At 64.3% G+C, this 222,292-nt stretch carries 221 protein-coding genes and 1 other RNA gene (1 of these 222 cut by a window edge); 109 read left to right on the top strand and 113 right to left on the bottom strand.

Annotated features, from left to right (window positions below):
* The 4 genes from ACZ2IA_RS04730 to ACZ2IA_RS04745 all read right to left on the bottom strand — a co-directional run.
* The coding region (locus ACZ2IA_RS04730) for a branched-chain amino acid ABC transporter permease (protein ID WP_470291419.1) at positions 1–320 on the bottom strand (320 nt) is incomplete at its 3' end.
* Between the two features lie 300 nt (positions 321–620).
* Complete coding sequence (locus ACZ2IA_RS04735; protein WP_470291420.1) at positions 621–1,793, bottom strand: branched-chain amino acid ABC transporter substrate-binding protein; 1,173 nt, start codon at positions 1,791–1,793, stop codon at positions 621–623.
* Positions 1,794–2,094: 301 nt separating this feature from the next.
* Positions 2,095–3,114, bottom strand: a complete 1,020-nt coding sequence (gene ocd / locus ACZ2IA_RS04740) for an ornithine cyclodeaminase (protein ID WP_470291421.1) — start codon at positions 3,112–3,114, stop codon at positions 2,095–2,097.
* A 72-nt stretch (positions 3,115–3,186) separates the two neighbouring features.
* Positions 3,187–4,218 (bottom strand): histone deacetylase family protein, encoded by a 1,032-nt coding sequence (locus tag ACZ2IA_RS04745; protein WP_470291422.1) that lies wholly within the window; start codon positions 4,216–4,218, stop codon positions 3,187–3,189.
* Here ACZ2IA_RS04745 and ACZ2IA_RS04750 point away from each other — a divergent pair.
* The gene (locus ACZ2IA_RS04750; protein WP_470291423.1) at positions 4,217–4,828 is read left to right on the top strand and encodes an Lrp/AsnC family transcriptional regulator; all 612 of its coding nucleotides are present in this window, start codon (positions 4,217–4,219) and stop codon (positions 4,826–4,828) included. The genes ACZ2IA_RS04745 and ACZ2IA_RS04750 overlap by 2 nt on opposite strands.
* A gap of 218 nt (positions 4,829–5,046) precedes the next feature.
* On the opposite strand, the gene adeC is transcribed toward ACZ2IA_RS04750, so the two are convergent.
* From adeC to ACZ2IA_RS04765, 3 genes are read right to left on the bottom strand one after another with little or no spacing between them, the layout of a single operon-like run.
* On the bottom strand, positions 5,047–6,477 hold the full coding sequence (adeC, locus tag ACZ2IA_RS04755) for an AdeC/AdeK/OprM family multidrug efflux complex outer membrane factor (RefSeq protein WP_470291424.1): 1,431 nt from the start codon (positions 6,475–6,477) through the stop codon (positions 5,047–5,049).
* Between the two features lies 1 nt (position 6,478).
* Entirely contained in the window at positions 6,479–9,637 is a 3,159-nt protein-coding gene (locus ACZ2IA_RS04760) for an efflux RND transporter permease subunit (protein WP_470291425.1), read from the bottom strand.
* A gap of 16 nt (positions 9,638–9,653) precedes the next feature.
* Positions 9,654–10,853: an efflux RND transporter periplasmic adaptor subunit gene (locus tag ACZ2IA_RS04765; protein WP_470291426.1), complete on the bottom strand. Its 1,200-nt coding sequence runs from the start codon at positions 10,851–10,853 to the stop codon at positions 9,654–9,656.
* Between the two features lie 275 nt (positions 10,854–11,128).
* Here ACZ2IA_RS04765 and ACZ2IA_RS04770 point away from each other — a divergent pair, with 275 nt between their 5' ends.
* Positions 11,129–11,740: a TetR/AcrR family transcriptional regulator gene (locus ACZ2IA_RS04770; protein ID WP_470291427.1), complete on the top strand. Its 612-nt coding sequence runs from the start codon at positions 11,129–11,131 to the stop codon at positions 11,738–11,740.
* Between the two features lie 44 nt (positions 11,741–11,784).
* Here the strand turns inward: ACZ2IA_RS04770 and ACZ2IA_RS04775 are convergent, their stop codons facing one another.
* Together ACZ2IA_RS04775 and ACZ2IA_RS04780 are read right to left on the bottom strand one after the other, a co-directional pair.
* Positions 11,785–13,779: a 2Fe-2S iron-sulfur cluster-binding protein gene (locus ACZ2IA_RS04775; RefSeq protein WP_470291428.1), complete on the bottom strand. Its 1,995-nt coding sequence runs from the start codon at positions 13,777–13,779 to the stop codon at positions 11,785–11,787.
* Between the two features lie 90 nt (positions 13,780–13,869).
* Complete coding sequence (locus ACZ2IA_RS04780; RefSeq protein WP_470291429.1) at positions 13,870–14,514, bottom strand: glutathione S-transferase family protein; 645 nt, start codon at positions 14,512–14,514, stop codon at positions 13,870–13,872.
* Between the two features lie 129 nt (positions 14,515–14,643).
* Between ACZ2IA_RS04780 and ACZ2IA_RS04785 the strand changes: the two genes are divergently transcribed.
* Entirely contained in the window at positions 14,644–15,513 is an 870-nt protein-coding gene (locus ACZ2IA_RS04785; RefSeq protein WP_470291430.1) for a LysR family transcriptional regulator, read from the top strand.
* Between the two features lie 162 nt (positions 15,514–15,675).
* Here ACZ2IA_RS04785 and ACZ2IA_RS04790 read toward each other — a convergent pair whose 3' ends face one another.
* The 3 genes from ACZ2IA_RS04790 to clpB all read right to left on the bottom strand — a co-directional run bounded on the left by ACZ2IA_RS04790 (position 15,676) and on the right by clpB (position 19,298).
* Positions 15,676–16,047 carry a hypothetical protein gene (locus ACZ2IA_RS04790; protein WP_470291431.1) on the bottom strand — a complete coding sequence of 124 codons (372 nt, stop codon included), beginning with the start codon at positions 16,045–16,047 and terminating at the stop codon, positions 15,676–15,678.
* 104 nt (positions 16,048–16,151) lie between these two features.
* Positions 16,152–16,415 (bottom strand): hypothetical protein, encoded by a 264-nt coding sequence (locus tag ACZ2IA_RS04795; protein WP_470291432.1) that lies wholly within the window; start codon positions 16,413–16,415, stop codon positions 16,152–16,154.
* A 306-nt stretch (positions 16,416–16,721) separates the two neighbouring features.
* Positions 16,722–19,298: an ATP-dependent chaperone ClpB gene (gene clpB / locus ACZ2IA_RS04800; RefSeq protein WP_470291433.1), complete on the bottom strand. Its 2,577-nt coding sequence runs from the start codon at positions 19,296–19,298 to the stop codon at positions 16,722–16,724.
* Positions 19,299–19,708: 410 nt separating this feature from the next.
* Between clpB and ACZ2IA_RS04805 the strand changes: the two genes are divergently transcribed.
* Complete coding sequence (locus ACZ2IA_RS04805) at positions 19,709–21,406, top strand: PHA/PHB synthase family protein (RefSeq protein ID WP_470291669.1); 1,698 nt, start codon at positions 19,709–19,711, stop codon at positions 21,404–21,406.
* Between the two features lie 82 nt (positions 21,407–21,488).
* The gene (locus tag ACZ2IA_RS04810) at positions 21,489–22,670 is read left to right on the top strand and encodes an acetyl-CoA C-acetyltransferase (protein WP_470291434.1); all 1,182 of its coding nucleotides are present in this window, start codon (positions 21,489–21,491) and stop codon (positions 22,668–22,670) included.
* Positions 22,671–22,792: 122 nt separating this feature from the next.
* Here the strand turns inward: ACZ2IA_RS04810 and ACZ2IA_RS04815 are convergent, their stop codons facing one another.
* Both ACZ2IA_RS04815 and speA read right to left on the bottom strand, forming a co-directional pair.
* Positions 22,793–23,263 (bottom strand): OsmC family protein, encoded by a 471-nt coding sequence (locus tag ACZ2IA_RS04815; RefSeq protein WP_470291435.1) that lies wholly within the window; start codon positions 23,261–23,263, stop codon positions 22,793–22,795.
* A 137-nt stretch (positions 23,264–23,400) separates the two neighbouring features.
* A complete protein-coding gene (gene speA / locus ACZ2IA_RS04820) occupies positions 23,401–25,281 on the bottom strand; it encodes an arginine decarboxylase (protein ID WP_470291436.1) in 1,881 nt (626 codons plus the stop codon).
* A 489-nt stretch (positions 25,282–25,770) separates the two neighbouring features.
* On the opposite strand from speA, the gene ACZ2IA_RS04825 reads away from it, so the two are divergent.
* On the top strand, positions 25,771–25,965 hold the full coding sequence (locus ACZ2IA_RS04825; RefSeq protein WP_470291437.1) for a hypothetical protein: 195 nt from the start codon (positions 25,771–25,773) through the stop codon (positions 25,963–25,965).
* 145 nt (positions 25,966–26,110) lie between these two features.
* On the opposite strand, the gene ACZ2IA_RS04830 is transcribed toward ACZ2IA_RS04825, so the two are convergent.
* From ACZ2IA_RS04830 to ACZ2IA_RS04850, 5 genes are all read right to left on the bottom strand, one after another.
* Positions 26,111–27,406, bottom strand: coding sequence for an NAD(P)/FAD-dependent oxidoreductase (locus ACZ2IA_RS04830; protein ID WP_470291438.1), 1,296 nt, complete (start codon positions 27,404–27,406; stop codon positions 26,111–26,113).
* A 177-nt stretch (positions 27,407–27,583) separates the two neighbouring features.
* A complete protein-coding gene (locus tag ACZ2IA_RS04835) occupies positions 27,584–28,483 on the bottom strand; it encodes an ABC transporter permease subunit (protein ID WP_470291439.1) in 900 nt (299 codons plus the stop codon).
* A complete protein-coding gene (locus ACZ2IA_RS04840; RefSeq protein WP_470291440.1) occupies positions 28,476–29,393 on the bottom strand; it encodes an ABC transporter permease subunit in 918 nt (305 codons plus the stop codon). The genes ACZ2IA_RS04835 and ACZ2IA_RS04840 overlap by 8 nt, the downstream gene beginning before the upstream one ends.
* 16 nt (positions 29,394–29,409) lie before the next feature.
* Positions 29,410–30,549, bottom strand: coding sequence for an ABC transporter ATP-binding protein (locus ACZ2IA_RS04845; protein ID WP_470291441.1), 1,140 nt, complete (start codon positions 30,547–30,549; stop codon positions 29,410–29,412).
* A gap of 694 nt (positions 30,550–31,243) precedes the next feature.
* Positions 31,244–33,034 (bottom strand): EAL domain-containing protein, encoded by a 1,791-nt coding sequence (locus ACZ2IA_RS04850; RefSeq protein WP_470291442.1) that lies wholly within the window; start codon positions 33,032–33,034, stop codon positions 31,244–31,246.
* A gap of 124 nt (positions 33,035–33,158) precedes the next feature.
* Here ACZ2IA_RS04850 and ACZ2IA_RS04855 point away from each other — a divergent pair, with 124 nt between their 5' ends.
* The 3 genes from ACZ2IA_RS04855 (at position 33,159) to astE (ending at position 35,909) form a co-directional block, all read left to right on the top strand.
* Complete coding sequence (locus ACZ2IA_RS04855) at positions 33,159–33,947, top strand: alpha/beta fold hydrolase (RefSeq protein WP_470291443.1); 789 nt, start codon at positions 33,159–33,161, stop codon at positions 33,945–33,947.
* Between the two features lie 25 nt (positions 33,948–33,972).
* On the top strand, positions 33,973–34,761 hold the full coding sequence (locus ACZ2IA_RS04860; protein ID WP_470291444.1) for an enoyl-CoA hydratase-related protein: 789 nt from the start codon (positions 33,973–33,975) through the stop codon (positions 34,759–34,761).
* Positions 34,762–34,904: 143 nt separating this feature from the next.
* A complete protein-coding gene (gene astE, locus ACZ2IA_RS04865) occupies positions 34,905–35,909 on the top strand; it encodes a succinylglutamate desuccinylase (RefSeq protein WP_470291445.1) in 1,005 nt (334 codons plus the stop codon).
* A 70-nt stretch (positions 35,910–35,979) separates the two neighbouring features.
* Here the strand turns inward: astE and flgL are convergent, their stop codons facing one another.
* The 12 genes from flgL to ACZ2IA_RS04925 form a co-directional block, all read right to left on the bottom strand.
* Positions 35,980–36,894, bottom strand: a complete 915-nt coding sequence (gene flgL, locus ACZ2IA_RS04870; protein ID WP_470291446.1) for a flagellar hook-associated protein FlgL — start codon at positions 36,892–36,894, stop codon at positions 35,980–35,982.
* Positions 36,895–36,920: 26 nt separating this feature from the next.
* The gene (gene flgK, locus ACZ2IA_RS04875; protein WP_470291447.1) at positions 36,921–38,702 is read right to left on the bottom strand and encodes a flagellar hook-associated protein FlgK; all 1,782 of its coding nucleotides are present in this window, start codon (positions 38,700–38,702) and stop codon (positions 36,921–36,923) included.
* Between the two features lie 71 nt (positions 38,703–38,773).
* The gene (gene flgJ / locus ACZ2IA_RS04880) at positions 38,774–39,754 is read right to left on the bottom strand and encodes a flagellar assembly peptidoglycan hydrolase FlgJ (RefSeq protein ID WP_470291448.1); all 981 of its coding nucleotides are present in this window, start codon (positions 39,752–39,754) and stop codon (positions 38,774–38,776) included.
* Positions 39,755–39,850: 96 nt separating this feature from the next.
* The gene (locus ACZ2IA_RS04885) at positions 39,851–40,948 is read right to left on the bottom strand and encodes a flagellar basal body P-ring protein FlgI (protein WP_470291449.1); all 1,098 of its coding nucleotides are present in this window, start codon (positions 40,946–40,948) and stop codon (positions 39,851–39,853) included.
* Positions 40,949–40,970: 22 nt separating this feature from the next.
* Positions 40,971–41,690: a flagellar basal body L-ring protein FlgH gene (locus ACZ2IA_RS04890; RefSeq protein ID WP_470291450.1), complete on the bottom strand. Its 720-nt coding sequence runs from the start codon at positions 41,688–41,690 to the stop codon at positions 40,971–40,973.
* Between the two features lie 78 nt (positions 41,691–41,768).
* Entirely contained in the window at positions 41,769–42,551 is a 783-nt protein-coding gene (gene flgG, locus ACZ2IA_RS04895; RefSeq protein ID WP_470291451.1) for a flagellar basal-body rod protein FlgG, read from the bottom strand.
* Between the two features lie 30 nt (positions 42,552–42,581).
* A complete protein-coding gene (locus ACZ2IA_RS04900; protein ID WP_470291452.1) occupies positions 42,582–43,325 on the bottom strand; it encodes a flagellar basal body rod protein FlgF in 744 nt (247 codons plus the stop codon).
* 22 nt (positions 43,326–43,347) lie between these two features.
* A complete protein-coding gene (gene flgE / locus ACZ2IA_RS04905; RefSeq protein ID WP_470291453.1) occupies positions 43,348–44,589 on the bottom strand; it encodes a flagellar hook protein FlgE in 1,242 nt (413 codons plus the stop codon).
* Between the two features lie 66 nt (positions 44,590–44,655).
* A complete protein-coding gene (locus tag ACZ2IA_RS04910; RefSeq protein ID WP_470291454.1) occupies positions 44,656–45,324 on the bottom strand; it encodes a flagellar hook assembly protein FlgD in 669 nt (222 codons plus the stop codon).
* Between the two features lie 15 nt (positions 45,325–45,339).
* Positions 45,340–45,753, bottom strand: a complete 414-nt coding sequence (gene flgC / locus ACZ2IA_RS04915) for a flagellar basal body rod protein FlgC (protein ID WP_470291455.1) — start codon at positions 45,751–45,753, stop codon at positions 45,340–45,342.
* 3 nt (positions 45,754–45,756) lie between these two features.
* Complete coding sequence (gene flgB, locus ACZ2IA_RS04920) at positions 45,757–46,167, bottom strand: flagellar basal body rod protein FlgB (protein WP_470291456.1); 411 nt, start codon at positions 46,165–46,167, stop codon at positions 45,757–45,759.
* 334 nt (positions 46,168–46,501) lie between these two features.
* Positions 46,502–46,921 carry an OsmC family protein gene (locus tag ACZ2IA_RS04925; protein WP_470291457.1) on the bottom strand — a complete coding sequence of 140 codons (420 nt, stop codon included), beginning with the start codon at positions 46,919–46,921 and terminating at the stop codon, positions 46,502–46,504.
* 109 nt (positions 46,922–47,030) lie between these two features.
* Between ACZ2IA_RS04925 and tsaD the strand changes: the two genes are divergently transcribed.
* Together tsaD and ACZ2IA_RS04935 are read left to right on the top strand one after the other, a co-directional pair.
* Entirely contained in the window at positions 47,031–48,056 is a 1,026-nt protein-coding gene (gene tsaD / locus ACZ2IA_RS04930) for a tRNA (adenosine(37)-N6)-threonylcarbamoyltransferase complex transferase subunit TsaD (protein WP_470291670.1), read from the top strand.
* A gap of 90 nt (positions 48,057–48,146) precedes the next feature.
* Positions 48,147–50,051: an ATP-binding cassette domain-containing protein gene (locus tag ACZ2IA_RS04935; protein WP_470291458.1), complete on the top strand. Its 1,905-nt coding sequence runs from the start codon at positions 48,147–48,149 to the stop codon at positions 50,049–50,051.
* A gap of 450 nt (positions 50,052–50,501) precedes the next feature.
* On the opposite strand, the gene accD is transcribed toward ACZ2IA_RS04935, so the two are convergent.
* The 19 genes from accD to selD all read right to left on the bottom strand — a co-directional run bounded on the left by accD (position 50,502) and on the right by selD (position 69,696).
* Positions 50,502–51,371 (bottom strand): acetyl-CoA carboxylase, carboxyltransferase subunit beta, encoded by an 870-nt coding sequence (accD, locus tag ACZ2IA_RS04940; protein WP_470291459.1) that lies wholly within the window; start codon positions 51,369–51,371, stop codon positions 50,502–50,504.
* 83 nt (positions 51,372–51,454) lie between these two features.
* On the bottom strand, positions 51,455–52,243 hold the full coding sequence (gene trpA / locus ACZ2IA_RS04945; RefSeq protein ID WP_470291460.1) for a tryptophan synthase subunit alpha: 789 nt from the start codon (positions 52,241–52,243) through the stop codon (positions 51,455–51,457).
* 9 nt (positions 52,244–52,252) lie between these two features.
* On the bottom strand, positions 52,253–53,455 hold the full coding sequence (gene trpB / locus ACZ2IA_RS04950; RefSeq protein ID WP_470291461.1) for a tryptophan synthase subunit beta: 1,203 nt from the start codon (positions 53,453–53,455) through the stop codon (positions 52,253–52,255).
* Positions 53,442–54,065, bottom strand: coding sequence for a phosphoribosylanthranilate isomerase (locus ACZ2IA_RS04955; protein WP_470291462.1), 624 nt, complete (start codon positions 54,063–54,065; stop codon positions 53,442–53,444). The genes trpB and ACZ2IA_RS04955 overlap by 14 nt, the downstream gene beginning before the upstream one ends.
* A gap of 31 nt (positions 54,066–54,096) precedes the next feature.
* Complete coding sequence (gene truA / locus ACZ2IA_RS04960; RefSeq protein WP_470291463.1) at positions 54,097–54,885, bottom strand: tRNA pseudouridine(38-40) synthase TruA; 789 nt, start codon at positions 54,883–54,885, stop codon at positions 54,097–54,099.
* A 263-nt stretch (positions 54,886–55,148) separates the two neighbouring features.
* Entirely contained in the window at positions 55,149–57,152 is a 2,004-nt protein-coding gene (locus tag ACZ2IA_RS04965) for a type IV pilus assembly protein FimV (protein WP_470291464.1), read from the bottom strand.
* Positions 57,153–57,461: 309 nt separating this feature from the next.
* Positions 57,462–59,387, bottom strand: coding sequence for a motility hub landmark protein FimV (locus ACZ2IA_RS04970; RefSeq protein WP_470291465.1), 1,926 nt, complete (start codon positions 59,385–59,387; stop codon positions 57,462–57,464).
* A 92-nt stretch (positions 59,388–59,479) separates the two neighbouring features.
* Entirely contained in the window at positions 59,480–60,496 is a 1,017-nt protein-coding gene (locus ACZ2IA_RS04975; RefSeq protein ID WP_470291466.1) for an aspartate-semialdehyde dehydrogenase, read from the bottom strand.
* Between the two features lie 121 nt (positions 60,497–60,617).
* Positions 60,618–61,730 (bottom strand): aspartate-semialdehyde dehydrogenase, encoded by a 1,113-nt coding sequence (gene asd, locus ACZ2IA_RS04980; RefSeq protein ID WP_470291467.1) that lies wholly within the window; start codon positions 61,728–61,730, stop codon positions 60,618–60,620.
* A gap of 23 nt (positions 61,731–61,753) precedes the next feature.
* A complete protein-coding gene (locus ACZ2IA_RS04985) occupies positions 61,754–62,851 on the bottom strand; it encodes a GNAT family N-acetyltransferase (RefSeq protein ID WP_470291468.1) in 1,098 nt (365 codons plus the stop codon).
* Positions 62,852–62,862: 11 nt separating this feature from the next.
* On the bottom strand, positions 62,863–63,927 hold the full coding sequence (gene leuB / locus ACZ2IA_RS04990; protein ID WP_470291469.1) for a 3-isopropylmalate dehydrogenase: 1,065 nt from the start codon (positions 63,925–63,927) through the stop codon (positions 62,863–62,865).
* On the bottom strand, positions 63,924–64,241 hold the full coding sequence (locus tag ACZ2IA_RS04995; protein WP_470291470.1) for a hypothetical protein: 318 nt from the start codon (positions 64,239–64,241) through the stop codon (positions 63,924–63,926). The genes leuB and ACZ2IA_RS04995 overlap by 4 nt, the downstream gene beginning before the upstream one ends.
* Positions 64,242–64,270: 29 nt before the next feature.
* A complete protein-coding gene (locus tag ACZ2IA_RS05000; RefSeq protein ID WP_470291471.1) occupies positions 64,271–64,618 on the bottom strand; it encodes a DHCW motif cupin fold protein in 348 nt (115 codons plus the stop codon).
* Between the two features lies 1 nt (position 64,619).
* Entirely contained in the window at positions 64,620–65,258 is a 639-nt protein-coding gene (gene leuD, locus ACZ2IA_RS05005; RefSeq protein WP_470291472.1) for a 3-isopropylmalate dehydratase small subunit, read from the bottom strand.
* 31 nt (positions 65,259–65,289) lie between these two features.
* Positions 65,290–65,580 (bottom strand): entericidin, encoded by a 291-nt coding sequence (locus ACZ2IA_RS05010; protein ID WP_470291473.1) that lies wholly within the window; start codon positions 65,578–65,580, stop codon positions 65,290–65,292.
* Positions 65,564–66,970, bottom strand: coding sequence for a 3-isopropylmalate dehydratase large subunit (gene leuC, locus ACZ2IA_RS05015; protein ID WP_470291474.1), 1,407 nt, complete (start codon positions 66,968–66,970; stop codon positions 65,564–65,566). The genes ACZ2IA_RS05010 and leuC overlap by 17 nt, the downstream gene beginning before the upstream one ends.
* 515 nt (positions 66,971–67,485) lie before the next feature.
* Entirely contained in the window at positions 67,486–67,899 is a 414-nt protein-coding gene (locus ACZ2IA_RS05020; RefSeq protein ID WP_470291475.1) for an RNA-binding S4 domain-containing protein, read from the bottom strand.
* On the bottom strand, positions 67,896–68,549 hold the full coding sequence (locus ACZ2IA_RS05025; RefSeq protein WP_470291476.1) for a fumarylacetoacetate hydrolase family protein: 654 nt from the start codon (positions 68,547–68,549) through the stop codon (positions 67,896–67,898). The genes ACZ2IA_RS05020 and ACZ2IA_RS05025 overlap by 4 nt, the downstream gene beginning before the upstream one ends.
* Positions 68,550–68,670: 121 nt before the next feature.
* Positions 68,671–69,696 (bottom strand): selenide, water dikinase SelD, encoded by a 1,026-nt coding sequence (gene selD, locus ACZ2IA_RS05030; protein WP_470291477.1) that lies wholly within the window; start codon positions 69,694–69,696, stop codon positions 68,671–68,673.
* A 13-nt stretch (positions 69,697–69,709) separates the two neighbouring features.
* Between selD and mnmH the strand changes: the two genes are divergently transcribed.
* Together mnmH and mnmC are read left to right on the top strand one after the other, a co-directional pair.
* A complete protein-coding gene (gene mnmH / locus ACZ2IA_RS05035; protein ID WP_470291478.1) occupies positions 69,710–70,765 on the top strand; it encodes a tRNA 2-selenouridine(34) synthase MnmH in 1,056 nt (351 codons plus the stop codon).
* Between the two features lie 46 nt (positions 70,766–70,811).
* Entirely contained in the window at positions 70,812–72,785 is a 1,974-nt protein-coding gene (mnmC, locus tag ACZ2IA_RS05040) for a bifunctional tRNA (5-methylaminomethyl-2-thiouridine)(34)-methyltransferase MnmC2/FAD-dependent 5-carboxymethylaminomethyl-2-thiouridine(34) oxidoreductase MnmC1 (protein ID WP_470291479.1), read from the top strand.
* A 33-nt stretch (positions 72,786–72,818) separates the two neighbouring features.
* Here the strand turns inward: mnmC and ACZ2IA_RS05045 are convergent, their stop codons facing one another.
* On the bottom strand, positions 72,819–73,259 hold the full coding sequence (locus tag ACZ2IA_RS05045; RefSeq protein WP_470291480.1) for an acyl-CoA thioesterase: 441 nt from the start codon (positions 73,257–73,259) through the stop codon (positions 72,819–72,821).
* A gap of 390 nt (positions 73,260–73,649) precedes the next feature.
* On the bottom strand, positions 73,650–74,972 hold the full coding sequence (locus ACZ2IA_RS05050; protein ID WP_470291481.1) for a hemolysin family protein: 1,323 nt from the start codon (positions 74,970–74,972) through the stop codon (positions 73,650–73,652).
* A gap of 133 nt (positions 74,973–75,105) precedes the next feature.
* Between ACZ2IA_RS05050 and ACZ2IA_RS05055 the strand changes: the two genes are divergently transcribed.
* Together ACZ2IA_RS05055 and htpX are read left to right on the top strand one after the other, a co-directional pair.
* The gene (locus ACZ2IA_RS05055) at positions 75,106–75,435 is read left to right on the top strand and encodes a hypothetical protein (protein WP_470291482.1); all 330 of its coding nucleotides are present in this window, start codon (positions 75,106–75,108) and stop codon (positions 75,433–75,435) included.
* 58 nt (positions 75,436–75,493) lie between these two features.
* Positions 75,494–76,378, top strand: coding sequence for a protease HtpX (gene htpX, locus ACZ2IA_RS05060; protein ID WP_470291483.1), 885 nt, complete (start codon positions 75,494–75,496; stop codon positions 76,376–76,378).
* A 224-nt stretch (positions 76,379–76,602) separates the two neighbouring features.
* Here htpX and ACZ2IA_RS05065 read toward each other — a convergent pair whose 3' ends face one another.
* The gene (locus ACZ2IA_RS05065) at positions 76,603–78,972 is read right to left on the bottom strand and encodes a heavy metal translocating P-type ATPase (RefSeq protein ID WP_470291484.1); all 2,370 of its coding nucleotides are present in this window, start codon (positions 78,970–78,972) and stop codon (positions 76,603–76,605) included.
* A 63-nt stretch (positions 78,973–79,035) separates the two neighbouring features.
* Between ACZ2IA_RS05065 and ACZ2IA_RS05070 the strand changes: the two genes are divergently transcribed.
* From ACZ2IA_RS05070 to ACZ2IA_RS05080, 3 genes are all read left to right on the top strand, one after another.
* Entirely contained in the window at positions 79,036–79,470 is a 435-nt protein-coding gene (locus ACZ2IA_RS05070) for a MerR family transcriptional regulator (protein WP_470291485.1), read from the top strand.
* A gap of 83 nt (positions 79,471–79,553) precedes the next feature.
* Positions 79,554–79,814 (top strand): GlsB/YeaQ/YmgE family stress response membrane protein, encoded by a 261-nt coding sequence (locus ACZ2IA_RS05075; RefSeq protein WP_470291486.1) that lies wholly within the window; start codon positions 79,554–79,556, stop codon positions 79,812–79,814.
* Positions 79,815–79,886: 72 nt separating this feature from the next.
* Positions 79,887–80,447 (top strand): cysteine hydrolase family protein, encoded by a 561-nt coding sequence (locus ACZ2IA_RS05080; protein WP_470291487.1) that lies wholly within the window; start codon positions 79,887–79,889, stop codon positions 80,445–80,447.
* Positions 80,448–80,682: 235 nt separating this feature from the next.
* On the opposite strand, the gene ACZ2IA_RS05085 is transcribed toward ACZ2IA_RS05080, so the two are convergent.
* The 13 genes from ACZ2IA_RS05085 to ACZ2IA_RS05145 form a co-directional block, all read right to left on the bottom strand.
* Complete coding sequence (locus tag ACZ2IA_RS05085) at positions 80,683–81,693, bottom strand: adenosine deaminase (RefSeq protein ID WP_470291488.1); 1,011 nt, start codon at positions 81,691–81,693, stop codon at positions 80,683–80,685.
* Between the two features lie 95 nt (positions 81,694–81,788).
* Positions 81,789–83,015: a branched-chain amino acid ABC transporter substrate-binding protein gene (locus ACZ2IA_RS05090; RefSeq protein WP_470291489.1), complete on the bottom strand. Its 1,227-nt coding sequence runs from the start codon at positions 83,013–83,015 to the stop codon at positions 81,789–81,791.
* Positions 83,016–83,403: 388 nt separating this feature from the next.
* A complete protein-coding gene (putA, locus tag ACZ2IA_RS05095) occupies positions 83,404–87,024 on the bottom strand; it encodes a trifunctional transcriptional regulator/proline dehydrogenase/L-glutamate gamma-semialdehyde dehydrogenase (RefSeq protein ID WP_470291490.1) in 3,621 nt (1,206 codons plus the stop codon).
* A gap of 500 nt (positions 87,025–87,524) precedes the next feature.
* A complete protein-coding gene (locus ACZ2IA_RS05100) occupies positions 87,525–87,866 on the bottom strand; it encodes a BON domain-containing protein (protein ID WP_470291491.1) in 342 nt (113 codons plus the stop codon).
* Positions 87,867–88,194: 328 nt separating this feature from the next.
* Entirely contained in the window at positions 88,195–89,550 is a 1,356-nt protein-coding gene (locus ACZ2IA_RS05105; RefSeq protein WP_470291492.1) for a sigma 54-interacting transcriptional regulator, read from the bottom strand.
* A complete protein-coding gene (locus ACZ2IA_RS05110) occupies positions 89,547–90,074 on the bottom strand; it encodes a hypothetical protein (protein WP_470291493.1) in 528 nt (175 codons plus the stop codon). The genes ACZ2IA_RS05105 and ACZ2IA_RS05110 overlap by 4 nt, the downstream gene beginning before the upstream one ends.
* Before the next feature lie 7 nt (positions 90,075–90,081).
* Positions 90,082–91,464, bottom strand: a complete 1,383-nt coding sequence (locus ACZ2IA_RS05115) for a sensor histidine kinase (RefSeq protein ID WP_470291494.1) — start codon at positions 91,462–91,464, stop codon at positions 90,082–90,084.
* Between the two features lie 326 nt (positions 91,465–91,790).
* Positions 91,791–93,047: a transcription termination factor Rho gene (gene rho / locus ACZ2IA_RS05120; RefSeq protein WP_470291495.1), complete on the bottom strand. Its 1,257-nt coding sequence runs from the start codon at positions 93,045–93,047 to the stop codon at positions 91,791–91,793.
* Positions 93,048–93,178: 131 nt separating this feature from the next.
* Positions 93,179–93,505 carry a thioredoxin TrxA gene (gene trxA, locus ACZ2IA_RS05125; protein WP_470291496.1) on the bottom strand — a complete coding sequence of 109 codons (327 nt, stop codon included), beginning with the start codon at positions 93,503–93,505 and terminating at the stop codon, positions 93,179–93,181.
* Positions 93,506–93,706: 201 nt separating this feature from the next.
* Positions 93,707–95,281, bottom strand: coding sequence for an ABC transporter ATP-binding protein (locus ACZ2IA_RS05130; RefSeq protein ID WP_470291497.1), 1,575 nt, complete (start codon positions 95,279–95,281; stop codon positions 93,707–93,709).
* A gap of 1 nt (position 95,282) precedes the next feature.
* Positions 95,283–96,302, bottom strand: a complete 1,020-nt coding sequence (locus ACZ2IA_RS05135) for an ABC transporter permease (RefSeq protein WP_470291498.1) — start codon at positions 96,300–96,302, stop codon at positions 95,283–95,285.
* Complete coding sequence (locus tag ACZ2IA_RS05140; protein WP_470291499.1) at positions 96,299–97,351, bottom strand: microcin C ABC transporter permease YejB; 1,053 nt, start codon at positions 97,349–97,351, stop codon at positions 96,299–96,301. The genes ACZ2IA_RS05135 and ACZ2IA_RS05140 overlap by 4 nt, the downstream gene beginning before the upstream one ends.
* 3 nt (positions 97,352–97,354) lie before the next feature.
* The gene (locus ACZ2IA_RS05145; RefSeq protein WP_470291671.1) at positions 97,355–99,091 is read right to left on the bottom strand and encodes an extracellular solute-binding protein; all 1,737 of its coding nucleotides are present in this window, start codon (positions 99,089–99,091) and stop codon (positions 97,355–97,357) included.
* Positions 99,092–99,338: 247 nt separating this feature from the next.
* On the opposite strand from ACZ2IA_RS05145, the gene fabI reads away from it, so the two are divergent.
* Positions 99,339–100,130 (top strand): enoyl-ACP reductase FabI, encoded by a 792-nt coding sequence (gene fabI / locus ACZ2IA_RS05150; RefSeq protein ID WP_470291500.1) that lies wholly within the window; start codon positions 99,339–99,341, stop codon positions 100,128–100,130.
* 225 nt (positions 100,131–100,355) lie between these two features.
* Here fabI and ACZ2IA_RS05155 read toward each other — a convergent pair whose 3' ends face one another.
* Positions 100,356–101,225, bottom strand: a complete 870-nt coding sequence (locus ACZ2IA_RS05155; protein ID WP_470291501.1) for a LysR family transcriptional regulator — start codon at positions 101,223–101,225, stop codon at positions 100,356–100,358.
* Positions 101,226–101,339: 114 nt separating this feature from the next.
* Here ACZ2IA_RS05155 and ACZ2IA_RS05160 point away from each other — a divergent pair, with 114 nt between their 5' ends.
* Positions 101,340–102,458: an S-(hydroxymethyl)glutathione dehydrogenase/class III alcohol dehydrogenase gene (locus ACZ2IA_RS05160; RefSeq protein WP_470291672.1), complete on the top strand. Its 1,119-nt coding sequence runs from the start codon at positions 101,340–101,342 to the stop codon at positions 102,456–102,458.
* A 54-nt stretch (positions 102,459–102,512) separates the two neighbouring features.
* Positions 102,513–103,343 (top strand): S-formylglutathione hydrolase, encoded by an 831-nt coding sequence (gene fghA / locus ACZ2IA_RS05165; RefSeq protein WP_470291673.1) that lies wholly within the window; start codon positions 102,513–102,515, stop codon positions 103,341–103,343.
* 72 nt (positions 103,344–103,415) lie between these two features.
* On the opposite strand, the gene ACZ2IA_RS05170 is transcribed toward fghA, so the two are convergent.
* Positions 103,416–104,543 (bottom strand): FAD-binding oxidoreductase, encoded by a 1,128-nt coding sequence (locus ACZ2IA_RS05170; RefSeq protein ID WP_470291502.1) that lies wholly within the window; start codon positions 104,541–104,543, stop codon positions 103,416–103,418.
* A gap of 2 nt (positions 104,544–104,545) precedes the next feature.
* Entirely contained in the window at positions 104,546–105,610 is a 1,065-nt protein-coding gene (locus ACZ2IA_RS05175) for an aromatic ring-hydroxylating dioxygenase subunit alpha (RefSeq protein WP_470291503.1), read from the bottom strand.
* A gap of 167 nt (positions 105,611–105,777) precedes the next feature.
* Between ACZ2IA_RS05175 and ACZ2IA_RS05180 the strand changes: the two genes are divergently transcribed.
* Positions 105,778–106,731: a LysR substrate-binding domain-containing protein gene (locus ACZ2IA_RS05180; RefSeq protein WP_470291504.1), complete on the top strand. Its 954-nt coding sequence runs from the start codon at positions 105,778–105,780 to the stop codon at positions 106,729–106,731.
* 6 nt (positions 106,732–106,737) lie between these two features.
* On the opposite strand, the gene ACZ2IA_RS05185 is transcribed toward ACZ2IA_RS05180, so the two are convergent.
* Positions 106,738–107,682, bottom strand: a complete 945-nt coding sequence (locus tag ACZ2IA_RS05185; RefSeq protein WP_470291505.1) for a LysR family transcriptional regulator — start codon at positions 107,680–107,682, stop codon at positions 106,738–106,740.
* A 146-nt stretch (positions 107,683–107,828) separates the two neighbouring features.
* On the opposite strand from ACZ2IA_RS05185, the gene ACZ2IA_RS05190 reads away from it, so the two are divergent.
* From ACZ2IA_RS05190 to ACZ2IA_RS05235, 10 genes are all read left to right on the top strand, one after another.
* Positions 107,829–108,638 (top strand): phytanoyl-CoA dioxygenase family protein, encoded by an 810-nt coding sequence (locus ACZ2IA_RS05190; RefSeq protein WP_470291506.1) that lies wholly within the window; start codon positions 107,829–107,831, stop codon positions 108,636–108,638.
* Positions 108,639–108,777: 139 nt separating this feature from the next.
* On the top strand, positions 108,778–109,953 hold the full coding sequence (locus tag ACZ2IA_RS05195; RefSeq protein WP_470291507.1) for a M20 aminoacylase family protein: 1,176 nt from the start codon (positions 108,778–108,780) through the stop codon (positions 109,951–109,953).
* A gap of 173 nt (positions 109,954–110,126) precedes the next feature.
* On the top strand, positions 110,127–110,897 hold the full coding sequence (locus tag ACZ2IA_RS05200; RefSeq protein ID WP_470291508.1) for an ABC transporter substrate-binding protein: 771 nt from the start codon (positions 110,127–110,129) through the stop codon (positions 110,895–110,897).
* A gap of 777 nt (positions 110,898–111,674) precedes the next feature.
* Positions 111,675–112,448 carry an ABC transporter substrate-binding protein gene (locus ACZ2IA_RS05205; RefSeq protein ID WP_470291509.1) on the top strand — a complete coding sequence of 258 codons (774 nt, stop codon included), beginning with the start codon at positions 111,675–111,677 and terminating at the stop codon, positions 112,446–112,448.
* Between the two features lie 254 nt (positions 112,449–112,702).
* Positions 112,703–113,914, top strand: coding sequence for a DUF2817 domain-containing protein (locus ACZ2IA_RS05210; protein WP_470291510.1), 1,212 nt, complete (start codon positions 112,703–112,705; stop codon positions 113,912–113,914).
* Between the two features lie 499 nt (positions 113,915–114,413).
* Positions 114,414–114,626, top strand: a complete 213-nt coding sequence (locus tag ACZ2IA_RS05215) for a DUF3562 domain-containing protein (RefSeq protein WP_470291674.1) — start codon at positions 114,414–114,416, stop codon at positions 114,624–114,626.
* Positions 114,627–115,037: 411 nt separating this feature from the next.
* Positions 115,038–115,343, top strand: a complete 306-nt coding sequence (locus tag ACZ2IA_RS05220) for a DUF5132 domain-containing protein (RefSeq protein ID WP_470291511.1) — start codon at positions 115,038–115,040, stop codon at positions 115,341–115,343.
* Positions 115,343–115,825 carry a hypothetical protein gene (locus ACZ2IA_RS05225; RefSeq protein ID WP_470291512.1) on the top strand — a complete coding sequence of 161 codons (483 nt, stop codon included), beginning with the start codon at positions 115,343–115,345 and terminating at the stop codon, positions 115,823–115,825. Before ACZ2IA_RS05220 ends, ACZ2IA_RS05225 begins: the two co-directional genes overlap by 1 nt.
* Before the next feature lie 173 nt (positions 115,826–115,998).
* Positions 115,999–116,718: a hypothetical protein gene (locus ACZ2IA_RS05230; RefSeq protein WP_470291513.1), complete on the top strand. Its 720-nt coding sequence runs from the start codon at positions 115,999–116,001 to the stop codon at positions 116,716–116,718.
* Positions 116,719–116,872: 154 nt separating this feature from the next.
* Entirely contained in the window at positions 116,873–117,241 is a 369-nt protein-coding gene (locus tag ACZ2IA_RS05235; RefSeq protein WP_470291514.1) for an HMA2 domain-containing protein, read from the top strand.
* Positions 117,242–117,366: 125 nt separating this feature from the next.
* Here the strand turns inward: ACZ2IA_RS05235 and metK are convergent, their stop codons facing one another.
* Positions 117,367–118,566 (bottom strand): methionine adenosyltransferase, encoded by a 1,200-nt coding sequence (gene metK, locus ACZ2IA_RS05240; RefSeq protein ID WP_470291515.1) that lies wholly within the window; start codon positions 118,564–118,566, stop codon positions 117,367–117,369.
* The gene (locus tag ACZ2IA_RS05245) at positions 118,563–121,703 is read right to left on the bottom strand and encodes a cation-translocating P-type ATPase (protein WP_470291516.1); all 3,141 of its coding nucleotides are present in this window, start codon (positions 121,701–121,703) and stop codon (positions 118,563–118,565) included. Before ACZ2IA_RS05245 ends, metK begins: the two co-directional genes overlap by 4 nt.
* A gap of 213 nt (positions 121,704–121,916) precedes the next feature.
* On the opposite strand from ACZ2IA_RS05245, the gene ACZ2IA_RS05250 reads away from it, so the two are divergent.
* From ACZ2IA_RS05250 to ACZ2IA_RS05290, 9 genes are all read left to right on the top strand, one after another.
* Positions 121,917–123,158, top strand: coding sequence for a DUF445 domain-containing protein (locus ACZ2IA_RS05250; RefSeq protein ID WP_470291675.1), 1,242 nt, complete (start codon positions 121,917–121,919; stop codon positions 123,156–123,158).
* 64 nt (positions 123,159–123,222) lie between these two features.
* The gene (locus ACZ2IA_RS05255; protein ID WP_470291517.1) at positions 123,223–123,933 is read left to right on the top strand and encodes an MntP/YtaF family protein; all 711 of its coding nucleotides are present in this window, start codon (positions 123,223–123,225) and stop codon (positions 123,931–123,933) included.
* Positions 123,934–124,669: 736 nt separating this feature from the next.
* The gene (locus tag ACZ2IA_RS05260) at positions 124,670–124,861 is read left to right on the top strand and encodes a hypothetical protein (protein ID WP_470291518.1); all 192 of its coding nucleotides are present in this window, start codon (positions 124,670–124,672) and stop codon (positions 124,859–124,861) included.
* 307 nt (positions 124,862–125,168) lie between these two features.
* Entirely contained in the window at positions 125,169–125,795 is a 627-nt protein-coding gene (locus ACZ2IA_RS05265) for a cytochrome b/b6 domain-containing protein (RefSeq protein ID WP_470291519.1), read from the top strand.
* Between the two features lie 10 nt (positions 125,796–125,805).
* Entirely contained in the window at positions 125,806–126,594 is a 789-nt protein-coding gene (locus ACZ2IA_RS05270) for a molybdopterin-dependent oxidoreductase (RefSeq protein ID WP_470291520.1), read from the top strand.
* Between the two features lie 89 nt (positions 126,595–126,683).
* A complete protein-coding gene (locus ACZ2IA_RS05275) occupies positions 126,684–126,905 on the top strand; it encodes a hypothetical protein (RefSeq protein ID WP_470291521.1) in 222 nt (73 codons plus the stop codon).
* Positions 126,906–127,254: 349 nt separating this feature from the next.
* Positions 127,255–127,773, top strand: a complete 519-nt coding sequence (gene msrB, locus ACZ2IA_RS05280; protein ID WP_470291522.1) for a peptide-methionine (R)-S-oxide reductase MsrB — start codon at positions 127,255–127,257, stop codon at positions 127,771–127,773.
* A gap of 79 nt (positions 127,774–127,852) precedes the next feature.
* The gene (gene msrA, locus ACZ2IA_RS05285) at positions 127,853–128,590 is read left to right on the top strand and encodes a peptide-methionine (S)-S-oxide reductase MsrA (RefSeq protein ID WP_470291523.1); all 738 of its coding nucleotides are present in this window, start codon (positions 127,853–127,855) and stop codon (positions 128,588–128,590) included.
* A 186-nt stretch (positions 128,591–128,776) separates the two neighbouring features.
* Entirely contained in the window at positions 128,777–129,169 is a 393-nt protein-coding gene (locus ACZ2IA_RS05290) for an ankyrin repeat domain-containing protein (RefSeq protein WP_470291524.1), read from the top strand.
* Positions 129,170–129,478: 309 nt separating this feature from the next.
* Here the strand turns inward: ACZ2IA_RS05290 and ACZ2IA_RS05295 are convergent, their stop codons facing one another.
* Positions 129,479–130,393: a LysR family transcriptional regulator gene (locus tag ACZ2IA_RS05295; RefSeq protein ID WP_470291525.1), complete on the bottom strand. Its 915-nt coding sequence runs from the start codon at positions 130,391–130,393 to the stop codon at positions 129,479–129,481.
* Between the two features lie 106 nt (positions 130,394–130,499).
* Between ACZ2IA_RS05295 and ACZ2IA_RS05300 the strand changes: the two genes are divergently transcribed.
* The 10 genes from ACZ2IA_RS05300 to egtB all read left to right on the top strand — a co-directional run bounded on the left by ACZ2IA_RS05300 (position 130,500) and on the right by egtB (position 140,163).
* Positions 130,500–131,657 (top strand): muconate/chloromuconate family cycloisomerase, encoded by a 1,158-nt coding sequence (locus ACZ2IA_RS05300; protein WP_470291526.1) that lies wholly within the window; start codon positions 130,500–130,502, stop codon positions 131,655–131,657.
* Positions 131,658–131,677: 20 nt separating this feature from the next.
* Positions 131,678–131,968, top strand: a complete 291-nt coding sequence (catC, locus tag ACZ2IA_RS05305; protein WP_470291527.1) for a muconolactone Delta-isomerase — start codon at positions 131,678–131,680, stop codon at positions 131,966–131,968.
* A gap of 157 nt (positions 131,969–132,125) precedes the next feature.
* Positions 132,126–133,040 carry a catechol 1,2-dioxygenase gene (catA, locus tag ACZ2IA_RS05310; RefSeq protein ID WP_470291528.1) on the top strand — a complete coding sequence of 305 codons (915 nt, stop codon included), beginning with the start codon at positions 132,126–132,128 and terminating at the stop codon, positions 133,038–133,040.
* 34 nt (positions 133,041–133,074) lie between these two features.
* Positions 133,075–134,436 (top strand): benzoate 1,2-dioxygenase large subunit, encoded by a 1,362-nt coding sequence (gene benA / locus ACZ2IA_RS05315; RefSeq protein WP_470291529.1) that lies wholly within the window; start codon positions 133,075–133,077, stop codon positions 134,434–134,436.
* Between the two features lie 8 nt (positions 134,437–134,444).
* Positions 134,445–134,936, top strand: a complete 492-nt coding sequence (gene benB / locus ACZ2IA_RS05320) for a benzoate 1,2-dioxygenase small subunit (RefSeq protein ID WP_470291530.1) — start codon at positions 134,445–134,447, stop codon at positions 134,934–134,936.
* A gap of 39 nt (positions 134,937–134,975) precedes the next feature.
* Complete coding sequence (gene benC, locus ACZ2IA_RS05325; protein WP_470291531.1) at positions 134,976–135,995, top strand: benzoate 1,2-dioxygenase electron transfer component BenC; 1,020 nt, start codon at positions 134,976–134,978, stop codon at positions 135,993–135,995.
* On the top strand, positions 135,992–136,777 hold the full coding sequence (locus tag ACZ2IA_RS05330; protein ID WP_470291532.1) for a 1,6-dihydroxycyclohexa-2,4-diene-1-carboxylate dehydrogenase: 786 nt from the start codon (positions 135,992–135,994) through the stop codon (positions 136,775–136,777). Before benC ends, ACZ2IA_RS05330 begins: the two co-directional genes overlap by 4 nt.
* Positions 136,778–137,252: 475 nt before the next feature.
* Positions 137,253–137,480, top strand: a complete 228-nt coding sequence (locus ACZ2IA_RS05335) for a hypothetical protein (RefSeq protein ID WP_470291533.1) — start codon at positions 137,253–137,255, stop codon at positions 137,478–137,480.
* Positions 137,481–137,869: 389 nt separating this feature from the next.
* The gene (egtD, locus tag ACZ2IA_RS05340) at positions 137,870–138,901 is read left to right on the top strand and encodes an L-histidine N(alpha)-methyltransferase (RefSeq protein ID WP_470291534.1); all 1,032 of its coding nucleotides are present in this window, start codon (positions 137,870–137,872) and stop codon (positions 138,899–138,901) included.
* The gene (gene egtB, locus ACZ2IA_RS05345) at positions 138,901–140,163 is read left to right on the top strand and encodes an ergothioneine biosynthesis protein EgtB (protein ID WP_470291535.1); all 1,263 of its coding nucleotides are present in this window, start codon (positions 138,901–138,903) and stop codon (positions 140,161–140,163) included. The genes egtD and egtB overlap by 1 nt, the downstream gene beginning before the upstream one ends.
* Before the next feature lie 17 nt (positions 140,164–140,180).
* Here the strand turns inward: egtB and ACZ2IA_RS05350 are convergent, their stop codons facing one another.
* From ACZ2IA_RS05350 to ACZ2IA_RS05390, 9 genes are all read right to left on the bottom strand, one after another.
* A complete protein-coding gene (locus tag ACZ2IA_RS05350) occupies positions 140,181–142,277 on the bottom strand; it encodes an AsmA family protein (protein WP_470291536.1) in 2,097 nt (698 codons plus the stop codon).
* A 188-nt stretch (positions 142,278–142,465) separates the two neighbouring features.
* Positions 142,466–142,939, bottom strand: a complete 474-nt coding sequence (locus ACZ2IA_RS05355; RefSeq protein WP_470291537.1) for a DUF1801 domain-containing protein — start codon at positions 142,937–142,939, stop codon at positions 142,466–142,468.
* A gap of 121 nt (positions 142,940–143,060) precedes the next feature.
* Positions 143,061–144,068 carry an NADP-dependent oxidoreductase gene (locus tag ACZ2IA_RS05360; protein ID WP_470291538.1) on the bottom strand — a complete coding sequence of 336 codons (1,008 nt, stop codon included), beginning with the start codon at positions 144,066–144,068 and terminating at the stop codon, positions 143,061–143,063.
* A gap of 485 nt (positions 144,069–144,553) precedes the next feature.
* On the bottom strand, positions 144,554–145,012 hold the full coding sequence (locus ACZ2IA_RS05365) for a hypothetical protein (protein ID WP_470291539.1): 459 nt from the start codon (positions 145,010–145,012) through the stop codon (positions 144,554–144,556).
* Positions 145,013–145,402: 390 nt separating this feature from the next.
* Entirely contained in the window at positions 145,403–145,792 is a 390-nt protein-coding gene (locus tag ACZ2IA_RS05370) for a cytochrome C oxidase subunit IV family protein (RefSeq protein ID WP_470291540.1), read from the bottom strand.
* 9 nt (positions 145,793–145,801) lie between these two features.
* On the bottom strand, positions 145,802–146,497 hold the full coding sequence (locus ACZ2IA_RS05375; RefSeq protein ID WP_470291541.1) for a heme-copper oxidase subunit III family protein: 696 nt from the start codon (positions 146,495–146,497) through the stop codon (positions 145,802–145,804).
* Positions 146,498–146,788: 291 nt separating this feature from the next.
* A complete protein-coding gene (locus ACZ2IA_RS05380) occupies positions 146,789–147,397 on the bottom strand; it encodes a cytochrome c oxidase subunit 3 (RefSeq protein WP_470291542.1) in 609 nt (202 codons plus the stop codon).
* A 12-nt stretch (positions 147,398–147,409) separates the two neighbouring features.
* The gene (gene ctaD, locus ACZ2IA_RS05385) at positions 147,410–149,140 is read right to left on the bottom strand and encodes a cytochrome c oxidase subunit I (protein WP_470291543.1); all 1,731 of its coding nucleotides are present in this window, start codon (positions 149,138–149,140) and stop codon (positions 147,410–147,412) included.
* Positions 149,141–149,242: 102 nt separating this feature from the next.
* Positions 149,243–150,367 carry a cytochrome c oxidase subunit II gene (locus ACZ2IA_RS05390; RefSeq protein ID WP_470291544.1) on the bottom strand — a complete coding sequence of 375 codons (1,125 nt, stop codon included), beginning with the start codon at positions 150,365–150,367 and terminating at the stop codon, positions 149,243–149,245.
* 431 nt (positions 150,368–150,798) lie between these two features.
* Between ACZ2IA_RS05390 and ACZ2IA_RS05395 the strand changes: the two genes are divergently transcribed.
* Complete coding sequence (locus ACZ2IA_RS05395) at positions 150,799–151,314, top strand: DUF1269 domain-containing protein (protein WP_470291545.1); 516 nt, start codon at positions 150,799–150,801, stop codon at positions 151,312–151,314.
* A 221-nt stretch (positions 151,315–151,535) separates the two neighbouring features.
* On the top strand, positions 151,536–152,489 hold the full coding sequence (gene panS, locus ACZ2IA_RS05400) for a ketopantoate/pantoate/pantothenate transporter PanS (RefSeq protein ID WP_470291546.1): 954 nt from the start codon (positions 151,536–151,538) through the stop codon (positions 152,487–152,489).
* 39 nt (positions 152,490–152,528) lie between these two features.
* On the opposite strand, the gene ACZ2IA_RS05405 is transcribed toward panS, so the two are convergent.
* The 3 genes from ACZ2IA_RS05405 to nth form a co-directional block, all read right to left on the bottom strand.
* On the bottom strand, positions 152,529–153,068 hold the full coding sequence (locus ACZ2IA_RS05405) for a DUF2889 domain-containing protein (RefSeq protein ID WP_470291547.1): 540 nt from the start codon (positions 153,066–153,068) through the stop codon (positions 152,529–152,531).
* Between the two features lie 377 nt (positions 153,069–153,445).
* The gene (locus ACZ2IA_RS05410) at positions 153,446–154,411 is read right to left on the bottom strand and encodes a nucleoside-triphosphatase (protein ID WP_470291548.1); all 966 of its coding nucleotides are present in this window, start codon (positions 154,409–154,411) and stop codon (positions 153,446–153,448) included.
* Positions 154,371–155,003, bottom strand: coding sequence for an endonuclease III (nth, locus tag ACZ2IA_RS05415; protein WP_470291549.1), 633 nt, complete (start codon positions 155,001–155,003; stop codon positions 154,371–154,373). Before nth ends, ACZ2IA_RS05410 begins: the two co-directional genes overlap by 41 nt.
* A 429-nt stretch (positions 155,004–155,432) precedes the next feature.
* Between nth and mmuM the strand changes: the two genes are divergently transcribed.
* Positions 155,433–156,377 carry a homocysteine S-methyltransferase gene (gene mmuM / locus ACZ2IA_RS05420; protein ID WP_470291550.1) on the top strand — a complete coding sequence of 315 codons (945 nt, stop codon included), beginning with the start codon at positions 155,433–155,435 and terminating at the stop codon, positions 156,375–156,377.
* Between the two features lie 19 nt (positions 156,378–156,396).
* Here mmuM and ACZ2IA_RS05425 read toward each other — a convergent pair whose 3' ends face one another.
* On the bottom strand, positions 156,397–156,873 hold the full coding sequence (locus ACZ2IA_RS05425; protein WP_470291551.1) for an Lrp/AsnC family transcriptional regulator: 477 nt from the start codon (positions 156,871–156,873) through the stop codon (positions 156,397–156,399).
* A 130-nt stretch (positions 156,874–157,003) separates the two neighbouring features.
* Between ACZ2IA_RS05425 and phhA the strand changes: the two genes are divergently transcribed.
* A complete protein-coding gene (phhA, locus tag ACZ2IA_RS05430; protein ID WP_470291552.1) occupies positions 157,004–157,894 on the top strand; it encodes a phenylalanine 4-monooxygenase in 891 nt (296 codons plus the stop codon).
* Positions 157,895–157,956: 62 nt separating this feature from the next.
* Here phhA and ACZ2IA_RS05435 read toward each other — a convergent pair whose 3' ends face one another.
* The 8 genes from ACZ2IA_RS05435 to phnF form a co-directional block, all read right to left on the bottom strand.
* Positions 157,957–159,285: a methyl-accepting chemotaxis protein gene (locus tag ACZ2IA_RS05435; RefSeq protein ID WP_470291553.1), complete on the bottom strand. Its 1,329-nt coding sequence runs from the start codon at positions 159,283–159,285 to the stop codon at positions 157,957–157,959.
* Between the two features lie 509 nt (positions 159,286–159,794).
* A complete protein-coding gene (locus ACZ2IA_RS05440) occupies positions 159,795–161,489 on the bottom strand; it encodes a putative 2-aminoethylphosphonate ABC transporter permease subunit (protein ID WP_470291554.1) in 1,695 nt (564 codons plus the stop codon).
* Positions 161,486–162,583 (bottom strand): putative 2-aminoethylphosphonate ABC transporter ATP-binding protein, encoded by a 1,098-nt coding sequence (locus tag ACZ2IA_RS05445; RefSeq protein ID WP_470291555.1) that lies wholly within the window; start codon positions 162,581–162,583, stop codon positions 161,486–161,488. Before ACZ2IA_RS05445 ends, ACZ2IA_RS05440 begins: the two co-directional genes overlap by 4 nt.
* Before the next feature lie 82 nt (positions 162,584–162,665).
* Positions 162,666–162,738, bottom strand: a non-coding RNA gene (locus ACZ2IA_RS05450) — sX9 sRNA.
* A 93-nt stretch (positions 162,739–162,831) separates the two neighbouring features.
* Positions 162,832–163,848: a putative 2-aminoethylphosphonate ABC transporter substrate-binding protein gene (locus ACZ2IA_RS05455; protein ID WP_470291556.1), complete on the bottom strand. Its 1,017-nt coding sequence runs from the start codon at positions 163,846–163,848 to the stop codon at positions 162,832–162,834.
* A gap of 214 nt (positions 163,849–164,062) precedes the next feature.
* Entirely contained in the window at positions 164,063–164,614 is a 552-nt protein-coding gene (gene phnN / locus ACZ2IA_RS05460; protein ID WP_470291557.1) for a phosphonate metabolism protein/1,5-bisphosphokinase (PRPP-forming) PhnN, read from the bottom strand.
* Positions 164,604–165,302, bottom strand: coding sequence for a DUF1045 domain-containing protein (locus ACZ2IA_RS05465; RefSeq protein WP_470291558.1), 699 nt, complete (start codon positions 165,300–165,302; stop codon positions 164,604–164,606). The genes phnN and ACZ2IA_RS05465 overlap by 11 nt, the downstream gene beginning before the upstream one ends.
* Positions 165,302–166,030 (bottom strand): phosphonate metabolism transcriptional regulator PhnF, encoded by a 729-nt coding sequence (gene phnF, locus ACZ2IA_RS05470; protein WP_470291559.1) that lies wholly within the window; start codon positions 166,028–166,030, stop codon positions 165,302–165,304. The genes ACZ2IA_RS05465 and phnF overlap by 1 nt, the downstream gene beginning before the upstream one ends.
* Before the next feature lie 179 nt (positions 166,031–166,209).
* Here phnF and phnG point away from each other — a divergent pair, with 179 nt between their 5' ends.
* The 8 genes from phnG (at position 166,210) to ACZ2IA_RS05510 (ending at position 172,531) form a co-directional block, all read left to right on the top strand.
* A complete protein-coding gene (phnG, locus tag ACZ2IA_RS05475) occupies positions 166,210–166,659 on the top strand; it encodes a phosphonate C-P lyase system protein PhnG (RefSeq protein ID WP_470291560.1) in 450 nt (149 codons plus the stop codon).
* Complete coding sequence (gene phnH, locus ACZ2IA_RS05480; protein WP_470291561.1) at positions 166,659–167,234, top strand: phosphonate C-P lyase system protein PhnH; 576 nt, start codon at positions 166,659–166,661, stop codon at positions 167,232–167,234. The genes phnG and phnH overlap by 1 nt, the downstream gene beginning before the upstream one ends.
* A gap of 1 nt (position 167,235) precedes the next feature.
* Complete coding sequence (locus tag ACZ2IA_RS05485; protein WP_470291562.1) at positions 167,236–168,324, top strand: carbon-phosphorus lyase complex subunit; 1,089 nt, start codon at positions 167,236–167,238, stop codon at positions 168,322–168,324.
* Positions 168,321–169,160: an alpha-D-ribose 1-methylphosphonate 5-phosphate C-P-lyase PhnJ gene (locus tag ACZ2IA_RS05490; RefSeq protein WP_470291563.1), complete on the top strand. Its 840-nt coding sequence runs from the start codon at positions 168,321–168,323 to the stop codon at positions 169,158–169,160. The genes ACZ2IA_RS05485 and ACZ2IA_RS05490 overlap by 4 nt, the downstream gene beginning before the upstream one ends.
* Positions 169,157–169,927, top strand: a complete 771-nt coding sequence (gene phnK, locus ACZ2IA_RS05495; protein ID WP_470291564.1) for a phosphonate C-P lyase system protein PhnK — start codon at positions 169,157–169,159, stop codon at positions 169,925–169,927. The genes ACZ2IA_RS05490 and phnK overlap by 4 nt, the downstream gene beginning before the upstream one ends.
* A 179-nt stretch (positions 169,928–170,106) precedes the next feature.
* Positions 170,107–170,823, top strand: coding sequence for a phosphonate C-P lyase system protein PhnL (gene phnL / locus ACZ2IA_RS05500; protein ID WP_470291565.1), 717 nt, complete (start codon positions 170,107–170,109; stop codon positions 170,821–170,823).
* Positions 170,820–171,962, top strand: a complete 1,143-nt coding sequence (locus tag ACZ2IA_RS05505; protein WP_470291566.1) for an alpha-D-ribose 1-methylphosphonate 5-triphosphate diphosphatase — start codon at positions 170,820–170,822, stop codon at positions 171,960–171,962. The genes phnL and ACZ2IA_RS05505 overlap by 4 nt, the downstream gene beginning before the upstream one ends.
* On the top strand, positions 171,962–172,531 hold the full coding sequence (locus tag ACZ2IA_RS05510; protein ID WP_470291567.1) for a phosphonate degradation HD-domain oxygenase: 570 nt from the start codon (positions 171,962–171,964) through the stop codon (positions 172,529–172,531). Before ACZ2IA_RS05505 ends, ACZ2IA_RS05510 begins: the two co-directional genes overlap by 1 nt.
* A 104-nt stretch (positions 172,532–172,635) precedes the next feature.
* Here the strand turns inward: ACZ2IA_RS05510 and ACZ2IA_RS05515 are convergent, their stop codons facing one another.
* From ACZ2IA_RS05515 to ACZ2IA_RS05540, 6 genes are all read right to left on the bottom strand, one after another.
* Complete coding sequence (locus ACZ2IA_RS05515; protein WP_470291568.1) at positions 172,636–173,013, bottom strand: Gfo/Idh/MocA family oxidoreductase; 378 nt, start codon at positions 173,011–173,013, stop codon at positions 172,636–172,638.
* A gap of 452 nt (positions 173,014–173,465) precedes the next feature.
* Positions 173,466–173,816 carry a RidA family protein gene (locus tag ACZ2IA_RS05520; RefSeq protein ID WP_470291569.1) on the bottom strand — a complete coding sequence of 117 codons (351 nt, stop codon included), beginning with the start codon at positions 173,814–173,816 and terminating at the stop codon, positions 173,466–173,468.
* A gap of 13 nt (positions 173,817–173,829) precedes the next feature.
* On the bottom strand, positions 173,830–174,963 hold the full coding sequence (locus ACZ2IA_RS05525; protein WP_470291570.1) for a 2-aminoethylphosphonate--pyruvate transaminase: 1,134 nt from the start codon (positions 174,961–174,963) through the stop codon (positions 173,830–173,832).
* Positions 174,964–175,008: 45 nt separating this feature from the next.
* Positions 175,009–176,733 (bottom strand): putative 2-aminoethylphosphonate ABC transporter permease subunit, encoded by a 1,725-nt coding sequence (locus ACZ2IA_RS05530; protein ID WP_470291571.1) that lies wholly within the window; start codon positions 176,731–176,733, stop codon positions 175,009–175,011.
* Positions 176,730–177,860 (bottom strand): putative 2-aminoethylphosphonate ABC transporter ATP-binding protein, encoded by a 1,131-nt coding sequence (locus tag ACZ2IA_RS05535; protein ID WP_470291572.1) that lies wholly within the window; start codon positions 177,858–177,860, stop codon positions 176,730–176,732. The genes ACZ2IA_RS05530 and ACZ2IA_RS05535 overlap by 4 nt, the downstream gene beginning before the upstream one ends.
* Before the next feature lie 68 nt (positions 177,861–177,928).
* Entirely contained in the window at positions 177,929–178,966 is a 1,038-nt protein-coding gene (locus ACZ2IA_RS05540) for a putative 2-aminoethylphosphonate ABC transporter substrate-binding protein (RefSeq protein ID WP_470291573.1), read from the bottom strand.
* 216 nt (positions 178,967–179,182) lie between these two features.
* Here ACZ2IA_RS05540 and ACZ2IA_RS05545 point away from each other — a divergent pair, with 216 nt between their 5' ends.
* The 5 genes from ACZ2IA_RS05545 to ACZ2IA_RS05565 are packed head-to-tail and all read left to right on the top strand — an operon-like array spanning position 179,183 to position 184,935.
* A complete protein-coding gene (locus ACZ2IA_RS05545) occupies positions 179,183–179,878 on the top strand; it encodes a phosphonate utilization associated transcriptional regulator (protein WP_470291574.1) in 696 nt (231 codons plus the stop codon).
* Between the two features lie 30 nt (positions 179,879–179,908).
* Positions 179,909–181,135, top strand: a complete 1,227-nt coding sequence (gene phnA, locus ACZ2IA_RS05550) for a phosphonoacetate hydrolase (RefSeq protein WP_470291575.1) — start codon at positions 179,909–179,911, stop codon at positions 181,133–181,135.
* Between the two features lie 18 nt (positions 181,136–181,153).
* Positions 181,154–182,596 (top strand): phosphonoacetaldehyde dehydrogenase, encoded by a 1,443-nt coding sequence (phnY, locus tag ACZ2IA_RS05555; protein ID WP_470291576.1) that lies wholly within the window; start codon positions 181,154–181,156, stop codon positions 182,594–182,596.
* Between the two features lie 58 nt (positions 182,597–182,654).
* Complete coding sequence (locus tag ACZ2IA_RS05560) at positions 182,655–184,055, top strand: FAD-dependent oxidoreductase (protein WP_470291577.1); 1,401 nt, start codon at positions 182,655–182,657, stop codon at positions 184,053–184,055.
* 37 nt (positions 184,056–184,092) lie between these two features.
* Entirely contained in the window at positions 184,093–184,935 is an 843-nt protein-coding gene (locus tag ACZ2IA_RS05565) for an EamA family transporter (protein WP_470291578.1), read from the top strand.
* A gap of 177 nt (positions 184,936–185,112) precedes the next feature.
* Here the strand turns inward: ACZ2IA_RS05565 and ACZ2IA_RS05570 are convergent, their stop codons facing one another.
* The 3 genes from ACZ2IA_RS05570 to ACZ2IA_RS05580 all read right to left on the bottom strand — a co-directional run bounded on the left by ACZ2IA_RS05570 (position 185,113) and on the right by ACZ2IA_RS05580 (position 187,285).
* Positions 185,113–185,520, bottom strand: coding sequence for a heme-binding protein (locus tag ACZ2IA_RS05570; protein WP_470291579.1), 408 nt, complete (start codon positions 185,518–185,520; stop codon positions 185,113–185,115).
* Positions 185,521–185,964: 444 nt separating this feature from the next.
* A complete protein-coding gene (locus tag ACZ2IA_RS05575; protein ID WP_470291580.1) occupies positions 185,965–186,159 on the bottom strand; it encodes a hypothetical protein in 195 nt (64 codons plus the stop codon).
* A gap of 394 nt (positions 186,160–186,553) precedes the next feature.
* Complete coding sequence (locus ACZ2IA_RS05580) at positions 186,554–187,285, bottom strand: LexA family transcriptional regulator (RefSeq protein ID WP_470291581.1); 732 nt, start codon at positions 187,283–187,285, stop codon at positions 186,554–186,556.
* A gap of 171 nt (positions 187,286–187,456) precedes the next feature.
* Between ACZ2IA_RS05580 and ACZ2IA_RS05585 the strand changes: the two genes are divergently transcribed.
* The 7 genes from ACZ2IA_RS05585 to ACZ2IA_RS05615 all read left to right on the top strand — a co-directional run bounded on the left by ACZ2IA_RS05585 (position 187,457) and on the right by ACZ2IA_RS05615 (position 192,402).
* Positions 187,457–187,771: a helix-turn-helix domain-containing protein gene (locus ACZ2IA_RS05585; RefSeq protein ID WP_470291582.1), complete on the top strand. Its 315-nt coding sequence runs from the start codon at positions 187,457–187,459 to the stop codon at positions 187,769–187,771.
* Positions 187,768–189,864, top strand: coding sequence for a transposase (locus tag ACZ2IA_RS05590; protein WP_470291583.1), 2,097 nt, complete (start codon positions 187,768–187,770; stop codon positions 189,862–189,864). The genes ACZ2IA_RS05585 and ACZ2IA_RS05590 overlap by 4 nt, the downstream gene beginning before the upstream one ends.
* Positions 189,865–189,961: 97 nt before the next feature.
* Positions 189,962–190,696: an AAA family ATPase gene (locus ACZ2IA_RS05595; RefSeq protein ID WP_470291584.1), complete on the top strand. Its 735-nt coding sequence runs from the start codon at positions 189,962–189,964 to the stop codon at positions 190,694–190,696.
* Positions 190,693–191,034: an XRE family transcriptional regulator gene (locus ACZ2IA_RS05600; protein WP_470291585.1), complete on the top strand. Its 342-nt coding sequence runs from the start codon at positions 190,693–190,695 to the stop codon at positions 191,032–191,034. Before ACZ2IA_RS05595 ends, ACZ2IA_RS05600 begins: the two co-directional genes overlap by 4 nt.
* A gap of 1 nt (position 191,035) precedes the next feature.
* A complete protein-coding gene (locus ACZ2IA_RS05605; RefSeq protein WP_470291586.1) occupies positions 191,036–191,323 on the top strand; it encodes an HI_1482 family protein in 288 nt (95 codons plus the stop codon).
* 26 nt (positions 191,324–191,349) lie between these two features.
* Positions 191,350–191,958, top strand: coding sequence for a DUF3164 family protein (locus tag ACZ2IA_RS05610; RefSeq protein ID WP_470291587.1), 609 nt, complete (start codon positions 191,350–191,352; stop codon positions 191,956–191,958).
* Between the two features lie 12 nt (positions 191,959–191,970).
* Positions 191,971–192,402, top strand: a complete 432-nt coding sequence (locus ACZ2IA_RS05615; RefSeq protein ID WP_470291588.1) for a Mor transcription activator family protein — start codon at positions 191,971–191,973, stop codon at positions 192,400–192,402.
* 88 nt (positions 192,403–192,490) lie between these two features.
* Here the strand turns inward: ACZ2IA_RS05615 and ACZ2IA_RS05620 are convergent, their stop codons facing one another.
* Positions 192,491–193,354 carry a LysR family transcriptional regulator gene (locus tag ACZ2IA_RS05620; protein WP_470291589.1) on the bottom strand — a complete coding sequence of 288 codons (864 nt, stop codon included), beginning with the start codon at positions 193,352–193,354 and terminating at the stop codon, positions 192,491–192,493.
* A gap of 141 nt (positions 193,355–193,495) precedes the next feature.
* Between ACZ2IA_RS05620 and ACZ2IA_RS05625 the strand changes: the two genes are divergently transcribed.
* Positions 193,496–194,362, top strand: a complete 867-nt coding sequence (locus ACZ2IA_RS05625) for a DMT family transporter (protein ID WP_470291590.1) — start codon at positions 193,496–193,498, stop codon at positions 194,360–194,362.
* A 308-nt stretch (positions 194,363–194,670) separates the two neighbouring features.
* On the opposite strand, the gene ACZ2IA_RS05630 is transcribed toward ACZ2IA_RS05625, so the two are convergent.
* Genes ACZ2IA_RS05630 through ACZ2IA_RS05640 form a run of 3 tightly spaced genes read right to left on the bottom strand, consistent with a single transcriptional unit; the run spans position 194,671 to position 195,535 of the window.
* Entirely contained in the window at positions 194,671–194,883 is a 213-nt protein-coding gene (locus ACZ2IA_RS05630) for a GDCCVxC domain-containing (seleno)protein (RefSeq protein WP_470291591.1), read from the bottom strand.
* Positions 194,884–194,890: 7 nt separating this feature from the next.
* Complete coding sequence (locus ACZ2IA_RS05635; protein WP_470291592.1) at positions 194,891–195,178, bottom strand: heavy-metal-associated domain-containing protein; 288 nt, start codon at positions 195,176–195,178, stop codon at positions 194,891–194,893.
* A gap of 12 nt (positions 195,179–195,190) precedes the next feature.
* Complete coding sequence (locus tag ACZ2IA_RS05640) at positions 195,191–195,535, bottom strand: mercuric transporter MerT family protein (protein WP_470291593.1); 345 nt, start codon at positions 195,533–195,535, stop codon at positions 195,191–195,193.
* 74 nt (positions 195,536–195,609) lie between these two features.
* On the opposite strand from ACZ2IA_RS05640, the gene merR reads away from it, so the two are divergent.
* Entirely contained in the window at positions 195,610–196,005 is a 396-nt protein-coding gene (gene merR / locus ACZ2IA_RS05645; RefSeq protein WP_470291594.1) for a mercury resistance transcriptional regulator MerR, read from the top strand.
* Positions 196,006–196,127: 122 nt separating this feature from the next.
* Positions 196,128–196,706, top strand: a complete 579-nt coding sequence (locus ACZ2IA_RS05650; RefSeq protein ID WP_470291595.1) for an NnrU family protein — start codon at positions 196,128–196,130, stop codon at positions 196,704–196,706.
* A 12-nt stretch (positions 196,707–196,718) separates the two neighbouring features.
* Here the strand turns inward: ACZ2IA_RS05650 and ACZ2IA_RS05655 are convergent, their stop codons facing one another.
* Positions 196,719–197,207 (bottom strand): Lrp/AsnC family transcriptional regulator, encoded by a 489-nt coding sequence (locus ACZ2IA_RS05655; protein WP_470291596.1) that lies wholly within the window; start codon positions 197,205–197,207, stop codon positions 196,719–196,721.
* Between the two features lie 139 nt (positions 197,208–197,346).
* Between ACZ2IA_RS05655 and rarD the strand changes: the two genes are divergently transcribed.
* The 14 genes from rarD to ACZ2IA_RS05725 all read left to right on the top strand — a co-directional run bounded on the left by rarD (position 197,347) and on the right by ACZ2IA_RS05725 (position 206,147).
* On the top strand, positions 197,347–198,237 hold the full coding sequence (gene rarD, locus ACZ2IA_RS05660) for an EamA family transporter RarD (protein WP_470291597.1): 891 nt from the start codon (positions 197,347–197,349) through the stop codon (positions 198,235–198,237).
* A gap of 231 nt (positions 198,238–198,468) precedes the next feature.
* Positions 198,469–198,876, top strand: coding sequence for an SRPBCC family protein (locus tag ACZ2IA_RS05665; RefSeq protein ID WP_470291598.1), 408 nt, complete (start codon positions 198,469–198,471; stop codon positions 198,874–198,876).
* A 303-nt stretch (positions 198,877–199,179) separates the two neighbouring features.
* Positions 199,180–199,488 carry a Rieske (2Fe-2S) protein gene (locus tag ACZ2IA_RS05670; protein ID WP_470291599.1) on the top strand — a complete coding sequence of 103 codons (309 nt, stop codon included), beginning with the start codon at positions 199,180–199,182 and terminating at the stop codon, positions 199,486–199,488.
* A gap of 122 nt (positions 199,489–199,610) precedes the next feature.
* Positions 199,611–200,054, top strand: a complete 444-nt coding sequence (locus ACZ2IA_RS05675; RefSeq protein ID WP_470291600.1) for a DUF1801 domain-containing protein — start codon at positions 199,611–199,613, stop codon at positions 200,052–200,054.
* Between the two features lie 83 nt (positions 200,055–200,137).
* The gene (locus ACZ2IA_RS05680) at positions 200,138–200,584 is read left to right on the top strand and encodes an SRPBCC family protein (RefSeq protein WP_470291601.1); all 447 of its coding nucleotides are present in this window, start codon (positions 200,138–200,140) and stop codon (positions 200,582–200,584) included.
* A gap of 154 nt (positions 200,585–200,738) precedes the next feature.
* Positions 200,739–201,386 (top strand): dihydrofolate reductase family protein, encoded by a 648-nt coding sequence (locus ACZ2IA_RS05685; RefSeq protein WP_470291602.1) that lies wholly within the window; start codon positions 200,739–200,741, stop codon positions 201,384–201,386.
* A 128-nt stretch (positions 201,387–201,514) separates the two neighbouring features.
* Positions 201,515–201,904: a VOC family protein gene (locus ACZ2IA_RS05690; RefSeq protein ID WP_470291603.1), complete on the top strand. Its 390-nt coding sequence runs from the start codon at positions 201,515–201,517 to the stop codon at positions 201,902–201,904.
* A 137-nt stretch (positions 201,905–202,041) separates the two neighbouring features.
* A complete protein-coding gene (locus ACZ2IA_RS05695) occupies positions 202,042–202,476 on the top strand; it encodes a GFA family protein (protein ID WP_470291604.1) in 435 nt (144 codons plus the stop codon).
* A 287-nt stretch (positions 202,477–202,763) separates the two neighbouring features.
* On the top strand, positions 202,764–203,150 hold the full coding sequence (locus ACZ2IA_RS05700) for a RidA family protein (protein ID WP_470291605.1): 387 nt from the start codon (positions 202,764–202,766) through the stop codon (positions 203,148–203,150).
* Between the two features lie 89 nt (positions 203,151–203,239).
* On the top strand, positions 203,240–203,791 hold the full coding sequence (locus ACZ2IA_RS05705; RefSeq protein WP_470291606.1) for a hypothetical protein: 552 nt from the start codon (positions 203,240–203,242) through the stop codon (positions 203,789–203,791).
* 83 nt (positions 203,792–203,874) lie between these two features.
* Positions 203,875–204,285 carry an SRPBCC family protein gene (locus tag ACZ2IA_RS05710; protein WP_470291607.1) on the top strand — a complete coding sequence of 137 codons (411 nt, stop codon included), beginning with the start codon at positions 203,875–203,877 and terminating at the stop codon, positions 204,283–204,285.
* 207 nt (positions 204,286–204,492) lie between these two features.
* Positions 204,493–204,999, top strand: a complete 507-nt coding sequence (locus tag ACZ2IA_RS05715; protein WP_470291608.1) for a DinB family protein — start codon at positions 204,493–204,495, stop codon at positions 204,997–204,999.
* 50 nt (positions 205,000–205,049) lie between these two features.
* Positions 205,050–205,469, top strand: coding sequence for a VOC family protein (locus tag ACZ2IA_RS05720; RefSeq protein ID WP_470291609.1), 420 nt, complete (start codon positions 205,050–205,052; stop codon positions 205,467–205,469).
* Positions 205,470–205,682: 213 nt separating this feature from the next.
* Positions 205,683–206,147 (top strand): GyrI-like domain-containing protein, encoded by a 465-nt coding sequence (locus tag ACZ2IA_RS05725; protein WP_470291610.1) that lies wholly within the window; start codon positions 205,683–205,685, stop codon positions 206,145–206,147.
* Positions 206,148–206,214: 67 nt separating this feature from the next.
* Here the strand turns inward: ACZ2IA_RS05725 and ACZ2IA_RS05730 are convergent, their stop codons facing one another.
* A complete protein-coding gene (locus ACZ2IA_RS05730) occupies positions 206,215–206,943 on the bottom strand; it encodes a glutathione S-transferase (protein WP_470291611.1) in 729 nt (242 codons plus the stop codon).
* Between ACZ2IA_RS05730 and ACZ2IA_RS05735 the strand changes: the two genes are divergently transcribed.
* A complete protein-coding gene (locus ACZ2IA_RS05735) occupies positions 206,938–207,198 on the top strand; it encodes a hypothetical protein (RefSeq protein WP_470291612.1) in 261 nt (86 codons plus the stop codon). The two genes, ACZ2IA_RS05730 and ACZ2IA_RS05735, sit on opposite strands and share 6 nt — an antisense overlap.
* On the opposite strand, the gene ACZ2IA_RS05740 is transcribed toward ACZ2IA_RS05735, so the two are convergent.
* The gene (locus ACZ2IA_RS05740; protein ID WP_470291613.1) at positions 207,195–207,584 is read right to left on the bottom strand and encodes a helix-turn-helix domain-containing protein; all 390 of its coding nucleotides are present in this window, start codon (positions 207,582–207,584) and stop codon (positions 207,195–207,197) included. The genes ACZ2IA_RS05735 and ACZ2IA_RS05740 overlap by 4 nt on opposite strands.
* Positions 207,585–207,769: 185 nt before the next feature.
* On the opposite strand from ACZ2IA_RS05740, the gene dsdA reads away from it, so the two are divergent.
* From dsdA to ACZ2IA_RS05770, 6 genes are all read left to right on the top strand, one after another.
* Entirely contained in the window at positions 207,770–209,128 is a 1,359-nt protein-coding gene (gene dsdA / locus ACZ2IA_RS05745) for a D-serine ammonia-lyase (RefSeq protein WP_470291614.1), read from the top strand.
* A gap of 34 nt (positions 209,129–209,162) precedes the next feature.
* Positions 209,163–210,101: a DNA-binding transcriptional regulator DsdC gene (dsdC, locus tag ACZ2IA_RS05750; RefSeq protein WP_470291615.1), complete on the top strand. Its 939-nt coding sequence runs from the start codon at positions 209,163–209,165 to the stop codon at positions 210,099–210,101.
* 43 nt (positions 210,102–210,144) lie between these two features.
* Entirely contained in the window at positions 210,145–210,636 is a 492-nt protein-coding gene (locus ACZ2IA_RS05755; RefSeq protein WP_470291616.1) for a GNAT family N-acetyltransferase, read from the top strand.
* A gap of 64 nt (positions 210,637–210,700) precedes the next feature.
* Complete coding sequence (locus ACZ2IA_RS05760; RefSeq protein ID WP_470291617.1) at positions 210,701–211,234, top strand: XdhC family protein; 534 nt, start codon at positions 210,701–210,703, stop codon at positions 211,232–211,234.
* A 497-nt stretch (positions 211,235–211,731) separates the two neighbouring features.
* Positions 211,732–212,487, top strand: a complete 756-nt coding sequence (locus ACZ2IA_RS05765; RefSeq protein WP_470291618.1) for a hypothetical protein — start codon at positions 211,732–211,734, stop codon at positions 212,485–212,487.
* A 126-nt stretch (positions 212,488–212,613) separates the two neighbouring features.
* On the top strand, positions 212,614–212,955 hold the full coding sequence (locus tag ACZ2IA_RS05770; protein WP_470291619.1) for a carboxymuconolactone decarboxylase family protein: 342 nt from the start codon (positions 212,614–212,616) through the stop codon (positions 212,953–212,955).
* Between the two features lie 483 nt (positions 212,956–213,438).
* Here the strand turns inward: ACZ2IA_RS05770 and ACZ2IA_RS05775 are convergent, their stop codons facing one another.
* On the bottom strand, positions 213,439–213,798 hold the full coding sequence (locus ACZ2IA_RS05775; protein WP_470291620.1) for a translation initiation factor Sui1: 360 nt from the start codon (positions 213,796–213,798) through the stop codon (positions 213,439–213,441).
* A 275-nt stretch (positions 213,799–214,073) separates the two neighbouring features.
* Here ACZ2IA_RS05775 and ACZ2IA_RS05780 point away from each other — a divergent pair, with 275 nt between their 5' ends.
* The 6 genes from ACZ2IA_RS05780 to ACZ2IA_RS05805 all read left to right on the top strand — a co-directional run bounded on the left by ACZ2IA_RS05780 (position 214,074) and on the right by ACZ2IA_RS05805 (position 216,491).
* Positions 214,074–214,493: a YbjN domain-containing protein gene (locus ACZ2IA_RS05780; RefSeq protein WP_470291621.1), complete on the top strand. Its 420-nt coding sequence runs from the start codon at positions 214,074–214,076 to the stop codon at positions 214,491–214,493.
* A 459-nt stretch (positions 214,494–214,952) separates the two neighbouring features.
* The gene (locus ACZ2IA_RS05785; RefSeq protein ID WP_470291622.1) at positions 214,953–215,360 is read left to right on the top strand and encodes a M15 family metallopeptidase; all 408 of its coding nucleotides are present in this window, start codon (positions 214,953–214,955) and stop codon (positions 215,358–215,360) included.
* On the top strand, positions 215,360–215,578 hold the full coding sequence (locus ACZ2IA_RS05790) for a DUF2644 domain-containing protein (protein ID WP_470291623.1): 219 nt from the start codon (positions 215,360–215,362) through the stop codon (positions 215,576–215,578). The genes ACZ2IA_RS05785 and ACZ2IA_RS05790 overlap by 1 nt, the downstream gene beginning before the upstream one ends.
* Positions 215,579–215,590: 12 nt before the next feature.
* Positions 215,591–216,049 carry a hypothetical protein gene (locus ACZ2IA_RS05795; protein ID WP_470291624.1) on the top strand — a complete coding sequence of 153 codons (459 nt, stop codon included), beginning with the start codon at positions 215,591–215,593 and terminating at the stop codon, positions 216,047–216,049.
* Positions 216,046–216,252 carry a TraR/DksA family transcriptional regulator gene (locus ACZ2IA_RS05800; RefSeq protein WP_470291625.1) on the top strand — a complete coding sequence of 69 codons (207 nt, stop codon included), beginning with the start codon at positions 216,046–216,048 and terminating at the stop codon, positions 216,250–216,252. Before ACZ2IA_RS05795 ends, ACZ2IA_RS05800 begins: the two co-directional genes overlap by 4 nt.
* Positions 216,249–216,491 carry a hypothetical protein gene (locus ACZ2IA_RS05805; RefSeq protein ID WP_470291626.1) on the top strand — a complete coding sequence of 81 codons (243 nt, stop codon included), beginning with the start codon at positions 216,249–216,251 and terminating at the stop codon, positions 216,489–216,491. Before ACZ2IA_RS05800 ends, ACZ2IA_RS05805 begins: the two co-directional genes overlap by 4 nt.
* Before the next feature lie 89 nt (positions 216,492–216,580).
* Here the strand turns inward: ACZ2IA_RS05805 and ACZ2IA_RS05810 are convergent, their stop codons facing one another.
* Positions 216,581–217,117 (bottom strand): Mpo1 family 2-hydroxy fatty acid dioxygenase, encoded by a 537-nt coding sequence (locus ACZ2IA_RS05810; protein ID WP_470291627.1) that lies wholly within the window; start codon positions 217,115–217,117, stop codon positions 216,581–216,583.
* Between the two features lie 59 nt (positions 217,118–217,176).
* Entirely contained in the window at positions 217,177–217,380 is a 204-nt protein-coding gene (locus tag ACZ2IA_RS05815; protein WP_470291628.1) for a hypothetical protein, read from the bottom strand.
* 1,257 nt (positions 217,381–218,637) lie between these two features.
* On the opposite strand from ACZ2IA_RS05815, the gene ACZ2IA_RS05820 reads away from it, so the two are divergent.
* From ACZ2IA_RS05820 to ACZ2IA_RS05835, 4 genes are all read left to right on the top strand, one after another.
* Entirely contained in the window at positions 218,638–219,315 is a 678-nt protein-coding gene (locus ACZ2IA_RS05820; protein ID WP_470291629.1) for a phage protein Gp37, read from the top strand.
* Positions 219,316–219,394: 79 nt separating this feature from the next.
* Positions 219,395–220,816: a phage tail sheath C-terminal domain-containing protein gene (locus ACZ2IA_RS05825; protein WP_470291630.1), complete on the top strand. Its 1,422-nt coding sequence runs from the start codon at positions 219,395–219,397 to the stop codon at positions 220,814–220,816.
* A 74-nt stretch (positions 220,817–220,890) separates the two neighbouring features.
* On the top strand, positions 220,891–221,265 hold the full coding sequence (locus ACZ2IA_RS05830; protein ID WP_470291631.1) for a phage tail protein: 375 nt from the start codon (positions 220,891–220,893) through the stop codon (positions 221,263–221,265).
* Between the two features lie 94 nt (positions 221,266–221,359).
* Positions 221,360–222,292 carry the 5' portion of a lysozyme family protein gene (locus tag ACZ2IA_RS05835; RefSeq protein WP_470291632.1) on the top strand. The gene runs 108 nt beyond the window's last position, so the window shows 933 of its 1,041 coding nt (coding positions 1–933); its start codon is at positions 221,360–221,362; the stop codon falls past the right edge of the window.

Consider the following 222,292-nt stretch of genomic DNA (forward strand, 5'->3'; position numbering starts at 1 on the left):
GTGATCAGCGGTGCCAGCCGCGGTGCGTTGCGCAAGGGGCGGTAGGCGACCCGCTCGATGACGAAGCCCAGCAACATACACGTGGGAATGGAAATCAACAGGCCGATCAACACCAGCAGCGGCCCGGGCAGATTAAGGCCCGCGCCCATCAGCGCCGAAATAACGGAAATGGTGACCATGGCCCCGATCATCACCACCTCACCGTGCGCGAAGTTGATCAAGCCCATGATGCCGTACACCATGGTGTAGCCCAATGCGATCAACGCGTAGATACTACCCAGCACCAGCCCATTTAGGATTTGTTGAACAAATATGTCCACGATGGGAGTTCTCCTTTTATTGAAATCCCGACGATATTACGTGGGACCCTGTTTTACGGACGTCTGAAACGAGGCACAGTTTTCTAAACAGAGCTTAAAAAAAGCCAGCGGATTGCTGGCTCGGAAACGGCTCAGTAAAAATACTGCTGCTCTCAGCATGACAGACTACACCTTCCATCTTTTGCTTGAACTATGAGTGCAGTGGCAAGGGGCTTGCTTAGCGCTGTTTTACATTGAGTTAAAGCATATATGGAATTCACTTTAGTTAGTGAATATACATGGCGCATTTGCTAGAGCCCCTTAACCAACAGTAGAAACGACGACCCATTTACCATTCTTTACTTGGTAAACAGTTACGGCACCATTCTTGATATCCCCCTTGTCATCGAAGGCAATCTTTCCCGTGATGCCGGAGTAATCGGTTTTGCCAACTTGAGCGAGGTATTTCTTCGGATCGGTTGATCCAGCACGTTTCATTGCATCAACCAGCACGCGAACGGCATCATATTCGTACGGAGAAAATACCTGTACTTCTGCGTTGAACTTGGCTTTATACTTATTCGCGAAGCCAGCAAATCCAGGCATCTTTTCGCGAGGGACCCCGCAGGTTGAAGCATACTGACCTTCCGCCGCCTCGCCAGCTAGTTTAATAAACTCGGGAGTCTGCATGCTGTCCCCTCCCATCAGCTTTGCCTTAATCCCAAGCCGCGTCATCTGCTTGGCCAACGGACCAGCTTGAGCATCCATGCCACCATAAAACACCACATCGGGCTGGGTAGCTTTTATAGAAGTAAGAATGGCATTGAAGTCAGTAGCATTGTTCGTGGTGTACTCACGTTTCACCACGCTAGCACCCTTGGCCTTGACAGCTTTCTCGTACTCATCGGCCAGACCCTGACCGTACGCAGTACGATCGTCAATGATGGCTACTTTCTTGGCTTTCAGTACGTCAACCGTGAACTGCCCAAGAGCGGTACCCTGTTGTACGTCATTGGCAATAACACGAAAGGTTGTCTTGAAGCCTTGCTTGGTATAGTCGGGGTTGGTAGCGGACGGAGTAATCTGTGGGATTCCGGCATCAGAATAGATTTTAGAAGCTGGAATAGTTGTGCCGGAGTTCTGGTGACCGACTATGCCACTCACTCCAGAGTCAACCAAACGTTGAGCAACCTGGGTACCAATTTTCGGGTCGCCTTGGTCATCCTCGGACATTAACTCAAACTTGACCTTCTTGCCCCCGATTTCAACCCCTTGGGCATTTAGGTCATCGATGGCCAGTTGAGCACCACGCTCAACATCCTTGCCAAGATGCGCCGTCGGGCCGGTCAGTGCTGAGACCTGACCGATCTTAACCGTATCGGCACCGGCCTCTCCAGAAGAGGCTGATGCTGAGTTAGATTGAGTTTGCTTCCCACATGCGGTCAAAGAAAGTACTGCAACAGCACAAACACCCAGTTTCATGAAGCTTCTCATCTATTTCTCCTAATATTTAGATGGGCCTTACAGGTCATCCAGCGCTGGCTTCTCCTTTCCAGCTATCTGGACTTGGTTGCTTTGTTGCTGAAAATATGGACATGACACATCCGTCAAGATTTAAATTGATTTAATGACGGAAGTTACTATTGAGGCCACCTTTATAAGCGGTAGCACTTATCGTCAGGTCAATATCTCAAAGTCATTAACAGCCTTTATTGAGCGTTATTATAAGTAGCGAGGGAAGAAACGTTATGCTTCACCGCGAAAGCTATATATATCATTCCGCAGTTCCACTTACCTATTTCAGACGCATGAAACCATATAAATCTTTCGGCTCTGATACAGCGGGTATAAGATCTGCGCGCACCCCGATCCGATGCCCTTTTTCTAGATCATTGATGAGTCGTAGCGTCGAGTAGTCCTCCAACGCGAATCCAACTGAATCAAAGACCGTTATCTGCTCATCGCTTTCTCGTCCGGCCCTTTTCCCAGCAAGCACCTCCCACAGTTCGGTCACAGGGAAGTCTTCCGGCATCTGTTGAATGTCACCCTCAATCCTAGTTTGAGGTTCGAACTCTACGAACACGCGTGCATTTTTCAATATTTCAGCATGAAGCTCTGTTTTGCCCGGACAATCACCACCAACTGCATTAACATGCATTCCAGGCTTAACCATTTCCGGAGTTAGAATCGTTGCGTTGGTTTTGTCAGCCGTAACCGTCGTGACAATATCTACATCTTTCACTGCATCTGCGGCCGATTGGGCCGGCACCACTTTCAAGCCAGATATATTCGAAAGATTGTTAATGAGTTTTTTTGTGGCCTCTGGATCAATATCAAAAACACGTACTTCTTCAATACCAACGAGTGCTCTGAAAGCCAAAATCTGAAACTCACTCTGAGCACCATTTCCGATAACGGCCATCGATTTTGCATCCGACCTAGCCAGATATTTAGCGACCAAGGCAGAAGTGGCAGCTGTTCTAAGCGCGGTGGCAATAGTGAGTTCACTAAGCAACAACGGGTAACCTGTATCAACATCTGCCAAAGCACCAAAGGACATTACCGTTAATATATTTTTCGCGGTGTTCTTTGGGTGGCCGTTCACATATTTAAATGCGTATAACTCCTTACTGGAAACAGGCATCAGCTCAATTACACCATCAATCGAATGATTGGCAACTCGAGCTGACTTTTGGAACTCCCCCCAACGCAAATAGTCGGCCTCGATATAACCTGCCAAAACCGACATGAACTCTTCAACCCCAACGGTAGCCACCAATCGTTTGATAACTGCTACATCAACAAAACATGTCACTTTAGAATCTCCTACCAGGAAGTGATGTTATAAACACAACCCCACTCGTCGAAATTTCAAACGCAGTAGCGTTTAACGATTTCCCTCAAAGCCTCGTAGCACATTTACTGCATTGACACCGATGTCGTCGACCATGTAGCCGCCTTCCATTACAAACAATGTTGACCGCCCAATACCTGCGATGATTTCGCCGATTTTCAAGAAATCCGTACTCTCAAGCAGGAAGTGACTAATCGGGTCGTCTTTGAAGGTGTCCACGCCGAGCGATATCACAATGGCATCTGGCGCAAAGCGGGCGATCCTTTGGCAGGCATCTTCAAGTGCAGCGCCATAATTTGCCCAACCAGTCCCATGAGGTAGTGGGTAATTGTGGTTAAAGCCCATACCTGCACCGGAACCTTGCTCGTCTCGATGCCCCAAGAAATAGGGGTAAGAATTCTTTGGATCGCCGTGAATGGAGGTAAACATCACGTCAGAGCGGTTATAAAAGATGCTTTGAGTACCGTTGCCGTGGTGATAATCGACATCAAGAATCGCGACGCGCTGCGCCCCTTGGTCAAGGCATGACTGCGCGGCAATAGCGGCATTGTTCAGATAGCAGTAGCCACCCATGTACTCGGCAGCGGCATGGTGGCCAGGCGGACGGCACAATGCAAAGGCGCTCTGTTCGCCCTCTTGCAAGGCAGCCATGCCTGTCAAAGCCAGGTTGGCGCTGGTACGTACGGCATCCCAGGTACCGGCTGTAATGGCGACACCGGCATCCATGGCATAGAAGCCAAGTTTGCCGTCGATGTACTCAGGCTCGACATCCGTTCGTAGATCTCGCACCGGCCAGATCAAGGGCAAGGCATCGTGCTTTCTACCAGTCGCACTCCACTCGGCCCACGCGCCTTCGAGGAAACGGATGTAACGCTCACTATGCACGCGGGCATAGTGAGAAGAGTCGTACTCACGAGGAGCTATCACTTTGCCGAGACCAACTGCTTCTACACGAGACAGAATCGTGTCCGCTCGGCTTGGCATTTCAAAGCAAGGCATCAGGACGCCGTCCTTCAATTCAGTAGCGTGATGAAGTCTGTGGGCATCGCTATAGATGGTCAGCATGTCGTTCTCTGGATATGAGGAAGATGACGGGAATAAGTATGTGGCCGCCCAGCAGGTTTTTCTTTGCTTTTACCACCATTCAGAAGCTAAAATTTTAGAAAGATTCATACATCTGGACACAAAAATGAGCGCGAACAAACTAAAAAACGAACTAGACCATACAGATCTGACTATCTTGCGACTTCTGCAGCAGGATGGCGCCATGTCCAACCCCAAGCTCGCTGAGCAACTATCCCTAAGTGTGACCCCCTGCTGGCGCAGACTGAAGAGGTTGGAAGACGAGGGCTACATCAAGGACTACCAAGCCAATCTTGATCGTCGCAAACTTGGCTTTGACGTTTTGGCCTTTGTCAGGCTGAGTTTCGGAGTCCATGCCGATGACGCCCCAAACCGTTTTGAGCAGACGATCCTGGCACACCCAGAGGTTCTGTCCTGCCACAAGATCACTGGAGATGCCGACTATTTGCTGCAGGTTGTTGCAAAGAATCTGGACGCCTACAGCCACTTCGTTGAGAACGTCCTTCGAAAGGTGTCAGGCATCCATTCGATCCACTCCAGCCTAGCTTTACGTGAAGTAAAATCGACGAGCCGCTTACCTTTTGTTGATTAGAGAATCATGAATTTATGATGTTTATAGGCATGAGTATGAATTGCTATCTAAATAACTATGACGCGAGGCATCGTTGATTTGCCCTGGGAGACAATAAGTTACCCTGAGTGACCTGCTCCCCATAAACAGCCCAAACCCGAATTCCCACTATTCCGCGAAAACCGTAAAAAAAGCCCGCCTGGTGTGCCAGGCGGGCTTTGACGTTGGCCGAACCGGACTCAGCCGGCCTTGGTCGGCTGATCCTGCTGCCAGCCACCACCGAACACCTTGTACAGCGTCACCAGGTTGGCCTGGCGCGCCAGACGGATCGTGATCAGGTTCTGCTGCGCGCTGTACAGCGAGCGCTGCGCATCGAGCACGTTCAGGTAGCTGTCCACCCCCTTGCGGTAACGCGCGTCCGACAGCGTGTAGCTGCGGTTGGTCGCGTCGACCAGTGCCTGCTGGGCGGTCAACTGATCGTCGATGGTGCCGCGGGTGGCCAGCGCATCGGCCACTTCGCGGAACGCGCCCTGGATCGACTTCTCGTACTGGGCCACCGCGATCTTCTCGTCAGTCTTGGCCACGTCCAGGTTGGCGAGGTTGCGACCGCCGTCGAAGATCGGCAGGTTGATCTGCGGCATGAAGCTCCACGCCCCTGCGCCGGCCTTGAACAGGTCGGACAGCCGCGCGCTGGCGGCGCCGGCCGAGCCGGTCAGCGTGATGCTCGGGAAGAATGCCGCCCGCGCCGCGCCGATATTGGCGTTGGCGGATTTCAGCAGGTGTTCGGCCTGCTGGATGTCGGGGCGGCGCTGCAGCACCTCGGACGGGATGTCGGCCGGGACGTCCTGCACCGCGGTGACGGTGTCGACCTCGGCGACCGGCTGCAGCTCGCTCGGCACCGCGGTGCCGACCAGCAGCGCCAGCGCGTTCTCGTCCTGCGCCACCAGGCCGGTGTAGCGCGCCACGTCGACCCGGGCCGACTCGACGCTGGTCTGCGCCTGGCGCAGGTCCAGCTCGGACGCCACGCCCAGCTCGAAGCTGCGGTTGGTCAGCTGGAACGAGGACTGCTGACTCGTCAGCGTGTCCTTGGCGAGGCGCAGCCTCTCATTATCGGCGCCGAGCGTCAGGTAGGCATTGGCCACCTCGGCGATCAGACTGATCTGGGTGCTGTCGCGCGCCTGTTCGGTCGCGAGGTATTGCTCGAGCGCCGCGTCCTTCAGGCTGCGCACCCGCCCGAAGAAGTCGAGCTCATAGGCGGCGAAACCGAGACCGGCGCTGTAGCTATGCGAGATCAGCGGTGCGCCGGTGCCCGACAGGCTGGCCGGGATACGCTTGCCGGTACCGCTGCCGCTGGCGTCGATACTCGGGAACAGCTCGGAGCGCTGGATCTGATACTGCGCACGCGCCTTCTCGATGTTGAGCGCCGCCACGCGCAGGTCGCGGTTGTTGTCGAGTGCCAACTGGATCAGCCGCTGCAGCTTGGCGTCGCCGAAGTAGTCGCGCCAGCCGGTGGCCGCGAACAGCTTGGCGTCGCCGCTGCCCACTTTGTACGCCGGGCCGGACACGCTGGTCGGCACGCCCGGCGCGGGGCGATGGTAGTCCGGGGCCAGCGTGCCGCAGCCGGTCAGGAGCGCGGCGAGCACGGTCAGGCTAAGTGTGGTTCGTCTCATCTCAGTGCTCCTCCACCGGTGCCGGCGGCTGCGTCGGGCTCTCGCCCTCGGGCGTCTTGTCCTTGATCTTGAACAGCTGGTGCACCACGACGAAGAACACCGGCACGAAGAAGATCGCCAGCACGGTGGCACTGATCATGCCGCCGGCCACGCCGGTGCCGATCGCGTTCTGGCTGCCGGAACCGGCGCCGTGCGCGATCACCAGCGGCAGCACGCCGAGCAGGAAGGCGATCGAGGTCATCAGGATCGGGCGCAGACGCATCCGCACCGCCTCCAGCGTGGCGTCGAACAGGCTCTTGCCCTGCTCGTGTAGCTCCTTGGCGAACTCGACGATCAGGATCGCGTTCTTGGCCGACAGGCCGATGGTGGTCAACAGGCCCACCTGGAAGTACACGTCGTTCGGCAGGCCGCGCAGCGTCGCCGCCAGCAGCGCGCCGACCACCCCGAGCGGCACCACCAGCATCACCGAGAACGGGATCGACCAGCTCTCGTACAACGCGGCCAGGCATAGGAACACCACCAACAGCGAGATCGCGTACAGGGCCGGCGCCTGCGAACCGGACGCTCGTTCCTCATACGACAGGCCGGTCCATTCGTAGCCGATGCCCGGCGGCAGCTTGGCGATCATGGTCTCCATCGCCTTCATCGCCTGACCGGTACTCTTGCCCGGTGCCGGCGCCCCCAGGATCTCGACCGAGGAGATGCCGTTGTAGCGCTCCAGCTTCGGCGAGCCGTAGGTCCAGTGAGCGGTCGAGAACGCCGAGAACGGCACCATCTCGCCCTTGGCGTTGCGCACGAACCACTTGTCGACATCCTCTGGCAGCATCCGGTACGGCGCGTCGGCCTGCAGGTAGACCTTCTTCACCCGGCCCTTGTCGATGAAGTCGTTCACGTAGGAGCCGCCCCAGGCGGTCGCCAGGGTCTTGTTGATGTCGGTCAGCGACAGCCCCAGCGCCGAGGCCTTCTCCTGATCGATGTCGATCTTGTACTGCGGGTTGTCGTTCATGCCGTTCGGCCGCACCGCCACCACGTCGTGGCTCTGCTTGGCCATGCCGAGCAGCATATTGCGCGCTTCCATCAGCTTCTCGTGACCGACACCGCCGCGGTCCTGCAGCTGCAGGTCGAAGCCGGTGGCGTTACCCAGCTCCATCACCGCCGGCGGCGCAAACGCGAACGCCATCGCATCCTTGATCTTGCCGAAGGCGGCCATTGCCCGGCCGGCGATCGCGCCCACCTTCTGGTCGGCCGCCGTGCGCTGGTCCCAGTCCTTCAGCTTCACGAAGGTCAGGCCCATATTCTGCCCGCGGCCGGCGAAGCTGAAGCCCACCACCGAGAACACCGACTCGACCGAGTCCTTCTCCCCCTTCAGGAAGTGGCCCTCGGCCTGCTCGATCACCCTCAGCGTGCGCTCCTGGGTCGCGCCTACCGGCAACTCGACGTTGCTGAACAGGATGCCCTGGTCCTCGTCCGGCAGGAACGCGGTCGGCATGCGCACGAACAGGAAGGCCATGATGCCGATGATCGCCGCGTAGATGATCAGGTAGCGACCGCTCTTGGCCAGCATGCGGCCCACTACCGACTGGTAGCGCGCGTTGCTGGCGTCGAAGGTGCGGTTGAACCAGCCGAAGAAGCCGGTATCGACCGCGTGATGCCCTTTGGCGATCGGCTTGAGCAGCGTCGCGCACAAGGCCGGGGTCAGCACAAGCGCCACCACCACCGACAGCGCCATCGACGACACGATCGTGATCGAGAACTGGCGATAGATCGCGCCGGTCGAGCCGCCGAAGAACGCCATCGGCACGAACACCGCCGACAGCACCAGCGCGATGCCGACCAAGGCGCCGGTGATCTGGCCCATCGACTTGCGGGTCGCCTCCTTAGGCGACAAGCCCTCCTCGCTCATCACCCGCTCGACGTTCTCGACCACCACGATCGCATCGTCGACCAACAGGCCGATCGCCAGCACCATGCCGAACATCGTCAAGGTGTTGATCGAGAAACCGGCGATCGACAGCACGCCGAAAGTGCCGAGCAGCACCACCGGCACCGCGATGGTCGGGATCAGCGTCGCGCGGAAGTTCTGCAGGAACAGATACATCACCAGGAACACCAGCACGATCGCTTCGGCCAACGTCTTCACCACTTCGTGGATCGACAGCTTGACGAACGGCGTGGTGTCGTACGGGTAGACCACCTTCAGCGACGGCGGGAAGAACTTCTGCAAGTCGTCCATCTTGGTGCGCACCGCGGCGGCCGTGTCGAGCGCGTTGGCGTTGCTGGCGAGCTTGATCGCGATGCCCGATGCCGGCTTGCCGTTGTAGCGGCTCAGGATCGAGTAGTCCTCGCCCCCCAGTTCCATCCGCGCGACGTCCTTGAGCAGCACCTTGGAGCCGTCGGGGCGGACCTTCAGCAGGATGTTGCCGAACTGCTCCGGGGTCTGCAGACGGGTCTGCGCGGTGATGGTCGCGTTGAGCTGCTGCCCCGGCACCGCCGGCGCACCGCCGAGCTGACCGGCCGATACCTGGACGTTCTGCGCGCTGATCGCGTTGCTGACGTCGAGCGAGGTCAGCTGATAGCTGCTCAGCTTGTTCGGATCGAGCCATATCCGCATCGCATACTGCGAGCCGAATATCTGAATGTCGCCGACACCCGGCAGGCGGCTGATCGGGTCCTTGATATTGGCCGAGATGTAGTCGCCCAGGTCGTTCTTGTTCATGCTGCCATCGCTCGACACCAGGCCGATGATCAGCAGGAAGTTCTTGGTCGCCTTGGCCACCCGGATACCCTGCTGCTGTACTTCCTGCGGCAGCAGCGGAGTCGCCAGCTGCAGCTTGTTCTGCACCTGGACCTGGGCGATGTCGGGATTGGTGCCCGCCTTGAAGGTCAGCGTAACGGTGGCACTGCCGGACGAATCGCTGGTCGACGCCATGTACATCAGGTTGTCGATGCCGTTCATCTGCTGTTCGATCACCTGAGTCACGGTGTCTTCCAGCGTCTTGGCCGAGGCGCCCGGGTAGTTGGCGCTGATCGACACCGACGGCGGCGCAATCGCCGGATACTGCGACACCGGCAGGCTGAAGATCGACAAGGCGCCGGCCAGCATGATCACGATCGCGATCACCCAGGCGAAGATCGGCCGGTCGATAAAGAATCTAGACATATGGTAATCCCCCGCCTCAGCCCGCTACCGGCGCCGAAGCGACCGGTTTGGCAGCCGGAGCCGCCGCGACATTGCTCGCCGGCACCGCTTTCACCGGCGCGCCCGGCTTGACCTTCTGCAGCCCCTCGACGATCAGCTTGTCGCCGGCCGCAAGACCACTGGTCACCAGCCAATTGGCACCCAACGCACGATTGGTAATCACCTGGCGCAATTCGGCCTTGCCATTGGCACCGACCACCAGCGCGGTCGCACCGCCCTTGTTGTCGCGGGTAATGCCCTGCTGCGGCGCGAGGATCGCCTCGTTTTTCACCCCTTCGACCAGCTCGGCGCGCACGTACATGCCGGGTAGCAGCTCATGCTTCGGGTTCGGGAACACCGCGCGCAGCGTGATACTGCCGGTGCTCTGGTCGACGGTGACCTCGGACAGCTCCAGACGGCCATCGAGCGGGTACGCAGTGCCGTCCTCGAGCACCAGCTTCACCTTGGCGCCGTTCTCGCCGTCGCTTTGCAGCTGGCCGCTGGCCAGTTCGCGTTTGAGTTTCAGCACCTGGGTGCTGGCCTGGGTCACGTCGACGTAGATCGGATCGAGCTGCTGCACCGTCGACAGCGCCAACGTCTGGTTGGCGGTCACCAGCGCGCCCGGCGTCACCAGCGAGCGGCCGATGCGGCCGGAAATCGGCGAGGTGATGCGGGTGTAGTCGAGGTTGATGCGCGCGGTGTCGACCGCCGCCTTGGCCGAGGCGACGTCGGCCTCGGCCTGCTTCAACGAGGCGCTAGCGTCGTCGTAGTTCTGCTTGGACACAGCGTTGATCGCGACCAGCTCCTTGTAGCGGTCGGCCTTGAGCTTGACCGAACCGAGGTTGGCGCGCGCCTTGTCGAGCGCCGCACGGGCACTGTCGTAGGCGGCCTGGTAGCTGGCCGGGTCGATCTGGTAGAGCACCTGGCCGGCCTTGATTTCGCCGCCTTCCTTGAACAGGCGTTTCTGGATAATGCCGCCGACCTGCGGCCGCACTTCCGACACCATATACGGCGCGGTGCGACCCGCCAGCTCGCTGGTCAGCGCGACGCGCTGTGACTGGATCGTCACCACCCCGACCTCGACCGGGCCAGCCGCTGCCGGCGCGTTGGCGGCGGACGACTTGCCGCAACCCGCCAGCGCGATGCTGCCGGCGATCAGGCCGATCGCGAACAGTGCGCGTCTTGTTCCACTTTGCATAAACCACCTCTACAGATAAAACGAGACCGTCCCGGTCACCCCCGGAACGATCACCACCCTCAAAATCGCCCGCGTTAACAACACTCCGCGCTGATGCCGGGCAAGCCGGACGGCGGGCGGTCGCGAGCGACGTGTAACTTGGAAGAACCGCAGATTTACAATTAGAATGAACGATCATTCTAGAATGAGCATTCTAAGTTCGGGTCAACAAGCCTGACAAGCGAATAATTACGCGCGGTACTACGCAAACACAAAAAGACAACAAGGAGAGTCACATGGTTCCGAATCCAGTTCGCTGTGAGCGCGAAAGCGCGGCCTTGCGTCGCCAGCAGGTACTGGACGCGGCCGCCGACTGCTTCCGCCGCCACGGCTTCCACAGCGCCGGCATGGCGCAGATCGCCCGCGAAGCCGGCATGAGCGTCGGCCACATCTACCACTACTTCGAGAACAAGGAAGCGGTCATCGCCGCGATCGTCGACCGCGATCTGGCGCGGATCGTCGAGGTATTGGAAGGGCTCAAGAGCAAGGAAGACATCCTCAAGGCGATGATCAAGCAGATCGCCGTCGACATCGACGCGCATACCGACGAAGGCGAGTCGGCACTGCAACTGGAGATCCTGGCCGAATCGTCGCGCAACCCGGAAGTGGCCAAGCTCGCCCGTGCCAAGGACGAGGTTGGCCGAAACCTGCTGCGCGAAACGATAGAAAACGGGCGTCGGCAGCGCGGTCTGCCGCCATTGCCCCAGGAAGAAATCGATGCCCGCGTCGACGTGATGATCGCGCTGTTCGAAGGCCTGAACTGCCGCGGCGTGTCACACCCGGACCTGAACCGCGAAGCAGTGTCATCGGTGCTGAGCAAGGTGCTGCGCCAGTTGCTGGAAGACTGACCGCTCCGACCACGCCGGCACGACCGATGCAGTCGGCCAACGCCCTACAAGTCGAGAACCAGCCGGCCGAGCGGCTGACTGCAGCAAATCAGCGCCTCGCCCGGTGCGGGCCGGATCAGCGGTACCGTCGGGTAAACCACATCGCCTTCCACGATACGGGTAGTGCAACTGCCGCACAGGCCGCCCCGGCAGCTAAAGGCGGGGTCCAGCCCGGCCTGCTCGGCAAGCTCCAGCAAGCTGCCCTGTGCCCACTCTACCGTCTTGCCGGCCCGGGCAAACCGCACCCTCTGCGGGGCGAGGCTGGCCGAATCCGGTGCCGCCGCGCTGGCAGGCGGCGACGCCTCGTCCAGCGAGCCCGCCGGTCCGAAGAACTCGTAGTGGATGCGCTCCTTGGCGACTCCCAGCCCGCGCAGCGCCCAGAACACGGTGTGCATGAACCCGGCCGGGCCGCACAGGTAGACGTCGTAATCGTCGAGCGGCAGCAGGCTGCGCAACAGGTCGGCGTCGACCCGGCCGGTGCTGTCGTGCGTGACGCCCAACACATCGGCCTCGTCGGGCTGGGAATAGCGCACGTGCACGCGCAGCTTCTCGTGCCGTTCGGCCAACTCGCGCAGCGCCGAGCCAAAGGCCTGATCGCGGCCATTGCGCGCCGCGTGGATGAACCAGGTCGACCGCTGTCGGTGCCCTACCCCGCCTTCGGGAAACAAGGCGCCGAGCATCGCCAGCATCGGGGTGATGCCGACACCGCCTGACAGCAGCACGATGGGACGCGTACTGGCCGCATCGAGGGTGAAGCGGCCTCGCGGCGCCAGCGCCTCAATCCGGCTGCCCACGCCAAGCTGGTCGTGCAGGTAGTTGGAAACCACATCGTCGGCACGTTTGACCGAAATGCGGTAGTCGCGCCCGTTGGCCGCGCGGGACAGCGTATAGGTACGCAACTGCGCCCCTTGCCCCGGCACCTGCACGCGGATCGCCAGGAACTGGCCGGGCTGATAGCGCGCCAGCCCCAGCGCATCGACCGGCTCCAGGTAAAACGACTTGATGGACGCACTTTCCTGCTCCACGCGAACGACGCGAAACGGCCGGTACACATCCGCCAGCCGGCCCAAGGTCACCGCGTCTTCCGCCGCTTGCCAGTCGCCGGTGCCGGCCAGGATGGGCGACGCCTCTTCGAAGCGCCAACGCAGCGGCAGCCGGTCCGACAGGCGCACCACCCGCTCGATCCGGAAACGGACCAGGCGCTCGGCGCCGGCGAAACCACGCAATTCGTCGCCGTCCCAAATGATCTCGCCGCGACCGGCGAGGTAGAGCAGCTCGCCGGTGTCGAAATCGGGGAACAACAGCCCGGCACGTGGGTTGACCAGTAGGTTGCCCAGCGTATTGAAATGAAAATTGCCGAGGAAGTCGGGCCAGGTCAGCGTATTGGCATCGTCGACCCGCACGAACCCCGGTTTGCCGCCGCGGTGCGAGACATCCGCGCCGTACGCTGCCGTGCCGTCGGCCGTCGCGTCCTGCTCCGCCGCGCAGTGGGTGGCGATGAAGAAGGTATCGGCCGCCGCGATGCGGGCCATCGCCGCGGCGTCCAGCGCCGTCAGTTGCTCGCGCGGCGGCAGTGGAGCGCCGTCATCCGGCCGGTACGTATAAGCGCGCTTCTGGATGTATTGCGGGCAATTGCCGAAGCTCTGTTCGACCTGCACGGTAAAGCCGTTCGCGGTAACGGCCGCCACCTTACCGTTCATGCGGTTGCGACGGCGGGTGTGCAGCTCGATGCCCAAGAGGCCGAGCGCCGCACCCGGCCGAATCGTCGCGGCCAGCGGGTCGCCATCCGGCGGCGCGGCGGAAATGTCCAGGGTGCGGGGATCGGGCGACTGAGCGAAACCGGGCGGCCCGACCAGCAGCGACGCCCACGGCTGGCCGGCATCGTCCACCGCGCCGAAGACGACGAAGGGCAGTTGAGCGAAGAATTCCCGGTGCTGCTCGGGCATCCGATCGCGCACCACCTGCCGGCCGATCGACTCGACCTTGTCGCGAACACCCACGCGGCGCTGCACTTCCTGTTCGCCGGGGTGGAAGGGGGACTCGTTGCGGGGCCAGCCGGGGAGCGCCATGTCGATCTCACTGAGTAGGTGTTAGGCCAACAGGCCGACCGGCGTCGTCGCCATCGGGACGAAGCCGGGCAGCGCTTCGATCCGTGCCAGCCACGCGCGCAACCGGGGATAAGCTTCGAGCGATACCCCGCCTTCCGGCGCGTGCGCGATATAGCTGTAACTGGCCACGTCGGCCAGCGTCGGGGTCGAACCGGCCAGGAACGGCGAGCTGCCGAGCGCGTGCTCCATCACCGCGAACAACGCATGGCTGCGCGCGATCAAGGCGTCGGCATCGAGCTTGGCGCCGAACACGTTGACCAGCCGTGCGGCGGCCGGCCCGGAGGCGATCTGCCCGGCGGCGACCGACAGCCAGCGCTGCACCTGCGCGGCGGCGAGCGGGTCGCGCGGCAGCCAGCGGCCGTCGTCGTAGCGGCTGGCGAGATAAACGAGGATGGCGTTGGAATCGGCAAGAACGGCGCCGGCGTCGTCGAGTACCGGTACCTGGCCGAACGGATTCAAGCGCAGGAAGGCGTCGGTCTTGTGTTCCTTGGCCGCCAGGTCGACCTCGATCAGTTGGTACGGCAGGCCGAGCAACGAGAGAAACAACTCGACCCGATGACTATGGCCGGACAGGCAGTAGCGATACAGCTTGATCGGCTGGGCGGGGTGGTGGGCAGCGATGGTCATTTGAGGACTCCAGGGTTGAACGGCGTGGAGTCATTATGGATAGCGCCACTATCCGGATAAATGGTGAAATATGGATTTGACTACTCCGTAAACTGAAGCAATCATCCAGCCATGGATAAGCTTCGTGCCATGCAAACCTTCGTCAGCATCGTTGACCAAGGCAGCCTGACCGCCGCCGCCCGGGCGCTCGACTCGTCGCTGCCGGCCGTGGTGCGCACCCTCGCCGCCCTGGAAGAAACGTTGAAGGTGCGTCTGCTCAACCGCACCACGAGGCGGCTCTCGCTCACCGAGGAAGGACGCGCGTATCTGGATAGCTGCCGCCACATCCTCGGCGCCATCGACGAGGCCGAGCAACGCCTGACCGACCAACACGACGACCCCAGCGGCACCCTGGTCATCACCGCGCCGGTGCTGTTCGGGCAGATGTACGTGGCACCCGCCGTCACGCGCTTCCTGCAGCGCTATCCCAATGTGACCTGCCGCTTGATCCAGCTCGACCGGGTGGTGAACCTGCTGGAGGAAGGCATCGACGTCGGCATACGGATTTCGCCGCTGGACGACTCGAACCTGATCGCCCACACCGTCGGCGAGATACGCCGCGTCGTCGTGGCAAGCCCCGCCTACCTGGCCTGCCACGGCATTGCGCAGCACCCGCGGGACTTGTCCGTCGCAAACTGCATTCGCTCTACCGGCACCGGGCGGGCAACATGGACCTTCTATGAAGGCGGACGCGAATTCAGTATGCCGATCTCGGGCAATCTGGAGCTCAACCACAGCCTTACGGCCGTGGAGGCGTGCGTGGCCGGCGTGGGCTACGGCCAGTTTCAGTCGTACCAGGTGGCGCCCTATCTCGCCGACAGCCGTTTGCAGGTGGTGCTGGAAAACTTCCAGCCCCCCGCCCGGCCGATCAACATCGTCTACCCCCACGCCCGGCTGCTGCCATCGCGCACCCGGCTGTTCGTGGCGTGGATGAAACGCGAACTGGGGGGATTCGCTTGATGGGCAGAGCGCCCTGCCGTACTCGGGAAAGAAGGCTGCTGGGAGTTACCAAGCCGTTGATCACCGACATCTTAAAACAGGGGCCCTTGCCGAGCGCAGGTGCCCCTGTTGTCGGTATCCGGATTATCGTGTGGATATTCCGGCATGGATGGCCGCGTCTCTTCAACAGAAGTTGTACCGATCTTGGAACGGCTCATAGACCTCGGCCCACCATGCATCGTAGGCGCTTTCGTCGGGATGCTCAGGATCGAGCATCGGCTGGTACCGAGGCAGGTCGGCCACGCCGTTGGGCGCGAAGGCCTCTAGCATGAGCATGCCGAGCGCCGCCTTGGGTTGAGGGTCGGTGTAACTGCCATAGTCGGGATGCACGCGACCGGGGCATGCGGGGTCTTCGGCTTCCCACTTTGCAGCGGTATTGCTGTACGGCATGCAAATTCTGTCCAAGATGGCGATGGCGGTCTCTCCCGATTGCCGATTGCGGACCGCCTCCTCTGCGAGCATCCCCACAGTACGGCCGACATCGTGATTGCCCATTTCGTCAATCCTCCTTCGTATGCGGATTCACGCGTGGAGCTACCATGCCAGGCATGGCGCCAACTCCCTGCCATGCCTGCTCAGAAAGAAGTGGTACGGTTGTCCTATGCCTGCTTCATGGAATAGAAGGCTTCCAACCTCTGCAACCGGCCACTTGCCAAATCCAGGTGGTCATCAATCAATTGATAACCCTTTGCGATAGCGTCGGCCTCGGCTTGTTCCTTGGTGGGTTTGGAGTACCCGAAGTCGAAAGCCTGTTCCATCGCCGTCGCCAGGTTATGAATAGTCACCCTAACCGAGTGGCTTGAGTCTTCCAGTTGGTATCCGCTGTAGGACATCAAATAGTCCCGGTGCTCATGAATCGCCATCGTCAGTCTCCTCACTCATGCGCTAACAGCGCTTTTTTGACGTTGTAACTGCCTGACAATCTTGAACAAGGTACGTGGAGCATTCGGTCAGAGCGGCCTAACATGGCTGGCTCAGCACACGAACAACCAGTCTAGGACACAAACCTGGTGCAAGTACAAAAGACACTGCCGACAATCACGCAAGTCATTGACTTACATTGACTATTCATTGTCTTTTAACGATTTTTGTTAACGGCTTGGTAACTGCCGCAGGCAAACAAAAACCCCGCCACGATGGGCGGGGTTTTGCGTGAGACACCAGCCGATCTACTCGAACACCAGCTGACCATTCTTGGCGTCGATCACCACCGTCGACTTCGGCGGGTACTTACCGGTCAGGATCGCTTTCGCCAACGGGTTCTCGATCTCGCTCTGGATCGCCCGCTTGAGCGGCCGCGCACCGTAGACCGGGTCGAAACCGGCCTGCGACAGTTCCTCGAGCGCCGCGTCGGTGACCTGCAGCGACAGCTCCAGCTTCGCCAGACGCGCTTCCAGCCCCTTCAGCTGGATCCGCGCGATCGACTTGATGTGCTTGTCGTCGAGCGCGTGGAACACCACCACCTCGTCGATCCGGTTGATGAACTCCGGCCGGAAGTGGGCCTTCACCTCGGCCATCACCGCGAGCTTGATCACATGGTAGTCGTCGGTCTCCATGGTCTGGATCATCTGGCTGCCGATGTTCGACGTCATCACCACCACGGTATTCTTGAAGTCCACCGTGCGGCCCTGGCCATCGGTCAGCCGGCCGTCGTCGAGCACCTGCAAGAGGATGTTGAACACGTCCGGGTGCGCCTTCTCCACCTCGTCGAGCAGGATCACGCTGTACGGCTTGCGGCGCACCTGTTCGGTCAGGTAGCCGCCCTCTTCGTAGCCGACGTAGCCCGGTGGCGCGCCGATCAGCCGCGCTACCGAGTGCTTCTCCATGTACTCGGACATGTCGATGCGGATCAGGTGCTCCTCGCTGTCGAACAGGAAGCTCGCCAGCGTCTTGCACAGCTCGGTCTTGCCCACCCCGGTCGGGCCGAGGAACAGGAAGGAACCGTACGGCTTGTTCGGATCGGCCAGACCCGAGCGGCTGCGCCTGATCGCGTCGGCCACCGCCCGCACCGCTTCGTCCTGCCCGACCAGACGGGTGTGCAGCACCTCTTCCATCTTCAACAGCTTCTCGCGCTCGCCTTCCAGCATCTTGGTAACCGGAATGCCGGTCATCCGCGCCACCACCTCGGCGATCTCCTCGACGCCGACCTGGGTGCGCAGCAGCCGGTTCGGCTTCTTCTCGGCGTCGCCGGCGGCCTCGGCTTCCTTCAGCCGCGCCTCCAGCGCCGGCAGCTTGCCGTACTGCAGTTCGGCCAAGCCTTGCCAGTCGCCCTTGCGCTTCAGATCGTCCATCTGCACCTTGAGCTTGTCGATCTCTTCCTTGATGCTCTTGCTGCCCTGAGCGCTGGCCTTCTCGGCCTTCCAGATTTCCTCGAGGTCGGCGTATTCGCGCGACAGCTGCTCGATCTCCTTCTCGATCAGCGCGAAGCGCTTCTGCGACGCCTCGTCAGTCTCCTTGCGTACCGCCTCGCGCTCGATCTTCAGCTGGATCAGGCGACGGTCGAGCTTGTCCATCTCCTCCGGCTTGGAGTCGAGCTCCATCTTGATCTTGCTCGCCGCCTCGTCGATCAGGTCGATCGCCTTGTCCGGCAGGAAGCGGTCGGTGATGTAGCGGTGCGAGAGCTCGGCCGCCGCGACGATCGCCGGGTCAGTGATATCGACGCCGTGGTGGATCTCGTAGCGCTCCTGCAGGCCGCGCAGGATCGCTATCGTGCTCTCGACGGTGGGCTCGTCGACCAGCACCTTCTGGAAACGGCGCTCAAGTGCGGCATCCTTCTCGATATATTTCCGATATTCGTCGAGCGTGGTCGCACCCAGGCAGTGCAGTTCGCCGCGCGCCAAGGCGGGTTTGAGCATATTGCCCGCATCCATCGCGCCTTCGGCCTTGCCGGCACCGACCAGGGTGTGGAGCTCGTCGATGAAGATCAGCGTGTTGCCGTCGTCCTTGGCCAGGTCGTTCAGCACCGCCTTCAACCGTTCCTCGAACTCGCCGCGGTACTTCGCACCGGCGATCAGCGAGGCGAGATCCAGCACCAACAGGCGCTTGTGCTTCAGCGATTCGGGTACCTCGCCGTTGACGATGCGCTGCGCCAAGCCCTCGACGATCGCGGTCTTACCGACGCCCGGCTCGCCGATCAGCACTGGGTTGTTCTTGGTCCGGCGTTGCAGCACCTGGATGGCGCGGCGGATCTCATCGTCGCGGCCGATCACCGGGTCGAGCTTGCCGAGTCTGGCGCGCTCGGTCAGGTCGAGCGTGTATTTCTTCAGCGCCTCGCGCTGGCTCTCGGCGTCGGCGCTTTCCACACCGGCGCCGCCGCGCACCGCGTCGATCGCGGCGTTCAGCGCCGCGGCGCTCGCGCCGTGTTCCTTGAACGTCCGGCCGGCCTCGCCCTTGTCTTCCAGCAAGGCCAAGAGGAACAGTTCGCTGGCGATGAACGCGTCGCCGCGTTTCATCGCGGCCTTGTCGGTCAGGTTGAGCAGATTGCCCAGCTCGCGCGACACAGTGATCTCGCCGCCGGTGCCCTGTACGCGCGGCAGGTGCTCGATCTGGCCCTTGAGCGCATGGCGCAGCCCGGCCGCATTGACGCCGGAGCGCGCCAAGAGGCTGCCGACGCCGCTGTCGGCGTCGTCGAGCATCGCCGCCAGCAGGTGGGACGGTTCGATATAGGGATTGTCGTTCGCGACCGCCAGGCTCTGCGCGTCCTGGAGGGCCTGCTGGAATTTGGTGGTCAGTTTGTCAAATCGCATGGATCAACTTCCTTTCTACGATCGTCATCATGAATCGTAGTTGGGTGGCGGTGGCTCGCTTTTCAAGTGTTGTTGCATTGCACACAAAGACTGTCGGACAATCACCAGGTCAACGGCCCATCCATGCAAATTGCACTTGCCAAGGGCTACGATTAGGGGGAAAACTCTACGCAGGTGCAGCACGGTGACAGACGCCATGCAGCACCGGCCCTCCGGCAAATCGTGCATTTGTCATAAATTGCTGTTAGATTTTGATACAAATCAGGAGCTGATCACCCAACTCGATTCTGCGCCTGCCCCGCCGTGTGCAGGTTGCCGCGTTTTGCCTATGGAGACCGTTAGTGAGCCAGGATACCCACGCCTCGCTGGAAGCCTTTTTCAGCAGTCTGACCGCCGCCAACCAGAAATGGATGCAGCAATTCGTCAACACCCTGACGTTGGGCCAGCAAGCAACTGACCAGCCGCCCGGCTCGGTCACCGACGCCTGGGGACAGTTGATGAGCAACGCCAACCAGTTCGTCAACCTGCAAACCGAGCTCTACCAGCAGCAGCTCGGCTTGTGGATGAACTTCCTCGGCCAGAAACCGCAGGACGCCGCCGCCGGCAAGGGCGGCGACCGTCGCTTTGCCGCACCGGAGTGGGATGAGCACCCGTTCTACAGCTTCCTCAAGCAAAGCTACTTACTCACCTCCAAGTGGATGCTGGAGCTGGTCGACCAGGCGCAGCTCGAAGGCGACACCAAGGAGCGCATCAGCTTCATTACCCGCCAGTACGTCGACGCAATGGCGCCGTCCAACTTCATGCTGACCAACCCTGAGGTGATCAAGCGCGCCATCGAGAGCAAGGGCGAGAGCCTGGTCGAGGGCATGAAGAACATGGTCGACGACATCCAGAAGGGCCACATCTCGATGTCGGACGAGACGCACTTCGAGATCGGCGCGAACATCGCCACCACCCCGGGTGAAGTGGTGTTCCGCAACGAGCTGATCGAGCTGATCCAGTACACGCCGACCACCGAGCAGGTCTTCGAAAAGCCGTTGCTGATCGTGCCGCCGTGCATCAACAAGTACTACCTGATGGACCTGCAGCCGGACAACTCGATGGTGCGGCACTTCGTCGCGCAGGGCTACAAGGTGTTCCTGATCTCGTGGCGCTCGGCGACGCCGGCGATGAAGCATTTCACCTGGGACAGCTACATCGAACTGGGCGTGATCGCGGCCACCGAGGTGGTGAAAAAGATCACCAAGCAGCCGACGATGAACGTGCTCGGCTTCTGCATCGGCGGCGTCATCCTCGCCACCGCGCTCGCGGTGATGAAAGCCAAAGGCACCAACTGCTTCGACTCGGCCACCTTCATGACCTCGCTGATTGACCACTCCGAGCCGGGCGACATCAAGGTCTACACCGACCCCAACCTGATTGCCAGCCGCGAGGCGAAGCTGGCGCAGGGCGGCATCATCAGTGGCAAGGAACTGGGCCGTAGCTTCGCCTCGTTGCGCGCCAACGACCTGGTGTGGAACTACGTGGTCAACAATTACCTGCTCGGCAAGACCCCGCCGCCGTTCGACCTCTTGTTCTGGAACAACGACGCGGTCGACCTGCCGCTGCCGATGCACACCTTCTTCCTGCGCCAGTTCTATCTGAACAACGCGCTGGTGAAACCGGGCAGCATCACGCTGTGCGGTGTGCCGGTCGACATTGGCCAGATCGACATCCCGATCTACGTATTCGCCGCCCGCGAAGACCACATCGTGCTCTGGCAAGGCGCCTTCAACGGCCTGAAGTACCTGAAGAGCGCACCGAGCCGCCGCTTCGTGCTCGGCGCCTCGGGCCACATCGCCGGCTCGATCAACCCGGTCACCAAGGACAAGCGCAACTACTGGGTGAACGACGCACAGCCTGACACGGCCGACGCCTGGTTTGAAGGTGCAGAAAGTCGCCCGGGCAGCTGGTGGAAAGACTGGGATTCGTGGCTCGCCCCGCAGTCGGGCAAGCAAGTCGCCGCGCCGAAAGCCCAGGGCAGCAAGGAATACCCGCCGCTGATCGCCGCGCCGGGCGTCTACGTCCGCGCCAAAGCCTTTGCCCCGCAGCTGGCCCACCTACACTGATTAAGAGAAAAGCTGGTCGAAGACGCCAGCACGCTGACCCGCCGGGGCAACCCGGCGCCCCTCGATACGGAGATGAAACGCAATGCAAGACGTAGTGATTGTTGCCGCCCGCCGCACTGCCATCGGTAACTTCGGTGGTTCGCTTGCCAAGATTCCCGCCCCGGAGCTGGGCGCTACCGTAATCAAGGCTCTGCTGGAAGACACCGGCCTCGCACCGGAACAGGTCTCCGAAGTCATCCTCGGCCAGGTGCTCACCGCCGGCTCCGGCCAGAACCCGGCCCGCCAAGCGCTGATCAAGGCCGGCCTGCCGGTCACCACCCCGGCCACCACGCTGAACGTGGTGTGCGGCTCCGGTCTGCGCGCCACCCACCTGGCCGCCCAGGCGATCGCCAACGGCGACGCCGAGATCGTCATCGCCGGCGGTCAGGAAAGCATGAGCCTGTCGCCGCACATCCTGCCGGGTTCGCGCGACGGCTTCCGCATGGGCAACGCCACGCTTATCGACACCATGGTCTACGACGGTCTGACCGACGTGTACAACCAGTACCACATGGGCATCACCGCCGAGAACATCGCCGAGAAATACGGCATCAGCCGTGAAGAGCAAGACCAGCTGGCGGTGACCTCGCAGAACCGCGCCGAAGCTGCTCAAGCCGCCGGCAAGTTCGACGCCGAAATCGTGCCGGTGCTGGTACCGCAGCGCAAGGGCGACCCGGTTGCGTTCACCCGCGACGAGTTCATCAAGCAGGGCGCCACGCAGGAAGGCCTCGCCAAGCTGCGTGCGGCGTTCAAGAAGGACGGCACCGTCACCGCCGGCAACGCCTCGGGCCTGAACGACGGCGCCGCCGCGGTGCTGATGATGTCGGCCGCCAAGGCGAAAGAACTGGGCCTGAAGCCGCTGGCGGTGGTACGCGGCTACGCGCTGTCCGGTTGCGCGCCGGAAATCATGGGCATGGGCCCGGTCAGCGCCACCCGCAAGGCACTGGCCAAGGCCGGCTGGAGCGTCGAAGACCTCGACCTGATCGAGGCCAACGAGGCGTTTGCCGCGCAGGCGCTCGGCGTGACCCGCGAGCTGAAGTGGGACCTGAACAAGGTCAACGTGAACGGCGGCGCGATCGCGCTCGGTCACCCGATCGGCGCGTCGGGCGCCCGCGTGCTGGTCAGCCTGCTGCACGAAATGCAGCGCAGCGACGCGAAGAAGGGCCTGGCCACGCTGTGCATCGGCGGCGGCATGGGCGTGGCACTGGCGGTCGAGCGCGTCTAAGCTCGACCCTCTGCAACAAAGAAACCGGGACGCAAGGTCCCGGTTTTTGTTTGTCCGTTTTGCAGCGAGCGCTTCGGCCTAGCCGGCTGCCGGCTTTACAGCCGCTCAAGAACGCCCCTACTTCACTCGTCGAACCGCGGCTCGCAGCGCACCTCGCTCTTCACCGAGTTGGCGATGAAGCAGGCCTCGTGCGCCTTGTGGTGCAGGGCCTCCACCTCTTCGCGGCTCGGCCGATCCGGGCCGGCGAACACCACCCTCGGCCGCAGCGTCACCAACGTCATCGCGAGCTTCTTCTCCGCGTTGCGAGCCATCTTGCCGACCGCCTCGTCCTGATAGCTGTCCACCGCCCAGCCCTGCTCCACGGCCAGCGACAGAAACCACAGCATGTGGCAGCTCGACAGCGAGGCGACGAACGCCTCCTCGGGGTCGACCGCCGCTTCGTTCGAATACGGCAGCGGCACGACGTGCGGCGACGACGAGGCCGGTACCTCGAGGCCACCGTCGAAGCGCCAGACGTGGGCGCGGCTGTAGCGGTTGTCGGTGAAAGTCTGTCCGTCGCGCTGCCAGGCGACGGTGGCGGTGTAGGAGGCCATGCGGGATTCCGTTCGGTAAAGCCGGCGACAGTGCCGGTTACCACGTTAGCATGAAAAAAGGTTGGCCGAACCCGGTTCAGGGGTTCGGCCAACCTTGATAGCGTCTGGCGGCAAGTTTTGCCGCCCTGCCCCGCTCTCTACACCGACAGGTAGGACGACTGCTTCAGGCCGCGGCAGAACTCGGCGAAGTAGACGTTGCGCTCGTCGGTGGACAGCTGCGCGGCGCGCGCCTTTTCCTCGTAGCGGTTGAGGATTTCCTCCGGCGACAGGTGCACGTAGCGCAGCATGTCCTCGATGGTGTCGTGTTCCTCGATGCCGGAGAACTCCAGCTTGCCGCCTTCGCGCACGTAGACGTTGGCCGAATCGGTGTCGCCGAACAGGTTGTGCATGTCACCGAGGATTTCCTGGTAGGCGCCGACCAGGAACACCGCGACCAGATACTCCTCGCCCGGGGCGACCGCATGCACCGACATGCTCGACTCGATGCTCTGCTGATCGACGTACTGCTTCACCTTGCCGTCCGAGTCGCAGGTCAGATCCTGCAGCACCGCACGGCGGGTCGGTTGCTCGGTCAGGCGGTGGACCGGCATGATCGGCAGGATCTGGTCGATCGCCCAGGTATCCGGCAGACTCTGGAACACCGAGAAGTTGCAGAAGTACTTGTCGGCGAGCTTGTCGGTCAGCTCGTCGAACACCTGGCGCTGCGAGCGCTGGCTGGCGGTCAGCTGGCTGTGCAGGCGGCGGCACAGCGCGGCGTGCACCTGTTCGGCCAAGGCCTTTTCCTTCAGCGTGATGCGGCCTTCGGAGTACAGGTCGGACACGTCGGCGATGTAGTGGCTGGCGCGGTAGTAGGTCTCGGTGACCATGTCGGCGTCGGCCAGGTTCATCAGCTCGAACAGCTTCTTCACCGGCTTGGCGAGCTCGCTTGGGTCGTCGACTTCCGGTACGGTTTCCGGCAGGCGCTCGACATCGGTCACGTTCATGATCAGCACCGCGTGGTGCGCGGTCATCGCACGGCCGGACTCGGACAGGATGCGCGGGTGCGGGATGTCGTTCTCGTCGCAGAACTCGGCCAGCATCGACACGATCACGCTGGCGTACTCGTCCATGTCGTAGTTGATCGAGCTGTCATTGCGCGAGTGGGTGCCGTCGTAGTCGACGCCCAGGCCGCCGCCGACGTCGACGTGGTCGATCGGCATCCCCAGCGAGCGCAGCTCGGCGAAGTAGCGGATCGCCTCGCGGAAGCCGGCACGGTAGTCGCCGATATTGGCGATCTGCGAGCCCATATGGAAGTGCATCAGCCGCACGCAATCGCTCATGCCGACGGCGGCCAGCTTGTCGGTAACCGAGATCAGCTGCGCGGCCGACAGGCCGAACTTGCCCTTGTCGCCGCCGGTATCGGCCCACTTGCTCGACGCCAGCGACGACAGCCGCACGCGCACGCCGACGGTCGGCCGAACGCCGAGCCGCGCCGATTCCTCGATCACCAGATCGACCTCGGACTCCTTCTCGATCACGATGAACACCTGGTGGCCGAGCTTCTGGCCGATCAGCGCGAGGCGAATGAAGTCGCGGTCCTTGTAGCCGTTGCAGACGATGGTACCGCCCTTCGGCGCCAGCGCCAGCACCGCCATCAGTTCCGGCTTGGAGCCGGCCTCGAGACCGATCGACACGTCCTGGGTGGCGATGATGCTCTTCACCACCGCCTCCTGCTGGTTCACCTTGATTGGGTAGATCGCGGTGTAGCGGTTGCCGTAGCCGATCTGGGCGATCGCGTTGTCGAAGGCACGGCACAGCCGGGTGACGCGGTCCTGCAGGATGTCCGGGAAGCGCACCAGCAGGGGCAGGTCGAGACCCTTGTCGCCGAGCGTGTGCGCCAGCTCGTACAGGTCGATCTCGCGCGCCTCGCGCGTGTTCGGCTTCACCATCACCCGGCCGTCGTCCCCGACGTCGAAGTAACCCGATCCCCAATGCCGGATGCCGTACAGGCTCCGGCTGTCAGCCACAGTCCATGCCATGAGTATTCCTCAAGATAAAGCAGTAGAAATCACGCCCCTTAGTGCACGGCTGCGGGCCAACGTTTGCCAAGGATGTCGGGGCGATGCAATGCAGGTTGCACTGCACTATAGAAAATCTGAATGAGGGCGGATTTTAGGCAGCAAGGGGGGTGAGGACAAGTGAAATTTTCGGCTGTCCAATTTAATGAACAGCCTAGCAAATCAAGGCTTTAGAAGGGGTCGGGCAATCCGGCTTGACGTTGGCAAAACTGCAAAAAAATCAGTCGTCAACCGGCAGATTTCCCGGCCAGGCCGTCATCGCATCGCAACACAGTGTGTGGAAAATTTTAGACGGCCGGCAAAACAACGCTAAGCCGCTGATTTTCATATCATATTATCTCGACATTAAGCGTATACCGCAAACAAAAAACCACCAAGCTGCTGAATATTAATGATTTTTTCACAAACAACGGGTAGCATGACACCATCTTCATCACCAACAGGACCCGCATGTTTACGCTGCGCCACGACCCGACCCGCCCCACCCACGACCGTCAGCAATCGCCTGACAACTATCTGTTCACCGCCCCCCTCCAGCTTGCCGCCCGTGTCAGCCTGTATGCCATGCTGATCGGCGCCTTCGGCTCCAGCCGCGAAGTGTCCCGTTCCGAGCCGCGTTCCCGCCGCGAGCAGCACGACTACTGAACTCCCCAAGGTTTGCCCCGCAGGACCGCCTTTCCCTAGCGTAGCGCCCAAGCAAAAAGCCGGTGACCCCGACGCTTGCATCGGACTCACCGGCTTTGTGTTCTCTGGCGCTTAGACCCAACGATGGGCCGACGCACCGAACCCGCTAGAAGTAGTCGCGCAGGCGGTAGTAGGCCATGCCCAGCACCAGCGCCGGGGTGCGCAGCAACGGCCCACCCGGGAAGTTGCGATGGCGCAGCTTCTCAAAGAGATCCAGCCGCCCGGTACAGCCGGCGATCGCCTCGGCCACTACCTTGCCGGCGAGACCGGTGATGTTGACGCCGTGACCGGAGAAACCCTGCAGATAGTAGATGTTGGTCGACAGCCGGCCGAAGTCCGGCGCGCGGTTCAGGGTGATGTCGCAGTAGCCGCCCCAGGCGTAGTCGATCTTCACATCGGCCAGTTGTGGGAACACCCGCAGCATGTCCTTGCGCATCGCCTCGGCCAGATGGTGCGGCTCGCGGCCGGAGTAGCTGACCTTGCCGCCGAACAGCAGGCGGTGGTCGGCCGACAGCCGGTAGTAATCGAGTACGAAATTGGTGTCGCACACCGCCATATTGTTGGCGATCAGGCTCTTCGCCCGCGCCTCGCCCAGCGGTTCGGTGGCGATCACGTAGGTGCCGGCCGGCATGATGCGCCGGTCGAGCGACGGCACCAGCTTGCCGATGTACGAGTTACACGCCAGCACTACCTCGCTGCAGGTGACCACGCCGTGCTCGGTGACGACGCGCGGCCGGCCGCCCTGCTCCAGCTTCAGCACCGGCGAATTTTCAAAGATCACCACGCCGGCCTCTTCGGCGGCGCGCGCGAGACCGAGGTTGTAGTTGAGCGGATGGATATGGCCGGAGAAGCTGTCGAACAGACCACCCTGGTAACGCTCCGAGCCGAGCTGCCGGCGCAGCGTCGTCTTGTCCCACAGCGTCAGGTGGCGGTAGCCGTAGCGCGTGGCCGCCTCCTCACACCAGTCTTCCAGCTCGCCCATCTGGCTGGGTTTGACCGCCACGCTGGCGAAGCCACGCACCCAGTCGCAGGCTATCGCGTGTTGTTTGACGCGCTGGTCGATGATGTCGACCGCCTCCACCGACATGTCCCACATCGCACGGGCCATCTCGTCGCCGAGCTGGCCGCGGATGGTGTCGATGTCGCAGGCGTAGCCGGCGATCACCTGGCCGCCGTTGCGACCGGAGGCACCGAAGCCGATCCGCGAACCCTCGAGCAGCATCACCTTGAAGCCCTTTTCGGCCAGGTTGAGCGCGGCCGAGATCCCGGACAGGCCGCCCCCCACCACACAGACATCGCACGACACACCCCCCTTCAGCTCCGAGTGCAACGGCCATGGGACGGCGGTCGCGGCGTAATACGATGGGGCATGGGGCTGGCGGGCGAAGTCGAGCATAAGCACCTCAAGGTTGGGAATCGGACGGATCAGGGAATGGTCAGGCTCACTACGGTTTCCTCGCGCGCGGCATGAGATGAACGCCGCAACAAGGTTGGCCGAAAGCGGCGCAGGCCGCCCTCGAAAGAATCGAACGGCACGGACCAAAGCCCGCGCCGTCGTTACAGCTCAGTACTGTTTATTTTACGCCAGGCTGACGGCGGGCTTGCCGCTGCCGGCGCCGTCCTTCTGCTCGGCGTCGTTGCCGCGCATCGCGGCGGCGATCGCCTTATCGCGTTTGCGCTGCGCACTCATCATCAGGTAGTTGGCGACGATGACGATGGTGCCGACCACCAGCACGGTGATCGTGGCCAGCGCGTTGATTTCCGGGTTGAGGCCCAGGCGCACCTTGGAGAAGATCACCTGCGGCAGCGTGGTCGAACCAGGGCCGGACAGGAAGGCGGTAGTCACCAGGTCGTCGAGCGACAGGGTCACCGACAGCAAGAAGCCCGACGCGATCGCCTGCGACACCAGCGGCAGCGTGATCTTGAAGAAGATCTTCATCGGCCTGGCACCCAGGTCCATCGCCGCATCCTCCAGCGACTGGTCGATCTCAAGCAGGCGCGAACGCACCACCACCGACACGTAGGCCATGCACAGCGTGGTGTGGCCGATCCAGATGGTGAAGAAACCGCGCTCGGACGGCACGCCGAAGAACTGCTGCATCGAGATGAACAACAGCAGCATCGACAGGCCGGTGATCACCTCGGGCATCACCATCGGTGCCGTCATCATGCCGGCGAACAAGGTGCTGCCGCGAAAGCGCTTGAAGCGTGCCAGCACGAAGCCGGCCACCGTGCCAAGGATCACCGCGGCCAGGGCGCTCGCCAGCGCGATCTTCGCCGACAGCAGCACCGCCGAGATGATCTGCTCGTTCTGGAACAGCGAGCTGTACCAGCGGGTGGAAAAGCCCCCCCACACCGTCACCAGCTTCGATGCGTTGAACGAATAGACGATCAGGCTGAGGATCGGGACGTAAAGGAACAGATAGCCCAGCGTCAGCACGCCCTTCAGGAACCAGGACAGACGGCCGTCGTTATACATGTTTCTCTCCCTGCAACTCGCGGGTCTCGAAGCGATGGAACAGCGCGATCGGCACGATCAGCAACAGCACCATGAAGGTCGCCACCGCCGAGGCCATCGGCCAGTTGTTGTTGTCGAAGAACTCGTTCCAGAGCACCTTGCCGATCATCAGCGTTTCCGAGCCGCCGACCAGTTCCGGGATCACGAACTCGCCGACCGCCGGGATGAACACCATCATCGCGCCGGCGATGATGCCGTTTTTCGACAGCGGCAGGGTGATCTTCCAGAACGCCTTCAGCGGCCTCGCGCCCAGATCGTTGGCGGCTTCGAGCAGTCGCAGGTCCATCTTCACCAAGTGCGAATAGAGCGGCAGGATCATGAACGGCAGGTAGGCGTACACCATCACCAGATACAGCGAGAAGTCGTTGTGGAACAGCTGCAACGGCTCGTGCACGATCCCGGTCGCCATCAGGAACTGGTTGATTAGGCCGTTCTGGTTCAAGAGCCCCATCCAGGCATACACCCGCAGCAGGAACGAGGTCCAGAACGGCAACATCACCGCCAGCAGCAGGCCATTGCGGATCTCCGGACGGGCCCGGGCGATCGCGTAGGCAATCGGATAACCGATCAACAGACAGAACACGGTGGTGACGAACGCCACCCGCAGGGATGACAAATAGGTGTCGGCGTACAGCGCGTCGCTCAGGATGAACTGGAAGTTCGCTAGGTTGAGCGCGATGTTCAGCGTACCGTCGTCGCCGAAGTTCATCAGGTGGGTAAACGGCGGGATCGCGATGTCCTGCGCCGCGAAGCTGATCTTCAGCACGATCAGGAACGGGATCAGGAAGAACACCACCAGCCAGACGTAGGGCAGGCTGATCACCGCGCCGCGGCCCGGCTTGACGCGTTTGAAGAGACGTTTGAGGTCCATGGTTCTCTCCTTGCGCTTAGCGGGTCAGCACGACCGGCAGGTCGGAGCGCCAGCTGACGAACACCGGGTCACCCCAGGTCGGCGGCTCCTCGCCGGCCTCGTACCAGCGCGACGACGGCACCGTCGACTTCACCACCTTGCCGGTGGCGAGCTTGACGTGATAGATCGAGAAGCTGCCCAAGTAAGCGATGTCCTCGACCTTGCCCTGCGCAGCGTTGTTGCCGGCCGACGGCGGGCGGCGGTCGAGCCGCACGTCTTCCGGGCGGATGCTGGTCCACACCTCCATCCCCTTCGGGCCGGTGATGCCGTGGTCGATCAGGATGCGACTGCCGAGCTGCGCCGATTCGATCTCGACCCGATCCGGCTCGTCCACCACCACCTGCCCCGGGAACAGGTTGGTCTCGCCGATGAACTCGGCGGTGAAGCGACAGTTCGGGTATTCGTAGATTTCCGACGGGGTACCGACCTGCAGCAGCTGGCCCTCACTCATGATGCCGATCCGGGTGGCCATCGTCATCGCCTCTTCCTGGTCGTGCGTCACCATGATGCAGGTCACGCCGACCTTCTCCAGCGTGTTCACCAGTTCCAGCTGGGTCTGCTGGCGCAGCTTCTTGTCGAGCGCGCCGAGCGGCTCGTCGAGCAGCAGCATCTTCGGGCGCTTGGCGAGGCTGCGCGCCAGCGCGACGCGCTGCTGCTGGCCGCCTGACAGCTGGTAGGGCTTGCGCTTGGCGTACTTGCGCAACTGCACCAGATCGAGCATCTCCATCACCCGGGCGTTGATCTCGCCCTTGGGTAGCTTGTCCTGCACCAGGCCGAAGGCGATGTTCTCCTCCACCGACATGTGCGGGAACAGCGCGTAGCTCTGGAACATCATATTCATCGGGCGATCGTACGGCGCCAGCATGGTGACGTCCTGACCGTCCAGGATCACCTTGCCCGAGGTCGGGCGCTCCATGCCAGCGAGCATGCGCAACAGCGTCGACTTGCCGCAGCCGGAGCTGCCCAAGAGCGCGAAGATTTCATGCTGGCGGATGTTGAGGTCGACGTGGTCGACCGCGAGGTTGTCACCGAACTTCTTCACCAGACCGGCGATTTGCAGGTACGGGCGCTCGGTGGCGGTGGCCGCCGGGGCCGGTTTTACAGCTGCTTCCATCATGCTTTCTACTCCCTAAATCCCAAGGGCCAGCAACAACTAACCCTACACAGGCCGTTGCGACGGTGTCGCCAAAACGGTTCGGACGATTGTCCGGGTCGGTCAGCGCTGGCGCGCTTTATCGTTCCAGGTCATCCACGCCGCGGTGCGGACGCGGCAGGTTGCGGCCCTGACCGCTGCTCAGACGGTCGGCTGGCCGCAGCGGGTGCAGATAGGGGGCGGGAGGTGACGAAGCGATGACCGACGGGGCGTCGGGGGCAGACGAAAGCGGAAGCTGGCCTAGGGCCGAGCGGGCAGGATCGATCGTTGCGGAAACGTCGGCCGAAGGCTCGACGCGTCGCGATTTGCCCGGCCAGGCCGGCGGGCGATTCGAGCGGGGCGGGACCCGTAACATAGTGACTCCTCTTCTCCTTTGCAGTATCCCATCAGGGACTGCGCTCCACCGGCAGCGGCCGATACGGCGGCGCTGCATGCACGGTTCGTGTCTTGTTGTGGTGGCTGGTTTAGTTTCGTTGATGAAACCTGATTGAACACAGCTTATCCCACGTTTAATAAAATTGACAAGATAGAAACGCGTGCCCGACCGGATGGGGGCAAAGAAGGCAATACACCGCCCGAGATAGGATGACAGAGGGCCTTAAGTGCGCACCGAAGCGGCGAACAGGACAGGAAGCTGCCGACGGCCGTGTTTAATTAGTCAAACAACGCTTTCCAGCGTAGCCGGCTGTACGATGAACAGCTGGCTGCCCGGCTCGGTCTTGGCCGATTTCTTGGCGTCGGCCGCGGCCAGCGCCACGTCGTGATGCGAATGAAACTGTCCGGCGCGTACCAACAGTACGCCGATCGACACCGAGGTGAGCGGGAAAAAGCTGACCACGCCGTTGCGCCCGGCCACCTCGAAACCACCGGCCTCGCGGTGGCGCGGGTCGAAGTGCGACCACACCGCCCCGTCGAAACGCTGCAGCAGCCGCTGCAGCCGCGCCTGCCAGTCGAGACTCTGCATCAGCACCACGAAGTCGTCACCGCCGATATGGCCGATGAAGTCGCTGTGCGGATCCATTTCCTCGAGCAGCAGCTGCGCCAGCCGCAGGATCAGCCCGTCGCCGGCCGAATAGCCGTACAGGTCGTTGAACGGCTTGAAGTTGTCGAGGTCGGCGTACGCCACCACGAACGACTCGCCCGCCTCCAGCAGCCGGCTGATCGTCTCGTGGATCGGCACGTTGCCCGGCAGGCCGGTCAGCGGGTTGGCGTAACGCGCGGTCGAGATCTGCAGCTCGGTGACCCGGCGCATCAGCTCGAGACCGGTCCCCATGCCAAGGTAGTGGCCGTTCTCGGTGATGATGAAGCCGTCGACCAGATGATTGCGCTCGCCGGCCACCATCAGGTGCGACAGCTCGAGCAGCCCCAGCTCGGCCGACACCACCAGGGGCTGCGGGTCCATCAACAGCCGGCACGGCTTCTTGCCGTACAGCTCGCGGTTGAACGGGCGGGCGAAGCTCTCCAGAAAGTCCTGGCGGCGCAGCAGGCCGAGCGGCTGGCCGTGCTCGACCACCGGCAGCGCCATGCAGCCCGGATCGGTCGCAAAGCGCTGGTAGGCTACCTCGTTGGCCGCTTCCGGCGCCAGCGGTGTCAGCGCCACCGCCAGATCGCGTGCCACCGGCTGCTGCAGCGCGGCCCGGCGGCCGAGTTGGCCGAACTGCGGGCCGACGACGAGTTTGCGCGGCGGGTCGGGCTGTGGCGGCGCGATCAGGTAGCCCTGACCGTAACGCACCCCGAGCTTGCGTAGTGCCATCAGCTCGGCCGGCGTCTCGATGCCCTCGGCGACCAGCTTGGCGCCGGCGACGCGCGCCATGTCGAGCAAAGAGCGGACGAACTGCTCCTTCAGCGGGTCGCCGGCCAGATTCTGCACCAGGTACTTGTCGAGTTTGACCCACTCCGGCCGCAGTTCCGACCACATCCGCAGATTGGCGAAGCCCTCGCCCAGATCGTCGAGCGCCAGCGCATAGCCCTGCTCGCGCCAGCGCGCACCGGCCTCACGCAGCGCCTGGTAGCTGCTGTTCGGACGGTACTCGGTCAGCTCGACGATCACCCGCGACGCCGCCAGGCCGCTCCTCGCCTCGAACTCGGCCGCCGGCAGCGGCCCTTCGGCCAAGGTGTCGGGCAATAGGTTGAGAAACAACTGACCGGTCAGGCCCAGCTCGGCAAAGCGGCGCGCGGTGACGTCGCGGCAGGTGCGGTCCAGTTCGCGCGACAGACCACACGCTGCGGCCGCTTCAAAAAGCGCCAGCGGCGTCGATAGAGAACTATCTGGCGCCGGACGGATCAAGCCTTCATAGCCGACGATTTCGCCATTGCTCAGATCGGCGATAGGCTGAAACACCGGCGACAGACCGCGCTGCGAGATCAGGCGGTCCAGCTCCTGCTGAATGGGGGAAAGAATTGGCCGCAACGAGGGGCCGGCAAACGGGATTGGCGCGATGAGTTCCACAAGAATTCGTTCTAACCAGAAGTAAGCACCATGCTAGCAAGCGGGCATGACGTTCCGATGACGGGGCGATCGCCCGGCGCTGGCGTCTATGAATCGGGCAAGTCCTGCACAAGGGGACGCTGACATGCCATACGTCACTTACCATGGCCATCGGCTGTACTATGAGGAAAGCGGCCGCGGCGAGCGGCCCTTGCTGCTGCTCAACGGCTTGACCATGTCCACCGCCGGCTGGACGCTGCTGCTGCCGCGCCTCGAGGCGCGCTACCGGCTGATCCGGGTCGACCTGCTCGGCCAGGGCCAGAGCGACAAACCGCCCGGCGATGCCTACCCGCTACCCGAGCAGGCCCAACTGGTCGCCGGCCTGCTCGACACGCTGGCGATCGAGCGCTGCCACGTGGTTGGCCTGTCGTACGGCGGCATGGTCGCCCAGCACCTGGCGCACCTGCATCCCGCACGGATCGACCACTTGGTGCTGGCCGCCACCCTCGCCTGCTCCGACGCGGTCGACCAGGCGATCGCCGCCAGTTGGATCGCCGCCGCCGAAAGCGGCGGCATCGAGCTGCGCTTCGCGGTCAGCGTGCCCTGGCTGTTTTCCAGCCGCTTCCTTGCCAGCCATCCGGATCAGCTCAGCGAACTGAAGACCATGGCGACGCTGTTCGACTGGGACGCGGTACTGCGGCTGATAGCCGGCATGCGCGAGCACGACGCGCGCACTTGGCTGCCATCGATTGGCACGCCGACCCGGGTCATCGTCGGCAGCGAGGACCGCTTGACGCCGCAGCACCAATCGGAAATGCTGTCAACATACCTGCCGCACGCGCAGCTCACTCCTATCCCCGGCGCCGGACACGCGCTGCACCTCGAGGCGGTCGAACCGTTCGCCCGCCTGGTGATGGAGTTCTGCCCGGGCTAAGCACCACCCTGTCGAGGAACCTCGCATGAACCAACCCAACGTCTTGCTGAACGTCGATCCACGCGGCGTGGCGACCGTCACGCTCAACCGCGCCGAGCTACACAACGCCATCGACGACGACACCGCCAGCCTGCTCACTGCGACACTGGAAACCTTGGCCGAAGACGATAGCGTGCGCGTCGTGGTGCTGACTGGCCACGGGCTCAGTTTTTCGGCCGGCCATGACAGCGACTGGATGCGCCACATGGCGAGCTTCAGCGAAGACGAGCTGCGCCGCGACGCACAGCTGCTGGCCCGGCTGCTACGCGCGCTCGACACCCTGCCCAAGCCGACCATCGCCCGCATCCAGGGCTCGGCGTTCGGCCTGGGCGCGGGGCTGGTCGCCTGCTGCGACATTGCGATCGGCGCCTCCGAAGCGCTGTTCAGCTTCAATGAAGTGAAGCTCGGCGTGATCCCGGCGCTGTCGGCGCCGTACATCGTCCGCGCCATCGGCCCGCGCGCCACCCGCCGCTACTTCGTCAGCGCCGAGCGCTTCAACGCCGGCAAGGCCAAGCGCCTCGGCCTGCTGCACCAGGTGGTCGAACTCGACGAGCTCGACAGCGCGGTCGAGAACTGCGCCAGTCACCTGCTGATCAACGGCCCGCAGGCGATGCGCGAAGCCAAGCAATTGGTCGAGCTGATCGGCACACGCGAACTCGATGCCGCGCTGCTCGACGACACCATCGCCGCCATCGTACGGGTGCGCGCCAGCGAAGAGGGTCGCGAGGGCATTCACGCCTTCCTCGAACAACGCAAGCCGAGTTGGCTAGACTGAGAGCTTAGCCAAGCAGTAACGCCCGCCGCCGGCGGGCTTTTTTTACACGCTGACGTCATGTTCTTACAGGACTGCGGCGTCATCGCCTGTCGGCGCGCATTCTTGCTTAGACTGTCGGACATCACCCACCGCTTCGGACTGCCATGATTAGCGCTCTGCCCTTCGACGATTTCCTTGCCGCCACACTGCGCCAGCAGCCCCCACTGACCGCTCCGCTGGCGCTCGCCGAGCTGACGCTCTCCTGGCCCGAACCGGGCGTACTGCGCCTGACCCCCGCCACGTTGCCCGACGGCGCCGACCGGGTGCTGCTCAGCGCCGGGGTGCATGGTAACGAGACCGCGCCGATCGAGGTGCTGGCCGGCATTGTCGCCGACCTGCTGGCCGGCCGGCTGACGCTGGCGGTCGACCTGCTGGTGCTGTTCGGCAACCCGGACGCGATGCGCGCCGGCGAGCGCTACCTCGACTACGACATGAACCGGCTGTTCAACGGCGCCCACCGGCAGCAGCCCGCGGCGCGCGAAGCCGCCCGGGCGGCCCAATTGGAAGCGCAGGCCGACGCGTTCTTCGCGAACTGTCCGGCCAGCGCCCGCCGCCTTCACTACGACCTGCACACCGCGATCCGCGGCTCGGTCTATGAAAAGTTCGCGATCTACCCGTTCCTGCACGAGCGCGACTACAACCGCGAGCAGCTCGACTGGCTCGCCGCCTGCGGCGTCAACACCGTGCTACTGCACAGCGCGCCGGCCAACACCTTCAGCTACTACACCAGTCGTCACCACGGCGCCGACGCGTTCACGCTCGAGCTGGGCAAGGCCCGACCGTTCGGCGAGAACGAGCTCTCCCGCTTCGCCGGCATCGACGCCGCGTTGCGAGCACTGCTCAACGGCCAGCCGGCACCGCACGCCGGCGACGAGGCGCTGCGGCTGTTCCGTGCCAAGTACAACCTGATCAAGGCCAGCGACGCGTTCCGCCTGCATCTGGCCGACGACGTCGAAAACTTCACCGCCCTGCCCGACGGCTTCCTGATCGCCGAAGACGGCGCCACCCGCTACGTGGCTGCTGGCGGCGAGGAGCGCATCCTGTTCCCCAACCCCAAGGTGCAGAACGGCCTGCGCGCCGGCATCGTGGTCGAGCCGGTCACGCTATAGGCTTTTCGGCCAACCTGATGCTCATGAAAAAAGCCGGCAGATGCCGGCTTTTCCGCAATGAGGCCGAGGCTTACAGCTGGTTGAACAGATTCAATCCATGCACCTTCTGGAACACCAGCTGCGAATACTGCAACGAGGATTGCGCCATCAGCAGGTCGCTGCTGGCCTTGCCCATGTCCAGATCCTGCAGCCCGCTCAGTGTGGTTTTATACTGCAAGCCCACATCGGTGTCGTTGTTACGTACCGCTTCGCTCTGGTTCATCCTGGCACCGATCGACGCCTGCGCGGTCGACACCCGCTTCAAATTGTCGTCAAAACTGCTGATCACATTCGCGATCTGGGTGCCGTAATTGGCCGGTTTCGGGTTCTGTCCCAGCACCTGGATGAATTGCTGGACATCGTCGAAGATCTTGGTCGAGTTATTGGTAACCGCATCGCCGAACACCAGCGAGCCGACCTCGGTCACCGAAATCTGGCTGGACGGGCTGACCTGCACATCGCGCTGCCCGGTATCGCCCTGATAGGTAGTGGTCGTGCCGTTGACCACAAACGGCGCCTGATCGATGGCGTTGCCACCAAACAGATACTTCCCCTGGCCATCCCGGGTGTTGGCGTAGCCAACCAGCTCCTGGAAGCGCTGCTTGACCTCGGTCTGGATCATCCCCAACTGCGTGGTGTCGAGCGAACCGTTGCCAGCCTGTACCGCCAACGTCTTCAAGGTGCTGATCAGATCAGAGGTGCTCGACAGCGCCTGCTCGGACAGCGACAAGGACGAATCAACTGCCTTGGTGTTGTCGACAAACTGACTGTTGCGGCCGTCCGACTGGTTCAACTCAAGAATCCGCGCTGCCGCGATCGGGTCGTCGGACGGGTTGTTCACTCGCTTGCCCGATGAGATCTGCTGCTGCAGCTGCGACAGGTTCGACTGCCCCTGCATCATCGCGTTGGCGCCGAAGGTGTAGAAGGAATTGGTACTGACTCGCATCGGACTACTCCGTCAAATCCTAATCGTTAGCTGCCCAGGTTCAGGATGCGCCCGAATACGTCCTGAGCGATCGAAATCAGCTTGCTGGAAGCCTGGTAAGCCTGCTGGTAGCGCAACAGGTTGGCCGCCTCCTCGTCGAGGTTGACGCCCGACACCGACTCGCGGGTGTTGTTCACCTGTTTAAGAGTGTTGGTCTGCGCAGTCGACGCCGACTGCACCTGATTGGTGGAGCTACCGACGTAGCTAACCAGGCTCGAGTAGGCGTTCTGTACGCTACTCATCGTATTGGGGGCCGGAGGAACAGCAAATCGGTCGCTGTTGACGATCGGCTTGGTCTGCAGATTGGCCATCGCCAGCAGGTTGCCGTTGTCACCTTGGCCGATCGGTGCACCGTTCGGCACAACGGTGAACGCCATGCCGGCACCCAACTGCCCGGACAGCTTGAACTCGATACCGATGTCCACCGGCGGCACTGCCGTGCTGACCAACTTGTAACCGTTAGATACGTTCGGGTTCGGCACCACGTTATAGGGGCCCGCAGCCGGACCACCGGTAATCGTCGCGGTGTTGGCCGTGCCGTCGATCTGGATATTGGTGATGCCCTGGCTCGGATGATTGGCCACGTTCGGCGCCACACCCGCATTCCAGCCGTAGTTGCTAGGCAAGGTGCTTGACACCCCGGTCAGCACGACGCCTCCCGAGGCTGCAGTGCTCTGCGGCTTCAGGTTGGACGCGAACGCCAGTTTGCTCGGGTCGGTAGTCAGCACCTGCAGCTGCTGCGTCGCGGCTGCCGGGTTGTTGGCGTAGCCCGACAGGTCGGTGAACATATTGGTGCCGGGATTGCCGTTGCTGTCGAGGCCGAGCTTGCTCTGATAGTTCATCGCCCCGGCGAAGTCGATCGCCAGGTTGCCTAGCCGGGCTTGAGCGTTCTTCAGCGTACCATCGCGGAAGGTGAACAAGCCGGTCAGCGAGCCACCATCGAGCGACTGGGGCCCCATCGTGGTAGTGCTGCCTTTCGAGTCTTTCAGCACCAGCTGCAGTTCCTGCGGGTTGCTCGGATCGGGGGCCGTATCCAGATGGTTGACCGCGTTGCCCTGCACCAGTGCCTGGCCGTTGCCGATGAACACGTTGTAGCTGCCGTCAGACTGCGGCACCACGCTGGCGCCGATCAGCTTGTTGAGTTCGAGCACGGCCTGGTCGCGCTGGTCCATCAGGTCGTTCGGAGCCGCCCCCTGCGCCTGCCCCGCCAGTGCGGCAATCTGCTGGTTCAGCTTGCCGACGGTATCGGCCAGGGTGTTGACATTGCCGACCGACGCCTGAATCTGGGTATTGACGCCGGCATGCAGTTCACGCAAGCGCGAATCGATCGACTGGAACTTGCTCGCCAGAGCCTGTGCCATATTGACCACGCTCTGCCGACCAGCCGCGACCGAAGGGTTGGCCGATTGCGCCTGAATACTGCTGTAGAAGCTCTGTAGGCTAGAGCTCAGGCCGTTGCTGCTGTCCGACATCGTGCTGTCGAGCTGATTGAGGAAGCTCAGCTGCGCTTGATAGTTGCCGTTCTGCGTGGTGGCATTCTGCACCTGGCGGTCCAGGTATTTGTCGTAGACGCGGTTGACCACATTCAGGTCGACCCCGGCGCCGAAAAACGAGGTACCGAGAGGCAGCGGGTTACGGTTCGACTGCTGCGTCACCTGGCGGTTGTAGCCCGGCGTGTTGACGTTGGCAATGTTGTTGCCAATGACGTTCAATGCGCCCTTGGCCGCGTTCAGGCCGCTGACGCCGATGCCAAAAATATCTAGTGCCATAATTCCTCACCCCTTTTGCGTTGTTATCGACCAACGCAGGAAAAGCTTGACCCCGCTCGCCCAATACGGACTCAGCTGCCGCTGGCTTTCGCTAGCAGCGTGCTGGCCACATCGGTCAGCTTCTTGGCGTAGCGCGGATCAGTCGCGTAACCGGCACTCTGCAGCCCTTGCGCGAAACCCTGCAGGTTCTGCCCCTGCCCCAGCACCGCCTTGTAGCGCGGATTGTCGGTCAGCAGTTTGGCGTAGTCGGCCATCGACTCGGCGTACGAGGCATAGGAGCGGAAACGCTCGACCTTCTTCTGCGGTGCACCATTCACGTATTCGGTGGTCAGCACGTCGACCGTCGGGCCATTCCAGCCACCGTTTGCCTTGATGCCGAACAGGTTATGGCTGTCGCGACCGTCGGCGTGCTTGATCGCGCGCTTACCCCAGCCACTTTCCAATGCCGCGTGCGCCACCACCAGTGCCGGCGCCACCCCCAGTTGGGCGGCGGCTTGGCGGGCATGCGGCAGCAGCGTCTTGACGAATTCACGGGCATCACCCGTCGCCAAGCTGCTGACCGCTCCCTCGCTGGCGCCGCTAGCAGAACCGACGTTGGCGCTGGCCTTCAGCGCCAGCGCCTGCAGGCGATCCTCGACGTTCGCCTTGCCACTGCGATAGGCGTTCGAGACCAGCGGCAGGGGGGCCAACACGGTATGGCCGGCGATGTCCTTGTCGGTCACGCCGGCGATCTGACCGATCTGACGCGCCAGCACCTCACCCAAGCCCACCCCGCCCGCCTGCGACAGCGACTGCACCATCTGCTGGTCGAACAAGCCCTGGTAGGTCTCCATATCGTTCGATTTCTCTTCGCCGTCGAACGAGGTCGAGCGCATCGCCTTGACCAGCGTATCGAGGAACAGCGCCTCGAACTGGCCGGCCACCTGCTTGATCGCGGCGCGCTGGTCTTTCGCCGCACTCGCCTGCAGGGTGTTGAGCGAGGTCGGATCGGCCGCCAGCGAGTTGCTGGCACCACTGGTGCGCGGAATGAACGAGGGCGCGGCAATACTCATGAAGCCTCCCGGGTCGGCTTGATGTGAGTTCGGCCAACCGTGGACAGATGGGGCCGGCAGCGAATGCCGGCCCGGGGTGGAAACGGGTTAAACGGGTTAGATGATCTGCAGCTCGGCGCGCAAGGCACCGGCCGCCTTCATCGCCTGCAGGATCGACACCAGGTCCTGCGGCGATGCGCCGACCGCGTTCAGGGCGTTCACCACCTGGTTCAGGTTGGCGCCACGCGGCAGGCTGACCACGCGGTTTTTCTGCTCTTCGACGCTGATTTCAGCCTTGTTGGTGGTGACGGTGCGGCCACCCGAGAACGGCGCCGGCTGGCTGACCTGTGGAGTGTTGCTAATCGAGACCGACAGATTGCCGTGCGACACCGCCACCGGATCGAGCGTGACCGCCTTGTTCATCACCACCGAGCCGGTACGGGCGTTGATGATCACCAGCGGTGAGACCTCGGCCGGGTCGACATGGATGTTTTCCAGACGGGCCAGGAACGACACGCGCTGGCTTGGCTCCTGCGGCGCGCGCACCTCGATCAGCCGGCCGTCGACAGCGCGGGCGGTGTCGTAGCCGAAGTTCTTGTTGATCGCCTGTACCGCGCGATTGGCGGTGGTGAAGTCGGACTCGGTCAGCTCCAGCTGCACCGTCGGTCCTTCGTTCAGGCCACTGGCGACCTCGCGCTCCACGGTGGCACCGTTCGGAATGCGCCCGGCGTTCAGCTGGTTGATCTGCACCTTGCTGCCGGCCGCCGACGCGCCGGCGCCGCCGATCACCACATTGCCTTGTGCCATCGCGTAGATCTGCCCGTCGGCGCCCTTCAGCGGCGACAGCAGCAGCGTGCCGCCGCGCAGGCTCTTGGCGTCGCCCATCGACGACACGGTGATGTCGATCGACTGACCGCGGCGCGCAAACGGCGGCAGCGTGGCGGTGATCATCGCTGCCGCGACATTTTTCGGGTCGATCCGGACGCCGGGCGGCACCTGGATGCCCAGCTGCGACAGCATGTTCGACATCGACAGCACGGTGAACGGCGACGAACTTTGCTTGTCGCCACTGCCATCGAGACCGACCACTAGGCCGTAGCCGACCAGCTGGTTGGAGCGCACGCCGCCGATGGTGGCGAGGTCCTTGATCCGCTCGGCCAAGGCCGGAGTGGACAGCGCAAGCGCGGCAAGCGCGAGGAAAACGTAACGTTTCATGGTATTCCAGACTGGGTTGGTGTCAGAGCGGCAGCACCGACTGGAAGATGCGGGTCAACCAGCCCGGCTCGGCAAAGCGGCGGTTGTTGCCGTCGGTCTGTTGCTCGATGCGGGCATCGGCCACCTTGGTCGACGACACACGGTTGCCCGGCAGGATGTCGCGCGGGTTGACCACCCCGGACAGCCGGACGAATTCGTTGTCGCCGTTGACGCGAATCTGCTTCTCGCCGCTGACCACCAGGTTGCCGTTCGGCAGCTGTTCGAGCACGGTAACGGTGATCGAACTGGTGAACGAACTGCTGTTGCTATTGCTGCCCTTGCCGCTCGACTTGAGCGCACCGCTACCAGTGAGCGAGGTATTGCCGAGAATGCCTTCGAGGTAGCCCGGCATGAACGGCAACGACACGCCCGCTGCGATGTGCGCGGTAGCCGAGCCGCTGCGGTTGCCGTCGGTCTGTTCCGAATTGCTGACGCTGGTGCGCTCCTGGATGTCGATGGTCAGCGTATCGCCGACCATCGCCGGGGCACGGTCTTGGAACAGCGGCCGGTAGTTGGCAGTCTGGAAGATCGAGCCGTTGGCCAGCGCCTGCTGTGGCACCGGCTGCGGCCGCGCCGTAGTCGGCAGCTGCACGATCGAGGGCTGCTGCATCGCACAGCCGGTCAGCAGCGCCAGCGCGCCGGCCATCGCCGCGAAGCGGAGACGGCGGGCGTGGCGATCAAAAAAGGTTGGCCGAATCATCATCAGATCTATCTGCAGCGAGCCGGCATCACGCCGGCCCTGGGATTACGCTTTCAGGGCGGGGCGACCCGCCCGGCATGATTACAGCTGAGCGACCCGTTGCAACATCTCGTCGGCGGTCTTGACCGCACGCGAGTTCATCTCGAACGAACGCTGCGCCTGGATCATCCGAACCAGCTCCTCCGTGACATTGACGTTGGAGTCCTCCAAAAAGCCCTGGCGAAGGGTACCGCGGCTGTCGGTGCCCGGATCGCCGTCTTGCGGCGAGCCCGACGCGGCTGTTTCCAAGAAGAGGTTTTGACCGACGCTGTTCAAACCCTGCGGGTTGATGAAGGTAGTCAGCTGGATGGTGCCGGCATTCTGCAAGGCGGCATTGCCCGGCAGGGCGAACTGCACCACACCCGTGTTGGAAATGGTGATCTGGGTCGCATTGGCCGGGATATTGATGTTCGGGTCGAGCTGGAAGCCGGAGCTGTTGACGATGTCGCCGTTCTCGTTTCGATGGAACTCGCCATTGCGCGAGAAGGCGATGGTGCCGTCCGGCATGGCCACTCGGAAGAAGCCGTCCCCCTGGATCGCCAGATCCAGCGGCTGCGAGGTTTGCGCCAAGTTGCCCTCGGAGAACACCTTGGGCGCCGCAATCGGGGTCGAGCCGGAGCCGATCTGCAGGCCGGTTGGCACGGTGTTGCCATTGGTCAACTGGGCTCCCGGCTGACGGATGGTCTGGTAGAACAGGTCTTCGAACGTCGCGTTGGAGCGCTTGAAGCCCTTGGTATTGACGTTGGCCAGGTTATTTGACACCACGTCGAGCAGGAACTGGCTGGAGTCCATCCCGCTCTTGGCGATGTAAAGGGCGCGCATCATGGCGTGGTTTCCTTATGTTTTAGCCGTCGATCAGCCATTCATGGCCATGATCTGGGTGGCCTGTTTTTCGTTCTGATCGGCGGTCTGCATCATTTTCACGTTCAGGTCGAACTGGCGGGCATGCGAGATCATTTGCATCAACGACTCGACCGCATTGACGTTGCTGTTCTCGAGCGCCCCCGGCACCAGACTGACCTGATCGTCAGCCTGAGCAACGCCGCCACCCTGCAGGTGGAACAGACCGTCATCGCCCTTGTACACCGCGCGGTCGCCGGGGTTGACCAGCTTAATCTGCGCGACGATCTGCGGCGTCAAGTTGGTCTGGTTCTGCGGGAACGCCAACACCGTGCCATCGCGGGCAACGTTGATCTTCATGTCCTGCGGCACGGTGATCGGGCCGTTGTCCGACAGAATCGGCAAACCGCTGCGGGTGCGCATCATGCCGGCGTCGTCGATGACGAAGCCGCCGGCACGGGTATAGGCCTCATTGCCACCGGGCCCTTGCACGGCGAAGAAGCCCGCGGTGCCAACTGCGAAGTCGCTGTCGCTGCCGGTCTGCATCATACTGCCCGTCGACATATCGTGACCGACGGTGTTGTCGACGACATAGGTGCGGGTCGGCGCACCCTCGCCCACTACCGGCAGCGCGCGAAACGCCACCATGTCGGCCTTGAAGCCGGTGGTGTGTGCGTTGGCGAGGTTGTTCGACGTCGTCGCCTGTTGCAGTTCGACGTGCTTGGCGCCGTTCATTGCTAAAAACAGCATGCGATCCATGATCTACTCCTAGGCCGCCGGCTTAACGCAGGTTGATCAGGGTCTGCATGACCTGGTCTTCTGTCTTGATGGTCTGGGCGTTGGCCTGATAGAAACGCTGCGACGTGATCATGTTCACCAGCTCGGCAGTCAGATCGACGTTGGAGTCTTCTAGCGAGCTTGCTGCGATCTCGCCGACGTTGGACGCGCCCGGGGTATTGATCCGCGGCGAGCCAGAGGCAAATGCCTCGGCCCAACGGTTATTGCCTTCCTGCTGCAGCCCCTGCATGTTGGCAAAGGTCGCCAACGCCACCTGGCCGACCACCTTGTGCTGACCATTCGAATAGTTCGCGGTCATGATGCCGCTCTTGTCGAATGAGAAAGTGGTGAGACTTCCCGGTGCGTAGCCGTCGACTCGGGAGTTGTCGTTAACTGAAAATTTGGAGGCGTACTGGGTAGTGCCAGCCAGGTTGATCGCCACGTTGAACGGCGTGGCCGAGCCGGTGCCGGACGGCACTGCCACGTTGAACGCAGCGACCGGCGTTGCCAGCGTGCCGTTCGGATTGAACGTCACGGTCTGGGTGCCAAGAGGGGTAGCCCATGCACTATCGGCGTAGGTGGTCACGGCCCACTTGTTCGGGGTGACCGGATCCTTGACGAAGTAATAGCTGACCGTGTGCGGGTTGCCGAGGCTGTCGTATACCGTCGTCGAGGTCGAGTCGTTGAAGGTTCTGTTGTCGGTCGGGTTGAGCGGGGTTACCGCCGGGGTCGACTCGGTCGAGTTGAGGTTGAGCGACAAGTCGACCTTCGTGGTCGCCTGCGGGGTCATCAGGTTGGAGGTGAGTATCAGGTCGCCGGTCGGGCCCTGTGTGATCTGACCGTTGGCGTCGGCCATCCAGCCTTGCAGGCGATCGCTACCGTTGACGATGTAACCGGCCTTGTCCTGCTGGAACTGACCGTTACGGCTGTACTGGATGGAGCCGCTGCTAGTGCCCGCATTCATGTTCTTGACGATGAAGAAGCCATTGCCGTTGATCGCCAAGTCGAGGTTTCTGCCGGTACTGCTGATGTTGGTAGTGTTGAACATCTGGCTCACTGTGCTGACCTGGGAGCCGATCCCCGCCTGGTTCGAGCCGACCCCACCGACCCCGCCGGCGTACATGTCAGCGAATTCGGCGCGCGACGCCTTGAAGCCGACCGTCGAGGCGTTGGCTACGTTGTTGCCGATCACATCAAGCTGCTTTGCCGCAGCGTTTACACCACTCAAACCTTGCTGAAAGCCCATTGCCGCACTCCTGGATTCTGAAGTTCTGTTCTGTCGTTGTTATGCGTTACGTTGTCGGGTCGAAGGTCAGGTCAACTGCACCACATCGCCCAAACCGTACTGCTTGCCGTCACCAGTCACCAGATACGGCACGCCCTGGTTCCAGGTCACCGCATTGACGTTGCTATAACCGTAGGCGGTGGCCTGCACCGCGGTGCCGTCCTGCTTGGCCGCATTGGCGCTGAAGGTGTACTTGCCGGCCGGCAGCTTGTTGCCGTTCGAGTCGGTACCGTCCCAAGCGAAGTTGTTCAGCCCCGCCTGCGGCGAGGCGACCTGTACGGTATCGACCACCTTGCCGGTGCTGTCTTGGACGGTAATCGTCAGCGACTTCGCCGCATCGTTCAGCACCACGCCGCCCTTCGCGTTGTTGGTACCGTCGTAAGCGAGACTGTTGCCGGCGACCATCACCTGGTGGCCGACCAACGAGGTCGCCATCATCGACTGCGACGCAAACTGCGACTGCAGCAACTGCCCCATCGTCCCATTGAGCTTTTCGATGCCACTGACCGAGCTGATCTGCGCCATCTGGCTGGTCATCTGGCTGTTGTCCATCGGGTTGAGCGGGTCCTGCGACTGCAGCTGGGTCACCAGCAGCTTCAGGAACTGGTTCTGGATGTCCGCGGCGCTGCTCGATTTGAGCGGGCCACCGGAACTGCCCGACGTCGTCGTGTTGTTGTTTACGCTATCGATAGCCATCTGCTAAGCCTCGCCTCAGGCAGAACCCAGCTGCAGGGTTTTCTGCAGCAGAGTCTTGGTGGTGTTCATCATTTCGACGTTGGTCTGGTACGAGCGCGACGCCGAGATCATGTCGGCCATCTCCTCGACCGGATTGACGTTCGGCATGGTGACGTAGCCCTTGGCGTCGGCCAGCGGGTTACTCGGGTCATACTTCAGCCGCGGCAAGCTTTGATTTTCCACCACCGAGGTCACTCGCACGCCGGCAATGCGCGGCTCGTTGGCCGACACCGGGGTCACGGTAAAGATGGCGTGACGCCCCTTGTACGGCTCGCCGGTCGCACTGGTGGAGCTGTCGGCGTTGGCGATATTACTGGCGATCAGGTTCAGGCGCATCGACTGTGCCGTCAGCGCCGAACCGGCTATCGAGAACACATTAGAAAGCGACATTGATTACTGGCCTCCCTTGATCGCTTCGGACAAGCCGGCGATGCGGCGGTTGAGGAATGTCAGACTGGCCTGGTACTTCATGGCGTTGTCGGTGAACTGGCCCCGCTCGATGTCCATATCGACGGTGTTGCCGTCGAGGCTGGGTTGCACCTGCGAGCGATACATCAGCGCGGCCTTGTCATCAAAACCGGGCAAACCACCACCGCTGATGTGCTGTGGGCTGGTCGTGACCATAGCGAGCGTTTTCTGCTCACCGTTGGCGGCCTGCATCGCCGCCTTGAAGTCCAGGTCCATGGCCTTGTAGTACGGCGTATCGGAGTTGGCGATGTTGCTGGCAATCACCTCGGCACGCTTGGCACGCACGTCGAGGGCGCGCTGCTGAAAGTCGAAATGCTTGGCGATCTTGTCGAGCATAAGTAGGTTTCTCCAAAACTCCGCAGCTTTAAGCATTATTCATGCCAGACGAATTTAACACTCCGCCATTCAGCAATTACATACAAATAAGCCGGCAATTTAAAAGGACTCACCACTCACCGGCAAAATTTGCCGCCCCTTGCCGGCAATTTGTCGCCAAACAGCGACAAACCCACCGGCAATGTTGGCCGAAACCATGCCAGAAAGCCTGACGCAACAATCCTCGACGACAATCAAATAATCACCACCACAACCTAGTCAGCGACAATATCATGCCAATGGCAAACGGCAAAACACAACGGGCCACCATATAGGCGGCCCGGCCCGTTGAGTCTTAAGCGTCTTCGCGCAGCTCGAAGTCGTGCGTGATGTCGGCGGTCTTGCCGAGCATGATCGACGCCGAGCAGTATTTTTCGGCCGACAGCTTGATCGCGCGCTCCACCACTTCCGGCTTCAGCCCACGCCCCACCACCACGAAATGGAAGTGGATCTTGGTGAACACCTTCGGTTCGGTGTCGGCGCGCTCGGCGTCCATCTCCACCCAGCAGTCGCGCACGTCCTGGCGCGACTTCTTCAGGATGCCGATCACGTCGTAGCTGGTGCAGCCGGCGGCACCCATCAGCAGCAGCTCCATCGGGCGCGGACCGAGGTTACGGCCGCCGCCCTCCGGCGCGCCGTCCATCACCACCGCATGGCCGCTGCCGGTCTCGCCCATGAAGCACACGCCGTCCACCCACTTCAATCTGCCTTTCATTGTCTCTCTGCCTTGTTATTTAAAGCTAACGGCATAGATTAGCATCCCGGTTTGGGAGAACCAACAATCGCCGGTAAAATGGTGATCTTGACTTGCTTTGATGACCGCCATGTTGGTACTGGGTATTGAATCTTCCTGCGACGAGACCGGGGTCGCGCTGTACGACACCGACGCCGGCCTGATCGCGCACCACTTGCACACGCAGATGGCGATGCACGCCGAGTACGGCGGCGTGGTGCCCGAGCTCGCCAGCCGCGACCACATCCGCCGCGTGGTGCCGCTGACCGAGGCCTGCCTCACCGAAGCCGGCAAGACGCTGGCCGACCTCGACGCGATCGCCTACACCGAAGGCCCGGGCCTCGGCGGCGCGCTGCTGGTCGGCGCGAGCTACGCCAACGCGCTGGCGTTCGGCCTAGGCATCCCGGTGATCAGCGTGCACCATCTGGAAGGCCACCTGCTGTCGCCGCTGTTGGCCGAACCGCACCCGACCTTCCCGTTCGTCGCACTGCTGGTTTCCGGCGGCCACACCCAGCTGATGGCGGTGCGCGGCGTCGGCGACTACGAGGTGCTCGGCGAGACGCTCGACGACGCCGCCGGCGAAGCGTTCGACAAGACCGCCAAGCTGCTCGGTCTGCCCTACCCGGGCGGCCCGCTCTTGTCGCAGCTGGCCGAACAGGGCGACCCGACCCGCTTCACGCTGCCGCGGCCGATGCTGAAATCGGACAACCTCGAGATGAGCTTCTCCGGCCTGAAGACCGCGGTGCTGACGCTGGTCAAGCAGGTACAGGCCGAACAGGGCGAGCTCGACGACACCACCCGCAACGACATCTGCCGCGCCTTCCAGGAGGCGATCGTCGACGTGCTGGTGCAGAAGTCGCTGAAGGCGCTGAAACAGGCCGACATGAACCAGTTAGTGGTCGCCGGCGGTGTCGGCGCCAACAAGCAGCTGCGCGCCGCGCTCGACGCGGCGGCAGCCAAACGCGGCTTCGCGGTGTTCTACCCGCCGCTGGCGCTGTGCACCGACAACGGCGCGATGATCGCCTACGCCGGCGCGCAGCGGCTGAAGTTCGCCCGGCCGGCCGGCGGCTTCGGCGTCAAGCCGCGCTGGGATCTCGGCACCTTACCGAAGGCCTGAACCCCGCTTACCGATTCCCCCTACTGCGCGTTGCGAACGGCCTTTCGGCCAACCTTTTGAGGCGCAACGCCCAGCCCTACCGACAAGCCCATGATCCAGCTAAAGAGTCTCAGCCTGCGCCGCGGCGTCAAGGAACTGTTCACCAACGTCACCCTCACCATCAACCCGGGCAACCGCACCGGCGTGGTCGGCGCCAACGGCACCGGCAAGTCCAGCCTGTTTGCACTGTTGCGCGGCGAACTGGTGCCGGACGGCGGCGACGCGCTGTTGCCGCCCAACTGGACGATGGCGCACGTCGCGCAGGAAACCCCGGCGCTCGATTCTTCGGCGCTCGACTACGTGCTCGACGGCGACGCCGAACTGCGCAGCCTGCAACAGCAATTGCGCGACGCCGAGGCGCGCAACGACGGCGAGGCGATCGGCCACCTGCACGACGAGTTGGCGCACGTCGACGCCTACACCGCCGAGGCGCGCGCCTCGAAGCTGCTGGCCGGCCTCGGCTTCGCGCCGGAGGCGATGGCGCGGCCGGTAGCGAGCTTCTCCGGCGGCTGGCGGATGCGCCTGAACCTGGCACAGGCGCTGATGTGCCGCTCCGACTTGCTGCTGCTCGACGAGCCGACCAACCACTTGGACCTGGAAACGGTGCTGTGGCTGGAAGAATGGCTGAAGGGCTATCCCGGCACGCTGTTGGTGATCTCGCACGACCGTGACTTCCTCGACGCGGTCTGCACCCATATCGCCGAAGTCGCCAACCAGGGCATCACCCTCTACACCGGCAACTACAGCGCCTACGAGGACGCGCGCGCCGCGCGCCTCGCGCTGCAGCAATCGGCGTTTGAAAAGCAGCAGCGCCAGATCGCCCACCTCGAGTCGTTCATCACCCGCTTCAAGGCCAAGGCCACCAAGGCACGCCAGGCGCAGAGCCGGGTCAAGGCACTGGAGCGGCTGGAGCGGATATCGGCCGCGCACGTCGACACACCGTTCGACTTCCACTTCGACACCCCGGCGAGCCTGCCCAACCCCTTGCTCAAGCTCGACGGCATCGCGATCGGCTACGGCGACAAGGCGATCCTGTCGCGCATCGCGCTGTCGGTCGAAGGCGGCAGCCGCATCGGCCTGCTGGGCGTCAACGGCGCCGGCAAGTCAACGCTGGTGAAGCTGCTGTCCGGCGAATTGGCGCCGCTGGAGGGCAAGCTGACCCGCGCGCAGACGCTGAAGATCGGCTACTTCGCCCAGCACACACTGGAAACGCTGCGCGAGGATGAGTCGCCGCTGTGGCATGTGCAGAAGCTGGCACCCGAGGCGCGCGAACAGGACCTGCGCACCTTCCTCGGCGGCTTCAACTTCCACGGCGACGCGGCGATGGCACCGGTCGGGCCGATGTCGGGCGGCGAAAAGGCGCGCCTCGCGCTGGCGCTGATCGTCTGGGAAAAACCCAACCTGCTGCTGCTCGACGAACCGACCAACCACCTCGACCTGGAAATGCGCCACGCGCTGACGCTGGCGCTGCAGGACTTTGCCGGCGCGTTGATCGTGGTGTCGCATGATCGAGCACTGCTCGAAGCGACCACCGACCGCTTCTGGCTGGTGGCCGGCGGCGCGGTAACGCCGTTCGACGGCGACCTGGAGGACTACCGGCGCTGGCGACTGGAACAGTTGGCCGACGCCGGCAAACCGTCCGACGGCGACTCACCGGGGGTCAACCGCAAGGATCAGAAACGCCTCGAAGCGGAGACACGGCAGCGGCTGTCGGCACTAAAGAAGCCGCTGCAGCAGAAGCTGAACAAGCTGGAAAAGGAGTTGGAAAGGCTGACGGCGCAGAAGGCCGAGCTGGAAGCGTTTCTCGGCTCGGAAGCGGCCTACCAGCCGGAGAACAAGGCCAAGTTGGCCGAAATCAGCCGGCAACAGGGCGAGGTCAGCAGCCGGCTGGCGAGCGTCGAGGAAGACTGGCTGGCGGCACACGAAGAGCTCGAAGCACTCGATACTGCCGCCTGAGCATCCTCAATCTCAAAGGGCCTGTCGCCGACAGGCCCGCTGCCTATGCAGCAGGCAACCCCGCTACGCGGCGATGGCCATACGGCCGAGCGACGAACGGCAGGATGCATCCACGATCAAATTGATCTATAAACGATAGAAGGCTAATTCATCGCCACTTTTCCACAAATAACTGGGAAAAAGCTGTGGATATCCACTGGAAAAACCGGCTTAGCCCTTACAAAACAAGCAGCTAGCCGTGCTGCACAGATTAGCGGCAACACCCATCCGACGCTTTCACAACTACGCGGGACAGCGGTGTGAACTGACTGTGGACAATCCGGCTTATCCATTAAAAATCATCGCGATAGCCCTGTCGTACAAAAAACAGGCAAGCCCACCCTCCGAGCATGAAAAAACGCCGCCAGCATTTCCACTGGCGGCGTTTTTTCAACTACGGCAACAGACACCCTAGGCGATGGCCGGCTCTTTCATCAAGAGAGCGAGCAGCGTGGTGATCTTGTCCTTCAGCTCGCGCCGGTCGACGATCATATCGATCGCGCCCTTCTCGATCAGGAACTCGGCGCGCTGGAAGCCTTCCGGCAGCGTCTCGCGCACGGTCTGTTCGATCACGCGCGGGCCGGCAAAGCCGATCAGCGCGCCCGGTTCGCCGATCACCACGTCGCCAAGGAAGGCGAACGAAGCGGACACGCCACCCATGGTCGGATCGGTCAGCACCGAAACGAACGGTAGCTGCGCGTCGGTCAACAATTGCAGCGCGGCGCTGGTCTTGGCCATCTGCATCAGCGAGTTCAGGCCCTCCTGCATCCGCGCCCCGCCAGAGGCCGCCACGCAGATGAACGGCGCCCTCGCTTCGATCGCGGCCTGCACGCCGCGCACGAAGCGCTCGCCGACCACCGAGCCCATCGAGCCGCCGATGAATCGGAATTCGAACGCGGCGACCACCGCCGGCATGCCGTTCATGCTGCCCCGCATCACCACCAGCGCGTCGTCCTCGCCGGTGTCATTGCGGGCGGCGGACAGGCGGTCGGGGTACTTCTTGCTGTCCTTGAACTTCAGGATATCGACCGGCTTGACCTCGGCACCGATCTCGCGCCGACCTTCGGCGTCGAGCAGCATGTCAAGCCGTGCCCGTGAGCGCACCGGATGATGGTGATTGCACTTCGGGCAGACCTGCAGATTGGCCTCCAGGTCGGTGTAGTACAGCACGGCTTCACACGCCGAGCATTTGCTCCACAACCCTTCAGGCACCGCCGAGGGCATGGTGGCGCGGCTGTCGCGCTTGATTTTCGGCGGCAGGAGCTTGTTCAACCAGCTCATGCGGACTCCTTGAAAGCGGTTCGGCCAAGGTTGGCCGAACGCATGTTGCAACTGGGGCCCGATACTCGAGCCCCATGTGTCTGTTAACGGATCGCGGTCTTCAGTTCCGCGACCAGACGAGTTAACCGCTCTCTGGCGGTTTCGGGTGTCGCCGCCTCGATTTCTTGCACCAAGCGGCTGCCGACGACCACGGCGTCGGCCACACCGGCGATGGCGCGGGCCGTTTCGGCATCGCGGATGCCGAAGCCGACGCCGATCGGCAGCGCGATATGCTCACGCAGGCGCGCAATTTTACGCCCAACGTCGGCAATATCCAAATTCGCCGCACCGGTGACGCCCTTGAGCGACACATAGTAGACGTAGCCGCGCGCGTGGCGGGCGATTTCGGCGATACGCGCCTCCGGCGTGGTCGGCGCCAGCAGGAAGATCGGATCGATGCCCTGCCCTTCCAGTTCGGCGGCCAGTTCTTCGGACTCTTCCGGCGGGCAGTCGACCGACAGCACGCCGTCGACGCCGGCCGCGCTGGCGGCGGCGGCAAATTCGGTATAGCCCATCGCCACCACCGGGTTGAGGTAACCCATCAGCACCACCGGGGTGTCCTGATTCGTCTCGCGGAACTCGGCGACCATCTTCAGCACGTCGCGCAGGCTGACATTGTGCGCCAGCGCCCGCTCGGCGGCGCGCTGGATCACCGGGCCGTCGGCCATCGGGTCGGAAAACGGCACGCCCAGTTCGATGATGTCGGAGCCGGCGTCGACCAGGCCGTGCATCAGACTGACGGTCAGGCCGGGGTTCGGGTCGCCGGCGGTGATGTACGGAATCAGCGCCTTCTGGCCGGCCAGGCGTGCGAATGTTGCGGCAATACGGGACATGGCAGCTCCTTACAGGGTGATGCCGGTCAACGCGGCGACGGTGTTGATATCCTTGTCGCCACGACCGGACAGGTTCACCAGGATCACCTGGTCCTTCGTCATGCTCGGCGCGTGCTTGATCGCCCAGGCGAGCGCGTGGCTCGACTCGAGCGCCGGGATGATGCCTTCGAGGTGACAGAGCTCGTGGAACGCCGCCATCGCCTCGGTGTCGGTCGCCACATCGTATTCGGCGCGACCGATGTCCTTCAGGTAGCAGTGCTCCGGGCCGACGCCCGGGTAGTCGAGACCGGCCGACACCGAGTGGGTGCTCGACACCTGGCCGTTTTCGTCCTGCATCAGGTAGGTGCGGTTGCCGTGCAGCACGCCGACCGGCGCATTGGTCGTCAGCGGTGCGGCGTGGCGGGGAGTATCCAGGCCGTCACCGCCGGCTTCCACGCCGACGATGCGCACCCCCGGCACGTCGATATACGGGTAGAACATACCGATCGCGTTGGAACCACCACCGACACACGCCACCACCACGTCCGGCTGGCGGCCGATCATCTCCGGCATCTGGATCTTCGCCTCGTCACCGATCACCGTCTGGAAGTCACGTACCAGCATCGGGTACGGGTGCGGGCCGGCGCAGGTGCCGATGATGTAGAAGGTATCGTCGACGTTGCTGACCCAGGCGCGCATCGCCTCGTTCATCGCGTCCTTCAGCGTCTTGGAGCCCGATTCAACCGGCACCACGGTGGCACCCAAGAGCTTCATCCGGAACACGTTCGGCGCCTGGCGCTTGACGTCTTCCGCGCCCATGTACACCACGCACTCCATGCCGTAGCGCGCCGCCACCGTAGCGGTGGCCACGCCATGCTGGCCGGCGCCGGTCTCGGCGATCACGCGCTTCTTGCCCATGCGGCGGGCGAGCAGCGCCTGGCCGATGGTGTTGTTCACCTTGTGCGCACCGGTGTGGTTCAGGTCTTCGCGCTTCAGGTAGATCTGCGCGCCGCCCAGTTTGTCCGACAGCCGCTTGGCGTGATAGATCGGGCTGGGGCGGCCGACGTAGTGCTTGAGTTCGTGATGGTATTCCTGCCAGAACGCCGGATCGGCTTTCGCGCGCGCGTATTCTTCGTTCAGTTCGGCCAACGCTGAAATCAGCGTTTCAGCCACATAGACGCCGCCATACGGGCCGAAATGGCCGCGCGCGTCCGGAAGGTCATACCGATCCATGCTTAACTCCTGCGATAAACGCCGCCACCCGGGCGGCATCTTTGATGCCTTTGGAAGATTCGACGCCACTCGACACATCGACGGCGGCCGGGCGCACTGCCCGCACCGCCGCTTCTACATTGTCGACCGACAGGCCGCCGGATAACACCAGCGGCAGGGATAATTGTTGCGGCAGCAAGCCCCAGTCGAACTGGGTGCCGGTGCCGCCGTGCATGCCTTCAACGAAAGCATCGGTGAGGATGCCACGCGCGTCCGGGTACTGTCGAGCCGCGACCAACACGTCGTCGGCCGAACGCACCCGCACCGCCTTCAAATACGGCCGATGGAACGAGCGGCAGAACGCCGGCTCCTCTTCACCGTGAAACTGCAGCAGGTCGATCGCACAGCCGGCCAACACCTCGTCGACCCACTCGCGGCTCGGGTTGACGAACAGCGCCACCGCGGTCACAAACGGCGGCAGTGCGGCGACGATCGCGCGCGCCTGCTCGATCGTGACGTTGCGCGGGCTTTTCGGGTAGAACACCAGGCCGATCGCGTCGGCGCCGAGCCGCGCCGCCTCGCGCGCGTCGTCGGGGCGGGTGATCCCGCAGATCTTGATTCGGGTCGTCATCTAGGTTGGCCGAAAGGGAAATCGAAAGGGTTCAGCGCCACAGCGCCAGCCGGGCCGACTCGGCAGCACTCGGTACGGCAAACTGCTCGGGGTAGCCGACGCCGGTCAGGTAGAGACCGTCCGGCATGAAGGTCGGCGGCGCCTGGGTGCGGTCACGCGCGTCGCGCAGCGCGGCGAGGTCCTCGGCGTCGAGCGAGCCCTTGCCGACGTAGACCAGCGCGCCGACCAGGTTGCGCACCATATGGTGCAGGAAGGCGTCGGCCTTCAGGTCGAAGCGAATCAGGCCGTCGGCCGCACTGATACTCAGCGTATCGAGCGCCTTCACCGGCGACTTCGCCTGGCACTCGGCGGCACGGAAGCTGGAAAAATCATGCCGGCCGACCAGGCAGCTGGCCGCCTCGCGCATTTTCGCCACATCGAGCGGCGAATGGAACCAGCCGACCTTGCCGGCGGCCAGCGCCGGGCGCACCGGATGGTTGAGCAGGAAGTAGCTGTATGAGCGGGAAAACGCCGAGAAACGCGCATGGAACTCGTCCGGCACCTCGCGCGCCCACAGCACCGACACGGCCGGCGGCAGATGGGCGTTGACGCCGCGCACCCAGGCGGTCAGCGGCCGGTTCACCTCGGTATCGAAGTGCACCACCTGCATCGCCGCGTGCACGCCGGCGTCGGTGCGTCCGGCGGCAACCGTCCCGACCGGCTGGCCGGCAATCGCCGTCAACGCCGCTTCCAGCACGTCCTGCACCGTCTTGCCGTGCGGCTGCGTCTGCCAACCCGCCAGCGCCCGGCCGTCGTACTCCAGCCCGAGCGCGATCCTCATCCCCATACTCCAAACACCCCTACCACCGTCGCGGCCGCCTATAGCAACAGCACGCTATCGCGCACGCGCCACGGATAAAACGATAACTTTACCGTATTCGGGCCCGGCTTGGCCATGTTGCCCGACAGCAGGAGCCGTCAGGCGGCGAGCGAAAAGCGCGGCGGATCGGCGAGCAGCGGTCAGCATAATCGAGCGGCAGCCACTGCACCGCCAGCGCCAGCCAGTCGGCCACCGGCACCGCGGAGGCACCGGACAGCGCTCGCTCATCGCCGCTCGGGCAAGCGCGCCCCGCGTACACCCTCTTCGGCCTCCCACTTCGCGTAGAGGGTTTCCAGCGCCTTCAGTCCATCACGGTACGGTGCCAACGAAGGCACCTGCGGCGGTTGGTTGCGGCGTTCTTCCAAACTAAGTCGGCGCGATGCCCAGGTGGGCCTGGCCTTAGAGTCGGACTCGATCTGCAGCAACGGCTCGTCAGGAGTCGCCGGGGCAGGCTCAGTCTGGAGTACGGTCTCATCTCCCGGCACCGTGCCGGCCGTGAGCGCTTGTGCCGATGCACCAGGCGGGTCGACATCGCGAGCGGGCGCGGCGGGCGTCGAGTTAACCGCCCGCGGCGCCGCTGCCGCATCGCTCCGGGCAGACACCACCGCCGACTCTTCCTTGCTGGCTTTGGGCACCGTTGCCGTGACCTGGAACAAAGGCGGTACCGACTGCAACGAATGGGCCAGTTCACCGGCCAGCTGCCAGAGTACGCTGTCGCTGCCGAACAACGTGCGCGCCACCAGCGCCTCTTCGACGAACTCGTTCTCCGCACCGCGGTTGGCCAGCACCTCGAGCAGCGTCAGCCGCAGATCCTGGCGCAGCGGCTCGGCGACCAGGCCGGCGCGCAACGCGGTCAACGCCTGCGGCACGTCACCGGCCACCAGCTGCTGCCGGGCGATGTCCAGCGGGTCGGGCTGTGGTGCTGGCTCGGCGGCCGATACGGCTGACAGGGTCGGAACGGTCTCGTGCGCAGGCCCTTCAGATTCCGACTCAATAGGCCGGTGCCGCCGTCGCCGCAGCCACCAGAACAGCCCGCCGCCCAGCAAGAGACCCGCGCCGACCAGCCGCCAGTAGGGACTACTGGGCTCTTGCGCCGGCACGGCGGGCACGGTCGCTGCGGCGCTGGCGGCCGCCGGAGCAGGCTGGGCTAGGGCCGGCTTGCCCGGAGCCGGAGCCGTTGGCGTTGGCGTTGGCGTTGGCGTTGGCGTTGGCGTTGGCGTCACCAGCGTGCGGGAAGGCGGTGGCGCTGTCACGGCAATTTCGGTGGGCGTTGCCGGTGCGGCCTGCAGCTGCCAAGCGGCCGGATAAGCCAGCGCAGCCCCGGCGCGCAGCCGGTCGATATCGCCACCGATGAAGGCGGCCGGGTTACGCTGGTACAGCCAGCGTTGCCGGGCGGCCAGCGTGCTGCCGCCCTGGGCGCGTGCGGCGATGCCGGACAAGGTCTCGCCCGACTGGACCCGGTAGCGCTTGAAGCGCGGCGCGGCGGCCGGCGCCCGAGCTGCCACACCCTGCCCGACCCGGGCCGGATCGAGCACCAGCGTATACGGCCGACGCGCGCTCACCGCACCGTTGCGAACCTCGACCTGCAGTGTCAGCACCGCCTGCGCCAGCGGCTGGCCGGAGCGGATTCGCAGCAGCGGCTTGCCGCCGGCGCTGTGGTCCAGCTGTGCCGACAGGCCTGCGACCGCCTGCGCTGTGGCGGCACCGGCGTGGCGGCCCGGACTCAGATGGACCGACAGCGCCGCCGGGTCGCGCGACGCGCGGCCGTACAGCGCGATCTCGACGTCGAGTGGCTCGCCCGGCCGGGACAGCAGCCGCGGCGTACCGAGACCCAGGTCGTTCAGGCGGGCGAGCGGATCGTGCGGCGGCGCGACCTTCTTGGTGGGCTCCTCGTGGCCGGGCGCTGCCGGTTTGACCGGCCCCTGCGCCTGCCAGTGGTCGACGGTGAACTCGCGCACCAGCCGACCGGCCGGCCAGCTCACCTCGACGGCGAAACGCAGCCGCTCCGGGTCGAGTCCGGCCGGACCACGCACTAGGATGCGGTAGCCGGCACCGTCGGGGCGGCGTTGCAACGCGAAGCTCAGCTGCTCGGCGGCCGGGGTATACGGCGACAACAGCGGGTAATGATTGCGATCGGCCAATGCCACGTAGACCGAATCGGGCAGCGCCTCATCGACCAGCGGGATTTCGGCGGCGAACGGCTCGTCGCCGCTCGACAGCAAGTGCATTGCGCCTATCCCTGCTGATGCGGCGAGCGGCGCCCCCAGCCCGACCATCAGCGCAGCAAGAGTGCGCAAGGTAAAACGGCAAGAAGACATCTAACAGGTACTCCCCCCGGTGGCGCCTTACGGCGTCCTTGTTATTTCAGAACCTGTCCTCAAAGCGTGACGAGCAGACGTCCGCGAGGGGCGGACGGAGCGAGGAACTGGAATCGACATGAAGTACATGGGGATTCCCGATCGCTGAGCGAATCAAAGATTCATACGCTGACGCCCAACCCGAGATCACGCTCGTGTCATAGCGTTGAGAACAGGTTCTCAGGTGGATGGTACCAGCCCTGCCATGGATTGCGTCGAGATGTGCTCGCCAAGCCGCAACAACAGGGCCTGCGCCTCGTCGTGCAGCGGCCCGGTCGCGTCGATCAGCAGCCCCTGCAACAGCTCGCGAGCACTCTGCCGATCCCCCATATCGGCATAAACCCGCGCCAACTCCAGTTGATCCGATAAACGATTTTCGCTGACGGTGACACCGGCCGGCACCGCGAACGGCACCGCATCGGGCAAGTCGGCGTAGAGGCTCTCCAGGTCCTCGGTGTCGGCCGATCCCGCCGCTGTCGTCGTCCCGGTGGACGCGTCGAGCGGTAGCAGTTCAAGCGAATACATTGGCGGCGAGGAGTCCGTTACGATCGGCGTCACCGGGCCGAGTTGAGCGCTGGCCTCGCCGCTCAGCAGCGCATCGAGATCGAAATCGAGCAGCTTGTCCGGCATGCCTTGTGCATCGGCCGGGCGCGGCGCCACCGGCTCGTCGAATAGCGCCGCGAATGGCGACACCTCGTCCCCCGCCGGCTCGGCCGGCGCCACCGCCATAGTCGTGGCGGCAAGATCCGCAAGCTCCCAGTCCAGGTCGATGTCGCTATCCGGCACCCATGGGGCAGCGAGTGGCACCGCTTCGAGCGGCCGGTAGAGCGGATTGTCCGGCTCCAGCGTCGCGCCGAGTGCCGCTGCACGTCCCCACAACTGGCCACGGCCGTCGAAGGCGACGTGGAGTTCGCGCGCCAGCGGGGTAAACGACGCCACATCGCGGCGCGCCGCGTAGAGTTCGAGCAGGCACAGGCGCAGTTCGTGTCGCGCCGGCTCGTGCTGCAACGCCTCGCGCAGCACCTCTTCGGCGCGCGCCTCGCGGCCGACGGCGATGCACCGCTCAGCTTCGGCCAAGGGGTCGGCCGGGGCCGCCGACTCGGTCACCGCAAAGTCATTGCACGGCGCGGGCGAGCGCGCCGGTGCCGCCGAGCCTGGTGTTTCGACCGGCTCGCGTCGCGGCGCACGGCGCCTCGTCCATGCCCAATGGCGGCGCACCCCAGCCCGCGCCGGCCCCAGCGCGCCGCGCCGCTGCCGCCAGCGCAAGCCGAGCAGCAAGACCAGCAGCGCGGCCAGCGCGCCGAGCAGCCACGGCGACCCGTAGGGCGGCGGATCGGTCGGTACGGCGGTAGAAACCGGCTTGGGTACAGGGGGGGCTGATGGGCTGGCCGGCCGCTCGAGTTGCGGCGCCAAGGCAGCGACCGGCGGCTGGGCGGCCGCTGGTGCGGCGTCCTTGTTGGCCTGTGGCTCGACCGACGGCGAGGAGCTGGCGCCGGGGTGCGGTTCTGCGCTCGGAGCACTGGCGCCGTACGGCGGGGCCGCGACGATCGTTGCCGGCGGCTTGGCGATCATCGCGGAGGGTGCGACAGGCATGGCGGCCAAACGATGGGGCGCTGGTTTTGGGACGGGCCGGACGGCCGAATGTTCGGATGGTGGTGCAGGCGGCAACGGCGGCGCCTCGGCGCGGCTGACGCTACCCCGGTAGCCGGGCGGATCGAGCAGCAGACTGTAGTCGCGCACGCTGCGACCGCCCTGCCCGTCCGCCTCGACCACCAGCCGCAGCGCCGGCTCGTCGACCGGCGCGTTCGAGCTGATGCGCAGCACCGGCCGGCCGGCGGCATTTGCCGCCACGGCAAACTGCAGGCTGCTCAGCAGCGGATCGTAGTCGATCTGCAGCGAGCGGAAAGTGTCCGGACTAGCGAGGCCGGCGCGGCTGACCGGCGCGCCGGTCAGCTCGATTTCGGCGCGCAGCGGCTCGCCGAGCGCCGACTGCACGCTAAGCCGCCCCAGCCCAGCCCTGGCGGGCTCGGCCGCCAGCATGGCAAACAGAAACAGCGCCGCGGCGCGGCGTAGCCGCCACGCCTTGCCGTCGTGGTGTGTTGTCATGACGTAAACGCCGCTCCCGATATAATGCTGACAGCATCATGGTAAAGAGCGGCGGCGATTTACACCAGCCTGGTACGCCGGGCGAGCAGCCGTTACTGGAAATGACCGCGCTGCATCAGCCACTCGGCGATCATCAGGCACGGCAGCGCGGCGCCGGCGCGGACGTTGTCGGCGGTGACCCAGAAACTCAGGCTGCCGTTGGCGTTGCGGCGCACCCGGCTGACGCAGACGGTGCTGCTGCCCGCCACTTCCATCGGCGTCGCGTAGCCGGCCGGCTCGGTGGGATCGTCGACCAGCATCAGGCCGGCCTTCAGGAAGCGCTGGCGCGCCTCGTCGACGCTCAGCTCGTCGGCGGTGGCGATCGTCACCGCCCAGGCGTGGCCGAAGAACATCGGCACGCGCACACAGCTCGCCTCGACGGCAAGCTCGGGTTGGCCGAACAGTATCTTCAATTCCTCGACCACCGAGCGCTCCTCCTCGGCCAGGCCGTCCTCGCCGACCGCGCCGATCTGCGGCAGCAGGTTGAAGGCGATCCGCTTGGCGTAGACGTTACTCTCGTACTCGCGTTGGCCGAACAGCGCGGTGGTCTGGCTCGCCAGCTCTTCCAGCGCCGGCTGGCCGCTGCCCGATACCGACTGATAGGTCGACACGGTGACACGCTCGAGCCCCAGTTCGGCGAACGGCGCCATCGCCCAGGCGAGCGGGCTGACGGTACAGTTGGGGACGGCCACCAGGCCGGCAGCCTCGAGGCCGTCGAGCGCGGCGGCGTTGGCCGGCGGGAACACCAGCGGCACGTCGTCGGCGTGGCGGAACGCGCTGGAGAAGTCGACCACGGTCGCCCCGGCGGCGCGCGCCTGCGGCGCCCATTCGCGCGCTACCTCGCTGCCGGCGACGAAGAACGCCAAGCCGACGTTGCTAAAATCGAACTCGTCGAGGCCGTGCACCTCGATATCGAGATGGCCGAAGCCGACGGTGTTGCCGGCCTGATCGCCGACGTCGACCGCAAACACATGCGCCGACGGGAAATTGCGTTCGGCCAACAGGTCGAGCAAGGCCTGGCCGACCAGGCCTTGGGCGCCGACTACGGCGATTTGCAGAGAGTGGGACATGAGCGTTCCTGTCATCGATAAACGATCAAGGCCGCGCGGGCAGCCCTTGAATCCTAGTCTGAAATGGCAAACGGGCGACCCGAAGGCCGCCCGTCTTACGGGATGAGGCTATTTTACCCGCTTAACGCTCGATCAGGATGCGTAGCATGCGACGCAGCGGTTCGGCCGCACCCCACAACAGCTGGTCACCGACGGTGAACGCCGACAGATAGTCGCCACCCATCGCCAGCTTGCGCAGACGGCCGACCGGGGTCACCAGCGTGCCGGTGACGGCGGCCGGGCTCAGGTCGCACATGCTGTCCTCGCGGGTGTTCGGCACCACCTTGGCCCACGGGTTGGCCGAAGCGAGCATCGCTTCGATCTCGTCGAGCGGCACGTCTTTCTTCAGCTTGATGGTCAGCGCCTGGCTGTGACAGCGCATCGCGCCGACGCGTACACACAGGCCGTCGATCGGCACCGGGCTGTTCGAGCGGCCGAGGATCTTGTTGGTCTCGACGCCGCCCTTCCATTCTTCCTTCGACTGACCGTTGCCCAGGTCCTTGTCGATCCACGGGATCAGGCTGCCGGCCAGCGGCACGCCGAAATGCTGACTCGGGAAGTCGTCGGAGCGGATGAACTCGGCGACCTTGCGGTCGATGTCGAGGATCGCCGACGCCGGGTCGGCCAGCTTGTCGGCCACCTGGGCGTGGATCGCGCCCATGCCGCTGATCAGCTCGCGCATGTTCTGCGCACCGGCGCCCGAGGCCGCCTGGTAGGTCATCGAGGTCGCCCATTCGACCAGGTCGTTCTGGAACAGACCGCCCAGCGCCATCAGCATCAGGCTGACGGTGCAGTTGCCGCCGACGTAGTTCTTCACGCCCTTGCTGAGACCGTCCTGGATCACGTTCAGGTTGACCGGGTCGAGGATGATGATCGCGTCGTCATCCATGCGCAGCGTCGACGCGGCGTCGATCCAGTAGCCTTGCCAACCGGCGGCGCGCAGCTTCGGGAACACCTCGCCGGTGTAGTCGCCGCCCTGGCAGGTGATGATCACGTCCATCGCCTTCAGTTCGTCGATGCTCTTCGCGTCCTTCAGCGGCGGCACGTCACGACCGATCGCCGGGCCCTTGCCGCCGACGTTCGAGGTGGTGAAGAACACCGGCTCGGACACGTGGGCGAAATCGTTCTCTTCCAGCATGCGCTGCATCAGCACCGAACCGACCATGCCGCGCCAGCCTACAAAACCTACTCTCACGATACTTCTCCTGATGAATACAGCTATTGACCTATTTGATCCAATTCTCGGGAAAACCGTGGCGATAGTCGAGCCATCGCGTGCACGTCTTTCCATTGTCCGTTGCGGAAGGTATAGCGCCGCAGCGTTCCTTCCCGCTCGAAACCCAGCGAACGATACAGATGGATCGCCGCCGCGTTGTCTGTGTTCACCGTTAATTCTAGCCGGCCGATGTTCGCCCAATTGTCGGCGTAATCGATCAATTCGGCCAGCAGCCGCCGACCGATGCCGCGTCCCTGCGCGCCCGGTGCGACGGTGATTCCGACGCTGCGCACATGCTGGCGGGCCACGGCCGGCGAATCACGGTGCAGGCCGGCGCAGCCGACCACCACGCCGCCCTGTTCGGCGACCAGCATCAGCCTGCCCTCCGGCTGATTGCTCAGCCGCCGCTGCCACAGGGCCAGATTGGCATACGGCATCTGCATGGTACCGCCGGTGGTGGCGACATCGTCGAACATCGCCGCCAGCGCCTCGGCATCGTCGGGCGAGGCGCGACGCAATTGCACCTCACCCTGCAACACCAGCGGTGCCGCCGGCTCAGCCGGTGTTGTTGCCGGCGCCTCAGGCCATTGCCAGGCCGGGTTGAAACGGGCCATCGACAGCGAGTTGGGCCAGCCACCGGCGCGGAACGCGTCTCCGTGCATCTGCTTCTCGACCTCGAAGCCGAATCGCCGATACAAGGCCAGCGCCGCCTCGTTGTCGGAAAAAGCGGTCAGCTCCAGCCGCCCCACGTTCAGCCAGCGGTCGCAGTAGTCGATCAGCGCCGCCAGCAAGGCCGCGCCGATGCCCTGCCCCTGGTAATGATCCACCAATCCCAGCGCCAGGCTGCGTACATGCCGACGAGCGGGCGACGCCTCCTCGGGAAACAGCACCGCATGCCCGACCGCGAGGCCGTCGACCTCGGCGACCAGCGCCAAGTCGATCGGCTCGCAGCTGCCCGGCCAGCCGGCCCAACGCTCCGACTCGGGATACGGCATCAGCAGCGTGCCGGCCCGCGCCCTCGGCTGCGAGGCCATCTCGGCCAGATGCTGGGCGTCCTCGGGACGAGCGCGCCGGATCTTCAGTGACGGGGGCAAGGGCATGTTCGGCCAACTTATAGTGCGGCGACGACGGCGTCGCCCATGCCCGAGCAGCTGACCTTCTCGCAGCCCTCCTCGAAGATGTCGCCGGTGCGGTAGCCCTGCTTCAGCACCGCCTTCACCGCGTTCTCGACGCGCTGCGCCGCCTCTTCCAGGCCGAAGGTGTAACGCAGCATCATCGCGGCGGACAGGATGGTCGCCAGTGGGTTGGCCAGGTTCTTGCCGGCGATGTCCGGCGCCGAGCCGTGCGACGGCTCGTATAGGCCCTTGTTGTTGGCGTCGAGCGACGCCGACGGCAGCATGCCGATCGAACCGGTCAGCATCGAGGCTTCGTCCGACAGGATGTCGCCGAAGATGTTGCCGGTCACCATCACGTCGAACTGCTTCGGATTGCGCACCAGCTGCATCGCGGCGTTGTCGACGTACATGTGCGACAGCGCCACGTCCGGGTACTCGCGCGCCACGTCGATGAAAATTTCCTTCCAGAACTCGGTGGTCTCCAGCACGTTGGCCTTGTCGACCGAACACAGCTTCTTCTGGCGCTTCTGCGCGATGCCGAACGCGACATGAGCGATGCGGCGGATCTCGCTCTCGCTGTACAGCATGGTGTTGAAGCCTTCGCGCTCGCCGGCCTCATTGGTCCGGATACCGCGCGGTTGGCCGAAGTAGATGTCGCCGGTCAGTTCGCGCACGATCATGATGTCGAGGCCCGACACCACTTCCGGCTTCAGGGTCGACGCGTTGGCCAGTTCCGGGTACAGGATCGCCGGGCGCAGGTTGGCGAACAGGTTCAGGTCCTTGCGGATCGCCAACAGGCCGCGCTCCGGGCGCAGCGGACGGTCGAGGTTGTCGTAAGCCGGGCCGCCGACCGCACCGAGCAGGATCGCGTCGGCTTCGCGCGCCAGCTTCTGCGTCACTTCCGGATACGGTTGGCCGTAGGCGTCGTAGCCGGCGCCGCCGATCGGCGCCTCTTCCAGCTCGATCTTCAGGCCGTCCGACTTCAACACGTCGAGCACGCGACGCGCCTGGGCGATGATTTCCGGACCGATGCCGTCACCCGGCAGGACTGCAATTTTCATGATGATTCTCTCTTTGTCTTTATATTGTGGGACGTGCCGCGACGGGTCAGCGTTTCCACCAGCACCTTCTCACAACACTTGAATACGATGTAGGCGACCATCGCGCCACAGCCGGACAGCAGCAACTCGAACAACTGGCGCAGCGCCCCGTCCATCGCCGCCTGCCAACCGACGTCGACCCACAGGTCGAAGTTCAGCTTCAGCAGCAGCACCAGCTTGACCGACGCGCCGCCGAACAGCAGGAAGCTTACGCCCATCAAGCAGAACGCCCAGAGCGGGTGGCGATACAGCCAGGTCATCAGGCCCTGCTTCATCGCCCCTCCTGCCCTGGGCTAGTGGTGACTCAATCGACGATGAACAGCGTCGCGCCGGTCGGCGTCGAGGAGCGATGCGCCTCGCCGTCGTGCTGCACCTGGTAGTTCATCCCGGCACTCAGCACGAAACGCCGGCCGTCTTCCAGCTCGCTGTGCAGTTCGCCGGCCAGCACCAGCAGCACATGGCCGCGCCGGCACCAGTGGTCGGCGAGATAGCCCGGCGAATAGGTGACGCGGCGCAGCCGCACCGTGCCGACGTCGAGCGTCTGCCAGTACGCCATACCGGTCTCGCCGGCATGCTCGGCGACCGGCACCGTCGCCCAGTCGGTCACCCCGAACGGGATATCGGCCAGGTTAAGCCGTGAGCTGCCGGCCATCTCAGGCAAACAACCACGGCTGCGCGGCGCGGCGCTTCGCTTCGAAGTCCTTGATCTCGTCGGCGTGCGCCAAGGTCAGGCCGATTTCATCGAGGCCGTTGAGCAGGCAGTGCTTGCGGTGCGCGGTGATGTCGAAGCCGAACGACTGGCCCGACGTGGTGGTCACCGTCTGCGCGGCCAGGTCGATGGTCAGCTGGTAGCCTTCGCTCGCCTCGGCCTCGCTAAACAGCTGGTCGACCGCATCGGCCGGCAGCACGATCGGCAGCAGGCCGTTCTTGTAGCAGTTGTTGAAGAAGATGTCGGCGAAGCTCGGCGCGATCACCGCGCGGAAGCCGTAGTCTTCCAGCGCCCACGGCGCGTGCTCGCGGCTCGAGCCACAGCCGAAGTTTTCGCGCGCCAGCAGCACTTCGGCGCCCTTGTAGCGCGGGAAGTTCAGCACGAAGTCCGGGTTGAGCGGGCGGGTGCTGTTGTCCATGCCCGGCTCGCCGTGGTCGAGGTAGCGCCATTCGTCGAACAGGTTCGGACCGAAGCCCGAGCGCTTGATCGACTTGAGGAACTGCTTCGGGATGATCGCGTCGGTGTCGACGTTGGCGCGATCGAGCGGGCACACAAGCCCGTTCAGCGTGGTAAATGCTCTCATGATTCCTGTAGGGCCAAGCCCCCCAAAAACGTTAATGGCTTTGCGAAGTCTGCGTGCCGTCTACCACCGGGGCCGGCGAACTTGGACGCACCGCATCGTCGATCTTGTTGCCGACGCGCTTCGCGGTATCCGATACCGCTTCGCCGCCTCGCTGCACCGCGCGGCCGACCGCCTCGCCACTGCGATGCAGCGCTTGGCCGACGGCTTCGCCGCCCTGGTGAACATCCTGGCCCAGCCCCTGCATGGTATGGCAGGCACCCAGCAGCAAGACGCAGGCCAGCGGCAGCACGCCGCGCAAAACGCGCCTAGAACTGGCGAACATCGACGAAATGACCGGCAATCGCCGCCGCCGCGGCCATCGCCGGGCTGACCAGGTGGGTACGACCGCCCTGGCCCTGACGGCCTTCGAAGTTGCGGTTAGACGTGGACGCGCAGCGCTCGCCCGGCAGCAGCCGGTCGGCGTTCATCGCCAGGCACATCGAGCAGCCCGGCTCACGCCATTCGAAGCCGGCGGCGACGAATATCTTGTCGAGGCCTTCGCGCTCGGCTTCTTCCTTGACCAGGCCCGAGCCCGGCACCACCAGCACCTGTTTGACGCTGGCGGCCTTCTGGTGGCCGCGCGCCACCGCGGCGGCTTCGCGCAGGTCTTCGATGCGGGAGTTGGTACAGGAACCGATGAACACGATGTCGACCGGGATCTCGCTGATCGGGGTATTGGCCGCCAGACCCATATAGGCGAGCGCGCGCTTCATGCCTTCGCGCTTGACCGGGTCGGCTTCCGTCTCCGGGTCCGGCACGCGATCGCCGATGCTGACCACCATTTCCGGCGAGGTGCCCCAGGTCACTTGCGGCTGGATCGCGCTGCCGTCGAGCTCGACCACCTTGTCGAAGGCGGCGCCGTCGTCCGAGTGCAAGGTACCCCAGTAGGCGACCGCGGCGCCCCACTGTTCGGCCTTCGGCGCGAACGGGCGGCCTTTCACGTAATCGACAGTCTTGTCGTCGACCGCGACCAGACCCGAGCGGGCACCGGCTTCGATCGCCATATTGCACAGCGTCATCCGGCCTTCCATCGACAGGCCGCGGATCACCTCGCCGCCGAACTCGATCGCGTAGCCGGTACCGCCGGCGGTGCCGATCTTGCCGATGATCGCCAGCGCGACGTCCTTGGCGGTGATGCCTTCGGCCAACTTGCCGTCGACACGCACCAGCATGTTCTTGGATTTCTTCGCGACCAGGCACTGGGTGGCCATCACGTGTTCGACCTCGGAGGTGCCGATGCCGTGCGCCAGCGCACCGAATGCGCCGTGGGTCGAGGTATGCGAGTCGCCGCACACCACGGTCATGCCCGGCAGCGTGGCGCCCTGTTCCGGGCCCATCACGTGGACGATGCCCTGGCCATGGTCCTTGAACGGGAAGTAGGCCAGCGCACCGAAGGCCTTGATGTTCGCGTCGAGCGTTTCCACCTGCTGGCGCGAAATCGGGTCCTTGATGCCCTCGTCCCAGTGGTCGGTCGGGGTGTTGTGGTCGGCGGTGGACACGATCGAGTCCTTGCGCCACAGCGGCCGGTTCGCCAGTTTCAGGCCCTCGAAGGCCTGCGGGCTGGTCACTTCGTGCACCAGGTGCCGGTCGATGTAGAGCAGGACGGTACCGTCGTCCTCCTCGCGTACGACGTGGCTCGACCAGAGCTTGTCGTAGAGGGTTTGCGCAGTCATAGGTCTCTTCGTCTTATCGATGGATTGCAAACTTCTTTCAAAACTCATTCTGTCATAGCGTTTTAACAGTCGGCAAGCGCGGTTTGCTGCGCCGCGCAAGGCGTTTTCAGCTGCCGGATCAAACGCTTGCTCCTACTTCAAATCTATCAGGATTTGAGCGGCTAGCAGGTGGCAATCACGGCTGGGGCCGATGCGCCGCGGTTTCACGCCAGGCAGAACGATAGCCCGCTACCACAGCCTCCCCGAGCAAAGCCGGCACTCGTGCCGCATCGGTCAAGGTTGGCAGTGGGTTCACTGTAGGATGGCCTTAGTACTGGAACAAGTGTGACCGCTATCCTAGTATCACGCACTACCAGCCAGACAGGACCACGCTCGCGACTGAAGAGGCTAATAACGGGAATTCGAAGGCGCCGAGCGGCACCGCAAAGAGAAATAAAGATAAAGGAAAGGTGCCAGCTCGGCAGCGGCAGGCTTGGCGGCTTGGTCGACAGCACGCTTCGACCAAGCCGGAAGGGTCAGTCGCCGAAGCCCGACTTGAAGCGCTGGATATCGCGCCGCGCCTTCTTGGTTGGCTTGCCGTCGCCGTGCGGGAAGCTGGCGCGCTCGGCCCTAAGTAACTCCTGCTTCTCTTCTCGGGCGAGGCGCACCGCCTCGTCCTCGCTGTAGAGCAGCACCGCCTCCTTGGCCGGGCGACGCAAGGTGGCGAGCGCCAGCACCGTCACCTTGTACTCGAGCTGGTTCAGGCGCAGTTCGAGCAGATCTCCCTCGCGCACATTGCGCGACGCCTTGACCCGGTCGCCGTTGACATAGACGCGACCGAGTTCGATCGCCTCGTTGGCCAGCGCGCGTGTCTTGAAGAAGCGCGCCGCCCACAGCCACTTGTCGAGACGGACCTTGCCGTCGTCCTGCTCAACTGCTGGCTTTTTCATGCCGCCACCGTGAAGCTGGCCCGCACCAGGCCGTGCAGATCGAGCTCGAGCCGGTCACCCGGCTGGATCGCCGCGACGCCTTCCGGCGTGCCGGTGAAGATCAGGTCGCCGGCGGTCAGGCCGTAGATGTGCGACAGGTAGCTGACCAGCTGCGCGACCGGGAACAGCATCAGCGAGGTGTTGCCGGTCTGGCGGGTTTCGCCGTTGACGTTGAGTGAGAAACCGAGCGACTGCGGGTCGCGCACCAGGCTCGCCGACACGAAGTCGGACACGCAGGCGGCGCCGCGAAAACCCTTCGCCTTGGCCCATGGGTGGCCCTTCTGCTTGGCGACGCTCTGTACGTCGCGCGCGGTCAGGTCGAGGCCGATGCCGTAGCCGGCGATATGCGACAGCGCCCGGTCGGCCGGGATGTCGTCGCCGCCCTCGCCGACCAGCAGCACCAGCTCGCACTCGTGATGCACGTCGTGCGAGTAGTCGGGCAGCACGATCGGCTGGCTCTCGTCGAGCAGCGCCGAGGTCGGTTTCAGGAACACCATCGGTTCGGTCTCGACCGCGTTGCCGAGTTCCGCCGCGTGCGCCGCGTAGTTGCGGCCGATGCAGAACAGGTTGGAAACCGGCAGCGCCCGGCCGTCGAGGGTAATTGTTTTCATGGTATCGCCTCCTTTGTAGAAGGCCATTATCGCAAAAACGCCGCCGGGCTTGGGCCCTGGCGGCGTGTGTTTTTGCTGGCTTCGGGCAGGGCCATGCCCTGCCGCCTTATCCGGTCGCTACTCAGCGCACTTCGACGTGCGGTGTACCGTGCTCGAGCCGGCCGATCTTGGCCGCGTAGGCGAAGCCCGCCTTCCAGAACCGCTCCAACACCTCGTCGGCCGCCTCCGGCGCCACCGACACCAACAGGCCGCCGCTGGTCTGCGGGTCGACCAAGAGGCGGCGCTGCCACTCGGCGATGTTCGAGCCGAACTTCACGCCGTCGCCGAAGCTGTCCATATTGCGTTCGATCGCGCCCGGACCGATGCCCTGTTCGGCCAAGGGCAGCGCCTCGGCCAGGATCGGTACATTGTTCATCTCGACCATGCCGGTCAGGCCGGCGCCGCGGCACAGCTCCAAGAGGTGGCCGACCAGGCCGAAGCCGGTCACGTCGGTGAGTGCGTGCACGCCGTCCAGCGGCGCGAGCTCGGCACCGACGGTATTGAGCTTGGTGGTGGTGGAGATCAGCTCGGCGTAGCCGGCGTCGGACAGCAGGCCCTTCTTCATCGCCTGCGCCAGCACGCCAACGCCGAGGCCCTTGCCGAGGATCAGCACGTCGCCGGCCTTCGCTTCACTATTGCGCTTGAGCTCCTTCGGGTGCACCACGCCGAGCGCGACCAGGCCGTAGATCGGCTCGGGCGAGTCGATCGAGTGGCCGCCGGCGAGCGGAATGCCGGCCGCGTGGCAGACCGATTCGCCGCCGTCGAGGATCGCCTTGATCGTCTCGACCGGCAGCACGTTGACCGGCATGCCGACGATCGCCAGCGCCATGATCGGCGTCGCGCCCATCGCATAGATGTCGGACAGCGCGTTGGTCGCGGCGATGCGGCCGAAGTCGTAGGCGTCGTCGACGATGGGCATGAAGAAGTCGGTGGTGGCGACGATCGCCTGGCTCGCGTTGAGCTGGTAGACCGCCGCGTCGTCGCTGGTTTCGGCGCCGACCAGCAGGTTCGGGAACGCCATCTTCTCCTTGACGCCGGACAGGATGGTCTCCAGCACCGACGGCGCGATTTTGCAGCCGCAACCGCCACCGTGAGACAATTGCGTCAATTTGATTTCCGACATGGCTTACCCCATTCCCAGCATGCTATTCAAGGTCGCGAACGTAGCACAACGTACCCAGTTTGACGAGATCATCGACGTGCGCACGCCGGCGGAATTCGCCGAGGATCACCTGCCCGGTGCGATCAACTGCCCGGTGCTGGACGATGAGGAGCGGGTACGCGTGGGCACGCTGTACAAGCAGGTGTCGCCGTTCGAGGCGCGCAAGATCGGCGCCGCGCTGGTGGCGAGGAACATCGCCCGCCACATCGAGGAGCGTTTTCATGATCGGCCAAAAGACTGGCGGCCGCTGATCTATTGTTGGCGCGGCGGCCAGCGCAGCGCCGCCACCGCGATCATCTTCGCGCAGATCGGCTGGCGGGCGCACCAACTCGAGGGCGGCTACAAGGCGTACCGCCACGAGGTAATGGCGAAGTTGGCCGAACGCCCGAGCCAGCTCGACCTGCGTGTGGTGTGCGGGCCGACCGGCTCGGGCAAGAGCCGGCTCTTGGCGGCGCTGGTACGCACCGGCCACCAAGTGCTCGACCTGGAAGGCCTGGCGCGCCACCGCGGCTCGGTGCTCGGCAAGCTGCCGGACGAACCGCAGCCGGCGCAGAAGGGCTTCGACTCGCAACTCTTGGCCGCGATCGAAGCGCTCGACCCGGCACGCCCGGTATTCGTCGAGGCCGAGAGCAAGCGCATCGGCTTCGTGTCGCTGCCGGATGCGCTGTTCGCGCGGATGCACGACAGCGCCTGCCTGATGGTCGAGGTGCCGATGGCCGAGCGGGTGCGCTTCCTCTGCGAGGATTACGACTTCTACCTGAACGACCCGGACAGCCTGATCCGCCAGCTCGGCTTCCTGAAGGGCGTGTACGCCAACCGCGATCTCGAAGCGTGGTACGCGATGGCGCGCGAGGGGCGCTTCGCGGCGCTGGTCGAGGAGTTGCTGGTGCGCCATTACGACCCGCTCTACTTCCGCTCGATGAACCAGCACTATCCGCAGCTGGCCGCCGCGCCGCGCTTGAGCCTGACGAGCCTCGCGCCGGACGCGCTCGACGCCGCCGCCGCGACGCTGTAACCGTGCCGAACTTGCCGGGTTCGGCCAACTTTTCCCACGAATCCTGATGAGCCATCACGCCGAACTCGACTGGTCCGAAGGGCTGCCCGCTTCCACCCGCTTCGGCGACGTGTACTTCTCGCGCGCCAGCGGCCTGGCGGAGACCCGCCACGTGTTCCTCGCCAACAACCGCCTGCCGGAGCGCTTCGCCGCGCTGGCGCCGGGCGAGGCGTTCACCATCGCCGAAACCGGCTTCGGCACCGGGCTGAACTTCCTCGCCGCCTGGCAGTGCTTCGCCGAGCACGCGCCGGCCGAAGCGCGGCTCGCCTTCGTCAGCGTCGAGAAGTACCCGCTCGCGCCAGCCGACCTCGAACGCGCGCTGGCGCTGTGGCCGGAGCTGACCGAGTTCTCTGCGCCGTTGCTGGCCCAGTACGACTGGCTGAGCCCAGGCTGGCACCGCTTCGTGTTCGACGACGGCAGGGTCACTCTGACCTTGGCGATCGGCGATGCCCTCACGATGTACCCGCAGCTCGACCTGCGCGCCGGCCGCGGCATCGACGCCTGGCTCCTCGACGGTTTCGCGCCGGCCAAGAACCCGGAAATGTGGCAGCAGCCGCTGTTCGACCAGATGGCGCGGCTCGCCGCGCCCGGCGCGAGCTTCGCCACCTTCACCAGCGCAGGCGCGGTACGGCGGGGCCTGGCCGCGGCCGGCTTCGCGGTGCGCAAGGTGGCAGGCTACGGCCACAAGCGCGAGATGAGCGTCGGCGAGCTAGTAGCGAAACCGCAGACCGGCTGGCAGGCACCGTGGTACGCGCCGCCGCCCGCGCCGGGCATCAAGACCGCGCTGGTGATCGGCGGCGGCCTAGCCGGCGCGTCGACCGCGCACAGCCTGGCGATCCGCGGCTGGCAGGTGACGCTGCTGGAGCGCCACGGCGCGCTCGCGCAGGAGGCGTCCGGCAACCCGCAGGGCGTGCTGTACACCAAGCTGTCGGCGCACTTCACCCCGCTGACCCAACTGGTGCTGGCCGGCTACGGCTACTCGCTGCGCACACTCGCCGCGATGCTGCCGCAGGGCGACGCCTGGCAGCGCTGCGGTGTGCTGCAGCTGGCGCAGGACGAGGCCACCGCCGCCAAACAGGTCAAGTTGGCCGAAGCCGGCCTGCCGCCCGCGGTGCTGCGCGCGGTCGACGCGGCCGAGGCGTCGGCGCTAGCCGGCCTTACGTTGACGGATGGCGGGCTGTGGTTCGAACAAGGCGGCTGGGTCAACCCGCCGACGCTGGTCAATGCGCTAGCGAGCCACCCGAACATCCGCGTGCTGACCCACGCCGGGGTGTTGCGGCTGGAACGAATCGACGATGACTGGTGCGCGCTCGGCGAGGACGGCGAGCTGGCGCGCGCGGCGGTGGCGGTGCTCGCCGGCGCCGCCGACACGCGCGGCTTCGCCGCCACCGCCGATCTGCCGCTCAAACGCATCCGCGGCCAGGTGTCGGTGACGCCGGCCACTACGGCAAGCCGTGCATTGAAAGCCGTGTTGTGCGGCGAGGGCTATGTCTCGCCGGTACGCGATGGCACACATTGCTTCGGCGCGAGCTTCAAGTTCGACAGCGACGACCTTTCGGCCAACGTCGAGGAGCACCGGGAGAACCTGGCGATGCTGGCAGAACTCGCGCCGGCGCTGTACGACGCGCTCGGCGGCGATGCGCTCGATGCGGCCGGTCTGACTGGCCGCGCCGCGTTCCGCTGCACCAGCCCGGACTACCTGCCGATCGTCGGCCCGGTCGCGCGCCCCGAGCGGCTTGCCACTACGTATGCCGAGCTGGCCAATGACGCCAAGGCGCAGCCGGAGGCCGTCTGCCCCTACGAGCCGGGCCTGTACGTCAACGCCGCGCACGGCTCGCGCGGGCTGATCACCGCGCCGCTGTCGGGAGAAATCCTCGCCGCACAGCTCAACGGCGAAGTCGCACCCTTAGGCCGCGCGCTGATGGACGCGGTGCACCCCAGCCGCTTCGCGATCCGCAAGCTGATGCGGCGCCAGGGCTGAGCGCCGCAGTGTGACAGTGAAAAAACTACCCCATCAAACGCAACTCGCCTCGTACTCCGCAACAGCTTGTTCGATCACCGCGCGGATGTCGTCCGGGATCGGCACCGACTTGCCGGCCTGGTAGTCGACCCACACCAGCGTCGCCTCGGCGGCGGCGTACACCGTGTCCGGGTCGTCGTCGCGATAGAAGTGGTGGCGCAGCTTCAGGCTGCTCTTGCCGAGCTTTTCCAGTTCCAGCGTCACCACCACGGTGGCCGGGTAGGTCAGCTCGCGGCGGAAGCTGCAGCCGGTGCTGGCGATCACCGGGCCGACGCCGGCGGGGTCGATGTCGTGGCCGAGCTTTTCCAGCCAATTGAGCCGAGTCTGCTCCAGGTAGCGGAAGTAATAGGTGTTGTTCAGATGGCCGATGGCGTCCATATCGCCCCAGCGCATCGTGATGGTTTCGCGCGCGATAACCGGCAACAACTTTTCCATGAATTCCTCGTGCTTGGTATCTGAGTGGTCCGCGAGTCGAGGATCGCTCGAGCGGCGCCAGCACTTTTATTACTAACGTACGTTACCATAAGCCATTAACATCCGCCTGTCACATACCGTCACACAAGTCCCATAAAAGACCTGCACGAGACACCCGGCCTAGGTTGCATACTAAATTCACGTTGCAGGCCCCCCCCCCAACGGATGCGCCCTCCCCCCGTAAGGCGCGTTCGCCGCCTGCAGCGTGGTCTCACCAGTTCTGGATTCTGGACATCCTGACATCCTTGTTTTTCCGCCCCGTCGCCCCCGATGGGGCATTTTTTTTCCACGGCAACCCGACACGAAAAAGGCCGGGTCTACACCCGGCCCATCATATAGATACAGGGACACTCAGCGCCCCTCCCCCTCGACGGGAGCCCGCTCCTCGGGCGGCAGACGGCGCACCAGCACCTTGTCGACCCGGGTCTTGTCCATGTCCATCACCTCGAACGCCAGATCGCGCCACTCGAAGCGGTCGGCCGGCGCCGGCACCCGGCCGAGCTGGTACATCACGAAGCCGCCGAGCGTATTGATGCTACCGCTGTCCTCGCCGGGCAGCAGGCTGTCGATGTCGAAATGCTCCTTGAAGCGGTCGATCGCCAGCATGCCGTCGATCAGCCAGCTGCCGTCCTGACGCTCGACGATCTCGTCCTCGTCGGACAGGTCCGCCTCCGGCAGGTCGCCGACGATCGCTTCGAGCACGTCGTTCATCGTCACCAGGCCTTCGAGCTCGCCGTACTCGTCGACCACCAGCGCGATGTGGGTGCGGGTCTTCTTGAACTGTTCCAACAATTGCATCGGCGACAGCGTGCCGGGCACATAGAGCGGCGGCTTGACGGTGTGCGCCAGGTCGATCGTCTCGCCGGCCAGCAGGCAGTTGAGCAGGTCCTTGGCGCTGACCATGCCGATTACCTGATCGAGGTTGCCCTTGCACACCGGGAAGCGCGAGTAGCCGCTGTCCCTCATCAGCCGGTGGTTATCATCGGCGCTGTCCTCGATGTCGAGGCAGACGATCTCCTTGCGCGGCGTCATGATCGAGGCGAGCTTGCGGTCGTCGAGGCGGAAGATGTTCTCGACCAGCTCCTGCTCGGCACGCTCGAACACCCCCTCCTCGGCCCCCTGCTCCATCAGCCCGCGGATTTCCTCTTCGGTGATCGACGGCTCCTTGCTCTTGCCGGAGCCGATCAGGCGCAAAATGGTATCGGTGGTCAGGCTGAGCAGCTTGACCAGCGGCGCGCCGGCCTTGGAAAGATAGCGCATCGGCCTCGCCACCACGGTGGCGATCATCTCCGGGTTGTGCATCGCGATGCGCTTAGGCACCAGTTCGCCGAAGATCAGCGAGAAGAAGGTAATGATGGCTACCATCACCGCAGTGGAAACCGGGTCGGCGTAACTGGCCAGCGCCGGAAAGCCGCGCATCCATTCGGCCAACTCGGCGGCGATCGCCGCTTCGCCGAACACTCCCAACAGGATGGCGGTGGAGGTGATGCCGATCTGGATGGTGGACAGGAAGCGGGTCGGCTCGCCGGACAGTTTCAGCGCGATCGCGGCGCTGCGGTTGCCTTCGTCGGCCCACTGCTGCAACCGGACCTTGCGCGACGAAACCAGGGCGATTTCGGACATGGCAAACACGCCATTGATGGCAATCAGCAGCAGTACTATCAGAACGTCCACGGGCTTTCCACGGTATGAGTAATGCGCAAGCTTAAGGCCGAACCGGCAAACTTGGAAAGACGGCGCGGTCACGCGGCGCCGTGCTACCATGGCGGCCGCTTGAAAAACCCTGCAAAACCACCATTTTAGCACCATGACCCAGACTTCCAGCGTCTCCCGGCAGCCGCTGCCACTGGACGACAGCCTCACCTCGCTGACCGGCCTGCTGCCGGACCAGGAGCTGTGGCTGTTGGTCGTGGCCGGCTGGTGCCTGCTGTGCTGCCCGTGGCTGGTGCTGAACAACGCCTTCGCGCCGCTGCGCCAACTGGCGCGGCTGGTGGTCGGCCACCGCTCGCTGGCGGCGGTGCTGTACCGGCTATGTTTCAGGCCGCCGAGCCCGGCGAGCCACATCCTGTCGCGCCACGAGCTGGTGCTGTTCGCACTGCCCCTAGGGCTGCGCCCGCGCCTGCCGCTGCGCCTATAAGTCGAACCTGTCTGCCCCTTCGCATTTCACCATTCCCTCTAGACAGGATTCTTCTTATATGAAACGCATCGTCCTTTTTCTGTTGACCAACATCGCCGTGATGGTGGTGCTGAGCATCACCGCGTCGCTGCTCGGCGTGAACCGCTTCATCACCGCCAATGGCATGAACTTCACCGCGCTGATCGGCTTTGCCGCCGTGTTCGGCTTCGGTGGCGCCTTCATCTCGCTGTTCATGTCCAAGTGGATGGCCAAGATGTCGACCGGCGCGCAGGTGATCGAAAAGCCGCGCAACCCGACCGAAACCTGGCTGATGAACACTGTGCAGCGCCAAGCGCTGGCCGCCGGCATCGCGATGCCGGAAGTCGCGGTCTACGACTCGCCGGAGGTCAACGCCTTCGCCACCGGCCCGGGCAAGAACAACTCGCTGGTCGCGGTCAGCACCGGCCTGCTCTACAACATGACCGAAGACGAGGTCGAGGCGGTGCTGGCGCACGAGATCAGCCACGTCGCCAACGGTGACATGGTGACGCTGGCGCTGATCCAGGGCGTGGTGAACACCTTCGTGATCGCGATCTCGAAAGTGGTCGCCTACGCGGTCGACCGTGCACTGTCGGGCAATAACAACGAGGAAGGCGGCAACAGCGCGCCGGGCATGGCCTACTACGTCACCAGCATCGTCTGCGAGATCCTGCTCGGCTTCCTCGCCAGCATCATCGTGATGTGGTTCAGCCGCCAGCGCGAATTCCGCGCCGACGCCGGCGCCGCCACCATCGCCGGCCGCAACAAGATGATCGCCGCGCTGGAGCGGCTGCGCGCCCAGCACGAGCCGGCGCAACTGCCATCGCAAATGCAGGCGATGGGCATCAACGGCGGCTTCCGCTCGCTGTTCAGCTCGCACCCGTCGCTGGAAGACCGCATCAACGCGCTGCGCAACGCCCGGTAACGGACTGCGCCCAACTGACAAAAAGCCGAACCGTAATGGTTCGGCTTTTTTCATGGCTGCCGCCTAAGAGCCGCTGACAAAACCCAGCGAAGCGATCCTGCTCATCGCCCTGCCGCAGACAGTACAAGGAGTAGGCAAGGCAAGGCAGGGCAACAACGCCGAGAGGGTTTTGTTAGCGGCGCTTAGCAGGCCAACCCATTCGGCGTCGGCCTAAGGCAGGCTTATCAGGCTTCCACGCGGCCGAGGCTGAGCAGCCGCAGGCCGTTGAACACCACCAACAGGCTAGCGCCCATGTCGGCGAACACCGCCATCCACAGCGTCGCGTCGCCGGCGATCGCCAACAGCAGGAACACCGCCTTGATGCCGAGCGCCAGCGTGATGTTCTGGCTCAGCACCCTGGCGGTGGCGTGCGACAGCCGCACGAACAGCGCGAGCTTGCGCGGGTCGTCGTCCATGATCGCCACGTCAGCGGTCTCGAGCGCGGTGGCGGTGCCGGCCGCCCCCATCGCGAAGCCGATGTCGGCGCGTGCCAGCGCCGGCGCGTCATTGACGCCGTCGCCGACCATGCCGACCTGGCCGTAGCGGGCCTTCAGTTCGCCGACCGCTTGCTGCTTGTCTTCCGGCAGCAGATTGCCGCGCGCGTCGGCGATGCCGAGCTGCTCGGCGATCACACGGGCGGTGGTCGGGTTGTCGCCGGTCAGCATCACCGGCACGACGCCGAGCGCGTGCAGCTGCTCGACCGCGGCACGACTCTCCGGCCGCACGCTGTCGGCGACGCTGAAGATCGCCAGCGGTGCGGTTTCCGAGCACAGCACGATCGCGGTCTTGCCCTGCCCCTCCAGCGCCTCGAGCCGCGCTTCCAGCACCGGCGAGCAGATGCCCAGCTCCTCGACCAGGCGATGGTTGCCGAGCCGCCACAACGCGCCGTCGACCCGACCGGCCACGCCGCGGCCGAGCAGCGCGGCGAAGTCGCCGACCGGCCGCAGCGTGTCGCCCGGCAGCCGTTCGCGCCAGCCGCTGACCACCGCCTGCGCGATCGGGTGGGTGGAATGCTCGTCGAGGCTGGCCGCGAGGCGCAAGGCCTCGACCGCCGGCAACGCGCCGAATGGGATCACATCGACCAACACCGGCTTGCCCTGCGTCAGCGTGCCGGTCTTGTCGAGCGCCACCGACTTCAGCTTGCGGCCGTTTTCCAGGTACACCCCGCCCTTCACCAGGATGCCCTGGCGCGCGGCGGCGGCGAGGCCGCTGACCACCGTCACCGGCGTCGAGACCACCAAGGCGCACGGGCAGGCGATCACCAGCAGCACCAGCGCGCGGTAGACCCAGTCGCCCCACGCGCCGCCGAGCCACAGCGGGCCGGCCAGCGCCACCGCGATCGCGACCAGCACCACGACCGGCGTGTAGTAGTGCGCGAAGGCATCGACGAAGCGCTGCGTCGGCGCGCGCTGACCCTGCGCGTCCTGGATCGCCGCGGCGATCCGCGCCAAGGTGCTGTCGCCGGCGGCAGCGGTGACTTCGGTCTCGATCACGCCGTCGGTGACGATGCTGCCGGCGAACACCGGGTCGCCGACCGCCTTGTCGACCGGCAGACTCTCGCCGGTGATCGGCGCCTGGTCGAGCGCCGCCTGGCCGGACAGCACCCGGGCGTCGAGCGGCACGCGTTCGCCGGGGCGCACCCGTACCCGCGTGCCAACCACTACATTAGCGGCCGGCTGGTCGACCCAGCCGCCGCCCTGCCAGACGTTGGCCGAATCGGGTGCCAGCGCGGTCAGAGAGCGGATCGCGTTGCGTGCGCGCTCCAGCGACAGCGCCTCGATCGCTTCGGCCAGCGCGAACAGGAACACCACCATCGCCGCTTCCGGCCAGCTGCCGACGATCAGCGCGCCGGTCACCGCCAACGTCATCAGGAAGTAGATATTGAGAGTGAGGTTCTTCAGTGCGATCCAGCCCTTCTTCAGCGTCGGCAGGCCGGCGCTGGCGACCGATAGTACGGTCAAGAGCAGCACCGGCCAGGCACGCTCCTGCCCGCTGCCCCACGCGTACAGCTCGGCGCCGAGCGCGGCGACGCCGCTGATCGCCAGCAGCCACTGGGCGCGACGGCTCAGGGCCGGGGCCAGCTCGGCGGCCGGGGCGTCGGCCGCGATGGTCTGGCCACGCATGCCGAGGCTCTCCAGCGCGCTGAAGAAGCCGTCGATGTCGTCGCGCCGATGGTGCACGGTCAGCTCGCGCTCGATCAGGTTGAAGTCGAGCCGTGCCACCCCGTCCATCGCTTCGAGCTTGGTGCGGATCAGCCGCTCTTCGGTCGGGCAGTCCATCGCCTCGATGCGCAGCCGCAGCGCCTGTGTGCCCTCCGGCGCACGGCCGTGGTACACCGGCGCGGCCGGACCATGGTCGTGGTCGTGGTCGTGGTCGTGGTCGTGAGTATGATCATCGTGGCGATGCACCGGCGCACGCTTGCCCGGATTGACGGCGCGATAGCCGTTGCGCGGCGTCGCCTCGGCGGGAATCGATTCGTGACCGGCGCAGCAGGCCGCCTGTGGCTTGTGCAGGCGGCTCGGCGGCTGGTGCGAAGCTCGTTCAGTGGCTTTCATGCGTATCCCTTTTTTTCTGGACACTATCTATACTGAACCCTGTAGTCACTACAGGGTCAAGCCATGCCGGAACCAACACTCACCATCGGTCAACTGGGCAGCGCCGCCGGGGTCAACGTCGAGACGGTGCGCTACTACGAGAAGGTCGGCCTCTTGCCAGCACCGCCGCGCAGCGCCAGCGGTTACCGCCACTACCCGGCCGGCGTAGTGCATCGCCTGCACTTCATCCGCCGCGGCCGCGAGCTCGGCTTCACCATCGACGAGATCCGCGCGCTGTTGACGCTGGCCCACCACCCGGACGAACCGTGCGCGCAGGCCGATCAGCTGGCGCGCCAGCACCTGGCCGAGGTCGAGGCGAAGATCGCCGACCTCACCAAGATGCGCGACGAACTGACCAAGCTGGCGTTCTGCGACGGCCACGCGGTGCACGACTGCCGCCTGCTCGACGCGCTGTCCTGCCACGACGACCATTGCAGCGTCGAGCCGGCCCAGACCTAGCCTCTGTCATTATCAACTTGGCCGTTTTTTGTTTTTCGTCATACCCTTAAGGCGTACGCAACCCGCAACTTAAGGAGCGCATCATGGGATGGATCATCGCGATCATCGTCGGCGGCATCATCGGCTGGCTGGCCAGCAAGGTGATGGGCACCAGCGAAGGCATCATCGCCAACGTGATCGTCGGCATTGTCGGCTCGAGCCTGGGCCGCTGGGTGTTCGGCGATCTGCTCGGCATCGGCAGCGCCTGGAAGGCAGGCAGCTTCTCGCTGGCGGGCCTGGCGTTCGGCGTGCTCGGCGCGGTGATCCTGCTCTGGATTCTGAAGAAAATCGGCATCGTCAAATAGCCCCGGCCGTTGTGTCCCGCCTGCCGGTGGGGCGCAACGGTTCACACCTTGCCCCATTGGACATCGCCACGCATGAGCACAGCCAACCCGCCCGCCCTGCTGATCATCGATATGCAACGCGCGATCGACCACCCCAGCTGGGGTACGCGCAACAACCCGCATGCCGAACACCGCCTGCTGGCGCTGCTGCAGCACTGGCGTGAGCAGGCGTATCCGGTCGTCCATATCCGCCACGACTCGCTGATGGAAGCGTCGTACTACCGCCCCGGCCAGCCGTGGCACGCGTTCAAGGCGGGCTTCACCCCGCTCGACGACGAGCCGGTGTTCGCCAAGCAGGTGAACAGCGCCTTCATCGGCACCGAGCTGGAGGCGTGGCTGCGCGAACGCGACATCACCACGCTGGTGGTCGGCGGCGTGATCACCAACAACTCGGTCGAGGCGACGGTGCGAATGGCCGGCAACCTCGGCTTCGAGGTGTTCCTCGCCGCCGACGCCTGCTACACCTTCGACCGCACCGACCTGACCGGCCGGCACTGGAGCGCCGAGGACATCCACCAGCTGTCGCTGGCCAATCTGGACGGCGAGTACTGCACCGTCAGCGATAGCGAGAGCCTGCTGGCGATGTTCCTGTAGGAGTCACTCACAAAACGAGGCGTTGCCGAGTTTCCGCGAAACTAAACCCCTCCCGGCGTTGTTGTGCTGCCTTGCCGTACGCCGTGTACTGTCTTCGGAGGCACGCCTAGCCGGGATCGCTACGCTGGGTTTTGTTAGCGACTCAAAGAATCTGCACCATGAAAAAGGTTGGCCGAACAGCGCGTTCGGCCAACCTTTTGTCTTGCTTACCACCACGCGGCGTGGCGGCTCATGCTTACGCCGCCAGCCGGTCCACCTCGGCCAGCCAGCGCGCCTTGTCCTCGGCGGACAGCCAGCTGGCGGCAAAGCCATTCTTCACCAGCGTCAGCACCTCGTCGCGCGACAGGCCCAGCACCTCGGCACAGGCGAGCAGGTTGTCCTGCAGGTAGCCGCCGAAGTACGCCGGGTCGTCCGAGTTCACCGTCGCCACCAGCCCCTGCTCGAGCAGCTGCTTCAGGTTGTGGTCGGCGAGCTTATCAAACACCTTCAGCCGCACGTTCGAGAACGGGCACACCGTCAGCGGCATGCCGGTGTCGACCAGGCGCTGCACCAGCGCGGCATCTTCCAGCGCGCGCACGCCGTGATCGATCCGCGACACGTCCAAGAGGTCGAGCGCCTGCCAGACGTAGTCCGGCGGGCCCTCCTCGCCGGCGTGCGCGACGCGCGGCAGGCCGAGCTGTTTGCAGCGTTCGAACAGCCGGGTGAACTTCTCCGGCGGGTTGCCCTGTTCGCTCGAATCGAGGCCGACGCCGTCGAGGCGCTCCAGATGCGGCAGCGCCTGTTCCAAGGTGGCGAAACCGTCCTCTTCGGACAGATGGCGCAGGAAGCTCATGATCAGCCGGTAGCTGATGCCGAAGCGCGCCTTGCCGTCCTCGAGCGCGCGGTGGATGCCATCCAACACCGTCTCGAACGCGATGCCGCGCGCGGTGTGCGTTTGCGGGTCGAAGAAGATTTCGGTGTGGACGATGTTATCGGCACGGGCCTTCTCCAGATACGCCCAGGTCAGGTCGTAGAAGTCCTGTTCGGTGACCAGCACATTGGCCCCGGCGTAATACAGATCGAGGAAAGACTGCAGATTGCTGAAGTCGTAGGCGGCGCGCAGCGCCTCGACGCTCGGGTACGGCAGCGCGACGCCGTTGCGCTGCGCCAGCGCGAACATCAGTTCCGGTTCGAACGAGCCCTCGATATGCAGGTGCAGTTCCACCTTGGGCAGCCGGCGGATCAACGCGGCAAGGTCGGTCGACATGGTTTTCTCCTGAGTACAGGCCGTAAGTGTAGCGGCCACGCGGGCAATAGAAAAACGGCGCGGAGATCCGCGCCGTTTCGTGAAAGGCAAAACGCTTACTTGGCGGCCGATGCAGCAGCCATCTTGGTACTGCCGCCGCCGATCGTTTCCAGCACCTTCCACTGGCCATTTTCGACCTTGTAGAGGGTGATGCCGCCATTCTTCAGGTCGCCCTTGTCGTCGTAGGCCCACTCGCTCGAGGTCACGCCCGAGTGCTGGATCTTGGCGAGCACCGGCAGGTACTTGGCCGGGTCGGACGAGTTGGCCTGCTTCATCGCGTCGATCATCGCCATGGTGGCGTCGTAACCGTACGGCGAGTAGGTGGCCACGTCGGTCTTGAAACGCGCCTTGTAACGGGACTCGTAGTCCTTGCCCTTCGGCATCTGCTCGAGCGGCAGGCCGGCCAGCGAGGCGATGGTGCCGTCGCCGTCGGTGCCCGACAGCTTCAGGAAGGTCGGGGTCTTGGTCATTTCGCCCGACACCAGCGGGGACTTCACGCCCAGGCGCTTCATCTGCTTGGCCATCGGGGCGGACTGCGCGTCGGCGCCGCCGTAGAACACCATGTCCGGGCCCACCGACTTGATCGAGGTGATGATCGCCGCGAAGTCGGTGGCCTTGTCGTTGGTGAACTCACGCTTCACCACGGTGCCGCCGGACGCCTTCACCGCCTTCTCGAATTCGTCGGCCAGACCCTGGCCGTAGGCGGTGCGGTCGTCGACGATCGCGATCTTCTTGAAGCCGAGCTTCTCGACCACGTACTTGCCGACCACGCTGCCTTGCTGGGTGTCCGAGGTCATCGAACGGAAGGTGGTCTTGAAGCCTTGCTGGGTAAAGGTCGGCGCGGTCGCCATCGCGATCATCGGCACGCCGTTGTCCGAGTAGATCTTCGAGGCAGGGATCGCGGTACCGGAGTTGAAGTGACCGATGATGCCACTCACCTTGGAGTCCATGAACTTCTGCGCAACCTGGGTGGCGATCTTCGGATCGGCCTGGTCGTCCTGGGCGTCGAGTTCGAACTTCACCGGCTTGCCGCCGATGGTCGGTTTCTCGGCGTTGGCGTCTTCGATCGCCAGCGTCACGCCGTTCTTGTACTCCTCGCCGTAGTGGGCCTGCGGGCCGGTCAGCGGGGCGGCAAAGCCCAGCTTGACCACGGTCTCGCCAGCGGCGGCGGCAGCGCCGGACGCTGCCGCGCCGGCGGCCGGCTGTTCCTTCTTGCCACATGCGGAGAGAGCCAGAGCCGCAGCAACTGCCACGGTAAGCGAAGCCAGTTTGATAGTGTGCATCGTCGTTCCTCTACCTTGGTTGATTTCCCCTGCCCGTCCGGATACGTCGCCCGGCGGCTTGGATTTGTGTGACGTTTCGGTAAAACGCTGGCGGCATTATTTCAATGCCGCCCTTGTCTGACAAGCAAACCCGGTATTTTGGATACCACGGCGCGCACGCTTGTGGCGTGCTGCGTCGCAGCGATCCAGGGTTTCCGGCACTCCAAGACCGGGCCGGTCCATTCGGCCAACCCGGCACGGCCCTTCGAACCTGCTCATAATCTTACTGCGCGGCCCTGATCGGGGCTCATGCGCTGCTCGAAATCCTCATGGACACCACGTCCACTCCGGTTTCTGCGCTGCTCTTCACCCCGCTGAGGGCCGCTCGCAACAGATTCTGAACAGGCTCTTACTCGGCCAGACTCATCAGGCTGGCGTTGCCGCCGGCCGCGGTGGTGTTGACGCTGACCGCGCGCTCCACCACCAGGCGATGCAGGTTGATGCCGGCGCCGTGCGGCACCACCAGCGACAGCAGCGCGCCGTCGCGGGCAGCCAAGCGGCGGCGCAGCTCGGCCTGAGCGGCGGCGTCGCCGTGGACGATCAGCGCGGCCATGTCGGCGGCGAGCACGTCGTCGGCGAGCTCGACCCAGCCGTTCAGCGGCCGCACTTCGGCGGCCAACGGTTCGGCCTTGCCGATAACCGCGCGGTTGCCGGTGGCGAGCACCGCCGCCAGCGCGCTGACCTGCTCGAGTAGGCTGCCGCCGGCGATGCCGATGCGGCCGCGCGGCGCGAACGACAGGGTGTTCTTCTCGCCGGTCGGCCCCGGCAGCAGCGCTTGTTCGGCCAACGGCGTGGCGGCACGCAGCGCGACGATGCGTTCGGCCTCGGCGGTCTTCTCGGCCGGCGACAGCGCCAGCCTCGGCAGCGCCGCGTGCAGGGCATCCAGGCCCGGCAGCGCCACCGGGGCACTGGCCGCCTTCAACCGGGCGTCCCACTCGGCGCGGCGAATCAGCCGGTACAGGTAGAACGGGCCGCCGGCCTTCGGGCCGGTGCCGGACAGGCCTTCGCCGCCGAACGGCTGCACGCCGACCACGGCACCGACCACATTGCGGTTGACGTAGACGTTACCCGCCTTCACCTCGCGGCAGATGGTGTCGATGGTCTCATCGATGCGGCTGTGCACGCCGTGGGTCAGGCCGTAGCCGGTGGCGTTGATCTCGGCGATCACCTTGTCGAGCTGGTTCGCCTCGAAGCGCACCACGTGCAGCACCGGGCCGAACACCTCGCGTTTCAGCAGCTTGATCGAGTCGATCTCGAACAGCGTCGGCGGCACGAAGGTGCCGTGCGCGGCCGCGTCACCCAGGGTCACCTGGTGACAGCTGCGCGCCTGGCCTTTCATCTGCTCGATATGGCGCAGCAGATTGCCCTGCGCCTCGGCGTCGATCACCGGGCCGACGTCGGTGGCGAGCCGCGCCGGGTCGCCGACCACCAGCTCGTCCATCGCGCCCTTGATCATCGCCACCACCTTGTCTGCGACGTCGTTCTGCAGATAGAGCACGCGCAGCGCCGAGCAGCGCTGGCCGGCCGAGTCGAACGCCGACGACAGCACATCGGCCACCACCTGCTCCGGCAAGGCCGAGCTGTCGACGATCATCGCGTTCTGGCCGCCGGTTTCGGCGATCAGCGGCACGTCTTCGCTACGCTGCGCCAGGGTGCGGTTGATCAGCTGCGCGACCTCGGTCGAGCCGGTGAAGATCACGCCCTTGACGCGTACGTCGCGGGTCAGCGCCGCGCCGACGGTCTCGCCGCGACCCGGCAGGAACTGCAGCACGTCGCGCGGCACGCCGGCCTCGTGGAACAGCCGCACCGCGTAGCAGGCGATCAGCGCGGTCTGTTCGGCCGGCTTGGCCAGCACCGGGTTGCCGGCGGCGAGCGCGGCGGCCACTTCGCCGATGAAGATCGCCAGCGGGAAGTTCCACGGGCTGATCGCCACCACCGGGCCGACCGCCGGGTGGCTGTCGTTGGCGAATTCGTTGCGCACCTGCTGCGCGTAGTAGCGGCAGAAGTCCACCGCTTCGCGCACTTCGGCGATCGCGTTCGACAGGGTCTTGCCCGCCTCGCGCACCGCCAGCCCCATCAGCGTGGCGATGTTGTGTTCCATCGCGTCGGCCATCCGCTCGAGGCAGGCGGCGCGTTCGGTCGGCAGCGTGGCGGCCCAACGCGGCGCGGCCGCTTCGGCCAAGGTCAGCGCCTCGTCGACCTGGGCGACGCTCGCCTCGATCACCGCCCCGACCACGTCGCGGCGATCGGCCGGGTTGGTGACCGGCTGGCGCTCACCGTCGGCCACGTCGCCGCTGCCGAGCAGCGGCTGTGCCAGCCAATCCTGGCGGGCGGCGACCTCCAGGCCGATCTGCAAGGTGGCGAGCACATGCTCGCTCGACAGGTCGAGACCCGAGGAATTCTTGCGGCCGCGTCCGTACAGCTCGACCGGCAGCGCGATCTTGCTGTGCGGCGCGCCGGCGTGGCGGGCGGCTTCGGCCACCGGGTCGGCGATCAGCTCGTCGATCGACACCGATTCGTCGACGATGCGGTTCACGAACGAGCTGTTCGCGCCGTTTTCGAGCAGGCGGCGCACCAGGTACGCCAGCAGCGTCTCGTGCGAGCCGACCGGGGCGTAGATGCGGCAGGCCTTGCCAAGGTTGGCCGAACCGACCACCTGGTCGTACAGCGTCTCGCCCATGCCGTGCAGGCACTGGAATTCATAGTCGAGGCCGTTCGCCAGCTGATAGACCGCCGCCAGCGTGTAGGCGTTGTGCGAAGCGAACTGCGGGTAGATCGCGTCCTGCGCGGCCAGGAGCTTCTTGGCGCAGGCGAGGTAGGCCACGTCGGTGTAGACCTTGCGGGTGTAGACCGGATAGCCCGGCAGGCCGTCGACCTGCGCACGCTTGATCTCGGCGTCCCAGTAGGCGCCCTTCACCAGGCGCACCATGAAGCGGTTGCCGGTGCGGCGCGCTAGGTCGACCAGGTAGTCGATCACGTACGGGCAGCGCTTCTGGTACGCCTGCACCACGATGCCGATGCCCTTGAAGCCGGCCAGGTCCGGATCATTCGCCAGCTCCTCGATCAGGTCCAGCGACAATTCCAGGCGGTCGGCTTCTTCGGCGTCGATATTCAGGCCGATGTCGTAGCGCTTGGCGAGCAGGAACAGCTCCTTCAGGCGCGGCAGCAGCTCATTCATGCTGCGTTCGTGCTGGGTGCGGCTGTAGCGCGGGTGGATCGCCGACAGTTTCACCGAGATACCCGGGCCCTCAAACACGCCGCGGCCGGCCGACTCTTTCCCGATGGCGTGGATCGCCATCACGTAGTCGTTAAAGTAGCGCTGCGCATCGGCTTCGGTCATCGCCGCTTCACCGAGCATGTCATAAGAGAAGCGGTAACCGCGCGCCTCGCGCTCGCGGCCGTTGGCGAGCGCCTCTTCGATGGTCTCGCCGGTGACGAACTGCTTGCCGAGCATGCGCATCGCAAGGTCCACACCCTTACGGATCAGCGGCTCGCCGCCCTTGGCGATCAGCTTGGTGATCGCGCTCGACAGCCCCTGCTCGCTGTGCGAGGACACCAGTTTGCCGGTGACGAGCAAACCCCAGGCCGCCGCGTTAACGAACATCGAGCTGCTGTTGCCGAGGTGTGCACGCCAGTCGCCGCGGCTGATCTTGTCGCGAATCAGCTTGTCGGCGGTCGCGCGGTCGGGAATGCGCAGCAAGGCCTCGGCCAGACACATCAGCGCGACGCCTTCCTGGCTCGACAGCGAGAACTCATGCATCAGCGCGTCGACGCCGCTCGACTTGGTGCGCTGCTCGCGCACCCGGGACACCAGCCGGCGTGCCAGATCCTGCACCGACTTCACCTGCTCGGCCGGCATCGCGGCCTGGGCGAGGATGGTCTGCACGCACTCGCGCTCGTCGCGGCGGTAGGCGGCGGTGATCGCGTCGCGCAGGGCGGTTTGGGGATGGGCTAGCACCTCGAAAGACATGTCGACATTCCTCTGTGAGTTTGCGCGGGACGCACCGGCCCCGTAATTGGCGGCTATTGTAACGACACCTTCAAACTTTTGTTCGACAATATATTTTCTACAGACTATTTTCGCCTGCATTTAGCTGATGCACGCCGGGCAAATCCCGCCTTGCCAAGGGCTTGCATGGCCGCAGCGGGCACTAGCCATGTTGCGCAGACGCAACCCCGTGCCCACAGTTCCTGGCGCAGGCTGTCGGCACTTCGGCTGGCCGCCACGCCGAGCGGCCGGCAATGATCCGCGTCTCAACGACATAAGGACCCGGCCGAAGCGCTCTCGGCGGCCGGGCCGGACGCGACGAGGCACGGCCAGCGCCGTGAACGGTGCAAAAATGGAAACACAATAAAAAAATAGCCCACCCCGGGGTGAGAGGTGGGCCAAACAGAACGTCAGATCAGACGGAGGGTGGTGCTACTACAACTACAGAAAATCACAGAGGGAAGGCATTCAGTACGTCGTCGTTAAACCGGTTGGACTTCGATCTCAGAAGAAACCTGCGTCACGCCCGGCACGGTCGACGCCAGTTCAACCAGTTGGCGGATTACGGCTTCGCTCGGGGCCACGCCGCTGAGCAGGACCTGGCCGTCTTTTACCGCCAGTTTCACCTGGGCACCCAGTTGCTCGGCTTGCGGCTTGAGCGCGCCTTCGACATCTTTTGCCAGTTGGACATCCTTGCTCGCGTCGGCGGCAGCGACACGCTGCGACGCCGGCTGACTGACCGGCTGCGAAGCGGTCGCCGTGCCAACGAAAGCCGCCGTGGCAGACAGGGACAGCAGGACAGCGAGGATCAGGTTCTTTTGCATGGACAGCTCCGTTACTCAACACTTGGGTCTATGTCCGGCATTTAGCAAACACCATGCCAGAAAAATTAATCCATTGTTTTTCAATGGAAATTAAATTCCCACAGCGATTTCGCCCTATTTTTACGCCACTTCACGGCAATTCCGGCCGCCATTTGTCGCCAGCCAGCGACATGATAGTGGTGTAAAACAAGTAAATAGCTGATTACAAAGAAAATCCCCTTGTCGTTAAACGGCGACAAGGGGAGCGCCTTGTATTGAAAATAGCGACATCCGCGCAAGCGTCACATGCTTAAGGCATGGTGATGACAGCCCAATAAACGGGGTTTCGCTAGCTGACGACCTTGAAGGCCGTCGGGGCCAGCTCGTACTTCTGCAGCAGGCGGTAGAACTCGGTGCGGTTGCGGTCGGCGATCCGTGCCGCGTCGGCGACGTTGCCGCCGGTCAGCCGCAACAGCCGGCTGAGGTACTCGTGCTCGAACTGGCGGCGCGCGTCGGCCAGGCTCGGGATCGACACCGTGTCTTCCGAGATCGCCTTCTGCACCAGCGTCAGCGGGATCAACGGGCTGGTGGCCAGCACGCAGCACTGCTCGACCACATTGGCCAGCTGCCGCACGTTGCCGCGCCAGCTGGCCGCCATCAGCGCCTCAAGCGCGTCCGGTGCGAAGCCGGTGATGTTCTTGCCGTAGCGCCCGGCCACCTGCTCGAGAAAATGGCGCGCCAGCAAGGGGATGTCCTCCGGCCGTTCGGCCAGCGTCGGCAGCTTCAGCGCCACCACGTTCAAGCGGTAGAACAAGTCCTCGCGAAAAGCGCCCTCGCGGATTTTCTCTTCCAGGTCGCGGTGGGTGGCCGACACCACCCGCACGTTCACCGGCACCGACCTGGCCGAACCGACTGGACGGATCTCGCGTTCCTGCAGCACCCGCAGCAGCTTCACCTGCAAGGGCAGCGGCATGTCGCCGATCTCGTCGAGGAACAGCGTGCCGCCGCCTGCCTCGAGAAACAGGCCGTTGTGACGGCTGGCCGCGCCGGTGAAGGCGCCCTTCTCGTGACCGAACAGCTCGCTCTCCAGTAGGTTCTCTGGGATCGCGCCGCAGTTCACCGCCACGAACGGGCCGCTGCTGCGCAGGCTGGCGCGGTGGATCGCCTGCGCCAGTACCTCCTTGCCGGTGCCGCTCTCGCCGCTGATCAACACGCTGGCGTCGGTCGCCGCCACCAGCCGCGCTTCGGCCAACAGTTCCTCCATCTGCGGGCTGCGACTGATCACGCCGCGCCGCCACAGCCCCTCGCCGTCGTCCGACGCCGGCGCCACCGCCGACAGCGCCAGCGCCTGCTCGACCTTGGCCAAGAGCTCGCTGCCCTCGAACGGTTTGACCAGATAGCCGAACACGCCGCGGCTGACCGCCTCGACCGCATCCGGCACGGTACCGTGGGCGGTGATGATGATTACCGGCAGCGCCGGGTAGCGGCGGCGCACCTCGTCGAACAGCGCCATGCCGTCCATCTTCGGCATCTGCCAGTCGGTCACCAGCACGTCGGCACGGTGGGCCGCCAGCGCCGACAGCGCCGCTTCGCCGGAGGCGGCGGTATCCACCTGCCAGCCGGTCGACGCCAACCGCAGCCGGGTCAGGTGCAACAGATCTGGGTCATCGTCCACCAGCAGGATGCGCGCATTGCTTGGGTTCATGGCTGCACCCCCTTCTTGTCGATCGAACGTTGCATCATCGTCTGCTCTACCTGCTTGAGCGCCTCCAGACGCGCTTGCGCGTCGTTGGCTCGCTTCTGTTCGGCCTTCAGCTGCTGAGCCAGCTTGTCCTGATCGGTGTCGGCACGGCGCCTCTCGGCCAAGTGCTGGTTGAGCAGCAGGGCAAGACCCCGCCACTCGTCCTGCTCCTTGCCGACGGTCTGTGCCAGCACGTCGTTGACGAAGCTCTGCGCCTTGGGCAGATCGCTGCGTCCGCCCGGCATCAGCTGCTGGGCGGCGTAGCGCAGCTTGTCGCCGGTGCAGGCGTCGCGCCCCGGCACCACCAGCGGCCCGCCGTTCTCACGCACCGGTTTGAGCGTCGACAGCACCGTCGCCACGCTCGGGCAATTCACCATCGCCAGCACCGGCGTGGCCTTCTTCTGAAACGCGGCACAGCTGCTCAGTAGTACCGCCATCATCAGCGCGCCGCCTACGACGCGCCTCTTGTCCTGCCAGCAATCCTTCATAGTCTCCTTAGCGGGCGGCCCGATCGGGCCACCACACGCGGAACCGGGCGCCTTCGCCGGTTCCTGAAATCAGTTCGAGTTTGCCACCCATCTGCTGGGCGAAGCCTTGCGCCATCGACAGTCCGATACCGGAGCCCGGCGCCTCGCCGGCTGGCATTGCACCGCAATAAAACGGCTCGAAGATCCGCTCTCGGTCGGCCTCGGCCACGCCGGGCCCTTGGTCGGCCACGGTCAGCCTGACCCGACCCTGCACCTTGTCGGTCATCAGCGTCAGCTCACCGCCGGCCGGGCTGAAACGGATCGCATTGATCAGCAGGTTATCGACGATGGTCTCGACCTTGCCAGCGTCGCCGTGCACCCAGCCGACGCCGTGGCGCACATCGAGCGTCAGCCGCTTGCCGTTGATCAGCAGTCGGTTCTGCTCGATCCGCGCGGCGAGCAGGCTCTGCAGATTGAAACGCTGCCAGTCGAGCCGCTTCATCCGCAGCTGTTCGGCGTCCTGGCGCAGCAGCGCGTCGATGCGCTGGCGCAGCAGCTGGACGTTGTCGCGCACGATGCCGACCACCTCCTGCTGCGCCGGATTGAGCGGCCCCAGTAATTGTTCGGACAACAGCGCGCTCCCCTCGTTCAGCGCGGCGAGCGGGGTCTTCAGTTCGTGCGAGACATGGCGGAAGAACCGCGTCTTGTCGTTTTCCAGTTCGGCCAACCTGGCGTCGAGTTCCCGCAGCGAGTGCGCCAGCTCGCGCAAGTCGGCCGGGCCCTCTGGTTTCCACTCGAGGCCGCGCTGGCCATCGCCGAGCTGGTGGATACGGCGCCGCAGCCGCACCACCGGCCGTGCCAGCCGGTGACCGATCAACAGCGCCAACAAGAGCGCCAGGCCGAGCGAGGCGACCACCATCAGGCTGGCGGCCTGCCGTTGTTCGGCAAAGCGTTCACGCATCCGCACTTCGCGCTGCAGTATCTGCCCCTTCACCCCGGCGCCGAGCTGGCTGTTGTCCTGCCCCAGCTGATCGAAGAACAGGTTCAGCTTCAGCGCCAGTTCGTCGCCCCGCCTGTCGAGCAGCTGATCGAGCTCGCGCCGACGCTGCTGATACTGCGCCAACACCGCCGCCGGCGCAGGCGAGGCGCCGGCCAGCTGCAGCAGGGCCGGCTCGCTGGCATTCCAGGCGGCGTCGACTCCCTGGCGGAACGTCGCATCGTCGAGCACGGCAAACTGGCGTGCGCTACGCTCCATCAGCGTGGCCTGCTCGGACAACAGGCGCACCGCGTTGGTCAGCCTGGCGGCCTGCATCTGCGCGCTGACCGAGTCGTTGACCACGCTGTCGAACTGGCGCCACAACTGGACCAGTGCCAGCGACGGCAGCAGCACGGTCAACAGCAGGCAGGCCATCAGCCAGGTACGGAAGGAAAAGCGGAAACGCTCGACCGGAGAAATCAGGGACAGCCTCCGTGGGTTCGGGCCGCCTATGCTGGCCCGTCTTAAAGAGTGGAACCAAGATTGTCACTGAAGTGAGTAGCAGGCGCAAATGCGCCGGGCCCCGCGTGGCCAAAAAACCGGGGCGTCGGCAACGACGCCCGACAGGTAGGGCATGGCAGGCCGGCGTCATGCCCGTCCCCGCACCTCCCGAGCAAACGCGCAAAAAAACAGGCTCACGGTGACGTGAGCCTGTTTTCAGATTAGCTAACGACCAGTTCGGCCAAGCTAGTACTGCGCGATCAGCGACGCATCGAGTCGAAGAACGCCTGGTTGGTCTTGGTCGCGCGCAGTTTGTCCTGCAGGAATTCCATCGCCTCGAGGTCGTCCATCGGGTACAGCAGCTTGCGCAGCACCCAGATCCGCTGCAACTGGTCCTGCGGGATCAGCAGCTCTTCGCGACGGGTGCCGGAGCGGTTGATATTGACCGCCGGGAACATCCGCTTCTCGGCCATACGGCGGTCGAGGTGCAGTTCCATGTTACCGGTGCCCTTGAATTCCTCGTAGATCACGTCGTCCATGCGCGAACCGGTGTCGATCAGCGCCGTGGCGATGATGGTCAGCGAGCCGCCCTCCTCGACGTTACGCGCCGCACCGAAGAAGCGCTTCGGACGCTGCAGCGCGTTGGCGTCGACACCACCGGTCAGCACCTTGCCCGAGGCCGGTACCACGGTGTTGTAGGCACGGGCCAGACGCGTGATCGAATCGAGCAGGATCACCACGTCCTTCTTGTGCTCGACCAGGCGCTTGGCCTTCTCGATCACCATCTCGGCCACCTGCACGTGACGGGTCGCCGGCTCGTCGAAGGTCGACGACACGACTTCGCCCTTCACCGAACGCTGCATCTCGGTCACTTCTTCCGGGCGTTCGTCGATCAACAGCACGATCATCACCGCTTCCGGATGGTTGGCGGTGATCGCGTGGGCGATGTTCTGCAGCATCACCGTCTTGCCCGACTTCGGCGAGGCAACCAAGAGGCCGCGCTGGCCCTTGCCGATCGGCGCGATCATGTCGATCACGCGGGCGGTGATGTTTTCCTCGGCCTTGATATCGCGCTCGAGCTTGAACTGCTCGGTCGGGAACAGCGGCGTGAGGTTCTCGAACAGGATCTTGTGCTTGGACTTCTCCGGCGCTTCGCCGTTGACCTTGTCCACCTTCACCAGCGCGAAGTAGCGTTCGCCGTCCTTCGGGGTACGGATTTCGCCGTCGATCGAATCACCGGTATGCAGGTTGAAGCGACGGATCTGCGACGGGCTGACGTAGATGTCATCCGGGCCGGCCAGGTACGAGGTGTCCGGGCTGCGCAGGAAGCCGAAACCATCCGGCAACACCTCGAGCGTGCCTTCGCCAAAGATGCTCTCGCCCTTTTTGGCCTGATTTTTCAGCATGGCGAAGATGAGATCCTGCTTGCGCAGGCGGTTGGCACCGTCAATCTCGTTGGCGATGGCCATTTCCACGAGTTGCGTGACGTGGAGATGCTTGAGGTCGGATAAATGCATAGCGGACGTGCGTCGACTCGAAATACGTTAGGGAGGAAAACGCTTACTTAAGGGGGTGTAAAGCGGATAAGGAACGGGCGGCAGAGTGAGCCGCCCGCTAGGCAAGAATGTCTGAACGGAGAATAGAGGCTTTAGATGTGGCTGTCAATAAATGCCGTCAGCTGGCTCTTGGCCAGGGCGCCGACCTTGGTGGCGGCTACTTCGCCATCCTTGAAGATCATCAGCGTCGGGATGCCGCGGATGCCGAACTTCGGCGGGGTCTGCTCGTTCTGGTCGATGTTGAGCTTCACCACTTTGAGTCGGCCGGCATAGTCCTTGGCCACTTCGTCCAGGATCGGGGCGATCATTTTGCACGGACCGCACCACTCGGCCCAGTAGTCCACCAGCACCGGACCTTCGGCCTTGAGTACGTCTTGTTCGAAGGAGTCGTCGGTAACATGCAGGATAAGGTCGCTCATGGTTTCCTCTGTGTAATGGGGTCAGTGTAAGAGTCGCTAACAGAATTCGCTGCCTGGCCGAATTTTGTTAGCGACCCCGATGCGGCAAATGGTAACAACAGGCCCTGCCGGCAGCAACCGCGGGCCCAGCGTGGGTTATCGACCGCCGAACCGCCGGTCTACCGGGCCATGCTTCCAACATGGGGCACCCGGCCGCGCTTTTCAAGCCAGCGCGGCCGCGAGCAGCGCCTGCGTATACGGCTCGCGCGGCGCGGCGAACACTGCCGGGGTCGCGCCGTGCTCGATCACGGCGCCGCCCTTGAGCACCATCACCCGGTGCGCCAGCGCGCGGATCACCGCCAGATCGTGGCTGATGAACAGGTAGCTGATGCCGTAGCGCGCCTGCAGGTCGAGCAGCAGCTCGATCACCTGCTTTTGCAGCGTGGCGTCGAGTGCGCTGGTCGGCTCGTCGAGCAGCAGCACCTTCGGGCGCAGGATCACCGCGCGGGCGATCGCGATGCGCTGGCGCTGGCCGCCGGAAAACTCGTGCGGGTAGCGACTGAGCACGTCTTCGGCCAGTCCGACCTCGCCGAGCATCGTCACCACCCGCGCGCGCCGCTCGGCAGGGCTGAGCCCGGGCTGGTGCAGGGCCAGCCCCTCGCCGACGATCTCCTCGATGGTCAGCCGCGGCGACAGCGAGGCGTACGGGTCCTGGAACACCACCTGGAAGTCGCGCCGGGCGCGGCGCAGCGCGTCGCCACGCAGCGCATCGAGCCGCGTGCCGTCGAGCACGATCTCGCCCTTGACCGACCCCGCGTCGATCAGCCGCATCAACGCCAGACCCAGCGTGGTCTTGCCCGAACCCGACTCGCCGACGATGCCGAGCGTCTGGCCGGCCGGCAAGCTGAGCGTCACGTCGCCCACGATCGGCACCGACTCGCTGCCGAACCAGCCGCGCCGCCGCGCAAACGCCACCGACAGCTCGCGGGCGGCCAGACGCACCGATGCATCGTCCTGCGGCGCGGCGTCGAGCGGCACCGGCCGGCTGGCGAGCAGCGCGCGGGTGTACGGGTGTTCAGGTTGGCCGAACACGCTGTCTACCGTACCGCTCTCCACCACCCTGCCCGCCTGCATCACCACCACCCGGTCGGCGAAGCGGCGCACCAGGTTCAGATCGTGGGTGATGAACAGCACCGCCATGCCGGTTTCGCGTTGCAGGTCGGCCAAGAGGTCGAGGATCTGCGCTTGCACGGTGACGTCGAGCGCGGTGGTCGGCTCGTCGGCGATCAACAACTTCGGCCGCGCCGCCAGCGCCATCGCGATCATCGCGCGCTGGCGCTGGCCGCCGGACAGCTGGAACGGGAAGGCGTCGACCTTGCGTTCCGGCTCGGCGATGCCGGTATGCGCCAACAACCGGATCGCCTCGGCGCGCGCCGCCCGCATGTCGAGGCCCAGATGCAGCTGCAGCACCTCGATGATCTGGTTGCCGACGGTGTACACCGGGTTGAGCGCGGTCATCGGCTCCTGGAAGATCATGCCGATCTCGCGGCCGCGCAGCTGGCGCAGCCGCTTTTCCGGCACGGCGACCAGATCGTCGCTGCCGTAGCGGACCGTCCCCGTCAGCCCGACGTCGGGATTGAGGCGCAGGATAGCCTGTGCGGTCACCGTCTTGCCCGAGCCGGACTCGCCGACCAGCGCCACCTTTTCGCCGGCGGCGACGCTGAACGACACCTCGTCCGCCACCACCAGTTGGCCGAAGCGCGCGGTCAGCCGCTCCACCTTCAACAGTTCGCTCATCTCAACCTTTTCGCATGTCGAGCGCGGCACGCAGGCCTTCGCCGATGAAGATCAACAGCAACAGCGTCGCCGTCAGCACCGTAAAGGTCGACAGCGCGATCCACCAGGCGTCCAGGTTGTCCTTGCCCTGCGACAGCAGTTCGCCGAGGCTCGGCGTATTGGCAGGCACGCCCAAGCCGAGAAAGTCCAGGCTGGTCAGCGCCAGGATCGCGCCGCTGACCCGGAACGGCAGAAACGCCACCACCGGCGTCAGGCTGTTCGGCAACAGGTGGCGCCACATGATGCGCGGGTTGGATAGGCCGAGCGCCCGCGCCGACAGCGCGTATTCGCTCTGCCGGTTCTTCAGAAACTCGGCGCGCACATAGTCGGCGAGGCCCATCCAGCCGAACAGCGACAGCAACACCAAGAGCAGCCCCAGGCTGGGGTTGAAGAACGACGAGAGGATGATCAGCAGATACAGCTCCGGCAGCCCGCCCCAGATTTCCGACAGCCGCTGCAGCACCAGGTCGACTCTGCCGCCGAAGAAGCCCTGGATCGCGCCGAGCAGGATGCCGACCAGCGTACCGACCACGGTCAGCACCAGCGCGAACAGCACCGACAGCCGGAAGCCGTACAGCAACCGGGCGAACACGTCGCGGCCGCGGTCGTCGGTACCTAGCAGGTTGGCCATCGACGGCGCGGCCGGGTTCGGTGTGGCGGTGAAGTCGTTCAAGGTGTCGTAGCTGTATGGATTGGGCGCGTACAGCGCCCAGTTGCCGTCGATCCCGAAGCGGTGGCGGATATACGGGTCGAGATAGTCGGTCGGCGTGTCGAAGTCGCCGCCGAACACGGTCTCGTTGTAGTCGAACACGATCGGGTAATAGTTGCGGCCGCCGTAGTGGACGATCAGCGGTTTGTCATTGGACAGCAGTTCGGCGAACAGCGACACCACCAACAGCACACCGAAGATCCACAGACTGATGTAGCCGCGCCGGTTCTGCTTGAAACGCCGCCAGGCGCGGCGACCGGGTGACAGGCTCATTGGCCGCCCTCCTCGTAGCTGACCCGCGGGTCGATCAACAGGTAGGACAGGTCGGACAGCAGCTTGGCGGCCAGGCCGAGCAAGGTAAACACGTACAGCGAGCCCATCACCACCGGGTAGTCGCGGCGGATCACCGATTCGTATGACAGCAGCCCCAGCCCGTCGAGCGAGAACAGCGTCTCGATCAGCAGGCTGCCGGTGAAGAACGCGCCGATGAACGCGGCCGGAAAGCCGGTCACCAGCGGGATCAGCGCGTTGCGGAACACATGCTTATAGAGGATGGTGCGTTCGGCCAAGCCCTTGGCGCGCGCGGTGTACACGTACTGGCGGCGGATTTCCTCGAGGAACACGTTCTTGGTCAGCAGCGTCATCACCGCCAAGTTGCCGACCACCGAGGCGGTCACCGGCAAGGTGATGTGCCACAGATAGTCGGTGATCTTGTGCCACCAGCCGAGCATCGCCCAGTTGTCACTGGTCAGGCCCCTGAGCGGGAATACTTCGAAGAAGCTGCCGCCGCCGAACAGCACCAACAGCGCCACGCCGAGCACGAAGCCGGGGATCGCGTAGCCGACCAGGATCAGCGTACTGGTGACGATATCGAAGGCACTGCCGTCGCGCACCGCCTTGGCGATGCCGAGTGGAATGCACACCAGATAGGTGATGAAGAAGCTCCACATCCCGATCGATATCGACACCGGCAGTTTGGACAGGATCAGCTGGCCGACCGACTGGTGGTGGAAGAAGCTCTCGCCCAGATCGAAGCGGGCGAAGCGCCAGACCATCTCGCCGAAACGGGTCAAGGGCGGCTTGTCGAAGCCGTACAGCTTCTTCAGTTGGGCGACCTCCTCCGGAGAGAGACCGGTGGCGCCCTTCACCAGCTGGGTGCTGGCGACCGAGGTCTCGCCGGGCACGCCGCTCTTGGTGAGCTGCTGGACGATCTGCTCGACCGGCCCGCCGGGCACGAACTGGATGATCGCGAAGGTGATGGCGAGGATGCCGACCAGGGTCGGGATCATCAGCAGCAGGCGTTTGACGGTATAGCGCCACATGGCTCAGTGCTCCGCGTTCTTGGCAGGGGCGGCCCACCAGGTTTGGATCGCCCAGCTGGTCGGCTCGTAAAAGCGCGGCAGCGTGGCCGGTTGGCCGAAACGGTTCCACCAGGCGGTACGATGGAACGGCAGATACCAGTTGGGGATCACGTAGTAGCCGGCGCGCAGCACCCGATCAAGCGCGCGGCTGGCGGCGATCAGCTGGCGCCGGTCGTCGAAGTGCAGAAAGTTCTGCAGCAGCGTGTCCACCGCCGGGTTGCACAGCCCGGCCCAGTTGTTCGAGCCGGGGGTCTTGGCGGCCGCGCAACTGTGGAAGTTGAGCTGTTCGTTGCCGGGGCTTTGGCTCGCGCCGTACACCACCACCGTCATGTCGTAGGCGAAGTCGTTCACGCGGCGCTGGTAGATCGCCGGGTCGACGACGCGCACGTTCAGCGCGATGCCGATTTTGGCCAGATCCTTCTGCCACTTGGCGACGATGCGCTCATAGGTGCGCGAAAACGCCAGGAACTCGATCACGAACGGCCGGCCCTGCTGGTCGACCAGCCTGCCGCCCTCGTAGCGCCAGCCGGCCTCGAACAGCAGGTGGCGCGCCGCCTTCAGCTGCTCGCGATTGCCGACCGCCAGATCGGTGACCGGCGGCGATACCGGCTGGCCGAACACCTCGGGCGGCAACTGCTTGCGCAAGGGTTCGAGCAGTGCCAGCTCGTCCGGCGTCGGCAGGCCGGTCGCCGCCAGCTCGCCATTAGTGAAGTAGCTGGGGCTGCGCCGGTACTGGCCATAGAACAGCTGCTTGTTGACCCATTCGAAATCGAACGACAGCGTCAGCGCCTGGCGCACCCGGGGATCGCGGAACAAGGGGTTGCGCAGATTGAGCACGAAACCCTGCATGCCGGCGCCGTTGTGGTGCGGCAGCAGCTTCTTGACGATCAGGCCGTCGTCGAACTTGCTGCCGCGGTAGCTGCGTGCCCAGTTCTTGGCGACGTTTTCCGCCGCCAGGTTGAACTCGCCGGCCTTGAACGCCTCGAGCCGGGCTGTGTCATCCTTGTAGTAACGGAACACGATCCGGTCGAAGTTGTACATGCCGCGCCGGCTCGGCAGGTCGACACCCCAGTAGTTCGGATCGCGGGCGAACTCGCTACGCTTGCCCAGATCGTAGCCGGCCAGCCGGTAAGGCCCGGAGCCGACCGGCGCGCTGGTCGCGACATCGGCCAGCGTCTTGCCCTTGGGTATCCACGAGCGGGCGAACACCGGCATCTGACCGAGGATCATGTGCAGTTCGGCGTTCTTGCGCTTGAAGTCGAAGCGCACCCTGCTGGCGTCGAGCGCCACCGCGCGGCTGACGTCGGCCCAGTAGAAGTGATAGGTGGGACTGGCCGCGCGGTCGCGGGTCAGCGTCGTGAACGAGAACACCACGTCGGCGGCGGTCACCCGCTCGCCGTTCTGGAACCGGGCCTTGGGGTTGATATGAAAGGTCATCGACAGGCCGTCCGGCGCCAGCGCCACATCGTCGGCGATCAGGCCGTACATCGAGAACGGTTCATCCTCGCTCTGCGCCATCAGCGTCTCGAGCGTCAGCGCGCCGACCCCGGCCTCCTTGTCGCCCTTCAGCGTGAACGGGTTGAGCGTGTCAAAGCTGCCTATCGCCGGCAACACCAGCCGGCCGCCCTTCGGTGCCGCGGGGTTCACGTAGTCGAAGTGCGCAAAGCCCGGCGGGTACTTCGGCGCATAGCCGAGCGCCATTCCCGGCGCCGCCAGTGCAGGTAGCGCACACAATGCGGCCAACAGCCCGGCTGCGAGCCGGAGCCATCCCCTTTTAGCCACGGATACTCCTTGTCCTGTTCCTGTACCGGATTTCTTTTAGTTTGATGGTACCCGAGCCGGATACAAGCCGATTGTGCCGCAAAGGCTGGAGTTTGTCCGACAACGCATGCACCCGCGGCAGTTCGGCTATAATGCCCGGCTATCTCCACCAACCAAGGACTGACAGATGGGTTTCCTGCAAGGCAAGAAGATTCTCATCACCGGCATGATTTCCGACCGGTCGATCGCCTATGGCATCGCCAAGGCCTGTCATCGTGAAGGCGCCGAGCTGGCGTTCACCTACGTGGTGGACAAGCTGGAAGACCGCGTGCGCAAGATGGCCGCCGATTTCGGCTCCGAGCTGGTTTACCGCTGCGACGTGCAGAGCGACGACGAGATCAACCAGCTGTTCGTTGATCTTGGCAAACAGTGGGACGGCCTCGACGGCCTGGTGCACGCGATCGCCTTCGCCCCACGCGAAGCGCTAGGCGGCGACTTCCTCGATTCGCTGTCGCGCGAAGCGTTCCAGGTGTCGCACGATGTGTCGGCGTACAGCTTCCCGGCGCTCGCCAAGGCGGCCCGTCCGCTGATGAAGGGTCGCAATAGCGCCCTGCTCACCCTGACCTACCTGGGTGCGGTGCGCGCGATCCCGAACTACAACGTGATGGGTCTGGCCAAAGCCAGCCTGGAGGCCGCGGTACGCTTCACCGCCAGCTCGGTCGGCAAGGACGGCATCCGCTGCAACGGCATCTCGGCCGGCCCGATCAAGACGCTGGCCGCCTCCGGCATCGCCGGCTTCGGCAAGCTGCTGCACCACGTCGCCGACCAGGCCCCGCTCAAGCGCAACGTGACCACCGAAGAAGTCGGCAACGCCGCCGCCTTCCTGCTGTCCGACCTCGCGTCGGGCATCACCGGTGAGATCACCTACGTCGACGCCGGCTACAGCATCAACGCGTTGAACGTGGAAGAGGTTGAGTAAGCCTGAGCTGTAGGCAGTCTAAGTTATTGAAAATATTCATCAATTTTATTGACGCCACCGCCTAGACCACCACTTCCGCACCAACTTGGGGCATCAACCTTGCACAGGGTCGATGCCCTTTGTTTTTCTATCCCCACCCATAACTGGACTGCCCCGACAACGGTAGACACCTGCGGCTTATGATTGGACTGCCAGCCAACGACAGATGCCGCCCACTCAATAAATTCACGGACTCTGGATCGCGTTTTCCAAGTAGTCCACCAACCCGCTGACTTTGGGAGGAAGGTACCGACTGCGCGGATAAGTCGCCCAGATGCCGTCCTGCAGTGTGTAGGCGGTCAGCACGTTCGTCAGCCGGCCATTGGCCAAGTGTTCGGCCACGTAGTAATCGGGAAGCTGAACCAGGCCGAGCCCGTTCAGCGCCGCATCGAGCAAGGCGGCGCCGCTGTTGCAGCGCAGCCGACCGCTCACGCTAACTTCTCTAATTCGCCCAGCCTCGCTAAAGCGCCACACGTCGATGGTACCGACGAGGCACTGGTGCCGGCCGAGCTCGGCCAAGGTATGGGGTTCGCCATGGCGGGCGAGATAGCCCGGCGATGCACAGACATGGTGGGTGCGGCTGGCGAGCCGCTTGACCATCAGCGACGACTCATCCATCGGACCGAGCCGGATGCCGAGGTCATAGCCCTCGGCGACCAGATCGATCTTCCGGTTGTCCAGATTCAGCTCGGCGGTGACGGCCGGGAAATCGAGCAAATAGCGGTGCAGCAGCGGCGCAACCACCGTTTCCCCGTAATAAACCGGCGCGGTCAGACGTAGGTGGCCCGCCGGCTTGTTCTGCGCGCATGAAAGCGCCTGTTCGGCCTCGTGCAGGCCGTCGAGCAGCGGCCGGCAGTGCCGGTAGTAGAGCTGGCCGGCCTCGGTGACGCTGACCCGGCGCGTGGTCCGGTAGAGCAGGCGCGTCGCCAGCCGCTGCTCCAGCGCCGAGACCTGGCGGCTGACCTGCGCGACCGACAGGCCGAGCCGCTGCGCCGCGCCGGTGAAGCTCTGCGCCTCGACCACCGCGACGAATTCGACGACGCCTTCCCATTCCATGATTATTTCCAAATGGTAAAAATATCTTTCTATTTGGCCAGATTATCGCTCTTTTGGTAATGCCTAGAATGGCGTGTGTCGCTCACCACCACTCGAAGAGAAGGCCAAATGGACATGATCAAGACCCGCGCCGCCGTCGCCTGGGGCCCGAACCAGCCCCTATCTATCGAAGAAGTCGACCTGATGCCGCCGCAGGCGGGCGAGGTGCTGGTGCGCATCGTCGCCAGCGGCGTGTGCCACACCGACGCGTACACGCTGTCGGGCAAGGACGCCGAGGGCGTGTTCCCGGCCATCCTCGGCCACGAGGGCGCCGGCGTCGTCGAGGCGGTCGGCGCAGGGGTGACCAGTGTCGCGGTGGGCGATCACGTGATCCCGCTCTATACCCCCGAGTGCGGTGTGTGCAAGTTCTGCACCTCCGGCAAGACCAATCTGTGCCAGGCCATCCGCGCGACGCAGGGCAAGGGACTGATGCCGGACGGTACGACCCGCTTCTACAAGGACGGCAAGCCGATCTACCACTACATGGGCACGTCGACCTTTTCCGAGTACACCGTGCTGCCGGAGATCTCGCTCGCCAAGATCAACAAGGCCGCGCCACTCGAAGAAGTCTGTCTGCTCGGCTGCGGCGTGACCACCGGCATGGGCGCGGTGATGAACACGGCCAAGGTCAAGGAGGGCGACACCGTCGCCATCTTCGGCCTGGGCGGCATCGGCCTGTCGGCGGTGATCGGCGCGCGCATGGCCAAGGCCGGCCGCATCATCGGCATCGACATCAACACCGACAAGTTCGCGCTGGCGAAACAACTGGGCGCCACCGACCTAATCAACCCCAGGGACTTCGACAAACCGATCCAGGACGTCATCGTCGAGATGACCGACGGCGGCGTCGACTTCTCGTTCGAATGCATCGGCAACGTGCACGTGATGCGCTCAGCGCTGGAGTGCTGCCACAAGGGCTGGGGCGAGTCGGTGGTGATCGGCGTGGCCGAAGCCGGCGCGGAAATCTCGACCCGGCCGTTCCAGCTGGTCACCGGCCGCGTGTGGCGCGGCTCGGCGTTCGGCGGCGTGCGCGGCCGCTCCGAGCTGCCCGACTACGTCGAGCGCTACCTGAAGGGCGAATTCCGGCTCGACGACTTCATCACGCACACGATGCCGCTCGAAGAGATCAACACCGCCTTCGAGCTGATGCACGAGGGCAAGTCGATCCGCTCGGTGATCCACTTCGCCGAATAACCACAGCGGGCGGCGACCCCGCCCGCCGTCAGGAGCATTGCGATGTCCCCTTCGCTGGAAATGATCGCCTGCTACCGCTCGTTCGGCGGCTGGCACAAGCGTTACCGCCACCGCTCGGGCGCCACCGGCACCGAGATGACCTTCGCCATCTACCTGCCGCCGCAGACGGCGCACGGCGAGAAGGTGTCGGTGCTGTACTGGCTGTCGGGGCTGACCTGCAACGACGAGAACTTCTCGACCAAGGCCGGCGCGCAGCGCGTGGCCGCCGAACTGGGGCTGGCGCTGGTGATGCCCGACAGCAGCCCGCGCGGCGACGGCGTCGCCGACGACGACGGCTACGACCTCGGCCAGGGTGCGTCCTTCTACGTGAACGCCACGCAAGCTCCGTGGCAAGCGCACTACCGGATGTACGACTACGTCGCCGAGGAACTGTCCGCGCTCATCGAGGCGCACTTCCCGGTGACGCAGCGCCGCGCGATCAGCGGCCACTCGATGGGTGGCCACGGCGCCCTGATGGTGGCGCTGCGCAATCCGGGGCGCTACCGCTCGGTGTCGGCGTTTTCCCCGATCGTGAACCCGGGCGACGTGCCCTGGGGGCAAAAGGCGTTCGGCCACTATCTGGGCGCCGATCGCTCGGCCTGGGCCGCCTACGACAGCTGCCGGTTGATGGAGGACGCAACCGAGATGTTGCCGATACTGGTCGATCAGGGCGAGCAGGACGGCTTCCTGCCGGAACAACTGCAGCCCCACGTCCTGCAAGAGATCGCCGCACGCCGCGACTGGCCGCTGACGCTGCGAATGCAGCCCGGCTATGACCACAGCTATTACTTCGTGGCGAGCTTCATCGAGGACCACCTGCGCTTTCATGCCGGCCACTTGGCCTAGCCCCACCGGCTCGCTATGCCGGGGCCCGTTCAGCGACGAGCCCGCATGTAACATGGCGGGCTCGTCGCCCGTTCAGAGCTTCAGCGTAACGGCCGTCAAGGGCCGCGCGCAGCACAGCAGGACCGCACCGTCGCCGGGCGGCTCGAGCGGCGGCTCGACATACTCGACCTCGCCCTCCAGCAGCGGCGTCAGGCAGGTGTTGCACAGGCCGGCCCGGCAATTGAACGGCACGGTCAGCCCGGCCTGTTCGGCCAACTCGAGCAGCGAATGACAGGACGGGTCCCACGCGATCTTGGCGCCGGAGCCCCCGAAACTGACGGTCAAACCATCCACCGGAGCGACACTGGCGGCGGGTACCGCCTTGCCTGCCTCCGGTACCGGCGCCGCGGCTTCGTCCTCGTCCAGGATTGTCGCCGGGCCGAAGAACTCGTAGTGGATGCGCCCGCGATCGACGCCGAGGCTGCGCAGCAGCCGCCAGTTGGCCTGCATGAATGGCCGGGGACCACACAGATAGACGTCGTAGTCGTCCAGCGGCAGCAGCGCCTGCAGGGTCTCGCGCGAGATCAGTCCCTGGCTGTGACACGACTGCCAGGCCAGGTCGTCGGCGCTCGGCCGCCGGTAGCAGAAATGCACCCGGATGCCGGGGCGCGCGGTGGCCAGCGTCAGCACCTCGTCGCGGAAGGCATGCACCGCGCCGTTCTCGCAGGCGTGAACGAAGGTCACCGGCCGCGTCGATTCCGTGCTCAGGCGATGCAGCATGCTCAGCATCGGCGTGAGGCCGACACCGCCGCTGAACAGCAGCACCGGCCGTTCGCTGCCCTCGTCGAGCACGAACTCGCCGGCCGGCCCGGCGATGTCGAGCAGGTCGCCGACCCGGACATGGTCGTGCAGGTAGGCCGAGCCCTTGCCGGGCGGCAGGTCCGGCCGGTCGGCCGGCGCCGGCTCGCGCTTGACCGAGATGCGCAGCCGCGCCGCCTCGCGCGCATCGCCAGACAGGCTGTAGTTGCGAAGCAGCGTGCCGCCGCCCTCGTCGGGCAGGCGGACGACGACAAACTGCCCCGGCCGGAACGACAGGCAGGCGCTGCCGTCTGCCGCCGCCAGCACGAACGAAATGATCGCCTCGCTCTCCGCCCTCTTCTCGACCACCCGGAACGGCACGAAGCCCTTGGGGGCGGCCGCCGCTTGCAGATTCTCGCCCATGATCAGGCCCCCGCTTTGGCCGGCTGCACGGCCAGCGGGATCACGCCGGCGGCCTGCTCCGCCGCGATCAGCTGGCCCAACGCGCGCCGGAAGCGCCGCGGGCCGGAGTCGCTGGCCAGATCGATGTTCGGCGTGCGCTTGTCGGCCATGCCCCTGTGTACCGCGGTCAGGATCGCGCGGTCCTCGTCGAAGGCGTGGCGCACGTCCTCGGCGAACTCGCGCGAGACATTGTCGTCGTTGGGCGCGAAGTTGCGCATCTGGAACCAGTAATAGCGCGTGTTCGACTCGTCGACCGGGGTCATGAAGTTGTACGAGTTCATCAGGAACACGTCTTCGTGCAGCGGGCCGTCGTCCGTGCCGGTACCGGCCGGCGTGAACAGCGCCTTGATGATCGCGTGCGACGGGTAGTGCACCTCGTAATGCTGCTTGCGGTCGCAATTTCCGCTGAATTTGACGAACTTGGCGTAGAACGGCGCCACCTCGACATCGCGCATCCAGCGCGACACCAGCACGCCCTCGTCGCCGACCGTGGTCTGCAGCGGCGCCTCCGCGCAGGCAGCGCTGCCGAACGACGACTGGTGCACCCACGCCACGTGCGACGGGTCGAGCAGGTTGTCGGTCATGTACAGGTAGTTGCAGGCGATGGTCATGCTGTCGCCGCGGTTGATGCCCCAGGCCGGATCGCCCCATTCCTCGATCTTGACGATGGCGGCCGGGTCGGCCTTGTCAGCGTCGCCCATCCAGATCCAGACCAGCCCGTAGCGTTCGGCCAACGGATAGCTGCGCACCTGCGCGCCCTGCGGAATGCGCGCGCTGCCCGGCGCTCGCGTGCAGCGGCCGGAACAGTCGAAGGTCAGGCCGTGATAGCCGCACTCGATCTGGTCGCCTTTCAGCCTCCCCATCGACAGCGGCAGCTTGCGATGCGGGCAGGCGTCTTCCAGCGCGACCGGGGTGCCGTCTGCCCTGCGGTACAGCACGATCTTTTCGCCGAGAATGGTGGCGGGGTGAAGACCGTCGCCCAGTTCACTCTCCCATGCGGCAACGTACCAGGCATTCCTCAAAAACATGGCGGCTCTCCTCGATGTGTTCCTTCTTGCACCGGACGTGGCGTCAAGTTGTGTCATCAAGGTTATGAGAGCCGAATACTAAATAAAAGATGTGAAATCCTGCGCCTTTATTTAGTATTTCTAAATCGTAGAAGCTCCCCCTCCCATCACTGCTTGCGGAAACCGCCATGGACAACCTCCCTCCCCTTCGTGCGCTGCAGGTCTTCGACACCGTCGGCCGCTGCGGCGGCATCGCCGAGGCCGCCAGACGCTTGGGCGTGTCGGCCGGCGCGGTGAGCCAACAGATGAAAATCCTGGAAGACGCGCTGGGCATGAGCCTGACCGTCAAGGAAGGCAAGCGCATACGGCTGACCGCGGCCGGTCAGAAGTACCACGAGAGCTGCGCGGCCGCGTTCGAAAACCTGCGAGTTGCCCACGCCGAGATCGAGCGCTCCAAGAACACGAGCACCCTGCGAGTCAGCGCGCTGCCGTCGCTGCTGTCCAAGTGGCTGGCGCCGCAGGTGATCGCCTGGCAGAACGATCACCCGGAAGTGGATCTCTATCTCGACGGCAGCCATGCGGAACCGTCCAGCGACGGCTACGAGATCGACTTCCGCGTCACTTACAGCGACCGTGCGCTGGACGCCGAGAACGCCATCGAGCTGTTCTGCGACTGTGTGGTGCCCGCCTGCAGCCCGGCGCTGCTGCACGCCGCAGCGCCGACAAAGCCCGCCGACCTGCTCGCCTACCCGCTGCTGTCGATCGACTGGCTACCGAAGTTCGCGTCGCCGCCGTCATGGCAGGACTGGTTCACCGCCGAGGGCGTGGACTGTTCGCAGCTGCACGACAGCCACCGAGTCTTTTCGCTGTCGGCGATGGCAATCCAAGCGGCCATCGACAGCCAGGGCTTCGTGCTCGCGCAGTACTCGATGATCGGCGAGGACCTCGCCGCCGGTCGCCTGGTCACGCCTTTCCCCTACCCATTGCTACTGCCGTCCTCGTATTTCCTGACCTGGACGAGCAGCGCCTTCGACAAAGCGCATTGCCGGCGCTTCCATCGCTGGCTGGTCGCACGCGGGCGCGAGCAGAACGACCTCAATGCCGCACTGCTGGCCCGCTCCCGCGACACGGCGGCGGCGTAACCCTCGTCAGTTTCGTGACGCGTAGGCTTGGCCGACAGGCTGATTGCCGAAGACGGTGTGGGCGGAGAACCAGGCGCTCGCCTGCTCCCGGAAAGCCTGCGCCATCGGCGAGAGCGGGCGCCTCGCATCGTGCGACAGCAGGATACGCTGCAGCGGCAGGTCTTCGGCAATCGGCCTGACGGCCAGCGGCTGGCCGTCGTAGCTGTGGTCCCCGTAGGGGCGCGTATAGGACAACGCGACGCCAAAACCGTTGGCGACCAGGCCGCGCTGCAGCTCGAACGAATGCGCCTTGTACACCTTCTGTGGCGACAGCTTGTAGAAGTGGAACAGGTCCAGGAAGTGCTGCCCGCTGTAGGCCTGCTTGGTCAATATGATCGGATGCTCGCTGAGCGCGCCGAGGCTCACGCTGGCTGACGCCGCCAGCGGATGCGCCGCGGGCAGCAGCGCGTAAGCCGGCAGCTCGCACAGCACCGTGCTCGCCACGTTGGCCGGCAACCCGAGGTCGTAGCTGAGTATCAGGTCCAGCGAGCCCTCGCCGAGCAAGCGCCCGAGCGCATCGAACCCTTCCACCCGGATCTCGACCGTTATCGCCGGATAGCGCGCCTTGAGGCTGCGCAGCAACTGCGGCAGGCAGTACGGCGCCAGATCTTCGAAGCAGCCGAGCACCAGTTCGCCGGCCGGTTCCCCCTCGCCCGCCGTCAGATGCTCCAGCTCGCTGGTCTCGGCCACGACCCGCTTCGCCTTTTCCATTACCGTCCGGCCGAACGGGGTCAACGACACGCCCAACCCGCGTTGGCGGACAAACACCGGCTGACCGAGCAGCTCCTCCAGCTCACTGATGGCGGCGGAAATGGCGGGTTGCGATACGTTCAGCTTGGCTGCGGCGACGGTGATGTTTCCATGCCGTGCAACTGCTAGGGCGTAATGGAGCTGGCGCAGCGTTACTTTCATAAGATTTTCCGAGGAGACAGCTCAAAACACATTATTTTATTTTTTCTGAGCGACAGGCAATAGTTCCGGTACCACTTCAGCGCTTCAATTTCCCGCCGCAAGCCTGAAGTGCTCACCCGATTGATCAACCAAGCAAGGTAAGAACAATGAGCACTACCCCTTTGATCAGCGAAGACGATATTGCCGCGTTTCAGCGAGACGGAGCCATCTGTCTGCGTGGCATTTTTTCGGAATGGATCAGTACGATCACCGCCGGTATTGAGCGTAATCTCCGCGAGCCTGGTCAATACGCTGCGAACAATCTAACCCCTGGCGAACCCGGGGGGTTCTTCGATGACTACTGCAACTGGGCACGCATCCCCGAATTTGAGTCCGTTGTCATGCGATCGCCGGCCGCTGCAATTGCCGCCGCCATTACGCATTCGAACACTGTCCAATTCTTTCATGACCATGTACTGGTAAAAGAGCCGGGGACGCAAAAGCCCACGCCTTGGCATCAGGACATTCCGTACTACTTCACCGATGGCAACCAGACCGTCAGTTTCTGGATTCCGGTTGATCCGGTACGTGAAGCCACATTGCGACTGATTGCCGGCTCTCATTTGTGGGACAAATGGGTATTGCCCGTGCGCTGGAAGGATGACTCCAATTTCTACGGCGAAACCGATCAGTATCGGCCGGTTCCCAACCCGGATATCGAAACCGACTTGAAGGTGCTGGAGTGGGAGATGGAGCCCGGTGACGCCGTGTTGTTCGATTTCCGCACGGCACATGGCGCTCGAGGCAACCCAACCTCTGAACGGCGCCGGGTACTGTCGCTGCGTTGGGTCGGTGACGATGTCCGATACGCGGAGCGACCCGGGAAGACATCGCCGCCCTATCCGGGGCACGGGATGGTCCCTGGCCAGCGCCTGCGGGAAGACTGGTTTCCAGTCGTCTGGAACCCGGATGCGTAATGGCACCTATGTATGAAATGCGGTCAAATCCGCGAGAAGCCGATTAGGCGCCATAGGGGGCAGGCTAATGGCAGCCGTATCACCCATGCTGCCCTCCTGACGATCACCGGCACCGCTAATCAACTAAAGGGGAGAGAATATGAAAATGGAGCACATCCTGCCGGGTGTCCGAGTCATCCAGGACGAGATGATCGAGTTGCGTCATCGACTTCACGCCAACCCTGAGTTGAGCTTCGAGGAGTTTGACACCAGTGACCTGGTCGCGGAAATGCTGACAGCCTGGGGCTATGAGGTGCACCGCGGGCTTGCTGGTACTGGTGTGGTTGGCACATTAAGAAATGGTAATGGGAACAAGGTGATTGGCCTGCGCGCCGACATGGATGCGTTGCCGATTCAGGAGACTACCGGCCTACCCTATGCCAGCCGCAACGCGGGGAAGATGCATGCCTGTGGGCACGATGGCCATACAGCCATGCTGCTCGCTGCGGCCAAGTGTCTGGCTGATAGTCCACGTTTCAGCGGCACGGTGCGCGTGATTTTCCAGCCAGCGGAAGAGGGGGATGCAGGGGCCCAGAAGATGGTGGAGGCTGGCCTTTTCAAGATGTTCCCCTGTGACGCGGTGTTCGCCCTGCACAACTTTCCAGGCCTTCCTGCCGGGAAGTTCGGTTTCTTGCCTGGCCCCTTCATGGCCTCGACGGACACGGTGACGATCCGCATTGTCGGACGTGGTGGTCACGGTGCGATGCCTCATGAAGCCGTCGACCCCGTGGTAGCTGGTGCATCGCTGGTGATGGCATTGCAGACGATTGTCTCGCGCAGTCTGAACCCGCTCGACGTGGGAGTGGTGAGCGTTGGCGCGTTCCATGCTGGTACCGCCTCAACCGTGATTCCGGGCAGTGCGGAAATGTCCCTCACCGTGCGTGCGCTGAAAATGGAGGTGCGTGACCTGTTGCTGCAGCGTATTACCGATCTCGCTCATTCCCAGGCGGCAAGTTTCGGTGCGAGCGCTGAAGTGCACATCGATGAATGCCGCTTTCCGGTACTGGTTAACCACCAGCGGGAAACCGAATTCGCCCGCCAGGTAGCCGAGGACTGGCTTGGTGAAGATGGACTGATTCCCGACATGATGCCGCTGACCGGTAGTGAAGACTTTTCCTTCATGCTGGAGCAGTGCCCTGGTTGCTATCTGATCATCGGCAATGGAGAAGGCAAAGGAGGATGTCTGTTGCACAACCCCGGCTACGACTTTAACGACGATTGCTTGCCGTACGGGGCAAGTTACTGGGTGAGGTTGGTCGAAGCATTCCTCGTCTGACTAGTACCTGTCTACAGATTGCCATGGTGGATCCCGCCGGGGTTCAGGCAATATCGCGATGGTCTGATAAAAAGACGTGTACAAACAACAGTCTAATAAACACCGGTGTCAAATGCGGCCCCCCATCAGGACTGCCCGCCTTGAAGCACTTTGCCTATGTCTACGGAGAGATTATGAAGAAGCTTGCCATTTCAGTTGTAATTGCCCTGACTTCTACCGGTGTATTTGCGAAAGATTGGAAAGTCATCCGTTTCGGTGTTGATGCTACCTACGCCCCGTTTGAGGCCAAAGCGCCGGATGGAAAGCTGGTCGGCTTCGATATAGACCTGGGGAATGCCATCTGTGCCAAGCTCAACGCCAGATGCCAGTGGGTTGAAAATTCCTTCGACGGGATGGTTCCGGCTCTTGAGGCGAAGAAATTCGACGGTGTCTTGTCGGCCATGAGCGTGACTGAAAAGCGTCAACAGCAAATCGCTTTCTCCGACAAGCTCTATGACGGCCCCTCCAGCTTGATTGCGAAAAAAGGCGCCGCCATCCTGCCGACTGTCGCGTCTCTCAAGGGCAAACGTGTTGGAGTGACGCAGGGGGCAACCCAGGAAACCTACGCCAAGACTTACTGGGAGCCCAAGGGAGTGACCGTGGTGTCGTACCAGACCCAAGAGCTAGTCCAGCAGGACCTGCTGACCGGCCGTCTGGATGCGAGCCTGACCGACTTGGTTCAAGCCGACCTTGGGTTCCTAAAGACCCTGAAAGGCCGTGACTTTGCTGTCGCCGGCGACCCGGTGCGCGATAAGAAAACCCTGGGGGCCGGTGTTGCAATCGGCTTGCGCAAGGGAGACAACGACCTGCGCCTCGCTATCAACAAGGCCATTGCCGACATCCTCAAGGATGGCACTTACCAGAAGATCGCGAAGAAGTACTTCACCTTTGACATTTACAACTGATCGCTGACCAGCCTGACGGATTGCAGGAGCCAGCAGCACATACTGGCCGATGACGTCGTCGGCCAGTTATGACCCGATGCAGCGGGATGCTGGCACTGCACGTGGTCCGCACAGAGAATCAACGGCATTGGCGCAGGCGGCTGTCCATAACAACAAACGCTGCCTGAATGGTCCGCGCAAGTGACCTCCATGTACAAGACGATGTCCGCTATGCCAAGCGCCCGGGGAAGACCTCGCCGCCGTACCCGGGACACGACATGGTACCGGGGCAGCGGCTGCGGGAAGACTGGTTCCCTACCGTCTGGAACCGGAGCGCGTGATGCCCCCGCCCATAATGCGCATTAGGAGCGGCGACCGCCCTCCCCGGTGGTGCGACACGGCTACTAGCTACTGCCGCACCATTACTCCCCTTCTGGCACGAGGCGTTGCGCCATCGAACCCAAGCCCTGTGGCACTCTCCGCTGCCTGAACTCCGTCTCCCCTGCTGAACCGTGCGGGCCATTCGGCCGGAAAAAGCCCGGGCGGCCATGCTTTAGAAAAGCTAAACAAACAAGCAGGTTTACTCTTCTGTTTTTTAAAATTTCCTTATCTTATTCTTGCCTAGACAACCTCAAGAAGCCGTCATTATCTCAATCAAAAGAAACGGACATTTTATAAGACCACTCAACTCTATTTCACCCGCCATACCACCATAAAAATCAGACGCTGAGCCAGCGGTTTATTTGGCGTTATTGATGCGTCGCGTGCAGTCTACAAAATCAACATGGAGAAGCAGCAATGAAAAATCTTGCCCTCACCGTTGTACTCGCACTCGCCTCCACCGGCACCTTCGCCAAAGACTTCAACGTTATCCGCTTTGGCGTTGACCCGACCTTTGCACCGTTTGAGTCCAAGACCCCTGAAGGAAAACTGGTTGGTTTCGACATCGACCTCGGCAACGCGATCTGTGCCCAACTCAAGGCCAAATGCGTCTGGGTCGAGACGGGTTTCGACGGCATTATTCCTGCCCTTAAGGCCAGAAAATTTGATGCCGTACTCTCTGCGATGACGGTCAACGAGCAACGCAAGCAGCAAGTCGCCTTCTCCGACAAGCTCTATGAGGGCCCAACTCGCCTGATTGCCAAGAAAGGCAACGGCCTGCTTCCTACGGTCGAATCACTGAAAGGCAAGCGGGTGGGCGTGGCGCAAGGCACCACGCAGGAAACCTTCGTCAAAGCCTACTGGGAGCCCAAGGGGGTGATCGTGATGTCGTATCAGAACCAGGACCTGGTCTATCCGGACCTGATCTCCGGCCGCCTAGATGCCAGCATAACGGACGCCGTGGTGGCCGACATCGGCTTCTTGAAAACCGCCAAGGGGCGTGACTTTGCGTTCGCCGGCGACACGGTCAAGGACCATAAAACCCTAGGTGAAGGGGTCGCCATCGGTCTGCGCAAGGAAGATCAGGACTTGCGCCAGACCATTAACAACGCGCTGGCCGCAATACTCAAGAACGGCACCTACCAGAAAATCGCGAAGAAATATTTCTCCTTCGATATCTACAATGGTTGATGGGCTAAGTCACGGTTAACTGTTGAAAAATAAGGGGGGGGGGGTTGGTCGAATCAATCCACGACCCCTCCAATTTTGTACGCCGTATTTCTGGAATTAAGAAACCGGCCCAGCAGGAGGAAAACCGGGGCTCCTCGCTCCAGGCCCCCGGATGCGCTCAGCAGGGCCTCACCCGGATCATCTCAAGCAATTATTCACCGGGCACTTCTGACTAGACAGCGAACAAGACGCCTCCCCTTTCGAGAGAGATAGAGATGAACGCAGGCTTTCCGACTCAGCCCAGCTATTCGGCCCAGCGCGAACAGTTCCTGGCGGCCGCCGAGGCGGCAGGCGCCACGCTAACCGAGTACCCCCACCCCTTACGCGGCCCGTTCGGAGAGCCATTGGCCACCGACGTCGCACTGCTCGGCAACCCCGGTGCGCGACGGGTATTGGTCGCGATCTCCGGCACGCATGGCGTCGAGGGCTACTACGGCTCGACCTGCCAGACCCGTTGGCTGCGGGAGCTCGGCAGCCGCAGCCTGCCTGACGATGTGGCGGTGCTGATGATCCACCTGATTAATCCCTGGGGCACCGCCTGGATGCGGCGGGTAAACGAGGACAATATCGACCTCAACCGCAACTACCTGAACTTCAGCGGGGCGCTACCGCGCAACGAACGCTACGAGGCACTACACGCGATTTACACCTGCACCGAGCTAGAAGGGCCTAAGCGAAGACGGGCCGATGCCATGCTAAACGAACTAGTTCGTGCCCAAGGCTGGTCAGCAGTGATGGCGATCGTCGAAGCCGGCCAGTACAACCATCCCGACGGCCTGTTCTACGGCGGACAGGCCCCGAGCTGGTCCAACCGGACGCTGCACTTGATCGCGGAACGCCATTTGGCCCGTGCCGAAGTAGCGATGTGCTTCGACCTGCACACCGGTGCAGGAGCCTACGGCCATCCGATGCTGATGGCGATCGCTCAGGCCCCCTACCCGGCACTCGAGGATGCCCACCGCATCTACGGCCCCTGGCTGTATACGCTACTCACCGGCACCGGCAGCCACAGCGACACCGGCGTGGCAGCGACCGCCACCGGCTATACCTCACAGGCCCTGCTCGATGCACTGCCTCAGGTACGCCTGATGCGATTCGTCATCGAATGCGGCACCTACGAGGGAGAGCAGGTCCACACCCTGCTGCGCGACGACCATTGGCTGCATCTGTATGGCATCCCCACCGACGCGACAGGACGGCAGATCAAGCTTGCATTGCTTGAGCAGTTCTGGCCGGCAGATCGTGACTGGCAAGATACTGTCTGGCTGCGCACTCAACAAATCTGGGCACGTGCACTAGCAGAACTGGTCAAGGTTGTCTCTTGTACTGGGGCAGTCCACCGATCCCAATCGGACGTTCACAAGAATCAAGACAGACCATCCTCTGTTTCCTTGCGAAGCTTTGTGCCCACTCAGCAATCAACGTAGTAGAAGATAGATCACGACACTACCTCCTGCCCCCTGCACGGCACTGTTATTCATTAACTGTGAACAACGTGACGATTTTTTCACCAACTTTGACCCAGAATTGGCCCAGGAGCCAACGGACAGACATGCAAAGTCCTTGTCTTATCAAGGTCTGCTGTTTTCACTAACTCTGACCCCCTACATGCAGATTTGCAAATTTGGTGAAATTTTTTGCAAGAATTTTCGCCGCACTTTTTGGTGCAGAAGAAACCCGGCTATGCCGGGGTTTTTTTCTGTTCCGAATGGCGTCGAACGCATTGATAAAGTTTTACAACAACCATTTTCCTGCTGTAGCCATCCGGTTTTTTAACTGGGGAGGCAGCACAAGCAGTATCAACAACGGCTCGTCGGCATCTAGAAAATCCGGAACGATTTAGGTCTATCTTCAAAGCTCGGCCCCCCCACGGTGAGTCAGCACACATTGGGGGTTGGTCGCGAGGATCCTTTCTTGTTCCTGCGAGTGGATACTATTAACAAAAGTTCACGAAGGCTGGAAATCCATGAGATCGCTTGTCAAACTGGATTCCCAGAAAACGTGGTAGATCGGCCCTATGAAGAAGCATTGCAGTGTCTTAGTGCAGGAGCCCTCATCAAAGACTATATACATGTTTTAGCGATCAAACGCGTGCGTCAGCAGTTGAGGAGCCTGTCCAGCACCAAGCAGAAAACATGAAATTAAGAGGCACTAGTTCGTGGCCACACGTTAATAGTCAAATATTTGCTCAGGTTCTTCAGAAAATTCACTTGAGGTAGCTCAGGAGCTTTTTGTTTTCTATCTCAGTTTTGAAGCGCTATGCGAACTCAGATTAGCGCCGTCCTTTCCTTTCAGCCTCCTCCCCTTCTCAGGGATGCTAGTACCCTTTCCAGTTAATTTCAGACCTCAATGAATGACTAGCCCAAAGCTGTCACGAAAATTTTCTCCAACCTTGTCTACTTAGAGGGGGCAGTTCAGCTTGCACAGACCGTGTTCCGCGCTCGAAAAGCGGTTACGGAATGATGCCCGATTGTGCCATTGGCATCGCTTGGAAGACCTATACTGATTAACTAGGTTGCAAGCGCTTCGTTGTGTGGTAAGGAGTGGGCCATGGTCGGAATAGATGATCTTATTGAGAGTGAGATCCTGACGGGGGTTGTCATCGCGGCAGGGGCGGTCATCCTGGCGCCGATTGTCGTTCCAGTGCTGGTGGGAGTAGCCAGACCGCTGGTGAAAACGGTGATCAAGACCGGGATTGTCCTTTATGAGCGTAGCGTGGAGACGGCGTCGGAAGTGGGTGAGGTAATAGAGGATATCGTCGCCGAAGCGAGGGCCGAACTCCAGGCGTCCACGCCCGAGATAGAAGGTGCACCCGCAGAAGCGGCTCCTCCCGCTGAAGATCCGGCCGTCGCCTGATGGTGCCGGATGCCCATGTCTGTCACAGGCTGGCGGGCAGGGTGAGGATCAGGGTGGCGGCCAAGCGCGGTGATTCCGCCTATTTCAGTCGGGTCTGCCGGGAGTTGTCCACCGTCCCCGGGGTTGTCGCAGTGAGCGCCAACGCTGTGACAGCGTCCATCGTTATCGTTCATGGTGTGGAGTTGCAGACACTGGCGGAGGGGGCGCAAGAACAAGGACTGTTTCAGCTCGCCGGAACCGAGCGCGGATCGGTACGGGCGCAGACGCGCCGTTCCCTGGAGGGATTGAGCCATGATCTCGCCCGGATCAGCGGGGGGGCGTGGACTTTCGACGACGCCTTGTTCCTTGCACTGGTCGGATTTGCGGCACACGAAGCGGCAAACGGCCGCTTCGCCGCCCCGGCCGTCACGCTGGCTTGGTATGCATTCAACACCCTGGCCATTCCTGACGACCGGATCGGAACGGTGTTCATGGACGGCTAGCCGGGGGACACACGGGTTGAATGGAGGGTATCGATATGGCGGAGGAAGGCCACAAGCCAAAGGGGAGGAAAAGACCTGGCACCGCGGAAGCGGCGCCCAGGGTGGGTAAATCTGTTCACCTTCCCTCCGTAACGGCGGAGCAGGCGGAGGCGGAAGGGGAAAGGAGTTTGGCCATGAAAACCGAAGAACGGGAAATGAAGACCGAAGAAAAGGTAACTGCGGCCGATACGGCAACATCGTCCAGCACTGTTACAGACACTACTACGGACGTCGCAGTGGGAGCACGAGAGGACTTCTTGGGCACGGCCGGTCAGACGGTGAAGGCCAGCATCATCGGGAGCCTCAAGGGCATCGACGAGATCGAGGCGGAAATTGTCACCGTGGTGAGAAATACCGTTTCCAATGGGCTGCGGGCATCCGGTTCCACCACCACCGAAGCGGTGGACGTGGTGCGCGACGTCTTCAAGGGGGCTATTTCCGCGACCGAAGAAGTGGGGACGGGCCTGGTCGTCACGACCAAGAGCGTGGCCAAGGGGCTGATCATGGGCGTAAGCGATGTGGGTGGAGATCTGATCAAAGCATCCAGTGACATCTCGCGCGCAGCCGTACGCGAGACGGCGGCGGTGGGTGGGGATCTAGCGCTGGTCGCCCGGCAGACCGTGGACGGCGTGGTGGAAGCCACTAAAGAAGTTGGCGGCAACGTCGGTAACATAGCCACCTCGGCGGTGAATGGCGCGGTAGAGGCAGCCGCCGGCATCGGCACAGGCGCCGTCAGCGCCGTGCGCGACATCTTGGTCGGGGCGGTGGATGGCATCAAGCAGGTAGCGGGGGCGGCGCTCCCGAAAGCGGCAGAGAAGCCGGTACCAACTGCGGCGACGGAGGCGCCACGCTAGGCAGCGGTCGGCAGGATCATGACGGTCCTAGCGCCGTCAGGGTCCTTAGGGGATAGGCGCACTGCCCCGGGGATGCTGCAATAAATCCTTCATCTGCTTCTGTTGTAATTGCCGTCAGTGAATAGCCACAATTACGGCAGGAGCAGGAGGAACGATGATGCACTGTATTCACCACGTCCCGGGGCGGCTGCGGGTGAAAGTTTCTGGGCTCAAGGGAAACGAACATCATGCCCGTCGCATTGCCGAGCGCATGGGGGCCCGTCATGGCGTGGTTGAGGCGCGCGCCAACTCACACACCGGGAGCCTGGTGATCCATTACGATGTCCATCAGGTCGATTCGGACTCGCTGCTGGGGATGTTGCAGGATTCGGGGGTTGTAACCAAAAGGGGAGCGCCCCTGCCCTTGCCCGCGACCGGCGGGAACCCGCAATGGTCCCGGAAGATCAGCGACACGGTGGTGAACAAGCTCGTGGAAAAGGTCGTCGAGCGTTCTGCGATTGCCCTGATCGCGGCGTTGATCTAGTTGTCAGCCCGCCCCCCACAGCAGATAAAATCCTGCGCCCCCATCGGGGGCGTTGTTGTTTTTCCTCGCCATCGCTACGGTGGTGATTCGCGCTTTGCCCTGAATCAACCACTTCATCCCGCCCGTTACCGGGCAAACCACGCGCGCAATTCGGCGGCCTTGTCTGTGAGTTCCCACGGCAGCCCCATGTCCATTCTTCCGATGTGCCCGTAGGCGGCGAGCTTCCGATAAAACCGGCCACCATGCAGTGTGGGCAGATGCCTGAGGTTGAACTGGCGAATGATCCCGGCGGGGCGGAATTCGAACCGGTTTCTCACCAGGGCGGCGAGTTCGTCGTCCGGGAATCGGCTCGTCCCGAAGGTCTGAACCCGCACGCTCACCGGCTGCGTCTGACCGATGGAATAGCTAAGCTGGATCTCGCACTCGTCGGCCAATCCCGCGGCGACAACGTTTTTTGCCGCATAACGGGCCGCATAGGCCCCCACCCGGTCGATGCGAGCCGGATCCTTGCCGGACAGCGCCGCTTCGCTATGCCGGGAATACTCGCCATAGGTATCGATAGCGTTTTTTCGCCCGGTGAGGCCGGAGTGGGCGGCCGGCCCGCCATTGAACGGCCCCTCCGGGTTAATGAACAGCAGGGTCTTGCTGTCAGGCTTGATGGGCTCGTCCAGGAAGGCGGGGCGTATGACCTGCTCGACCAGATCGTCCCGGAGTCGGTCGGGTGGGGGGGGCGGGTCGCCGCCCAGGCTCGCGACGATGGTGACGCTGTGAATGCGATGGGGCTTTCCGTTATGAAACTCCACGCACACCTGGGTTTTCCCATCCGGCGCCAGGTAGCGCAGTCGCCGCCGTAGCCGCACTGCCGCAAGCCGCCGCGCCAGCTTGTGGGCGAGCCAAATGGGCAATGGGATCATGGCGGCGGTCTGGTTGCAGGCGAAGCCGAAGACGTTGGCCATGTCTTTCGCCGTGATCCGGTCGATGGCCTCCTCGTCCAGGTTGTGCTCGTCCACCGGAGGCCGGGAGGGTTCCGGAAGTTCGCCCAGGCTGGTCATGACCGTGCAGTCCTTCGGGTTGAAGTGTTCATCCGCGTATCCCACCTGGCCGATCACCTGTCGCGCGATCTCGGGGATATCCACGATGAACTTGGAAGCAAAGCGGCAGGCAACGAAGAGGATGCCCTTGGAGACGGCGCATTCCGCCACCACCCTGGAGAGCGGGTCCAGGATCAGAAATCGGTCCAGGATGGCATCAGCAATCTGATCGCATAGCTTGTCGGGGTGGCCTTCAGTCACCGAGCCCGAGGTGAACATGAAATCCGTGCTCATGATAGGTTCCCACTGGTGTCAGCTGCGATGACCGGCAGCGTGCGTTGCTGCGCAGGCGCAGGGAGGGCGCGCCTGCCCGAGCCTTTTGCCGCTTCGTTGATCAGGAAGGGCAGGGCCGCCCCCCCGAGTATCACCCCCGTATCGAGGGGGGCGACGGGAGAGGTGCCGAGCAGGCTGCGCAGCCCTGGAACCGCCACCGACAGGACCTGCAGCCCGACGGAGGTTCCCAGGGCCCAGTTGAGATAGGGATTGCGCGGCAGTCGTCCGCGGGTGAACAGGCCGTGGGTTTCGGAGCGGCAACTCCAGGTATGGAACAACTGGCCCATGGACAGGGTCATGAAGGCCAGGGTACCGGCTTGCGGCCCCGGGCCATAGCGGGCGAGTCCGTAGCCGTAGCCCGCCAGGGCGCCGGCGGTGAGGGTAAGCGACTCCCGCCCATAGCGACCAAGATCCGACGGGCGGATGATGGCTTCCTTGGGGTCCCGCGGCGGCACCCTCAGAATGTCCGGTTCCGGCGGCTCGACGGCCAGGGCGAGGGCAGGGAAAACGTCGGTGAGCAGGTTGATCCATAGGAGTTGCATGGCATTGAGGGGCTGGCCCAGGCCGGCGGCCAGGGAAATCAGCATCATCAGGAGCTCGCTCCCGTTGGTGGACATCAGGAAATGCACCGACTTACGTATGTTGTTGTAAATGGTGCGCCCTTCGCTCACGGCGACGATCATGGTCTGCAGCTCGTCATCCTCGATCACCACGTCCGACACCGCGCGGGCAGTGTCCGTTCCGCTGTGGCCCATCGCGATACCGATATCGGCCGCGCGCAGCGCGGGTCCGTCGTTGATGCCGTCCCCGGTCATGGCCACCACCTTGCCGACCCGCTGCAGTCCCTGGACGATTTGCAGCTTGTTGCCCGGGCTGACCCGGGCGAATACGTCCACCTGCTCCACGAGTCCGGCCAGGAGTTCGGGGCCCAGCTTGTCCAGGTGGGTCGAGTCCATGATCTCCAGAGGACGCGTGCCGCTCAGGGCGAGCTCCTTGCCGATGGCGTAGGCCGTGGCGCTCTGGTCTCCGGTGATCATCACCGTCTTAATTCCCGCCTGATGGAACAGCCCAATCAGCTCGGCGACCCCGCGGCGTACCGGGTCCGCCAGCCCCGCCAGACCCAGCCAGGTCAGTTCGTCCGCGGCGGGCACGCCGTCACGTTCCGCCGAGCCGTAGGCGAAGCCAAGGATTCGCAGTCCGTCGCTTGCCATGCGCTCGTTCTCGGCGAGAATGAACGCCCGATCCTGATCGGTCAGCTCGCACCGGGTTCCCGCCATGAGGCGCCAGCGGCAAAGCGCCAGTACTTCGGCGGGGCTGCCCTTGACGGCGAGCAGGCTTTCCCTCTGCTGGCCCCGATGCAAGGTTCTCATGTAATTGCGCCCCTCCGCCCGGTAGTCGACGCTTGACATGGCATACTGCTGGCGCAGGGCTTGAACGTCGATGCCGCATTCCAGCGCGAGCTGAACCAGCGCGCTCTCGGTAGCCGAGCCATTCAGCACATAAGCTCCCTGGGTGCCGTCTATCTGGGTCTCGTTGCACAGCACGGCGACATGCATGAGTCGCAACAACTCGTCATGATCGTAGGGATTGAGAGTGTTCCCATGGCACCAAAGACCCTGATCGGTGACATGGATAGGATCCGACTCGGTAGAGAGGGCGAGGACGCTCATCCGGTTCATGGTCAGGGTCCCGGTTTTGTCGAGACAGATGACCTGAACCGCACCCAGGGTTTCAACCGCGTCCAGCTGGCGGATGAGCACCCGGTGCCGGCGCATGCGCCTCACCCCCAGGGCCAGGGTGGTGGTGGCCACGGTGGGCAGGCCTTCGGGCACGGCCGCCACCGCCAGCGCCACCGAAGCCGACAGCATTTGCAGCAAGCCATACCCCCGCATCAGGCCCACCAGGAACACGACCGCGCAAATGGCGGAACTCAACCACACCAGCTGCGTCCCTAGCCGATCGAGTTGCTGCTGCATCGGCGTGTCCGGCGGACGGGCGGTGTTAACCAGTGCCTGGATCGCCCCGATCTGGCTCCGCCCCCCGGTGGCCACCACCACCCCCAGGCCGCTGCCGCCGGCCACCATGGTGCCCATATAGGCCATGTTCAGCCGGTCGGCCAAGGGGAGTTCCGGCTCGGCCAGGAGCGCACAAGACTTGATGACCGGCAGGCTCTCGCCGGTGAGGGGGGATTCGTCCACACTGAGATTTTGTACTTCGAGCAGCCGCACGTCCGCCGCCACCCGAGTGCCTGGTGTCAGGAGCAGGATATCTCCCGGAACCAGGCTTTTGGCGTCGATCTCCAGCACCAGCCCCTCCCTGAGCACTAGCGCTTGCCGTTGCCCCGTCTTGGTAAGGGATTGGAGGGTGCGCTCGGTCTGGCTTTCGGTAACGTAGCCGATGCCGGCGTTGATCAAAACCACACCGAGGATCACGGCCGCATCGGCAATGCCGCCGGTGGCGGTGGAGAGCGCCGCCGCCCCGAGCAGGAGCAGTACCGGCAGGCTCTGGAACTGGCTAAGGAGCATGGCCCAGGAGGAACGGGGTCGGGGACTGGGCAGGCTGTTCGGACCGAGCCTCCGCAAGACCGTTGCGGCGGCCGGGTGGGACAGGCCGGTGGTGCGGCAGGAGTCCAGGGCGTCGAGCACCCGCTCCTCCTTCAGCATGTGCCAGACGGGCCCAGATTCGACCGAGGAGGGCATCGTCCCCTTGCGCGACGGGCGCGAGACCGCGGCGAGCTGGGTGGATGCCGCCCGGCCTGCCGCGCCAGTCATTGGAGGACGGCCGCTATCCACCGCGTCAACGGCGTCCTTGTCCAGAAGCCGACCCACCATCGCCACAATCTCCCCAGGCAGCAAGGTGGCGTCATACAGGATAAGGACGTTTCCCGTCAGGGCATTGGCGGTGGCATGCCTGACACCAGGCTGGCGGGCAAGCCGGGCTTCGAGGCGCTGCCCGAGTTCCTGGCAACGGTACAAGCCGGCCACCTTTAGGCGGAGGCGGCCGGCCACCGCCACATGGACCGGAACGACCCGCGTAACGGGTAGCCCCCCTTGTGCAGGTGCTCCACGGGGCGACAATAAGTCATTGTTCACTTGCATCTTACCGAAGCCATGGGGCGTTTCCGCCGTTCGCCCCGAAATAGCGATCGACCTTGCCAGCAGTATAGGAGGCCCCTGCTGTAGGGTTGAAGATTCTATATATAGTGGGTGCTGGCCGGCTTGCCGTGCTCGCCCGGCGCCGGTTGGCCATGACACCGGTGGGAAGGGCTGCCGGCCGCGTTGCTCTACCAATCGGGGGAATACACTGTGAAAATGAAGCCCTCATCTTTACGCCCCCCCTTCCCCACCGTGCGGCACGTCGCCACGGCCCTCCTGCTCGGCGTCATCGTTCTGTACGTTCCGGCCCGACACTACGAATCCGTCAATCCGTTTTGGGGCTACCTACGCGCGTTTGCCGAAGCGGCAATGGTGGGTGCCTTGGCGGACTGGTTTGCGGTCACTGCCTTGTTCCGGCGACCACTGGGCCTTCCCATTCCCCACACTGCGGTAGTGCCGCGCAACAAGGATCGTATCGGTGCGGCCCTGGGCGGCTTCGTAGAGCGCAACTTCCTTTCGCCCCCAGCATTGAAAGCGAAGCTGGCGGAAACCGACTTTGCCGCTCTCCTGGCCGAGTGGCTGGAGCAGCCACGCAACCGCATCATGATTGTCGAATATATGACCGAGATGCTGCCGGTGGTGCTGGATACGGTGAAGGATGAACAGTTCAGGCGATTTATCTTGAAAAACGTCGGTGAGCACATCCGCCGATTCGAGGTAGCCCCCCTGGCGGCGGAAGTGCTGGGCATGCTCACCGCCGAAAATCGCCATCAACAGCTCATCGACGAAATGCTGCGGCAGGCCGCCGCGCTGCTCAAAGAGAGCGAACCCCTGATCCGCGACAAGGTGAGGACCAATACGGCATGGCTATGGCGGCAATTGGCAGTGGACGACCGGGTGGCGACCCAGATCATGGTGGCGGCCGAGGACGCCCTCACAGAACTCGCCGGGGATGCTCAGCACCCATGGCGGCTGCGCTTCGACCAGACCGTCCGGGACTTCATCCAGGAGCTCAAGACGTCGCCGGAGTACCGGGAAAAAGCGGGAGACCTCAAGGAGCAGCTGTTACAGCATCCCGCCTTGCGCGAGTACCTGGACGGGTTGTGGCCGGAGATCAGGCAGGCTATCCATGAAGACATGGCCAAACCCGCCTCGTTCTTGCGTGGCCGGCTGCGCAAGGGGCTGGCGATGCTGGCCAGTGGCTTGCTGAACGATCGCGGCTTGCGGGTCCGGTTAAACGGCTGGATCCTGGAGATTCTCCTTGAGGTGGTGAACTCGCGCCGGCACGAGGTTTCGAAGCTGATCGCCACCACCGTGCGGGAATGGGATCCAGACACCATGGCGTCGAAGATCGAGCACGAGGTCGGCGACGACCTCCAGTACATCCGGATCAATGGCACCGTGATCGGCGGGCTGGCCGGGCTGATGATCCACGGCATCTCCCAATTGGCGTTCTGATAAAGAACCTGGCGGTGCGCAAGCGACGGTGCGGAGCCAACAATATGAATGGAGCGGCGCGATCATGCAATTTCTCTATGTCTTTGTGCTGAGTGCCGCCGTAAGCTTGGACGCACTTGCCGCGGGCGCCGTCTATGGCGTGAAAGGGATCAGGATATCGCTGACCTCGCTTGCCATCAGCGGGCTCGTGACGGTCATCGACACGGCAGTTGGAATCGCGGGCACCCGACTGGCAGTCAGGTTCATTCCCGCCCACGTGGCAACCGGCATCGGCGCGGCTTTGTTCGTCGTGCTGGGCATGTTCAGGTTATTAGTGGAACATCTTGCGGAAGAGAGACCCCAGCCTGAAAAACGGTGCGGTCGGCACACGCAACCTGGCGATTTCGATCAGTCGTCTGGTGATCGTCATCATGCCAAACCGGTTGGGGCCGATCTGGACAGATCCAAGGACATCGGTCCATGGGAAGCGGTGCTACTGGGTTTGGTACTCAGCATCGACAATGTCGTCGCCGTCTCGGCCGCAAGCCTGGGCGGACTTCTACCTGCTACTACGCCCTTGATCATGGGGGCAACCCAAGATGGGGCTTTTTTCCGCAGGCTACTATGGGGCCATACTGCTGGTGACCGATCGGACAAAACACCGTCTTCCCTTTATTTCGGGCGCCGTACTTGTGGTCTTGGGGCTAGTACGGTTGATTTGAGCATCGCCAAGGGGGCACCGTCTCCCCAAGCTAAACTGGATAGTGCACAAACAGGCCACCTCCGGCTTTCTTGAGGCTCTTCACGAACTCGTGGGAGTTTGGAGATGGCGTGGACGCACCCCTGCCGGCCCTCCTCTATGAGCTATCTTGCTGCCCAGAAAATCCCCCGCCCCTCATGCCGTTCACTTAAGCCGTTAGACCGTGTTTTCGCACTGTGGACGTCATGAATAACACCATTTCAGGCGTAGGCATCTGCCTCACAGCAAATTCAGCAGACCGACCATAAGTCGGTGATTTCTATGAAATAGCAACAACTTTTGCACGAATGATGCAAATTTCGTAGGATTTCTTCACGAACTCTGCATATTGGTGGATTGCGCGCATGTACAAGAAGGTGAAAAAACTCTTAAAAATCAAGGTGAACGTTTTTCACTAACTCTGCAAACCTACATGTAGGTTTGCAGAGTTAGTGAAAATTTTTGCAAACAGTTTCTAGTGCACAGCAAGAAGCCCGGGTTGCCCGGGCTTCTTTGCGTTCTGGGTAGTTCCGAAGCAGATCAAGCCAGTTTGCCAAGAGCATTCGCCATGCCTGCCAAGTAGCCATCTGACTATTCCCGATTCGAATGCTGGTGCTTTGAATAGCGTTCAGACACCAAGCCGCCATCGACTCCGCAAAATGACCCGCCCGCCGCTCGGCGGCTTGGGTAAACATTTCGCAGAGCCATGTAAGCCCGTGGTAACCGGCGCGACTAATGGATGAGCAAAACTTGGCATGTGGCCAAGCTAGCCGACCCGAAAAGGAACTGCGCCATGAAAACCCTGACCTTGATTGTGGCTTCGCTGATGACGCTCGCGACGGGAGTCGCTTTCGCAGACCACGGCGAAGAGCGCGTGAGCCTGTATGGCCGCCATGCCCAGATGCAAGCTAACCAGAGAATGCCGAGCCATCAGATGAGCGCCCCGCAAACCGGCAACGCCGCTAATGGCCAGCAGGCTCAATAAGCCTCTTCGCAACCAAGTTCCAGCCTTGAGGGACACCCGGGGTGTTCCCAAGGCTGGGTAGCATCAAACAGGCGGGCAGTACCGGTTGAGCCACCGCTTTTCGCACAGAAGCCGCCAAGGCACGGCTTGGTTTGGACTGCTGAAAAACGCCCGAATCCGCCCATGAGATGCTATGCCTATTACAGAATACTTATATGTAGAGCCATCAGGACAGGCCCTAACTGATCAATGCAAGACACGGAACGCTGAGTGTGCGAGAGCCCCAGCGTCCTGCACCGGGCCGGTTTCTTCATAACAGGGTCACACCATGGGCCACTCATCGATCAACGCTCCCCGAGCACCGCAAGCGGGTCCCATCCATCCGGCCTGGGTGCGCATCTGCCATTGGCTGAATGCGCTGGCCGCCATCCTGATGGTGTTATCGGGATGGCGCATCTATGACGCCTCGCCCATTTTCAAAAGCTTTGTCATTCCACCGGCTATCACTCTGGGGGGCTGGCTCGCCGGAGCGCTGCAATGGCACTTTGCCGCGATGTGGCTACTGTTCTTCAATGGCGTGATCTATCTGGCTTTGAATCTCGGCAGTGGGCGACTATTTCGTAAATTCTTTCCGCTGTCCCCTTCGGCCGTGTTTCACGACCTGCGGCTGGCATTGACCGGCAAGCTGCACCACGATGATCTGCGCCACTACAACGCGGTTCAGAAACTCGCGTATCTGGTGGTGATGCTTGATCTGATCCTGCTGGTGCTGTCGGGCCTGGCCATTTGGAAGTCGGTGCAATTCCCGCTGTTGCGCGACCTGATGGGTGGCTACGACAACGCTCGTATCGTGCATTTCTTTGCCATGGCCGTGTTGGTGGGGTTTTTCGTGGTGCACATCGTGATGGTGGCATTAGTGCCGCGCTCCCTGATGACGATGATCCGGGGACGCTAAGGAGACGACCATGCCCATCAAAAAGAAAACCAGCTTTCTGATCAATCCAGAACTTGATCGGCCGCTGATTTTGAAGGATGCCGAGCGGGAACTGGCGCTTCCAACCCGGCGCTTGTTCCTCAAGGGAGCCGTCACGCTGGGTGGCTTGTCGCTGCTGACCGGTTGCAGCTTATCCGACGACAAGTCGGTCGAGTCCTTCCTGATGCGCGTGTCACGACTGAACGACAAGGTCCAGGGCTGGCTGTTCGACCCAAACCGGCTAGCACCGACCTACAGCGAATCACAAATCACCCGGCCGTTTCCATTCAATGCCTACTACGGCATCGATGAAGTACCCGAAGTGGATGGATCGGACTTCGAACTGAAGGTCAGTGGACTCGTCACCGGCAAGCGCTCCTGGACCCTGCCGGAGTTGTACGCGCTGCCGCACGCCGAGCAGATCACCCGGCATATCTGTGTCGAGGGCTGGAGTGCGATCGGCCGGTGGGGCGGCACGCCGTTCCGGGACTTCCTGCAGCGGATTGGTGCGGATACCACCGCGAAATATGTCGGCTTCAAGTGCGCGGATGACTACTACGAAAGCATCGACATGGCGACCGCACTGCATGCCCAGACGCTACTGGCCTTCCAGTACGACGGCAAGACGCTGCCACCCGAATACGGTTTCCCGATGAAGCTACGGATGCCGACCAAACTCGGCTACAAGAACCCGAAGCACATCATGGAAATCTTCGTCACCAACACCTACCCCGGCGGCTACTGGGATGATCAGGGGTACAACTGGTTCGGCGGATCCTGACGACCCGGCTGTTTCGGCCGACGTTTGTGGGACAACGCGGAAGCGCACCGGGTTTGCCCGGTTTCACATCACGGAAACAAGGAGTTCATATGAAACGTTTGATGGTAGCGGCTCTGAGCGTATGTACGATGCTGACCGGGCTGTCGGCTTTCGCGGCCGATAGCGGTTCGATGGCCCAAAGCACCATGTCGAAAGACTCGATGTCATCAGGCGGCATGAGCAAAAAGCCGATGAAGCACAAAAAAATGAAGAAGAAAAGCAGCGATGGGATGGGCATGCAGAAAAAACCGGCCGGGGCGATGGGTCAATAAGCCTGCGGTCAATGCAGCATGCCGAGTGGCCGAAGCGATTGCTTCGGCCATTTTATCTTCCCGCGAGATGAACCTCCCTGCCGACGAACAGACTGCGCGGTCACCCCATAGCCCAGCGGGGCTCCGGATTCGGCCGCATCAAGTCACGCCCCCTGTCGGTGTAATAAATCCGACGCCCGTCCGACTAAGCTATAAGCGTCACGATAGCCACTGCACAAGCAACACCCAGTTACCGAACTGAGGCGTGACTTACACCGCAGACGCCTTATCGCGACCGAATTTCTCAACGAAGGCCATCACCGGGTGACGTCACGCGTTTACGCGGCACGCCTTGATCGAGGAAAGAAACATGGGACTCACACGACGACACTTTCTGCGCCTGGGTGGACTGGGTGGCCTGACCGGCCTGCTTGGCGGCCTGATCGGCATGCGCGCCTTTGCGGCCTCATCGTCCGCAGCCAGCGATACGGAGCATTTCGAAGTCACCCATACCGATGCGCAGTGGCGCAAATTGCTGTCCGCCGAGCAGTACGCGGTGTTGCGCCATGAAGGGACGGAGCGGCCCTACAGCAGCCCACTCAACGCTGAACACCGCGCCGGGCTGTTCGCCTGCGCGGGCTGCCAGCTCAACCTGTTTTCCTCCAAGACCAAGTTCGACAGCGGTACCGGCTGGCCGAGTTTCTGGCAGCCCCTCGACAATGCCGTCAAGACCCGGACCGATACCACGCTGGGCATGACCCGGACCGAGGTTCACTGCCGCCGCTGCGGCGGGCACTTGGGACATGTCTTCGACGACGGACCGAAGCCGACCGGGCTGCGCTACTGCATGAATGGCCTGGCGATGACCTTCAAGGCCACGTCGGTGTAACCGTCCGCTGACCCGATGGCACGCACTTCCGTTCGGATCGTCATGCACGACGATTCATCCAGACACAGGAATTGACATCATGAACTTGCCGACTAAAGCGCTAACGAAGCGGAATGGCCAAGCCAAGCCCGCGGCCTGGGGCCTCATCGGCCTGGCGATCGTCGCCCTTCTCAGCTGGCAGCGCTTCACACTGGCCGCCGAGCCGGCCGTCGTGATCCCGCCTCCGACCGTGGACGAGCCGATCTCTGCGCCCCACTCGGAGGTCGCCGTGCTGGCTGGAGGATGCTTCTGGGGCGTGCAGGGGGTGTACCAGCACGTGCGTGGCGTCACCCGGGCCGTGTCCGGCTATTCCGGCGGCACCCGTGCCACGGCGCAATACGAGACCGTGAGCGAGGGTAATACCGGCCATGCGGAATCCGTGGAGATCACCTACGATCCCCGCCAAGTCAGCTATGGCCGACTGCTGCAGATTTACTTTTCGGTCGTGCACAACCCCACCGAACTGAACCGCCAAGGGCCGGACACCGGCACGCAGTACCGCTCGGCCATCTTTCCGGCCAACGACATGCAGCGGCGGGTAGCGCAAAGCTATATCGCCCAGTTGACCAAGTCTGGCGTGTTCAAGTCACCGATCGTGACCAGGACGGATGCGCTGAAGGCCTTCTACCCGGCCGAGGCTTACCACCAGGACTTCCTGGCCCTGCACCCCGAGAATCCCTACATCGCGATCAACGACATTCCAAAGGTCGAGAGCCTCAAGCGCTTGTTCCCCGACCTATACCGAGTCAAACCGGTCCTGGTCAGTCCCTCGCGATAGTAAAGGGCGGGACACCCGGGAACGTGGTCGGCAGCATGCAGGACAAGCTCCACAGGCACAGGGGGGCGTGCTTGTCTTGCGAGAGATAGCGATTGATGAGACCTTGCCGTGGATTGGGAGTATCGTGTCTATTAGCCATGCGCCGTGTGGCTGCCGACTGATCGTAAGCCGATCCGAGGGATTGCCATGATTTCAATGCCTAGAAATGTGAGTGGACAGCTACATCAGGCTGCTGCGGCAGGTAAGGTCGATCTCATCAAGCTGTACGTGAAATATGGGGACGACATCAACCTCAGAAATAGCGATGGCCAAACCCCACTGCACCTGGCCTACAAGTATGGGCAGCCTCATGCGGTAGACGCCTTGATTGAGCTGCATGCGGATCAAACCATCTGCGACAACGAGCAAAGAATCGCTTCGGACCTGATGTCGCCGAAGATTGCCTTCGACCTCCCGCCACGCCCGACCCTTGTGCACCATCAAAGCAGCCGCGCCCCCCAGATCGAGCCCGACACCGACGATGCTGTTTTAGACGAAGCCGAAACAGACCAGCTAGCGACGCTTAATAGTCCCTCTTGAGCGGGGACTCATCTTTACGTTCCGTTGCTGCTCATTGCATTTCAGGCTGCCCGGCCTGCCTGCCTGCCGGCACCTCATGCGGCGCAGGGCGCGATAGTTGAAAGACACCCTGTTCAAACAAAAGGACTCTAATGATCGAGTCCTTTTGTCTATGCTCAGCGCCCCACCCCAGATAGCCCCTACAGGCTTTACCCCGCCAAGACGTACCATCTAGCCGTCACTGGCCCCCGGCCCCCCGGACATCATTGGTTCCGCTCCGAATCAGACGCTGCTCACCCCTCAATCTGCCCTGGAACGCATCCGGTCGAATCAGGGGGATTCATGCTCAGCTGCTTTGGGCATGTCGTCGTATATCTCCGAGATCAAGGATCGGAGTAAGGCGATCTCGGCCATTTCGTCATGAATGCGGGTGCTCATGATGATGGGCGTGACAACGTTCTTCTCGTCGAGCGGACGGTACACCACGTCGTCGCGGCGCAGCCTCTGCACGCTGGCGGGCACCAGGCACAGCCCGACGCCGGCGGCGACCAGGCCGAGAGCGGTCTGCAGTTCGGACACTTCCTCGATAGCCGCCGGCTCCAGCGCCTTGTCCTTGAACACCGACAATACCTGGTCTGCATAGCTCGGCCGCGGCGTGCTCGGGTAGATCAGCACCGTTTCACTGGCGAGATCCGATAGCTTCAGGCCTGCGTCTGCGTCGAGCAGCGGATGACCGAGCGGCAGCGCCACGACCAGGTTTTCCTCGCGCAGCACCTCGCGTTTGACCTGCGGATCCTCGAGCCGGATGCGGCCGAAGCCGACATCGATCCGGCCACTCTTCAGCGCCTCCAATTGATCGACCGTCGACATCTCGATCAGCGATAGCTCGGTGTTGGTATTCGCTGCGCGAAACCGCCGAATGACCTGAGGCAAGGCGCCGTAAAGCGTTGATGGAACAAAGCCTATTACCAGCCGGCGCTCCAACTGCGCGATGCGCCGGGTCATCCTGGTCAGCTCTCCGGCCTGTTCCAACAGACGCGAGGCGTGCTGATAGAAGAAGCGCCCTGCCTCGGTCAGCCGCAAGGGACGCGAGCCACGCTCGAAGAGCAGCAGCCCGAGCTCTTCCTCGATCTGCTGGATCTGACGACTCAGCGGCGGTTGCGAGATATGTAGTCGCTCGGCGGCGCGTGTGAAATTCTGTTCGTCGGCGACCGCGACGAAGTAGCGCAAGTGACGTAGTTCCATTTGATACCTCATAGGTATCGAACCAGTCTAAAACCGTCTTGGACGGGGGGCAAGCGCGCTTCCTATGATGGCCCTTGTAAACAGACACGGACATCGAGAGAAAAGCATGACGCCTTCGCCTATCACGATCGTCGCGGTCGAGACCATCCTGGTCGACGTGCCGACGATCCGCCCGCATCGCCTGTCGGTCGCCACGATGAATCATCAGACCCTGGTGCTGGTCCGCATCCGCGCATCCGACGACATCGTCGGCCTCGGCGAGGGCACGACCATCGGCGGCCTGAGCTACGGCGAGGAAAGCCCGGAAAGCATCAAGGTCAATATCGACACCTACATCGCCCCGCTGCTGCTCGGCCGGGACGCGACCCGAGTGGCGCCGCTGATGGCGCGGGTAAACGGCAGCGTGCAGGGCAACCGCTTTGCCAAGTGCGCGGTCGAGACGGCCTTGTTCGACGCGCAGGCCAAGCGGCTCGGCGTGCCGCTGAGCGAGCTGTTCGGCGGGCGCCTGCGGGACGAGTTGCCGGTGGCCTGGACCTTGGCCAGCGGCGACACGGCCCGCGACATCGCCGAGGCCGAGCACCTGCTCGAGCTGCGCCGGCATCGCATCTTCAAACTCAAGATCGGCCTGCGCACGCTGCAGGACGACGTCGCGCATGTGGCCGCGATCAAGCGTGCCTTGGGCGATCTGGCCAGCGTGCGCGTGGACGTGAACCAGGCCTGGTCGGAGAGCGAGGCGATCACCGGCATCGCGATGCTCGCCGATGCCGGGGTTGACCTCGTCGAGCAGCCGATCGCCGCGGCCAACAGCGCCGGCCTGCGCCGGCTGACCCAGCAGGGCCGTGTGCCGGTGATGGCCGACGAGGCGCTGCACGGGCCGCACGACGCATTCGCGCTGGCGCGCAGCCGTTCGGCCGACGTGTTCGCGGTCAAGATCGCCCAGTCGGGCGGCCTGAGCGGCGCGGCACAGGTCGCGGCGATCGCCCGGGCCGCCAACGTCGACCTCTACGGCGGCACCATGCTCGAGGGCGGGGTCGGCACGATGGCGTCGGCCCAGCTGTTCAGCACCTTCCACCAGCTGGCCTGGGGCACCGAGCTGTTCGGCCCGCTGCTGCTGACCGAAGAACTGCTGCGCGAGCCGCTCGAGTACCGCGACTTTGCATTGCAGCTTCCCAACCGGCCGGGACTCGGCGTCGAGCTCGACGAGGAGCGCCTCGCCCGCCTGCGGCGCGACAGCGCGCGCGGCCCGGTGGTTTCCGTCCTGTAGTCCTGAAAGCGAGGTATCCGATGTTGTTCAAAGTGGAAATGGATGTACGCCTGCCATTCGGCCTGCCGGCCGACGAGGCCGACGCGCTCAAGCGGGTCGAACGCGAGCGCGCGCAGGAACTGCAGCGCAGCGGCAAATGGCGCCACCTGTGGCGCGTCGCCGGCCGCTACTCGAACGTCAGCGTGTTCGACGTGGACAGCGCAGCCGAGCTGCACGAATTGCTGTCGACGCTGCCGCTGTTCCCGTTCATGCAGATCGAAGTCACGACCCTGTGTCGTCATCCGTCGTCAATCCACGACGACGACCGCTGAGAGCCGCTAGCAAAACCCTCCCGGCGTTGTTGCGCTGCCTTGCCGTACTACTCGTACTGTCTGCGGCAGCGCGCCTAGCCGGGACCGCTTCGCTGAGTTTTGCTAGCGACTCTAAGTCGTTCGTAGCGTAGTAGCCCCACCACAAAGGAGAGAGACCATGGATAAGAACACAATCGACGCTGTGCTCAAGCGCATCGAAAGCACCGAAATCAAGGCCGGCAACCCGCGCACCAAGGCGCTGGTCAACCGCATCGTTCAGGATCTGTTCTACACGATCGAGGAATTCGACGTGCAGCCGGAGGAGTTCTGGACGGCGCTCAACTACCTGGCCGAGGCCGGCCGCAGCGGTGAGTTCGGCCTGCTCGCCGCCGGCCTTGGCTTCGAGCACTTCCTGGACCTGCGCATGGACGAGGCGGAGGCGCGCGCCGGCATCGAGGGCGGCACGCCGCGCACGATCGAAGGCCCGCTGTACGTCGCCGGCGCACCGCTGAGCGAGGGTCGCGCCCGGCTCGACGACGGCAGCGAGGACGGCGAAGTGCTGTTCATGCAGGGCACGGTGCGTTCGGCCGACGGTCAGCCGGTGGCCGGCGCGCTGGTCGAGGTCTGGCACGCCAACCGCCTCGGCAACTATTCCTACTTCGACCCGACCCAGAGCGCGTTCAACCTGCGCCGCAGCATCCGCACCGACGCCGAGGGGCGCTACCGCTTCCGCAGCATCATGCCGGTCGGCTACAGCGTGCCGCCGGGCGGGGCGACTGATCGCCTGCTCACCCAGTTGGGCCGCCACGGCACGCGCCCGGCGCACATCCACTTCTTCGTCTCGGCCGACGGCTGCCGCAAGCTGACCACGCAGATCAACATCGAAGGCGACCCGTTCCTGTGGGATGACTTCGCCTTCGCCACCCGCGACGGTCTGGTGCCGACGGTGACGCGCGTCAGCGACCCGGCGCAACTGCAGTCGCACGGTGTGGACGCCCCGTTCGCGTCGATCGACTTCGACTTCGTGCTCCATCCCGAGCAGGACGGCGTGCCGCCCTCCGAGGTGCAGCGCCCGCGCGCCGCGACGGCATGAACCGCCGGCCACGCCGATAGCAAAGGAGACAGACATGGACACGACAATGCCGACCACTGCGGTGGCGAAGCGGCTGGAGCAGATGCTGGTCGAGGACAAGGAACAGCATCGCTACCGCCTGAACCGCGCCGCCTTCACCGACCCAGAGCTGTTTGAGCTGGAGCTCAAGCACCTGTTCGAGGGCAACTGGATCTATCTGGCGCACGAGAGCCAGATTCCCGACAACAACGATTATTTCTCGACCCATATCGGTCGCCAGCCGATCGTGATCACGCGCAACCGCAACGGCGAGCTCAACGCGCTGATCAACGCCTGCTCGCACCGCGGTGCGGTGCTGTGCCGGAACAAGCGCGGCAACCGGTCGACGTTCACCTGCACCTTCCACGGCTGGACGTTCAACAACAGCGGCAAGCTCCTGAAGGTGAAAGACCCCAACGACGCCGGCTACCCGGACAGCTTCAACCAGGACGGCTGCCACGACCTGACTCGTGTCGCGCGCTTCGAGAACTACCGCGGCTTCCTGTTCGGCAGCCTAAACCCGGACGTGCCGCCGTTGACCGAGTATCTCGGCGAAGCGGCCAAGATCATCGACATGGTCGTCGACCAGTCGCCGGATGGGCTAGAAGTGCTGCGCGGCGCGTCGAGCTACGTGTTCGACGGCAACTGGAAACTGCACGCGGAAAACGGCGCCGACGGCTATCACGTCAGCTCGGTGCACTGGAACTATGCGGCGACCACCGGCCGGCGCAAGGACGGCGACACCGTCGACGAGGTGCGGGCGATGGACGCGGGCAAGTGGGCCAAGCAAGGTGGCGGTTTCTACTCGTTCGAGCACGGCCACATGCTGCTGTGGACCCGTTGGGCCAACCCGGAAGACCGGCCGAGCTTCGGCCGCCGCGACGAGCTGGTCGAGCGCTTCGGCCAGGCGCGCGCCGACTGGATGATCGGCCATTCGCGCAATCTGTGCCTGTATCCGAACGCCTACCTGATGGACCAGTTCAGCTCGCAGATCCGGGTGTGCCGGCCGATTTCGGTGAACCAGACCGAAGTGACGATCTACTGCATCGCGCCGAAGAACGAAGACGCCGCCGCGCGGGCGCAGCGCATCCGCCAGTACGAGGACTTCTTCAACGCCAGCGGCATGGCCACCCCCGACGACCTGGAGGAGTTTCGCGCCTGCCAGCAGGGCTACGCGGCCGGCGCCGCGCCGTGGAACGACATGTGCCGTGGCGCACTGCACTGGGTCGACGGCCCGGACGACGCCGCGCGCGAGATCGGTCTTAAGCCGAAGCTCAGCGGCATCAAGACCGAGGACGAAGGCCTCTACACCATCCAGCACCGCTACTGGCTCGACGCCATGCGCCGCGCCTGCGAACTCGACAACCAGAAAGCGTGAGGTCAACGATGACGACATTTACCGTGGCCGACGCCCAGGCCTTTCTGTACCGCGAGGCGCGCCTGCTCGACGACAGGCAGTGGGACGACTGGCTGGCTTGCTACGCGCCTGACGCGGAGTTCTGGATGCCGGCGTGGGACGACGACGGCCGGCTCACGTCCGACCCGCAGCGCGAGATCTCGCTGATCTACTACGGCAGCCGGAGCGGCCTCGAGGACCGGGTGTTCCGGATCAAGACCGAACGCTCCAGCGCCAGCACGCCGGAGCCGCGCACCTCGCACCACATCGCCAACGTCGAGATCCTCGAGCAGGACGGCGAGCGATGCACGGTGCGCTGCAACTGGCACACGCTCAGCTACCGCTACAAGAGCACCGACAGCTACTTCGGCACCTCGCACTACGTCCTCGACGTAGCGGGAGAGGTGCCGCGCATCAAGCGCAAGTACGTGGTGCTGAAGAACGATTACATCCATCAGGTCATCGATATCTACCATCTCTGAGCGCCCGCGCCCGGAGGATGGCAGGCAGGAGGTCTATCCATGAGTCATTCCATCGCGCTGCAGTTCGAGGACGGCATCACCCGTTTCATCGACTGCCATGACGGCGAGACGCTGGCCGAAGCCGCGTATCGTCAACAGGTCAACGTGCCGCTCGACTGCCGCGACGGCGCCTGTGGCACCTGCAAGGGCTGGTGCGAGTCGGGCAGCTACGACGCCGGCAGCTATATCGACGAGGCGCTGTCCGACGAAGAAGCGGCCGCCGGCCATGTGCTGGCGTGCCAGATGCGGCCGCAGTCCGACTGCGTGGTGCGCATCCCGGCCTCGTCGGCGGCGTGCAAGACCGCGGTCGAGACGTTCACCGGCAAGATCGCCGCGCTCGACAAGCGTTCGGCGAGCACCTTGGCCTTCTCCATCGCGCTCGACCGGCCCGAGGGCCTGGGCTTTCTGCCCGGCCAGTACGTCAACCTGCAGATCCCCGGCAGCGAGCTGACGCGCGCGTACTCGTTCAGCTCGCCCCCGGGCGCCAGCGAGGCGAGCTTCCTGGTGCGCGACGTGCCCGGTGGACGGATGAGCGGCTATCTGCGCGAGGCCGCCTTGGGGGCGCCGATGTCGTTCAGCGGGCCGTTCGGCAGCTTCTACCTGCGCGAACCGAACCGGCCGGTGCTGATGCTGGCCGGCGGCACCGGGCTCGCGCCGTTCCTGTCGATGCTGGCAACGTTGGCCGAACGGGGTGCCGAAGAGCGGATCTTCCTCGCCTACGGCGTGACGCACGACGCCGACCTGGTCGGCGTCGACCAGTTCGATGCGCTGCGAGAGCGCCTGCCCGGTTTCGACTACGTCAGCTGCGTGGCGGATGCCATGAGCGCTCATCCGCGCAAGGGCTACGTGACCGAGCACATCGATGCGGCACAGCTCAACGCCGGCGAGGTGGACATCTATGTCTGTGGCCCGCCGGCGATGGTGGACGCGGTGCGTGGCTGGTTGGCAACGCAGGGGATCACGCCGAGGAACTTCTATTACGAAAAGTTCGCGGCCAGCAGCGAGGCGGTGCCGGCATGAATACGCGTCAACGATTCGAAGGCAAGGTGGTGCTGGTGACCGGGGCCGCGCAGGGCATCGGCCGGGGCGTGGCCATGGCGATCGCGGCGGAAGCCGGCGTGGTGGTGGCGATCGACCGCTCGGCCCTGGTCGAGGAGGTGGCGGCCGAGATCCGTGCCGGGGGCGGCATCGCCGAGGCCTTCGTGGCGGATCTCGAGCAGTACGCCGGTGCCGTGGCGGCGGTCGAACGGACCGTGCGCCGTTTCGGCCGGGTCGATGTGCTGATCAACAATGTCGGCGGGACGATCTGGGCGCAACCCTACCAGCACTACGCCGAGGAGCAGATCGAGGCGGAAATCCGCCGCTCGCTGTTTCCGACCTTGTGGTGCTGCCGCGCGGTGCTGCCGGCGATGATCGAAGCCGGACGCGGCGCGATCGTCAACGTGTCGTCGGTCGCCACACGTGGCGTGCATCGCGTGCCGTACTCGGCCGCCAAGGGCGGGGTCAACGCCTTGACCGCGTCGCTGGCCTTCGAGCATGCCGATCATGGCATTCGCATCAATGCGGTGGCGCCGGGTGGTACCGAGGCGCCCACCAGGCGCATCCCGCGCAATACGGAGCAAGCTTCGGAGCAACAGAAACAGTGGTATCAGGGCGTGGTTGACCAGACTATCGCCTCCAGCCTGATGCATCGCTATGGCACGATAGCCGAGCAGGTGGCGCCGATTCTGTTCCTCGCCTCCGAGGAAGCATCGTACATCACCGGCCTGGTCGTGCCCGTGGCGGGAGGGGATTTAGGCTGATTGAGAGCCGCCCTTTCAGTCGGTCTGTCCGGGCGGCCGGAGAAGCATCTAAGTCAGTGGGCCATGACGGTGGTCGTCGTGCGTCGCGATGGCAAGGTGGTCGGCGCGTTGTTCGCCTCGGCCAAGGAGAGCGCTGCCGCACCCGCCAGACGGGATCGTGGCCGGGATCGGGCTGGTGACAGTCCGGCTAGCGCAGGAAGCAACCACTTGCCCTTGACCCCTTCGGCCAGGCTGGCCGCCGTGCCCGGCAGCCTAACTCCCTTGACCGCCCACCTGATCGCCAGCCGCCATCGACTACCATTCTACTAAGAGTCGCTAACAAGCCCCCAGCGTAGCGATCCTGCTCGCCCCGCCCTGCCCTTCCACAAGCAGGACAAGGAGTACGGCAAGGCAGGGTAACAACGGCAGGATGGCTTTAGCTTCGCAGAAATTCGGCGATGTTTCGTTTTGTTAGCGGCGTTAAGGAGACATGACCATGAAATGCTGGACTTACGATACCCAATACGGCCCCTTCGCCATTGTCCCGCTCGATGGCAGCTACCACATCATGCATGAGGGCGAGGCGTTGGGCAGTTACCCGACCCCCGAACAAGCCGCCCACGCGCTGGCCAGCGGCCATTCGAACTGGCCATCGTTCGGCAATCCGCACGAGCTGGGCATCCCGGAAGACCTGTCGAAGTGGCATTCCCGGCCAGTGATCTGAGGCGATAAGCAACGGCGCCCTGAAGGCCAGTTTTCCAGGTGTTCTCGCGCCCTGAAAACACGCGCCGCAGGCATCCCTGCATCACGGGGGCCGCCCCTGCGTGCCGGCCACACACCGTTTCCTGAACGATGAGCGAGCATCCCGCAGACGCGGCACCCGCCTGAAACGGCATGGAGACCCGCACCCGCACGTCGGGTCGACAGTGCAAATAGCGGCATCTAGACTTCAGACCATCCATCCCCCGTCGTCGTCCCGGCTCGACCCTGAACGCGGTTTGGGTTCATGGTTGCTACGCTCGGGGTGTCACATCTCTTTATCTGCAGGTGGATGGTACGGCTTGCCGTGCAAGGCAAGTGAAACGATGGCGAATTCCCGGGGACGCTATCCAAATGAATCCGAACACACCCGTTTTGCGGTGCCAGGATGATGAGGCGTTCTCGCGCTCGGACCTGCGCGAGCCGCGGCTCATTGTCGATGCCATCGACGACCACACCGACCAAATCGGCAGCCTGCGGGACGGCCTGCTTGACCGGCCCGCCAGCATCGCCTCGAAGTTTTTTTACGACGCCCAAGGCTGCGCGCTGTATAGCGCCATCTGCGCCTTGGCCGAGTATTACCCGACCCGCACGGAAACGCTCATCTACGAACGATGTCGCCAGTCCATCGCGGCACATCTACCGCCCGGTGGGCAATGGGTCGATCTGGGCTGCGGGGACGGCGCCAAGGCACGGTCATGGCTGGGGCCGGCCAATGTGCGGCGCTATATCGGGGTAGACATCGCCGCGGACTGGCTGCAGGCGACGCTGGCGGTCACCGGAAAGCAGTTTCCCGATATCGACTGTCTGGGCGTGGTCACCGACTTCACCCGACCGTTTCACATCCATCCAGTGCTGAACGACTGTCCGGAAGCACCGCCGATTTTTTTCTACCCCGGCTCATCGATCGGCAATTTCACCCCACCGGAAGCGCTGGCACTACTGCGGTCGATCCGCTCGCATTTGGACGGTAACGGCCGCTTACTGGTCGGGGTCGATCTGGTGAAAGACGCGGCAACGGTGGAGGCCGCCTACGACGATGCGCTCGGGGTCACGGCCGCGTTCAACCGCAATGTGTTGCGGGTCGCCAATCGGCTGCTGGATGCCAACTTCGATCCGAGCCGGTTTGGCCATCGGGCGTTCTTCAACCCGGCCGAAAGCCGGATCGAGATGCATCTTGCCGCGCTGAGCACGCATAGCGTGCGAATTGGCGGCCACACCCGGCGGTTTGAAGCCGGCGAAACCATCGTCACCGAGTATTCGTACAAGTACACGCCCGAGCGGTTCCGCGCGCTGCTGGCCGAGGCCGGCTACGGCGAAGTGCACTACTGGACCGACGAGCGCGACTGGTTCGGCGTGTTCGTCGCCGGCGCGGGGCGCGACTGATGGCCGAGCCGCGCCAACACGCCCTCTCGACCGCCTTCGCGCGCACGCGCCGGCAGAGCCTGGCCTTGACCGAAGGGCTCAGCGCCGAGGACTGCCTGCTGCAGTCGATGCCGGACGCCAGCCCCATCAAGTGGCATCTGGCCCACGTGACCTGGTTTTTCGAAACCTTCGTACTCGCGCCGCTCGAACCGCAGTCCGCGCCGTTCGATCCGGCCTTCAAGGTGCTGTTCAACTCGTATTATGTCGGCGTCGGCGAGCGCCACCCGCGCCCCGAACGCGGCCTGCTGTCCCGGCCTTCGCTGGACGAGGTGAGGGCCTACCGCACGGCGGTCGATGCGCGCATCACGGCGCTGTTGGCGGAAGCGCCGCAAGCGCCCGCGCTGCTGGACCTGATCGAATTGGGTATCCATCACGAGCAGCAGCACCAGGAACTGATCCTGACCGACCTCAAGCATCACTTCTGGCGCAATCCCTTGCGGCCGGCCTACCGTCCGCCTTGTCTCGATGCGGAGGGGGCGCCGGTGCCGCTGCGCTACCTGCCGTTCGCGGGCGGCCTGGTGGACATCGGCCACGACGGAGCGGGCTTTGCCTTCGACAATGAGGCGCCCCGCCATCGGGTGTGGCTGGCGCCGTTCGAGCTCGCCACCCGCCCGATGAGCAATCGCGACTACCTGACCTTCATGGCCGACCGCGGCTACGCCCGCCCCGAACTGTGGCTGTCGGACGGCTGGGATGCCTGCCAACGGGAAGGCTGGGACGCCCCGCTGTACTGGCAGCGCGCGGATGCCGGGCACTGGACGGTGTTCACGCTGCACGGGCAGCAGCCGCTGCGGCTCGACGAGCCGGTCTGCCATGTCAGCTATTACGAGGCGGAGGCCTACGCACGCTGGGCCGGCGCGCGCCTGCCCACCGAACAGGAATGGGAGTGGGCGGTGCAGTCCAGCCTTGCCGAAGAGGCGACGCCAGCGCGCGGCCGCTTCGCCGACGGCGGCGCGTATCACCCGGCCCCGACCACGCCGGACGAGCCGGTGCGCTGGCTCGGCGACGTGTGGGAATGGACGCAGAGCGCCTACCTGCCCTACCCCGGCTACAAGCCGGCCGAGGGCGCCGTCGGCGAGTACAACGGCAAGTTCATGATCAACCAGATGGTGCTGCGCGGCGGTTCGTGCGCGACACCCTGCGAGCATATTCGCCCGAGTTATCGCAATTTCTTCCCGCCATTCGCCCGCTGGCAGTTCAGCGGCATCCGTCTGGCCCGCTGAGCCGAGTCCTACAGCAGTTATCGGTGGCGCCGGGGCCGGTGAGTCGCGGGCACCCGTGGCGCGGTGCGCATCTGCGCCAGCATCGTCTGACACTGCGCGCCCTGGCCGGGGCTCAGCGCGGTCAGCGGCAGCAACGCGGCGAGCGGCGGCGCGAGCAGCACCAGCCCCAGCGCCGCGCCACCGCGCAGCAACAACACGTTGGTGTTGACGCCGACGTCGGGCTTGCTGAACGTGCCCTTCACGTACAGCGGCGAGCGCAGCGACAGCACGCGCAAGCCTTTCGCCTGCGGCTTCACCGTCAGGTCCATCCTCTCATTCGCGAGGTTGATCTGCCCGTTCACCGTGATCAGCGCGTCCTCGGTGTCGATCGCGAACAGACGCGAGTCGAGCCGCCCCTGGGTCGCGACGAAATCCGCCGCCGCGCAGTGGATCTTCACCGTCTTGTCGCCGAACAGCTTGTACAGCACGATGTTCGCGACGTTCAGCCCCGCCTCTTCGAGTAGCGTGCCGCTGATCGCGCCATCGTTCATCAGCAGCTTCACCTCGCCGTTCGACGAACCCAGCAGTGCCGCGACCGAGTTGCCGGTCGCCGACAGCACCGCGTCGCCCTGCACCTCGCCGAAGCTGCTCTGCATCACCGCGAGGGTCGGGAACAGCTGCTTAAGCTTCACATGCCTCGCCGTCAGGTCCATCCGCCCTTTCAGCGGCGCGGCGCGGCCGTCGAGCCTGACCTTCGAATCCAGCGTGCCGCCGGCGACGCCGAAGCGCAGCGGATCGAGCGTCATCACCCCGTCGTTCAAGGTCAGATGGGTGTGCAGATCCTGGATCGGCAGACTTGCCGGGCGGATGATCCGCTGGCCGGTGAAGTGCACGTCCGCGTCGATCGACGTCCAGCGCTCGGTATGGAACGGCTCGACCGGCAGCTTCTTGCCGGCCGGCTGCGGCGTCGCGTCGCCGCGCTTGAGCTTGCTCGCCTTGGTGTCGGCGCCGATCAAGGGGGCGAGGTCGATGAAGCGCAGCTGCTTCGACACGACGTCGCCGGTGAGCCGTGGGCGCGGCTGCCCTCCTTCATAACGCAGCGAACCACTCAGGTCACTGCCGCCGACCCGGCCTGTGAAGTTTTCGTAGCGGAAGACGCTGCCGGCCTGTTGCAGCTGGCCGGTCAAATGCCCGTCGGTCGCGTACGGCGGCGTCTCGGGCAAGGTAATCCCGGTGAGCGGGTACAGGTGCGCCATGCTGACGCCGGACAACCACAGCCGTAGGTCGAGCGCGGCCAGATGCGTCGGGTCGGTCAGCGTGCCGACCGCCGCGAGGCGCGTGTCGCCGTAGCGCAGATTGGCGTGGATCGGAAACGGCCGGGCCGCATCCTGCAGGGCCAGGAGGCCGCCGAACTTGCCGTCACCGTCCAGCACCGTGCCCTTGTAGCTGCCCTTCACCGTCAGCCCGATCGCGTACGGCGGCGCCGTCGGCGCGGCGACAGCGCCGGAGGCAGGTGTCGCTAGCCGCGCCGCTTGCTGCTTGACCACCTCACCGAACGGAATCGGCTGGCCGAGCGTGTCGACCGCCACTTGCAGATCGGCCTGCAAGATTTCGTCAGCGTAGGCGATCTGGCCCTTCGCGAACGCGACGTCGTGCAGGTCGAGCGTCCACGCGCTGGGCTTGCCCGCCGGCAGCTGGAACGTCCAGTTGTTGCGCCCGTCGCGCAGCCGTTCGAGATCGAGCGACGGGTTCACCAGCGTGATGACCGGAATCACGATCCGCCGCTCGGTCAGCGGCAACGCCTCGACCTCGAAATCGATCCTGTCCAGCGTCGCGAAGTCCTTGCGCTTCGCCCAGTCCGGATTGCCGATGGCGATGCGGTTGGCCGAAAGGCGCGGCCAGGGCACCCAGGCGCGCCAGCCCGTCTCGCCGCCCGGGCGCTGCCAGGTGACGGTCAGGTCACCGTTGATCGTGAACGGCCGGACTATCGCCTGCGTGACCTTGTCGGCGACCCAGGGGCGCACGCGGTTCCAGTCGAACGTGGCGATGAAAATGGCGGACGCCGCCAGCGCCACCGCCAACAGCGCGATGATCGAGACGGCGATACGTGCGAGGAGTTTGCCTGTCCGGCCCATGCTCGTGCTCCTGGACTGCCCCCGATAGAGCCGTTAACAAACCCCTCCCGGCGTTGTTGCGCGGCCTTGCCGTACGTTTTGTACTGTCTGCGGCCGCATGCCTAGCCGGGACCGCCGGAGGCGGGCACGGTCGGCTTGAGCGCCTGGTTGGGCAGCACCTCACGCTTTCTTCCAGAGTGACTCCCGGCTCACGTCCGGCCACGGCCCTGTGACTTCCAGGCGCTGGACCGTTGATTCTCCGCGACCGCGGCCTGGATCAAGGCCTTGAACGCCTCAGCATCGAGCACCTCTCCCTCACGGATGTCGATGGCGCGGCGCGTGTTCCCATCGAGGCTGGAGTTGAAGACTCCCCGAGGGTCCGCCAAGGAGGCACCCCGGGCGAAGGTCAGCTTGACCACCTGTTTGTAGGCTTCTCCGGTGCAGATGATCCCAGCGAGGGACCATACGGGCACCCCCAATGGGTTGCTGGGCTTGATCCATTTGCACTCCTCCACGATGTCCGGATCCACCTCGTGGATGATGCGGCGAACCTCCGCCAGGGTCTCGGCGCGCCAGCCACCCAGAGACCGGATCCGCTCGTCGATGAGATGAGAGGCCGCCTCGGTCGCGCGCTTCGCCTCCGCACCTGCCTTCGGCTCACTTCTCTTTTGTTTTAGCGCCACGGTTCATTCTCCAACTTGTTGTATGCCCAACGCCTGAATTAAGCCGCGCCGCGAAGCGGCGTCGGCTTGAATGAATTGTTAGAGCGCACAAGCCTGTAAGTTCAAGATGAGCTTTTTGTCGTCATGTGCTGGGGAGCGGCATGGCGACGACGATCTTGCCCTTCGCGCGCCCCTGTTCCACATATGCCATCGCCTCGAGCGTCTCGTCGAACGGGAACGTGCGATCGAGCACCGGTCGCAGCGCACCCGCATCATAGAGAGCGGCCAGCGTCTTCAGTTGCTCGCCATTGGCCCGCATGAAGAAGAATGAGTAGCGCACCCCTAGCTTATTAGCCTGCGCGCGGACCTTGCGACTTAGCAATGCCATCACGGGCTTCAGTAGCGGTCGGCCGACCTGCTCGGCGAACGCAGCGTCCGGCGGGCCGACCACGCTGATCGCCAGCCCGCCAGGTTTGAGCACAGTCAGCGACTTGGCGAGGTTGTCGCCACCAAGGGAGTCGAGCACGACGTCGTAGCCGGAGAGCACCTCGGCGAAGTCTGCCCTCGTGTAGTCGATGACTTCGTCCGCGCCGAGGCCGCGCACCTTCTCCGCATCTTTGCCGTTCGCAGTTGTGGCGACGTATGCGCCCAAGTGCTTGGCGAGCTGGATGACTGTCGAGCCCAGTCCGCCAGCGCCAGCGTGAACGAGTACCTTCTGCCCCGATTTGATCTGCGCTAGCTCGACCAGTGCTTGCCACGCGGCAAGCGCCACCAGCGGGATCGCCGCAGATTCTTCCATCGTGAGTGATTTGGGCTTGAGAGCGATGTCGGCATGATCGACCGCGATGTATTCCGCGAAAGCCCCGATGCGCAGGTCGCGGGGGCGAGCATAGACCTCGTCGCCGACCTTGTAGTCGCGTACTTCGGCACCGACACGCGTCACGATGCCTGCGAGATCGTGTCCGAGAACGAACGGCGTCTTGTACTTCAGGAGCAGCTTGAACTCGCCGTTGCGTACCATCTTGTCCAGCGGGTTGATGCTGGCTGCGCTAACGTGGATTAGGACGTCACGGGGGCCGACGTTGGGCTCGGGCATGTGGGTGGCGCGGAGGCCGCTCTTGCCATATTTCTCAACGACGAATGCCTTCATGTCAGCCAGCCTGTTATGCGGAGATCTAGCGGTTCTTGGTGGTGGTCGATGCTGGGCTACCGATAGCCCTCATGTGCGCTCTAACGCCTGAGTTAAGGGGCCGACAAAAGCGCCAGCTTTTGGCGGTCCCGTTTGAACGAACAGTTAGGCACAAACCACTCCTACGACCTGATGCCTAACAAAACCTGAAACCGCGCTTTTACGCCAAACAGCCTGACACCGTCTGAACCCTGAAACCCCGCCGGCTTGCCCCACCGGAGCAAACTGCTCAACGCCTGGCCCACTTACCCGGTGGGGCAAACGGATGGCACCGACGAAGAGCACCAAAGCAAGCAACTGACACCTTCGGCCAACCTGCTGAAACAGCCAAAACGCTAAGGTTGGCCGAACCTCTTTGGTTTTAACGCCTAACGCCCGAGTTAAGGGGCCTGCTTCAGCAGGTCCCAGTGCCCGGAGGGCGCGCCTTCAACGACCTGTTAGGCCCCTCAAACGCCATGAGTTGAGATACGTGTCAGTAATAACAATTCGTCCAAAGCTGTAAAAATGAGAGGGAGCGGAGGCCAGTACGTTTTTGTACCGTCGTCAACCAAAACCGTGTATCTGAGCTGATGAGCCTTGTGCTGCTCTGACAGTCCTTGTACGACGGATGCTGTGTCACTAGTCACTGGCACGCCTTTGCTTTGTATCTCCTGCAGCAACGCAGCCAAGTTGTGTCGATAGTCATACTTTTTCAAATCCGATTCAGCAAAGTCACGCTTAAGTAGCGCCGCCTTAAGGAAAAGTTCAGCCGCATGGCTTGCGAGAAAGTACAACGGCACGGCCATCAATTTGGTTGGACGACCTGCAGCATCAAGTTCGAGGCCTTCCATTAACTTCTCCGCACTCATGCGAAAATTCATGCCATTCATGTAGTAGGCAACTGCGAGTGGAGTGTTATCTTTCATTGCCAAAAGCACCTCGCCTATGAATGCCTAACTAGTAATAGACGTCCTAAAAGACGCAAAAAAAAAATACGTCAGTAGCCACTATCAGTGGCACCAACCTGCTGGAGAGCTTGCCACACAAGGCATCATGACAAAAGAGAGCACGTATACATACAAGTAACCACGTCACGCCTCACTCGCCAAGGCGATGCCGGACCTGCCTCGGTAGCCGGCGCCAGGCGGCTCGCTCAAAGCCTGCACTACGAAAGGAGCAGGCCATCATGGCAGGCAAGAACGTCGGATCGGCAAACAGGGTAGGTCCGCGTCGGAGGAGGGGTACTCATGTAGGTAATCCGTCGCGTAGCGTGCTACTCAAACCACAACGAGAAACCCGCCACCCGGCGGGTTTCTTTATTGCCCGCCTCTCTGCGCCTTCGCCCCCTGCGCCACCGCTGGCGGCCCGCTGCCGAAGAACTGCCCGCGCGTCGAATAGGTGTAGTGCGCCTCCGCCTGCATCAGGCCGACCAGCACCATCAGGCACAGCGGCGGCAGCAGGATGGCAATCATCAGCGCCAGGCGCTCCCAGCGCATATGCATGAACACGCTGACGATCAGCCCCGCTTTCAGCAGCATGAACGCGATGATCAGAAACCAGCGCAGATAGCCCTGGATGTGGAAGTAGTCGACCAGATACGACAGGGTGCTGAGCACGAACAGCAGCCCCCACACCTTCAGGTAGAGGCTGATCGGGTGTTGTTGCCCGGTGGCGTGACCGCCCGCATGGGCTTGTTCCACAGACATATCGCCTCCTTACCACAGGTAGAACAACGCGAAGATGAACACCCAGACCAGGTCGACGAAGTGCCAGTACAGTCCGGCGATTTCGACGATCTGGTAGTTGCCGCTCTTCTCGTAACGCCCCCTGAACAGCCGCCATGCGACGGTCAACAAGTAGATCACGCCGGCGGTCACGTGCAGGCCGTGAAAGCCGGTGATCATGAAGAAGCTCGAGCCGAACTGCGCCGCGCCCAGCGGGCTGCCCCACGGCCGCACACCTTCGCTGACGATCAGATGCGTCCACTCGAACGCCTGCAGGCCGACGAAGGTCGCGCCGAACGCGGCGGTGGCGAGCATCAGCGCGGCGGCCTTGGCACGGTCGCGCAGATAGGCGAAGTGGACCGCCATCGCCATGGTGCCGCTGCTGCTGATCAGGATGAAGGTCATGATCGCGATCAGGATCAGCGGAACTTGCACCCCGCCTATCGTCAGCGCGAACACCTCGCTCGGATTGGGCCACGGCACGGTGGTGGAGATACGCACCGTCATGTAGCCGATCAGAAAGCAGCTGAACACGAAGGTGTCGCTGACGAGGAAGATCCACATCATCGCCTTGCCCCAGGACACCTTGAACGCCTGACGGTCCGACGACCAGTCGGCGACGAAGCCCTGCCAGCCGGCGGGCAAGACGGGTGCGTCTTGCGACGGGGGCTGTGAGTGTTGCTCCATGTCCGTTCACCTCTTCACGGGCGCGGGCACCGCAGCGGTGCCGTTTGTCATACCCCCTTAGAGCCTGTTCATAATCTTACTGCGCGGCCCTGATCGGGGCTCATGCGCTCGGCGTGCGAATCTATCGCTGGGCGTATCGCAGATACGCACGCAGTGATTCGCTCAGCGATCGGAAATCCTCATGGACACCACGTCCACTCCGGTTTCTGCGCTGCTCTCACCTCGCTGAGGACCGCTCGCGACAGACTCTGAACAGGCTCTTGGCCATAGCGCATGGCGATTCGGCCAAGCTTAGAGGCTGCCGCAGATCGACCGCGCCAGCGCCGGCGTCAACGTCCCCATCACGCCGAACAACACCAGCCACACCGCGAGCAGGAAGTGCCAGTAGCGCGCGCACAGTTGCACGTACACCCCCGCTTGCCCGCTGCCGTCCCGCAGCTGGTAGGCGGTCAGCCCCAGGGCGACCAGGCCGCCCAGCACGTGCAGGCCATGCAGGCCGGTGAGCAGGTAGAAGAAGCTGTTGGCCGGGTTGCTGGCGACCACATAATGCGATGCGGAGAGTTGCTGCCACGCCCACAGTTGGCTGGCGACGAAGGCGACGGCGAAGACGCCGCCCGCCAGCACACCGGTGTTCACCTCGCGCCGTCGCCCGCGTCGCACACCGAGGCGCGCACCGAGCAGCGCGGCACTGCTGGCGGCCAGCAGGCTCGTGCTCAACCACAGCTGCCACGGCAGCGGCAGCACGCGCCAGTCGGCGAACTGCATCCGCATCAGGTAGGCGAACAGCAGCAAGGTGAACAGCACCGTCACCACCGCCATGAACAGCCACAGGCCGACCTTGCCGGGGGTCGTTACTGCCCGCCCGGATCGGGTGCCGGCATCGTTACTGTCCAGCTGCATCAGCGTCCCCATTTATTCACCCTCGCCCTCGCCTTCCGGCGCCAGGTTCTGTGGCACGAAGTCCCGCTCAATCCCAGGCACGCTGTACGCGTACGCCCAGCGGTACACCACCGGCTGTGCGGCCCCCCAGTTGCCGTGCACCGGCGGGGTGTCCGGCGTTTGCCATTCCAGCGTGGTCGCGCCCCACGGGTTGCTGCCGGCCGGCCGGCCCTTGAAGGCGCTCCAGGCCAGATTGATCAGGAACAGCAGCTGGGCGACCCCGACGATCAGGGCGGCGACGGTGATAAAGACATTCAGCTGGTGCGCCGAGGCCGGGATGAACTGGTAGTTGTCGTAGGCGTAATAACGCCGCGGCATGCCGAGAAAGCCCAGGTAGTGCATCGGGAAGTAGATCGCGTAGGTGCCGATGAAGGTCGCCCAGAAGTGCCACTTGCCGAGCGTGTCGTTCAGCATCCGCCCGGTCACCTTGGGGAACCAGTGGTAGAGGCCGCCGAACACCACCAGGATAGGCGCGACCCCCATCACCATATGGAAGTGGGCGACCACGAAGTAGGTATTGGACAACGGGATGTCGACGCTGACGTTGCCGAGGAACAAGCCGGTCAAGCCGCCGATCGCGAACATGCTGATGAAGCCGATCGCGAACAGCATCGGCACCGTCAGGTGGATGTTGCCGCGCCACAGCGTCAGCACCCAGTTGTAGACCTTGATCGCGGTCGGGATCGCGATGACCAGCGTGGTGGTGGCGAAGAAGAAGCCGAAATACGGGTTCATGCCGCTGACGTACATATGGTGCGCCCACACGACGACACTCAAGACACCGATCGCGACGATCGCCCACACCATCATCCGGTAGCCGAAGATATTCTTGCGCGCATGGGTGCTGATCAGGTCGGAGACGATGCCGAATGCCGGCAGCGCCACGATGTAGACCTCGGGATGGCCGAAGAACCAGAACAGATGCTGGAACAGCAAGGGGCTGCCGCCCTTGTAGCCGAGCGGCTGACCGGCGAGCGACATGATCGCGGGCATGAAGAAGCTGGTGCCGAGCGTCTTGTCGAGCAGCATCATCACGCCGCTGACGAACAGCGCCGGAAAGGCCAACAGCGCCAGGATGGTCGCCATGAAGATGCCCCACACCGTCAGCGGCAGCCGCATCAGCGTCATCCCCTCGGTGCGCGCCTGCAGCACGGTGGTCACGTAGTTGAGCCCGCCCATCGTGGCCGCGACGATGAAGATCAACAGCGACACCAGCATCAGGATGATGCCACCGTCCATGCCCGGCGTGCCGGGCAGGATCGCCTGCGGCGGGTACAGCGTCCAGCCGGCGCCGGTGGGCCCGCCGGGGACGAAGAAGCTCGCGACCAGCACCAGCACCGCGACCAGGTACACCCAGTAGCTCAGCATGTTCAGGAAGGGGAACACCATATCGCGCGCGCCGACCATCAGCGGGATCAGGTAGTTGCCGAAGCCGCCCAGGAACAAGGCGGTGAGCAGATAGATCACCATGATCATGCCGTGCATGGTGACGAACTGGTAATAGTGCTCCGCGTCGATGAAGGCGAAGCGCCCCGGGAAGCCCAGCTGCAGCCGCATCAGGTCCGACAGCACCAGGCCGACCAGGCCGATCAGGATCGCGGTGATCGTGTACTGGATCGCGATCACCTTGTGGTCCTGGCTCCAGACGTAACGGGTCCAGAAGCTTTGCGGCTGGTGCTGTTCGTCACCGTGGGAGTAAGCCATCTTGGCCTCCTTAGCGGGCCGCTATGCGGCGCCTTGCTTGCCTCCCCCTTGCATGCGCAACTTGGCGCCACATTCAGATTTATTTCTTACTCCAGGCCGGCATTATTTCTGCACAACGGCATCCTTGCCTTGGCCCACAGATTCAATATATGCAACCAGCGCCGCCACCTGCTGATCGCTCAGGTTGAATTTCGGCATGATGGGAGGATACCCCTTGGGTACCCTGGCAGTCGGGTTGCGGATAAAGGCGTTCAGATAGGTTTTATCGACCAGCGCCGTCGTGCCGTCACTCAGCGTTTCCGTCTTGCCGTACAGGCCCTTCCAGGTCGGGCCGACCCGGGCGCTACCGTCGATGCTGTGGCAGGCGAAGCATCCCTGCGACTGGGCCAGCTGCATGCCTTGCTTGACCAGCCCCTCGCCTCCGGTCGACACCGTCTTGGTCATCGTTTGCCTAAAGGTCGGCTGCGCGCTTAGCCACTTCCGAAAGGCCGCCTCGTCCTCCACTACCACCATGCCGCGCATATTGTAGTGGCCGACACCGCACAGCTGCGCGCACAGGATCTCGAAGCGGCCGGCCTTGGTCGGGGTGAACCAGAATTGGGTGACCATGCCCGGCACCAGGTTCATGCGGGCGCGGAACGGCTGCACGTAGAAGTCGTGCAGCACGTCCTTGGAACGCAGCAAGACCTTGACCGGGTGGTTGAGCGGCAGATGCACCTCCGCCCCCTGGACCAGCACGTCGTCTTGACCACGCGCGTCGACCGGATTCAGCCCGAACGGGTTGTCGGCGCTGATGTACTCGATGCCCGAGCTGCCCAGCTGGCCGTCCTTGCCGGGAAAGCGGAAGCTCCACTGCCATTGCTGGCCGACCACCTCGAGCACCAGCGCGTCGTCGGGCGGGTTGATCAACTTGGCGTACACCAACAGGCCGGGCGCCAACATGGCGACGATGCCCACCGTCGTGAGCCCGATCAGCCAGGCTTCGAGTTTCTTGTTTTCGGGCTGGTACGCCGCCCGCTGGCCCGTCCGATGGCGGTAGCGGATCACCGCGTAGGCGATGAACAGGTTGATGGCGATAAAGACGACGCCGGTGATCGCGATGGTGATCGTGAGCGTGGTGTCGATCTGTCCCCAGTTGGAAGCCAACGGGGCCAGCCACCACGGGCTCAGGGCGTGGAATAGGACGGCGGCAACAACAATTGAAATCAGTACGATTGCGAATGCCATTTGCTCGATCCTACTTGGCCACCTGCCCTGCCCCGGCTCAGTCGGGCCGGATGGCCGACATCGCCGGGCTGATTGGCACGCCGGATGAAGGTGGCGAGAAAAACGGCCGATCTCGGGGCGAAAAACATGACATCACGGCACAAACCGCCGCGCCGCTCGCCCAACCATCATGCAGCGATTACTCACCAAACTGGTTTCAACTTAGCACATTGTGCGTAGCGGACAGGGTGGCCGGAAGCATGTCCTTACGACGTTGACTTGGTGTGCGTCCTCCTCGGTGACGAACGGGCATAACGCGGCGACCGGGGGCAGTCGTGACGATCAATCGGCCGTCTGGCAGCCCCAGCTCTTCGCCAGGAAAGGCAAGGTATATAAAGGTAGTGTCTTGCTTGGTGGCGATGACTGTTTCAACGTAATCCGGGAGGTGCATCATGCGCAAACGGATCTACTACCTCATTCCCGAACTCGTCAGCGCGCAACGGATGATGAACGATTTGTTGCTCGCCAATATCGACGAAAAGCACATCCATTTTCTCGCCAAGGAAGGCCTCGACCTGTCCACCCTGCACCGGGCGAACCTGCTGCAGGAGTCGGACATCGTGCACGGCGCCGAGCTTGGACTGGTCGTCGGCGGCGCGACCGGCCTGTTCGCCGGGCTGGTCGGCGCATTCTTCATGCTGTCCGGCACGGGCCTGCCGTGGGGCGGCGTGGTGATGGTGACCTGTGTCGCCGGCGCGCTCTTCGGCGCCTGGACGTCGAGCATGATCGGCAGTTCGGCGCCGAACAGCCGGCTGAAGCCATTTCGACGCGACATCGAGCGCGGCGAGATTCTAATGATGGTCGATGTGCCCAGATGGCGCGTTGACGAGATCGAGAAGCTGCTGCAGAGAACCCACCCCGAGGCGCATCTAGGCGGGGTCGAACCGACGATCCCGGCTTGGCCGTAGCTCGGAACGCTCAGCGGTTCTTTTGGGCATACGCCGCCTGCCGTGCGAAAGCCGGCAGGTGGCGGGCTGTCGGTGTCTGCCTGTCTACGATGATGCCCGGCCCGCCCAGCTTTCCGCGTCCTTAAGAATGCCCAAGAACAATATGCATAAGAAATACAATTAGGTAGCATGGCGCCTTTGCCATCACCATGCCCACCGACTAGGGCATCGAGGATATTCGCTTGCTTGCCAAAATCACCCGCCTGTTCCCGCTCTGGGCCATTCTGTTGTCGACGGTGGCGTATTTCACCCCCGCCAGCTTCACCCCCATCCTGCCGCATACCGGGCTGATGCTGGCGGTGATCATGTTTGCGATGGGCCTGACGCTGACCCCGGCCGACTTCAAACGCGTGCTGACCCGTCCGGCGCCGGTCGCGGCCGGCATCGTGCTGCACTATCTGGTGATGCCGTTTGCCGCCTGGGCGATCGCCAAGACCTTCCACATGTCGCCCGAACTGACCACCGGCATGGTGCTGGTGGGCAGCGTCGCCAGCGGCACCGCGTCCAACGTAATCATCTATCTCGCCCGCGGCGACGTGGCGCTGTCGGTAACGATCTCCTCGCTGTCGACGCTGGTCGGGGTGGTAGCGACGCCGCTGTTGACCCGGCTCTACGTCGACGCGTCGATCGCGGTGGATATGGTCGGCATGCTCGCCGGCATCCTGCAGATCGTCATCCTGCCGATCGGGCTGGGGCTGTTGGTCTATCGCTGTTTCGCTGCGCAGGTGCGGCGCATCGAGCCGTGGCTGCCACTGGTGTCGATGCTGGCCATCGTCACGCTGATCGCGGCCATCGTCGCCGGCAGCCAGGCGCATATCGCCTCGGTGGGCCTGCTGGTGATCGTGGCCGTGATGCTGCACAACGGCATCGGCCTCTTGGGCGGCTACTGGGGTGGTCGGCTGCTGGGCTTCGAGGAATCGGTGTGCCGCACGCTGGCGATCGAGGTCGGCATGCAGAACTCGGGGCTGGCGGCACAACTCGGCAAGACCTACTTCACCGTGCTGACTGCCCTGCCGGGCGCGCTGTTCTCGGTGTGGCACAACATCTCGGGGTCGCTTCTGGCCGGTTACTGGCAGGGCAAACCGACCGGTGTGCGCCACGAGCGCGCTCAGCCAGCGCAGCCGATCCGGGAATAGCCGGAATAGCGCCGTCCGAATCGCCAGAGTGGCGACGGCTCAGGCGTCGCCGCGATACCAGCGTGGATAGAGCCGGGCGACCACCGGGCCGGTGGCATCCAGGGCGTGACAGCCGTCGAGCTGGAACGGCTTGCGATCGTCCGGCAGCTTCACCTGGCCGACCAGCGTCTGGATCGCGCCGGTCGCCACCGTGCCGATCAGCTCGGTGATATGGGTACAGCCCTGTACGCCGCCGAACAGCTCGCGGACTTTCTTGGTAAAACCGGGGGCGATGCGCAGGCCGGCCAGCCGGGCGTAGTCGGGGGTGACGGTGTCGCAAGTGCCCTGGTACGGCATCGCGTCGGTGGCCGCACAGGCGGCGTGGATCGTCAGCGTGTCGTCGACGGTGAGGCGCAGCCACATTTCATGAATGGGCTCACCGGCCGGGCGCAGCCTGGACGCCAGCATCACGTCGCTGTCCTTGGTGTCGGTGAGATGGCCTTCGATATCCCACAGCCCGTCGGCACGGCGGTAGCCTTCGATGCGGATCTGGCGGGTATGTAGTCGTTCGCGGGGCGTGTCGGCGGTCGGCAAGGGCATGGAGTGATTCCTGATTCGGCAAAATGGTAACTCCCGTTATTTTGACGCGTTCCGCCTCATGGGACTAGCAGGCCGTTGAAATCGGCATAAGTAGCCGCCATGCCATGCAACTTCAGCTCTTTCAGCCCGCCCTCGATGTCGGGCATGGCGACGTTGTCCGACTTGACGCTGCCGCCGTACAGCAGTGTTAGACGTTAAGCGGTGGCTGGATCTGTTTGGGCCAACTCGGTGCGGATAGGTGCGGATAAAAGCTTGCGTCATCACAGGGGGACGGCCTGGCCATTCCGGTTTGCAGACATCGACCGGATATTGCTCGGCAGGGATGCTGGCAAATTTGTGCTCCCGGCCCTACCCGGCTTCGGCACGGCGTCATGCCCCTACGGTCTGGCGAAGCTCAGTTCGTGTCCGTCGGGATCGCTGATGTGGAAGTAGCGCTCGCCCCATTCGGCATCGCGCGGGGCGGCTTCGGGATGCAGCCCTTGTGCGAGCGCGCGCTCGTAGACGGCATCGACGTCCACTACGTGGAAGATCACGCGGCCCCACCAGCTCCATTGCCGGGCCGCCGGCTGGGCAATCAGATTCAAGTGGCCCGCGCCGACCTGGAAGCTTGTGAACTCCGCACTTTCCCCGCCGTAGTGCAGCGTGAAGCCGAGCGCACGGTAAAACGCCACCGCGCGCGCCATGTCATGGGTGGCCAGCGTGACCGCATTGATCGAGCGAATCGTCGCGTGTGCGGCGGCGGATGACGGTTCGCTGGCCTGCGCGGACGGCATTGGCTTGACTGCAGCGTGTAGCCACTTCAGTGCCCTTCCAGGTAGCTCATCGCGGTTGGCATGGGTCACCTCCCACAGTGGAGCGCCATAGCCGGCCTTGATCTCCTCGATGAAACCGCCACCGTGCAGCGCGACAGTCGCCACTACCGGTTTGCCGGCAGCGAGCACGGCGCGCATGCGCGCGACGAAGCCGGCGGCCAGGCACTCCATCTTGCCGACCTCGTCGACCAGGTAAGCCTCCACGCCAGCGTCGGGCACCAGCGCACCCTCGAGCATGCACTCGATCGCCGCCACATCGACGCCGTAACTGCCGACCCGGCATGGCCCGGTGAAATCCACATGCGCCATCACCGCACTGCGGCCAGCGAAGTCGTTGATCTGAAAACCGACACGCATGCCGGCTGCGCGGATCTCCTCGGTGTAAAAGCCGGCCAGCCGCCAGCCGGACAGCGCGGCGGCCAGCTGGCGGATGACCGTGGTCTTGCCGCAGCCGGGCGCGCCGGTCAATAGCAATAGCTTGCCGCGACGCTCAGGTGAATCTGACCTTGTCGGGCCATTCGCATAAGTCATACAGAACGCAGCCTCCACAGTTGGGATGGTGCGCGGTGCAGGTGATTCGGCCGTGCAGGATCATGGCGTTGGTGAATGGCGTCCATTGCGCGCTTGGCAACTGTTGCGCCAGTTCGGCCTCCACCGCGTCCGGCTTGTCCGAGTGGGCCAGCCCGAGGCGGTTCGAGACCCGCAGCACGTGCGTATCGACAGCGATGCCCGGTTCTCCGAAGGCATTGCCGAGCATCATGTTCGCAGTCTTGCGGCCCACGCCCGGTAGGGTCACGAGTTCCGCCACGCTGCCAGGCACCTCGCCGCCGAACGCCTCGACCAGCTTCCTGGCGCAGCCGATCACCAGTTTCGCCTTGTTTTTGTAGAAGCCGGTGGGCCGGATTTCCTGTTCGAAGGTTTCCGGATCCGCCGCGGCGTAGTCGCGCGCACTGCAGTACTTCTGGAACAGGGTGCGCGTAACTTGGTTGACCCGCGCGTCGGTGCACTGGGCCGACAGGATTACTGCGACTAACAGCTCAAGTGGATTGTTAAAAACGAGCGCGAGCTTCGGGTCCGGGTATTTCTGCAACAGCTGCGCGGCAATCTTGCTGGCGTCGGCCATGAGCTCGCTCCTCCGGTGCGTTGCTATCAGCTTAGCCCTTGCAAGCACCGGGGGTGGCAGGAGCCCACATCGGCGGATACGGCGGCGTGCGCATTAAGAAGTAAGCGAGCCACTTGCCGGCACGGGCGCTGCGCCGCGACGGCGGCCACCGCTTGTTCGACGGCTACGGCATCGCCTAGGTAGTAGCGACCCAACGGTTTCAAATCTTCATCCGACTCATAAAAGCGCGCTACGGTGTCTTTCAGGCATTCGGCACGCAGCGCGTTGACCGACCCCAGATCGGCGTAGCGCGGCCGACGCGGCGCTGTTTGAGGCCAAGCGGGCCGGCCGGAACCGGGTGCATTGATGGCGGGTCAGGTGGGCGTGTCCATCCGCCTTGGCCGGCCAAAGCCCCCGCGCTATGCTGGAGTCCCGCCCGGAGTTCTGGTCATGCCCTCCTCCAATCCCGTCGCCGCCCTGCTCGCCAGCCAGCGCCTGATCGTCCTCGACGGCGCCCTCGCCACCGAACTCGAGCGGCGCGGAGCCGACCTGAACGACCCCTTGTGGTCGGCACGGCTGCTGATCGAGCAGCCGGAGCTGATCCGCCGGCTGCACGAGGACTACTTCCGCGCCGGCGCCGACGTCGCCACCACCGCCAGCTACCAGGCCACCTTCGAGGGCTTCGCCCGGCGCGGCATCGATACCGAGCTGGCCGCGGCGCTGCTGCGCCGTTCGGTGGAACTGGCAACCGAAGCGCGCGACGCGTTCTGTGCCGATTCGGCCAACGTCGCGGGGCGAGCGCGGCCGCTGGTCGCCGCCTCGGTCGGGCCGTACGGCGCGATGCTCGCCGACGGTTCGGAATACCGCGGCGATTACGGCCTGGACGAAGCCGACTTGATGGCCTTCCACCGCCCGCGCCTGGCGGCGCTGCTGGCGGCCGGGCCGGACCTCTTGGCCTGCGAGACCATCCCCTGCCCGAGCGAGGCGCGTGCGCTCGCCCGGCTGTTGGCCGAGGAATTCCCGCAGGCGCACGCCTGGCTGAGCTTTTCCTGCCGCGACAACGCGCACGTCAGCGAGGGGCAGCCGCTCTCCGACTGCATCGCCGAGCTGGAAGACTGCGCGCAGATCGTCGCCGTCGGCGTCAACTGCACCGCGCCGCAGCACATCGTCCCGCTGTTGAATGCAGCGCGTTCCGCCACCGCCAAGCCGCTGTTGGTCTACCCGAATTCCGGCGAAGTCTACGACACCATGCACAAGTGCTGGCACGGCACCGCCGACGCCGCTTCGTTCGCCGCGGCGGCACGCGGCTGGGTCGACGCCGGCGCCCGGCTGATCGGCGGCTGCTGTCGCACCGGGCCGGACGAGATCCGCGCGATCGCCGCCTGGGCGCACTGAACGTTGGCCGAACCGCCGTTCAGGGGCGCGGTAACGGCAGCTGGGTCGTCTGCTTGATCGCCTCGAGCGTCACCGTCGACTTGACGCTGCGCACCAGCGGCAGGCACATCAGCTTGTTCATCACGAAGCGTGACAAGGACGGCAGGTCAGGCACCACGATGCGCAGCAGGTAGTCGGCCTCGCCGGCCGCCGCGTAGCAGTCGAGCACCTCGGGCAACTCGGCGATCGCCTCGGCGAATTCGCGCAGCGAGCTCTCGACGTGGCGCTCCAGGCTGACGTTGGCGAACGCCACCACCGACAGGCCGAGCAGATCCGCACGCAGTGCGACATGGTAGCCCTCGATGATGCCGGACTCCTCCAGCCGCTGGATGCGCCGGCCGATCTGCGACGGCGACAGCGGCACCTCCTGTGCCAGCTTCTGGTGGGTGGCGCGGGCGTCCCGCTGCAAGGCCTCCAGAATCAGGTAGTCGAAGCGGTCCAGATCGATTTTGCTCATTTCACGCACCAAGCCATATTGCAATGCGGCAAGTATGCAAAATTGACCATATCCAGGCAAACTTTGCGGCCTCGCCGCGCGGGTGGCTGCGTACACTGACGTTCTCCCCACCCGCCCCGGATCTTGTGTCATGAACGCCCCCAGCGAGTTTGTCGCCCCCGATATCACCGCCCGCAAGAACGTCGGCCTCGAGCACGCCGCCGACTTCACGCTGCCGCAGCCGCTAGCGCGCTACAGCGCCGATGATCACGCCACCTGGGCGACGCTGTACCGCCGCCAGTGCGCACTGCTGCCGGGCCGGGTCTGCGACGAGTTCCTGGAGGGGCTTGCCGCGCTCGACGTCGACGCCGAGCGGGTGCCGGATTTCGAACGGCTGAACGAGAAGCTGGCCGCCGCCACCGGCTGGCGCCTGGTCGCGGTGCCGGGGCTGATCCCCGACGAGGTATTTTTCGAGCACCTGGCCAACCGCCGCTTCCCGGTCACCTGGTGGCTGCGCGAGCCGCACCAGCTCGACTACCTGCAGGAGCCGGACGTGTTCCACGACCTGTTCGGCCATGTGCCGCTGTTGATGAACCCGGTGTTCGCCGACTACCTGCAGGCGTACGGCGCCGGCGGCATGAAGGCGAAACGGCTCGGCGCGCTGCCGATGCTGGCGCGGCTCTACTGGTACACGGTGGAATTCGGCCTGATCGCTACGCCGAACGGCCTGCGCATCTACGGCGCCGGCATCGTGTCGAGCCAGTCCGAGTCGGTGTACAGCCTGGAGAGCGCCAGCCCGAACCGGATCGGTTTCGATCTTGCGCGCATCATGCGCACCCGCTACCGGATCGACACTTTCCAGAAGAGCTACTTCGTGATCGACAGCTTCGCGCAGCTGTTCGACGCCACCGCGCCGGACTTCGCTCCGCTCTACGCCGCCTTGCAGGAGCAGGACACGATCGGCGCCGGCGACATCGCGGGCGCCGACCGGGTGCTTCACGCGGGCGATCGCGTGGGCTGGTCCGACAGCGCCGACGCCTGAGCCCGAGGTCATGAAAAAGCCCGGCTCATCGCCGGGCTGCTTCACCTTGCCGGCCAGGCGGCCTAGTGTTCGCGTTTCAGCGTGGAGATCGACGAGAACTCGTTGATCACCTGCACGACCCGGTTGGTACTCTCGCGGATCTTGTTGATCGCCTCGCCCGCGTCGTTCGCCAGCACCACGCCCTGCTCGGCCTGCTGCAGCATCGACGCCATGCTGGTAATCGCCGTATCCGTGCCCGCGCGGATCTTCTCGATCATGCCGGCGATTTCCGCGGTGGAGCTGCTGGTGCGTTCGGCCAACTTGCGCACCTCGTCGGCCACTACCGCGAAGCCGCGGCCCTGCTCGCCGGCCCGCGCCGCCTCGATCGCCGCGTTCAGCGCCAGCAGATTGGTCTGGTCGGCGATGTCGTGGATGGTGTTGACGATCGAGGTGATCTGCGACGACTGCGCGCCCAGTTCCTCGATCACGCTCGACGACACCCGCGCGCTGTCGGCGATGCGGCGCATCTCGACCGCGGCGGTTTCGATCACCGCCGCGCCCTGCACCGAGATCGCCTCGGTGCTCTCCGAGATCTTGTACGCGTCCTTGGCGTTCTCGACGTCCTTGTTGACGCTCTGCACCTTCTCACTGATGTCGGAGGCGAACTTCACCACCTTGTAGATCTTACCGTCGTCGTCGAACACCGGGTTGTACGAGGCCTCGAGCCAGAGCGGCCTGCCTGTACGATGCACCCGCTTGAACTGGCCTGAGATGAATTCGCCACGGTTGAGCCTGCTCCAGAACTCCGCGTACTCGTGCGAGCCGGTATAGCTGTCCTCGCAGAAGATACGGTGGTGCTTGCCCTGGATGTCGTTCAGCGAATAACCCAACGTATTCAGGAAGTTGTTGTTGGCGGTGAGGATGGTGCCGTCCGGCTTGAACTCGATCACCGCCATCGAGCGGTTGATCGCGTCGATCTTGTTGTTCTGCTCGTGCGCCTCGTGAACCGTCTGGGTCACGTCGGACGCGAACTTGACCACCTTGACGAGCCGGCCGTCACTGTTGAATACCGGGTTGTACGAGGCCTCCAGCCAGAGCAGCCGGCCCGAACGGTGCAGCCGCTTGAACTGGCCGGCGACAAACTCGCCACGGTTGAGCTTGGCCCAGAATTCGCTGTACGCCGGCGAGCGGGCGTGGCTGTCCTCGCAGAAGATCCGGTGATGTTTGCCCTGGATTTCCTGCAGCGTGTAACCCACCGTATTCAGGAAATTGTCGTTAGCAGTGAGGACGGTGCCGTCCGGCTTGAATTCGATCACCGCCATCGAGCGGTTGATCGCAGTCAGCATTGCGCCCTGTTCGGCGATCGTTTCTGCCTGGGCCGACAGCTCGCGCTTTAACTTGCCATTAAACATTTCTGCTTACCCTTCCGACATTCACTGGTCTGACGTTGCATGGTCTGTTTATTTTGGACTTCCCATCCTGTCATTTGAATATAGTCGAACAAATTGACAATTCATTCAAATACACTGAAAGCATACCAATTTGCCATCAGCGTTGTCTTACCGCCGCAACGCCTCCGCGAGATCGCCGGTACGCATTGGCTAGCCGCCTTGATCGACAACGACCCATTCGGGCAGTTTCGACTCAACTTGCTCTACATCGAGAATACCAATTCAATGAATTGACATCGCGGGGAGACAATCTGGCCGATCTGCTCGCCTCTCAGAATAGCGGCCCATTCATCGGATGAATTACCCAAGCATATAATGTCCGCCAATCAAGCATTGCAAATTAATATCGATGCGGCTGAAAAATAGGCTTATTAATCACGTCTAGAAAATGCAATGCGGCAGACCGGCAAGCGCAAAAAAGCGGCCCTGCCGAATCCGGTCAGGGCCGCTTGCCGTTCCGTGCTATCGGGTCAGCGCCGGCGGCGCACGATCCGCGCTTCCAGCAGCGAGAGCCCAATCGACACGGCCGCCGAGGTCAGCACCACCAGCGTCGCCATCGCCGCGGCGGCGGCGGTATTGCCGGTGTCGTCGATGGTGATGATAGACACCGCTGCGACGCTGCTGTCCGGCGAATAGAGGAAGATCAGCGCCGACACGGTGGTCATGCCCGCGACGAAGTAGTAGCGCAGCACGTCGACCAGCGCCGGCAGGCACACCGGCAGCGTCACCCGGCGCAGCGTCACCCAGAACGGCACTTTCAGCGACGCGGCGACCGCCTCGAACTCGTTGTCGAGCTGCTTGAGGGCGGTGGCAGCGGTCAGGTGCGCGGTGGTGTAGTAGTGCGCCACGGTGCACACCACCATCAGCGCGAGGCTGCCGTACAGGCCGTTCAGCGGGTTGGCCGGATGGTTGAAGAAGAACACGTAACCGAGGCCCAGCACCAGGCCCGGCACCGCCATCGGCAGCATCGCGAAGAAGCGCAGCACCTGGCGGCCCGCGCCGGCGACCTTGAGCTTTTCCACCCAGTACGCGCCGAGGAACACCAGCGGCGTGCCGATCAGGGCGGTGGCAGTGGCGAGCTTCAGGCTGTTGAAGTACACGTCCCAGCCGCCGTCGATCAGGCTGAAGTCGTAGTGGTCCAGCGTCAGCTTGAGGTTGTACGGCCAGTAGCCGATGAACGAGGCGACGATGCCGACGCCGAGCAGCGCCAACAGCAGCACCGACACCAGCGAGAGGAAGCCGAACGCCGCCGCGTCGCGCCCCCTGCCCCGCCCCGGCACGTACTGCACCGCGCGCGCGGTGATCGCCGCCTGCTGACGGCGCGCCATCCGTCGTTCCAGCACGAAGGCCAGCACCGCCGGCAACAACAGCATCAGGCCGACTACCGCGCCGCGCTCGAAGTTTTGCTGGCCGATCACCTGCTTGTACGCCTCGACCGCCAGCACGCTGTAGTTGCCGCCGACCACCTTCGGCACACCGAAGTCGGTGATCACCAAGGTGAACACCACCAGGCCGGCCGACATCAGGCCGTAGCGCGCCCCGGGCAAGGTGATCGTGAAGAACTGCCGCCAGGCACTGGCGCCCATGCTGCGCGCCGCTTCGAACAGGCGCGCGTCGGCGCTGGCGAGCGCGGTGGTCAGGATCAGCAGCGCGTGCGGGAAGGTATAGAACAGCTCGCCGAGCACAATGCCCCAGAAGCCGTAGATGCTGCTATCGCCCATCCAGTTCTTCAGCAGGCCCTGGTTGCCGAACAGGTAGACGATCGAGATCGCCGGCATCAGCGACGGCGCCAACAGCGGCGTCAGCGCGATCTGACGAAACACCGGGCGGCCGATCACCCGGCTGCGCATCAGCGCCCAGGCGAAGCCGAACGCCAGGGGCAGCACGATCGCGGTCACCGTCAGCGACACCGCGAAGCTGTTGAGCGTGGCGCGCATCAGGCCGGGCGAGTCGAGCACTTCGGCAAAGTGCGCGAGGCCGGCGAAACGGCCGTCCGACTGCATCACAGCGCGACCGAGAATCGCCATCAGCGGCAGGCCGAGCAGCAACGCCAAGAGCGCCACCCACAGCCACACCAGAGCCTGCGCGATGGCGGTCTCGCCATCGCCACGTTGGCCGAAGCCGGCAAGCCAGCCCCGCAAGGAGCGCCGCGCCACGCTGCTCATGCGCGCTCCTCCGGGTAGGCGACCAGCTGCGCGGCCGGCAGCTCGATCGGCACGATCTCGCCCGGCACCAGCGGCTGGCGGTTAAGCATCGACGGGCAGACCTCGGCGGTCAGCGTCACGCCGGGCATGCCCTCGGGCAGCAGCCGCAGCCGGGTCATCGCGCCGGCGAAGCTGACGTCGGCAATGCGCGCCAGCAGCGTGTTCGGCGCCGCTTCCCAGCGCGGCTTGACCAGGACGTCCTCGGGGCGCACGAACAAGGTGTACGCCTCGCCGTCGGCCAACCGGCCGGCCACTGCCAGCCGGTGCGCGCCGACCGTCACGCCGTGGGCGTCGACGCGGACGGCCGGCAGCCAGTTGGCGTCGCCGACGAATTCGGCGACGAAGCGGCTGACCGGACGGCGGTAGATCTCGGCCGGGGTGCCGACCTGCTCGATGCGGCCGTTATTCATCACCACCACCCGGTCGGCGATCGCCAGCGCCTCGGTCTGGTCGTGGGTCACCATCAGGGTGGTGACGCCGAGCTTCTTCTGCAGACGTTTGAGTTCGTCGCGCAACTTGTCGCGCACCCGCGCGTCCAGCGCCGATAACGGCTCGTCGAGCAAGAGCAGGCCCGGCGAGGTGGCCAAGGCGCGCGCCAGCGCGACGCGCTGCTGCTGGCCGCCGGACAGCTGCGACGGGTATTTGTCCTCGCTGCCGGGCAGGCCGACCATGTCCAGGAGCTCGCGCACCCGCTCGCGGTGGCGGGCACGCTCGCGGCGCGGCGTCAGGCCGTAGGCGATGTTGTCGCAAACGCTCAGGTTGGGAAACAGCGCGTAGCTCTGGAACACGATGCCGTAGTCGCGCTTGGCCGGCGGCAGCCGGGTGATGTCGCGGTCGCGCAGCGTGATGCGGCCCTGGTCGGGCAGGTCGAGACCGGCGATCTGGCGCAGCAACGTGGTCTTGCCGCAGCCGGACGGGCCGAGCAGGCAGACGAACTCGCCGTGGCGCAGCGCCAGCGACACGTCGTCTAGCGCGGTAAACGCGCCGTAGCGCCGGGTCAGGCCGTGGACGGCGAGATAGGGGGAATCGGTGAAGATGGTATCGGCGGGTTTCATCGGGCTCTCCAGAAACTCACCAAAGCCGGCCTGGCGGCCGGCTTCAGTCAGCGTCCGTTTAGGGGGACGGTAAAGAAAGCGCGCCTCAAAGCGTGGCGAGCGGGCGTCAGCGAGGGGCGGACGGAGCGCAGGAACCGGAATGTACTGAAGTACATGAGGATTCCTGACAGCTGAGCGAATCAGCAGATTCGCACGCTGACCGCCCAACCCGAGATCACGCCCGCGCAGTAGCTTTGTGGACGCTTTCATCAGCTCTTCGGGGCGGCCTTACTGTCATACCGCTTGCTCCATTCCTTCAGGATGGAATCACGCTCCTGGGCAGCCCACGAGAAGTTGTTCTTGACCAGACGCTTGGAGTAGTCGGCCGGGATGAGCGGGTTCGGCTTGGCGACGCCCGGCATCGCCAGCACCGCGTAGTTCTTGTCGTACTGCTCCATCGCCTCGCGGCTGGCGGCGAAGTCGGCCAGTTTCTTGGCGGCGTCCAGGTTCTTGGTGCCCTTGATGATCGCGGTGGCTTCCAGATCCCAGCCCAGGCCTTCTTTCGGGAAGATCAGGTCGATCGGGGCGCCCTTCTCCTTCAGCTGTGCGCCACGGTATTCGAACGAGATGCCGATCGGGTACTCGCCCGACGCGGCCATCGTGCACGGCTTGGAGCCCGAGTGCAGGTACTGCGCGATATTGCCGTGCAGGCGGTCCATATAGTTCCAGCCCTTCTTCTCGCCGAACATCTGCAGCCAGGCCGACACGTCGAGGAAGCCGGTACCGCTCGAGGCCGGGTGCGGCATCACGATCTGGCCCTTGTAGATCGGCTTGGTCAGGTCTTCCCAGCTGGTCGGCTTCGGCAGGCCCTTCTTGGCCGCTTCGACGGTGTTGAAACAGACGGTGGCGGCCCAGACGTCCATGCCGACCCACTTCGGCGGGTTGGCCGGGTCGCGGAAGTGCGGGGTGATCTGCGCCAGGCCCTTCGGCGCGTACGGCTGCAGCATGTTCTGGTTGCCCAGCACCTGCAGGCTGGTGGCGGCCAGGCCCCAGACCGCGTCGGCCTGCGGGTTGTTCTTCTCGGACAGCAGCTTGGCGGTGATCACGCCGGTCGACTCGCGCACCCAGCGGATCTTGATGTCCGGGTTCGCCTTGGCGAACGCCTCTTCGTACGGCTTGATCTGGTCCGCTTCGAGCGCGGTATAGACGGTCAGCGTGCTGGCGGCGGTGGCGGACAGCGAGACAAGAGCCACGGCGGTCGCGGCGAACAGGGACTTGAGCTGCATCGAATCACTCCACAAAGTTTAGACGTATAGACGAATTTGTCTACGTAGCAACACACAACACGAGTACGAACGCCGCTACCTTAAATCCCGACCGTTACATCGCGGTGACGTCTTCGTGACAGTTTTCGCCATGCGGAATGACCCGGTCACGCCGTTGCGTGTGGCACGCCCTGCGAAGTGCCCTTTCCCACCGACCGCCGTGGCCGGCTTCGAGCTAGCGGCCCGACAACCAGCCGAGCAGCGTCTCGCCGGCGTCGGCGAGCAGCCCGTCGTTCAGCAGCACCCGAGCATGCGGCGGCGGGCTGAACGCACCGGCTTCGGCCAACCTGTGGCGGATCTGCACCTCGCTCTCGCGGCCGCGCGCCGCCAGCCGTTTGGCCAACACCTCGGGGCTCGCACCTATCCACAGCGGGATCAGACCCGGGAAGCACCGTTCGGCCAACGGCAGCGCCGAGCGCGAACCGTTCACCACCACGTCGAGCCCCTGCGCCAGCCACTGCTCGACCTCGACGCCGAGGCCGTACGACAGGCCGTTGCGGTGCCACACCAGCGCGAAGCAGCCGGCGCGCTCGCGCTGCGCGAACTCGTCGGGGCGCAGCGCCACGTGGTTCTCGCCGCCGGCATCGGCCGGGCGGGTGATGTAGCGGTGCGCGAACAGCACCCGCGCGTCGCCACCGAGCCGCTCGCGCGCGTAGCCGATCACCGAGTCCTTGCCGGCGCCGGACGGGCCGAGCACATACCAGAGCCTCCCCCGTTCAGTCGCCATGGCGTTGCACCTCCCCGTCGAAGCCGATGTGGGCGAGATAACGGAACGGCGCGCCGGGCGCCGGCTCGACGAACAACGCGATGCCGTCGACGCGGGCCTCGAGCGCGCCGGCAAAGTGCGAGCGCGCGAACGCGGCGAGCCGGTCTGTTTCCCCGCCGCCGTCGAGATGGTCGCTGAGCGTCAGGTGGAAGCGGTAATGCTCGAACACATAGGGATAGCCCCAGCGCGCCAGCAGCTCGCGCTCACGCTCGGCGAGGCCCGCGCCACGGCGTGCCTGAGCGGCGGCGTCCGGCAGGCGAGCGAGCGGCGCGAGGCTGGTTACGCAGGCGGCGGCCAGTTCGGCCAAGCTTACGTCTTCACCATCCGGTCGCAGCGCCAGGAAACTGCTCAGCGGCTCGACCCGCAGCGACACCGTGAACGGAGCGAAGCGCCGCGCCAGCGCCCGCGTCGCCGCGATCAGCTCGGCCTCGGTGACGCCGTCGGCCAGCGCGAACGGCGCCCTCAAGGTGGCGTGCCAGCCGTAGCGGGCCGGGACCCGAGTGAGCTGGACTAAGCGTTCGGCCGACACCGTCTCCGAACCGGGCTGCGTCACCACAATCCCGCTCGCCGCGTCCCAACCGAGCCAGGCCGAGCCGCGCCGCCACAGCGCACTGTCCTGACGCGGTGCGTAATAGAGCGCGTAGCGCATCACTCGTCCTCCTCTTCCATCACCAGCTGCACCAGGTCGCCGTTGAAGCGGGTGACGCCGTACTGCACCGGCTGGCCGTCGGCGTCGACGTTCAGCGACTTCACGTGCAGCACCGGCCGGTTCTTCGGCAGGTGCAGGTAGTCAACCGTCTCGGCGTCGGGCAGCCGCGCGCTGACCTTGGTGAATCTCCGGGTGTAGTCGGCGACGCCGAAGTGCGCCAGCGTGCGCGTCACCGAACGCAGTTCGGCGTACACCGCCGGCAGCCCGGCGAAGCGCGGCGCCGGGAAGAACAGCGTCGAGGTGTCGACGATGCGGCCGTCGACGCGGCTGACCGTCTTCAGCCTATAGAGCTCGCTGCCCTGCGCCACGTCGAGCAGCTCGGCCAGCTCGACGTTGGCCGGCACGCTGTCGCTCGCCAAGAGCTCGATGTCCGAGCGCAGGTTCTGCCGCGCCATGTTCTGCGAGAAGCGGGTGCGCTTGCTGATCGCGTAGTCGATCGCGTTTTCCTGCACGAAAGTGCCGCGGCCCTGCTCGACGCGCAGCAGGCCGCGCTCGACCAGCGCCGACACCGCGCGGCGGATGGTGTGGCGATTGACCGCGAAGCGTTCGGCCAACTGCAGTTCGGTGGGGATGCGTTCGCCGGTCGGCATCGCGCCGCTGGCGATGTCTTCGGCCAAGCTGCCTTCGATCTGGCGCCAGACGGCGATGCCCGAGCCACGTTCGATCATGGAGTCGTCCTTTAAAAAGCGGTGGCGACGGCTTGCGGGAAGACGGCGCTAGACGTCCAGCCCCGCCATCGAACCGTCACAAATAATTCACCGGATTGTGCTGTTAAACGGCCTTCGCCGACCATTATCATGCAGTCGTCTATACGTTTATATGAATTTTTAGCGAAACGGCGGTAACCATGAGCCCACACCCGATTCCGCAACGTCAGCACTGGATGCGCATCCTCGCGCTGACCCCGCCCGACAGGTTGGCCGAAGCGCTGACCCCGGCCCTGCCGCAAGAGGACAACGCCCACTGGCTGCGCCGCCCCGAGACGGGCCTGGTGATGCTGCGCGGCCGCGCCGGCGGCACCGGCGCCCAGTTCAACCTCGGCGAAGCCAGCGTCACCCGCGCGTCGGTGACCCTGGCAGGCCAGGTCGGCCACGCCTGGGTGCGCGGCTCCGACGCTCGCCACGCCGAGCTGGCCGCGCTGGCCGACGCGCTGCTGCAAAGCCCGGTGCACCACGCCGACCTGATGGCCGGCGTGATCGCGCCGCTTGCGGCCGAGTTGGCCGAACGCCGCGCCACCGCCAGCCGCGCCGCCGCGGCGAGCAAGGTCGAGTTCTTCACCATGGTTCGGGGGGAATGATGTTACTGCCTCAATTTGACACGCCGGTGCACGATGCCCAGCGCACCTTCCGCACCGTGCTGGCCGCCCTGGCCGAGCCGCTCGCGCCGCTGACCCTGCCGGTGCTACCGCCGGCACCCGAGGGGCTGCTGCCCGCTACCGCCGCGCTGCTGGTGACGCTGCTCGACCAGGAGGTCAGCCTGTTTTCGGCCGACCTACCTGACGGCGCCGCCGAATGGCTGCGCTTTCACAGCGGCGTGCGCCTGACTGACGAGCCGGCCAGCGCCGACTTCGTGCTGGTGCGCGACGGTAAAGCGCTGCCTCTGCTTACCACCCTCAAGGCCGGCGAGCCGGCCTATCCGGACCGTTCGGCGACGCTGATCGTCGAGACCGCCGGCTTCGGCAGCGAGCAGGTCGAGGGCCGCGGCCCGGGTTTCGCCGCGCCGCGCCGCTTCGGCGCCAGCGCGCTGACTGCCGCGTTCTGGGCCGACTGGAAAGTGAACCAGGCGCGCTTCCCGCTCGGCGTCGACGTGCTGCTGGTCAGCGCCGATGCGGTGGCCGGGCTGCCGCGCACCACCGTTATCCGGGAGCTGTGACATGTACGTTGCCGTTAAGGGCGGGGAAACCGCCATCCTGAATTCCTACGAGCTGCTTGCCGCCGAGCGCCGCGGCGAGCAGGAAACGCCGGAACTGACGCTGGCGCAGATCAAGGGCCAGATGCGCCTCGCGCTGGCGCGGGTGATGCAGGAAGGGTCGCTGTACGACGAGGAGCTGGCCGCACTGGCGCTGAAGCAGGCATCGGGCGATGCGACCGAGGCGGTATTCCTCTTGCGCGCGTTCCGCACCACCTTGCCGCGACTCGGCTACAGCCTGCCGCTTAACACCGCGGCGATGCGGGTGCGCCGTCGCGTGTCCGGCACCTTCAAGGACGTGCCGGGCGGCCAGGTGCTCGGCCCGACGCCGGACTACACCCAGCGCCTGCTCGACTTCACCCTGGCCGCCACTGGCAATCAGCCGAGCCCAACGTTGGCCGAACAGCCGCTGCCGGACACGCTGCCCTGTGTGCTCGACGTGCTCGGCGGCGAGGGGCTGATCGAGCCGGAACGGCCGGCCGACGGTGACCCGGCGCCGAAGGACCTGACCCGCGAGCCGCTGATGTTCCCGGCCGACCGCGCCACCCGCCTACAGAACCTGGCGCGCGGCGACGAGGGCTACCTGCTCGGCCTCGCCTACTCCACCCAGCGCGGCTACGCCGAGAGCCACCCGTTCGCCGGCGAGATCCGCATGGGCGAAGTGGCGGTGACGGTATGCCCGGAGGAACTCGGCTTCGAGGTCGAGATCGGCGAGATCACCCTGACCGAGTGCCAGATGATCAACCAGTTCGCCGGCAGCAGCACCGCGCCGCCGCAGTTCACCCGCGGCTACGGCCTCTCGTTCGGCGAGGGCGAGCGCAAGGCGATGGCGATGGCGCTGGTCGACCGCAGCCTGCGCGCCAGCGAGCTGGGCGAAGACATCCACGCCCCGGCGCAGCAGCAGGAATTCGTGCTCTACCACACCGACAGCGTCGAGGCGTCCGGCTTCGTGCAGCATTTGAAGCTGCCGCACTACGTCGACTTCCAGGCCGAACTGTCGCTGATCCGCACCCTGCGCAAGCAATTCGACACCCAGCAAGGGGACGAGGCATGAACATCGAATACAACTACGGCTTCCTCGACGAGAACACCAAGCGGATGCTGCGCCGCGGCCTGTTGAAAGCCGTCGCCATCCCCGGCTACCAGGTGCCGTTCGGCAGCCGCGAGATGCCGCTGCCCTACGGCTGGGGCACCGGCGGCATCCAAGTGACCGCCAGCATCATCGGCCAGACCGACACCCTGAAGGTGATCGACCAGGGCGCCGACGACACCACCAACGCGGTCAACATCCGCCGCTTCTTCGGCCGGGTGGCCGAGGTGGCGACCACCGAGCGCACCGTCGAGGCGACGGTGATCCAGACCCGCCACCGCATCCCGGAGACCGCGCTGAAATCCGGCCAAATTGTCGTGTTCCAGGTGCCGGAGCCGGAGCCGCTGCGCACGCTGGAGGCGAGCGAAGTGGAGACCCGCCAGCTGCACGCGCACCAGGAATACGGCCTGATGCACGTGAAGCTGTACGAGGACATCGCCCGCTACGGCCACATCGCCACCAGCTACGACTACCCGGTGATGGTGAACGGCCGGTATCTCACCTCGCCGTCGCCGATCCCGAAGTTCGACAACCCGAAGCTGCACCAAAGCCCGGCGCTGCTCTTGTTCGGTGCCGGTCGCGAGAAGCGCCTGTACGCGATCCCGCCGTATACCGACGTGGAAAGCCTGGCCTTCGACGACCACCCCTTCGACGTGCAGCAGTGGGACAGCCACTGCGCACTGTGCGGCTCGACCGAGTCCTACCTCGACGAAATCATCACCGACGACGCCGGCAGCCGGCTATTCGTCTGCTCCGACACCGATTACTGCGCCACGCACCAGCAGGAGGCGAAGCAATGACCCCGATCCTCTCCGTCCGTCAGGTCGCCAAGCGCTACGGCCAACGTTACGGCTGCCGCGAGGTCAGCTTCGATCTCTACCCCGGCGAGGTGCTGTGCATCGTCGGCGAATCCGGCTCGGGCAAGTCGACGCTGCTGTCGACGCTGGCCGGCAAGCTGGCCGCCGACGAGGGCGAGGTCACCTTCCGTGACGTCAACGGCACCGAGCACGACTTGTTGCCCTTGGCCGAAGCCGACCGCCGTCGACTGGCCCGCACCGAATGGGGCTTCGTCACCCAGCACGCCCGCGACGGCCTGCGCATGAACGTGTCGGCCGGTGCCAACGTCAGCGAGCGGCTGATGGCGCTCGGCCAACGCCACTACGGCGAGCTGCGCGCCACCGCCGCCGAATGGTTGGAAAAGGTCGAGATCAGCGCCGAGCGGCTGGACGACCGCCCGAGCCAGTTCTCCGGCGGCATGCAGCAGCGGCTGCAGATCGCCCGCAACCTGGTCACCAAGCCGCGCCTGGTGTTCATGGACGAGCCGACCGGCGGCCTCGACGTATCGGTACAGGCGCGCTTTCTCGACCTGCTGCGGCGACTGGTTCACGAGACTGGCATTGCTGTAATCATGGTGACGCACGATCTGGGCGTGGCCCGGCTGTTGGCGCACCGCACGCTGGTGATGCAGCAGGGCCGTGTGGTCGAGGCCGGGCTGACCGACCAGATTCTCGACGACCCGCAGCATCCGTATACGCAGTTGCTGGTTTCTTCGATTTTGCAGGCTTGAGGCATGAGCGGCCGGCCGAGCGACGCCCTTTTCTGTAGCCCTGAGGAGTGCCCCAAAGGGGCCGAGTCCGGGTCCGCCCCGACACGCTCCCCGGACTCGCCCTGCGGGCTCCTCCGGGCTACGGGTGCGGTTGCGCCGGCAGGCAGGCCTCAACACGATTGCCATTGGCAGGTATCACTATGACTTTACTGATCGACGCTCAGAACGTGAGCAAGACTTTCGTGCTGCACCAGCAGGACGGTCTGGCGCTGCCGGTGCTCGACGACGTCTCGCTGCAGGTCGCCGCCGGCGAATGCGTGGCGCTGGTCGGCCCGTCCGGCGCCGGCAAGAGCACCTTCCTCAAGGCGCTGTACGCCAATTACCTGGTGCAGGCCGGCCAGATCCGCATCCATCACCATGGCCACTGGGTCGACATGGCCGAGGCGCAGCCGCACCAGATCGTCGAGGTGCGCCGCCACACCCTCGGCTACGTCAGCCAGTTCCTGCGGGTGATCCCGCGCGTGTCGGCGCTCGACATCGTCGCCGAACCCCTGGTCGAGTGGGGCGAAAGCCTAGCCGCGGCGCGCGCCGTGGCCGGAAACTGGCTGGCCCGCCTGAACATCCACGAGCGGCTGTGGAGCCTGCCGCCGGCCACCTTCTCCGGCGGCGAGCAGCAGCGCGTCAACATCGCCCGCGGCATGATCGCGCCGCGGCCCATCCTGCTGCTCGACGAGCCGACTGCCTCGCTCGATGCCGCCAACCGCGCGGTGGTGATCGAACTGATGCACGAGGCGAAGGCGCGCGGCGCCGCGCTGGTCGGCATCTTCCACGACGAAGCCACCCGCGACCAGATCGCCGATCGCCTGTTTACCGTTCCGCTCGCCCGTCGCGAGCCCGCCAAGGAAGTCTCTGCATGAATTTGATTCTGACCAACGCCCGCGTCGTGCTGCCGGACGGCGTGCTCGAACGCGGCACCGTCACCATCGAAAACGGCCTGATCGGCGCGATCAGCGACGCTGTTTCGACCAACCCCAACGCCGTCGACTGCCAGGGTGACGACCTGATCCCGGGCCTCGTCGAGATCCACACCGACAACCTGGAAAAACACCTGATGCCGCGTAACGGCGTGCTCTGGCCGGTGCTGCCGGCGGTGATCACCCACGACGCGCAGTGCGTCGCCGCCGGCATCACCACCGTATTCGACGCGCTGGCGGTCGGCGATCTGGAGCAGGACAGCGTGCGGCTCGACACCCTGCATACCTCGTTCGACGCGATCAACCGCGGCAACGCCGAGGGGGTGTTCCGCGCCGACCACTTCTTCCACCTGCGCTGCGAACTGGCCTACCCGGAACTGTTGCGCGAACTGAACCCGCTGATCAAGCACCCGGCAGTCAAACTGGTGTCGGTGATGGACCACACGCCGGGCCAGCGCCAGTATCGTGACATCGAGCAGTACAAGAAGTACTACGGCAAGAAGAACGTCAGCTGGAGCGAAGACACCTTCCTCGACGCGGTGGAGGACCGTCGCCAGCTGCAGGCCACCTACGCCGACCGGCACAAACAGGCGGTGCTGGAACTGGCGCACGCACGGGGGCTGACGCTCGCGAGCCACGATGACACCGAGCTCGCGCACATCGCCGAGGCGGTGAAAGACAAGGTGGCGATCTCGGAATTCCCGACCACGCTGGACGCGGCGCAGGCCGCGCGCAACGCCGGCCTGTTGACGGTGATGGGCGCGCCGAACGTCGTGCGCGGCGGCTCGCACTCGGGCAACGTGTCGGCGCTGACCTTGGCTCGTGCCGGCCTGCTCGACATCCTGTCGTCCGACTACGTGCCGGCGAGCCTGCTGCACGCCGCCTACCTCTTGACCGAACAGGCCGGCTGGAGCGTGAGCCGGGCCATCGCCACCGTCACCGCCAATCCGGCGCGCTCGGTGGGCCTGGCCGACCGTGGCGTGATCGCCGTCGGCCAGCGCGCCGACCTAGTGCGGGTGCGACCGGTGGGCAGCCAGCCGCTGGTCGACACGGTGTGGAAGGCCGGCAAGCGGGTGTTCTGATGGTGGCTGGCGAAAACCCCATCGCGACGATACGCACGCTGTTCGAGACGCACGGCCTACAGCACTACGGAGAAGCGGTGACTCAGCTCGACCACGCGGTGCAGGCCGCGACCCTGGCACGCGAGCAAGGCCTGTCCGAAGCGGTGATCCTGGCCGCCTTCTTGCACGACATCGGCCATCTGCTGGAACACGAAGGCGTCGAGACCATGGGCGATTACGGCGTCGCCGCGCATGACAGACTGGGGGCCGACGCGCTGCGCCGGCTGGGCTTCGGCGAGAACGTGGCACGCCTGGTGCAGCTGCACGTACCGGCCAAGCGCTACCTCTGCGCCACCCGGCCGGGCTACCACGACCAGCTCTCGGAGGCGAGCCGCATCACGCTCGGCTATCAGGGCGGGCCGATGAGCCCGGCCGAAGTGGCGGCCTTCGAACGGCTGGCCGACCTGGAAGATGTCCTCACCGTGCGTCGACTGGATGAAGAAGCCAAGGACAGCGGCTGGTCGTTAGTCGATGTGGAATGGATCTGGGACATGATGGCCCGCCATCTGGAAACCGCCGACCCGCGCTGAATGTGCAAAGCCCAACCGTTCGGAAGAACGGTTGGGCTTGATGGTTTCAGGACCACGCTATCCGGCAGAGTCCGTTCCGGGGCCCCCTGCACTGGACGCAGGCGTTAGTAGCCGATGTTTCTACCTTCGACCACCGGCAGCGACTCGGCGCCGATCAATGACCAGATCACGCGCAAAATGGACTCAGAGGCGATGACGGTATGGCGGTTATCACTGGCTGCCAGCGCCTCCCGCAAATTCTTGCGGACTTCCGCACGGCCGGTCAGGTCAAAGATCACATCGATCCCCTTCCCCAGCGCGATGATTTCATCGATGACCAGCAGTTTTACCCCGGCGGCGATAGCTTGCTCCTTGCCTTCGGTCTGCGATGTTTCCGCGGCACAGACCAGGTCGATGCCCTGTGAGTTTTTGCCCAGCATTTCGCGCAGGAACGCGGTACCGATTCGACCCAGACCGATAATGGCGATGCGTTGCTTGTCCATGATGCTCCTCTTCTTATGAAGGCGACTCTTTGTTGATGCAAAGGCCACGCTAGCAGATGAAACCCGCCGTCTATACAAACAACAACACTGGCCGAAAAACATTAATCCATTTGCATAAACAAAACAATAGCAGAGCCCTTGCCATTGCCACCATGAATGCAGGCGTGTGCCGCGCGGCGAGTAGCCCAAGCTGACCGGCGGGATAAGCGACATCGCCAGTCGGGCCAGGTGTACCAAATACAAAGCCATGAGGAGCGAGGAGCCGACTTGCTCTGCGGCAGTGGACACCACGTCCATAGGACGCAGCTTTCTGGAGATCAACAAGAGCCGCCAACAAAACTCGGCGATACCTCATTTTGTTAGCGGCTCGAAAGCGGCGGACTTGCAAAGGCTGGCGCAACCCGTCCGCCGGCGTATTGTCGCCAACGTGCCTTGCCTTGCGCCTCCTCGTTCTAAGGTACGGCCGCTACCACGATCATCTCGACCCGCCAGGCCGGGCCGATCAGCTCTGCCAGGGTACAGGCGCGGGTGGGAGCGTGCCCCGGGGGGAACCAGGCATCCCAGACCTTGTTGAGTCCTTCGTAATCATGCCGGTCGGCAAGCAGGATACGTGCCGATAGCAGGTGTTGCCGATCGCTGCCGGCCAGCTTCAGCAATCGGTCGATGCCTTCCAAGACCTGTCTGGTTTGATCCTCGATATCGCCGCTGCTGTCCTCTGCGACCTGCCCCCCGATGTAGATGGTTTTGTCATGAATCACCATGTCGGATCGTCGCCTGACGATGTTGTGCCGGGTGATGGCCATGGCCTGCCTCCGCTCAAGTCGTGGAAGCTTCCGCACCGACCATGCGGATCCCCATGGCGGTCAGCGTTTCCCGAATGGCCTTCACCGCACCCGGGATGCCGGCCTCGCCGAAATGACCGATGCACCCGACGCGGAACGTCTCGATTTGCGTCAGTTTGCCCGGGTACAGGATATAGCCGCGCTTCTTCACCTCCTGGTAGAAGGTCTTGAAGTCGTAATTGGGATCCTTCGGCGCATGGAAGGTGACGATGATCGGTGCCTGGATCTTGCGGTCGAGGAAGCTGGCGAGGCCCAGTTCCGCCATGCCGTCGATCAACGCATTGCAGTTGCGGGCATAGCGGCCGCCGCGCGCGGGCAGTCCCCCTTCTTCCCAATATTGCTGCAGCGCCTGATCGAGTGCGGCCACCACATGGGTGGGCGGAGTGAAACGCCACTGGCTGGTCTTGCCCATGTAGACCCACTGGTCGTAGAGGTCCATCGCCAGCGAGTGGCTGTTTCCCTCGCACCTCTCAAGCGTGCTGCGTTTGGCGATGACGAAGCCCATGCCAGGCACGCCTTCGAGACACTTGCCGGAGGCGGCGATCACCGCATCGAAGGGGGTCTTGCGGGCATCGATGTCGAGCGCGCCGAAGGAGCTCATGGCATCGACGATCAAGCCCCGGCCGTGCCTTGCCACCACCTGTGCGATCTCGTCGAGAGGGTTGAGGACGCCGGTGCCGGTTTCACAGTGAACCAGCGCGACGTGAGTGATCGAAGTGTCCATCGCGAGCAGGCGGTCGATGTCCTCGGCCCGGATCTGCTGATCCTCGGAATACTCGTAAGTGCTCAGCTTGCGGTTCAGATATTTGCAGATCTTGGCGATGCGCTGGCAATAGGCCCCGTTGATCGGCACCAGCACGTGGCCATCTCGCGGCACGAGGGTCCCGATCGCCGCCTCTACCGAGAAGGTGCCGCTGCCTTGCAGCGGGACACATTCATGGGTGCCTTCGCCATGGACGATGCGGAGAACCTGCTCGCGGACGCGGCCGGTGATCTGGTTGAAATCCGCGTCCCAGGATCCCCAGTCGCGCAACATCGCTTCCTTGGTAAGCGCCGAGGTCGTCAGCGGGCCGGGAGTGAGAAGGATCGGATAAGACAAGCTGCTCATGAATGTCTCCTTGGTGGTGTTGCGCTCTTCGATGCTGGGGCGTGATCAGCCCCGACGCAGGTTGCGCCATGCCTGGGTTCGAGCAAGCAGGACACGGGTAGCCAATGCATAGACGATGCAGATGGCGGTCGAGGTGAGGACGATCAGGCTTGCCAACGCGGCGGCGGGCCCCACCTCGCCGGCCTCGTCGAGGTGCATGATCGCGACCGAGGCCAGAATGGTGTCCGGGGTGTAGAGGAAGATCACACAGGACAGCGTGGCCATCGACACGACGAAGTAGTAACGCGCGATGTCGAGTACGGCGGGCAGGCAGACCGGCAGCGTGACCCGGAAGAACGTCTTGTAGAAAGGGACCTTCAGCGACGCCGACACCGCTTCGAATTCGTTGTCGATCTGCTTGAGCGCCGTGACCGCCGTCAGGTGGCTGGAGGTGTAGTAGTGGATGATGGTCGACTGGATGATGATCGCCATCGTCTGGTACAGGAAGCCCAGCGGATTGGCCGGGTGATTGAAAAAGATCACGTAGCCGAGACCGAGCACCAGACCGGGTACCGCCATCGACAACACCGCAAGGAAGTGCATCGTCGGCCGCATCAGCCCCAGATTGCGGGTCTTCTCGATCAGGTAGGCGCCGACGAAAACGATCAGCGAACCGGCGCAGGCTGTCGCGGTGGCGAGGATCAGGCTGTTCTTGTACGCCACCGCCATGTCGCTCTCCACCAGGGCGAAGCGGTAGTGGTCGAGCGTCAGCGTCAGGTTATAGGGCCAGAGTTTGATCAGCGAGGTGTAGATCGCCATGCCGACGACCGCCAGCAACAGGCCGCAGACCGTTGTGCAGTAGAGGCCGAGCAGACCATCGCTTAGCCTGTTCGGCTTCGGCGTGTACGGGACCGAGCGGGCGGTTAGCTGTGCTTTGAGCTTGCGCCGGACGACGCTGTCGATAGCAAAGGACACGACTGAGGGAACGAGCAGCACCAGGCCGACCACGGCGCCCATGGAGAAATTGTGCTGCCCGATGACCTGCTTGAAGACATCGATCGACAGGACATTGAAATTGCCACCGATGACCTTCGGCGCCCCGAAGTCGGAAATGACATAGGTGAAGACGACGGTGGCGGCGCTGATCAGGCCATACTTGCACGAGGGCAAGGTGATGGTCATGAACTTACGCAGGCCACGGGTCCCCAATGCGTTCGCGGCCTCGTAAAGCCGGCCGTCGGCGAGCGAGAGCGCGGTGACGAGGATCATCAGCGCGTGCGGAAAGGTGTTGTAGACCTCGGCGATGATCAGCCCCGGGGCCCCGTAGATCGAGGCTCCGCCGAGCAGTTCCTTGAGTACCCCTTGATTGCCGAACCACTGGACGAAAGAGATCGCGGACAGCAGCGAAGGCGCGAGCAGCGGAATCAGCGCAATCAGGCGGAAGACCGCTTTGAGCGGTGCCGGGATGCAGCTGCGGGTGAGCGCGTAGGCGAACAGGAAGGCGGACGGGATGGAGATCAGCGCGACGCTGGCCGCGACCCAGATCGAGTTCCATGCCGACTGGATCAGCGCCGGCGTTTCCAGGTACTCGCGGAAGTGGGCGAGGCCGACGAAGTGGCCTTCCTGGTCGAGTACGGCATTGACCAGAATGGCCCACAGTGGTGCCAGCAGGAAGGTGAAAAGGGCGGCGAGGATGAGCAGCAGGATGCCTCGTACGATCACCTCGTCCCAGCTCCAGCGCGTTTCGAAACGGTTACGGTATTTGGGGAGGGCGCGGGCAAGGTTCATCATGCGGCAACTCCCTTGGCGGCGAAGGCGCGAATCCGATGGACACGCAGAGCGATATCGAGCATCTGACCTTCCCGGATACCAAAGTCGTGCAACTGGTTGAGCGAGAAGCTGAGGCAGAGTGACTGGCCTTGCAGTGCCTCGCAGCTGACTTCGGCGAGACAGGATCCGCCGAGAAACTCGACCTTGTTGATCCGGACCCTGAGCCGATTCGGCGTCCCCGGGGTGATGTTCTCGGCAATCCGATCTTCGGGGCGCAGGTAGAGATTGACAGGGCAACCGGGGGCGAAGTCGTTCGCGCAGCCGTCACAGAGCAGTTCCAGCTTGCCGACGCGAAAGCGCTGCCCGCCGAGCGCTTCCGCCTTGAGGACGTTGACCTTGCCGATGAAATCGACGACGAAAGGCGTCGCCGGCCGCTCGTAGACTTCCTGCGGGGTGCCGACTTGCTCGATCACGCCATCGTTCATGACCACGATGCGATCGGCCATCGACAGCGCCTCCTCCTGGTCATGGGTGACCATGATGGTGGTGATGCCGACTTGTTGCTGCAGGCGGCGGATCTCGCCACGCAGCCGGATGCGCTCGAGGGCGTCGAGGGCGGACAGCGGCTCGTCCAGCAGCAGCAGCCCCGGCCTCGTAGCGAGCGCACGGGCGAGGGCTACGCGCTGCTGTTGCCCGCCGGAGAGCTGGTTCGGGTATTTCTTGGCCGAGGTCGGCAGGCCGACCAGGGTCAGCAGTTCCTGCACCCGGGCCCCGATCTCCGCTTTCTTGACGCGTCGATTGACGAGGCCGTAGGCGACGTTGTCGGCGACCGTCAGATTGGGAAACAGCGCGTACGACTGAAAAACGATGCCGTAGTCGCGTTTGCCCGGAGGCAGCCTGGAAATGTCCCGGCCGCTCTGGTAGATGCTGCCGGATGTCTGCGTTTCGAGGCCGGCAATAATGCGCAAGAGCGTCGTCTTCCCGCAACCGGAGGGGCCGAGAAAACAGAGCATTTCGCCCTGATTGACCGTGAGATCGATTCCGCGCAGCGCGCAGAATGCCTCGAAGTCCTTCCTGATCGACCGGATTTCCAGAGCCGGGGACAGCTGCTCTCGGCGGGCGATGGGCTGGGGAGTGATCATATCCATAGTGGTCACGCTCACATCATGTTCGGTAGGAAAGGGTGCCGCTGTCGCGGCACCGACCAACCCGTCGCTTATTTCGCTGCGGACTTGCTGTCGTAGCGTTTGCTCCATTCGACGAGGATGCGTGCCCGGTTCTGCGCGGCCCAGTTGAAGTCGTTCTTGGCGAGGCGTTTTTCGAAGTTGGTGGGGATGCCCTCGATAGGCTTGGCGACCCCCGGGTAGGCGACCACGGCCCACCAGTTGGACGTGATGGTGTTGGCCTCCCGGCTTGCCATCCAATCGGCAAAACGCTTGGCGGCGGCCATGTGCTTCGAGGTTTTCATGACGCCGGTCGCCTCGATATCCCAGCCAAGACCTTCCTTAGGGAAAATCAGGTCGATCGGTGCCCCGGACTTCTTGACTTCATGGGCGCGGAACTCAAAGGAAATCCCGATCGGAAACTCCCCCGAGCCGGCCTGCATACAGGGCTTGGATCCGGAGTGAACATACTGGGCGATGTTTTTGTGCAAGCCGTCCATGTACTTCCAGCCGTCTTTCTCTCCCCACATTTGAAGCCATGAGCTGACGTCGAGATAGCCGGTACCGCTCGAGGCGGGATGCGGCATCACGATCTTGTCCTTGTAGACGGCTTTGGTCAGGTCTTTCCAACTTTCCGGCTTGGGTAGTCCCTGCTTTTGCGCTTCGACGCGGTTGAAGCAGATCGTCGCCGCCCAAACGTCCATGCCGACCCAAGTGGGAGGACGGGCCGTGTCGGAGTAGCCCGGGTTCAGTTCCTTGAAGCCCCTCGGTTCGTACGGCAGCAGTTCGCCTTCTTGCTTCAGCACGGCAAGGCTACTCGCGGCGAGACCGGCGACGACGTCGGCCTGTGGGTTGGCCTTCTCGGCCAAGAGCTTGGCGGTGATGACGCCGGTGGAGTCCCGTATCCACTTGATCTCGATGTCGGGATTGGCCTTCTCGAAGGCGTCCTTATAGAGCTTGAGCGAATCAGTTTCCATCGCCGTATAGACGAGGAGCGTGGTCTTCTCCTGGGCGAACAGGCTAGCTGAAAACAGCGCCGGCACAGCGGCGGAACACAGGACGAATGCAAGGCGACTCCGGGATCTCTTCATCTCTCTCTCCTTATGGTTGAACCGACTACAGACATCTTTAATGCATCTTGTTGCCAGGAGGTTCGCACAGGCATTCCGTTGCGGTACCCCCCAGCCAAGTCGTGGGTGCTACCTGCTGCTATCATGATTTGTAGAACGTCACCTGCAGCCCGTCAACCGAAAACAGTTAACTGCAAACTGTTGACAGTTTTCAATTCACTGACTTAAATGAAAACCATGGAACCGAACAACGCTATCCAACTACTACTGTCCAGCTCCCTGCCCATGTTTGTGCAAGAGGAGATCGAGCGCCTGATCATGACCGGCGCGCTTCGGCCGGGCGAGCGCATCAATGAGAGCGAACTCGCGGGGCGCATAGGCACGAGCCGTGGCCCGATCCGCGAGGCCTGCCGAACACTCGAGGCGGCCGGCCTGGTGCGGACCGAAAAGAACCGGGGGGTCTTCGTGCGCGAGATCTCTGTTGAAGAAGCGGACGAGATCTACGAACTGCGCGAAGCGCTCGAACAAATCGTCGGGCGTCGCGTCGCGGTGCGGGCCACACCGGAGCTGTTGGAGCGTCTGAATGCCATGGTCGATGCGATGGAAACGGCCGCTAACGAAAAGCAGGCCGCCGACTATGCCCGGCTCAACCTGCAATTTCACGAGCTGCTTCTCGAATACGCGGGCAGCCAGAAGTTGACCGAGACCTACCGTCGCCTGGTCAAGGAGCTGCATCTGTTTCGGATGCGGGCACTGACAGACGGCGGCGGCCTCGATGTCTCCGCCTCGGAGCATCGGCAGATCGTCGCCGCGATCGCCTCAGGCAATGCCGATGAGGCCGGCGAGGCATTGCGGGCGCACGTCGCGGACAGCCGCGCACGCATGTTGAAAGCCTTCGGACGCCAGCCCGATAGAAGCGCCGAAGGACCTTGAGTAGTCAACCTAGAGCAGAGGAACCCCGAAATGACGACGAGAACCATTGAGGTTAACGGAAGAAGCTACCGCTGGATGGGTGGCCCGGTCGTGGTGGTATGTGTGGACGGTTGCGAGCCCGATTACCTGCGCGCCGCCACCGAGGCGGGTGTCGCCCCCTTTCTGGCACGGGTGATGCAGCAGGGGGCCAACCTGCTGGCCGACTGCATCGTTCCCTCCTTCACCAACCCCAATAATCTGTCGATCGTCACCGGGGCGCCGCCGGCGGTTCACGGCATTTGCGGCAACTACTTCTTCGACCGCGAAGCCGGCGAAGAAGTGATGATGAACGACCCCAAATACTTGCGCGCCGGCACCGTGCTGGCCGCTTTTGCGGACGCGGGTGCCAAGGTTGCAGTGGTCACCGCCAAGGACAAGCTGCGCAAGCTGCTCGGCCACCAGATGAAGGGCATCTGCTTCTCTTCGGAAAAGGCCGACCAGGTGACGTTGGCGGAAAACGGCATCGACGATGTGCTCGACATGGTCGGCATGCAGGTTCCCTCGGTCTATAGCGCCGAATTGTCGGAGTTCGTGTTCGCCGCCGGGGTCAGGCTGATGGAGCGCTACCGGCCGGATCTGATGTACCTGTCGACCACCGACTATGTCCAGCACAAGGCGGCACCCGGCAGCGCGGCCGCCAACGCGTTCTACGCGATGATGGACGGTTATCTGGCGCAACTCGACGCGCTGGGCGCGACCATCGTGATCACCGCCGATCATGGCATGAACGACAAGCACGACAGCGCCGGCAAGCCGAACGTCATCTATCTGCAGGACGTGCTCGATGGTTGGTACGGCGCCAGCAAGGCACGCGTCATTCTGCCGATTACCGACCCCTATGTGGTTCACCACGGGGCGCTCGGGTCGTTCGCCACCGTCTACGCACCCGATGCCGCTGCGGCGGCCGAATGGATACCTCGCATCGCCGCCCTGGAGGGGATGGAAATCGTGCTGTCGCGCGAGGAGGCGGCGGCGCGTTTTGAATTACCGCCGGACCGCATCGGCGACATCGTCGCCGTCTCGCGGCAGAACACGGTGATCGGTACCGCGAAGCATCGGCACGACCTCTCGGCCCTCGATGTGCCTCTGCGCTCGCACGGCGGGGTCTCGGAACAGCGCGTGCCGCTGATCTGCAACCGACCTGTCGCCGGCATCGCGGCCGATCGGCGTCTGCGCAACTTCGACGCGCTCGACCTCGCCCTCAACCACGCGCAATAAGCCTTGCGGAGATTGACGATGAATGCCACGACCCTGCCCGCCGTACGCGAAGAGCCGCTCCGCATCGCCGGCGAAAAACTGTTCCGCGATCGCGTCATCGAAGTCACCTATCCCTACACCGGTGAGGTGATCGCCACCATCCCGAAGGCAACGCTCGAGGATGTGCGCCGCGCCTTCCGCATCGCCCGCGACTACCGCCCGACGCTGACCCGCCATGACCGATACAAGATACTGATGCGTGCCGGCGAACTGATCACTCAGCGCCGCGACGAAATCTCCCACCTGATCACGCTCGAATCCGGGCTGTCGCGCAAAGACACCCTGTACGAAGTCGGCCGCGCCTCCGATGTTCTGCTGTTCGCCGCCAACCAGGCGCTGGTAGACGACGGGCAGATCTTCTCCTGCGACCTCACCCCGCACGGCAAGAGCCGCAAGGTCTACACGCTGAAGGAACCGCTGCTCGGGGCGATCTCAGCGATCACCCCTTTCAACCATCCGCTCAATCAGGTGATCCACAAGGTGGCGCCGGCGATAGCGACCAACAACCGCATCGTGGTGAAGCCGAGCGAGAAGACCCCCCTGGCCGCGTTCCTGCTTGCCGACATCCTCTACGAAGCCGGCCTGCCGCCGGAGATGCTGTCGGTGATCACCGGCGATCCACGGGAAATTGCCGACGAGATGCTGACCAGCCCGGATGTCGACCTGGTCACCTTCACCGGCGGCGTAGCGATTGGGAAGTACATCGCCGGCAAGGCCGTCTACAAGCGCCAGGTGCTGGAGCTGGGCGGCAACGATCCGATCATCGTCATGGAAGACGCCGATCTCGAAGAAGCGGCCACGCTGGCCGCCGGGGGCTCCTACAAGAACTCCGGCCAACGTTGTACGGCCATCAAGCGCATGCTCGTGCACGAGGCGGTGGCCGACCAGTTTGTCGAATTGCTACTCGAGAAGACCCGCGCGGTGAAGTACGGGGACCCGATGGACCCGACGACCGAGATGGGAACCGTGATCGACGAGGCGGCGGCGATCCACTTCGAGTCGGTGGTCAATCAGGCGATCGCCGGTGGCGCCCGCCTGCTCTACGGCAATATCCGCCACGGCGCGCTCTATTCACCGACGCTGCTCGATCGCGTCGACCCTGAAATGACGGTCGTTAAGCACGAGACCTTCGGTCCCGTTTCGCCGGTCATCCGTTTCAAGAGCATCGACGAGGCGATCCGCATCGCCAACGGTACCGCCTACGGCCTTTCCTCGTCGGTCTGTACCAACCGCTTGGACTACATCACCCGCTTCGTGCGCGAACTCAACGTCGGCAGCGTCAACATCCGCGAGGTGCCAGGCTACCGCTTGGAGATGACGCCGTTCGGCGGCATCAAGGACTCCGGCCTCGGCTACAAGGAAGGGGTGCAGGAGGCGATGAAGAGCTTCACCAACACCAAGACCTACTCGCTGCCCTGGTAATCGCCATGGCTGTCTGATTTCGATTTGGCAACAAACCAGAATCTGGAGAGACAGAGCCATGAAGAAGCAGCGACCATTCTGGCTGGCGCAGGCGCTGGCCGCTGAGAACGCACCACCGGCGCCGCCGCTGGTGGGTGAAACGAGCGCCGACGTGTGCATCGTCGGCGGTGGCTATACCGGGCTATGGACCGCGCTGCAGATCAAGCGTCAGGCCCCTCATCTCGATGTTGTCGTGCTGGAAGCCGACCTGTGCGGCGCCGGTGCCAGCGGCCGCAACGGCGGGTGCGTGCTGTCCTGGGCGACCAAGTACCTGACCCTGCAACGCCTGTTCGGGGAGAGCGAGGCGGTCCGCCTGGTCAAGGCTTCGGAAAACGCCATCGATGAAATCGGCGCCTTCTGTCGCGAACACGCGATCGACTGCGATTTCCGGCACGACGGTGTGCTCTACACGGCCACGGCGCCGGTGCATATCGGCAGCTCGGACTCCGTCATCGGCGAGCTCGAGCGGCGAGGCCTTAACAGTTACCGGGAGCTGCCGGCCGATGAGGTGAGGCGAATGGCCGGGTCGCAACGCCATCTGGCCGGTCTCTTTTCGCCCCGCGGGGCCAGCGTGCAACCAGGCAAGCTGGTGCGCGGCCTGCGCCGGGTGGCATTGGCCATGGGCGTGCGGCTCTATGAGAACTCCGCGATGACCTCCCTCGACGAAGGAATGCCCCCTTCCGTTCACACGACACAGGGCGTGGTGCGCGCCAAACGAGTCGTACTCGCGCTCAACGCCTGGATGCCGGCGGCCTTTCCCGAGTTCGAAAGGACCATCGTCGTCGTGTCCAGCGACATGGTGATTACCGAGCCGCGGCCCGATCTGGTCGCGCGTACCGGGCTTAGTAACGGCGTCGCGGTGCTCGACTCGCGCACCTTCGTCCATTACTACCACAACACCTCGGACGGCCGCGTCATGCTGGGCAAAGGCGGCAACACCTTCGCCTACGGCGCGCGCGTGCTGCCGGTGTTCGACCAGCCGTCGCCTTACCGCGATCTGCTCGGGAGGGCGCTGGGCGGTTTTTTCCCCGAACTCGCCCAGGTGCCGATCGCCGCCAGCTGGAACGGACCGTCTGACCGGGCGAGCACCGGCCTGCCCTTCTTCGGCCGCCTGCGCGATCACCCGGCGATCTACTATGGTCTAGGCTATTCCGGCAACGGTGTCGGCCCCTCGTATATGGGGGGGCAGGTACTGTCCTCACTGGTGCTCGGCCTGGACAACGCCTGGACGCGCTCGGGTCTGACCCGCGGGCCGCGCGGCTACTTTCCGCCGGAGCCATTCCGCTACGTCGGCAGTCTGCTTGTGCGAGGGGCGATCCGGCGCAAGGAGCGCAGCGAGGACGCCGGGCGGGCGCCATGGTTCTTCGATCGAGCCCTGTCGCGCCTTGCCGATGCCGCAGGCAAAGCCGACCATGCCTAGGCTACACTGACAGACGGCGAGAAAGGCTCACGAGGCGATGAATTTCCCACTCCCTGTTTTTCTCGCCGTGCTGATCGCGGCGCTTTTTCACGCGTCCTGGAACGCGCTGATTCGGGGCGGACGAGATCCGCTGTTGCATACCGCGGCGATCGTATTCTGGGCGGCCCTCGTCGCCCTCCCCTTCCTCTTCCTGGTTGCCCCGCCGACGCGCGAGAGTTGGCCCTACCTCGCGACCTCGAATGCGGTCCATATGCTCTACTATGTTTCACTCGCCGCCGCCTACCGTCGCGGTTCGCTCAGCTTCGCCTACCCGCTCATTCGCGGCACCGCGCCATTGCTGATTGCGCTGGGCTCGATCATCGTCCTGGGCGAGACCCCCGGCCTGCTTGGCTGGGCGGGCATTTTTCTCGTGTCCGCCGGCGTGCTGGGCATCGCCCTGCGGGCCGGCCATCCCCGCTCCTTGCACACCATAGGCTGGGCAACCCTCTGTGCCGTCACCATCGCCGTTTATACGCTCACCGACGGAATTGGCGTGCGGCATTCGCAGAGCGTCGCAGGTTACAGTGCCTGGATGTACCTGCTGGAGGGACTGCTTTTTCCCGGCGGCCTTGCGCTCTCCGGTCGGGGCCGGGAACTGGTCGCCTATGTGGGTAGACACTGGTGCACCGGCCTGCTCGGCGGGACGCTGTCGGCGGCCGCTTACTCCATCGCCTTGTGGGCGATGACCAAGGCGCCGGTTGCGCTGGTTGCCGCGACGCGGGAAACCGCGGTGCTGTTCGCCGCCCTGATTGGCGTTTGGGCCCTGCGAGAGCGCCTCTCGCCAAGGCAGTGGGCGGGCGCCGCCGCGATCGTCAGCGGGGCGATGCTGCTGCGTGCCTGATGCTCACGCAGCAGCACCGACTTCATCCTTCTTCAGAGCGCCATGACAAATCCACTGGCACCGAGAGGCCAGTCCAGGAAGCGCATCCATTTCATAGACAAAGCCCAACGTCGGCCAGCAACGTTGGGCTTTTTGCTACCCGTTTCGAACGGGGCCACCCCGCTCGATCAGGTCAAATCAGAGGCCGAGCGAGGCGATCGCCACCTTGGCGATGCGGGCGTCCAGATCCGGGGTCAGGCCGGAGATGCCGACCGCGCCGACGACCTGGCCGTTCACCAGCACCGGCACGCCACCTTCGAGCATGGCGTGGAGCACCGGCGCCGACAGGAAGGCGGTACGTCCATTGTTGATCATGTCTTCGAACGCCTTCGACTCGCGCCGGCCCAGCGCGGCCGAGCGCGCCTTCTCGGTGGCGATGTGGGCGCTGATGGGCGCGCAGTTGTCCATCCGCACCAGGCCCAGCGGATGGCCGCCGTCGTCGACCACGGCGACCGATACGTTCCAGTTATTGCTGACGGCTTCCGCACGGGCAGCCTGCAGCAGTTGATCGACCTCGACGAGGGTCAGCACGGCTTTTTGTTGCATGTCTCTATTCCTTATTGTGATGAATGGCACCGGGTCCACCGCCCGGGGTTGGCGGCAGCCCTCTTTGTTCTTAAATGCTTGATAAATTCCTGATGCAGCTTGACCCGACCGCAGGTCGGCCGGGCGAAGCGAAGTCCTACGCGTAGACCCACATTAACCACACATTTGATTTTCGGAAAGCATTTCCGAAAAAACGACTGGGTTTTCTTGCCAGGAAAGTCTCGGCGAATCTCCTGAAACCGGCCAGCAAGGCGGCATCCCCGGCCTCCTCATCGACGTGTCTGACGCCGCTTCGCGCGGAATCGCCCTCCAAAAGCAAAGACAGCGACCCGTGGGTCGCTGTCTTTGGCTATCGGAAAACGAGAGTGATACTGTCGACACGGCCAGACTAGCGCCGGCCACTCGGCTTGGTGTGGCCCGTGGGCCGGGAGCGGGTCGAGAGGGCTACCAGGGCTCGGCGCAGCGTTCGGCCAACATCCGCGCGTCGTCCAGGTCGTTCAAGCGGGACCTGATACGTTGGCGCTTTTGCAGATGCACCGGATCCAGTTTGGGCTTCACCAGGATGTAGAGCATCTTGTCGCGATTTTCCACGACGCGCTGCCCCCGGAAACGTGCTGACGTACCTTTTAAGATCATCATGCCGCCTGCCTCCCTTTGGGATGGTAAGAACCTTCAAATCAATATCTTGTATTCAGCTTACTCGACGCGGTGTTCGGGGTATACCTCAAAACGACTGTTCTAATGAGCCTGCCATAGCTATCGGCCCGGCGTTCATTTATCTGTAGTTTTTTTGATGCAAAACATCACCATACCGGTCTTGTGTAGCAAGAACATTACCGTTGCTTGTGGGTTAGCAGCCCGTCTGCCCCCGCTCCTGCTTTGTCTTATTTCCGCTCCGGGCCTGTTAAACCGGCCCCTGCCGGCCGACAAGGTGCCAGCCATCGCGCCCACTGCCCCATGCAAAAACGGCGCCGTCCCGCTCGGACTGGCGCCGTTTTTGACATACCGGTTCGGATTAAGAACCGCTAAAGGCTCAGGCGATCTGCCGGCCGAACCACACCACCCGGCCGATCACGGCGAAGTCGTCAGTCTCTCGGCTCAGGTCGATCGTGAACGGGGTGTACGCCTCGTTGGCACTCTTCACCTCCAGCAGATTGCCCGGCAGCCGCTGCACCCGCTTGACCACCAGGTGGCCGTCGATGCGCAGCACGTAGACGCCGTTCATCGCCTCGGTATCGGCGTGGTTGATCAGGATCACGTCGCGGTCGTTCAGCACCCCTTCCATCGAATCGCCCTTCACCGGGATCACCGACAGCTGCGCCGGGTCGACGCGCAGGTAGTGCTCGATCCAGTAGCGGCGGAACGCCATCGAAAAGCGCGGCGATTCGTCCTCGGGCCAGGCGCCGTGACCGGCCGCGGCCTTGACGTTGTAGCGCGGGATGAACACGAACTCCTCGAGATCGACCGGTTTGCCGGTAGTGTCGACACACGGCCGGGCCTCGGTGGAGGCGACACCGGCCTGGTCGCCGAACATCGCGCCGTCGCCGGTCGCGAGCCAGGCGAGCGATACCTGCTTGGCCAGCGCGAGCTTGGCCAGTGCGACGAACGGCGGGTTTTGTTCGCCGGCGATGTAGCGTCGAAGCGACAGTACGCTGACGCCGGCGACCGCAGCCGCCTCGGTGCGCGACTGGAACAGGTCGGCGATCAGGCCGATGCGCTTGCCGATGCCACCGGATGGATTCGGAAACGGATCATCTCTTTCCATGCTCTCACCGTTTTATGCCTAAGGCATTGATTACTCTAGGGAACGATAGCATGCGAGCCAAGTCCGTGCCAAAAACATCCGGAAATGGATCGGAAACGATTCATTTCCGATTGACATAACATCGCATGCGAATTAGCATGTGTTCACCTAATCAGCCCAAGAGATTAGTTGATGAACACATCGGCAACCCTGAAAAACACCGCGCCCGACTGGCACCGCGCCGACATCGTCGCGGCCCTGCACAAACGCGGCTGGTCCTTGCGCCGCCTGGCTTTGCAGCACGGCTACAAGAGCCCCGGCGCGCTCGGCAACGCGCTCGATCGACCATGGCCGAAAGGCGAGCGGCTGATCGCGGCGGCGATCGGTACCGCACCGGAAACGATCTGGCCGAGCCGCTATCAGAAACGGAAGTTTACACCGGTTTTGACACTACCACTCGCTTTTGATCTATCGGATACGAACCTTTTCGTTGGAGAACAGCCATGACGCCGGCACCGCAGGCCAAGCCGATCGTCGAGGCGCTGCGCAGCCACTACAGTGCCCGCGAGCTGGCGGCGCTGAAGCTGCCCGGCGTGCCCGGCAGCGAACGCGGGGTGCGCTTTGCCGCCGAGCGCGAACAGTGGCCGGCGCGGCCGCGCGCCAAGGGCAAGGGGGTCGAGTACGCGCCGCCGGCCGCGGTGCTGGCGTTGCTGCGCCAACGCGCCGCCGCCGAGCTGGCCCGGACGACGTTGGCCGAACCGGAAACGACGCCGGTCGCCGACGCCGCGCTGGAAACCGCCCTGGAGACCGGTACCCAGACCCGCATCGCCGACGCGCGCCGCGGCGTGCTCAACGCGCTGGAGAAGCTGATGCAGCACGCCGGCTACCCGCGCAAGCAGGCGGCGGCGGTGCTGCTGGAAACGGCGCGGCTCGGCGCGGCCAGCGAACAACTGGTGGCGATGCTGAAGCTGGCACGCGACCCGCGCGGCCGTCACAGCGCCGACGGCCTGCCGAGCGTGCGCAGCCTGCTGCGCTTCACCGAATACCGCAAGGAAGGCCGCCTGGCGCCGATACGCCGTCAGGCCGACCTGAGCGTGCCGGACTGGGCGGCGACCTTCCTGGCGCTGTACCAGCGTCCGGAGAAGCCGACCGTCGAACACGCCTACCGTAGCTTTATTAATGAGTGGCCGACCCGCCCGGCGCCGAGCATCTGGCAGGTGCGGCGCTTCCTCGCCAAGCTCGGCCGGGTCAGCCGCGAGGCCGGCCGGCTCGGCCCGCGCGAGCTCAAGTCGCTGCGCCCCTTCGTGCGGCGCGACTTCGCCAGCCTGCACCCGGCCGACGTCTACAGCGCCGACGGCCACTGCTTCGACGCCGAGGTGCAGCACCCGTTGCACGGCCGGCCGTTCCGCCCGGAGATCACCTCGGTGATCGACATCGCCACCCGCCGCGTCGTCGGCTGGTCGGTGGGCCTCGCCGAATCGGCGCTGGCGGTGCTCGACGCCTTGCGCAGCGCGTGTCTTTCGGCCGGCATCCCGGCGGTGCTGTACGTCGACAACGGCAGCGGCTACCGCAACCAGCTGATGACCGACCCGGCCACCGGCCTGATGGGCCGGCTCGGCATCGAGATGGTGCACAGCCTGCCGTACAACTCGCAGGCTCGCGGCGTGATCGAGCGGCTGCACCAGACGCTGTGGGTAACGGCCGCGCGCGAGCTGCCCGGCTATATCGGCCGCGACATGGACCGCGAGGCGCGCCTCGCGCAGTTCAAGCTGACCCGCCGCGCGCTGGCCGGCCACGGCGGCGCACTGCCGCTGATGGGCTGGGACGACTTCCTGGCGTTCTGCGCCGCGCAGGTCGCCGCGTACAACGCGAGGCCGCACCGCAGCCTGGCCAAGATCGCCGACCCGGACACCGGCCGACGCCGCCACCAGTGCCCCGACGAGGCATGGGCCGCGCGGCTCGCCGACGGCGCCATCCCGCCGCGGGTAACCGACGACGAGGCGCGGCCGCTGTTCCGCCCGCAAGTGCTGCGCACCGTGCGGCGCGGCGAGATCGAGCTGTTCGGCCAACGTTACTTCGCCGCCGCGCTCGAGGAATTCCACGGCGAGCAGCTGGCCGTCGGCTACGACCTGCACGACGCCGCCACCGTCTGGGTGTACGACGCCGACGGCCGCTTCATCGTCACCGCCGAGCGCGACGCCAACCGTCGCGACTACCTGCCCGCCTCGGTGCTGGAACGCGCCCGCGAGCAGCGCGCCCGCGGCCGCGAGAAGCGGCTGATGGCGAAGCTGGCCGAGGTGCAGGCCGAGCGCCACGGCTGGCCGGCGCTGGAGCTGGACGATACCGTCGAGCTGCCGGGACTGGTGACGCTGAGCCGCGCCGAGTTGGCCGAACGCGCCCGCGCCATCGCGCCGCCGCCCGACGCCGCCCCCGCCGAGCGCGGCTGGGCGGTGCCGACCAGCGCCGCCGCGCGCTGGGCCGAATGGCAGCGCCTGGCCGATCTGGCCGACGAGGACATCGTCGACGCCAAGGCGCGCACCTGGCGGCGCACCTATCAAGCGACCGCCGAGTTCCGCGCGCACCAGCGTCGAGCGGACTAAGTCCCCTACCTCCCCAACCCAATAGCCCGGTCTGCGGCCCCGCCCAGCCCGCAGCCCCCGGCTGCGCCCGCGCGGCCCAACCGAGAAGGAGAACGCGATGAATCACTCCCCCCGTATCGCCCACACCGCCAGCCTGGACCTGGCGGCGGTAGTCGCCGAACAGCTGCTGTCGCGCCGCGACGGCCTGCCCGGCATCGGTGTGCTGTACGGCGAGGCCGGGCGCGGCAAGACCGTGGCCTGCGCCACGCTGGCGCGCCAGATGCGCGGCTACTACGTGCAGATGCGCAGCGCCTGGAACCGCAAGACGCTGCTGGAGAAGATCCTCGCCGAGATGGGTGTGGCGCCGACCGCGACCTTGGCGCAGCGCCTCGACCAGGTGTGCGAGCACTTAGCCGCCAGCCGTCGGCCGCTGATCGTCGACGAGTTCGACTTCTGCCTGCGCTCGACCGGCCTGGTCGAGCTGGTGCGCGACGTCTACGAGGGCAGTCAGGGCACCCTGCTCCTGGTCGGCGAGGAACAGCTGCCGCAGCGGCTCAAACGCTGGGAGCGCTTCCACAGCCGGGTGCTGGCGTGGATCCCGGCGCTGCCGGTGTCGCTCGACGACGCCCGCGCGCTGGTGCCGCTGTACTGCCCCGACGTCGAGCTGGCCGACGACCTGCTCGCCCATCTGGTCGCGCTGGCGCACGGCTCGGTGCGCCGGGTGTGCGTGAACCTGACCCGCATCCACGAGGAGGCGATGCTCAACGCCGACAGCCGCGTCGACCTGGCCGGCTGGGGCAAGCGCCCGCTCTACACCGGCGACGCCCCGCCGCGCCGCGGAGCCGCGCGATGAGCACCGAGACCGCAACGTTGGCCGAAAGCCGCTGGCAGGCCTTGCTGCGCCGCGAGGCAGCCCGCGCCGGCATCGGCGCCACCGCGCGCCGGCTCGGCTACTCGCGCACCGCGATCAGCCTGACCCTGGCCGGCCGTTACCCGGGTTCTACCTGCCGGATCGCCGCCGCGGTGCTGCAGCAATTGAGCCCGCGCGTCTCCTGCCCCTACCTGGGCGAAGAACTCGGTTTCGACGCCTGCCGCGGCCATGCCTGCCGCCCGGCGCCCACCCACCACCCGCTAGCGATGGCGCACTGGCGCGCCTGCCAGGCCTGCCCCCATCGCCCTACCGGAGACTGACATGACGACAACCGACACCCCACTCAACGCCCTGTGGCTAATCGCCACCGAGCGCGCCCACGCCGCCATCGCCACCCTCACCCGCCGCGGCTTCAGCGTGATCGGCGTCGAGCTGGCCAACCCGGCGTGCCCGACGCTGCGCATCGAGCCGTCGCCGCTGTGCCTGGCGCTGCTCGAGCGCGGCGAGGCCGCCTGGTTCAGCTTCGGCCCGCGCGACCCGCAGGGCGAGCGCCGCGAAGGGCAATTCACGCTTGATAGCTGCCGCGTCGTCTGGGCCGACCACCACTGATTCCATCTTTATATAAGGAGCTGACCATGACCCCGATTCCGCACGGTTACAAACAGGGCGCCCGCGGCCGCCTGATCCCGCTGTCCACCATCAAGCCGATCGACCTGGCGCGCGACGAGCTGGTCGCCGAGCTGGTGGCGCGCGCCCGGCTCGCCTCGGCGCGGCTGGCCGAATTCAAGCAGCGCGCCTTCGACGACATCGCCGCCTTCGTCGAGCTGTCGGCCGAACGCTACGACACCCATCTGGGCGGCCACAAGGGCAACGTCAGCCTGGTCAGCTTCGACGGCCGCTACAAGGTGCAGCGGGCGATCCAGGACACCTTGTGCTTCGACGAGGGCCTGCAGGCGGCCAAGGCGCTGATCGACGCCTGCCTGCACGCCTGGAGCGAGGGCGCGCCCGGCGAATTGCGCGCGCTGATCAACGACGCGTTCGACGTCGACCGCGAGGGCCGCATCAGCACCGCGCGCATCCTGAGCCTGCGCCGGCTCGACATCCGCGACGCGCGCTGGCTGCGCGCGATGGCGGCGCTGAACGACTCGGTGCGGGTGCAGTGCAGCAAGAGCTATCTGCGCGTCTACCAGCGCAGCGAAACCGGCGACTACCGCGCCATCGCCCTCGACCTCGCCACCGTCTGACAGGAGCCCGCCATGAAACTCGAATCCGTCGCCGCGCTGCTGCCCGACAGCGTGCAGCAGATCGCCGCGCTGATCGGCCTGGCTTATACATTGAAACTGGTCGAGGCGTTCGGCGGCACCACCTTCCCGGTGTCGAAGAACCGCCGCCGCATGGGCCAGATCCGCTACGAAGCGTTGGCCGAAGTGGTCGGCGTCGACGCCGCCGACCTGCTCACCCACCACTACGGCGGCGACGTGCTGGCGATCCCGAAATGCGCGCAGGCGCTGCGCGAATTGCGCGACCGCCAGCTGCGCGCCGACTTCGACCTGCTGACCCGCGACGCCGGCGCGGTGCCGACGGTGACGCAGCTGGCGCGCCGCTACCGGCTGACCGAGCGGCATGTCTGGCGGCTGTTGAACCAGACCGACCGGGACGGCGGCGAGCAGGGTTCGCTGTGGGAGTGACCGCTTCGGCCAACCTTGGATAGAGAAACGCCCCGCAATCGCGGGGCGTTGTCGTTGGTAAACGTTGCTGGAGTGCCGTCCCGCCACATCACGCCGGTCGCTTCAGCGTACGAACCACCTGTTCGTACATCGCGTCGACCGCCGCTGAACGCGCGGAGCTAGCGCTACGTATGACGGCCACTTCCAGGTCGGGCAAATCAGGCAAGCCATGCCGGGCATCCAGCACCTTGAGACCAGGCGGAAGGCTACAGCGCGTCAGCACGGCCACGGCCATGCCGCTTTCCGCTGCGGCCAATTGCCCCGCGACGTTGGGGCTGTGGTAGACGATTCGATACTCGCGGCGTTGCGCCGAAATCGCGGCGAGCACTTCGCTGCGGACACGGCTGCCCAGCTCATGCACCGCGATCGGCAGCGGCTCTCGTCGCCACGCTTCATGCTGCTCGGAACCGACCCAGACCAGCCCCTCGCGAAACAGCAGGGCTCCTCTTTCCAGGTGATCTCGCGTCACCACGGCCAAATCCAATTCGCCCCGCTCAACCTTCGGGATCAGCGCGGTGGACTGTTCGCAGACCAGCGTGATCTCGACCCCCGAGTGGCGGTTGGCAAACGTGCGCAGCACAGCCGTGAGATAGGCCATGGCGTAGTCGTCCGGAACCCCCAGACTGATCCGACCGGAGACTTCGGGCCCGTGAATGGCGACTAAGGCCTCGGAGTGCACTTCGAGCAGGCGGCGGGCATAGCCGAGCAGCTCCGTGCCGGCGGGGGTCAGCACCATATGGCGCGGCCCCCGCACCAGCAGCGGACGGCCCACGACATCCTCCAGTTTCTTGAGCTGCATGCTGACGGCCGATTGCGACCGGGACACCTGTTTTGCCGCGGCGGTCAGCGACCCGGCGTCCACCACCGAGACGAACGCGCGCAGCCAGTCGAGTTGAAGGTCTTTCGATTGCATTGGGGGAGTAATCTATTCGAAAAGCGAATGATATCTACACTATAAATTCGCTTTCCCGCAGTAGGCAACGCTCCCACAATCGCTGTCATGACTACTCGATCGACGCCCCCGGTACCCGCTGTCCGCGACGCGAGCAGTGCCTTGCACGAGCAACGCGGCACGGCGCTGATGGTGGGGGGCGGCCTGATACTCGGCACCATCGGTGCGTTTGTCGAAGAGGCCGCTCAGGATCCGCTGACGACCGTCCTGTTTCGCTGCCTTTTTGGCGGACTGGCCCTGTTGCTCTGGGGAGCCGCCACCCGACGGCTTCCTGAGTTATTGCTTAGCGGCCGTTCGCTGTTCGCCGCCATCGGCGCCGGCCTGCTGATGGTGGCGAACTGGGGCTTGTTCTTCGCGGCGATTCCGCGCACCTCGATCGGGGTCGCCACCGTCGTCTTCCATGTGCAGCCGTTCTGGGTGATGGCGATGGGGGCATGGCTGCTAAGAGAAAAGGTATCTCCGAAGCGCGCCGCTGCCGCGGCGGTGGCCTTGCTCGGCTTGGCGCTGGCGACCGGGCTCGTCGACGGCATGGGGGATGGGCAGATTTTCACACGCGACTACGCGGTTGGCTTGTTGATGTGCCTAATCGGCTCGCTGGCCTACGCGGGGGTGACGATGATTGCCAAGATGGCTCCCGCGGTCAGCTCGTTCGCGCTAGCATGGTGGCAATGCGCGGTAGGGGTGGTGCTGACCGTCTGGTGGCCACTGTTACATGGATGGCCAACCGTCGGGCCGGCTTGGGCCTGGCTCGTCGGGCTCGGCGTCATCCACACAGGCCTTGCCTACGCCGTGCTGTACGCCGGCATGAGCCGGCTGCCGACCAGCCGCATCGCGGTGCTCCAGTTCGTCTACCCCGTCACCGCCATCTTGATCGACTGGGCCGTCTACGGTCATGCGCTGAGCATCGTTCAAATGGGCGGCGTGGTGCTGATGGGCTCGGCGTTGTGGTCCGCTCGACGGGCTGGATGATGGCAGTCGCTGACCGTGCTAGGTCGTAGCGGAACCTCCCGAACGCCGGCTTTCAACGACGCCGGCGCTAGGTAACGCCTCGCTTTGTGGATAGCGCCGAGCACGCATCGGCGTGGTCGGCCTGTTTCACTAAATGGAGCCCCCCTGCATACAGACGGGACGGCGGCGGGCAGGGTTCGCTGTGGGAGTGACCGCTTCGGCCAACCTTGTATAGAGAAACGCCCCGCAATCGCGGGGCGTTTTCGTTGGTAGTGACAGCCTAGCGCGATAACGCGAATCGACCGCGCGGCGCCGTGACGACAATCTCGCTATCCGCAGCACCCGCGCTGCGCCTGGACCGGCGGACACTTCACCGAGCCGAAGGAACAGAACACGCAGCAATCGCCGGGCTTGGGGCGCAGCAGGGCCTTGCAGTGGCTGCACTGGTAGTAGAACTGGCAGGCATCGGTGGGCATGGTCTCCCGCTTGGCGTAACCGCAGTGCGGGCAGGTCAGCACCGACTCGAGGACGATCGCGCTCATTGCGGCGTCACCGATGCACGGTCGACGGATAGCCGGCGTTCATGGCCGCCCTGGTCAACGCCTTGATCAGCGCCTCGGGCCGGGCCTTGTCCGGATCGTAGCTGACGGTGGCCGTCTTCTTGTCGAAGTCGACCCTCACGGCACTCACGCCGGACACCCTCTCCAGCGACTTCTTGACCGTGACCGGGCACAGTTCGCACGTCATGTTCTGCACATCGAGCGTGACGGTTTTCGGTGCGCCAGCCAGCGCCACGAGGGGCATCGTGGCAAGCAGGGCAATCAGCAGTCGGCGCATGGCCATCTCCTTTCAGTAGAACAGCGGGGCGAGGCTCGGCACGGCCAACAGGCCGAGCAGCAGCACCGCGACCAGCCAGAACGTCAGCCGTTGCCGCTTAATCGTGCGCGGCTCGGCGCAGCGCGTGCCCGGGGCGCAGGCTGACTGCACCAGGTAGAGCCGGCGGAAGGCCAGCCCGAGCGACAGCAGGGTCAGGCCGATGAACACGGGGCGGTACGGTTCCAGCGCGGTCAGACTGGCCACCCACGCACCGCCGATGCCGAGCGCCAGCAACACCAGCGGCGCGACGCAGCACAGCGACGCGCCAACGGCGGCCAGCCCCCCGGCGATCAGCGGTTTTCCGCTGTTCGATGCCATGTCGGTTTCCTCGGGTCCGTCTTGATGATTTCACTATAAATTCCGTACCAAGGTACGGAATCAAGGGAAAGATGATGGCCACAGAATTGACGATCGGCCAGCTGGCGGCCGCGGCCGGGGTGAACGTCGAGACGGTCCGCTACTACCAGCGGCGCGGCCTGCTGGACGAGCCGGCCAAGCCGTTGGGCGGGCACCGGCGCTACCCCGCCGACAGGGTGAAACGGCTGCGCTTCATCAAGCGCGCGCAGGCGCTCGGCTTCACCCTGTCTGAAGTCGCCGGCTTGCTGCGGCTGGACGAGGCGAGCGGCTGCGCCGAGACGCATGCGCTGGCGACCCGCAAGCTCGCGTTGATCGAACAGAAGATGGCCGATCTCGCGGCGATCCAGCGGGCCTTGGCCGCTCTGGTGGCGCAATGCGACTCGGCCGAAGGCGGCACCTGCCCGATCATCGAGGTGCTGGCGCACGATTGACGCCGGCCGACGCAGCAGGCGAAACAGCGCCGTCGGGATTGCACTGCACCACGCCGAGCTTGGCGCCTTCGAATTCCTGGTCAATAACTAAGCTCGTCAGTCAACGACATAGGGGTTTTCGGATGACGGTTCTGGTACTGGGATTGCTGATCTTTCTCGGCGTGCACTCGATCCGCATCGTCGCCGAGCCCTGGCGTGCGGCGCAGATCGCCCGCTTCGGCCCGGCCGCCTGGAAGGGCGGCTACTCGCTGGCCTCGGCGCTCGGGCTGGTGCTGATTATCTGGGGCTACGGCCTGGCGCGCGGCCAAGGCCCACTGCTCTGGGCGCCGCCGCTGTGGGCACGGCATGTCACCGGCCTGCTGACCGTGCCGGCCTTCGTGCTGCTGGTGGCAGCGGACCTGCGCGGCAGCCGCATCCGGGCCGCGGTCGGGCACCCGATGCTGATCGGCGTCCAGCTCTGGGCGCTGGCCCACCTGCTCGCCAACGGCAGCGTGGCGGCCGTGGTGCTGTTCGGCGCCTTCCTGGCCTGGGCGGTGGCGGACTTCGTGTCGGCCCGCCGCCGCGACCGCCTGGCCAATACCCCGCCACCGACCGTGCGCGCCGGGCGCGATGCGCTGGTGATCGTCGTCGGGCTGGCGGCCTGGGCGCTGTTCGCCTTCCTGCTGCACGGCTGGCTGATCGGCGTGCGGCCGTTCGGCTGAGCGGCGCCGCGCTCAGGCGTCTTCGCCGGGGATGTCGAGCGGGATCTTCGTTTCGAACTTGGCGCAGTTCATCGCGAAGTTGCTCTTGAAGTTGCGCACGTTGTTGTCGGACGAGAACACCCGCCGGGTGAAGGCATGGTAGGCCTCCATCGACGCGGAATTGACGATCAACAGGAAATCGGCCTCGCCGGAGATCTCGTAGCAGGCCATCACGTCGGCCTCGGCCTGCATGGTCGTTTCGAACTGGCGCAGCAGCATGTCGTTCTGCGTCGCCAGCTCGACCGAGACGAACACGGTCAGCGGCCGGCCGACCCGCTTGCGATCGACGATGGCCACTTCCTTGACCAGCACGCCGGAGGCGCGCAATTGGGCAATGCGCCGCTGGCAGGTGGCCACCGAGAGGTGGACCCTTTCGGCCAACTCGCGCAGCGGGACGGCGGCATCGTCCTGCAGCGCGTTGAGGATCAGCAGGTCGCGCCGATCGAGCGAAACGGTTGCCATGACAGCCTTTGCGATGTTTTTCTCATTCTAGCCAATACATCGAGAAATATTACCGATTTGACCGCTGCAGTCGGTAATCCAGTTCAGCCCTTCTGCCTATACTCGACGGTCTTTATCGGGCTGTTTATCTGGAGTGCTTGTGTCCAAGGGTGTGTTGTTGTCGGTGGTCGCCTCGGTGTTGTTCGGGGTGCTGTATTTCTATACGACCCTGCTGGCCCCGCTCAGCGGGGAGCAGATCTTCGGTTGGCGGCTGTTGCTGACGCTGCCGTTCGTGACGGCTTTCATGCGGTATGGCGGCGACTGGGCGCTGGCCAAAGGCATCGCCGCCAGGCTGCGGCGCCGGCCGGCGCTGGCGCTGGGCCTGCTGGCCTCGTCGGCGCTAGTCGGGGTGCAGCTATGGTTGTTCATGTGGGCGCCGCTGCACGGGCGGGGGCTGCAGGTGTCGCTGGGCTACTTCCTGCTGCCGCTGACGATGATTCTGGCGGGCCGGCTGGTGTACCGGGAACGGCTGTCCCCCCTGCAGTGGCTGGCGGCCGGCTGCGCGGCGCTCGGCGTGGCCAATGAGCTGTACCGGGTCGGCAGCTTCTCCTGGGAGACGCTGCTGGTGGCCTTGGGCTACCCGCTGTATTTCATGCTGCGGCGCCGGCTCGCCACCGACCACCTCGGCGGGCTGTGGTTCGACATGGTGCTGATGCTGCCGGTGGCGCTGCTATTCATCGGCGCCGCACCGCTCGCCCCGTTCGCCGGCCACCCCCAGCTGTTCGGGCTGGTGCCGCTGTTGGGGGTGATCAGCGCGTCGGCGCTGGTGTGCTACATCCTGGCCAGCCGCGCGCTGGCGTTCAGCCTGTTCGGCCTGCTCGGCTATGTGGAGCCGGTGCTGCTGGTGTTCGTGGCGCTGCTGCTCGGCGAGAGCATCCAGCCCGGCGAGTGGCTGACGTATATCCCGATCTGGGCGGCGGTGGCGTTGCTGGTGCTGGAGGGGGCGCGGCACCTGACGATGCGATGGAGCGCGGCCGTATCGGCCGCCTAGGCGTGTGTCTGGCTTGTCGGCGCAACCGTCCGATCGCGGCCAGCAGCGGACGATCCGGCGCCCTCCGGCCCTGGCGCAAGGCGACGTGCCCGTCTATGGTGAGTGAATATTTTGTGCCGTGACGCCAGGCCGGACAGGGCTAGACGGCGAGAGCGGGTGTAGTGACGCAAGAAAATACGTCTTTTAGGACGTCTAATACATAGTTAGTTGCCAACCACAAGGAGTCAGACCATGAAAATCACCGTTGAAACCATCGTCAAAGCTCCCGTTACCAAGGTCTGGCGCGTCTACACAACGCCAGACGACATCAAGCAGTGGAATACAGCTTCTGATGATTGGCACACAATCAAATCCACTGTCGATTTGCGCGTGGGTGGAGCGTTTACATCGCGCATGGAGGCCAAAGACGGTAGCTTCGGCTTTGACTTCGCCGGAACGTACACCAAGATCGTGCCTAACGAGTTGATTGAGTATTCGTTCGGAGACCGTACTGGTGCAGTCGAGTTCATAACTGGCGCAAACGGTGTCACGGTGCGCGTTACGTTCGATGCTGAATCCGAAAATCCTGTGGAACAACAGCGTCACGGATGGCAAGCCATCCTGAATAACTTTGCCAAGCACGTTGAAGCTCGTCAGTGAATTAGTTGTATCAGCAATGGCAACTAACATGGCGTTCGAGAGGGACGCGCCTAAAGCGGCGCGCCCCTCAACTTTACGTTAGGCCTCACCGAATGGGCACAGGGGCGCAACTTCATTCGTTCTATCCGCCAGGTCGCTGTAAGCGGAGACGTTTGGGTAATTCGAATGCCGAACGGGTGCGTGGGCGACATGGAGGTGGGACGACGAAGGTCGCATTCTTCCAGTTTGGTCGAATCGGCGATTTGTCTTCGTCTTCCGACGCCAGCGCAAGAGTAGATACCATTCTTTAATCAGGACGAGCAAATGGGCAGGTTTGTCGAAGTCGCCAGGAAGTCTGAGATTCCCGAAACTGGCGTGATCGGGGTGAGGGTCGAGGGCAAGCGCCTCGCACTCATAAACCTTGACGGCGAGATCTACGCGATTGATGACGACTGTCCTCACGAGGGTGGCCCCCTCTCCGAAGGGGCAATCAGCGGCGAGGAAATCGAGTGTCCTTGGCACGCGTCGCGCTTCAATATCAAGACCGGCCGCGTCACGATGGACCCCGCGACGAAAGACGTTGCCACGTACAGGGTGCGCCTCGTTGGCGATGCGGTGGAAGTTGAAATCTAGGCTCGGTGTTCGGCCTAACCACGCGCTCAACCGGACCCGCCGGCATATGGCTTCTTCCTCGCACAGGTCGGTGGCCGCGGGCCGGTTAGCTTAGCCGTTAGGCCGACTACCGGATCCCATTCGTGAAGGAGGAGAAAATGAAAAAGTCGGGTTCAACCGAGGGCCAGTCGGCACCTGAGCTGATTGACAAAAGAATCGCCGAGCTCGGGGACTGGCGCGGGGAGACCTTGAGCAGGATACGCAAGCTCATCAAAGAGGCAGCCCCTGACGTCGTCGAGGAGTGGAAGTGGATGGGCACTCCCGTATGGTCGCACGACGGGATCATCTGTACCGGCGAGTCTTACAAGTCGATAGTGAAGCTGACCTTCGCCAAGGGGGCTTCGTTGGAGGACCCGGCCAAGCTCTTTAACTCGAGCCTCGACGGGAACGCAAGGCGCGCGATTGACATCCATGAGGGGGAGGAGGTCGACGCGGGCGCATTCAAGGCGCTCATCCTTGCCGCGGTCGCCCTCAATGCATCCGTCGGAAAGGCAAGGCCAAGGCGGGCGAAGTCGGACCAGGCCTAACAATTCATTCAAGCCGAAGCCGCTTCGCGGCTCGGCTTAATTCAGGCGTTAGGCAGCACAACGCAAGGAAAGGCGAAGGAATTATGGTTACGAACACAATTCGACTTCATCGCGTGCTCCGGGCAACCCCGGAGAGAATCTACCGAGCGTTCCTCGATGCCGACGCAATGGTCAAATGGCTTCCCCCAAATGGTTTCACGGGCAAGGTTCACCATATCGATGCCAAAGTCGGCGGCACTTACAAGATGTCGTTCATGAACTTCACCACGGGAAACAGTCATTCCTTCGGCGGAGAGTATCTTGAGTTGGTGCCCAACGAGCGAATTCGGCACACAGATAAATTCGACGATCCGAACTTGCCGGGGGAAATGCAGACGACAGTGTCTTTGCAAAAAGTGTCTTGCGGTCCTGAAGTAAACATAGTGCAAGAAGGGATACCGGAAGCCATTCCGCCTGAGGCTTGTTATCTCGGTTGGCAAGAATCGCTTACCCTTCTTGCGCAATTGGTCGAGGCTGAGATCCCTGAGTAATGAGCGGGGTGATGCCTAACAATTCCATCAACCGGGCACCTCAAAGCCTGCGGCTTTGGGGTTCCCTCCGTGCGGCGCACTCCGGTGCAGGTTATGTAAAGCGTTAGGTGGCCCACAGCTGGATCGTCCCACTGACCAATTGGCGAGGAATGCAATGTCGAAACTCCGAGTCCAGAGCTTTGCGATCTCAATCGATGGTTACGGTGCTGGACCGAACCAAGACCTCCAGAATCCGCTCGGCATCAGGGGGGCTGAGTTGATGGAGTGGTTCTTCCACACACGCGTATGGCGGAAGATGCACGGCTATGACGATGGAGAGACGGGGGTCGACAACGGAATGGCGGAGCAAGGCTTTGCCGGAATCGGTGCCTGGATTCTTGGGCGCAACATGTTTGGTCCTGTCCGAGGCCCATGGCTGGACGATAGCTGGAAGGGTTGGTGGGGCGACGAGCCGCCGTATCACACGCCCGTCTTCGTGCTGACGCATCACCCGCGTGCACCGCTCAGGATGGCGGGAGGTACGGAGTTCCACTTTGTCACGGAAGGCATTCACGCCGCTCTGGAGAAGGCAATCGCCGCAGCGGGCGGCCGCGACATCCGTCTCGGTGGCGGCGTAGCTACTATTCGGCAGTATCTGCGCGCCAACCTGATCGACGAACTCCATCTCGCCATGAGACCTGTCTTACTCGGATCCGGTGAACATCTCTTGAACGGCATCGATATGCATGCCTTGGGCTATGAATGCACGAACTACGTGGCGGGCGAACGTGCGACTCACGTCTTTCTGCGCAAGCGGGCGTGATCCGGCCGGCTCGCTCGATGGGCCACCTAACATTTCCTTGCACGGGACTACGGCCGCCCGTGAAGTCAGGCGTTAGGGGGCACACGGGTCGGCACGCCGCGCATTGGTAGCAAGCAGGAGGACTCATCATGGCGATTCAGCTTGATCACGTCATAGTGTCGTCGCACAAGAGGGACGCTTCGGCAAAGCTCTTGGCTGATCTTCTCGGCGTTCCCTGTGGCCCTGCGAGAGAGGGCCCATTCTTTGCTGTTTACATCAACGACAGCATGACTCTTGATTTCATCGAAACAGATGAGCCGTTCCCCATCGAGCACTTCTGCTTCCGCGTAGAGGAAGAAGAGTTCGATCGCATCCTTGAGAGAATCAAAGCAGCTGGAATCGAGTATCGCAGCACGGTCCGAGGCCCCGTCGATAGGCAGATCAACACCGACTACGGCGGGAGGATGATCTACTGGAACGAACCCGAAGGGCATCAATGGGAAGTTCTCACTGTTAGCTATGCCCGCCAACCCAAGTAACTGCTTTTTAGAGATGCAGTGCCGCCTAACTCAAACGTTGGGCATCCAAGAATCTAGGAGATTTCGAGCCGGAGTTGATCCTGGCAAAGCCTGCACTCCGTACCTTGTCTTCGTGCAAACCACCAAGGAGGTGCATCATGAGCAACGGAAAAACGTACACAGGCAGTTGCTTTTGCGGCGCGGTTCAGTTCACGGTCAGCGGTGAGCCCGTCGCAATGGGTTATTGTCATTGCGAGTCTTGTCGAAGGTGGTCGGCGGGGCCTGTCAACGCCTTCACTCTATGGAAACCCGAAGCGGTACAGATCACGCAGGGTGCAGACAACATCGGCACTTACAACAAGACGCCGCATAGTTATCGCAAATGGTGCAAGACGTGTGGAGGCCATATCTTCACGGAGCATCCCGGCATGGGACTCATCGACGTGTATGCGGCTGTTATTCCGGACTTCCCGTATCACGCCGGCGTCCATGTCCACTATCAGGAGACGAAGCTCCGCATTAAGGACGGGTTGCCGAAGATGAAGGACGTTCCGAAGGAGATGGGTGGCTCGGGCGTCAGCGTAGCGGAATAACGCATTGAACTCTTCCAGCCCTCTATCACAGGCGCCCGACAAGGCGCTCCAGCCGACCGTCTTGGCTTCGCTTTGCTGAGGCAGGACGGCGGCTGAGCTTGGGCGTTAGGCGTTAAAACAAAAGAGGTTCGGCCAACCTTAGCGTTTTGCTGTTTCAGCAGGTTGGCCGAAGGCGTCCGTTGCCTGTGTTGGTGCCCTTCGTCGGAGCCATCCGTTTGCCCCACTGGGTAGTGGGCCAGGCGTTGAGAGGTTTGCTCCGGCGGGTCGCCAATACAACGGAGGAGCACATGAACAAGTCAATTGTGATGACCAGCCAGGCACCCACTGCGGTCGGGCCGTATTCGCAGGGTGTGGTTCTCGATGGCTGGATCTGGACATCAGGCCAGGTCGCGTTAGATCCCGCGACGGGTGCAATGGTTGGATCGGACGCGGCGACACAGGCAGACCGTGCCCTCCGGAACATTGAAGCGATCCTAGAGGCCGCGGGGTCAAGTCTCGACCGGGTCGTCCGGGCAACGGTTTACCTGACGAATATGGATGACTTCGCCGCGGTCAATGCGGTTTACGCCCGCTATTTCCCGAATGCCTTTCCCGCTCGGGCATGCGTCGAGGTCTCGCGGTTGCCGCTGGGAGCCTTGGTCGAGATCGACGCGATCGCCAGAGTCGCCGCCTAACACGGCGGTCAGCCGGGACGTCAAAATACGACGCATTTTGCCGCCCCTTACCTTCATCGTTAGAACTCCAATCGAGTGCCAGGGCAAAAATGGTCGACGAACAAAAACCAATCGATGAACGCACCGCCGCCAAGCAAGCTCTTCTTGCGGCCACGCATCGTGTGAGTGCAGCTCTGCCGTCCTTCTCTACTTGGCTAATGGCAGGTTTTGGTGCGGCCTTCTCGCTGACGTTGGCAAACATTGAGACAGTCTCCAAGTTCATCGAGATAACTCACATCCGCTTTGGCCTTGTCTTGTTTCTCGTCAGCCTCGTATTGGCTGTCCTTGGCACGTACGTGGGCACAGTCGTTAGTGCAGCTCTGTCCGCCCATGAGGATGGCGAAGTTCTCGGCAAGAAGGTCGCACAGTTCACCGACAAGTTTGATCTAGAACTATTTGCCCGCGAGTACGAGCGAGGGCTATTGCCACCCATCCGCTGGATCGCACATAACTCAATGGAAAAAGCTATGCGAGGTGATCTCGTAGCCGGGGCTCGAATGATCGCAAAGCTATCGCAGATACAGGCTTTCCTCGTTGTAGCGCAAGGCGTCCTCGCAGTGGTTGCGGCAGGAGCTCTTGCGGCCGGCCTGAAGATGCAATGAGCGCTAAGGAGTTCTAACCCATCATTCCAGCGGACCGCCTTCGGCGTTCGCTGAACTTCAACGTTAGACAACAAGGAAGAACCATGTGGACTCATGAGGAAAGCATTGAAACGAGCGCAAGCCCTGCGCAGCTTTGGCAGCTGCTCTCGGACGTTGCGGGCTGGAAAACGTGGAACGCTGGAATTGAAAGCATCGAGATACACGGCCCGTTTGTCAGCGGCACCACGTTCTCCATGAAGCCCCCAGGGGAGGAAGCCTTCACCAGCACCCTCGTGGAGGTCAGGGAGAACGAAAGTTTCACGGACGAGACGGTGATTGACGGTACACGCGTGCTGGTGCGCCACGGACTGGCGCTGCTGCCCTCCGGCAACACCAGAATCACCTACAGCACGGAAATATCTGGCCCGGCGGCTGCCGAGTTCGGCCCCATGGTCACCGGCGACTTCCCGGAGGTGTTGAGTGCGTTGAAACGTCTGGCCGAGAATTCACAGTAAGCGCCGCTAACAAAACCCTTCCGGCGTTGTTACGCTGCCTTGCCGGACTACTTGTACTGTCTGCGGCGCGCGCCTAGCCGGAACCGCTTCGCTGGGTTTTGTTAGTGGCTCTAAGCGGCTTGTTGCCTAACGATGCATTCAGGCCGAAGCCGCTTCGCGGCCCGGCTTGATCCGGGCGTTAGCCCCTCGTTTACCCTCGGAGTCGGAATGAACCCCATCACGCTGAACACCCTGGCAGCCTTCCCGCAGCAGCTGGAGGCTCACTACGCCGCCATTCCCGCCGAGTTCAGGCACTGGGCGCCCCCGTCCTGGGATGGCGTGCCAAGCGAGCCGTTCACGGCCATCGAGCAGGTCTGCCACGTGCGCGACATCGAGGTCGACGGGTATCACCTGCGCTTCCACCGAACGCTGAACGAGTCCAATCCAACCCTGGCCTCCATCGATAGCGAGGCGCTGGCCGAAGCGCGTTCCTACGCCACGGCCGATGCCGGCGCGGCCTTCGCCGCGTTTCGGGAGGCGCGTGCGAAGACCGTCGCGCTCATCACGGCCCTGAGCCCCGAGCAGTTCGACCGCACCGCGGTGTTCGAGGGCTACGGTCCGCTGTCGCTGCGCAGCCTGGTGCACTACCTTTGCAGCCATGACCAGCAGCACCTGGCGGGGCTACAGTGGTTGCTCGGAAAGATAGAGGCCTCGCGCCGGCCGCTGCGTGGCTGACCCTTCGATCGAACGGACAGTCAAACGTTAGACATCACAAGGTCGCATCAATGTTCGCCTACATCTGTCTCGGAACCAATAACCTCGAGCGCGCTGTTCGTTTCTATGATGAAGTGCTTGCGCCACTCGGCCACAAGCGTTGTGACACTTCCAATGAGCCAAACTTGGACGGTTGGGCTGGTTGGGGTAGTTACGAAGCTGGTGGCGTAAATGAGCTCGCGCTTTGGGTTTGCTCGCCATTCAATGGTCAGCCTGCCACAGTCGGGAACGGAACAATGGTTGCCCTGCGGGCAAAAAGTTGGGCTGGAGTACAAGCATTTCATGCTGCCGCGCTTGAGCATGGCGGAGCATCTGAAGGAGCGCCCGGCCTGCGTCCCGAATATGATCAAGACTTTTACGCTGCTTACGTTCGTGATCCAGATGGAAACAAACTTGTGGCTGTGTGTCGCGGGTTCTTACATGAGCAATGAGCTGCAAAATAGCCTTATTTTAGTTTGTTTAGGCCGGTGGTGATTGGCCGATCCAATGACCCGATCCAGCAGACCCGCCAAAGCGGGCCGCTGATTTCAGGCGTTAGGCGCCGCCCAACGACGGCAAGGGTCGCGCCCTTTGCGCCTCTTCCCGTCCCAGGAACCTACAAGGATGCCGCGCGCAAACCCGCTTCAAACAGCAGGAGAGTCCCCATGATCGACACACCCCAGCTCACTCAGACCGCCGCCCAACTGACCGCCATCATCCGCCTCACTGTTCCGCGGACTCAGATCCAAAGTTTCATGGGTCCGGCCATCGCCGAGGTGATGGCCGCCATTGCGGCGCAGGGCATCGCGCCTGCCGGCCCGGTTTTCTCGTACCACCTGAGGGTGGACCCGGACATCTTCGATTTCGAGGTCGGTGTACCGGTCACGACGCCCGTCTCCGCCACGGGCCGCGTGACGATGAGTCAATTGCCCGCCGCGAAGGTGGCACGGACGGTGTACCACGGGCCGTATGAGGGTCTCGGCACCGCCTGGGGCGAGTTCATCGAATGGATCACTGCCGAGGGGCACAAACCAGCTCCGGCCCTCTGGGAGTGCTACGTGGCGGGCCCGGAGTCGAACCCCGACCCGGCCACCTGGCGCACGGAGCTCAACCGGGCACTGACCGCTTAAGGTGACACCTGCAGGCGTTTGCTGTTCCGCCGCCCGCCAGTCGGCCCGGTCGCAATCCGCGCTGCGGCTAGCGATCGAGCTCGGCGTAATGCCGAAAGATGTCCTCTTCGTTGAATGGCACGCGTCGGCTCGAGGCGAGGTAGGTGGCCAGCGACGGCAGTAGCGCGACGCGGTCGTGCAACGCGATCAGGCCTGGGTACTGCGGCTCCAGTCGGGCCATCGCCTGGGGAAACGCATAGCGCAGGCCCGCGATCAGCTGAAACAGCGACAGGTCCACATAGGACAGCCTGGCGCCGACCAGGAAGCCGGAGCGGCGCGGGTTGGCGTCGAGCACGCCCTCGAAGTAGCCGAGAAACTTCGGCAGCCGGTGGCGGAGGAAGTCGGCTGCACGCCGCCGGGCCGCGGGCTTCTGCTCCTCGTAGTAGAGGCCGCTCGCGATCGGGTGATGGGTGTCATGAGCCTCGCCGAGCAGGTCGGCGATCGTCAATTGCAGCTGGTGCGTCCACAGCCGGTCGGCCTCGGCCCGCGGCGCGAGACCGAGGCGCGGGCCGAGGAACAGCAGGATATTGGCGGTCTGGCCGATCACCCGCTCCCCCACCTTCAGGAACGGCGGCGCAAACGGCGGGTGTGCCGTGTCGGCCTGGTCGAGAAAGCGCAGCAGCGCCGGCTCGCCCATCCCGTCGCGCTCCGGCAAGCGCGCGACGTCGAGATACTCGGTGCCGGTGGCCTCGAACGCCAGCCGGACGAACTCCCCGCGCCCCTGGATGGACGGCCAGTAATAGAGCTCGTAATGCATACGGTTTCGCCCCTTCCCTTGGTCTTCGCCAGTATGGACCAGGCAGCGCGATTAGGCTGGTGCGCGGCGATCACAGCCTCCTACCCGGACAGGAACGGCACGCAGTTGGCCGAAGCGTTGCAGACATTGCGGCGGGCGCTGCACGACCTGCTGGGCGCCTGCGACCGAGCGGACCTACCGGTGACGCTGGGCGGGCTCGCCCCCACCTTCGCCGCCTTCCTGACGGGCGGCCCCAGGCAGGCCAGGGCCGGCTAGTCGGCCGAAGGATCGCTATAGAGAAAACGCCTCGGGGTGGTGCCGAGCACCCGGCGGAATACCGCGCTGAACGCGCTGGGGCTGCTGTAGCCGAGGTCCAACGCCACCCGGGTGACCGGCTCGTCCTGCCCCAGCCGCGTCACGGCCGCGAGCAGGCAGGCCTGCTGGCGCCAGCTGGCGAAGCCGACCCCGGTGTGCTGACGGAACAGCCGGGTGAAGGTGCGCCGGCTCATGCCGGCACGCGCCGCCGCCGCGTCGAGGTCGACGTCCAGCGAAGGCTGCTCGAGCAGCGCGCGGCACATCCGCGCCAGGCGCGGTTCGGCCGGCAACGGCGCATTCAGCACCAACGGCGGCATTGCTGCGATCTCGTCCAACAACAGCGCCATCACCCCACTCCCGCCCCGGCGCGCCACAGCTGTCCGTAGTAACGGCATCGCAGCAAGACGCGACAGGATAGCTGACCTGACGTCAACCCTAGGCTGAGCAATCGTCCTTTGTCAGCCGCCGCCCGGCTCGCTACAGTGCCGACAGGCCGCCCGCCGCGCGGCCGCCGCAACGATGAGGAGCCGTGATGATTGCAGGAATGTCGCTCGCCGACTGGTGTGCCCGCTACCCGCTAATCGAGACGCTGATGGCGCTCGGGGAGACCAGCTGGTTCAACCCCGCCCTCGCCCCGACCGCCGAGGCGCAGGCCGATGTCGGCCTCGCTGCCGCCGATGTGGCCGACGCGAGCGACCGGCTGGCGCGTTTCGCCCCCTATATCGCCCGCGTCTTCCCCGAGACCCGCGCCGCCGGCGGGCTGATCGAATCGCCGCTGGTGCCGGCGCCGCAACTGCACCGCAGCCTGGTCGAACGCTATCGGATTCCCGCTCACGGCGCGCTGTGGCTGAAGCTCGACAGCCACCTGCCAATTTCGGGCTCGATCAAGGCGCGCGGCGGGATCTACGAGGTGCTCAAGCACGCCGAGGACCTGGCGCTGCAGCACGGGCTGCTGCAGGTGGACGACGACTATGCCCTGCTCGACGGCGAGGCAGCACGAACGCTGTTCGGCCAACATCGCATCGCCGTCGGCTCGACCGGCAACCTGGGTCTGTCAATCGGCATCATGAGCGCCCGGCTGGGCTTCCAGACCACGGTGCACATGTCGGCGGACGCCCGGCAATGGAAGAAGGACCTCTTGCGTGCGCACGGCGTCACCGTGGTCGAATACGAGGCCGATTACAGCGTCGCCGTCGCCGAGGGGCGCAAGCTGGCGGACGCTGACCCCTACTGCCACTTCGTCGACGACGAGAATTCCACCAGCCTGTTCCTGGGCTACGCGGTGGCGGCAGAGCGGCTGAAGCGGCAGCTTGTGGCGGCGGCGATCCGCGTCGATGCCGAGCACCCGCTGTTCGTCTACCTGCCGTGCGGCGTCGGCGGCGGCCCCGGCGGGGTGGCGTTCGGCCTGAAGCTGGCGTTCGGCGACGCGGTGCACTGCCTGTTCGCCGAGCCGACCCACTCGCCGTGCATGCTGCTGGGCGTTTACACCGGACGACACGACGCGGTGTCGGTGCAGGACTTCGGCATCGACAACCGCACCGCCGCCGACGGCCTGGCGGTCGGGCGCCCGTCCGGCTTCGTCGGCCGCGCGATGCAGCGGCTGATCGACGGCTACTACACGGTGAGCGACGAGGAGTTGTACCGGCTACTGGCACTGCTCGAATACAGCGAAGGCCTGCGCCTCGAGCCGTCGGCGCTGGCCGGCGTGCCCGGCCTGGCGCGGGTGCTGACCGAGCAGCAGGGCTACCGCACCCGGCTGGGACTGAGCGACGCCCGCCTGGCACAGGCGACCCACCTCGTGTGGGCCACCGGCGGCAGCATGGTGCCGGAGCCGGAGATGGACGGCTACCTGGCGCACGGCCGGCAGCTGCTGCAGGACGAGGCGCGCTAGGCCTCTGCCCCGCCCCGCCCTCTATAATGGCGCCATGCTGAACCTTCCCCCGCGGCTGGGCGCCCGGCTCGACAGCACCCAGTTCGCCAACCTCTACACCTTCCTCGCCGCCGCGCGGCACCTGAGCTTCGCGCGAGCGGCCGAGGAGCTGTGCCTGACGCCCAGCGCGGTCAGCCACCGCATCGGCCGGCTGGAGCGCGCGCTGGGCCAGCGGCTGTTCGTGCGGCTGACGCGCCGGGTCCGGCTGACCGAGGCCGGCGAGCACATCTTCCAGATCCTGCAGGGCGCCATGAACGAGCTGACCGAAGCGCTGCAGCCCGGTTCGGCCAACGAGGTCGCAGGCGAGCTCGCCGTGTACGTCCGCCCCTCGCTGGCGCAATGCTGGCTGGTGCCCAAGCTGGCCGAGTTCACCGACCGTTACCCGGCGGTGTCGCTGGACATCCGGGTCGGCAACGACAACGTCGACTTCCGCACCCAGCACATCGACCTGGCGCTCTACTACGCCGACGGCGACTTCCCGGGCCTTGCCAGCACCCGGCTGATGGACGAGAGGATCGCCCCGGTGTGCAGCCCGGACTACGCCCGGCGCCATGCACTGACCGGCCGGCCGGAGCAACTCAGCGAGTGCACCCTGCTGCACGACTCGCTGGCCTGGGACAACGCCGCCCACGATGCCGAGTGGATGCTGTGGGCGCGCCATCACGGCGTCGAGGCGGCGCTGCCCCGGCGCGGCCTCAGCTTCGACCGCTCCGACCTGTGCGTGCTAGCGGCGCTGAACCACGCCGGCATCGCCATCGGCCGGCAGCATCTGGTGCAGGCGCAACTCGACCGCGGCGAGCTGGTGCTGCCCTTCGGCCCGTTCGCCCTGTCCGGGCGCTACGACTACTACCTGGTGCACCCGCCCAAAGACCCGCTGCCGAAGCGGCTGCAGGTGTTCATCGACTGGTTGCACGAATGCGCCGCGGCGGGCTAGCCTCCTAACACCGACCCCGACTTCATCCGCTGGAGCCCCGCCCATGCTCGACATCACCCTCGCCACCGCCGCCGATCTCGACGGCATCACCACCCTGCTGCACGCCAACTCGCCCGCGCACGGCGGCTCGCTGACCGGCGAGTTCCCGCGCGAGCTGGTAGAGCGGTGGGTGACCGGCGACATGCCGGTGTTGGTCGCGCATCGCGACGGCCGGGTGGTCGGCGTACTGTTCAGCTCGGCCAAGGCCGACGCCGAGGCGCCGCCGGCGCGGGCGATGCTCGAGGCCTGGCCGGGCCAGCCGGACGCCTATGTGTACGGCCCGGTGTGCATCGCCGAGACCGAGCGCGGCAGCGGCCTGTTGGCGCAGCTGTACGCGGCGCTGCGCGAGCGGCTGCCGGGGCGCGAGGCGGTGCTGTTCATCCGCCGCGACAACCCGGCGTCACTGCGGGCGCATCAGCGGCTCGGCATGCACGAGGTGGCGTCGTTCACGCTCGGCGGCGACGAGTTCGCGGTGTTCAGCGACCGGGCGGGCTGAACGGCCGCCGATGGTGTACCTTGGCGGGGCGCCCCCCGCCGACCTCCACGACCTAAGGATCACGATGTCCAACACCGTTTCTCTCGAACCGTCCGCCCTGTGGCGGCTGCTGATCATCGGCGCCGGCGACGTCAGCCGCGAGCTCGCCGACCTGGCACCGCGGCTCGGCTTCGCCGTCAGTCTGTGCGAACCGCGCGCCGAGCGGCGCGACGGCTGGCCCGACCCGGCGCAGACCTGGCTGGACCCGGACCCGGCCGAGGCGGTGCGGCACTTCGCCCCCGATGCGTACAGCGCCGTGATCGCGCTGGCCCACGTGCCGGCGATCGACGACGCCGCGCTGAGCGTGGCGCTGCCCTCGCCCGCGTTCTACGTCGGGGCGATCGGCTCGCGCGCCAACGCCCGGGCACGCCTCGAACGGCTGGCGGCGGCCGGCGTGGCCGAAGCGGCCTGCCAGCGGATCAAGGCGCCGATCGGCCTTTCGATCGGCAGCCGCACCCCGATCGAGATCGCCATCGCGATCCTGGCCGAACTGATCGCCGAGCGGCAGACGTTGGCCGAACAGACGACCGGGGCGCAGTGCGTCGCGGCGCGGAGCTGATCCGCTGCATTTCCCGGGGCGGCGCCGTTTGACCGGTGCCTCCCGGTCTTCTCCCTCCGGCCGTCCCGCTTCGGCCAACCTCACCGCCCTCCCCACCGCCCGCCGGTCAGTCCAGTTGCACCGCCGGACGGACCGAAAAGCCGATTCAAAACAAGGATCTTAAGGTAACAACAGGGGCAAGCCCATCCCAACCCGTCGTTGATGCAAACGCACGATACGGCGCGCTTGATCGACGCGGCGGCTCTGCCCCCGAATCAGGTGAATTACGAGTCCAGAGCCGATGCGACGGCGTTGCAAGGCGCGGCGCGGGGGCGGTCAGGCGGGGGCGGCGAGTTAATATTAAGGCCGCTACAATTTAGCTGACACCATCTGGTGGTCAGGCATTTGATTGCAAAAGAACTTCTTTGTGCATGTGTGTCGTGAAAAATGTTGCCGGGGTAATAGGACGTGATTCAAGTAAAGCGCCACTCAATTTAGACGCTAGGAGCCAATACGCTATGCCTACCGACAGTCCTGACACATGGTTCCATTGGTTCTATACGAATGCGCCAGCCGGTTGGGTTAGTGCAATCGTGGCAGTGGTTACTTGTATCGTTTTAGTTTTGAACCGGAAAAAGCCTAAAAGGCTGGTAGTGCGTGAGATTCGTAACTCCTCGATAGTAGCGATTCCGGAAAGCTTACGACAAAAGATTGACATGACATTTGATGGCCGCCCTATTGAATCACTAGCCCAAGTTGATGCAAAAATTCTAAATGAGGGCTCAGAGTTAATCAGCCGTCCCTCCTTCACACTCAGCCTGCCAGCGGAATGCGTGGTGCTAGATGCGTCGATCACACCAGAGAAGTTAGAAGTCGATCGAAAGATTGAGCGAAACAAAATCACCATCACTCTAGACTACCTAAACCCAAAGCGTGAGCATAAACAAGTTGTACACCTGTCGGTACTCGTTGACGGCGAAGTAAGTGATATGAAAGTTGAAGGGATGGGGGAAGGTTGGTCTGCCCGGCATTTACCTCTTCCCACCTCGAAGCAGATTAACTATCGAATGATTGCCTTCGTAGCAATTGGAACCTGCCTTCTTGTTACAAATTATTTTTATAGCCACTACCTACAAAACCTGTACGGGATAGCTTACAACGAGGTAAGCATTCGGGCGTTCATATACTACTTACCCATATTTTCTCTACTTTTTCCTTGGTTACTATGGTCTTTTTTTTGGATAGTAAAGCCCTTGCAAGCGCGTATACCGTGACCTTGCCCAGACACCACTAAGCAAAACGCCTTGCTCTGCAGGCAACCGGACGTTCCTTAAAGGGACAACCGGTTGCCTTCAACATTTAGCGGAAAGTCCGTCTGATTCACCGCAGGAGGCTTAGCTATGATGCTCGACTGGAACGATTACCGAAAGCAGCTGCTCGCGACCATCGACGAGCTCGCCAAGCTCAGCCCCGACACGGTGCGCGGCTATGGCGAGCTGAGCGCCGCCGGCGCGAAGACCGCACACCTGGACGCCAAGACGCGCGAACTGATCGCACTGGCGGTGGCGGTCACCCGGCAATGCGACGGCTGCATCACGATACATACCGATGCGGCGATGAAACGGGGGGCGACGCGGGAAGAGATCGCCGAGGCGCTCGGCGTGGCGATCGCGGTCAACGCCGGCGCCACGCTGGTGTACTCGGCGCGCGTGATGGATGCCTACAGCGCGAAAACGGCATAGCAGGGCCAGCACCCTCATCAGGTCATCCAAACCGTGGCCCGCAATGCGGCCGGCACGGCGGCGGGGTATTCGGCCGGCGTCGGCTTCGACGCGGTCACCGGCTGGGGCAGCCCGGACGGCGCCGCGCCGATGGCGAAGCTGCCGTGGGGACGCCGCCTAGCCGCCCGCCGGGATGAAGTGCCTCGCCCTTGCGAGCCAGATGGCCGACGACCCCCCGATTTGCTCGGAGGTCCTGCTTTTCCTGAAACAGCGCAGCAGGCTTGGCCGAACGGGCCTGGCGCCCCCCTAGCCCGCCAGAAACTGCCGGATGAACGGGATGAACAGCTGCACCTTGGCCGCGACGTGGCCGGTTTTCGGGTAGACCGCAAACACCCCCTGCTCCGGCAGGGCGTGCTCCGGCAGCAGGCGGACCAGCCGGTCGCCAAGGGCGTCGCTGGACTACTGGGAAGGGGAATGAGCGGTTCGGCAGCGAGCCGGGCCGGCCTAGCCGCCGGCCCGCTTGCTCGTCCAGCCGTGCGGCTTGAGCCGCTCGATCACCAGCTCGACGTGATCGCCCTGGATCTCGATCACCCCGTCCTTGACCGTGCCGCCCGAGCCGCAGGCGGTTCGGAGCTGTTTGCCCAGCTGCTGCAGCGCCGCCGCGTCGAGCGGCACGCCCTTGACCAGCGTGACGCCCTTGCCCTTGCGGCCCTTGGTCTCGCGCGAGACGCGCACCACGCCGTCCGACGCCGGCGCACTGTTGCGCGCACAAATGCACTGGGCAACAGGGTTGCGGCACACGGGGCACATCGTGCCGTGCTCGGTGGAATAGACCAGCCCACCCGATCCTTTGTTTTTCATCATGACGTTGACTCTACTGACGGTGTGGCGGCGAAGCGGCGGCGCCGGGAAACGACGGCCGGCCGCGCGGCCGTGACGAACCGCGCACTGTATCACCACCGCGCGTCGCAATCCTATCGGCGCCGAAGCCGCCGCGCGGCGTTCATAATAGCGTGCCCCGCGCCTTGAAAGCCGGGGGCGCCCTCCCCACTCTTGTGGGTACACGGCCCGTCACCCTGGCCCACCGCGCCCAGCGCGGTGACACGATCCCGCCCAACGACTTTACAAAGAAAGCCCCCATGACCCAGCCCACGCTCCTCAGCGACGACAGCCTCAGCCTCGCCAGCCTGCAAGCGCTGTTCGAACAGGCCGCGATCCGCACCGAGATCGACGAAGACGGCGACCTGACCGTCTACCCCGGCGAACTGAAGGCGTTTGTCCATCTCAACGAGGCCAATCGCCAGATCCGCTTCGTCGCCTACTACGGCATCGACGAGCGGGCCGCCCGCCTCGACAAGCTCGAGCTGGTCAACCGGCTGAACCGCGACTACATCTTCGCGCGCTTCGCGCTGATCGACGACGAGGCGCTATCGGCCGATTTCTACCTGCCGTACGAGGGCGGCGTGCCGGTGACGCAGATCGTCGAGGCGCTGCAGCTGTTCGGCGCGGCGGTGCCGTCGGCCATTGCGGCGAGCAACGACGCCGGCCTGATCCAGTAAGGGCGGAGCGGGGGCGCCCCTGGCCCCCGCAATCACACGCCGCACAAGCGGCTGACCGCCTTCGCCCCAGGCAACAGCGCCCCCTCATCGACGCCGCCGAGGACGGCGCGGCCAACGGGGGTAGTCGGCGAGCACTGTCCGAGTGCCGGCTTAGCCGGCGCGAGTTGCGCAGCCGCCCGTTGGCCGCGTCCGCCCGCAGGGCAGCCCGCGCAGCGGGTCGGCGTCGTCGGGGTCGCCTTCTTTTGGTTCCTTTTCTTGGCGAGATAAGAAAAGGAACTCGCCTGTCGGGCGAGACCGACACAGCCCCATCCCGCACGACCGTTCTCCACAGACCGCAACAACGTTGGCCGAACCGCCGGCCAACCCTGCCTCCCCCCTCCCCACTGACCCCGGTCCGCTAAGCCCCACCCCCCGCGCGCGCCAGAATCGTTCCCATCGCCACCACGAAGGGAGCCCCCGATGGCCAGCCGCAACCTCGCCGACCTGCACTCCGCGCTGCAACCGCTCGCCCACACCTTTCTCGCCCGTTGCGCCGACGCCGGCGTCACCCCGCTGATCACCTGTACCTGGCGCTCCGGCGCCGAGCAGGACGCGCTGTACGCCCAAGGCCGCACCGCGCCGGGCCCGCGCGTCACCAACGCCCGCGCCGGCCAGTCGGCGCACAACTTTCAGCTGAACGGCCAGCCGGCCGCGCGCGCCTTCGACGTGGTGCCGCTCTTGGCCGGCCAGCCGCAATGGGACGCCGGCCACCCGCACTGGCAGGTGATGGGCCGCATCGGCGCCGAGCTGGGGCTGAACTGGTACGGCCGCCCGGACGCGCCGTTCCGCGAGTTCCCGCACTTCGAACTGCCGAAAGGGGTCGCCTGATGCGCCTGACCGACCTCGTCACCAACCCCGGCAGCGGCCGGCTGTCGCACACCAAGCTGTGGGCCAACGTCGCCTGCGCCGCCGCCACCGGCCTGTTCGTCTACCAGGGTGTCGCCGGCACGCTCACGCCAGAAGTCTGGCTGATCCACCTGGGCCTGGTCGGCGGCTACGCGGCGGCGCTGCGGCTGATCGCCGCCTGGCGCGGCAAGACCGGCTGAGGGAGCGCACCGATGACCGCCCTCTTGATCCGCCGGCTGGCCCGGCTCGGCCTGCTGACGCTGGCGCTCGCCTTCGGCACCGGCGCCGGCTACACGCTCGGCCTGCACGCCGCCGACGCGCAGCTCGCCGACGCCGACACCACTTCGCAACTCAAACGGAGCATCGCCCGTGTCACCACCGACTACCGCCCGGCCCCCGACGCACCGCCTCGCCCGCTGCCTCGCTGCGTGTTCACTCGCGGCTTTGTCGGCGTGCTCAACAGCGCGATCGGCGCCGAACCCGTGCCGGCCGCCGAGCCCGCCGGCGCTGCTGGTGCAGCGGCCGACGCCGCCGACGCCACTGATTCCGGGGTATCGCAAGCCGATCTCCTCGACCACCTCACCGACTACGGCCAGCGCTGCCGCCGGCTGGAACACCAGCTCGACGCGCTGATCGACTGGCTGCAACCCGACAAGGAGACCCCACCATGAGCGATCTGTTCGACCGCGCCAGCGACCTGGAACAACTGCAGCGCGAGGAAGCGCTGGCCCGCCACCGCCGCCCCACGGCCGGGCCGAGCTACAGCCACTGCGAAGACTGCGGCGACGACATCCCGGCGATCCGCCGCCAGGCGGTGCCCGGCTGCACCCGCTGCGTGCGCTGCCAGGGCGAGTTGGAACGGGTAGTCCGATGACGCTGGATCTGGCGCTGCAACTGGCGCTGGGCCTGCTGGCGTTTCTGGGCGGGCTGTGGGTGCGCCAGCTGCAGCAGGAGCTGGCGGATCTGAAGCGGCAGAACCTGGCGATCCAGCGCGACTACCAGCGCCGCGACGACGCCGCCAAGTCCAGCGACCAGATGATCGACATGCTGCGCGAGGTGAAGACGCACATCCAGCGCATCGAGGACAAGCTGGATCGCAAGGCGGACAAGTGAGCCGCCGCGCGGACATGGGAACAGGGCCGGTGCCGACAGCACCGGCCCTGCTTGTTTAGCTGGAAGGCGACGGCTGACCAGCGCGCCACTCAGCGCATCATCGCCCGGCGGGTCAGGTCGCGCAGCACGGTCGGCCCGGCCCGGCGCTCGATCTCGGCCAACAGCGGCTTGCCCCAGCCGAGCGCGAACAACAGCTCGCCGCTGACGAACATCGGCCCGACCAGCAGGCCGACCCGATCGTCGGCAAACGCCGGCCGGCGGCCCTCGTAATAGTGGCCGGCCAGTTGGATCGCCCAGCCGAGCCCGAACACGCCGATGCCGCTGCCCAGCCACAGCCCGGCACTGCCGGTCGCCAGCGGTGCCGCCAGCAGGGTCAGCACGCCGTTGAGCAGGCTGACCGCCAGCCCCAGCATCAGATTGCCGCGGCTCAGGTACCACAGCGTCGACAGCCCCCACGCGAGCCAGGCCGGCGTCAGCGCCAGGCCGGCCACGGTGAGCTGCGGCCACCCCAACAGCACACCGACCGCGAACACGATCAGCGGAATGCCGACGAAGTGGGTGGCGAGGTTGCGTCGGTCGCGGTGGTAGGCGGCGTACTGCACCATCAATTCGGTCGCGTTACGCATGGCGTCTCCCCTCTTTGTTTGCTGCCGTTATTACCAGTTTCGCCTCCCTGCTGGCGGTGTCAATACGTCGGTCGTACCGAATCGATGGCGATGTTGATGCCGTAATCGCCCGACATTTCGTGCTCTTGATGGGTTGCGTTTCTGTTCATTTCGCCCGCCATCGAGGTGGCAATCGGCGACGTTCTTTGGATTGCCGGCTTTGTCGGTTGAAGAAGGCGATTGCCGATGTCGCGGGCCTGCTCTGTGGGCGCGTTTGTTGGCATCGCCGCTTTTGTCGGTCTCGCCCGACTGGCGCCCCCTGTTATTTCATTCGGCCAACGTTGGCGTGGATTGCTGCTTTGTCGGTCTCGCCCGACCGGCGAGGTCCTTTCTTTGCTTCGTCAAAGAAAGGACCCAAAGAAAGACGCCCCCACCGCGCTGGCCTTCGGCTTCCCTCGCGCCTGCCAAGCGGCCAGGCGCCGCCGAACTCGCGGGCGGCTGGCTAACGTCCGCCCACTCGAACAAGCGGCGGCTTAAAACCTGGCCGCTTGACGATCGCTCGGCAGCGCAGAAGGGGAATGGCTGGTCGATTGTGACGTCAGAGGCACGGGGAGAAGAAACATCCGTTACTTTGCTTAGTGAACCTGTTGCCGAGTTGGGCAGTCCCTTTCGGCCAACCTTCACTGCGTATTCACCGCCACAGCATCCGCTCCAAGACGGCTATTTCCAATCCCGACAACTTCACGGCTGCTGCCAATTGCCACCATCCCCCATCGACGCCGCCGAGGACGGCGCGGTCAACGGGGGTCGTCGGCGAGCACTGTCCGAGTGCCGGCAGAGCCGGCGCGAGTTGCGCAGCCGCCCGTTGGCCGCGTCCGCCCGCAGGGCAGCCCGCAAAGCGGGCCGGCGTCGTCGGGGTCGCCTTTCTTTGCTTTCTTTCTTTGGCGAAGCAAAGAAAGAAGGTCGCCGGTCGGGCGAGACCGACAATGCCGCAAGCCCGGCCATCCGTACCGATAACCACAAAACCCAACCAACACCAACGCCGCCGCCGACCACCCCACCCCCATCGACGCCGCCGAGGACGGCACGGTCAACGGGGGACGTCGGCGAGCACTGTCCGAGTGCCGACGCAGTCGGCGCGAGTTGCGCAGCCGCCCGTTGGCCGTGTCGCCCGCAGGGCAGCCCGCAAAGCGGGCCGGCGTCGTCGGGGTCGCCTTTCTTTGCCTTCTTTCTTTGGCGAAGCAAAGAAAGAAGGTCGCCGGTCGGGCGAGACCGACAAAGCCCCACTCCCAGCCAACGCCCCAATCCGGCGCCCAAACCCAAACTCCCCAGCGACCGGCCCAGAGCCCCTTCGGCCAACCTAACCCACCCCATCCCCCACCTACGCCCCCATTCCCACTTTCTAACGCCCCTCTAACGCCCGCCACCGACCCATCCGTCCCCCACGCGCCCGCGCAGCCTCACACCCCCTTACCCATCCCCGCTCCCCACTGACCCTCGCCAACTGATCGCCCAAGCCCCCGACGCCGACAATGCGGGCCATGACACAGCCCAACCTGCAAGGCGCGACCGCGGCGCCGACACTGCTCCAGATCGAAGACGCGATCATCGACCGGCTCCGCCAGGGGCTCGGGAAACTGGTCGCCGCCGTCGACAGCTACCGCGGCGAACTCGAACTGGCCCCGGCCGACCTCGCCACCCGCTTCCCGGCCGCCTGGGTCGGGCTGCGCTGCGTGACCAGCGACCCGGCCGGCACCGGCCGCGAACGACACAAGGCGCACGCCCGCTTCCTCATCACCGTCGCCGACCGCCAGGTGCGCCCGGACGCGCCGCTGTCCAGCGCGCCGACGCCCGGCAGCAGCGGCAGCTACCCGCTGGTCTACGCGGTGCGCCGCCTCTTGGCCGGTCAGGACCTCGGCCTGCCGATCCAGGCCTTCGTGCCGGGCCGGGTGTTCACCCCGCACCGCCTCTGCCAAGCCCCGCTCGCCTACCCGGTGTTCGCCTGCGAATTCCATACCGCCTGGATCGACGGCTCGCTCGGCAACGGCCACTGGCCCTGCCCCACGGGCGACGCCGACCCGGACGCGCTGTTCGCCCGCTACCAGGGCCGCCTCGAGGCGCCGGCCGGCGACTGGCTGGCGACCGAGCTGGCGTTCCGCCTCGACCCGGCCGCGCCGCCCGCCGCCCGCGACCTTGTCCCGACCCGCGAGCAACCGTAACCCCGACTTTCCGCCGCTGACCCGCTACGGGGAGGCGGCCCCTCTCAACCCCCGTCTGACCGCAACCTAGGAGCCGCACATGGCCAGTCCCAACATCAGTTTCGACAGCATCCCGGCCAGCATCCGCAAACCGGGCAAGTACTTCGAGTTCAACACCCGCCTGGCGGTGCGCACCCTGCCGGGCAACCCGCAGCGCGTGCTGCTGCTCGGCCAGAAGCTGGCCGCCGGCAGCCAGGCGCCGCTCGCGCCGCTGGACCTCTTCAGCGACACCCAGGCCGGCCAGGCCTTCGGCGTCGGCTCGCAACTGCACCGGATGGCGCGCGCCGCGATCACCGCCAACCCCTACCTGCAGCTGACCGCGATCGCGGTCGCCGATAACGCCGGCGGCACCGCCGCCACCGGCACCACCACGCTCACCGGTACCGCCAGCGGCGCCGGCGTGCTTTCTCTGACGCTCGGCGCCAGCCGCGTCGACGTCGCGATCTCCAGCGGCGACACCGCCGCCGCGATCGCCACCCAGCTCGCCGCCGCGGTCACCGCCCGCACCGAGATCCCGGTGACCAGCGCCGCGGCCGCCGGCGTGATCACCCACACCGCCTACCACAAGGGCAGCGTCGGCAACGACCTGAAGCTGGCGGTGCAGTCGACCGCGCCGGGCCTGACTGCCGCCGTGGCCGCCTTCGCCGGCGGCGCGCTCGACCCGGACTACGCCCCGACGCTGGCCGCCATCGCCGGGGCCGGCCACCAGATCCTGGTCGCGCCGCTGGCCAACCAGACCGTGCTGACCGCGCTGCGCTCGCACCTGGACTTCGTGTCCGGCCCGCTCGAGCAGCGCGGCGCGATCGGCGTGTTCGGCATCGCCGGGCAACTGGCCACCGCCTCCACGCTCGCGTCGCAGGTCAACAGCGGCCGCCTGACCGGCGCGTGGTACCGCGGCTCCGGCAAGCTGCCGGGCGAGCTCGCCGCCGCGTACGCCGCGGTGATCGCCAGCGAGGAAGACCCGGCCCGCCCGCTCAACACGCTGGCGCTGAACGGCCTGGACATCGCCGGCATCGACCAGCGTCCGACCCGCACCGAGCAGGAAAACGCGCTGTACAACGGCCTGACCCCGCTGGAAGTCGGCCCGGGCGACAAGGTGCAGATCGTCCGCGCGATTTCCACCTACACCAAGGACGGACAGGGCGTCGACGACGTATCGCTGCTCGACATCACCACCATCCGCACCCTGGACTACGTGCGCCGCGCCTGCCGCGAGCGGATCGCGCTGCGCTTCCCGCGCGAGAAGCTGTCCGAGCGCACTCCGTCCAAGGTCCGCTCGGAACTGTTGGACGTGCTCTTGAAGCTGGAGGAGCTGGAGATCGTCGAGGCGGTGCTGGCCAATAAGGACGGGCTGATCGTCGAGCGCGACAGCCAGGACGCCAACCGCCTGGACGCCAAGATCCCGGTCGACGTGGTCAACGGCCTGCACGTGTTCGCCGGTCGCATCGACCTGTTGCTGTAAGGAGCGGCAGCGCCGCCCGGTGACCGAGCGGCGCCGCCCTTAACCGCCGCCTTTTGAATTAGGAGAAAAAACCCATGGCACTTCAACAATACGCCGGCGCGATCGTGCTGGAAGTCAACGGCCAGGAAATCGAGGTCATCGACCTGAACGTCTCGAGCAAGACCGGCCGCAAGATGGTGAAAACGATGAACAGCAGCGGCCGCGCCCGCGGCTTCGCCCGCGGCGTCAGCGAGTATGAGCTGTCGCTGACCGTCGCCATCCCGCTGACCGGCGATCTGGACTGTGAAGCGATCGACGGCGCCAAGCTGACCGAATTCCCGCTCGCCCCGGGCGGCAAGCGCGTGAGCTACCTCGACTGCTTCACGCTGGAAGTCGGCGAGAAGTACGGGGTCGAGGCCGAAGCCAAGCGTGACATCAAGCTGGTGTCGCTGCGGAAGGTCGTGGAGTAACACACATCCGGCGTCGGCCAGTCCGCCGCCTCACCGTTCGCCGGCGTTCCAGATGGGGATGCCGGCGAAGGTTCATCAATGAAAGCGGAGCCGTATGACAACCTCGACCAATAATCAACTGCGCCAGGAACGGTGGAATCGGGTCAAGGCCGACATTGCCGCAGCTGCGGCTCAAGCCGGCGTCGATCCGGGCATTCTCGCGCGCATTGCTAACTTCGAAAGCGGCGGATTCAACACCAATGCCCGACCGATCAGCAGCAAGCACAAGTCCAAAAACAAAGTGCGTCAATTCGACGGGACCATGGCATTGTCCTCCGCCCATGGCCTCGGCCAGTTTCTGGATGGCACATGGACGCACTACATCAACAAGTACGGCCAGAAGTACGGTATTGCCGGTGCCGGCATCGTAAAGGGCAAAGGGAAGCTAACCAAGGAACAAGCGGCCCAATACCGGCAGGATGTCCGCATACAGGCCGCGATGCTCGCCGAGTTCACCCGCGAGAACGTTGCGCTCGGCAAGACGCTGGGCGGAACAGACGACAACGCCAATACCTATGCCTTGCACAATCTGGGCGGCGGTGACGGCCGCAAATTCTTCAAAGCTCTAAAGGCCAACCCGAATGCCAGGGTCGACTCGATCGGGCTCGGCAAGGGTGTTGTCTCCGGCAATGCCTCGCTGTACGGCGACGGCTCGATTACCGTCGCCGAAGCGTACCGACGGATGGGAAGCAAGATGGCCGAAGGCGACGCCTTCGCAAATGAAATTGGTGGAGTAAAACCTGCTACGCCCCAAGCGACGAAGACGAATAAACCGTCTCCTCCTGCACCAGCCGTCCCCAAAGCTGCAGAAAAAGCGCCCAAATCTGCAACTAAACCCGCTGCAAGTCACAATGCAGCCGCGGAAGCAAAAACTGCCTCCAAACCGGAGAAGATCAAGCTCGCAGCCAAAGCAGGCTCGGCCGCAGACGCCATCCTTGGTCAGCGCCAGCGCTTTGCCAACGGCTACAAATACAAGCTCGGTGGCACC

This window comes from Crenobacter sp. CS_VA4, assembly GCF_055597485.1.

Bases quoted from the DNA above. Each gene is read 5' to 3' on its own strand.
- ACZ2IA_RS05065 (WP_470291484.1), bottom strand. From the start codon at position 78,972: ATGAAAGCCACTGAACGAGCTTCGCACCAGCCGCCGAGCCGCCTGCAC.
- egtB (WP_470291535.1), top strand. From the start codon at position 138,901: ATGGCCGAGCCGCGCCAACACGCCCTCTCGACCGCCTTCGCGCGCACG.
- metK (WP_470291515.1), bottom strand. From the start codon at position 118,566: ATGAGCACGGATTTCATGTTCACCTCGGGCTCGGTGACTGAAGGCCAC.
- ACZ2IA_RS05300 (WP_470291526.1), top strand. From the start codon at position 130,500: ATGACGCCTTCGCCTATCACGATCGTCGCGGTCGAGACCATCCTGGTC.
- tsaD (WP_470291670.1), top strand. From the start codon at position 47,031: ATGTTGGTACTGGGTATTGAATCTTCCTGCGACGAGACCGGGGTCGCG.
- ACZ2IA_RS04745 (WP_470291422.1), bottom strand. From the start codon at position 4,218: ATGCTGACCATCTATAGCGATGCCCACAGACTTCATCACGCTACTGAA.
- ACZ2IA_RS05175 (WP_470291503.1), bottom strand. From the start codon at position 105,610: ATGTTTTTGAGGAATGCCTGGTACGTTGCCGCATGGGAGAGTGAACTG.
- ACZ2IA_RS05425 (WP_470291551.1), bottom strand. From the start codon at position 156,873: ATGAGCAAAATCGATCTGGACCGCTTCGACTACCTGATTCTGGAGGCC.
- flgB (WP_470291456.1), bottom strand. From the start codon at position 46,167: ATGCTCGACAAGATCGCCAAGCATTTCGACTTTCAGCAGCGCGCCCTC.
- ACZ2IA_RS05515 (WP_470291568.1), bottom strand. From the start codon at position 173,013: ATGGACAAGCAACGCATCGCCATTATCGGTCTGGGTCGAATCGGTACC.
- htpX (WP_470291483.1), top strand. From the start codon at position 75,494: ATGAAACGCATCGTCCTTTTTCTGTTGACCAACATCGCCGTGATGGTG.
- ACZ2IA_RS05805 (WP_470291626.1), top strand. From the start codon at position 216,249: ATGACGCTGGATCTGGCGCTGCAACTGGCGCTGGGCCTGCTGGCGTTT.
- ACZ2IA_RS05485 (WP_470291562.1), top strand. From the start codon at position 167,236: ATGTACGTTGCCGTTAAGGGCGGGGAAACCGCCATCCTGAATTCCTAC.
- ACZ2IA_RS05105 (WP_470291492.1), bottom strand. From the start codon at position 89,550: ATGAACCCAAGCAATGCGCGCATCCTGCTGGTGGACGATGACCCAGAT.
- ACZ2IA_RS05670 (WP_470291599.1), top strand. From the start codon at position 199,180: ATGGGCAGGTTTGTCGAAGTCGCCAGGAAGTCTGAGATTCCCGAAACT.
- flgJ (WP_470291448.1), bottom strand. From the start codon at position 39,754: ATGAGTATTGCCGCGCCCTCGTTCATTCCGCGCACCAGTGGTGCCAGC.
- ACZ2IA_RS05695 (WP_470291604.1), top strand. From the start codon at position 202,042: ATGAGCAACGGAAAAACGTACACAGGCAGTTGCTTTTGCGGCGCGGTT.
- ACZ2IA_RS05815 (WP_470291628.1), bottom strand. From the start codon at position 217,380: ATGCCAACAAACGCGCCCACAGAGCAGGCCCGCGACATCGGCAATCGC.
- ACZ2IA_RS05715 (WP_470291608.1), top strand. From the start codon at position 204,493: ATGAACCCCATCACGCTGAACACCCTGGCAGCCTTCCCGCAGCAGCTG.
- ACZ2IA_RS04805 (WP_470291669.1), top strand. From the start codon at position 19,709: ATGCAGCAATTCGTCAACACCCTGACGTTGGGCCAGCAAGCAACTGAC.
- ACZ2IA_RS05255 (WP_470291517.1), top strand. From the start codon at position 123,223: ATGCAATTTCTCTATGTCTTTGTGCTGAGTGCCGCCGTAAGCTTGGAC.
- ACZ2IA_RS05115 (WP_470291494.1), bottom strand. From the start codon at position 91,464: ATGGCCTGCCTGCTGTTGACCGTGCTGCTGCCGTCGCTGGCACTGGTC.
- phnK (WP_470291564.1), top strand. From the start codon at position 169,157: ATGACCCCGATCCTCTCCGTCCGTCAGGTCGCCAAGCGCTACGGCCAA.
- fabI (WP_470291500.1), top strand. From the start codon at position 99,339: ATGGGTTTCCTGCAAGGCAAGAAGATTCTCATCACCGGCATGATTTCC.
- flgG (WP_470291451.1), bottom strand. From the start codon at position 42,551: ATGATGCGCGCCCTTTACATCGCCAAGAGCGGGATGGACTCCAGCCAG.
- ACZ2IA_RS05335 (WP_470291533.1), top strand. From the start codon at position 137,253: ATGAAATGCTGGACTTACGATACCCAATACGGCCCCTTCGCCATTGTC.
- ACZ2IA_RS05825 (WP_470291630.1), top strand. From the start codon at position 219,395: ATGGCCAGTCCCAACATCAGTTTCGACAGCATCCCGGCCAGCATCCGC.
- ACZ2IA_RS05465 (WP_470291558.1), bottom strand. From the start codon at position 165,302: ATGCGCTACGCGCTCTATTACGCACCGCGTCAGGACAGTGCGCTGTGG.
- ACZ2IA_RS05135 (WP_470291498.1), bottom strand. From the start codon at position 96,302: ATGAGCCTGTCACCCGGTCGCCGCGCCTGGCGGCGTTTCAAGCAGAAC.
- ACZ2IA_RS05075 (WP_470291486.1), top strand. From the start codon at position 79,554: ATGGGATGGATCATCGCGATCATCGTCGGCGGCATCATCGGCTGGCTG.
- ACZ2IA_RS05210 (WP_470291510.1), top strand. From the start codon at position 112,703: ATGAACGCAGGCTTTCCGACTCAGCCCAGCTATTCGGCCCAGCGCGAA.
- mnmC (WP_470291479.1), top strand. From the start codon at position 70,812: ATGAGCCATCACGCCGAACTCGACTGGTCCGAAGGGCTGCCCGCTTCC.
- ACZ2IA_RS05610 (WP_470291587.1), top strand. From the start codon at position 191,350: ATGACCCCGATTCCGCACGGTTACAAACAGGGCGCCCGCGGCCGCCTG.
- ACZ2IA_RS05265 (WP_470291519.1), top strand. From the start codon at position 125,169: ATGGGCCACTCATCGATCAACGCTCCCCGAGCACCGCAAGCGGGTCCC.
- egtD (WP_470291534.1), top strand. From the start codon at position 137,870: ATGAATCCGAACACACCCGTTTTGCGGTGCCAGGATGATGAGGCGTTC.
- ACZ2IA_RS05755 (WP_470291616.1), top strand. From the start codon at position 210,145: ATGCTCGACATCACCCTCGCCACCGCCGCCGATCTCGACGGCATCACC.
- ACZ2IA_RS05290 (WP_470291524.1), top strand. From the start codon at position 128,777: ATGATTTCAATGCCTAGAAATGTGAGTGGACAGCTACATCAGGCTGCT.
- msrA (WP_470291523.1), top strand. From the start codon at position 127,853: ATGAACTTGCCGACTAAAGCGCTAACGAAGCGGAATGGCCAAGCCAAG.
- ACZ2IA_RS05435 (WP_470291553.1), bottom strand. From the start codon at position 159,285: ATGTTTAATGGCAAGTTAAAGCGCGAGCTGTCGGCCCAGGCAGAAACG.
- leuD (WP_470291472.1), bottom strand. From the start codon at position 65,258: ATGAGAGCATTTACCACGCTGAACGGGCTTGTGTGCCCGCTCGATCGC.
- ACZ2IA_RS05740 (WP_470291613.1), bottom strand. From the start codon at position 207,584: ATGGCGCTGTTGTTGGACGAGATCGCAGCAATGCCGCCGTTGGTGCTG.
- ACZ2IA_RS05640 (WP_470291593.1), bottom strand. From the start codon at position 195,535: ATGGCATCGAACAGCGGAAAACCGCTGATCGCCGGGGGGCTGGCCGCC.
- ACZ2IA_RS05600 (WP_470291585.1), top strand. From the start codon at position 190,693: ATGAGCACCGAGACCGCAACGTTGGCCGAAAGCCGCTGGCAGGCCTTG.
- ACZ2IA_RS05295 (WP_470291525.1), bottom strand. From the start codon at position 130,393: ATGGAACTACGTCACTTGCGCTACTTCGTCGCGGTCGCCGACGAACAG.
- phnG (WP_470291560.1), top strand. From the start codon at position 166,210: ATGAGCCCACACCCGATTCCGCAACGTCAGCACTGGATGCGCATCCTC.
- catA (WP_470291528.1), top strand. From the start codon at position 132,126: ATGGATAAGAACACAATCGACGCTGTGCTCAAGCGCATCGAAAGCACC.
- ACZ2IA_RS04975 (WP_470291466.1), bottom strand. From the start codon at position 60,496: ATGTCCCACTCTCTGCAAATCGCCGTAGTCGGCGCCCAAGGCCTGGTC.
- ACZ2IA_RS05665 (WP_470291598.1), top strand. From the start codon at position 198,469: ATGAAAATCACCGTTGAAACCATCGTCAAAGCTCCCGTTACCAAGGTC.
- ACZ2IA_RS05770 (WP_470291619.1), top strand. From the start codon at position 212,614: ATGATGCTCGACTGGAACGATTACCGAAAGCAGCTGCTCGCGACCATC.
- mmuM (WP_470291550.1), top strand. From the start codon at position 155,433: ATGCCCTCCTCCAATCCCGTCGCCGCCCTGCTCGCCAGCCAGCGCCTG.
- ACZ2IA_RS05405 (WP_470291547.1), bottom strand. From the start codon at position 153,068: ATGCCCTTGCCGACCGCCGACACGCCCCGCGAACGACTACATACCCGC.
- ACZ2IA_RS05725 (WP_470291610.1), top strand. From the start codon at position 205,683: ATGATCGACACACCCCAGCTCACTCAGACCGCCGCCCAACTGACCGCC.
- flgC (WP_470291455.1), bottom strand. From the start codon at position 45,753: ATGTCGCTTTCTAATGTGTTCTCGATAGCCGGTTCGGCGCTGACGGCA.
- ACZ2IA_RS05780 (WP_470291621.1), top strand. From the start codon at position 214,074: ATGACCCAGCCCACGCTCCTCAGCGACGACAGCCTCAGCCTCGCCAGC.
- ACZ2IA_RS05820 (WP_470291629.1), top strand. From the start codon at position 218,638: ATGACACAGCCCAACCTGCAAGGCGCGACCGCGGCGCCGACACTGCTC.
- astE (WP_470291445.1), top strand. From the start codon at position 34,905: ATGATTAGCGCTCTGCCCTTCGACGATTTCCTTGCCGCCACACTGCGC.
- ACZ2IA_RS05195 (WP_470291507.1), top strand. From the start codon at position 108,778: ATGAAAATGGAGCACATCCTGCCGGGTGTCCGAGTCATCCAGGACGAG.
- ACZ2IA_RS05390 (WP_470291544.1), bottom strand. From the start codon at position 150,367: ATGGCATTCGCAATCGTACTGATTTCAATTGTTGTTGCCGCCGTCCTA.
- ACZ2IA_RS05490 (WP_470291563.1), top strand. From the start codon at position 168,321: ATGAACATCGAATACAACTACGGCTTCCTCGACGAGAACACCAAGCGG.
- ACZ2IA_RS05055 (WP_470291482.1), top strand. From the start codon at position 75,106: ATGACCCAGACTTCCAGCGTCTCCCGGCAGCCGCTGCCACTGGACGAC.
- ACZ2IA_RS04910 (WP_470291454.1), bottom strand. From the start codon at position 45,324: ATGGCTATCGATAGCGTAAACAACAACACGACGACGTCGGGCAGTTCC.
- ACZ2IA_RS04995 (WP_470291470.1), bottom strand. From the start codon at position 64,241: ATGAAGCAGGGCCTGATGACCTGGCTGTATCGCCACCCGCTCTGGGCG.
- ACZ2IA_RS05380 (WP_470291542.1), bottom strand. From the start codon at position 147,397: ATGCAGCTGGACAGTAACGATGCCGGCACCCGATCCGGGCGGGCAGTA.
- ACZ2IA_RS05085 (WP_470291488.1), bottom strand. From the start codon at position 81,693: ATGTCGACCGACCTTGCCGCGTTGATCCGCCGGCTGCCCAAGGTGGAA.
- ACZ2IA_RS05440 (WP_470291554.1), bottom strand. From the start codon at position 161,489: ATGAGCAGCGTGGCGCGGCGCTCCTTGCGGGGCTGGCTTGCCGGCTTC.
- benC (WP_470291531.1), top strand. From the start codon at position 134,976: ATGAGTCATTCCATCGCGCTGCAGTTCGAGGACGGCATCACCCGTTTC.
- ACZ2IA_RS05145 (WP_470291671.1), bottom strand. From the start codon at position 99,091: ATGGCGCTCGGCTATGCGCCGAAGTACCCGCCGGGCTTTGCGCACTTC.
- ACZ2IA_RS04845 (WP_470291441.1), bottom strand. From the start codon at position 30,549: ATGATGGAAGCAGCTGTAAAACCGGCCCCGGCGGCCACCGCCACCGAG.
- ACZ2IA_RS04855 (WP_470291443.1), top strand. From the start codon at position 33,159: ATGCCATACGTCACTTACCATGGCCATCGGCTGTACTATGAGGAAAGC.
- dsdA (WP_470291614.1), top strand. From the start codon at position 207,770: ATGATTGCAGGAATGTCGCTCGCCGACTGGTGTGCCCGCTACCCGCTA.
- ACZ2IA_RS05275 (WP_470291521.1), top strand. From the start codon at position 126,684: ATGAAACGTTTGATGGTAGCGGCTCTGAGCGTATGTACGATGCTGACC.
- ACZ2IA_RS05570 (WP_470291579.1), bottom strand. From the start codon at position 185,520: ATGCAACAAAAAGCCGTGCTGACCCTCGTCGAGGTCGATCAACTGCTG.
- ACZ2IA_RS05545 (WP_470291574.1), top strand. From the start codon at position 179,183: ATGGAACCGAACAACGCTATCCAACTACTACTGTCCAGCTCCCTGCCC.
- mnmH (WP_470291478.1), top strand. From the start codon at position 69,710: ATGGCTTACCCCATTCCCAGCATGCTATTCAAGGTCGCGAACGTAGCA.
- ACZ2IA_RS04885 (WP_470291449.1), bottom strand. From the start codon at position 40,948: ATGAAACGTTACGTTTTCCTCGCGCTTGCCGCGCTTGCGCTGTCCACT.
- ACZ2IA_RS05180 (WP_470291504.1), top strand. From the start codon at position 105,778: ATGGACAACCTCCCTCCCCTTCGTGCGCTGCAGGTCTTCGACACCGTC.
- ctaD (WP_470291543.1), bottom strand. From the start codon at position 149,140: ATGGCTTACTCCCACGGTGACGAACAGCACCAGCCGCAAAGCTTCTGG.
- ACZ2IA_RS05155 (WP_470291501.1), bottom strand. From the start codon at position 101,225: ATGGAATGGGAAGGCGTCGTCGAATTCGTCGCGGTGGTCGAGGCGCAG.
- ACZ2IA_RS05760 (WP_470291617.1), top strand. From the start codon at position 210,701: ATGTCCAACACCGTTTCTCTCGAACCGTCCGCCCTGTGGCGGCTGCTG.
- ACZ2IA_RS05565 (WP_470291578.1), top strand. From the start codon at position 184,093: ATGAATTTCCCACTCCCTGTTTTTCTCGCCGTGCTGATCGCGGCGCTT.
- phnL (WP_470291565.1), top strand. From the start codon at position 170,107: ATGACTTTACTGATCGACGCTCAGAACGTGAGCAAGACTTTCGTGCTG.
- ACZ2IA_RS05070 (WP_470291485.1), top strand. From the start codon at position 79,036: ATGCCGGAACCAACACTCACCATCGGTCAACTGGGCAGCGCCGCCGGG.
- ACZ2IA_RS05635 (WP_470291592.1), bottom strand. From the start codon at position 195,178: ATGCGCCGACTGCTGATTGCCCTGCTTGCCACGATGCCCCTCGTGGCG.
- ACZ2IA_RS05795 (WP_470291624.1), top strand. From the start codon at position 215,591: ATGACCGCCCTCTTGATCCGCCGGCTGGCCCGGCTCGGCCTGCTGACG.
- merR (WP_470291594.1), top strand. From the start codon at position 195,610: ATGGCCACAGAATTGACGATCGGCCAGCTGGCGGCCGCGGCCGGGGTG.
- ACZ2IA_RS04890 (WP_470291450.1), bottom strand. From the start codon at position 41,690: ATGATGATTCGGCCAACCTTTTTTGATCGCCACGCCCGCCGTCTCCGC.
- phnH (WP_470291561.1), top strand. From the start codon at position 166,659: ATGTTACTGCCTCAATTTGACACGCCGGTGCACGATGCCCAGCGCACC.
- ACZ2IA_RS05185 (WP_470291505.1), bottom strand. From the start codon at position 107,682: ATGAAAGTAACGCTGCGCCAGCTCCATTACGCCCTAGCAGTTGCACGG.
- ACZ2IA_RS05705 (WP_470291606.1), top strand. From the start codon at position 203,240: ATGGTCGACGAACAAAAACCAATCGATGAACGCACCGCCGCCAAGCAA.
- clpB (WP_470291433.1), bottom strand. From the start codon at position 19,298: ATGCGATTTGACAAACTGACCACCAAATTCCAGCAGGCCCTCCAGGAC.
- ACZ2IA_RS05235 (WP_470291514.1), top strand. From the start codon at position 116,873: ATGATGCACTGTATTCACCACGTCCCGGGGCGGCTGCGGGTGAAAGTT.
- ACZ2IA_RS05605 (WP_470291586.1), top strand. From the start codon at position 191,036: ATGACGACAACCGACACCCCACTCAACGCCCTGTGGCTAATCGCCACC.
- ACZ2IA_RS05360 (WP_470291538.1), bottom strand. From the start codon at position 144,068: ATGAAGGCATTCGTCGTTGAGAAATATGGCAAGAGCGGCCTCCGCGCC.
- ACZ2IA_RS04785 (WP_470291430.1), top strand. From the start codon at position 14,644: ATGCAAACCTTCGTCAGCATCGTTGACCAAGGCAGCCTGACCGCCGCC.
- ACZ2IA_RS05655 (WP_470291596.1), bottom strand. From the start codon at position 197,207: ATGGCAACCGTTTCGCTCGATCGGCGCGACCTGCTGATCCTCAACGCG.
- ACZ2IA_RS04985 (WP_470291468.1), bottom strand. From the start codon at position 62,851: ATGCCCTTGCCCCCGTCACTGAAGATCCGGCGCGCTCGTCCCGAGGAC.
- ACZ2IA_RS05580 (WP_470291581.1), bottom strand. From the start codon at position 187,285: ATGGAAAGAGATGATCCGTTTCCGAATCCATCCGGTGGCATCGGCAAG.
- ACZ2IA_RS05530 (WP_470291571.1), bottom strand. From the start codon at position 176,733: ATGATGAACCTTGCCCGCGCCCTCCCCAAATACCGTAACCGTTTCGAA.
- ACZ2IA_RS05785 (WP_470291622.1), top strand. From the start codon at position 214,953: ATGGCCAGCCGCAACCTCGCCGACCTGCACTCCGCGCTGCAACCGCTC.
- ACZ2IA_RS05790 (WP_470291623.1), top strand. From the start codon at position 215,360: ATGCGCCTGACCGACCTCGTCACCAACCCCGGCAGCGGCCGGCTGTCG.
- ACZ2IA_RS04815 (WP_470291435.1), bottom strand. From the start codon at position 23,263: ATGGCCTCCTACACCGCCACCGTCGCCTGGCAGCGCGACGGACAGACT.
- benA (WP_470291529.1), top strand. From the start codon at position 133,075: ATGGACACGACAATGCCGACCACTGCGGTGGCGAAGCGGCTGGAGCAG.
- ACZ2IA_RS04780 (WP_470291429.1), bottom strand. From the start codon at position 14,514: ATGACCATCGCTGCCCACCACCCCGCCCAGCCGATCAAGCTGTATCGC.
- ACZ2IA_RS04765 (WP_470291426.1), bottom strand. From the start codon at position 10,853: ATGCAAAGTGGAACAAGACGCGCACTGTTCGCGATCGGCCTGATCGCC.
- ACZ2IA_RS04970 (WP_470291465.1), bottom strand. From the start codon at position 59,387: ATGACAACACACCACGACGGCAAGGCGTGGCGGCTACGCCGCGCCGCG.
- ACZ2IA_RS05510 (WP_470291567.1), top strand. From the start codon at position 171,962: ATGGTGGCTGGCGAAAACCCCATCGCGACGATACGCACGCTGTTCGAG.
- trpA (WP_470291460.1), bottom strand. From the start codon at position 52,243: ATGTCCCGTATTGCCGCAACATTCGCACGCCTGGCCGGCCAGAAGGCG.
- truA (WP_470291463.1), bottom strand. From the start codon at position 54,885: ATGAGGATCGCGCTCGGGCTGGAGTACGACGGCCGGGCGCTGGCGGGT.
- ACZ2IA_RS05525 (WP_470291570.1), bottom strand. From the start codon at position 174,963: ATGAGCAGCTTGTCTTATCCGATCCTTCTCACTCCCGGCCCGCTGACG.
- ACZ2IA_RS05100 (WP_470291491.1), bottom strand. From the start codon at position 87,866: ATGCAAAAGAACCTGATCCTCGCTGTCCTGCTGTCCCTGTCTGCCACG.
- nth (WP_470291549.1), bottom strand. From the start codon at position 155,003: ATGGCCGACGCCAGCAAGATTGCCGCGCAGCTGTTGCAGAAATACCCG.
- ACZ2IA_RS05250 (WP_470291675.1), top strand. From the start codon at position 121,917: ATGAAGCCCTCATCTTTACGCCCCCCCTTCCCCACCGTGCGGCACGTC.
- phnY (WP_470291576.1), top strand. From the start codon at position 181,154: ATGAATGCCACGACCCTGCCCGCCGTACGCGAAGAGCCGCTCCGCATC.
- ACZ2IA_RS05680 (WP_470291601.1), top strand. From the start codon at position 200,138: ATGGTTACGAACACAATTCGACTTCATCGCGTGCTCCGGGCAACCCCG.
- ACZ2IA_RS05045 (WP_470291480.1), bottom strand. From the start codon at position 73,259: ATGGAAAAGTTGTTGCCGGTTATCGCGCGCGAAACCATCACGATGCGC.
- ACZ2IA_RS04925 (WP_470291457.1), bottom strand. From the start codon at position 46,921: ATGAAAGGCAGATTGAAGTGGGTGGACGGCGTGTGCTTCATGGGCGAG.
- ACZ2IA_RS05110 (WP_470291493.1), bottom strand. From the start codon at position 90,074: ATGAAGGATTGCTGGCAGGACAAGAGGCGCGTCGTAGGCGGCGCGCTG.
- ACZ2IA_RS04860 (WP_470291444.1), top strand. From the start codon at position 33,973: ATGAACCAACCCAACGTCTTGCTGAACGTCGATCCACGCGGCGTGGCG.
- ACZ2IA_RS05735 (WP_470291612.1), top strand. From the start codon at position 206,938: ATGCATACGGTTTCGCCCCTTCCCTTGGTCTTCGCCAGTATGGACCAG.
- speA (WP_470291436.1), bottom strand. From the start codon at position 25,281: ATGGCATGGACTGTGGCTGACAGCCGGAGCCTGTACGGCATCCGGCAT.
- benB (WP_470291530.1), top strand. From the start codon at position 134,445: ATGACGACATTTACCGTGGCCGACGCCCAGGCCTTTCTGTACCGCGAG.
- ACZ2IA_RS04835 (WP_470291439.1), bottom strand. From the start codon at position 28,483: ATGTATAACGACGGCCGTCTGTCCTGGTTCCTGAAGGGCGTGCTGACG.
- ACZ2IA_RS05765 (WP_470291618.1), top strand. From the start codon at position 211,732: ATGCCTACCGACAGTCCTGACACATGGTTCCATTGGTTCTATACGAAT.
- flgK (WP_470291447.1), bottom strand. From the start codon at position 38,702: ATGGCACTAGATATTTTTGGCATCGGCGTCAGCGGCCTGAACGCGGCC.
- ACZ2IA_RS05800 (WP_470291625.1), top strand. From the start codon at position 216,046: ATGAGCGATCTGTTCGACCGCGCCAGCGACCTGGAACAACTGCAGCGC.
- ACZ2IA_RS05020 (WP_470291475.1), bottom strand. From the start codon at position 67,899: ATGAAAAAGCCAGCAGTTGAGCAGGACGACGGCAAGGTCCGTCTCGAC.
- dsdC (WP_470291615.1), top strand. From the start codon at position 209,163: ATGCTGAACCTTCCCCCGCGGCTGGGCGCCCGGCTCGACAGCACCCAG.
- flgE (WP_470291453.1), bottom strand. From the start codon at position 44,589: ATGGGCTTTCAGCAAGGTTTGAGTGGTGTAAACGCTGCGGCAAAGCAG.
- ACZ2IA_RS05130 (WP_470291497.1), bottom strand. From the start codon at position 95,281: ATGAGCGAACTGTTGAAGGTGGAGCGGCTGACCGCGCGCTTCGGCCAA.
- ACZ2IA_RS05140 (WP_470291499.1), bottom strand. From the start codon at position 97,351: ATGTGGCGCTATACCGTCAAACGCCTGCTGCTGATGATCCCGACCCTG.
- ACZ2IA_RS05540 (WP_470291573.1), bottom strand. From the start codon at position 178,966: ATGAAGAGATCCCGGAGTCGCCTTGCATTCGTCCTGTGTTCCGCCGCT.
- catC (WP_470291527.1), top strand. From the start codon at position 131,678: ATGTTGTTCAAAGTGGAAATGGATGTACGCCTGCCATTCGGCCTGCCG.
- phnF (WP_470291559.1), bottom strand. From the start codon at position 166,030: ATGATCGAACGTGGCTCGGGCATCGCCGTCTGGCGCCAGATCGAAGGC.
- ACZ2IA_RS04935 (WP_470291458.1), top strand. From the start codon at position 48,147: ATGATCCAGCTAAAGAGTCTCAGCCTGCGCCGCGGCGTCAAGGAACTG.
- ACZ2IA_RS04840 (WP_470291440.1), bottom strand. From the start codon at position 29,393: ATGGACCTCAAACGTCTCTTCAAACGCGTCAAGCCGGGCCGCGGCGCG.
- ACZ2IA_RS04965 (WP_470291464.1), bottom strand. From the start codon at position 57,152: ATGCACTTGCTGTCGAGCGGCGACGAGCCGTTCGCCGCCGAAATCCCG.
- ACZ2IA_RS05200 (WP_470291508.1), top strand. From the start codon at position 110,127: ATGAAGAAGCTTGCCATTTCAGTTGTAATTGCCCTGACTTCTACCGGT.
- ACZ2IA_RS05205 (WP_470291509.1), top strand. From the start codon at position 111,675: ATGAAAAATCTTGCCCTCACCGTTGTACTCGCACTCGCCTCCACCGGC.
- ACZ2IA_RS05730 (WP_470291611.1), bottom strand. From the start codon at position 206,943: ATGCATTACGAGCTCTATTACTGGCCGTCCATCCAGGGGCGCGGGGAG.
- leuB (WP_470291469.1), bottom strand. From the start codon at position 63,927: ATGAAAATTGCAGTCCTGCCGGGTGACGGCATCGGTCCGGAAATCATC.
- ACZ2IA_RS05230 (WP_470291513.1), top strand. From the start codon at position 115,999: ATGAAAACCGAAGAACGGGAAATGAAGACCGAAGAAAAGGTAACTGCG.
- rho (WP_470291495.1), bottom strand. From the start codon at position 93,047: ATGCATTTATCCGACCTCAAGCATCTCCACGTCACGCAACTCGTGGAA.
- ACZ2IA_RS05650 (WP_470291595.1), top strand. From the start codon at position 196,128: ATGACGGTTCTGGTACTGGGATTGCTGATCTTTCTCGGCGTGCACTCG.
- phnA (WP_470291575.1), top strand. From the start codon at position 179,909: ATGACGACGAGAACCATTGAGGTTAACGGAAGAAGCTACCGCTGGATG.
- ACZ2IA_RS05775 (WP_470291620.1), bottom strand. From the start codon at position 213,798: ATGATGAAAAACAAAGGATCGGGTGGGCTGGTCTATTCCACCGAGCAC.
- ACZ2IA_RS05010 (WP_470291473.1), bottom strand. From the start codon at position 65,580: ATGTTCGCCAGTTCTAGGCGCGTTTTGCGCGGCGTGCTGCCGCTGGCC.
- ACZ2IA_RS05025 (WP_470291476.1), bottom strand. From the start codon at position 68,549: ATGAAAACAATTACCCTCGACGGCCGGGCGCTGCCGGTTTCCAACCTG.
- ACZ2IA_RS05365 (WP_470291539.1), bottom strand. From the start codon at position 145,012: ATGAAAGATAACACTCCACTCGCAGTTGCCTACTACATGAATGGCATG.
- ACZ2IA_RS05455 (WP_470291556.1), bottom strand. From the start codon at position 163,848: ATGCAGCTCAAGTCCCTGTTCGCCGCGACCGCCGTGGCTCTTGTCTCG.
- ACZ2IA_RS05590 (WP_470291583.1), top strand. From the start codon at position 187,768: ATGACGCCGGCACCGCAGGCCAAGCCGATCGTCGAGGCGCTGCGCAGC.
- ACZ2IA_RS05615 (WP_470291588.1), top strand. From the start codon at position 191,971: ATGAAACTCGAATCCGTCGCCGCGCTGCTGCCCGACAGCGTGCAGCAG.
- leuC (WP_470291474.1), bottom strand. From the start codon at position 66,970: ATGACTGCGCAAACCCTCTACGACAAGCTCTGGTCGAGCCACGTCGTA.
- accD (WP_470291459.1), bottom strand. From the start codon at position 51,371: ATGAGCTGGTTGAACAAGCTCCTGCCGCCGAAAATCAAGCGCGACAGC.
- ACZ2IA_RS04955 (WP_470291462.1), bottom strand. From the start codon at position 54,065: ATGACGACCCGAATCAAGATCTGCGGGATCACCCGCCCCGACGACGCG.
- ACZ2IA_RS05260 (WP_470291518.1), top strand. From the start codon at position 124,670: ATGAAAACCCTGACCTTGATTGTGGCTTCGCTGATGACGCTCGCGACG.
- phhA (WP_470291552.1), top strand. From the start codon at position 157,004: ATGAACGCCCCCAGCGAGTTTGTCGCCCCCGATATCACCGCCCGCAAG.
- ACZ2IA_RS04735 (WP_470291420.1), bottom strand. From the start codon at position 1,793: ATGAGAAGCTTCATGAAACTGGGTGTTTGTGCTGTTGCAGTACTTTCT.
- ACZ2IA_RS05560 (WP_470291577.1), top strand. From the start codon at position 182,655: ATGAAGAAGCAGCGACCATTCTGGCTGGCGCAGGCGCTGGCCGCTGAG.
- trpB (WP_470291461.1), bottom strand. From the start codon at position 53,455: ATGGATCGGTATGACCTTCCGGACGCGCGCGGCCATTTCGGCCCGTAT.
- ACZ2IA_RS04825 (WP_470291437.1), top strand. From the start codon at position 25,771: ATGTTTACGCTGCGCCACGACCCGACCCGCCCCACCCACGACCGTCAG.
- ACZ2IA_RS05535 (WP_470291572.1), bottom strand. From the start codon at position 177,860: ATGGATATGATCACTCCCCAGCCCATCGCCCGCCGAGAGCAGCTGTCC.
- ACZ2IA_RS05375 (WP_470291541.1), bottom strand. From the start codon at position 146,497: ATGGAGCAACACTCACAGCCCCCGTCGCAAGACGCACCCGTCTTGCCC.
- ACZ2IA_RS04900 (WP_470291452.1), bottom strand. From the start codon at position 43,325: ATGGATCGCATGCTGTTTTTAGCAATGAACGGCGCCAAGCACGTCGAA.
- ACZ2IA_RS05270 (WP_470291520.1), top strand. From the start codon at position 125,806: ATGCCCATCAAAAAGAAAACCAGCTTTCTGATCAATCCAGAACTTGAT.
- ACZ2IA_RS05810 (WP_470291627.1), bottom strand. From the start codon at position 217,117: ATGCGTAACGCGACCGAATTGATGGTGCAGTACGCCGCCTACCACCGC.
- ACZ2IA_RS05445 (WP_470291555.1), bottom strand. From the start codon at position 162,583: ATGAAACCCGCCGATACCATCTTCACCGATTCCCCCTATCTCGCCGTC.
- ACZ2IA_RS05395 (WP_470291545.1), top strand. From the start codon at position 150,799: ATGCGCAAACGGATCTACTACCTCATTCCCGAACTCGTCAGCGCGCAA.
- ACZ2IA_RS05350 (WP_470291536.1), bottom strand. From the start codon at position 142,277: ATGGGCCGGACAGGCAAACTCCTCGCACGTATCGCCGTCTCGATCATC.
- ACZ2IA_RS05330 (WP_470291532.1), top strand. From the start codon at position 135,992: ATGAATACGCGTCAACGATTCGAAGGCAAGGTGGTGCTGGTGACCGGG.
- ACZ2IA_RS05090 (WP_470291489.1), bottom strand. From the start codon at position 83,015: ATGCACACTATCAAACTGGCTTCGCTTACCGTGGCAGTTGCTGCGGCT.
- ACZ2IA_RS05585 (WP_470291582.1), top strand. From the start codon at position 187,457: ATGAACACATCGGCAACCCTGAAAAACACCGCGCCCGACTGGCACCGC.
- trxA (WP_470291496.1), bottom strand. From the start codon at position 93,505: ATGAGCGACCTTATCCTGCATGTTACCGACGACTCCTTCGAACAAGAC.
- phnN (WP_470291557.1), bottom strand. From the start codon at position 164,614: ATGGCGACTGAACGGGGGAGGCTCTGGTATGTGCTCGGCCCGTCCGGC.
- ACZ2IA_RS05685 (WP_470291602.1), top strand. From the start codon at position 200,739: ATGTCGAAACTCCGAGTCCAGAGCTTTGCGATCTCAATCGATGGTTAC.
- ACZ2IA_RS05160 (WP_470291672.1), top strand. From the start codon at position 101,340: ATGATCAAGACCCGCGCCGCCGTCGCCTGGGGCCCGAACCAGCCCCTA.
- ACZ2IA_RS05245 (WP_470291516.1), bottom strand. From the start codon at position 121,703: ATGCAAGTGAACAATGACTTATTGTCGCCCCGTGGAGCACCTGCACAA.
- ACZ2IA_RS05520 (WP_470291569.1), bottom strand. From the start codon at position 173,816: ATGGCCATCACCCGGCACAACATCGTCAGGCGACGATCCGACATGGTG.
- ACZ2IA_RS05690 (WP_470291603.1), top strand. From the start codon at position 201,515: ATGGCGATTCAGCTTGATCACGTCATAGTGTCGTCGCACAAGAGGGAC.
- ACZ2IA_RS05505 (WP_470291566.1), top strand. From the start codon at position 170,820: ATGAATTTGATTCTGACCAACGCCCGCGTCGTGCTGCCGGACGGCGTG.
- ACZ2IA_RS05080 (WP_470291487.1), top strand. From the start codon at position 79,887: ATGAGCACAGCCAACCCGCCCGCCCTGCTGATCATCGATATGCAACGC.
- ACZ2IA_RS05595 (WP_470291584.1), top strand. From the start codon at position 189,962: ATGAATCACTCCCCCCGTATCGCCCACACCGCCAGCCTGGACCTGGCG.
- ACZ2IA_RS04810 (WP_470291434.1), top strand. From the start codon at position 21,489: ATGCAAGACGTAGTGATTGTTGCCGCCCGCCGCACTGCCATCGGTAAC.
- ACZ2IA_RS05190 (WP_470291506.1), top strand. From the start codon at position 107,829: ATGAGCACTACCCCTTTGATCAGCGAAGACGATATTGCCGCGTTTCAG.
- ACZ2IA_RS05575 (WP_470291580.1), bottom strand. From the start codon at position 186,159: ATGATGATCTTAAAAGGTACGTCAGCACGTTTCCGGGGGCAGCGCGTC.
- ACZ2IA_RS05710 (WP_470291607.1), top strand. From the start codon at position 203,875: ATGTGGACTCATGAGGAAAGCATTGAAACGAGCGCAAGCCCTGCGCAG.
- ACZ2IA_RS05630 (WP_470291591.1), bottom strand. From the start codon at position 194,883: ATGAGCGCGATCGTCCTCGAGTCGGTGCTGACCTGCCCGCACTGCGGT.
- adeC (WP_470291424.1), bottom strand. From the start codon at position 6,477: ATGAGACGAACCACACTTAGCCTGACCGTGCTCGCCGCGCTCCTGACC.
- ACZ2IA_RS05700 (WP_470291605.1), top strand. From the start codon at position 202,764: ATGAACAAGTCAATTGTGATGACCAGCCAGGCACCCACTGCGGTCGGG.
- ACZ2IA_RS05620 (WP_470291589.1), bottom strand. From the start codon at position 193,354: ATGCAATCGAAAGACCTTCAACTCGACTGGCTGCGCGCGTTCGTCTCG.
- ACZ2IA_RS05370 (WP_470291540.1), bottom strand. From the start codon at position 145,792: ATGTCTGTGGAACAAGCCCATGCGGGCGGTCACGCCACCGGGCAACAA.
- ACZ2IA_RS05170 (WP_470291502.1), bottom strand. From the start codon at position 104,543: ATGGGCGAGAATCTGCAAGCGGCGGCCGCCCCCAAGGGCTTCGTGCCG.
- putA (WP_470291490.1), bottom strand. From the start codon at position 87,024: ATGTCTTTCGAGGTGCTAGCCCATCCCCAAACCGCCCTGCGCGACGCG.
- ACZ2IA_RS05720 (WP_470291609.1), top strand. From the start codon at position 205,050: ATGTTCGCCTACATCTGTCTCGGAACCAATAACCTCGAGCGCGCTGTT.
- flgL (WP_470291446.1), bottom strand. From the start codon at position 36,894: ATGCGAGTCAGTACCAATTCCTTCTACACCTTCGGCGCCAACGCGATG.
- ACZ2IA_RS04760 (WP_470291425.1), bottom strand. From the start codon at position 9,637: ATGTCTAGATTCTTTATCGACCGGCCGATCTTCGCCTGGGTGATCGCG.
- ACZ2IA_RS05220 (WP_470291511.1), top strand. From the start codon at position 115,038: ATGGTCGGAATAGATGATCTTATTGAGAGTGAGATCCTGACGGGGGTT.
- msrB (WP_470291522.1), top strand. From the start codon at position 127,255: ATGGGACTCACACGACGACACTTTCTGCGCCTGGGTGGACTGGGTGGC.
- ACZ2IA_RS05830 (WP_470291631.1), top strand. From the start codon at position 220,891: ATGGCACTTCAACAATACGCCGGCGCGATCGTGCTGGAAGTCAACGGC.
- ACZ2IA_RS04770 (WP_470291427.1), top strand. From the start codon at position 11,129: ATGGTTCCGAATCCAGTTCGCTGTGAGCGCGAAAGCGCGGCCTTGCGT.
- ACZ2IA_RS05225 (WP_470291512.1), top strand. From the start codon at position 115,343: ATGGTGCCGGATGCCCATGTCTGTCACAGGCTGGCGGGCAGGGTGAGG.
- ACZ2IA_RS04750 (WP_470291423.1), top strand. From the start codon at position 4,217: ATGTCGTTCTCTGGATATGAGGAAGATGACGGGAATAAGTATGTGGCC.
- ACZ2IA_RS04790 (WP_470291431.1), bottom strand. From the start codon at position 16,047: ATGGGCAATCACGATGTCGGCCGTACTGTGGGGATGCTCGCAGAGGAG.
- ACZ2IA_RS04795 (WP_470291432.1), bottom strand. From the start codon at position 16,415: ATGGCGATTCATGAGCACCGGGACTATTTGATGTCCTACAGCGGATAC.
- ACZ2IA_RS05410 (WP_470291548.1), bottom strand. From the start codon at position 154,411: ATGACTTATGCGAATGGCCCGACAAGGTCAGATTCACCTGAGCGTCGC.
- ACZ2IA_RS05000 (WP_470291471.1), bottom strand. From the start codon at position 64,618: ATGGCCGGCAGCTCACGGCTTAACCTGGCCGATATCCCGTTCGGGGTG.